The sequence below is a fragment of the Leucobacter sp. UCD-THU genome (assembly GCF_000349545.1).
Classification (GTDB): Bacteria; Actinomycetota; Actinomycetes; order Actinomycetales; family Microbacteriaceae; genus Leucobacter; species Leucobacter muris.
Map to the genome: position 1 here is coordinate 372,844 of NZ_KB714602.1, position 163,166 is coordinate 536,009.

Genomic DNA, 163,166 nt, shown 5'->3' on the forward strand with positions numbered 1-163,166 from the left:
GCGCGGCCGTCGGACGGAGGCGCGCACTCGAGCACCTCGCCGCCGGCGTTGCCCTCGAGCTGGTAGCGCCCGCCGAGGCGCAGATCGCCCGAGATGGGCAGGAACCAGCGCGCGATGCGCTCGGCGCTGGTGGCGGCCTCCCATACGTCATCGATGGCTGCGGGGTATTCCTGCGCGAGAGCCTGCACGCGCGCGGGTTCGCCGTCGATCTGCGCGTCGCGCAGGCTGCGGCTGACCGCATCGATCTGCGAGTGTACGTCGACCATGATCATTCCTCACTCTGGTGGTGGCCGGAATCGGCGGGGCGGGCGCCCGCGCCGGTGGTGCTGGGAGCGTCGGCGGGGGTCGCGCATCCGTCGCTCGTGCGGCGTTCCTCGGCGAGCCGACGCTGCCGCTTGCCGCGGGCGAGTTCGGTGCCGAGCGCGGCGAAGGGGCCGCGCCAGAATCGCTCGAAGGGGGTGAGCCACGCGCTCGCCTGCTGCAGGCCCCGCGGGTCGACGGCGTAGAGGCGCCGGGTGCCCTCGGGGCGAACGGAGGCGAAGCCGTGCTCTCGCAGCACGCGCAGGTGCTGGGAGACGGCCGGCTGGCTGATCCCGAACTCCTCGGAGATCACCGCGGCGATGTCGCCCGCGCTCTCTTCGCCGTCGGCGATGAGTTCGAGGATCCGTCGCCGAACAGGATCTCCGAGAATGTCGAGCGCGTGCATGGCCCCATCATTCACCCGGCGCTTATATAAGTCAAGGGTGAAATTAAGGAGCAGCCCGGCGGTGTGAAGCGGCGTCGCGGTGGCACCGAGGTGTTCGCGACGTATCGGGCCGGAGCCCGCTGGGCAAGACCGCCTCAGGCATGCGAGAGGCAGGCCGCCCCGGCATGCTGCTCGCACGCGACGAAGCGTGCGCGGCAGCTCGGGTCGGTGCAGTTGGCGAGCCTGCTCGACGCGGAACCGCACACCGAGCAGCGCCCGAGCACCGCCGCTCCCGGGGCGAACTCCACCGCCTCGCGCCCGTCGAACACCGCGAGCGATCCCTCCCACAGCCCGTTGTTGCCGAAGGCCTCGCCGTAGCGCACGATGCCGCCGTCGATCTGGTAGACCTCCTCGAAGCCCCGTTCGCGCATGGCGGCCGAGAGGATCTCGCAGCGAACGCCGCCCGTGCAGTAGGTCACGACCGGGCGGCCCTTGATGCCGTCGTACACGCCGCTCTCGATCTGCTCGATAAAGTCGTGCGTGGTCGCGACGTCGGGCACCACGGCGCCCTTGAACCGCCCGATCTCGGCCTCCCACGCGTTGCGGCCGTCGAAGAACACCACGTCGTCGCCGCGCCGCTCGACCAGTTCGTTCACCTCACTCGGCGAGAGGTGCGCACCGCCGCCGACCACGCCGCTCTCGTCGACGCGCAGCTCGTCGGGGATGCCGAACGCGACCAGCTCGTCGCGCACCTTGACGCTCAGCTTCGGAAAGTCGACGATGCGCCGCCACGGCGCCGGTCGTGTCTTGCCGGTCAACGCGGTCGCGTCGGCTCCGCTCCCGTGAGACGGTGCGGGCACCGCCGCGCCGGCCTCGCCGGCGGAGAGCGGTTCGACGAAGCCGGTGCCCGCGCTCCACTTCGGCTCCAGCCCGGCGAACGGGCCGTACTCGCGCGTGCGCCGCAGATAGCGCTTGCAGGCGTCGAGCTCGCCGCCGACGGTGCCGTTGATGCCGTGCTTCGAGATGATGATCCGGCCCCGCAGCCCGAGCGATTCGCACAGCTCGCGCTGCCAGAGGCGCACCGCCTCGGGGTCGGTCACGGGCGCGAAGACGTAGTACAGCAGGATCTTAGGCTCGCTCACCCGTCCATGCTACGCGGGCGCACGCGCGCTGCGCGCGGTCCGCATTTATGATGAGACCATGTCAGCCGGCGACCAGTCTCCGAACCCGCAGCCCGACCACGCTCGTATGCACTCGGTCTCAGACGAGACCCGAGGCATCGTCGATCTGGTGCTCGAGTATTCCCGCCGCCGCATACTGGCGACCGACACCCCGCTCGACCACGCGTCGTCGCCGAAGGAGCTCCGGCGTCTCGCCGGCCCGACGATCAGCGAGGAGGGGCTGGGCAGCCGCCGAGCGCTCTCGGTCTTCGAGCACATTCTCGCTCCGGCATGCATCACCACCGACCATCCGCAGTATCTCTCGTTCATCCCGTCGGCGCCCTCGAAGGCCGCGATCGCCTTCGACCTGGTGGTCTCGGCGAGCGCCCTCTACGGCGGCTCGTGGATGGAGGGCGCGGGAGCCGTCTACGCCGAGAACGAGGTACTGGCTTGGCTCGCCTCCGAGTTCGGGCTGCCCGAGGGCGCCGGCGGCGTCTTCGTGCAGGGCGGCACGATCGGCAACCTCTCGGCGCTCGTCGCGGCCCGCGACCGGGCCCGCGCGCTGCGCGAGCGGGCCGGGCTCGTGTCGCGCCCCGAGGGCGGATGGGCGGTGGTCTGCAGCGCGGAGGCGCACTCGTCGATCAAGTCGGCGGCGCGGGTGATGGACGTCGACGTCGTGCCGGTGCTCGCTGACGATGACGGCGTGCTGCGGGCGGCCGCGGTTCGCGAGGCGCTCGAGCAGCACGGCGATCGGGTCTTCGCAGCGGTGGCGACCGGCGGGTCGACGAACTTCGGCGTGGTCGACGATATCGCCGGCATCGCGGCCCTGAAGCACGACTTCGACTTCTGGCTGCACATCGACGGCGCCTACGGGCTGACCGCCATGCTCTCCCCCCTGGGGCGCCCGCACTTCGGGGGCGTGGAGCGCGCCGACTCGGTGATCGTCGACCCGCACAAGTGGCTGTTCGCGCCCTACGACGTGTGCGCGCTCATCTACCGCGATCCCGAGCTCGGCCGACAGGCGCACACCCAGCACGCCGAGTATCTCGACGTGCTCACCGAGCGGGCCGCGTACGATCCCTCCGACTACTCGATCCAGCTCACGCGGCGGCCGCGGGGCCTGCCGCTCTGGTTCTCGCTCGCGACGTACGGCGCCGCCGCCTACCGCGAGGCCGTCACCCACTCGATCGCGCTCGCGCGGCGGATCGCCGATGAGATCGAACGCCGGCCGGGGCTGCGGCTCGTGCGCCGGCCGCAGCTGTCGGTGGTGGTGTTCGAGCGCGACGGCTGGGAGCGCGCCGACTACGACCGCTGGTCGGATCGCCTGCTCGACGAGCAGCGCGCCTTCGTCGTGCCGAGCTCGCACGCGGGCCGTCCCAATACGCGCTTCGCGATCGTGAACCCGCTCACCGCCTTCGAGCAGCTCACCGAGATCCTCGACACGATGGAGTAGCGTGCGACCCGCGGAGGCGGGCGGGAGTGCGCCGGTCGCAGGGGTGGCAGTTCGCTTGACCTTGACGTAACGTCAACCTCTAGCGTGTGTTTCGAGCCGGGAGGGTCCCGGCCGAACACCCCGGAGGAACGCGTGGAGCACTCGATCCAGCAGATCGCCCGTGCGGCCGGCACGACCTCGCGCACCCTGCGTCACTACGACCGCATCGGGCTCGTGCGACCGAGCCGCGTCGGCGTCAACGGCTATCGGTACTACGACGACCGCGCGCTCGTGCGGCTGCAGCGGGTGCTGCTGCTGCGCGAGCTCGGCCTCGGGCTCGAGGCCATCGGCGAGGTGCTCAGGGCGCAGGACGCGCAGGCGCGCGGCGGGGAGCCTCCCGCCGTCGCCGAGGCCCGCATCCTGGGTGCGCACCTCGAACTGCTGAGGCGAGAGCGGGCGCGGGTCGACGCGCAGATCGGCTCGGTCGAGCGCACGATCGCGGCGCTCGACCGAGCGGGCCGAGCGGCTCCGGGCGAGGATCATGCAGAGGAGAATCTCATGTCGGAGAACATGTTCGACGGTTTCGACCACACCCGCTATCGCGAGGAGGTCGAGCGTCGCTGGGGCGCTGACGCGTACGCGAGGAGCGATCGCTGGTGGCGTGGTCTCGGCGAGCAGGGGCGGGCCGAGTGGCGCGCCCGCATGGAGCGGCTGGGTCGCGACTGGATCGCGGCGGCCGGAAGCGGCGCGGATCCCGAGTCGGCCGAGGGGCAGGATCTCGCACGGCGCCACGTCGAGTGGCTGCGGGGCGTGCCCGGCACCCCGGCCTCCGAGGCCGGCGGCGACCTCGCGGGCTACGTGCTCGGCCTCGCCGAGATGTACGCGGCCGACGACCGTTTCGCCGCGAACTACGGCGGCGCCGAGGGAGCGCGCTTCGTGCGCGACGCCCTGCGCGTCTACGTGGAGCGCGAACTGCGAGGGTAGTCCGCCGCTAGGGCGCGTTGGCCGCGGTCGCCCGCGAATCCTCTTCGACGCGCGCGTCTTCGGCGGCGCGCGCGTCGTCGATGCGCTGCTGCTGCGCGGGCGTGCGCACGAGCGGCGGCACGACCTCGTGCTGGTCGTTGACGATCACCACGTCGTGGTCGACGTGGTCGACCATCGCGTGCACGGCGTCGATGAAGTCGCGGCGGCGGATCGCGTCGAGCACCCGGGCGTGGTCGCGCTCCATCTCGGTGCCGGTGGCAACGTTCGCGAGGCGCCCGCGGTGCTCGGGGGTGCGCAGCTGGTCGTTGATGCCGGCGTAGAGCGAGGCGAGCAGTCGGTTCTTCGCCGAGTCGAAGACGAGGCGGTGGAACTTGCTGTCGAACGCCGAGTTGTCGGATCCGGCGGCGAGTCCGAGCACGGGGCAGCGGGTGCAGCCCACCTCTTCGGCGGCGGCCTGCTCGAGGGCGGCGACGTCTTCGTCGGTGCGGTGCAGCGCGGCCTGCTGCGCGGCCTCGATCTCGAGCGCGCGGCGGTAGCTGAGGATCTCCTCGAGCGTGAAGTCGTTGAGGAACTCGTTGAGCAGCGTGCTGGTGGGCGCCGAGGAGCGCACGAAGGTGCCGCGGCCGGGCAGCGTCTCGAGCATGCCCATGCTGGCGAGCGAGCGCACCGCCTCGCGCACGGTGGAGCGGCCGACGCCGGTCTGCTCGGAGAGCTCGGGCTCGATCGGGATGCGGCTGCCGACCGGCCACTCGCCGGTCGTGATCTTGCGGCGCAGGTAGGCGAGTGTGGCACGGGCTCGTTCAGAACCTGTGGTGCTTGCCATGCTTCGCCTCGCTTCGCTGCTGTGGGTGTTCCGGGTCCCGGCCCAGTATATCCGCGGGGCGCGAGTACGGGCTGCGCGGCGGCCGGATCCGCTCTAGGCTGACTGCAGGGGCCCGGTTCGCCGGTCGCCGCGGAACGCACGCGGTGTCGCGCTGGGCGCACCGGGCAGCACTGAGCACCGAGGAAGGCTGAAGCGATGACGCAGAGGAATCCGAGTCGAGGCGCGATCGATCCATACGCCGGCATGCGGGAGGTGCCGGGTTTCGCGCTCACGAGCACCGACATCCAAGACGGCGAGCCGCTGCCGGCCGAGCAGTACGCCGAGCCGGCGGGCGGTTCGAACCTCTCGCCGCAGCTGAGCTGGTCGGGGTTCCCCGCCGAGACGAAGAGCTTCGCGGTGACCTGCTTCGACCCCGACGCCCCCACCGGGTCGGGTTTCTGGCACTGGTCGGTGGCGAACATCCCCGCGTCGGTGACGGAGCTGGCGGCGGGCGCGGGCTCGCTCGGCAGCGCGCTGCTGCCCGAGGGTGCGCTCACGATGCCGAACGAGAAGCGGGAGCCGGCGTTCACGGGCGCCGCTCCGCCCGAGGGCACGGGGGCGCACCACTACTGGTTCGTGGTGCACGCGCTCGACGTCGAGCGCATCGACGTCGACCCGCAGGCCACGCCGGCGGTGATGGGCTTCACGATGCGCGACGCGGTGATCGCCCGCGCGGTGATCGTCGCCACCGGGGAGTACGGCCAGGCCGCATAGCGCGCGCCGCGGGTCGCACTCTTGGCAATACCGGTGTCGATCTGCGACACTGGCACCGTCGGCTGCGACGCCGACGGCTTCGATTTCACAACGGATCGTCCGGCACGTACCTGCCGGTGAAACGAGAGGACAACTCAATGGCGAGAGTCGTGTACGACGACGTGACCCTGCAGTACCCGGGCACTGAGCGCCCCGCGGTCACGAATCTGAATCTGGACATCCAGGACGGCGAGTTCCTGGTGCTCGTCGGCCCGTCGGGCTGCGGCAAGTCGACCGCGCTGCGCATGCTGGCCGGCCTCGAAGAGGTGACGGAGGGGCGCATCCTCATCGACGAGCAGGATGTGACGCAGGTCTCGCCGAAGGATCGCGACATCGCGATGGTGTTCCAGAACTACGCGCTGTACCCGCACATGTCGGTGGCCGAGAACATGGGCTTCGCGCTGAAGATCGCGGGTGTGCCCAAGGAGGAGCGGCGCAAGCGGGTCGAGGAGGTGGCTCAGCAGCTCGATCTGACGGAGTACCTCGATCGCAAGCCGAAGGCGCTCTCGGGCGGTCAGCGGCAGCGGGTGGCGATGGGCCGCGCGATCGTGCGCGCCCCCAAGGTCTTCCTGATGGACGAGCCGCTCTCGAACCTCGACGCGAAGCTGCGCGTGCAGACGCGATCGCGCATCGCGACGCTGCAGCGCCGGCTCGGCGTGACGACGGTGTACGTGACGCACGATCAGACCGAGGCGCTGACGATGGGGGATCGCATCGCAGTGATGAAGCTCGGCGTGCTGCAGCAGGTGGGCTCGCCGCGCGAGCTGCTCGATCACCCGGTCAACACGTTCGTGGCGGGCTTCATCGGCAGTCCGGCGATGAATCTGTTCACCGCCGATGTCGACGAGCGCGGCCTGGTGCTGGGCGGCGCGGTGCTGCCCCTGGCCGATGCGGTGCGCGCGCAGATCGGCGATCGTCGGGTGACGGTGGGCGTGCGCCCCGAGGATCTGGTGGTCGGCGGGCCCGACGAGCCGGGCATCGCGGTGAAGACCACGCTGATCGAGGAGTTGGGGGCCGACGGCTACCTGTTCGGCGACGCCGAGATCGCGGGGGAGCGGGTGACGCTCGTCGTGCGCGTCGACGGCCGGGATCACGCGCAGCCGGGCGACATGATCACGGTGGCGCCTCACCCGGACCGCGTGCACCTCTTCGACTTCGAGAGCGGCGAGCGCATCGGCACGTTGCAGGCGCGCCACCTGGTGCCGTAGCGCTGGGCCGGGCCTCCGGTCCGGGCGGCTTCTGGTCTGGCCGAGATGACACGTGTGGCCCCTTACCCGTAGGGAGAAGGGGCCACACGTGTCATCTCGGCGGGTCGACCGGGGCGCGGCGCCTACTGCGGGGCGGGCCGGTCGAAGTGCGGCGCGTACTGCTCGGCGAGCCAGCTCGGGACCGGCCGGTCTCGCTGCTGGAAGCCGCCGAGGTGCAGGCAGGTGCGGGTGGCGGATCGGGTCGCCGCGGCGAGGGCGGCGGGGACCCCGGCGCCGTCGAGATGCGCGGCGACGAATGCGGCGATGAAGCTGTCGCCGGCGCCGCAGGTATCGACCGGCACGATGGGGTCGGCCGCGGCGGTGAAGAGGCGGCCGGCTTGCAGAGCGAGGCTGCCGTCGGCGCCGCGCATCACGACGCCGATGCGCGCTCCCGCCTCGACGAGGGCGGCCGCCGTCTCCGCCGCCTCGGCGGTCTCGCCGTCGCACGAGGTGACGGCGATCTCGACTCCGGCGAGGGACCCCTGGTCGCCGTTGGGGCGGCCGAGCAGGTCGACGCTGACGCGCCGACCCGCGGCGACGAGCCGCTGCGGGATGGCGGCCTCGGGCGAGGTGCCGGTGACGTGGCACCAGGCCGCGCCCGCGGTCGTCTCCTCGACGCGGGCGGGGTTCCAGAGCGGTCCGACGCCCAGATCCTCGTGCAGGAAGTCGCGCTCGCGGTCCCGCAGCCGGATCAGCGTGACCCCCGTGGCGCCCGCGAGCGTCTCGATCCCCTCCGGCGGCAGCCCGGCCGCGGCCGCGGCGCGGCGCACGATCCCGGCGGCGGCGTCGGTGCCGACGGCCCCGAGGTACCGCGCGGGGCGGCCCATTGCGCGCCACTGCGCGGCGACGTTGAGCGCGCTTCCGCCCACGGCGAGCCTGCCCTGCTCGACGTAGACGTCGAGGCAGTTGTCGCCGAGGGCGAAGAGTTCGGGTGCGCCGGTCATGGTGCTGCTCAGAAGTCGCCCTTCTTGTAGTAGCGGCGGATGGTGAGGTCGTGGTCTCGCGCGCGTTCGAGGTGGGTGCTCAGGCGCTCGAGCACGGCGGCGAAGAGCACGGGCGAGACGAGCGCGCGAACGCGGGGGGAGATGCCGGCCAGCTCGAAGTCGGCGGCGTCGAGCACGCGCAGCCTGCGGGTGACGGTCTGCGCGAAGCGTTCGACGCGGTCGGTGAGAGGGCGCTGCTCGTCTTCGCCCTTGAACAGGAACACGCTCGTATCCTCCTCCAGCAGCTCGAGCGTGCCGTGGAAGAAGTCGGAGGCGTGCACGGGGCGCGTCCAGATCCACTGCATCTCCTCGAGGATGCACATGCCATAGTAGGCGGCCTCGTACCAGGAGCCGCCCGCCGAGACCATGACGTGGTGCTGCTCGTCTTTGATCTCGTCGGCGAGGGCGGCGGCGCGGGGCTCGAACTGCCGCTTCGCGGCGACGAGCTGTTCGGGCAGCGCCTGCAGCTGCGCGACCACTTCGTGGTAGTCGTCGATCTCGCCGCGCTGGTGCATGACGGCGAGGGCCAGCAGCAGCGACTGCAGGTAGAAGTTCTCGCTCGAGGTGGGGTCGGCGCACTCGTTCGCGAAGTTGACGTCGGCGAGCCGGGCGATGGGGGTGTCGGGCTTCGCGGTGAGGCTCAGGATCGTCGCGCCCTGCTGCTTCGCGAACTCGATGGCGGCGATGGCCTCCTTGGTGGTGCCCGAGACCGAGGGGAAGACGGCGATCGAGCCGGGGCCGAGGTGCACGCTGCCGGTGCCGACGATCTCGGCGCTCATCTCGATGTGCGCGGGGAAGGTGGAGCGGGTCTGCAGCAGGCGGGCGGCGGGCAGCATCAGGAAGTTCACTCCGCCGGCCCCCATGAAGAAGATGTTCGTCGCGCCGTCGTCGAGCAGGTGCGCGACGGCCTCGCGGATCGGCTCTGCCAGTGCGACGGCGCCCTGCTGCACCGAGCGGTAGTGGGTGGGGTCGAAGTTCAGCATCGTTGCTCCTGTCCGTCATTGGATAGTGTTGTCAGACAACAATATCACTTGTCCGGCCAAGTTGATCGGGCGGGGAAGATGCTAGGGTCGCCGGTATGGGTGCTGAGCCGTTACGACTGCAGGGAGACGCGCGATGACGACCGCCTCTGCCGCCTCTGCCGCCTCCCGTGAGCCGGGGCGCGCCGTGGACCGCGTGTACGGCCGCGTGCTGCAGCTGGTGCAGCAGCTCGGGCTGCGCACGGGCGACCGTTTGCACACGGAGGCCGAGTTGTCAGACCTCTTCGGGGTCTCTCGATCCACCGTGCGCGAGGCCTTACGCAAGCTCGAGCAGGAGGGAGTGCTCGTCGCCGTGCAGGGGCAGGGCCGCTTCATCTCGGCGGCGGCCTCGCTCAGCCCGGAGCGCCCCATGACCAAGTACGAGAGCATCACCGAGATGCTGACGGCGCGGGGCTACGCCGTCGCCAGTGCGGTGCTCGACGTCACCGAGGGCAGCGCGACCGAGGCCGAGGCCGAGGCGCTGGAGCTCGACGCGGGCGATCCCGTGATCCGCCTGCTCAGGATCCGCTTCGGCGACGAGCGACCCCTCGTGGTGAGCGAGAACACCATTCCCCGCGAACTGCTGCCCGGCCCCATCGAGTACCGCGACTGGAGCGGCTCGCTCACTGCGGCGCTCGCCGCGCACGGGCAGCACGTGCGCTCGTCGCTCGCCGCGATATCGGCGGTCGAACTGCCCGAGGCGTGGGGCGAGCGGCACGGGCTGCAGGGGCTCGGCCCCTGGCTGCTGGTGACGGAGGTGGGTCTCACGAAGGACGGCAGGCGGGTGCTCTACGCGCGCGACTACCACCGCGGCGACGAGATCTCCTTCAGCGTGCTGCGCCAGCGCTGACCCCCGTCAGCGCGGCGGGGCGACCGAGGCGCGCTGGATGAGCCGCGCGGGGAGTTCGAGCTGCGTCGGCGCCTCCTCGCCGTCGCCGTCCCCGTCGATGCGGCCCAGCAGCAACTCGGCCGCGCGCCGCCCGAGATCGAGCATCGGCTGCTCCACCATCGTGAGCGGCGGCTCCATCACGGCCGCCCACGAGCTGTCGTCGAAGCCGATCACCGAGGCCTGGGACGGGATCGCGACCCCGCTGTCGCGCAGTGCGTGCAGGGTGCCGGTGAGCGCATCGGTCTCGGTGCAGAAGAACGCGGTGGGCGGATCCGCGAGCGCGAGCATGCGCATCACCTCGTCGTAGGTGTGCGCCTCGGTCTTCTCGCCCACGGCGACCAGGTCCGGATCGAGGGGCAGCCCCGAGTCGTCGAGCGCGTCGAGGTATCCCATGAGGCGTTCGCCGTCGCTCCAGAGGTTGCGCGCGGCGGCGTCGACCAGGTCGCGGCGGAAGCTCGGCCGCGCCGGGGTGGGCGGCCCCCACACGAAGCCGATGCGCGCGTGGCCGGCCGCGATCAGCTCGCCGGTGGCGGTGCGCGCCGCGGTGCGGTTGTCGATGACTACGGCGTCGAGCTCGATCCCCGGGATCAGACGGTCGAGCAGCACGAGCGGGATGCCCCGTTCGCGCGCCAGCTGCAGGTGCGCGGTCGAGGCGGGGTCGCAGGCCGCCGACGAGAGGATGATGCCGTCGACCCGCTTGTCGACCAGCACGTTCATCGCGGCGATCTCGTCTTCGAGGTGCTCGTAGGTGCTGATCACGAGGGCGTCGAAGCCGCGGGCGCTCGCGATCTCCGAGACGCCGCGCACCACACCGCCGAAGAACGGGTTCGAGATGTCGGCGACGACCACTCCGATGGTGTGACTGACTCCGGTGGAGACGCTGCGCGCCAGCTGATTGGCCCGGTAGCCGAGCGCCTCGGCCGAGGCGAGCACGCGCTCGCGCATCTCGTCGCTGACGTAGCCGTAGCCCCCGAGCGTTCTCGCTGCGGTGGCGCGGCCGACGCCGGCGGCGGCCGCGACCTCGGAGATCGTGGGGGAGGACGATCGAGTTCTGCCCAATGCTTCCTCCTCGGTGGAGACTCCAGTCTAGGGCGTGTGTTCAGCGGCCGCGGGAGCCGTCGGTGCCCCCGCCGCGGTCGCGGGATCCGGAGCCGACGCGGTGGGGGTGCCCTCGGCCGCGCCCGCGATCTGCGAGGCCGCCCGCGAGGTCGACGAGGCGCGTTCGGCGTCGAGCGGCATCGCGCGGCCGCGCGCGAACGCGGCCTCGACGAGGCACTGGTCGCGCGAGGCCTCTGCGCCCGCTCGCAGTGCCGCGCGCAGATCCTCGGCGCTCGGGCGCCGATCCCGAGACCAGCCGAGGCTCAGCAGGCGCACCACGAAGCCGGCGAGGAAGGCGTCGCCGCAGCCCATGGTGTCGACCATGGCGGAGGGATCGTCGAGCAGCAGCGCGCTTCCCGCGATCCGATGTTCGGTGTCGGCGACCACGGCTCCGTCGGTGCCGCGGGTGGCGAGCGCGAGGCCCGCGCCGTGCGCGAGGAGGGCGTCGAGCAGCGCGTGCGTCGCGCCCTCGTCCTGCTCGGAGCATGAGATGAGCGCGAGGTCGATGTGCGGTGCCACCCGGGCGAGATAGTCGTCCGTGCGGAACTCGGGCTCGGACGAGAAGTCGAAGCTGACGAGCGCGCCGAGCTGCGCCAGCCGGGGCAGCTCGGGCAGGATGCCGGAGTACACGCTGGTGTGCACCAGGTCGAAGCCCGCGGCGTAGTCGAGCCGGCCGCCGTCGAGGTCGATCGGTTCGCGCACGGTCACGCCCCCGCCGTTCCAGCCGAGGAACGTGCGATCGCCGTCGACGACGTGCAGTCGCGAGACCCCCGACTCGCCCGTGCGCACCACGGCCTGCCGCAGGTCGACTCCCTCGGCTTCGACGGCCCGTCTCAGGAAGTCGCCCTCGTCGTCGTCACCGAAGACTCCGAGGTAACCCGCCTCGGCGCCGAGGCGGCGGGCGTAGACGGCCACGTTGACGGCGTTGCCGCCGGGGTAGTCGATGCCGCGGTCCACGAAGCGGTCGATGATGTTGTCACCCAGGCCGAGAATCTTCACGGGGTCTCCTCTCCGTCGCGTGCCGGTGCGTCGCGGTCCCGCGGCCGGTGATGGGGGAGCGGGGGCGGATCGGCCGATCCGCCCCCGCTCCGATCTGCGCTGGCCAGATCAGTAGTCCATCACGCGGTAGTAGCGGCGCAGGTCGAGCGAGTGATCCCGCACGCGTTCGAGATGCTTGCTCACGCGGCCCATCACGGCGTCGAGCACGATGGGGGCGATGAGCCCCCGGTTCTCGGGGCTGAAGCCCTTGAGCTCGTAGTTGCGGGTGTCGAAGACGGTGACGTTCTTCGAGATGCGCTTTGCGAACGTCTCGGCGCGGTCGGTGAGCGGCCGCGTCTCGTCCTCGCCCTGGAAAACGATCACGGAGGTGTCCTCCTCGAGCAGTTCGAGCGAGCCGTGGAAGAACTCCGCGGAGTTGACGCGCGTGGTGCGCAGCCACTGCATCTCCTCGAGGATGCACATCGAGTAGAGGTAGGTGAAGCCCCAGAGCGGCCCGCCGCCGATGAGGAAGTGGTAGTCGGTGTCCTTGTGCGCCTCGGCGAAGGCCGACGCCTGCGGTTCTGCGGCCTTCGCCGCGTCGATGACGGCGTCGGCGAGGCCCGCCAGCTCGTCGGCGAGCGACTCGTAGCCCGGGAACTCGCCGCGCACGTTCATGATGCGGCCGACGAGCAGCAGCAGCTGCGGGTCGAACGGCCAGGTCTTGGGCGCCGAGGTGAGCGTGTGATCGACCTTCTGGGCGATGGGCGATTCCGGCACGCCGGTGAAGGAGACGGTGGTGGCCCCCTTCGACTTCACGTAGTCGATGGCGAGCAGCACGTCCTCGGTGGTGCCCGAGACCGACATGAAGACGGCGAGCGTGCTCTCGCCGAGCCAGGCGTCGCCCGACTCGATGAGCTCGCGCGAGATGACCGCGCGAATGGGGAGCTTCGAGAAGCGCCGGGCGAGGTACTCGTAGGGCCACGCCTGGGCGTAGGTGCCTCCCGAGCCGACGAGCAGCACGTTGTCGATCCCGCGGTCGAGCAGCTGATCCACCAGCTCCTCGATCTGCGGGCGCAGTGCGACCGCGCTGGTGAGTTGTTCGCGAACCTGGGCTTCGTTGAAACCGAGCATCTGTGATCCTTTCGTGCCGAGACCCTGCCCGATCTGGTACCGGTATCAGGTCTGAACATCGTGGCACAGCCGATCGGGCCCGTCAACACCGAAACCCTGCAGGGCGACCGGTCGCTCGCTGACCAGCGCTCGCGACTCAGTGCTTGTTTGGTAACGAGTCGAGGCTCATTCCGAAATTGCCCTTGCGCGAAGGGCCCGCATGGGTCACAATTCAATGCAAGTTGGTGGTACCGGTATCAGAGTCAGCGGTGCACGGGCCGCCTGCTCGACGCCACATTCACGACCCATCGGGCGGTCGCGCGGAAGCGGCGCTCTCAACGAGGAGGGGCATACACATGCAACGGAAGAAGACCACGCTGGCGGCGATGGCGGTCGGCGCCGCGCTCATGCTGAGCGGCTGCGCAGGAGGCGGCGGCAACGACGCCGTGGCCGACGTCACCGCCGAACCCGAGTTCTCGGGCAAGCTCAGCATCCTCACGAAGTTCGCCGGCGAACCGCTCGGCCCGTACTTCGAAGACCTCGCCGCCGCCTACCAGGAGCAGCACCCGGACGTCGAGTTCGAGCTCATCCAGGAGACCGATCAGTCGGTGAAGGACAAGACGAAGACCCTCACCGCCTCGGGCGCGCTGCCCGACATCTACTTCACCTGGACCGGCACCTGGGCCCAGAACTTCGTCGAGGGCGGGCTCGCGGCCGACCTCAGCGAGGTGATCGCGCCCGGCACCGAATGGGGCGACAGCTTCGGCGAGGCCTCACTCGACGCCTTCAAGTACGACGACAAGTACTTCGGCATCCCGCTCTACAACAACGGCAAGTTCATGGGCTACAACACCGACGCCTTCGAGAAGGCCGGCATCGAGGTGCCCACCACCTTCGAGCAGCTCATCGACAGCTGCGGCCCGCTGCGCGACGCCGGCTACGAGCCGATCGCGTTCGGCAACAAGGACGGCTGGCCGGGGCTGCACTACCTGCAGCAGCTCTTCGCCTACAACGTGCCGAGCGACACGCTGAACGCCGACTTCGACCCCGAGACCGCGAAGTGGGACGACCCCGGCTACGCGAAGTCGCTCGAGGAGTTCAAGGAGCTGGTGAACGAGTGCACCGACTCGGGCACCGGCACCAACGGCGTGCTCTACACGACCGCGCAGGAGGCCCTCTCCGGCGGCCGCGCGGCCATGTACTACCAGGAGATCCTCGAGTTCGACCAGCTCACCTCGGGCGACATCCTCACTCCCGAGAACTTCGGCATCTTCAAGCTGCCCGTGCCCGAGGGCGCGAAGGGCGACCCCGACGCGGTCGAGGGCTCGCCCGAGGGCTACCTCATCAACGCCAAGTCGCCCCGCGCGGCTCTCGCGGTCGACTTCATGAAGTTCGTCACCGATCCCGAGAACGCGAAGACGCTCTCGTCGCCGCCCTACGGGCAGCCGAGCACCGTCATCGGCGCCGTCACCGAGGAGACCTCGAGCGCGGCGGTCTTCGACGGCATCGGCCAGGTCAACGACGCCTCCCAGCTGGTCGTCTGGCTCGACACGGTCACGGTGCCCGAGGTCGCCGACGCCTGGCTCGCCGGCGGCGAGGCGCTCATCAGCGGCGACTCGTCGCCCGAGGACATCCTCGCGAGCGTGCAGAAGGCGAACGAAATGGCCCGCTGACCCGTCTGTGCTGCGGGGTCGGGGCACCGGCTCCGCAGCACGACGTCGATGCAGTACCGAGGGAAGCAACATGCACTCACGCCTCTCCAAGGCGGGCGGTCTCCTCTGGCTCGCCCCGGCGATCCTGATCCTCATCGGGTTCGTCTACGTCCCGCTCATCCAGAACTTCGGCTTCGCGGCCTCCGAGTGGGACATCTACTCGGGCACGAACGAGTTCGTCGGCACGAGGAACTTCGAGCTGCTGCTCGACGACCCGATCTTCTGGCGCTCGCTCGGCAACAACCTGCTCTACGCGCTGGTGTCGATCGTGTTCCAGGTGGGCGCGGCGCTCGTCATCGCTGCTCTCGTCGAGAGCGTGCGCAACCGCCGCACCCGCAACGCGCTGCGCACCATCTACTTCATCCCGTCGGCCATCTCGATCACCGTCTCGGGCCTGCTGTTCTACTTCATCTACGAGCCGAACATCGGCATGCTCAACAGCTTCCTCGACTCAGTCGGGTTGCACGCGCTCGCGCAGCCCTGGCTCGGGCAGGAGAGCACGGCGATGCTGGGCATCATCGCGATGAGCCAGTGGCAGGGCTTCGGCTACTCGGCGCTGCTGTTCACCGTGGCGATCCAGCGCATCCCCTCCGAGCTCTACGAGGCCGCGCAGCTCGACGGCATCGGCGGCGTGCGACGGTTCTTCACAATCACCGTCCCGCTCGTGCGCGAGATGTCCGGTCTCATGATGATCGTCACCATCTCGGGTGCGTTCCAGGTCTTCAACGAGGTCATGGTGATGACCACGGGCGGCCCCAACAACTCCACGCAGGTGCTCGGCACCTGGCTGTACCGCAACGGCTTCGTGCGCAACGACTTCGGCTACGCGGCGGCGATCGCCGTGGTCATCTTCGTGCTGTCGCTCGGGATCGGCCTGCTGCAGCTGTGGTACACGAAGAAGCGGAGGGTAGAGGTATGAGCACTGAAACCGCGGTGCTGCTGGCGGTGCGCCCCGAGCGGTCGCGCATCGGCAAGCTGGGATTCCTGGGGATCATCGGGCGCATCTTCGTGTGGTCGCTGCTCATCGGCCTCGTCGTGATCGTGCTCTATCCGCTGCTGTGGATGGTGTTCAACGGCTTCAAGACGAACGCGCAGCTCTTCGGCAACCCGTTCGCGCTGCCGCAGCAGTGGAGCTGGGAGAACTACGTCAAGGCGTGGAACCGGGGCGTGAGCAACTACCTGATGACGAGCGTGCTCGTGACCATCACCTCGACCATCACCACGGTCTTCGTGAGCGCCTGGGCCGCCTACGGACTCACCCGCGTGAAGATCCCCTTCAACGCGCTCTGGACCGGCGTGATCCTCGGCGGCCTCATGCTCGCTCCGACCGTGGCGCTCGTGCCCCTGGTGAAGATGTTCCAGGCGATGGGCCTCTACAACACGTTCTGGGCGCTCATGATCCTCTACACCGCGTTCCGCATCCCGTTCACCACCTTCCTCATCCGCTCCTACATGGTCGACCTGCCGAGCGAGGTCGACGAGGCGGCGCAGATCGACGGCGCGAGCCGGTGGACCACGTTCTGGCGCATCGTGCTGCCCATGTGCCGGCCGATCCTCGTTTCCACCGTGCTGCTGCACGTGCTCTTCGCGTGGAACGAGTACCTGTTCGCCATGGTGTTCACGAGCGGAACGGGCGTGCAGCCGCTGCCGGTCGGTCTCACGAGCCTCATGAGCAAGCACGGCACCGACTACCCGGTGGTCTTCGCGGGCATGGTGATCGCCGCGGTGCCGGTGATCGTGCTGTTCCTCGCCTGCCAGCGGTACTTCGTCAAGGGCCTCGCCGACGGCGTGGGCAAGTAGGGGGCGCGGGTGTCTCTCTCGCTCGCGCAGGTCAGCGGATCCAACTTCTCGTATCAGCACAGGCCCCTCGCCCAGTGCTTCGACGACCTCGCCGCCCTCGGGCGCACCGCGGTCGAGCTGTGGGGGATCGCCCCCCAGCTGCACGTGCCGTGGCTCGGCGACGCCGAGGCGCGCGCCGTGCGCCGCGAGGCCGCCGAGCGCGGGCTCGAGGTGGTCTGCTTCACGCCCGAGCAGGTGATGTACCCCGTGAACATCGCCTCGCCCGACACTCGGCTGCGGGCCGAGAGCGTCGCCTGCTTCAGGCGCGCGGCCGAGCTCGCCGTGGAGCTCGGCGCGCCGAAGCTCTTTCTCACGCCCGGCCGCGGCTTCGAGGGCGAGCCCGTCGGGGCGGCCTGGCGGCGCTCGGTCGACGCGCTGGGGGAGATCGCGGCGTATGCGGCCAGGCTCGGCCTCGAGTGCCTGCTCGAACCGCTGCAGCGCGTGGAGTCGAACCTCGTGAACTCGGCCGCCGATGCCGCGCGCGCCCTCGCCGACGTGGGCGCCGCCAACCTGGGGGTGGCCCTCGACACGGTCGCGATGGCCGTCGCGGGCGACGACGTCGACGCCTACTTCGCGCTGCTGGGCGGGCGCGTGCGGCACGTGCACCTCATCGACGGGGCGCCGGCGGGCCACCTCGCGTGGGGCGAGGGGGAGCTGCCGCTCGCCGAGATCCTCGCGGCGCTCGACCGGCACGGCTACGAGGGCTGGATGACGGTCGAGCTGTTCGGCGACGGCGGGTACGCGCTCGACCCGCGGGCCCCGCTCGAGCGCTCGCTCGCGGCCGTGGAGCGCGCGCTGGCGGGCGGCGTCTAACCCACGGCCGCCTGCACGAGGGGCAGCGTGCGCCCCTCGAAGTGGGTGCCGAGGGCGAGCCGCGATGAGACGCGGGCGACACCCGGCGTGTGGGAGATCAGGTCGAGCACGCGCTGCAGATCCTGCGTGGAGCGCGCGACCACCGAGGTGGTCATGTCGGTGTCGCCCGTCGCCGTGTGCAGATCGAGCAGTTCCGGGATCCTCGCCAGCCCCTCGGCCACCTTCTGGTGGCCCACCGACTGGTGGATGAGCAGCGAGCAGAACGCGCGGATCGGGTAGCCGAGGGCGGCGGGGTCGATGTGCGGCGCCATCGACGAGATCACGCCCGAGCGGCGCAGGCGGTCGAGGCGGCCCTGGGCCGTGGCGCGGGCCACACCGAGCCTGCGGGCGCACTCCACGACCGAGATGCCGGCCTCTTCGCTGATCAGCGTGATGAGTCGCGCGTCGAGCCGGTCGATGCTCATACATCCTCCTTGATGTGGGCAATCTGTATAGCTGGATCGTAGCGCAGCTATACGTGATGAACATATTGCTGCCGAGATAGCGGGCCGATTGACTGCTCCTCGAGTGCTCCCTAGAGTGGCGGCCGAGCAACCGCCCACGAACGAGAGAGCGTCGAAGATGACATTCCAGCCACCCCAGCACCCCGGCGATACGGGCAGCGAAGCCGTGCCCGCCGTCGTGCCCGCCGACCACCGCTTCCGCCCCGGTCTCGAGCGCATCGCCGCCTACCGCCCGGGCAAGCCCGCGCCGCTCGGCCCCGACGGTCGCAGCTTCAAGCTGTCGTCGAACGAGAACCCCTACCCGCCGCTCGCCTCGGTGACGCGAGGCCTTGCCGAGGCGCTGCCCGAGTCGCTCGCCCGCTACCCGAGCATCGCCGCCCCCGAGGTCACCGCCGCACTCGCCGCGCGCTTCGAGGTCGAGCCCGAGAACATCGTGCTCGGCGCCGGCTCCGTCGAGGTCGCGGGGCAGCTGATCCACGCCCTCACCGCCCCGGGCGACGAGGTGGTGTTCGCGTGGCGATCCTTCGAGGCCTACCCGATCCTCACCCGCGTCGCGGGGGCGGTGCCGGTCGAGGTGCCGCTCGACGCCGATGAGCGGCACGACCTGCCCGCGATGGCGGCGGCCGTCACCGAGCGCACGGGCGTGATCTTCGTCTGCAACCCCAACAACCCGACGGGCACCGTGGTGACGCGGGCCGAGCTCGAGTCGTTCATGGCGGCAGTCCCCGAGCGGGTGCTCGTGGTGATCGACGAGGCCTACGTGCACTTCGACCGCGACCCCGATTCGCCGAGCGGGATCGAGTTCTTCCGGCGCTACCCCAACGTGGTCGTGCTGCACACCTTCTCGAAGGCCTACGGCCTCGCGGGCCTGCGCATCGGCTACGCGATCGCGCGACCGGCCGTCGCCGACGCGCTGCGGAAGGTCGCACTGCCGTTCGGCGTCTCGCGACTGGCCCAGGAGGCGGCCGTGCTCTCGCTCGAGGCGGAGGCCGAGCTCGACGAGCGCATCGACGAACTGGTGCGCGAGCGCGCGCGACTGTTCGACGGGCTGCTGGCGGCCGGCCTCGCGCCGGTGCCCTCGCAGGCGAACTTCGTGTGGTTGCCGGCAGGCGAGGAGAGCGTGCGGATCGCCGAGGCGCTCGAGCGGCACGGCATCTCGGCGCGGTGCTTCGCCGGCGAGGGCGTGCGCGTGACCGTGGGGCTACCCGAGGAGAACGACGCTGTGCTCGCGGCCGCGGCCGAGCTGGTCGCCGCCGAAACCTTTGCGATGGCCGACTAGACAATATGTATAGCTAATCGTCGATATCGCTGCTGTAACCGTCCTATCTGACTAGAGAACAGTTGACAGCTTGTAGTCGCGATAGCGACTGGTTAGCATCACAGACAACAGCGACGGTGCTGTATTTTTTGCGCCGTGTTGTCATCTTCCATCCGGCGCACTCCCGCCCGGGTGCACCACCACCAGCTCCACTCGAGTGAGGAAAATCATGGCAATCACCCGAATCCGCCGCACCGCGTTCGCCGTCGCAGGCATCGCGACCGCGGCCCTCGCCCTGAGCGCTTGCTCCGGAACCGCCGGCAACGACGCCGACGGCGGCGAGAAGTTCACCGTGGGCATCAGCCAGTTCGTGCAGGCACCCCCGCTCGACGCCGCCGTCGAGGGATTCAAACAGGCCTTCGCCGACGCCGGCTACGTCGAGGGCGAGACCGTCGAGTTCGAGGAGCAGAACGCGAACGGCGAGGTCCCCACGGCGACCACCATCGCGCAGACCTTCGCGGGCGACAACCTCGACCTCGTGCTCGCCGTCGCCACGCCCTCGGCGCAGGCCGCCATGCAGAACATCGCCGACGTGCCCGTCGTCTTCACCGCCGTCACCGATCCCGTCGCGGCCGACATCGTCGAGTCGGACGAGGCGCCCGGCAGCAACGTCACCGGCACGAGCGACATGAACCCCGTCGCCGACCAGATCGCCCTCATCAAGGAGATCGACCCCGACGCGAAGAAGATCGGCACCGTCTACAGCTCGGGCGAGGTCAACTCCGAGGTGCAGGTGAAGCTCGCGCGCGAGGCCGCAGAGGCCGAGGGCATGGAGCTCATCGAGCAGACCGTCACCAACGCCGGTGAGCTCAAGCAGGCCACCGAGGCGCTCGGCGACGTCGACGCCATCTACACGCCGGGAGACAACCTCGTGATCTCCGGCCTCGGCTCGATCATCTCGGTCGCCGAGGAGCGCGGCATCCTCGTGGTCGGCGCCGACGCCGAGCACGTGTCGGGCGGCGCCGTCGCCACGCTCGGCATCGACTACACGAAGCTCGGCTACCAGACGGGCGAGATGGCGATCCGCATCCTCGCCGACGGCGAGGATCCCGCATCGATGCCCGTCGAGACGCAGTCGGAGTTCGAGCTGACCATCAACCCCGCCGCTGCCGAGCGACTCGGCTACGAGCTGCCCCAGGGGCTCGTCGACCGCGCCGCGAACGTCGTAGAGTGATCCTATGATCGGTGCGATTGAACTCGGACTCCTCTACGGAGTCATGGCGCTGGGCGTGTACCTCACGTTCCGCGTGCTGAACTTCCCCGACCTCACCGTCGACGGCAGCCTCACCACGGGCGCCGCGGTCGCCGCGGCGCTCATCACGGCGGGCCAGAACCCCGTCGTCGCGACGCTCGCGGGCACCGCGGCCGGCGTGATCGCTGGCGTCATCACGGGCCTGCTGCACACCAAGGGCAAGATCGACGGCCTGCTCGCGGGCATCCTCACGATGATCGCGCTGTGGTCGATCAACCTGCGCATCATGGGGAAGGCGAACACACCGCTCTTGCGCGAGGACACGCTGATGACCCCGCTGCGCGAGGTCGGCTGGATCGGCAAGACCTGGATCGCCGTCGCGATCTTCGCGGTGCTGGTGTTCGTGCTGAAGCTCGTGGTCGACTGGTTCCTCTCGACCGACCTGGGTCTCGCGATCCAGGCCACCGGCAACAACGAGCAGATGATCCGCAGCTTCGGCGTCAACACCGACGGCATGAAGATCCTCACCCTCGCCATCTCGAACGGCCTGGTCGCCCTCGCGGGCGCACTCGTAGCGCAGTATCAGGGCTTCGCAGACATCAGCATGGGCATCGGCGTGATCCTCATCGGTCTCGCCTCCGTGATCCTCGGCCAGGCCGTGCTCGGCCAGCGCAACATCTTCATGGCCAGCCTCGCGGTGCTCGTCGGCTCGATCCTCTACCGACTCATCATCTTCTTCGCCCTGTCCGTGGGCCTCAACCCGAACGACATGCGAGCGATCACCGCGATCCTCGTGGTGCTGGCGCTGCTCCTGCCGCGCTGGGGCTTCCTCAAGAAGGTGCCGTCGCTCAGGGATCGCGGTAACCGCAGACCGGGCGCGAAGCAACCGGATCCGGAGCCAGAACCCGTGGCTTCTGCGACGACCGGGGTCACCGTGCCCGAGGCGGGAAGGTAGAACGCCATGCTGAACATCAACCGCATCTCGAAGACCTTCTTCGCCGGCACGATCAACGAGCGAAAGGCGCTCGTCGACCTCAGCCTCACGCTCGACGAGGGCGACTTCGTGACCATCATCGGCTCGAACGGCGCGGGCAAGTCGACGCTGCTGAACACGGTCGCGGGCCGCTACACGGTCGACACCGGGTCGCTCACGGTCGACGGCAAGCCGGTGACGAAGCTCAAGGAGTACCAGCGGGCCCGCTACGTCGGCCGCGTGTTCCAGGATCCGATGGCGGGCACCGCGCCCGATCTGACGATCGAGCAGAACCTGTCGCTCGCGCTGCAGCGGGGCAAGGCCCGAGGTCTCGGCCTGGGAGTCACCAAGGCTCGCAAGGAGCGCTTCGTCGAAGAGCTGAAGTCGCTCGAACTCGGCCTCGAGAACCGGCTCACCGCCAAGGTCGGCCTGCTCTCGGGGGGCCAGCGTCAGGCGCTGTCGCTGCTCATGGCCGGCTTCACACAGCCCCGTATCCTGCTGCTCGACGAGCACACCGCCGCGCTCGATCCGCAGCGCGCGGCGCTCGTCACCGACCTCACCGAGCGCATCGTCGCCCAGGGCGGTCTCACCACCCTCATGGTGACGCACAACATGGAGCAGGCGCTCAAGCTCGGCAACCGCCTCATCATGATGCACGAGGGCCGCATCGTCTTCGAAGCCTCGGCTGACGAGAAGCGGCACCTCACCGTGCCGCTGCTGCTCGCCGAGTTCGCGAAGATCAAGGGCGCGAGCTTCGACGACCGGGCGCTGCTCGCCTAGTCTCCTCCCATCGGCGGCTCGGGGAGGGGCGGATCGGCATCGCGCCGATCCGCCCCTCATCGCTCTCAGCGCTGCCCGCGCACGACCGGCGGTTCTCCGCAGTCGTGCGCGATCCGCAGCTGTGCGCGATCCGCCGGGTTCCCCATGCCGCCGGGTTCTCCGCGCCGCCGTGGGGTCGCCCTGCCGTGCGGCCGCCCGGCGCCGCTTCCCGGCTCCCGCCTCTCGAATCGTGCCCTGAAAGGACCCCATGAACGACAGTCTCTTCGCCCCCCTCGCCGCCGAGGGGCTCACCACCCTCAAGCTGCAGTACGACTGGCGCACCGACGAGCACACTCTCTTCGCCGCCCGCGAGTGGGACGCCGATCGCGACTTCTCGCGGTACCGCAGCCGCTTCGCCGCCGAATCGCTGCTCACGCAGCGCGCGCGCTTCCTCAACAGCGAAGAGGTCTACGCGCTCTACGAGGCGCACGGGCTGCGCGGCTACCTCGACACCGTGCTCGACCTGCTGCGCCAGGGGCGGCACTTCGGCATCGAGGCCTACCTCCACGCCGGCAAGAACATCCGCTTCATGTGCAACCAGCACAGCCGCAAGCAGGGCGCCATGAACAAGCGGCAGGCCACGCTCGCGGGCGGCATCCGCCGTCACCCGCTCGAGGAGTCCGAACTCGACGTGATCGTCGACGGGCTCAATCTCGGGCGCGCGATGAGCTTCAAGAACATCGCCGCCGATCTCGACTTCGGCGGCTGCAAGACCACCGTGCAGATGGACGAGCTCGATCTCGCCGACCTCGAAGCCCTGGGCTTCCTCGCCTTCGCGATCGACCGCAGCCGCACGATGACCGGCCCCGACATGAACTTCCCGACGGCGATGTCCGACGTCATCAACGCGCACTTCTCGCCGCAGTTCACCAACGGGCCCAGCTCGCCGCTCGGCGAGAGCGGCCGCCCCACCGCGTACGGCACCTTCCTCGCCCTCAAGGAGGCGGTGCGGTTCACCGAGCCTGGCTCCGACGGCCGGCTCGACGGCAAGCGGGTCGTGGTCTCAGGCCTCGGCGCCGTCGGCCGGCACCTCGCAGAGCTGCTGCACGGAGACGGCGCCGCAGTGATCGTCGCCGACCTGAACGAGGCCCGCGTCGCCGAGTTCCTCGCAGCCCACCCCGGCAGCACGCGGGTGGGAGTCGACGAGGTGCTCGACCTCGAGGCCGACGTGCTCTGCCCCGCCGCGATCGGCGGCATCATCGACGAGACGGTGATCGGGCGCCTGCGCTACCGCTACGTCTGGGGGCCGGCGAACAACCAGCTCAGGGCGACCAACCAGCGGGAGGAGGAGCGCCTCTCGCGCCTGCTCGCGGAGCGGGGCATCGTGTTCCAGACCGAGTGGTGGCACAACACCGCAGGGGTGATGTGCGGCGCCGAGGAGTACCTCAACGGGGCCCACGCCTCGTACGACTCACTGCAGCAGCGGATCGAGAGCACCATCCCGCGCAAGACGCGGGAGAACCTCGCCGAGGCGGCTCGGCTCGGCCTCACCCCCACCGAGAACGCGTACCGGGTGTGCGCCGACATCATCTACGGATAGGGGGCTCCGGGCCCGGGGCGGATCCCGATCCTCACCGCCCGTAGGTCGGATCTCACCCGTGTTTCGGATGGAATTGCGCGATCCCGTCCGAAACACGGGTGAGATCCGAACTATCGGACGCGGGTGCATTCGGATCGTCAGCGTACGTGGGAGGGCGCCTCCGCGAGGCAACGGGTCGATCACGAAACCGTATGAGGTTTGCATGAATCGGGCCGTCGCGGTCTACGATGCTGGAATCGGTGTTTTCCCGCGCCGATTTCTCAGTTCGCCGGGGCGGCAGTCGCGGCGGGTAGACCTGCGAAGGATCGATAACACATGCGTCAGACCTCGTTCCGCCGTGCGCTCGCCGCCGTGAGCCTCACCGCCGCGGCAGCGCTCGCGCTCAGCGCCTGCTCCGGTTCCTCCGATTCGACGGGCGGCGGTGACGCCGCGGTCGAGAAGGTGACCATCGGCATCAGCCAGCTGCTGCAGCACCCCGCGCTCGATTCGGCGACCGAGGGCTTCAAGCAGGCCTTCATCGACGCCGGCTACGTCGAGGGCGAGACGGTCGAGTTCGACCTGCAGAACGCCAACGGCGAGCAGTCCACCGCCGTCTCGATCGCGCAGAGCTTCGCGTCCTCCGACGCCGATCTCGTGCTCGCGGTCGCCACGCCGGCCGCCCAGGCCGCCGCTCAGGCGATCACCGACAAGCCCGTGCTCTTCACGGCGGTCACCGACGCGGTGACCGCCGATCTCGTCGCCTCGAACGCGAAGCCGGGCGGCAACGTCACGGGTACCAGCGACGCGGTTCCCGACGACGCCCTGCAGGCCCAGTTCGAGCTCATCAAGCAGCTCGTGCCCGACGCCGCCAAGGTGGGCATCGTCTACGCCTCGGGCGAGGTGAACTCCGAGGTGCAGGTCGCCGCGGCGGAGAAGGTCGCCGCCGGCCTCGGCCTCGAGATCGTGACGAAGACCGTCACCACCTCGGGCGACATCCCCCAGGCCACCGAGTCGCTCGGCGACGTCGACGCCATCTACGTGCCCACCGACAACCTGGTGGTGGGCGGCATCTCGTCGCTCGTGCAGGTCGCCGAAGAGAAGCAGATCCCCGTGATCGGCGCCGAGTCCGGCACCGTCGAGGGCGGTGCGATCGCGACGCTCGGCATCGACTACACCGAGCTCGGCCGTCAGACGGGCGAGATGGCGCTCCGCATCCTCGAGAAGGGTGAGGATCCCGCCGACACCCCGGTCGAGTTCGCCACCGAGCTCGCCTACGTCGTGAACCCCGGCGCCGCCGAGCGCATGGGCGTCGAGATCCCGCAGGAGATCCTCGACCAGGCGACCACCGTCGGCTGATCCCCGCACGTTCGGCGACGGAGCCCGCCGCAGCCCGACCGGCTGCGGCGGGCTNGGCGGAGCGACAAAAAGACGTTCGAAAACCCGCGTCGGCGCGGCGCTGCGTAGGGGCGTGGCGTTCGGCAGGGGCGACGCTCAGTCGGGGGAGTGCGGCGGCCTGCCGGGCGGTGCTTCGGTGCTCCCCGCGTGCGCTCCCGCCTTTGTCGGAGGCGCCCTCTACAGTGGGCACATGGCAGCAGAATCTTTCGGTCAGGAAGCGGCGTGGCAAGCAGTCGCCGACCAGGCTGAGGCGCGCGTCGACGGGTGGCTCTCCCTGCTGCGCTCCCGCGACGGCGATGAGCGGCCGGGGTTTCTGAGGGCGATGCGGCGCGACCCCGAGAGCTTCGAGTTCACGCGGCGGCTGCTCGAGCTGCTCGCGAGCACCGAAGACGTGTTCGTGTCGGCGGCCGGGCTGCGCGAGGTGGCCCAGGACGTGCCGCCCTCGCTGCCGGTGCGCGATCGCCTGGCCGTGCGTGCGGGCGGCGCCACCTCGCTGGGGCTGCCCTGGGCGGTGCTGCCGATGGCCCGAAAGCGGCTGCGCGACCGCGTCGCCGATCTCGTGCTCGCCGCCAAGCTGCCCGCTGCGGGGCCGACCGCGGGCCCCGGCAGGATGAGCCGTCTCACCGAGGCGCTGCGCAGGCTCGGAGAGGCCGGGGTGGCGCCCGTCGTCGTGCCGCTGGGCGAGGCGGTGCACGGCCCCGCGGGCGCCGAGGCCGAGGTCGCCCGACTGGCCGCGCTCTGCGCGGTGCCCGCCGTGAACCACCTCGTGATCGACCCCGCCCGCATCGCTCCGGGCGGCAGCGACTGGTCGGCCGAAGACGACGTCGCCCGTGTGGTGCGAGGCATCCGCCCCGTGCTCGACGCGGCGGCCGAGCACGGCACCACCGTGCACCTCGATCCCCGGAGCGTGCGGTGGGCGCGACTGCTGCCCGAGATCGTGGTGCGCGCGTTCGCCGATGCCGCGCTCGACCGCGTTCGGGTCGGGGTGCGGATCATGGCCGAGCTGCCCGAGTCGCGCGAGCACTATGATCGCATCAGTCGGTGGGCGCAGCAGCGCGCCGCCGACGGCGGAGCCGCAGTCGAGGCGGTGATCGGGGTGGCCGGCGTCGCGAGTTCCGAGCGCATCACCTCGATCGAGAGCGGCCTCGCGGTGCCGGTGCTCGAAGAGCGCGAGCAGGTCACGGCGCAGCTGCTGCGCCTCATCGAACTCGCTCTGCATCCCGGGCGCGCGGCCGTGCTGCGCCCGGTCATCGCGACAGAAGACCTCTTCGTGCTGAGCGGCACCGCAGCGCTCGCAGAGCACCTGGGTTCGCAGGGCCTCTTCGCGCTGCAGCTGCGCAGCGGCATTGCGCCGGGCCTCGCGCAGGTGCTCTCCGATGTGGGGGCCGAGGTGCGCGTCTCGCTGCCGGTCGTCGCACCCCGCGAGTTCGCGGGCGCCGTCGACACGCTCGTGGCGTTCGCCGCCGAGGCCGCCGATCCCGAATCCGTCATCGCCCGATTCGATGCTCTCGAGTCCGGCGGCGTCGACCCCGCTGTCGATTCGGGTTCCGACGGCGGGTCCGGTGGTGGTGCCGGTGGCGAGGCGGGTGCCGGTGCTGAGGCCGGTGATGGTGCCGAGGCCGATCCCGGCTCCGGCGGCGCGGACGATGCCGAAGGCGGGTCTCACGCCCCCGCCGCCGTTTCCGCAGACGGGATCGTCGGGGGCGAGGTGCTCGAGGCCGAACAGGCGGCATTCCGCGCCGCCGCCGCGCTCGCCGCCGAACCGGCACCCGCCTCCCACCGCACCCAGATGCGCGCCCGCGAGTGGGATCCGAGCGAGCGCGACAGCGCCCTGTTCTACCGCGCACCCGACGAGCCCGCGCGCTTCGACACCGGCGGCCTCACCGCGGCGGTGCTCGGTCTCACGCGCGGTTCGACGGGCGAGGTAAGGCTCGAGTCGCTCGCACCGCCGTGCCCGATTCCGGTGGTCTCGCAGTCCGGCTTCGCGGGTGAGCCCGCCACCGACGCCAGCCTCGCGGGCAACCGCGACTGGGTGCGCGCGCTGCTCGCGCGTGCGGCCGAAGACGCGGTGGCTCTGGCGGCAGCGCAGCCGGCAGCCGATGAGGCAGCCGATGCGCGTGATCCTGAGCGTTCCGCAGACCCCGCGCAGGCAGGGGCCGCCGAGCAGGCAGAGCAGATCGAGCAGGTCGAGCAGGTCATGAGGGCCGCGCGCGACGCCGGTCAACGGTGGAGCGGCCAGCCCGCCCGAACGAGGGCGTCGCGGCTGCGCCGGGCCGCGCTCGCGGTGGTCGCCGCGCGCGACCGCCTGCTGCAGACGCTCGCGGCCGACACGGGCGCCCCCGCGATGGAGCTCGACACCGAGGTCAACGACATCGTCGACGCGGGCCGCTACTACGGGCAGCTCGCAGAGGGGCTCGCGGCCGTCAGGGGCGCGACGTTCGTGTCTGAGGGGCTGGTGCTGGTCGTCGCCGACGAGAGCACCCCGCTCTCGGCGCAGGCCGAGTCGGTGCTCGCCGCGCTCGCGGCCGGCAGCGGGGTGCTGTGGGCGGTGCCCCGGCGCTTTCGACGCTCGGCCGAGGTGCTGCTCGAGGAGTGGGAGGTCGGCGGGGTGACACCCGGCGCGGTCGGCATCGAGGTGGTGCGCGACCCGAAGGGGCTCTTCGACCAGGTGTCGTGCGCCGACATCGATCGCGCGATAGTGCTCGGCGACCGCGCCGCGGCGCGCGAGATCGCCCGCCGCCGACCCGAGTTGCAGATCGAGGGCCGCTTCCACGCCCGCGGCGCGGTGCTCGTGGCGCCATCGGCAGACCTCGACCGAGCGATCGAAGACGTGGTCGCCTCAGCGTTCCTCGGAGCGGGGGCGCACCCGCGCGCCGCGCATGTCGCGATCCTGCTGGGCAGTGTGGCGCGGTCGCGCCGCTTCCGCGAGGGGCTCGCCGACGCGGTGCGCGCGCTGCGGGTGGGCGACACGGCTCGGCCGGGCCACGCCGACCCGCTCAGCTTCGACGTCGGCCCGCTGCCCGCACCCGCCGCGGGCGCCGCGCTGCGTGCGCTCACCGAGTTGGGGCGCGGCGAGGAGTGGCTCGTGCAGCCGCGCCGACTGGACGACGAGGGGCGGCTGTGGAGCCCCGGCGTGCGGTCGGGTGTGTCGGCTTCGTCATCCTTCTGGCGCGACGCGCTCGGCGTGCCCGTGCTCGGCATCGCGCACGCGCACACCCTCGACGAGGCGCTGCGTCTGCAGAACGCCGACGGCAGCGGAGCCGCGGCCGGCCTGCAGTCGAACGACGCCGACGAGATCCTCGACTGGCTCGCGGGCGTCGAAGCGGCGTCGCTGGCGGTCAACCGCCCGACCACCGCGGCCCGAATCGAACGCCACCCCGGAGGGGTCTGGAGCACAGCCGCCATGGGTCTGCCCGCGCTGAGCGGCGGCCCCAATCGTCTGCTGCCGCTCGGCGCCTGGCAGCTGCGCGAGGGCACGCGCAGCGACACCCTGCATCTGCGCGGGCTCGAACCCGAGGTGCGCCTGCTCATCGAGGCGGCGCAGTCGGTGCTGCACTACGAGGAGTTCGACGAGGTGCGGCGCGCGGCGCTCGCCGACGCGCTCGCGTGGCGCACGTCGTTCGGCGTGGAGCGCGACACGATCGGCCTCGGCATCGAGCGCAACGTGATCCGCTACCTGCCCGTCACCACGCAGCTGCGGCTCGCCGAGGGCGGCAGTATCGCGTGGCTGGTGCGGGTGATCGCCGCGGCCCTGCTGGTGCGCGCGCGGGTGTCAGTGTCGACCGGCGAGGTGCTGCCTCCCGCCGTCACGGCCTTCCTCGAGCGCCAGGGCATCGAGGTGTCGCTCGAGCGCGACGACGACTGGGTGGAGCGGCTCGCGGTCGCGGGCCCCGTGGGAGCCGACGGAGTGGTGGCCGAGCGTGTGCGGTTGATCGGCGGAGACGCGGTGCGGGCGGCCGAGTGGATGGGCGGCCTGGACCGTGCGGCGCTGTGGGCTCAGCCGGTCACGATGGCGGGGCCGGTCGAACTGCTCACGCTGCTGCGGGAGCAGGCGGTATCGGCACGGGCGCACCGGCACGGGCTCGCGATCGCGGTGCCCGGCCTCGACGAGGTGGTCGACGCCTGACCCCGGCCGGTCGTGCGTACCGTTTCCCGAGCCGGGCGGGAGATCGGGTGAGAGTCAGCCGATCCGCATCGGGGTGTGCGGGATCCCGTCCTCGAGGAACTCCTCACCGCACGGTGCGAAGCCGAACCTGCCGTACCAGTCGGCGAGATGCGACTGGGCGTGGATGAGGATCGCGCGCCCGGCGCACGCCTCGATCGCGGCCTGCAGCAGTGCGGCGGCGACGCCGCGACCGCGCCAGGCCGGCGCGGTGACGACGCGACCGATGCTCACGAGGTTCGCCTCGTGGGCGCTCTCGTCGAGGATGCGCACGGTCGCCGCGACCTCGCCGCCGTCGGTCTGCGCCCAGAGCTGCCTTGCGCCGGGCTCGAGGTCGCGGCCGTCGAGGTCGAGATACACGCAGTCCTGCTCCACCACGAAGACCTCCTGGCGCAGGCGGGCGATGCGGTAGAAGGTGCTGCTGGGGATGTCGTCGACCCGGTCGGCGGCGAGCAGGGTGAGTTCTTCGGGGAGCGCGGGCATGCTCCGATCCTGCCACGCCGCCTCGGCTGCCACCGATTTCCGTTCGCGGGAGCGAGGCGCTACAGTGGTTTCTTGGTCGTGTTCGCGCGACCGACGGCGGGTTACCCGAGCGGCCAAAGGGGGCTGACTGTAAATCAGCTGGCACTGCCTACGGGGGTTCGAATCCCTCACCCGCCACCGAATCGAATCCCCCGACTCACCTAGAAAACACTAGGGAGTCGGGGGATTTTTTCGTTTCAGGAATCGTCCCGTGACAACACTTTGACAACACCCTGAGACGCGATCGCCAAATCCAGACGCTCCGAAACCGCCTCAAGATCGTCATCGAACAGGTCCGCGTACACGTCCAAGGTCATCGCGGCCGAGGCGTGCCCGAGCATCCGTCTGGGTTGCGATCGAAGTCATGACGTTTGGTGCCGTCGCAAAAATGAGTTGGTATCTCAACGAACCCGAGTTGAGTAAATCTGCTGCGCAGAGCTTGGGCCTTCAAACCACAGGATTCAGCAGTGGATTACATACTTTCTCTGTTCTCCGGAACAAGTGTGCTCATCATTCGCAACTATGGAACCGCACTTTTGATGTTCTCGTAGCTGCGTTACCCAAGGAGAAGAAACGGGAACCCAAGCACAAATCGCCCGGTCCATACTCCACAATCATCGTGGCCAAGAGGTGGCTGAATGCGCTAATCGGGGATAATGACTGGGCGGACAGAGTGGATGCACTTCTAAGCACGAATACCGTCTACCAACAAGGAATTCTTAACCCTACGATGAAGTAGCAGATGCCGGAGATTCAGATTCCATGCTTGGTAGCCTCACTCCGTCGCATCTTGGGTATTCCCACCACTCTTTCCAAGGAATCATCACAGGGCTGTCGCAGAACGGGCACGGCGGGGCGTTCGGGACGCTGCAGGGGGCTTTTCGTATTTCTGGGGTCTCGCATGATCTATATCTAGGCGTTATCGTCTGGGTTGTCGGCTTCTCGAAGGGCAGTTGTCGTCTCCCGCCGCCAAAGGGTGATCGCGCGAGAGGCCGGCCATTTCCCGGGGGAGAAGGGCAGGCGTCACCGTCATCACTCAGCGGTGGCGCCTGTACCGGGCGTACATCAGTAGGAGTTTCTGTCTACTGCGTCAGATGCGTCAGAACAGGGTCTCCGGCACGTCGATCGGACGGTCCGGCTCCATTGCCCTCGCGAGTTCTTCTGATGCGAGCTGCGCCTCCGCCACGAGCTCAGGATCGCCCGCGCGCTCGGGGTCGAGCCATTCGGAGGCGAAGTCTGCGGGGATGGGGAGCGGCATGCGCGATTCGGTGCCGCCGCTGCTCTTCGACTTCACTGCCGAGGCCTTGCCGATCCCTCGTCGGGTGACCATGGCGTAGGTCAGGCGGGTCTCGCCGGTCTCGTCGTCCGTGACGGTCGAGGTGACGGCAGCTAGCCAAAACGGCGAACCATCGGTGAGGGACCACCTGGGCTTGCCCTCGTCGTACCAGCTCGCCGGCAGCAGGGCGCGGTGCTGGAAGGCGTGGCTCCATCGCTTCACGAGCGAGTCGTCTCTCGCGTTGAAGCTATTGCGGCCGCGGGGACCACTGCCATCGGCCCAAAGCGACCACCATCCAAGCTCGAGGCGGTCTCCAATGAGGACCGGGTTCAGGTTCTTCGCATTGCGCCCGGTGATCTTTGCGTGCCCGTCGTATTGGTCGATCCAGTCGTTGAGCAGCGCGAGCGAGCCGGGCTCGCTGATTGGCTCATCCTCGCCCGGCAGAGGGATCGGGGTGCCGTCGCCGCTGAGGCCGTATGAAGCGCACATGCGCTCAGGCTACGCCGACGTGCTGGGGCTGCGGTAGCCCCTAGTCGCCGTCGTGGTTCTCGACGTAGCGGCGGCGCTTCTTCGGCTGTGTGGTCGCTTTGAGGAAGAGACGCACCAAGCCCCGTTTCTTCTCGAGGTAGGCGTGCCGTTCGATCTCGCCGGCCGCATACTGCTCCTCGAGCTCCGCGATTACGGTTTCCGCGTGCGCGGCGTCGTAACGTGATGCGCTCACGTGGAGACCACCGTCGTCACGAATCGCCATCGCTACTCCACATCTCCTCAAGCTCCGTGATCAGGCTATCGAGCTGACTTGGGTCCGCCCCCATACTGATCTCCATCAGAACGGCTTGGGTTTCATCGGCCGGTAATTGCGTCCGTTCGGAGGCCCAACGTTCTTCCGCGAGATCTCATCCACCGGCCCGGTGTCCCACTTCACCGAGCGGTCGGCCTCTTCGAGAGTGACATGGATCCCGGTCATGCGCCGCTTCGACGGATCAGCAGCCCACGCCATGACGAGGAAGCGCGTTTCGTTCGCCGTGTCGGTGACTCTGTGCACGACGGCCGCGGGATGGTCTTTGTCGTAGCGCATGATCAGCCACGTGTCGGCGTCGAGTCGGATCGGGGCCGGGTTCGGCATCACGCCTCCATTCGAAACTATGTTCGAACAGAGTACGCCCGACCCCCTGACATTTCTATTCTGTCGCCCACGCCGAAATGCTGTACCCATGAACGATCAAGAGCATCCCCGCCAGCACCGCCCGTCCAAGGAAGAGGTTCTCGACCACGTGTCGATCATTCTCGGAGAAGCCGTTCAGCGTCTTCTCGAGAGCGACCCTCACGAGGCGGCGATTCGCGCTTACGTCCCCGGTGGGCTCTCGATCAAGGAAATCGAAGAGAAGATCCGCGGCATCCAAGCGGCTCACGCGCGCGAGCAAGACTGAAGGAAACCATGAGGCGCCGTGACAACGACGTGACAACACTTTTCCGAAACTGACCTAGATTCACTACTCGCCAGCAAATCGAAACGCCTTGTAAAAACAACGATGTTTGGCTGGTCCACGGTGGCGCTTGGCAGTCGGTAGGTTTCGAATCCCTCACCCGCCACCGAATCGGATCCCCCGACTGCCTGGAAGACACCAGGGAGTCGGGGGATCGTTCCGTTTCAGGAGTCGCCGCCCCGCGCGCTTCTCCGACGCTTCGCGGTGCGAGCGCCCAGTCACGGGGCTTCGAACCGCGTCTACTTGCCGGATTTCGAGAATCCGGCGCTCACCGCGATCCCGATCGAGATCCCGAACACCATCCACAACGCGAGCTGGTCGGTCAGCGATCCGATGACCACCCCGGCGAGCATGCCGAACACCATGCCGTAGACCAGCCAGTTGCTCGACCGCTGCTTCTCTTCTTCGGGCTCGTTCTCGTCCATGCCTTCGACCTTACGGAGAGAACGGCGGCCTCGCATCCGTCGGCGGGGGGATCCGCTCGGGTTGGTTCTGCCGTGGGACGGCCGGACCCCGCCGACGCGCGCCGCGGGCACCCCTGGCCGGCGGCCTCGCTTCTGCTGCATAATGGGCGGCATGGGCGCTCACCGCGGAAGACACCTCACGAAGACGCTGCTCGGCGCAGCCCTGATCTTCGTCGGTACCGCGCATCTCACGTTCGCCCGGAAAGAGTTCCAAGCGCAGGTCCCCGAGTTCGTGCCACTTGAACCGGACACCACCGTCGTCGCGTCCGGCGTCGCAGAGATCACGCTGGGTACCGCGCTCACCGTTTCCCAGGGCAGGCGCGCGCGCCTGGTGGGGGCGATAGCGGCCGCGTTCTTCGTGCTGGTGTTCCCCGGCAACGTCTCCCAGTACCTCCACCGGCGCAACGCGTTCGGACTCGACACCGAGAACAAGCGGTTCGCGCGACTGCTCTTCCAGCCCGTCCTGGTCGCCCTCGCATGGTGGTCGACGCGAGACTGATTCGCGCGGACTGCGGCAGGTGCTCGGTCGCGCACGCCTGTGGTTGACTGGTGGCCATGGCAGCAGGCTTCACCTTTCGAGTCGGGGCGCACGAGTAGCACGAGGTCGGTGTGAACGTGACCGGGATCCGAAACCGCGTCACGATCAGCGTCGACGGCACGCCCGTGATCGACAGCGGCGGCAACACGGGGATCCTGATGCCGAACGTGTTCGACCTCGAGGTCGGGGCACACGAGCAGCACATGGTCTCCGTGCGGTTCATCGCTCAGCAGCTCGTCGACGGCGGTGCGAAATACATCGACGTGTTCATCGACGGGCGCTACGCCTTCCGCCAGAACTGGTGACGTCGCCCCCGGCACGACAGAGGCCCGGTTTTCGAATACCTTTTAGTTCGAGCAGANCCGGTCGGGATCGATCCCGACCGGGCCTCTGTCGCGCCGGATCACGGCGCCGCGCGGCTATCAGTCGCGCAGGTCGTCCTTGATGTCGTTGCGGGTCTTGGTCGCGTCGCGCTCGGCCTCGGCCTTCTTGACGTCGGCCTCCGCCTTCTTCACGTCGGCCTCGGCCCTCACCTCGTCGAGCTTGTCCTTGGCCTTGTCGACGCCGTCCTCGACCGCGCGACTCACCTTCTTCGCCGCTGCCTCGGCGGTTTCCTTCGCATCCTCAAGAAATCCCATGACCGGTTCTCCTTTCCGCTGGAGCTCCAGACTCTCGAACGAAGCTGTGCGCGCGGTGTGCAAACGGGTGCGCGGAGCTGAGAGTCGACTCGTGATCCCGCGCCGAGGCGACCGCTGGTGCAGCGGCGAGCCGTTTAGGCGGGCGCGAAGCGGTTGCGCAGCTCTGCGGCGCGGCGGATGTCGCCTTCGATGGCGGTCTGCTGCTCGACGGCCAGTGATCCCGATTTCTTCGCCTCGTCGAGCTTCTCGAGCCCGGCCTGCACTTCGGCATCCAGGCCGTCGACGACGAGCTTCTGGATGCTCTCGGGGAGTCGCTCAAAATACGAGGTGTCCATATCCATTACGTTACAGCCAACTGCCCCCGAGTGCTGCAGCGAGCCCCGGGACGGCGCGATCCGCCTGGCGCGAACTGGCGCCGACACTACACTCGATCGTATGAATGACCTCGTCGTCTCACTGCCCGCCGAAGAGCCGCTGCGCGACATCCTGGGCGAGGTGCCCGGGGTCGAGTTCGTCGCCTGGGATCTCGAAACGCCTGCTCCGCGAGAGTATTTCGATATCGTCGTACCGCCCTACTGGGGCGGCGCGCGCTGCCTGTCGGCGCTCGATGGCGTCGATGTGAAGCTGGTGCAGTGGCAGTCGATCGGCTACAACGGCGTGGCGAGGCATCTGCCGGCCGGGTTGGCGTTCGCGAACGCCGCGACCGTGCACGAGACCTCCACTGCCGAGCTGGCGGTGACGCTCGCGCTCGCGTCGCAGCGCGGCATTCCCGAGTTCGTGCGGGCGGGCGACGAGGGCCGCTGGGATCTGCGCGAGTTCCCGAGCCTCGCCGATCGCCGTGTGCTGCTCGTCGGGTACGGCGGAGTGGCGAAGGCGGTCGAGGCGCGGCTCGCGGGTTTCGAGGTGCAGCTCACCCGCCTGGCCCGCTCGGCGCGCGAAGAGCAGAATCTCGCCGGTGACACGGTCGAGGTGCGCGGCTTCGAGGATCTGCACGAGTGCCTCGCCGACGCCGAGGTGGTGATCCTCGCGGTGCCCCTCACCGACGGCACGCGGGGGCTCGTCGACGCCGCGGCGCTCGCCGCGATGCCTGACGACGCCCTGCTCGTGAACGTCGCCCGCGGGCCCGTGGTCGACACGGACGCGCTCGTGGCCGAGCTGCAGGCGGGCCGTCTGCGTGCGGCGCTCGACGTGACCGATCCCGAGCCCCTGCCCGAGGATCACCCGCTGTGGAAGTGCCCGAACACCCTCATCACGCCGCACGTCGGCGGTGATTCGAGCGCGATGGAGCCGCGCATGGTGGCCCTGATCGAGCGCCAGATCGCGCATCTGCGCGCGGGGGAGTCGCCCGAGAACCTCATCGATCTCTCCTGAGACGCGGCGGGATCGCGGCCGATCCGCCTCGTGAACCCGCCCGACTCGCCGGGCGATCCCGGCCGGCCGCGTGCGATCCCGCCCGCCCCGGCAGCGCCGCCGATCCGCCCCGAGAGCTCCTACCCGCCTCGCAGTCGAATCATAAGGTCCGCATAACTCCGTTCGCTGGAATGGACGCAGTCGGGATCCCCTCGCGGTCGCCGACTCCGTTCGACGATAGGAGCTCGGCGTGTCCGCCCCCAGCCTGACCCTCATCGCTGTCGACCTGGTCGCAGCGCTCATCCTCACCCTCGGCCTCTACTACCCGAGGCACCGCCGCAGAGACCTCGTGGTGGCGTTTCTCGGCGTGAACATCGGCGTGCTGGCGGTGACGTCGGTGCTGGGCGGCACCGAGATCGCGGCGGGGCTGGGCCTCGGCCTGTTCGGCGTGCTGTCGATCATCCGCCTGCGGTCGTCGGAGATCTCGCAGCGCGAGGTGGCGTACTACTTCTCGGCGCTCGCGATGGGGCTCATCGGAGGTCTCGCGACCGACTCGCTGCTGGTACCGGTGGCGCTGATCGTGATGATCCTGGCGGTGATGTGGTTCGCGGATCACCCGGCGCTGCTGGCGCGCAGCCGGCATCAGGTGGTGCGACTCGACCGTGCGATCGCCGATGAGGGCGAACTGCGCGGCGAGCTGGAGCGCAGGCTCGGCGGCCGGGTGACGTCGATGACGGTACAGGATCTCGACTTCGTGAACGACACGGCGCTCGTCGACGTGCGGTACCGTCTGCCGCAGCCGACGCGGGGTCGACTCGTCGCCCCGCTGCGCACGCGCGCGGTGCAGATCGCGTCGGGGGAGGCGCGGTGACCCCCGTGGAGCGGTCGACGGAGCGCTTCTCGGAGGTGACGCTCGGCGAGCTCGTCGCCGACGCCGAACTGCTGACCCGGGTCGACCGCAAGTACCTGCTGCCCGCCGACGACGCCGTGACGGTGATCCGCGGCCTCGACGCGAGCACCCGCGTGCTCGACGTCGACGGGGCGCACGGCTGCGACTACGCCTCGGTCTACTTCGACACACCGGACCGCCTGAGCTACCGGCTGGCGGCGCAGCCCCGCCGGCGCCGCTTCAAGCTGCGCACCCGCGCCTACGCCGGCAGCGGAGCCGCGTTCCTCGAGATGAAGACCCGCGGCGGGCGTGGTGCGACGGTGAAGGAGCGCATCCCGTATGCGGCGCGCGACCTCGACCGGCTGACGGCCGAGGGCCGCGTGTACGCTGCCGAGTCGCTCGCGAGCATCGGCCTCGATCCCGGTCTCGACGCGCAGCTGCGCCCCGCGATCACCACCCGATACCGGCGCACGACGCTGCTGCTCGGCGACGGCAGCCGGGCCACCGTCGACACCGGCCTCCTCTGGCTCGACGCCGACGGGCGGCGCCTGTCGCTGCCGGGGCACGTGATCGTGGAGTCGAAGTCGGTGGGGCACGTGACCCCGCTCGACCGGGCGCTGTGGCGATCCGGCCACCGCCCCCAGAACATCAGCAAGTTCGGCACCGGCACCGCCGCGCTGCACCCCGAGTTGCCGGGCAACAAGTGGGCGCGGCTGCTCCGCGGCCCGTTCGCCTCACCCCGGCAGACCCATCCGCATTCCCCGAAGGAGCGACCATGAAACGCCAGATCCTCGCCGCCGCCGCGATCGCCCTCTCGGGCGCCCTGCTCGTGGGGTGCGCGGCCGCGGCCGACGAAGCCGAGGCGCCGACCGCGGCGGCCTCGGTGTCGGCCGGCGCCGACGTCTTCTCTGGCGACCTCAGCGCCGAGGAGGTGCTCGCCGCCAACGCCGACTACACGACCGTGAACGACGACGAGTGGTCGGCCGCCGACGCGGTCGACATCGAACTCTCGGGATCCTCGGCCTCGTCCTCCGCGGCCGGGGTGGGCGTCGACGAATCGACCGTCACCATCACCGAGGCGGGCGTCTACCGGGTGAGCGGTGCCCTCGACGGGCGGCTCGTGGTCGCCGCCCCCGATGACGCGCTCGTGGTGCTGATCCTCGACGGCGTCGACATCGACAACACGGCCGGACCCGCGATCGAGGTGCAGAGCGCCGACGACGTGGCGATCAACCTCGCCGACGGCAGTGAGAACACGGTCTCCGACGCCGCGTCGTACGCCGACGACGCCACCGCGAACGCCGCGATCGACGCTCGGGCCGATCTCACGATCTCGGGATCCGGATCCCTCTCGGTGCACGGCAACGGCAACGACGGGATCTCGAGCACCGACGACCTGGTGATCCTGTCGGGCGACCTCACGGTCACCGCTGCCGACGACGCGCTGCGCGGGAAGGACGCGCTGGTGGTGGAGGGCGGCGCGCTCGCGCTCGCCGCCGGCAGCGGCGACGGGCTGAAGAGCGACCAGGAAGAGGATGAGACGCGGGGCTACATCCTCGTGACCGGGGGCGACATCGACATCACCGCCGGCGATGACGGGGTGCAGGCCCAGACCGACACGGTGATCACGGGCGGCACGCTGACGGCCGCGGTGGTCGACGACGGCGTGAAGGGCGAGGTGATCGTCTCGGTGGGCGGCGGCGACATCACCGTGACCGAGTCGACCGAGGCGATGGAGGCCGTGAACATCGGCATCTTCGCGGGTGTTCTCGACCTCACGGCCTCGGACGACGGCATCAACGCCTCGGGCCTCAACACGGGCGGCGCGGATCGGGAGACCGACACCGGCGAGCGCCTCGAGATCTCGGGCGGCACGATCACCATCGTCGCCGGCGCCGACGGGCTCGACTCGAACGGCACGATCGGCATCTCGGGCGGGGACATCGTCATCACGAGCGCGGACAACGGCGGCGACATCCCGGTCGACGCCAACGGAGAGATCACGGTGACGGGCGGCACCGTCACCGCGAACGGCGCCGAGTGGGATCCGGCGACCGCGCAGCAGGGCCCCGGAGGCATGGGCGGGGCCGGTGCGCCCGGCGGCATGCCGGGCGGCGATGGCTCGGGAGCCCCGGGCGGCCCCGGGGCGGGCGGCTTCGGCGGCACGCCGCCCGAGGGGGCCGACGGCATGGCGCCGGGTGCGCCGGCGCAGTAGCCCGCCGCACCCGGTCGCCGGCCCCGGCGCTTGGTGCACCCGAGGGCGTAGGATGGTCGGATGCGCCGGGCCCCGCGCCCGGCGCTTCCCAAGATCCCCGCTTGCCCCTTGGAGTGAATCGAACATGGCTGAACAGTCCCGCCTCGACAAGGTCATCGCCCTCGCCCGCCATCGCGGCTTCGTCTTCCAGGCGGGTGAGATCTACGGCGGTTCGCGCTCCGCATGGGACTACGGCCCCCTCGGCACCGCGCTGAAGGAGAACATCAAGCGCCAGTGGTGGAAGACCATGGTGCAGAAGCGCGACGACGTGGTCGGCATCGACTCGAGCGTCATCCTGCCGAGGCAGGTGTGGGAGGCCTCGGGCCACGTCGAGGTCTTCAGCGATCCGCTGGTCGAGTGCCTCAGCTGCCACAAGCGCCAGCGCGAGGATCACCTCATCGAGGCGTTCGAGGAGAAGAAGGGCCGCGCCCCCGAGGGCGGCCTCGCCGAGATCGTCTGCACCAACTGCGGCGCCCGCGGCCAGTGGACCGAACCGCGAGCCTTCTCGGGCCTGCTCAAGACCTTCCTCGGCCCCGTCGACGACGAGTCGGGCCTGCACTACCTGCGCCCCGAGACCGCTCAGGGCATCTTCGTGAACTTCGCGAACGTGCTGCAGGCGGCGCGCATGAAGCCCCCGTTCGGCATCGGCCAGATCGGCAAGAGCTTCCGCAACGAGATCACGCCGGGCAACTTCATCTTCCGTACCCGCGAGTTCGAGCAGATGGAGATGGAGTTCTTCGTCGAGCCGGGCACCGACGAGCAGTGGCAAGAGTACTGGATGAACGAGCGCATGAGCTGGTACACCGACCTCGGCATCGACCCCGAGAATCTGCGCTTCTACGAGCACCCGAAGGAGAAGCTGTCGCACTACTCGAAGCGCACCGCCGACATCGAATACCGCTTCGGCTTCCAGGGCAGCGAGTGGGGCGAGCTCGAGGGCATCGCGAACCGCACCGACTTCGACCTGTCGACGCACTCGAAGCACTCGGGCAAAGATCTCAACTTCTTCGACCAGACCAAGAACGAGCGCTACACGCCGTACGTGATCGAGCCGGCGGCGGGTCTTACCCGGTCGCTGATGGCGTTCCTCGTCGACTCCTACCGCGAGGAAGAGGTGCCGAACGCGAAGGGCGGCACCGACAAGCGCACGCTGCTCGCGCTCGACCCGCGCCTCGCCCCGGTGAAGGTGGCCGTGCTGCCGCTCAGCCGCAACGAGAAGCTGTCGCCCCTCGCCCGTGAGATCGCGCAGGATCTGCGCGACGACTGGAACGTCGACTTCGACGATTCGGGCGCGATCGGCCGCCGCTACCGCCGTCAGGACGAGATCGGCACGCCGTTCTGCGTGACGGTCGACTTCGACTCGCTCGACGACAACGCGGTGACCGTGCGCGAGCGAGACACGATGGAGCAGCAGCGCGTACCGCTGGCCGAGCTGCACGGTTACCTCGCCGCGCGGTTGCGCGGGGCGTGAGCGAAGACGCGGCAGCGTTTTCGCCGCGCCGCGGCGCCGCTACTGCGGCGGCCCACGGAGCGAAACGAGGGGTAGGGGCGTGAGCGAAGACGCGGCAGCGTTTTCGCCCGGCCCGGCTCGACGGGCACGGCGGTTTCTCCCGAGACTGTCAGAGGTATGGGGCAGGATTCTGTAGCAGCAGGATCCCGCCTCGATCTGTGCGCCGAGCGATCGTCGGCGAGAAGAAGGAGACATCCATGAGCGTCCCAGAGCAACCCGCGCCGCAGCAGTCGGCGCCGCAGCAGTGGGCGTGGGCGGCTCCGGCGCCGGTGATGCAGACGGTCGAGACCGAGCCGCTCGAGTACCACCGCCTGCTGCGGGGTGTGGCGAACTATCGCTGGTGGAAGCCGCTGCTGCTCCTGCTGCTCGCGGGTGTCTACTTCGGCGTGTTCACGGTGATCCTGGCGGTCGGTTTCGTGCCGCTGATGATGGCGGGCGATCCCGAGTACCTGAACGACCTCGCGTCGGGCAGCACCGAGATCATCGACACGCAGCGGCCGTTGTCGGTGCTGATGAGCATGCTGTCGATCATCGTGATGCTGCCGGCGGTGATCCTCGCGATGCTTACGCTGGGCATGCGCCCCGTGGGCCGCGTGTGGTCGGTCGCGGCGCGGCTGCGCTGGGGGCTGCTGCTGCGCCTGCTCGGGGCGGCGGTGCTCGCGCTGATCGCGATGACGGCGGTGGGCATGGCCGCCGAGATCGGCCTGCAGGCGATCGTGGATCCGGCGGCGCTCTCCGAGCCGCCCGCCGAAGCGGATCGCGCGTTCGACGTGAACGCGGCGCTGATCTCGCTGGTGCTCGTCATCGTGCTCGTGCCGGTCCAGGCGGCGACCGAGGAGGTGGTCTTCCGCGGGCTGTTCATGCAGGTGCTGGGGGCGTGGCTGCGCAATCCGTGGTTCGCGATCCTCATCCCCTCGGTGGCCTTCGCCATGGCGCACATCTACGATTTCTGGGGTCTCGCGGCTGTGGGGCTGATGGGCGTCGTCGCGGCTTGGCTGACCTGGCGCACGGGCGGCCTCGAAGCGGCGATCGCGATTCACATCGTCAACAACCTGGTCGGCTTCGGCTTCATGGTGACCGGCTTCGGCGGCGAGACCGCGCAGACCGCCGACGGCGGCAGCGCGGGCGGCCTGCTGGGCGAGATCGTCGGGCTCGGGGTGTTCGTCTGGCTGGCGCTCAAGATCTTCCGCAAGGGCGGTCACGGGCGCTCGCGCATCGACCTGGTGCAGGTGCAGGCGCCGACGCTGCAGCCGGTGCAGCCGACCTCGCCGCAGATGCAGTCGCAGTCGCAGCCGCCCATCGCGGGGCAGGGGGGCGCGGCGGCTCCGCAGGCTGATGCGGCCGCGCCGCCATCTGCAGAACCGCGGGAGCAGCCCGCGGAGCCGCAGTCGCCCGCAGTAGAGCCGCAGTCGCCGAACCCGGGGTCAGAGGAGCAGCAGCGTGGTTGACGTCTACGTGATCGGCGGTGGCCTGCCCGAGCTGTCGGCGGCTCTCGAACTGGCCGAGGTGGGCCTCTCGGTGCGCACTGGCGACTGGCCGATCGAGGGCGCGCCTGCCGCGGTCGCTCGGGCCCGCGCCGAGGCGGTCGGCGGAGCCGACGCACTGCCCGATCCCGACGGCGTGCTGCGCGAACTGCTGCAGCACATCGCCGCGCCTCTCTCGCAGGGCGGGCACGTGAACGACGAGGTGCGCGCCGTGTCGGTTGCGCCGAACCCCGTGCTGCTGCGCGGCATCAAGCAGGAGTGGGTGCCGCAGCCCGTTCCGGCGGCCCTGGGCATTCCCGCGGTGCCCATCTCGTCGCAGGCGGTCGCCGTGCTCGGCGGTCGCGCGGCCGCGCGGGCGTACCTGGATCGGGTGAAACCGGTGCTCACGATCGGCAAGGCGCACTCGCTCGGCGAGCTGGTGCGCAGCCGCCTTGGCGAGGCGGTCGTGGAGCGGCTGGTCGACCCGTTCGTGCGCGAACGCTTCGGTCTCGCCGCCGACGAGGTCGAGGTCGCTGCGGCGGTGCCCGGCCTCAACGAGGCGCTCACCCGCGCGGGGTCGCTCTCGGGTGCGGTGCTGGCCAACGCCGATCGTGATGTTGCACGTGAAACCGCGGTGGCGCCGGTGGCGGGCTGGCCCGCAGCGTTCGCAGAGCTGAAACAGCGGCTCGGTCTCTACGGGGCGCAGGTCGCTGCGGCGACCGTCACCGCCGTCGAGCGCACGGGCGATGATGTCTGGCGCGTCGAAGAGGTCGACGGCACGGTGACCGAGGCGCGCGCGCTCGTGGTGGGGGTCGACGCATCGTCGGCTCGCGAGGCCACGGCTGTGCTCGAAACCGCGGGCGTGCTGTCCGAAGCGCTGCACGACGTGCTGCCGACGCGCTGGCGCATGGAGGCCCGGGTCGCCCTCGCGGCGGGCGCCGACAGACTCCCGCTCGGTGACGAGCCCGCGCTGTGCGCGGTCGAGCTCGCCGAAGGGCAGCACTGGGCGGTGCGCGTCGAACCTGGCGGCGCACGCCGGGCGCGCCTCTCGGGGCCCGTGATCGAGGGGGTCGACCTCGAGGGCGTGCCGAGTGAGGGGCAAGTGCAGCGCTCGGTGAGCGAGGCTCTCACGGCCGTCGGACTGGCCGCGGCCGGCGGTGTGGAGGCGGTGCTGCGAATCGCCCCCTACGCGTCGATCGAGCAGCGCGAGGCTGCCGAGCGCCGACTGGGCGCCGCGCGCGAAGCGACGCACGACCTGCTCGCGGTGGGCGAGGCGCTGCACGGCGGCTCGACCGCGAGCGCCGTGGCCGACGCCCGCACGCAGGCGGTGCTGCTGCGACGGCGTCTGGCGGGCATCGCCGACTGACCGACTTCTCGACGGGTGGCCCTGGGGCGTTCTCGGCACATGACCGCTCCCTGGGCGCGTCGCCGTTCCTTGAGCCCGCCGCGGTTGCCTGGCGCGTTCCCACTCCCTGAACCGTTCCCTGAGCGCGGCCGGGACTCCCGGAGGCTGCCTCGCTCCCTGAGCCTGCCGAAGGGAACGAACACCCTCCCCGAGCGGTCAGAAAGTGCTGCGCTTTTGCGGTCCTTGAGCAGTTCTTGACCTCTCGATGGGGTGGTCTGCGACGGTTCCCCGGCGCGGCCGCGATTCCATGAGCGGGTCGCGGTTCAGTGAGCGCGTGCCCGGCCCCCGAGCCTGTCGAGAGGAACAAGCGCCCCGAGTGGGCAGAAAGTGCGGTGTTTCTGCGGCTCGCGAGCTATTCTTGCCCACTCGGCAGGGGCAGGTCGGGGCTCCGTGCGCGCGTGCGTGCTCTCTGGGCGGGAGATGCGGCTCAGGAGGCGCCTGGGGCGGCGGGTGGCGTCCTCGCCTCCGGGGTGAAAAACGCGCCGAACAGGGTGATTGTTCCCTGTGCGCGGCCTATGCCCCGTCCCCGCGTGGCTACGATTGGGCAGAACCGGGTCGACTGGTGCGTTGAGGGGAGCGACGCGACATCGGTAGTGCCGTGTGTCGTTCGACCTTGGGAGTGCTCTTCGATGCGTGCTGTGGGTGTGGGCCGCGAGAGCCGTCGCGCCGTCGTGAGGCGGGTGCTGTCGGGCGTCGCGGCGGCGGCGGTGGTGGCGGGCGGCCTGGTCGCGGTGAGCGCGCCAGGCGCGACGGCTGCACCGGGCCCCAACCCGTACACCGACGTGCGGGTGACGAAGAAGTACGACGGCACTGGGCATGGCACTGATGCGGCGTCGTTCGTGAACACGGCGAACGGGTTCAGCCCCGGCGACGATGGCCCGAGCGACGGGGTGGTGTCGTCGGGCGACGTCGTGGGGTACGAGGTGGAGCTGAAGTTCCAGGCCGGCCCGAAGCGCACGGTCGCGGTGTCCATGGGCAGCGCCGCGTACCTGCGCTGGTCCGAGGGCAAGGCCGAGTTCTGCGCGCCGGTGCCGGGGGTCTCGGTGCAGGTGAGCGGCAACTCCTGCCTGTTCACGATCGAGGAGGGTGCGGCGGCGAGCGTGACGCGCACCCTGCTGATGACCGCCTCGGATGCGCAGGGGTTGGCGCGTACCGAGCAGAAGTTCCCGGTATCGGTCGGCATCAGCGGCCAATCGCCGTACGCTTCGGTGGAGACCGAGGCGGTGACGGTGGTGTCGGCGCCGCAGGCCGATCTCACGATCCGCCCGAGCGCCCAGCTGCACACGTACGAGGGTGCGGCGTCGGGCGGGTTCACGATCACCCCGCGGGCGCTCAAGCGTGAGGGGTTCTCGCCGGTCAAGGGAGTATCGACGGGCATGCAGTGGGAGGCCCGCGTGAACGTGTCGGCGTTCCCCGCGGGCACGACCTGGCGGCTCGGCACTCAGGCGGTGACCCCCGTCGACGGCTGGCTGACGCTGAAGTACTCGGGGGAACCTCAGCTGAACTTCACGGTGCCGGGCGGCTGGCCCGAGCAGGACGAGGGATCCACGGCCGTCTACGACGTGTGGATGGAGGTGCCCGGGAGCGCATTCAGGTCGACCGATTACCTGAACAACGGCGACGGCTGGCAGCCGGGCACGGGCAAGCCCCAGAGCTGGTCGACGTACGATCCGAAGACCGGGTCCATCGGCGGCACCCCCTACCCGAACAACGACTACTCGGCGGCGCGGGTGTACCGGCCGATTCCGGCGTCGGGCGAGCTGTTCAGCAAGCGGGTGGCGTATCCCTACACCGGATCACAGTCGAAGTTCGAACCGGGCAACATGCAGTGGGCGGCGGCCTCGTCGACGGGATACTCGAATGCGGGCAGCCCCTGGCAGCTGGCGGCCGGCGCGCAGTTCCGGCAGGAGCTGTCGGTGCTCACCACCGCAATCGAGGTTGGACCTGGCGACCCGGCCCCGCAGATCGTGGTAGCTGACGAGTGGGATCCGGGCTTGCAGCGGGTGGACGGTTTCGTCAACGTGACCGGCCCCGACGGCACCCCCGTGGACCCGGCGTCGTATCGCATCTTCTGGTCGACGACTGAGACGGGCGACCCGATCGCCGATGCGTCGGTGACGCAGGGCTGGGTGGAGCAGGAGGAGGCGCCGGCGGGCGGGCGCGCGATCAGGGTCGTCTTCGCCGAGGGCGCCCTGCCGGTGCACGACCAGGCGGGCGCGGGCGCGTTCACGGTGACGGTGCCCGCGAAGATTCGCGAGAGCGTCAAGCCGGGCGACGGGCCGGTGGTGCAGGACGTGATGCGGGCCCGGGTGGGCGACGGCGACATCGCCGGCGCGACGGGCGCGGTGCAAGTGGTGTTCCCCGTGATCCCCACCCTGCAGGTCGAGCACACCGTCGCGAACCCGCAGACCCCGCCGGGCAGCACCGCCTCCTATCGGGTGAGGGCGCGTGGGGTGAACCCGCCGATCCCGGCGGCGGGGTTCGCGGCCCGCGTCGAGGTTGAGGCGGATCGGTGCGTCACCGACCCCGTGAGTACCAACCCGGCCTGGCAGCTGACCGTGATCCCCGCCGAGCCCGGCCCGTCGGGGCGTGTCTGCGGCGATCCCGAGTCGACTCCGGCCCGCCTCGTGTTCACGCCCGCTGAGGGCCTGATCGCGGGTTCGTACCAGGACTGGAACAAGACCGCCACGCTGCCCGACATCACGTACGACGCGAAGGCCACGTACACCGCGCGCGACACGATCGTGTCGGCGGCGACGTTCTCGCTCGACGGCGCCGAGCAGGTGCTGCCGGCGAGCGCCGAGGCGCGCAGCACCGTGCCCGAGCAGCTCACCGCCGCCGCGCGGGTGAGCGTGGTGACGCCGCAGCAGGAGATCGAAGAACCCCTCACCTGGCGGGTCGATCTCGCCGCCACCCTCAACGGCACGGGGCACACCGAGACCGTGATCGCGCTGCCCCGCAACGGCGACGGCGCCGCCTACCAGAGCCAGGTGCCCAACTGGACCGCCAGCCCCAAGACGTCGAGCTTTCAGGGCAGCCTCGCGCTCACCGGAGCGGGTTTCGGGGTCGAAGACACCACCGACGGCGCCGAGGCGTTCTTCACGGTGACCGCGAACCCCACCCTCAACCCGGGCGACCCGAACTCGGTGTGGCACCCGGTCTCGCAGGCAGGCCAGGGCGGCGTGCCCCCCCTCGCCGGCGCGACCGCGCTGAAGGTGCGTCAGCCCGCGAACGGCGCCGGCGCGAACGCGGCCCTGAACGTCACCCTGCAGCCGACCGGCAACCGGCAGGGCAACAACTACCTGCTGTGGGCGGGTAGAACGATCACCGACACGGGTGTCGAAGCCGCACCCGTGCCCTGGCCGGCGCGCGCACAGGTGGTCATGGCGAGTGCGAGCGGCACGGTCTGGAATGACGTGAACAACGACGCCGTCATGCACGCGACGGAGCCGAAGGTGCAGGGGGCATCGGTCGGTCTGTATCGGGTGGTGAACGGGGTGATCGAAGACGCACCGGTGCGCACCGCGGTCACCAACGCGACCGGCTACTACAGCTTCACCGGGCTCGTGCACGGCGACTACGTCACCCGCGTCGACCAGCGCGGGCCCAATCTCCCTGCACACCTCACCAGTTACTACGGCCAAGACCTCGCAGTCGACCCCACCTTCTCGTTCATCAACCGCAGATTCGCCAACGCCGCCGAGCAGTCGACGGTGTTCACGCTCGCCATGGGCGGCGCGCAGAACGGTGTGAACTACGGCTTCCACGCCGCCGAGCCCAAGGTCGACATCGACAAGAACGAGGCCAGCCTCGCCTGCAACGACACCACCGGTGTCTGCGACGTGGCCTGGCAGCTCACGCTCACCAATCTCGGCAACACGCCGGTTGCCGGGGGCACCCTCACCGACACGGCGGGTGCTGAGCTCTACGATGTTGAAACCATCTACGGCGAGATCGGCGACCCCGTGCGAGAAGTAGTGAGCCATGGGAGTGGGGCTTTCTTCGCCGTTACCGACGCGGGCCGCGTGTATTCCTGGGGAGCAGGCGGAGACCTTCTCGGAAATGGAACTGCCGATGAATCAAACCCCGTAGCGAAGCCCGTGGTCGGTCTCGAGGGCCTTCGGATCTCAGAGTTGGTCCCCTCTCAGAATGCCGTGTACGCCATCACCGACTCGGGTCAGGTGTACGCGTGGGGCGGGAACCTTGATGGGGAACTCGGCAACGGAGGTAGCGAACCTTCTGCTATTGCCGCTCCCGTGCTCGGACTTGAGCAAGTGGTCGTCGAGAAGATAGCTGTTCGTCCATGGGGCGCCTATGCTCTCACCTCTGCCGGGCAGGTGTACTCCTGGGGGCGCGGGATTAACGGGGAGAACGGAAACGGTGGATTTACCAGTAACCTCTCCGCTCAGCCAGTCCAAGGTCTTACTGGCGTAACGATCGTCGAGCTCGACGCGGGCTCCTGGACCGGGTACGGAGTGACATCGACTGGGCGAGTGCTTGCGTGGGGCAACGGTACCTTCGGCCGCGCCGGGAACGGGACTCAGCAGGACAACCTTTCGGCGAAACCGGTACTAGGGCTTGAAGGGGTGACGGTTCAAAAACTGGTCGGTCACCCTGATGGCGGCTTTGCGATCACTTCGACGGGTGCGCTGTACGTCTGGGGCAGCCAACAATATACGGGTAGCGGCTACAAACTGTCTGCGCAGGTGGTCACCGGCCTCGAGGGTATCGCTATCGAGAGCGTGTGGGCCAGCGGATCCTTCTACGCGCTTACTGCGAATGGCGGCGTCTACGCCTGGGGAAATGGTGCACATGGCGCACTGGGAAACGGGACTACGGAGAATAGCGCGGTTGCCCTTCCCGTGCTGGGGCTAGAAAGCGTTGAAGTCAAAGAGCTGTTCCCCAGTTACGGGGGTGCATTTGCCCTGACCGAGGATGGAAGTCTTTTTGCTTGGGGAATCGGGCTGAATCACCGGAATGGCAATGGAAGCACCGCGAACAATCTGATCGCGGCCCCGGTGCAGAGACTCGAGAATGTCGCAGTCCGATCCGTGATTCAGCGGTTTCGAGTCTTTGCGGCCGTCACCTCCTCCGGAGAGCTCTACGCTTGGGGAAACGCCCCTTCCCTGTCCTTCAGCAGCGCCGTCGCGACCGCCCTGGGAGGATTCAGCGGTGTGAAGCAAGCTGCTGAGCCCGGGAGTGCCTATTACGAAAACGAAGACGATGAGCTAGTAGAAGGCCATGCGATAGCAGGAGTTGCACAGGACGGCTCTGTTCTGGCGTGGGGATCCGAGAGACTCGTTGGAAATGACGGCACTGGCGATAACTTGGTCGCCGAAACCGTACGGGGACTGCCTGAACTCTTCCTGCTGAACGACGGTGTCCTGGCTTCCTCGGCACAACGTATCGACGGCTTCATCGAGCGTCAGTACCCGATATCCACGATTCCCGTCGGGGAGTCGCTCTCGATCGTGGTGCGCGGCAAGGTGAACCAGGGCGCCGCCCACGCGAACCTGCTGAATCAGGCCTGGTTCACCTCGCCCTCGACGCCCTACGCGGGCATTGCGAAGAACGCGGGGGCGGGCCGGGCGAAGCCGATCCTGCCCGCCGACCCGGCCGCGACTCCCAATCCCGCGGGTATTCCGGGCAACCCCTCCTGCGACACCGACGTCGACGGGCAGAACAGCACCACTCCCGACTCGTGCGACCAGGTTCCGGTGCGCATCCCGCTGGCGAAGAACACGCCGGGCGGGGTGCGCGGCACCGTGTGGGCCGACGCGAACCACGATGGGCGGATGGGCGCGCCCGCCGCCGAGCCGCGCGTCGCGGGGGTGGCGGTCGCGCTCTACAACTCCTCCGGGGCGAAGGTGGGCGAGGCGGTCACCGACGCCGACGGCGCCTACGCGTTCACGAACATCGCGCCGGGCACCGGCTACACCGTCGAGTTCGCGGTGCTGGGCACGCACCCCTCGCAGCCGACCCTCGACACGGTGCTCGGCTCGGGGCTCGACCCCGCGGGGTACACGTACGGGGTGACCGCGCGGGCGCCGTCGTGCATGGTCGATGCGTCGTGCGCGAGCCCGACCACCTCCCGCTCGCACTCGGTGCCGGTGCTCGCGGGCGCCGTCACGGAGTACGTCAACGCGGGCCTCACACTCGACACCGCGAAACTCGTGATCGACAAGACCAGCGACCTCGGCGATCCGGCCGTGCTGCCGCCCCGCGCGAACGGCACGAGCGACCCGCTCACCGTGAAGATGCGGTTCACCAACACCGGCGACGAACCGCTGGGCGGGCTGCGGCTCGTCGACACCACCGCCACCGGCCGCACCATGACCTCGCTCGCCTGCGTGAACCCGAACGACGGCACCGCGCTGCGCGCCGCCGACAACCCCGTGCGCACGAGCACGCTCGCCGAGTTCGTGCTCGCGGTCGGGCAGTCGGTCGACTGCACGGGCACCCTGCCGAGCATGAACCCCGCCGACTCCTACGGGCCCGCGCACCGCAACGTGATCGCGGTCACCGGCAAGGGCGTCGAGACCGGCCAGTTCGTCGAGGCCAGCGACCCGTTCGAAGCCGCGATCGGCACGCCCCAGTGGACGATGACGAAGACCGCGACCACGGCGGGCGGCGACCCCCTGCACGACGGCACGGTCGTGCGGCCCGGAGACGACATCAGCTACGTGCTCACCGTGACGAACACGGGCCTCGTGTCACTCGACCACCTCGTCGTCACCGATGACGCCTCCCAGGTGCTGAACAGCGCGCGCCTCTCGGGCGCGCTGCCCGCCGGTCTCAGCCGCGCAGGCGCGATCCTCACCTGGCAGGTGCCCGCCGTGGCGCCCGGCCAGTCGGTATCGGCGGTGTATACGGTCACCGTGAAGAACGACGCCTACGACGTCACGATCCTCAACCTCGCCCACGGCGACGGCATCGTGCCGCCCCAGCAGTGCGCGAAGGCGAGCCCGTGCCGCACCCAGCACGGCACCCCGCCGTGGTTCGCGTTCGGGCTGCCCGTGCTCGGCGGCGACGCGGCGTGGATGTACGGACTGTGGGGCGGCCTCATCGTCGCCGCCGCGGCCGCCGCGACCGTGACCCGGCGGCGCCGACGATCCGCGGTCCCGTGAACCGACCGCGGAGCCGGCAGCCGCGAATCATACAGAAATCCTGCCGCCGTGACCACCGGAATTCCCGAAGCGGTATGAACGGTGTCGCGGGCGGTAGGCTAGCGGCAGGCTATTGAAACGCCAACGGCGGGAGGCAATGATGAAGGGCAAGATCGCATTCGTTCTCGGCGCGGCAGTCGGCTACGTGCTCGGCACTCGGGCCGGCCGTGAGCGCTACGAGCAGATCAAGAACGGCGCTCAGACGCTCTGGCACACCGCCCCCGTGCAGCGCGGCGTCAGCTTCGTGCGCGACGTGGCGCAGACCCGGGTCGACGAGCTCAAGGCGTCCGCCACCCGTGCGGGCAAGAGCGCCATGGCGGCGTTCCTGCGCGACGACGAGAGCGACAAGCGCTCCACCGCGGGCACCACCAACGCATCGACGGCGTCGAAGGCCGCTGTGGGCTCTGCGGCGTCCGAGAAGAGCGATTCGAACAGTTCGTCGAAGAGCGATTCGGGCGGTTCCTCGAAGAGCGCCTCCTCGAATTCGTCGTCGAGCAAGAGCAGCGGGTCGGCCGCGTCCAAGAAGCGCGGTTCGGGGGCGTCCTCGAAGTCGGGCGGTGACGCATGAGTCGCAAGAAGGATCAGGCGGGCACCTTCGAACTGCTGACGCGGCTGCCGCAGCAGATCGTCTCGCTCGCCAAGATCGAGTACGAGAACGCCAAGCGCGAGATCATCTCGAAGGCCAAGAAGGCCGGCATCGGCGCCGGAGCGATCGTCATCGCCCTGTTCTTCGTGTTCTTCATGCTCGAGGCGCTCGTGATCGCCGCGATCGCCGCCCTGGCCCTGGTGTGGCCCTGGTGGCTGGCCGCGCTCGTCGTCGCCGCAGCGCTGCTCGTGCTCGCGGCCCTCGCGATCCTCGCCGGCGTCGCGCTCATCAAGCGCGGCAACCCCGTACCGGAAGAGACGCTCGAGCGCGTGGGCGACGACATCTCTGCCATCAGCGAAGTGCGGATCAACGCCGAGCCCCCGACATCGCGGCCCGCGGGCTCGCAGATGCCGCGAGTCGGCGAGGAAGGGAACTGGCGATGAACGCACACGAGAAGCAGCAGGGTGTAGTCGCGGCGGCGCAGGCGCGCGCCGAACTGTACGACACCCTCGCGCAGCTGAAGGATCGCCTCAACTATGCGCAGCGCGTCGACGACGCGGTCGACGACATGAAGCATCGCGTTGCCGAGCAGAAGCGGCGCAACCCGCTCGCCTTCGCGATCGGAGTCGCGGGCGCCGCCGCCATCGTCGGTCTGGGTGTCTGGACGGTCACCAGCGCCGTCATCAAGCGCTTCGAGTGAGTCGATCCGGCCCGCCGCGGGCAGGTCACAGTTGAGTTGCGTTCCCAGGGCCGCCGGGCCTCGTTTTGCTTCCTGGGGAGACGCGGAGTAAGAATAGGGACAGATGGTTTTCCATCCCAGCCATACCGAGGGTTCGTTCAAGACTGATCGTATGGCTTTTGTATTGGTGTCGAGTGAGTGGGGTGTATGTCGGTAGAGGCGAAACCGCTCAGCGGCCTGCGGGTGCTCGTGCCGAGGGGCGGCACCTGGGGAGACATCGTCTCCAAGGCGCTGCGTGAGCAGGGAGCCCACACGGTGATCGCTCCGCTCGTTGACTTCGCCCATACGCGCGAAGAAGAGAAGCTGGTCGAAGCCCTGAAGACCCTCGAAGAGGGTGGCTTCGACTGGATGACCGCGACCAGTTCCACCGTCGCCGACGTGCTGCAGCACCACAACGCCGTGATCCCGCCCGAGACCAAGGTCGCGATCGTCGGCGAGGCGACCGCGGTCGCCTTCCGCGACGCCGGGTACCACATCACCCGCACCCCCGAGCGCGAGAACAGCACCCACGCCCTGCTCGAAGAGTGGCCCGAGATCGACACCGGCGAGGTGCTGCGCGTGCTCACGCTGCGCTCAGACGTCGCGATCCCGGTGCTCACCCAGGGGCTTATCGAACGCGGCCACGACGTCACGCAGGTGCTCGCGTTCCGCACCGTCGGGGTGCCCGCGTCGGTGCACATCCGCGAAGACATCGAGTCGGGCCGCATCAACGCGGTGCTCGTCGCATCCGCACGGATCGCCGAGGAGGTCGCGTCGCAGTTCCCCGACATCCCCGACACCACGATCGTGCCCTGCGTGGGCGTGAACACGATCGAGGCGGCCGCGGCCCTCGGCCTGCCCTCGGAAGCCGACCAGCCCTCGCACCCGCTCTACGAGACCAAGCGCGCCCTGATCGAGACCGTGGAATCGGTCATCGAGCAGAGCGACATGCTCGACTGACCCGGGCTCCCCTGCGCCGGACGACGCCGAAAGGCGGATTTCGCATGTGATCTTCGAGATCGACGTGCGAAATCCGCCTTTCGCTGCATAACGGCCGGGACAGTGCGCGGGCTGCAGGCCTCAGCAACTAGGGGCTAGGGGCTAGGGCTAGGGGCTAGGAGCCTCGAGAGGCCTGAGGGCGAGACACGCCCTTCCTGTGCGTCAGTCGCGCACGATCACGAGCTCTTCGAGCGACAGCCGCGTGCGGGGAGCGGTCTCGCGCTCGCGCAGCACCTCCGACAGCTGCTCGGGGGTGCCGATCGCGCCGATCGCGGTGATCGAGACGGGCAGCAGACGCTCATCGAGGTCGAACGCGGCGCTGATCGCCTCGCGGTCGAAGCCGCCCATCTGATGCGTGTAGTAGCCGTCGGCGTGCGCCTGCACGGTGAGGTGGGCGACCGCCTGTCCGAGATCGTACTCGGCCCACTTGCGGGGCTTGCCCTCGGGGTCGATGACCTCGGCGATGTTCACGATGAGCGCCGCGGCCGACACCGCCCACTCGCGGTTGAAGCCGAGCAGGGCCTGCTCGATGCGGGCGTAGCTCTCGCTGCCGCGGCGGGCCACGATGAACCGCCAGGGCTGGGTGTTGTTCGCGCTCGGGGCCCAGCGCGCGGCCTCGAACACGCTGCGCAGAGCGCCCTCGGGGAAGGCGTGCTCGGCGTCGAAGGCTCGGGGGCTCCACCGCTGCGCGAGAGTGTCGAGAACGGGTGCGGTGGTCTGGGCGATGCGCGAACTCACTGGGAGGCTCCTTACGGGTGACACGGCGGGCCACGATCCGGCCCGCATTCCGCCTCGTTGCAACGCCGGATCGTGCCCCGCTATTCCCGCCCTCGGTGGCTCGCTCAGCCCAGCAGCCACGCGATGAGGGCGATGACGGGCAGCGACGCGAAGGTGGTGAGGAACACCGTGTCGCGCGTCGCGGTCTCGGCCCGCCGATAGGTGGCCGCGTAGTTGTAGACGTTCTGGGCCGTCGGCAGCGCCGCGATGGTGGTCGCCACGAAGACCTCGTGTGCGCTCAGCCCCACCGCGATCGCGATCAGCCACGTGACGAGCGGCATGAGCAGCACCTTCAGGCCGCTCGCCGTGAACACCGCGGCCCGACCCGTTCCGGGTTGCAGCGCGCGCTGGCCGCGGAGCGAGATGCCGAAGCTCAGCAGCACCATCGGGATCGCGGCGGCGCCGAGCATGTCGAGCGGCGCCATCACGAGCTGCGGCACGGGCAGGCCGGTCAGCGCGACGACGAGGCCTGCGATCGACCCGACGATGATCGGGTTCGAGAGCGCCCGCCCGAGCGCCACCAGGAAGCCGCGCTGGTTGCCGCGCACGCTCTCGAGGATCGCGAGCACCGCCGGAGCGAAGAACAGCAGCTGCACCAGCATCAGCGGGGCCACGTAGGCGGCATCGCCCAGGATGTAGACCGCGACGGGCAGGCCGAGGTTGTTCGCGTTGACGTAGCCCGCGCACGTCGCTCCGAGCGTCGTGCTCGCGAGATCCCGCTTGAACCACAGCCGAGACGCGATCACGAACACGGCCGCGACGATCACGGCACCCGCGCTCGTCACCAGGATGACGGGCGAGAGGATCACGCCGGGATCGCTGCGGCTCAGCACCGTGAACAGCAGAGCGGGGGTGGCGATGTAGAACGCCACGTTGTTGAGCACGCGCCGCTGATCCCCCTGCACCACCTTGAACAGCGCGGTGAGGTAGCCGGCGCCGATCACCCCGAGGATCAGTGCGAAGCCCTGCAGCACACCCAGCATCGGAGGCCTAGTGCCCTCGGAACGCTTCGGCCAGCCACCACGCGCCCCCGTCGGAGGCGATGCGGGCGTCGAGCACGAGTGGCGAGCGAGGGTCGGAGTCGAGCCAGGCGCGCACCGCGTCGAGATCTTCGGGCCCGCGCACGGTGACGCCCTGTGCGCCGAAGCCGCGAGCGAGGCTCGCGATGTCGACGCGGGGGAATGTCACGGTGCCGAGGTCGGGGGCGACGAAGTCGGGGTCTTCGCTCACGCCGAAGTGGTGGATCTCGGCGCCGTAGGCGTCGTCGTTGTAGACCACCACGAGCAGCGGAAGACCGAGCCGCACCGCCGTCTCGAGCTCGGCGACGCCCATCAGGAAGCCGCCGTCGCCGGTGCCCAGCACCGGCAGCCGATCGGGGCGGGCGAGCGCAGCGCCGATCGCGGTCGCGAGCCCGAGGCCGATCGCCTGGAACGCCTGCGTGAAGCAGAAGCCGTGCTCGTCGGGAACGTCGAGGTAGGCCGACGGGTAGCCCATGAAGTTGCCCGAGTCGACCGAGATGATGCGTTCGACGGGCAGCAGGCGGTTCAGCTCGCGGCTGAGCACCCGCGGATCGATGCGGATCTCGGGGCCGTCTTCGAGAGGACCGGGGTCTGAGGCGGCGCCGGTGCCGGGGCCGCCGAGGTCGGGCGGGTCGAGCGGCACGTCGCTCCACCGGCTCTCAGCCGCGATGCGGGCCGCGATGCCCGGGGTGCGGTAGCGGGGTTCGAGACCGGAGGAGAAGCGCGTGAGCTCGGCGAGCACCGCGGTGGCGGTCGAGGCCGCGTCGCCGACCACCCCGAGATCGATCGGGCGCTGCGCCCCGAGCGCCGACACCTCGAGATCGATCTGCGCCACCCGGGTGCGCTCGCCGATCAGACGGCCGTGCCGCATGGTCCACATGTTCAGGGTGCACCCCGCGCCGATGATGAGGTCGGCCTGCGAGATCAGCTCTGCGGTGAGGGGCGACGAGAAACCGCCCGAGATGCCGAGGTCGAACGGATCGCCGGCGAACAGCCCCTTCGCCACAGCCGAGGTCGCGAGCAGCGCCCCCGCGGCGGAGGCGAGCGCCCGCAGCTCGGGCCCCGCGCCGCGCGCACCCCGCCCGGCGACGATCACCGGTCGCTCGGCCGTGGAGATCAGCTGTGCGAGGGCCGACACGGCCTCGGCGTCGGCCCGTGGCGGCGCCGGAGCCGGCGGTGGGGCGAGGCTCTCAAGGGCGCGCAGTGCGTCGGCGGAGGCCGGCTGCGCCTGCACGTCGAGCGGCAGATTGAGCACCACGGTGCGCCGCTCATCGCGCGCCGCGCGGAAGGCCCGCACCACATCGACGAGTGCGCTTTCTGGGGAGTGCACGCGGTGAGACTCCGCGAGCACCGACCGCGCGAAGCCCGGCTGGTCCATCGAGAAGTTCGACCCGACGGCCGCGCCCGACGCCTCGGCCGCCAGCACGATCATCGGGGTGCGGCTCTTCGCCGCTTCGCCGATGCCCGTCGCCGCGTTGGTGAGACCGCAGCCCTGGTGCACCGACACCAGTGCCACCGTGCCCGACATGCGGGAGAAGGCGTCGGCCATGGTGGCGGCCCCGCCCTCGTGCCGCGTTGCGGTGAACGGAACGCCCGCCTCGCGCAGCGCGTTCGTCACCGCGAAGTTGCCCGAACCGACCACCCCGAAGCAGTGGCCGGCGCCGAGGCGCGCGAGCGCGTGCCCCACGAGCTCGGCCACGGTGGCGCCGGCCATCAGGCCTCCACGAGGGCGTACACGCGGGCCGGGCTGCCGGTGCCGTCCACGATGGGCAGCGGCGCCACCACGATCGCAGCGCCCTTCGGGGGCAGCAGCGAGAGATTCTGCAGCGAGGTGATGCCGTACTTGTCGGCGCCGAGCAGGTGGTAGTGCACGGGGAAGGGCGGATCCAGTTCGGCCCCGCGACCCGCATCGATGCCGACGGTCTCGACTCCCACGCCCGAGATCTCGGCGCGGCCGGCCAGCCAGGCGGCGCACTCCGCCGTGAACCCCGGTGTGTGCGAGCCGGTCTCGTCGGCATTGAGGAACGCCTGCTGCGAATCGGAGAAGCGATCCCAGCCGGTGCGCAGCAGCAGCCAGGTGCCGTGCTCGAAGGCGCCGTGCTCGGCCTCCCACGCCTCGACGTGGTGCACGTCGAGCAGGAAGTCGTTGTCGGCCGCGGCCTCGGCCGAGAAGTCGAGCACCGCGGCCGGGCCGAAGAGGCGCGCGGGCGGGATCTCGGAGACGTCGTGGCCCTCGCGACCGCTGATCCAGTGGATCGGCGCGTCGATGTGCGTGCCGATGTGCTCGCCGGTGTGGATGTTCGCGTGCTTCCAGAACGGGCCCGGCTCGTCGTACTCGCTGACCGTCTCGAGCGAGAAGTCGATCAGGTTGGCGAAGGGCTTGGGCAGGCGCAGGGTGGGGGTCGAGGCCTGCAGCTTGTTGGTGAGATCGACCACGCGCAGCGATCCCGAGCCGATGGCGCCGAGCAGTTCTGGAATGAGGGACATGGATCCTCCTCGTCGAGGCACAGAGGTGCGGTGAGTGGGCGCGCCTCCGAAGCTCAGACACCGGCGAGACGCCCTGATGCCGTTCCAGGCTACCGCGCACCGCCGACATCGAGTGCGAGCGCCGCGTCCTCGGCGATGATCGCCGACAGCCGGTCGAGCACGGGGGAGCGCAGATTCCAGCGCTGCCAGTAGAGCGGCAGCTCGAACGCCGACCCCGGCATCAGCTCGACCAGGCGACCCCGCGCGAGCGCTTCGGCGCACTGCAGGCGCGGCAGCATGCCCCAGCCCATGCCCAGTTCGATCGCCGTCGCGAACTCCGCCGACGACGGCACGAAGTGGCGCGGCGGCTCGATTCGCGCGTCGGCGGGGCCGCCCCCGGCCGGCTCGCCCGCCGGTGCCGCGGCGTGATCCGGGGCGGCAGGGCGATCCGGGGCGGCAGGCCGATCCGGAGCAGCGGGGCGATCCGGCGCTGCGGAGCGATCCGGTGCTGCGGAGCGATCCGAGGCGGCGTGATCCCGAGCCTCGGCGTGCCCGGCCGCGATGCGATCGATGAAGCGCCGCTGGAACATGTCGTGGCGGTCGAACTCGATCACCGGCGCCGTCGCGAGCGCGGTGGCCGTGACGCCGTCGCCGAAGTGCGCGGCGGTGAAACCGGGCGCGGCCACCGCGAGGTAGCGGTCGACCCCGATGAGGGTCGACGTGCAGCCCGGCACCGCCTCGGCCGTCGCCGTGAGCGCCGCCATCACTTCGCCGCTGCGCAGCCGCTCCGTCGACAGCGTCTCGTCAGAGCGCACCACCTCGAAGCGCGCGCCCGTCTCCCGCGCCGCCCGAGCCAGTGCGGGCACGAACCAGGTCGCCAGCGAATCGGCGTTGACGACGACCGGTATGAGCGTGCCGCCCGACGGTCCCTGCCCCAGCTCGTCGGCCACGTCGTCGAGCACGCGCTCGACCTGGCGGGCCGCGCGCAGCACCGCCGATCCCGCCGCCGTCGGCTCGACCGGCCGCGTGCGCCGCAGCAGCACCGATCCCACCCGCTGCTCCATCGCGCGCACGCGCTGGCTCACCGCCGATGGTGTGATGTGCAGGCGCCGCGCCGCGCCCTCGAAGCTGCCCTCGTCGACGATGGCGGCGAAGGTCGCGAGGTGCTCGACTGGCAGGTCCATGGGGCTCCTCGGGTTCGGGTGGGGATCCGGGTCTCTCACGGCTGCCCGCCCATCGAGCAGCCGCCGTGCGGGCATCGTGCGGGCGCCGCGTGGCAGCTGAGCAGCCGCCGAGCAGCCGCCGTTGCTTCGGAACTCACCCGTGTCTCGGAGGTATCCCGGCGAGGGATCCGAAACATCGCCGAGCCCCGAGGCATCGGCCGCGCCACCGGCGCGCACCCCACGCTACCTGAAGCGCGGCTTAAGCTGCATCAGAAACCATAGCCCTGCTGAACTAGCGGGGGCGTGCTCCGCGCACGTAACGTCGTCTGCGTGATCCTCCCCCTTCTCATCGGTGCCGGCAGCGGCCTCTCCCTCATCGTCGCCATCGGCGCGCAGAACGCCTTCGTGCTGCGGCAGGGGATCCGCCGCGAGCACGTGCTGCCCGTGGTGCTCATCTGCGGCCTCACCGACGCGCTGCTCGAACTGCTCGGCGTCGCCGGCATCGGCCTCGTCGTCGAACGCGCGCCGATCCTGCTCGAGATCGTGCGCTGGGGCGGCGTCGCCTTCCTGCTCTGGTACGCCTGGTCGGCCGCCCGGCGGGCCATGAACCCCGAGGTGCTCGTCGCGGGAGACGGGCCCGAGGGCTCGCGCAGCAGCCTCAAGCGCACGATCCTCGCCTGCCTCGCCATCACCTACCTCAACCCGCACGTCTACCTCGACACGATGGTGCTCATGGGATCCATCGGCAACGCGCAGGGCGATCCCGCCCGATGGTGGTTCGTGCTGGGCGGCGCGCTCGCGAGCATCGCCTGGTTCTTCCTGCTCGGCTACGGCGCTCGCGCCCTCACCCGCTTCTTCGCGACGCAGCGCTCGTGGCAGGTGCTCGACTGGATCGTCGCGGCGATCATGCTGGTGATCGCGGCCAGGCTGATCTTCGGCGGCATCGGGGTGTAGGCGGGGGCCTGCGCTCGTCGCGCCTTCCCGCGCCCCCGCGCCTCCTGCGGTTCCGCGCCTGCGGTTCCGCGCCCTCTGCGTCTCCGCGCCTCCTGCATCCTTCCCCTTCTGCACCCTACGTCTCTCCTGCGCCTCCTCGCGCACCGATCGACGCAGCAGCACCCCGTTGCGCGCGATCGGGGTGTTCGAGGCTCGATCGGTGCTGCTGGAGGGGAGGGATGCACAGGTGCGGCGTGATCGGGCCGGGGCATCGGCCCGGGATCGCGATCCGGATCGGGGCGCTCAGCCCTCGGCGATCGCGGCCAGCAGCGCGTCGACGTGCTCGGGCTGCGTGTCGAAGGCGCACATGAGGCGGTAGAGCCCCGGGTCCGTGGGCCGCGCGCCGAACGCGAACCGCGAGCGCACCCGGTCGGCCACGTCGGCGGGCAGCGTCGCGAAGACCGAGTTCACCTCGACGGGGTGCGCGATCCGCAGCCCGGGCACCGCGCCCGCCGTGGCGAGCTCCTCGAGCCCCGTCGCGAGCCGAGCCGCCATCGCGTTGGCGTGGCTCGCCGAGCGCACCCACAGATCGCCCTCGTACAGCGCGAGCAGCTGCGCCGACACGAAGCGCATCTTCGAGGCGAGCTGCAGGTTCATCTTGCGCAGGTAGGGCAGACCGGGGGCGGATCCGGGGCGCAGCACCACCACGGCCTCCGCGCCGAGCAGGCCGTTCTTCGTGCCGCCCAGGCTCAGCAGGTCGACGCCCGCGCCGCTCGTGAGCTCGCCCAGCGAGACGCCCAGGCTCGCCGCGGCGTTGCCCAGACGCGAGCCGTCGAGGTGCAGCACCATGCCGTGCTCGTGCGCCTGGTCGGCCAGCGCGCGGATCTCGTCGGGGGTGTAGCAGGTGCCCAGCTCGGTCGACTGCGTGATCGAGACCGCGAGCGGCTCGGCACGGTGCTCGTTGCCCCAGCCCCACGCCTCCCGCGCCACGAGTTCGGGGGTGAGCTTGCCGCCCGGCGCCTCCACCGGCAGCAGCTTGAGCCCGCCCGTCTTCTCGGGGGCGCCCGTCTCGTCGGTGTGGATGTGGGCGGTGCCCGCGCAGATCACCGCGCCCCAGCGGGGCAGGGCCGCCTGCAGGGCGAGCACGTTCGCGCCCGTGCCGCTCAGCACCGGGAACGCCTCGGCATCGTCGCCGAAGAGGGTTCGCGCGAGCCGTTGGAAGCGCGCCGTCCACGGGTCGCCGCCGTACGCCGGCGCGTGGCCCGCGTTCGCAGCCGCGATCGCCTCGAGCACCTCGGGGTGGGCGCCGGCCCAGTTGTCGGAGGCGAAGGAGATGGTGGGAGCGCTGGTGCTGTTGTTCACCCGTTCAGCCTACGCCCGCGCCGTGGTCGTGGTTCTCTGCGTCGAGTCGGCCTATTTGTATTGAGCCGGCCCGCAATTCGCGCGCCTTCTGGGCCGACTCGATACAAATAGGCCGACTCGGCACGGCCCACCCGCGATCCCGCATCCACCGACCGGTGGATGCGGCAGGCCGCGAAGATCCCCCCACCGGTCGCTGCCGACGCGCGCGGGCGCAGTCCAGGCTGGAAGCATGAACGATCAGCAGAACGGCCGCGACGCGGTGGTCAGTGTGCGCGGGCTCACCAAACGATACCGGGAGCAGACCGTGCTCGCCGGCATCGACCTCGACATCGCGGCCGGCGAGACCTACGCGCTGCTCGGCCCGAACGGTGCGGGCAAGAGCACCACCATCGAGATCCTCGAGGGGATCCGCCGACCCGACTCCGGCGAGGTGCGCGTGCTCGGCGAGCAGCCGCTGAGCGCACCCCGCTCGTGGCGGTCGCGGATCGGAGTCGTCGCGCAGGGCACGGGGGATCTCGGCCCGTACACGGCGCGCGAACTCGTCGCCCACTTCGGCGCGCTCTACCCCCGGCCGCGCGGCACCGACGAGGTGCTCGAGCTCGTCGGCCTCACCGAGCACGCCGGCAAGCGCGCGACCAAGCTGTCCGGCGGCCAGCAGCGGCGCCTCGACGTCGCGCTCGGGATCGTGGGGCGGCCCGAGCTGCTGTTCCTCGACGAGCCCACCACCGGTTTCGACCCCGAGGCGCGGCGCCGATTTTGGGACATGCTCTCGGCGCTCACGGGCGAGGGCGCCGCGATCCTGCTCACCACCCACTATCTCGACGAGGCGGCGCACCTCGCCGACCGCGTCGGCGTGCTGTCGGGCGGGCGGATCGTGGCGGAGGCCCCGCCCGGCGAGCTCGGCGGCCCGCAGGCTCGCGTGCCCGTGGTGAGCTGGCGCGACGCGACGGGCGTGCTGCGCGAGCAGCGCACCGAAAGGCCCGCCCGCCTCGTCGCCGAGCTCTGCGGTGCGGCCGATGCCGCCGGGGCGCCCGGCGGGGAGCCCGCCGAGCTCGAAGTGCGGCGCCCGTCGCTCGAGCAGATCTACCTCGGCCTCATCGAACGGACCGCAGACGGGTCCGCGGCCGACGCGGGCGAGGGCGGCGGCCGAAGTGCCGGTGCCGGCCGATCCGCCGCCTCAGCAGACCCCGCCGCCGAGCGCGCGGCGATCCTGACCGACGAGAACGGAACGAGCCGATGAGCACCGCAACCATGACGCGCACCGGCGGCTTCGAGGCCGCCGCACCGGGGATCCTGCGAGCGGGGGTGGCCGCGATCGGCCTCGAGCTGCGCGCCTACTTCCGCACGCCCGACACCGTGTTCTTCACGTTCCTGTTCCCCGTGCTGATCCTCGGCATCTTCGGGGTCGCGTTCGAATCCATGGGCGAGATCGCCCCGGGCGTCACGATGGCGGCCTACTACCTGCCAGGCATGGTCGCGGCGGGTCTGCTGCTCACCGGCGTGCAGAACCTCGCGGTCGACATCGCCCGGGAGAAGAGCGAGGGCTGGCTGCGGCGGCTCGGCGGCACCCCCATCTCGCCGGTGTCGTACTTCATCGGCAAGGCGGGCATGATCCTCGTCACCTCGCTCGCGCAGCTCGCCCTGCTGCTCGCCTTCGCGGCGATCGTGCTGGGGGTCGACCTGCCCTCGGAGCCGGAGCTGTGGGTGCGGTTCGCGTGGCTGTTCCTGCTCGGGATCGCGACGATGACGATGCTCGGGATCGCGCTCTCGGCGGTGCCGCGCTCGTCGCGCAGCGCGACCGCGGTGGTGCTGCCGATCGTGCTGCTGCTGCAGTTCATCTCGGGCGTCTACCTGCAGTTCTCGATGCTGCCGGAGTGGCTGCAGAACATCGCCGCGGTGTTCCCGCTGAAGTGGTTGGCGCAGGGGATGCGCTCGGTGTTCCTGCCCGAGAGCTTCGCCACGCTCGAGCCGTCGGGGGCGTGGGATCTGGGCCTCGTGGTGCTGATGCTCGCCGTCTGGCTCGTGGCGGGCCTCGTGCTGAGCCTCTTCACGTTCAAGTGGCAGCGACGCACATGAGCGGACGCGCCAGCGTTCGCCGTGCGGAGCTGGGGCCACTTCTGCGGCCGCCCACGGAGCGGAGCGCGGGGTGAGCGACGCACATGAGCGGACGCGCCGGCGTTCGCCGTGCGGAGCTGGGGCCGCTTCTGCGGCCGCCCACGGAGCGGAGCGCGGGGTGAGCGACGCACATGAGCGGACGCGCCGGCGTTCGCCGTGCGGAGCTGGGGCCGCTTCTNCTTCTGCGGCCGCCCACGGAGCGGAGCGCGGGGTGAGCGACGCACATGAGCGGACGCGCCGGCGTTCGCCGTGCGGAGCTGGGGCCGCTTCTGCGGCCGCCCACGGAGCGGAGCGCGGGGTGAGCGACGCACATGAGCGGACGCGCCGGCGTTCGCCGTGCGGAGTTGGGGCCGGGGCCGGAGCTGGGGCCGGAGCTGGGGCCGGGGGCCTCGCCGGAGCCGGTCAAGATGACGCGAGTGGCCGTGTTGCGGGGCGGGAGCGGCCACGTGCGTCATCTGGGGGCGGCGAACGGGGCTCGGGATCGCGCCCGACCGGTCAGTGTCAGAGGTGCATGAGAGAGTGAAGCCATGAGCACGCAGCACGACGAGATCGGGGCCATGCCCCGCCGCCGCCCAGTGCTGCTGTGGTGGGATCTGGGTGTGGCGACCACGGTGGTGGTGCTGGGCACGATCGGCGTGGTCGATGTGGTCTTCGACGACGAGCCCGGCACTCCGCTCGATGTGGCGCTCGCGGTCGGGGCGCTCGCACTGCTGGTGATCTGGTATCTCGGGCTGGGGCGCTCGGTGCTGCGCCGGGCGGCGTGCGACGAGACCGGCCGTCGCGTCGATGACGTCTACCTGGGGGTGCTCGTGCTGCTCATCGGCGCGGCGACCGTGGTCGTGCCGAACTACGCGACGCTGCAGGCGGTCGCCTATCCGATGATCTGGACGGTGGTGCCGCGCTACCGCGACGCCGTCGTCTGGAGCGCCGCGCTCGCACTCTCGGTGGGCGGCGGTTTCCTGCTGGCCTTCGGCCGCTTCGACCTCATGGGCGGCCTGGGCGGGGCGGCCGTGATCGTGCTGCTCTCGTTCACGTTCGCCGTGGTGATGGGCACCTGGATCACGCGCATCTTCCAGCAGGGCGAGCGCTATCGCCTGCTCGCCGAGCAACTGCGCGCGTCGCAGGCCGAGGTGTCGGTGCTATCGGAGCAGGCCGGGGCGGGGCGCGAGAGGGAGCGCCTCTCGCGCGAGTTGCACGACACGCTCACGCAGACGCTCGCGGGGCTGGTCATGCTGAGCGAGCAGGCGGATCGCGCGCTCGCCGCGGGCGATGCCGATCTGGCGCGGGATCGCGTCGCGCGCGTCGAATCGGCGGCTCGAGAGGCGGTGGCCGAGGCCCGGGCGCTCGTGGCGACCACCCAGCCGCTCGGCGATGGCGGGCTCGAAGCGGCGATCGAGCGCGTCGTGTCGCGACTGCGCGCTGATACCGGGCTCGACGTGAGCTGCGAGCTGCAGTCGGTGCCGCTCGATCGCGAGCGCCAGGTCGTGCTGCTGCGCGCGGTGCAGGAGGGGCTGGCGAACGCCCGGCGGCACGCGAACGCCTCGCGGGTGCACGTGCAGCTCGAACCCGCTGGGGGCGGCGGGGCGCTGCTGCGGGTCGACGATGACGGGGTGGGGCCCGTCGGGCGCCGTCCGACGAGCGAAGAACACCGCCACGCCGCTAGTGGGCTGAACGCCCGTGGCGCGGATGTCGGCGATCTCGACACCCGCGACTCGGGTGCCGGTGGCCCGGATGGCCGGGGTGATCAGCGCGATGATTCCGCCGAGGCGGGTGGCCGCACCGGCTCGGCGGGCGAGTTCGACTCCAGCGGGGGCTTCGGTCTGAGCGGGCTGGCCGCCCGGGCCCGCGTCGTCGGGGGAGCGGTCGGATTCGGGGCGTCTCCGCTCGGCGGTGCGCGCCTCGAAGTGCGCCTCGAAGCGGTGAGAGGAGAGAGCTCATGATCCGAGTCATGGTGGTCGACGACCACCCCATCGTGCGCGCCGGTATCGTGGGGCTGCTCGACACCGAGCCAGACTTCGAAGTGATCGCCGAGGCGCAGTCGGGCGAGCAGGCGATCGAGCTGGTGCCCACTGTCCGACCCGACGTGGTGCTCATGGACCTGCGCATGCCCGGCATGGGCGGGGTCGAGGCCACACGGCGCATCGCGGAGTGGGCGGCCGGAGCCGCCGCCGACGGGCCCGTGCGCGTGCTCGTCTTCACCACTTACGAAGACGACGACCAGATCCTCGCGGCGATCGAAGCCGGCGCGGGCGGCTACCTCGTGAAGGCCGCACCCGCCGAAGAGCTCGCGGCGGGAGTGCGAGCGGTCGCCGCCGGGCAGACGGTGCTCGCCCCCTCGGTAGCAGCGGCCCTGGCGACGGCGGCGCGTGGGCGCGCGAGCGAAAGCGGAGCCGGGGATGCGAGCGGGCCCAGGGGTGCGAGCGCACCCGGGGATGCAACCCGAGTCGGCGGCGCGAGCGCGCCCACCGGAACAGGCGAGCGCGGAGCCGCGGGCGGCGAGCGAGCGTCGGATCCCTCGCCGCGGCTGACCGCTCGCGAAACCGAGATCCTCGCCCTCGTCGCCGAGGGGCTGAGCAACCCCGAGATCGCTGCGCGCCTGTTCATCGGAGAGTCGACCGTGAAGACCCATCTGCTGCACGTCTTCGAGAAGCTCGCCGTCTCCGACCGCACCCGCGCCGTGATCCGAGCGATGCAGCTCGACCTGATCTGAGGGAGCCTGCTCCAGCCGACGCACTCGAAGTTCGGCGAACGAGGCACCTCCTCGGCGCAGGGCTGTGGATAATTACACCGGTGTAATTCTGAGTAGCGCGGCCGCCGCATCCGCGTGGAATCGCCGCAGAAGCGGCCCGCGCACCGCCCCGAGCACAGCCGTGCCCGATCGTTTCCCACAGGCGCGATCCGCGTCTGTGGATAATTACACCGCTGTAATTCGCCGCCTCGGGCGGCCGAAGCGCGCGATGGTCACGCTCACTCCGCCGAGCCCGCTGCGGCGACCCCGGGCTGCCGGATCCCGCGCGGTCTTCTCCGACTCGCACCAGCCCTGTGGATAATTGCACCGTTGTAGTTCGGGGCGCCCCCGCCCGCGGATCGCCGCGAGAGCGCCGCAGTGCAGGTCGACGGGCGCGTCTGTGGTGATCCGAGCACCTGATTCCCCACAGCCCCGAGCTGCGCCTGTGGATAATGACACTCCTGTAGTTCCGTCTCCGGGAGAGCTCCTCGGGGCCGAGCTGTGCCCGCCCTCCCGCATCGGTGCTTGACAGGGGCGGGACGAGGCGCGTAGGTTCATTAGTGAAGTAATGAACCAGGGAAGCGCGCGGATCGAAGATCCCTCCCTTCCACCACCGAGAGAACGGAGGCGCCGGGTGTTCGACGACACGCGCCCGATCTTCCAGCAGCTCGCCGATCGCATCGCCGACGACGTGCTGCGGGGGGTCTACGCCGAAGAGGAGCAGGTGCCCTCCACCAACGAGCTGGCCGCGCACCTGCGCATCAATCCGGCGACCGCGGGCAAGGGCCTCGGCCTGCTCGTCGAGCGAGGCGTGCTCTACAAGCGTCGCGGCATCGGCATGTTCGTCGCGCCCGGCGCCCGATCCCTCATCGCGAGCGAACGCCAGCGGGCGTTCGTGCAGCGATTCATCGTGCCGCTGCTGACCGAGGCGCGCAGCCTCGGGCTCGATGCGCCTGCCGTCGTACGGCTCGTCGAGCAGCAGGCAGTCGAGCAGCAGGCCGCCGAACGGCAAGCCGTCGCCCCACCCGCGGCGCAGCAAGCGAAGGAAGAACAATGACCGCATCAGTCATCACCACTCGCGGCCTCACCCGCCGCTACAAGGGCGCGGCAGCGCTCGAAGACGTCACACTCGACATCGAGCCCGGTGTGATCACCGGGCTGCTGGGCCGCAACGGGGCGGGCAAGACCACGCTCATGTCACTCATCACGGCGCAGGATCGGCCGAGTGCCGGCACCGTGAGCGTGAACGGCCGCGACCCGTTCGAGCACGCCGAGATCATCGAGCAGATGTGCTTCGTGCGCGACAACCAGCGCTACCCCGACGACTACAAGCTGAAGCACGCCATCCGCGCGGCCTCGATCTTCTACCCCCACTGGTCGCAGCAGCTCGCCGATCGGCTCATCGAGCTGTTCCGCATCCCCTCGAAGCCAGTGATCAAGAAGTTCTCGCGCGGCCAGCTGTCGGCCCTCGGTATCGTGCTGGGTCTCGCCTCGCGCTCGCCGATCACCTTCTTCGACGAGCCCTACCTGGGTCTCGACGCCACCGCGCGCGGCATTTTCTACGACGAGCTGCTGCGCGACTACGCGGCGCACCCGCGCACCATCATCCTCTCGACGCACCTCATCGACGAGATGGACCGTCTGCTCGAGCGGGTGATCGTGCTCGATCAGGGCCGAGTCGTGCGGCACGCCGACGTCGACGAGCTGCGCGGCGGCGCGTACCAGGTGGCGGGTAAGGCCGCCGCGGTCGAACGGTTCGTGCGGGACCGCCGGGCGCTCTCGCGCCGCACCATCGGGGGGCTCGGCACCGCCGTGCTCGAGGGAGTGCTCGGAGACGAGGATCGGGCGGAGGCCGCCTCCGGGGGGCTCGAGATCACGCCGGTCTCGCTGCAGGATCTCGTCGCCGCCTACGGTCTGGGAGACGCCGTCGACGACGGCGATCCGGCCGATCCCGAACTCGCCACCGTCTCGCCGCTCAGTGAAAGGAGCGCATCATGAATCGCGTCATCAAGGTGACGAAGCTGCACCTCAACAAGATCGGCACCTACGCGGTCACCCCGCTCATGATCCTGGCCGTGGTGATGGTGATCTCGATCATCATCCAGCTCGCGATCCAGCGCAGCACCGGCGTCGGTCCGTCGTCGCCCGAGTACGCCGAGAACGCCCGCTGGAACCAGGCGATCCTGTGGTCGCTCCCGGGATTCCTCGTCTACTACGGAGTGCAGGCCATCGCGACGACCTACCCGTTCGGGCTGGCGCTCGGTGTGACCCGCCGCAACTTCATCCTCGGCACCGCGCTCGCGAACGCGGTGCAGGCAGCCTACGTGGCGGTGCTGCTGCTCGTGCTGCTCGGCCTCGAGCTCGCGACGAACCACTGGTTCATGGGCCTGTACGTGCTCGACGTCTACGTGACGGGGTCGGGCGACCCCGTGATCCTGGGGCTCGCCGGCTTCCTCGGAACGCTGTCCTGCCTCACGATCGGCGGCCTCTTCGGCGCGGTGTGGGTGCGATTCGGCCCGAAGGGTCCGGCGATCATGGGCCTCGCACTGGGCCTCGTGCTCGCCATCGGGCTGCTGCTGCTCGCACCGCAGCTCGGAGAGATCGTCGCGGGGATCACCGGGGCGTGGCTCGCGCTCGTCGCCGTGCTGGTGATGGTGGTCTGCCTGATCGGCACCTGGTTCGCGATGCGCCGGGCATCGGTGCGGTAGAGGCCCGGCTCCGACCGGGCGCGACCCGACGCCGCGGCCGGCCGCGACCCGCCACCGCCCCGACCCCCGCTTCGCGGCTCAGAGAGCCGCAGGGAGCCTCGCGCTGGCCCCGTCGGTGAACGCGTTCTTCGGAACGAAGCAGAGCAGCGCCGCGGCGACGAGCGCGGTGACGCCGCAGATCGCCCACACGGTGACGTATCCGGCGAGGGATCCGGCGGTGCCCTCGGCGGCGGCGCCCGTCGCGCCGTGCATGAGGGCGATGCCGAAGGCGGCCGATGCGACCGCGCCGCCGACCGTCTTCACCGAGTTCGTGAGCCCGGTCGCCACCCCCGTCTGCGCGGCGGGCGCCGCCGAGGCCGCGGCGGCCGGGAGCGCGGCGACGAGCGCGCCGGAGCCGACGCCCGCGATCATCATGTTGGCGGTGACCTGCGCGTAGCTCTCGTGGAGCGGCAGGAACAGCAGGTATCCCACCCCCACCAGGCCCGCGGCGCCGATGAGGGTGATCCGCGGGGTGGTCCGGCGGGCGATCTTCGGGAAGAGCAGGGCACCCGCGATCATCGCCACGAGGTACAGCCCGATGATGAGCGAGGTCGTGAAGCCGCTGGTGCCGAGCCCGTAACCGTACACTTCGGGGTCGGTGCGCGCGAAGGTCGACAGCGGGGCCTGCGCACCGAGCACGCTGACGCCGAAGAGCCCCGCGGTGATAAACACCGGTGCCAGTGCCGGCGAGCGGAACATGCGCACGTCGATGAGCGGGTCGGGCTGCCGCAGCTCGACGAGCACGAACGGCACGACGAGGGCGAGGCCGAGCGCGGTCACGATCCAGGCCGCGGGATCGGCGGGGCCGTTCAGCCGCAGCAGGCTGAGGCCGCCGGTGAAGGCGATGAGCGCGAGCGAGACCAGCACGAGCCCCGCGAGGTCGAGCCGCCCGCCCGGTCGCAGGTCGGTCTCGCGCACGCCGAACGCGACGACGAAGAAGCACGCGACGACGAAGGCCGCGGGCACGAGCAGCACGACCTGCAGCGGCAGCAGGTCGATGAGCCGGCCCCCGAGCAGCGCCCCGAGGATCGCGCCGAGCTCGAGGAACGCCACGAGAATGCCGGCGGCCCGCGCGGTCAGCAGCGACGAGCCCTCGCGGCCGCGGCTGCGGGACCAGATGATCGCGATCTCGAGCGGCAGCCAGACCACGTAGAAGCCCTGCAGGGCCCAGGCCACCAGGAACACCGCGAACGAGTCGGTGAACGGCAGCGCGAGCGACGCGGCCGCGGTGAGCGCGGTCGACCACAGCAGCATGCGCTTGTGCCCGAACATGTCGCCCAGCTTCGCGAAGGCGGGCACCACGAGCGCCGAGAGCATGAGCTGCGTGCCCTCGAGCCAGTTCACGTCGGCGTCGTGCACGCCGAGGTGCCGGGCGATGTCGGTGAGCATCGGCGTGTAGTAGCCCTGCAGGATGCCGCTCGTGAGCTCGACGAAGGCCAGGAAACCGACGACTCCCGCGAGGGCGCCCAGTCGCACGCGTGGCTTCGTGGCGGGGGAGGGGCCGACGCCGGCGAGGCCGGAGAAGCGCGGTGCGCCGGTCGAGGCGTCGCGATCGCGAGGAGTCGTGCTCATGCCGGCAGCCCTTCGATGAGACGGCGGTGGAAGAGCTCGCCGCGCGCCAGCTCGGAGACCTCGACGCGCTCGTCGACGCCGTGGATCGAGGCGCGCTGCTCGGCGTTCATCATGAGCGGTGCGAAGCGGTAGTTCGCCGGGGCGTAGCGGTGGAAGTAGCGGGAGTCGGTCGCCGCCATCGTCACGTACGGCACGGCCACCGCGTCGGGGTGCGACGCCGCGATCGCGTCGGCGATCAGCGCGAACTGCGGGCCGTCCGAGGGGGACTCGGGTGACGCGTCGTTGCCCTCGAGCACCTCGACCGACACCGCCTCGTCCCCGATGCGGCGCCGCAGCCGCCGCGCCGCGCCCTCCACCGTCTCGCCGAGTGCGAGCCGCAGGTTGACCGTGGCGCTCGCCTCCGAGGGCAGCACGTTGTTCGCGGTGCCGCCCGAGAGCCTGGTCGGCGCGATCGTCGTGCGCACGAGCGCCGCCGCCTCCCCGCCGAGCGCGGCGAAGACGCGCGCGTTCAGCCAGGGCCACGCGGCGAGCAGCCGGTAGAGCGGCCGCCCGATCCCGCGCGACCGCGGCGCGAAGAGTCCGAGCATGCGCGGGATCGCGCGGGGCGCTCGGGCCCGGAACGTGCCGGGCGACAGCCGGTTCACGGCGCGGGCGACGCGGCCCACGGCGGTGAGGTCGGGCGGCACGGAGGCGTGCCCGCCCTCGCCCCTCGCGCTGATCCGCACGGTGACGATCCCCTTCTCTCCCACCCCCACCATCGCGGCGGTGCCGGTGACGAACGGCAGCGGCGCGTCGGTCACGGCGCCGCCCTCGTCGAGCACGATCCACGGCCTGATGCCTCGCTCGTGCAGCGTGTCCGAGATGACCCTGGCGGCGGCGCCGAAGGTCTCCTCGTTGCCGCCGAACGACAGCAGCACGTCTCGCGCCGGCGTGAACCCGGCGGCGAGCAGGTTCTCGACGGCCTCGAGCACCACCAGCAGGGGGCCCTTGTCGTCGAGCGCGCCCCGGCCGTGCACGAAGCCGCCCTCGACGCGGCCCTCGAACGCGGGAAAGCGCCATCCGTCATCGGGGTGCACCGGCACCACGTCGTAGTGGGCCATGAGCACGGCGGGATCGGCGGCGGCGTTGCGGCCCGGCCAGCGGAAGAGCAGGCCGAACTCGGTGATGCGCTCGCGCTCCAGGTGTTCGTGCACGAGCGGGTAGAGCTCTTCGAGCAGTTCGACGAAGGTCTCGAAGGGCTCCTGGCCGCGCTGCGCGAGCTCGGCCGAGACCGTCGGGATGCGGATCATGCGCGAGAGGCGCGACTCGGCGCCCGGACGGGGAGTGACATCGACGTTGGCTGCCATCGGGCCAGTATATTTCGGTGCCGGTGCCGGTGCCGGTGCCGGTGCCGGTGCCGGTGCCGCCGCCGTCGACGCCCGTCGGATGCGGGAGTCAGCGCGTCTGGAAGGAACTCTGCATTCTCCCGGCGCGAACGCGGAGTCCCGCACCGCTGCTTCCCGGGGGATGCGGCGGTGCGGGACTCCGAGTCGGGGGAGGGGCCCTGCGAGGGCCCAGGCGCGCTACACCTTCGCGGGTGCCGGATCCCGGATCTCGTCCGACGACGGGCCCTCGGGGCGATCGGCCGCGGCCTCCACGTCGGTGTTGTCGAAGGCCTGGCCCTTGCGGGGGGCGTTGTAGAGATCGACATCGAGGATGCCCTCGCGCTTCGCGACGATGGCGGGCACGAGCGCCTGGCCGGCTACGTTGACCGCGGTGCGGCCCATGTCGATGATCGGGTCGACCGCGAGCAGCAGGCCGACTCCCTCGAGGGGCAGGCCGAGCGTCGACAGGGTCAGCGTGAGCATGACGGTGGCGCCGGTGGTGCCGGCGGTCGCGGCCGAGCCCACCACCGAGACGAGCACGATCAGCAGGTACTGCACGATCGTCAGGTCGATGCCGAAGAACTGCGCGATGAAGATCGCGGCCACGGCCGGGTAGATCGCGGCGCAGCCGTCCATCTTGGTGGTCGCGCCCAGGGGCACCGCGAACGAGGCGTAACCGCGGGGTACGCCCAGGTTACGCTCCGTGACCCGCTGGGTGAGCGGCAGGGTGCCGATCGACGAGCGGCTCACGAAGCCGAGCTGCACCGCGGGCCACACGCCCGAGAAGTACTGCCTGACCGAGAGGCCGTGAGCCTTCACCAGCACGGGGTAGACGACGAACAGCACGAGTGCGAGGCCGAGGTAGAGCACCGCCACGAACCAGGTGAGCGAGCCCATCTTGTTCCAGCCGTACTCGGCGACGGCGTTGCCGATGAGGCCGAGGGTGCCGAGGGGTGCGATGCGGATGATCCACCACAGCACCTTCTGGATCACCGCGAGCGCCGACTCGGTGAGGCGGATGAACGGCTCGGCCTTCTCGCCGATCTTGAGCGCGGCGATGCCGACCGCGACCGAGATGACGATCACCTGCAGCACGTTGAAGCTCGCGGATCCGGTGAACGCGCCGGTGTCGGCGTCGACGCCGCCGCTCACGCCGAGGCCCAGGAAGTTCGAGGGCACGAGGCCGGTCAGGAAGTTCCACCAGGTGCCGACGGCGTAGGGGTCGCCGGTCTCGAGCTCGGCCTGCGAGGCGTGGGAGCCGGGCTGCAGCGTCACGCCGAGCACGATGCCGATGGTCACCGCGATGAGCGCGGTGATCGCGAACCACAGCAGGGTCTGACCGGCCAGGCGTGCGGCGTTCGTGACCTGTCGCAGGCCGACGATGCTCGACACGATCGCGGTGAAGATGAGCGGCACGACGGCGGCGCGCAGCAGCGAGACGTAGCTGCTGCCGATGGTGGAGAGGGTGGCGTGCAGGCCGTTCTTGTTGCCCTCGGCATCGGCGCCGAGCGACATCGCGATGCCGCCGAGCACGAGGCCGAGGACCAGGGCGGCGAGGATCTGCCAGCCGAACGACGTCATCCACTTGGGGAGGCGGCGCCGCGTTTCGGGGGCGGTCGGAGTTGTCGACACGACGAGGGGTTCCTTTCGGTGGGGAAGCGCGGGATCGGGCGATAGGGGCGGATCCGCGCGGAGTGCATGCGGGCGCGAAGCCCGGGCCGCAGAAGAGTCTAGCAACCTATTCGCGAAAGTTATTCCAGGTATTGCGAACCGTTGAGTTGGGGTGCTCGCGCGCCCGTCCGCTCGCGTGCCTGTCGGCGGGTCTGCCGCTCCGCTGCGAGGCCGGGTAGTCTGGCCCTATGGCAGATTCTTCGTTTGACGTGGTGAGCAAGATCGACTCGATGGAGGTCGAGAACGCGGTCAACCAGGCCCGCAAGGAGGTCGAGCAGCGCTACGACTTCAAGGGTGTGGGAGCCGACGTGACCCTCTCGGGTGAGAGCATTCAGATCAAGGCCAACACCGAGGAGCGCGCGAACGCCGTGCTCGACGTGCTGCAGTCGAAGTTCATCAAGCGCGGCCTCTCGCTCAAGGCGCTCGACAGCGGCGAGCCCTACGCGAGCGGCAAGGAGTACCGCATCGACTCCAAGCTCAAGGAGGGCATCGACCAGGCCACCGCCAAGAAGCTGAACAAGCTGATCCGCGATGAGGCGCCGAAGGGTGTCAAGTCGCAGATCCAGGGCGACGAGCTGCGCGTCAGCTCGAAGAGCCGCGACGACCTGCAGGGCACCATCTCCCTGCTCAAGGGCGCCGACGTCGACGTGGCCCTGCAGTTCGTGAACTTCCGCTGAGCATGATCGGAGAGAACCTGCTGGGGCCCGAACCCACCCTTCTCGCGCAGGAGCCCGCCGTCACCGCGGCGCTCGCCGCGGGGGCGGATCCCGAAGCCGTCGTGCGCGAACATCCCGAATCGCCGCTCGCGTGGGTGGTGCTCGCCGACCGCGCCGATGCAGAAGGCCGCGACATCGAGGCCTACGCCTTCGCGCGCGTCGGCTACCACCGAGGCCTCGACGCGCTGCGCAAGTCGGGCTGGCGCGGCGCCGGGCCCGTGCCCTGGTCGCACGAGCCCAACCGCGGCGTGCTGCGCGCCCTCTACGCGCTGCGCCGATCCGCGGCCCGCATCGGCGAGCAGAGCGAGGTCGACCGGCTCACCGAGTTCCTCGACGGGGCCGACCCTGGCGCGATCCCAGCCATCGAGGCGCAGTAGCACCACCCGCTCCTGGCGAGAGATCCGGCGTCCGTGAGGCCGGATCCGCGGGCTCGGTCTCACCGACGCCGAATCTCCCACGGAGCCCTCGGGATCCTCCGCCACAGGTGCCGGGTAGACTGGGCCGGTATCTGCCACAGCTGCAAAGGAAGGGGCTGAGATGCCCGCAGTGCTCATCACCGGTGCCCAGTGGGGCGACGAGGGGAAGGGACGAGCGACCGATCTGCTCGGCAGCCGCGTCGAATACGTGGTCAAGTTCAACGGCGGCAACAACGCCGGCCACACCGTCGTCGTCGGCGACGAGAAGTACGCGCTGCACCTGCTTCCGTCCGGCATCCTGACGCCCGGCGTCGTGCCCGTGATCGGCAACGGCGTGGTCATCGACCTCGGCGTGCTCAAGCAGGAGCTCGACGCCCTCAGCAGCCGCGGCGTCGACGTGTCGCGCCTCAAGGTGAGCGCGAACGCGCACGTCATCACCGCCTACCACCGCACGCTCGACAAGGTCACCGAGCGCTTCCTGGGCAAGCGCCAGATCGGCACGACGGGGCGCGGGATCGGCCCCGCCTACGCCGACAAGATCAACCGCGTGGGCATCCGCATCCAAGACCTCTTCGACGAGAGCATCCTGCGCCAGAAGGTGGAGGCCGCGCTCGAGTTCAAGAACCAGGTGCTCGTCAAGATCTACAACCGCCGGGCCATCGAGGCCGACGAGGTGATCGCCGACCTGCTGAGCTTCCGCGAGATGCTCGAGCCGATGGTCTGCGACACCGGTCTGCTGCTGCACGAGGCGATGCAGGACGGCAAGACCGTGCTCTTCGAGGCCGGGCAGGCGACCATGCTCGACATCGACCACGGCACCTACCCCTTCGTGACCTCCTCGAACGCGACCGCGGGCGGGGCGAGCACCGGATCGGGTCTGCCGCCCCACCAGCTCGACCGCGTCATCTCGGTCGTCAAGGCCTACACCACGCGCGTGGGCGCCGGCCCGTTCCCCACCGAGCTCTTCGACGAGTTCGGCGAGCACCTGGCGAGCGTCGGCCACGAGTACGGCACCACGACGGGGCGCGCGCGCCGCTGCGGCTGGTACGACGCCCCCATCGCCCGCTACGCGGCCCGCATCAACGGCGTCACCGACTTCGTGCTCACCAAGCTCGACGTGCTGTCGGGGCTCGAGACGATCCCGGTCTGCGTCGCCTATGACGTGAACGGCGTGCGCCATGACGAGATGCCCGTCAATCAGAGCGACTTCCACCACGCGAAGCCGATCTACGAGGAGTTCCCCGGCTGGTCCGAGGACATCTCGGGAGCGCGCCGCTTCGAGGAGCTGCCGAAGAACGCGCAGGAGTACATCCGCGCCCTCGAGGCGATGAGCGGCGCCCGCATCTCGGCCGTCGGCGTGGGCCCGGAGCGCGAGCAGGTCGTGGTTCTCCACGATCTGCTCGACTGAGGCCGTCGTCCTGAGCGGAGTCGCGGGATCCTCGGGCGCGTGAGATCCTGCGGCTCCTCCCCTCGGGGTCGAGGCCCCGCCTCCCCGGCAGCAAGCAGCCGCACCACGCGGAACGACGATTTGGAGCAACCCATGAGCGATCCGACCCCGCAGGAGCGCCTGGCCGCGCTGCGCTCGAGCATCGACAACATCGATGCGGCGCTCGTGCACATGCTCGCCGAGCGCTTCCGCTGCACCCAGGAGGTGGGCCGCCTGAAGGCCGACCACGACATGCCGCCGTCGGATCCGAGTCGCGAGGCCCGGCAGATCGAGCGCCTGCGCTCCCTCGCCGAAGACGCCCACCTCGATCCCGAGTTCGCCGAGAAGTGGTTCAACTTCGTGGTGGCCGAGGTGATCCGGCACCACCAGCACATCGCCTCCGAGCGCTGACTCCGGCCTGCGGCGCCGGGCGTCGCGGGCTCCGGGGAAGCGCACGGAGCGATGCGCCGAGGGTTTCCCTGCGAGCCGCGCGCGCAATCGAGTCTTGCGATTCATTCGAACATATGTTCGAATGAATCCATGAGATGGAGCGGGCAGCGGGTCGATGCAACGTCGGAGACGGCGCTGCCCGGGCTCGGTCTCGGCGAGGTCGCCGCGGTGCCGGGGCACCTGCGCACAGTGCGCTCCCCCGAGTTCGCCGGGCTCGTCTTCCACGAGGTGATCGCGAAGAGCGCGCTCAACCGGGTGCCCGCCTCGTCTTCGATGCCGTTCTCATGGACCATCAACCCCTACCGCGGCTGCTCCCACGCCTGCGTCTACTGCTTCGCCAGGGGCTCCCACCGATACCTCGACCTCGACACCGGCCGCGACTTCGACTCGCAGATCGTGGTGAAGGTCAACATCGCCGAGGTGCTCGGCCGTGAGCTGGGCAAACCCGGCTGGCAGGGCGAGCACGTCGCGCTCGGCACCAACACCGACCCGTACCAGCGGGCCGAGGGCCGCTACCGGCTCATGCCCGGCATCATCGACGCCCTCGCCCGCAGCGGCACGCCGATGTCGATCCTCACCAAGGGCACGCTGCTGCGCCGCGATCTGCCGCAACTCGTCGAGGCCGCGCAGCGCGCTCCCGTCGCGCTGTCGATGTCGATCGCCGTCGCCGATCCCGATCTGCAGCGCTCGATCGAGCCCGGCGTGCCCAGCGCGCGGGCGCGGCTCGACACCATCGCCGCCGCCCGAGACGCGGGCTTCGAGCCCGACGTCTTCGTGATGCCGGTGCTGCCGCACCTCACCGACTCGACCGCTCAGCTCGGCGCCCTGCTGCGAGACATCCGCGCCGCCGGCGCCCGCTCGGTCATGTACGGCCCCCTCCACCTGCGCTCGCACGTGAAGCCCTGGTTCTTCGCCTGGCTCGAGCGCGAACACCCCGAGCTCGTGCCCGCCTACCGCTCTCTCTACCCGGGCAGCGCCAGCAGCGCCCCGCAGGCGTACCGCATGGAGCTGGCGGCGCGCATCCGCCCCATCATCAGACGCCTCGGCCTCGAGTGGGCCGCGCCCCGCGACCCTGCCCACCCGCGCCGCGGCGCCGCCGCCCGGCCGATGCCCCTCGACGCGCTCGCCACCCCCGGCGCGCCCGCGCCCACCCTCTTCTGAGGCGCGACCCGAGCGGCTCCACGTACGAGGCTCGGGGCGGGCCGGCCGACGGCACCTCGATCAGCGCGGACTGCGGGGCTGCGGACCGCGGTCGGCACGCAGGGCTCAGGCCGCCGACCGCACTCCCGCTTCGCCCGCGGCCGACGCCGCGCGCGCCTCCGCGATCGCCTCCAGCACCCGCAGCCGCAGCACGTTCCCGCGCTCGGCGAAGCCGCGCTGTCGGCGCGCATACTCCCGCTTCCCGTCGGCCGCCTCGATCGGGATCGGCACGAGCGGCGCCCCCGACGCTCCGACGAAACCGGTCACATCGTAGGGCGACGCCTGCATGTCGACCTCGCGGATGTCGCGCGCCAGCTCGAAGGCGTCGAGCAGCACCTCTCCAGGCACGATCGGGCCGAGCTTCGCCGCCCACTTGTAGACGTCCATGCCCGCGTGCAGGCAGCCGGGCTGCTCGAGCTCGGGCTGCGTCTCGCGAGTGGGCTGCACCGCATTGAGCGGCGCGGCCTCGGCGGTGAAGAAGCGGAACGCGTCGAAGTGGGTGCACCCGATCAGGTGGCTCTCGACCACGAGGTCGGTGGCCGCGTGCCCGATCCGCAACGGCAGCGCCGTGTGCCGCAGCTGTTCGGGGGTCATGCGGTAGACCATCGCCCACTCGTGCAGGCCGAAGCAGCCGAAGCGCGGCGCGCGGTCGAGCGTCTGCCGCAGCAGCGTCTCGACGTAGTCGACCGTGCCGCCGCGCTTCGCGAAGAACGCGGCGGCGTCGACGATGGCGTCGTCACCGTGCCCGTCATCGGCGACCGGGGGCGCGCCTGCCGAGCTGCGCGTCCCTCCCGCCGGTCGTGCGCCCGCCGGTCGTGCGCCCGCCGCCGTGCGCGTGCCGTTCGAGCGGCCGACGACTGCGTAGTACTTCCAGGAGGCGCGATCCCGAGCCCCGCCTTCGAGCACCGCCGCGGCGCCCGGATGCCACCGCCGCAGCTCGCCCGGCTTCACCGAGTAGTAGGTCCAGAGGAAATCCTCGACCGGGTGCCGCTCCCCGCGCTGCTTGCGTGCTCGGTGCGCCGCGGTGAGCGCGTCGGCGCGCAGCTGATGGGCGGCCTCGCGCGCCCGCCACTCGTCGTGCCGCAGCATCAGCGCTCCATGCCGCGCAGACGGTCGAGCTCGCGCCGCTCCCGCTTCGTGGGGCGTCCCGCGCCGCGATCCCGCAGCACCGGGGCCGGGCGCTCCACTCGCGGCGGGGCCGGCGGAGTCAGGTCCTCGAAGTAGCGGGCCGCGTCGGCGGCGCTTCCCCGTCGCGAGGCGAGCCCCGTCACGCGGTAGACACGATCGAAGCCGTGCAACCGCACCCGAACCTCGTCGCCCACCCGCACCGGCTGCGCGGCCTTCGCCGGCTGGTCGTTCACGCGCACGTGCCCGGCCCGGCACGCCGCCGTGGCCTGGCTGCGGGTCTTCGCGAGCCGCACGGCCCATACCCAGCTGTCGAGTCGCACCGAATCCATGCAGATCAGGGTACCCGTCCTCGCTTCGCGCTCTCCGCGATCGGGCAGGATGGGATCATGAGCGCCGAGTACGAGACCATCGCCGCGCCGGTCGACGCCGAGCTCGAGATATCGCGATCCCGGTTCCTGACGAGGCTCGAGCGGGTCGAGACCGAAGAGCAGGCGCGCGAGACGATCGCCCGGGTGCGCGGGGAGCACCCGCGGGCGCGGCACCACTGCTCGGCGTTCGTGCTCGGCCCCGACGGCCGTGTGCAGCGCTCCAACGACGACGGCGAGCCGAGCGGCACCGCCGGGGCGCCGATGCTCGACGCGCTCGTCTCGGCGGGCCTCAGCGACGTCGTCGCCGTGGTCACGCGCTACTTCGGGGGAGTGCTGCTCGGCGCGGGCGGCCTCACCCGCGCCTACCGCGCGGCGGTGGCCGAGGCCGTGCTGCGCGCCGAGCGCCTGCGCCGCGGGTTGCGCAGGGAGGTGCTGGTCACGACCGGGTACGAGCCGGCGCCGCAGATCGAGGCCGAGGCGCGGCGCCGGGGCTACGGGATCGGCGCCGCCGACTACAGCGATCGGGTGGCGCAGCGCTACCTCGTCGCGGAGGCGGAGGTCGCGGAGGTCGCGGCGCTCGCCGCCGAGATCAGCGCCGGATCGGCGGTGGTGGTGCCGGGTGATGCGGCCTACGTCGATCTGCCCGGGTAGGGATGAAACGGCGGGGCTGCGAGGTCGCGAGAGCGGGGGTGCGGGAGCGGGACGCCTCGACTGCCCTGCCTGGGCGCCTCGTGCCCCTCAGAAGGGCATCGAGGGGCACGAGGAAGCCCCCGACGGCCTGGGGGACAGGGCCGGGGGCTCAACCCCTCCCGTTGGATTTATGGACACCGGCGGGAGAGGCTAGCGTCTTCCCGGGGGGAACTGGGTTGAGCGCCAGTATTGATACTAAACGCGTAGTTTTCGCACAGGAGCGAGAAGCATCGAACTTCACCCGACCTTTCACCCGTTGCCGGGTGAAGCGGGAGTAAAGGGTGAAAAGCGTGCTCGAGCCCCATCCCGCCCCGCAGTTCCTTGTCGGCGGCGCGCGATACCCTGTGGGGGTGAACTTCTGGGCAGAGATCGTCGGCCAGCCTGAGGCTGTGCGCACCTTGCAGCAGGCCGCCGATCCCGCGGCCCCGGCGCCCCCCGCGCACGCGTGGCTCATCACCGGTCCGCCCGGATCCGGGCGCTCCAACCTCGCCTTCCGCTTCGCCGCCGCCCTCATCGCGCGCACCGAGGCCGACCGGCAGGCGGTCTTCGAGCAGGTGAGTGCGCGCACGCACCCCGACCTCGGGGTGCTCACCACCCAGAAGCTGCTCATCGACATCAAGGCGGCGCGCGAGATCGTCACCACGGCGCACTACGCACCCGCCGAGGGCCGCTTCCGGGTGATCGTCATCGAAGACGCCGATCGTATGCCCGAGCGCACCTCCAACGTGCTGCTGAAGGCGCTCGAGGAGCCTCCCGAGCGCACGATCTGGGTGCTCTGCGCCCCCAGCGAGGCCGACCTGCTCCCCACCATCCGCTCACGCACGCGCTCGCTGCGCCTCGTCACCCCGAGCCCCGACGACATCGCGCGGCTGCTGCACGAGCGCGACGGCATCGACGCCGGCGCCGCCGAGCGCGCCGCCCGCCTCGCCCAGAGCCACATCGGCATGGCCAGGCGGCTCGCGAGCGATCCCGAGTCGCTGGCGCGTCGCGACCGCTCCATCGAGGTGGCGCTCTCGATCGAGACGCTGGGCGACGCGATGCGCGCCGCCGCCTCCCTCGTGAAAGTGGCCGAGGCCGACGCCGCGGCCCTCACCGAACAGCTCGACGCCCGCGAGCGCGACGAGGCGCTGCGCAGCCTCGGCCTCGCGCCCGGCGCCGCGATCCCGCCCCAGATGCGCGCGCAGGTGCGAGCGCTCGAAGAGGATCAGAAGCGCCGCGCGACCCGCAGCCTGCGCGACGGCATCGACCGCATCCTCACCGACCTGCTCTCGCTCTACCGCGACGTGCTGCTCGTGGCGCTCGGCGCCGCGCCCGAGCTCGTCAACCGCGAGCAGGGCGCGCGCATCGAGGGCCTCGCCGAGCGGTGGTCGCCCGCGCGCGCGCTCGCAATGGTGACCGCGGTCGAGACCGCGCGCGAGCGGCTCTCGCGCGGCATCACGCCGGGGCTCGTGCTCGAGGCCCTGTTCGCGGCGATCGTGACGCCCGCGACGGCCGGGGCGCCGGGAGTCCGCCGATGAGCGCCGCGGGGGCGACCCGCCGCCGAGCCGGGCTGCGAGCGCCGGGCGCGGCGATCCTCGCGGCCTCCCTGATGCTGCTCACGGCCTGCACGCCGATCCTCTCGCTGCTCCGCGGCGACGAATCGCGCGGCTACGAACTGCCCGAGCGCCCCACGGGGGGCCTCGAGGGCTTCGCCGCGCAGCAGCCCGTCTGGGCGTCGTGCGGGGACGGCATGGAGTGCGCCGACGTGTACGCGCCGCTCGACTGGGGCGATCCCGCGGGCGAGACCATCACACTGCGCCTCGTGAAGCACCTTGCCACCGGCGGCGAACGCATCGGCACGCTCTTCGTGAACCCGGGCGGCCCCGGCGCTTCCGGCGCCGACTACGTCGCCGAGAACATCGACTCGGTCATCCCGGCCGACGTGCAGCGCGCCTACGACGTGGTCGGATGGGATCCGCGCGGCGTGGGCGAGTCGACGCAGGTGCGCTGCCTCGATCCCGCGGGCATGGACGACTACCTGTTCGGGCTCGGCGAAGAGGCGGGTCTCGAACGCGGCAGCGACGCCTGGATCGACGCGGCCGTCGAGCAGTCGCGCACATTCGGCGAGGCCTGCGAGCAGCGCACCGGCGACCTCATCGGGCACGTGAGCACCGCAGACACCGTGCGCGACCTCGACATGCTGCGCGCGATCGTCGACGACGACCGACTGCACTACCTGGGCTTCTCGTACGGCACCTACATCGGCGCCCGCTACGCAGACGCCTACCCCGACCGCGTGGGTCGTCTCGTGCTCGACGGCGCCATGGACCCGACGAGCACCCTCCCCGATGTGGTGCGCGAGCAGACCCGCGGCTTCGAGCTCGCCCTGAGGGCCTACCTCGCCGACTGCCTGCAGCGCAACGACTGCCCCTTCAGGGGCAGCGTCGACGAGGCCATGAGCGTCATCGGAGGCCTGCTCGACCGCGTCGACGCGAACCCGCTCACCGGATCCGACGGCCGCACGCTCGCGGCCGGCACCATGCTCACCGCGATCATCACCCCCCTGTACTCGCAGAGCAACTGGGGCTACCTCGACCAGCTCTTCACCACCGTCGACCAGGGCGACGCCGACGTGGCGCTCTCGCTGGCCGACTTCTACTACGACCGCGTCGGCGGTGAGTACGTGAGCAACTCGACCGAGGCATTCTCGGCCATCAACTGCCTCGACTACCCGGGCGGCGAGCTCGACCGCGAGCGCATGCGCGCCGAGGCCGCCGAGCTCGACAAGATCGCACCCACCATCGGCCGCTTCCAGGGCTTCGGCGACGTGTCGTGCGCGGAGTGGCCGGTGCAGGGCGCAGCCGATCGCCAGCCGGTGCGTGCGGCCGGCGCCGAGCCGATCCTCGTCGTCGGCACCACGGGCGATCCCGCGACCCCCTACCGCTGGGCGGAGTCGCTCGCCGACCAGCTCGAGACCGGCGTGCTCGTCACGTACCGCGGAGAGGGGCACACCGCCTACGGGGGGAACGCCTGCATCGACGACGTGGTGAACGCCTACCTGCTGCAGGGCGTGGTGCCCGCGCAGGATCCGCTCTGCTCGTAGCCGCTCCGCGAAGCCCGATGCGCCCGGCCCGGAGACCCCGCGGCCCCGCGCCGGGCGCTCCCCGGGGCGGGCCCGACAGCTCGAATCGGGCCTTCCGATTGTGGTAAAGTAGGCGCTTGTGTGCGGGAGCGATCCTGCGCCAGGCCGCCTTAGCTCAGGGGTAGAGCAGTTCCCTCGTAAAGAACAGGTCGTCGGTTCAAATCCGACAGGCGGCTCCGTATCGACAGCCCCCGCCTCGGCGGGGGCTGTCGCCGTTTTCGGCGGCGGCCGCGGCGGCCCGTAGGCTGGTGGCGTGAACGAACGTGCCGTCGCCGCCGCGCCCGCGGCCTCGAAGCCGCGCATCGCCTACTGGGACAATGCGCGCTTCCTGCTGATCGTGCTGGTGGTGGTCGGCCACGTGGTCTCGACGGTGCGCACCGACTCGGCGTTCGGCTTCGCGCTCTACTCGTTCATCTACCTGTTCCACATGCCCGCGATGATCCTGCTCTCCGGCCTCTTCTCGAAGCCCGAGGTCACTCCGAAGGCGATCGCGTCGACGGTGCAGCTGCTCGTCACCTGGCTGCTGTGGGAGGGCATCTGGGCCGGGATCAGGGCCGTGGCCGAGGGCCGCGGCCCGGGCGCCGGGTTCCTCGTCAACCCGGCCTGGACGCTGTGGTTCCTGGTCTCGCTCGTCACGATGCGCATTCTGCTGCCCTACATCGCGAGGCTTCGCCACCCGCTGCTCTTCTCGATCGCACTCGCACTCGGCTCAGGGCTGATCCCGGCGATCGGTACGGCGTTCTCGGCCTCGCGAACACTGGTGTTCCTGCCGTTCTTTGTCGCGGGCTGGTTGATCCGTGAACGGGGCTGGCTCGACGGCCAGTGGTTCGTGCAGCCCGCCAGGTCGGCCCGCATCTCGGCGTGGGGGCTGCTCGGAGCGCTCGCGGTGCTGTTCGCGCTGCTGCCGCAGCTCAGCCGCGTGTGGCGCATCGACCGCTGGCTCACCTGGCGCGACGACTACCTCGGCGTGTTCGAGCGTGCGCCGATCGGCGACTGGCAGCCGGACACCTGGGGGGCGGCGGCGCTCGGCGGTGCCGCCGTGACCGCTGTGCTCCTGGCGCTCGCCGCCGCCATGACGCTGGCGGTGCTGATCATCGCCCCCAGACGCCGCAGCGTCATCACCGCGTGGGGAGCCCGCACGCTCTACATCTACCTGCTGCACGGCCCGGTGGTGTGGGTGCTCCGCTCCTCGGGGGTGATCGACGCGATCGACGCGTGGGGCGCCGCCGGGGTGCTGCTGCTCGTGATGCTCGGGATCGCGCTCACCGTGCTGCTCTCGATGACGTGGATCACGCGCGTCTTCCGGGCGGTCATCGAACCGCGCGTCGACCGGCTGCTGGTCCGCTCGTAACGAGCGGGCAACCTCGGCGCGCCGTGCTCTCGAAATGTCGGAGGCACGCGGTACGTTCAGACCAGACACCTCGCCGGCGGCGGGTGCACCGAGGAGGAGGCCATGGAGCGGAGCGGGCGGGGTCGGCGCGGCGCGCGTCCTCCGCGCGCCGCGCGGCTCGTCGCTGCGCTGACGGCCGCGGCACTGCTCGCGGGCTGCGCTCAGATCGCCCCCGTCGTCGACTGGCAGCCGCCGGCATGGCCCGATGATTCGGGCGCCCGCCTCGTGCTGGCCGAGGGGGCTGCCCAGGGTGAAGGCGGTGGCGATGGCGGCGGTGCGGAGGGCGGTGCTGCGGGCGAAGGCGGTTCCGAGGCCGGCGCCGATGCGGGGGCCGACAGCGGGGCAGGAGGCAGCGCCGAGGGCGTCGGCGTGGGCTCCGTCGCCGAGGGGGCGACCGCCACGAGCGGCCAGGAACTCGGTTTCGTCGAGCGTCGACTGCGCAACGACCGTGCCCGACTGCAGGCGCGGTACGTCGAGATCCCCGGCTGGCACCGCTTCAATGTGCGCATGTCGGAGCTGCTGAGCACCGCGGTCGCCTCGACGGGCACGGTGATCAAACCCGAAGTGTTCCCGGTCTCAGCAGGGCTGTCCCACGGGGGATGCGTGCCGGGCTCGGCGAGCTGGCCGGCCGCCAGCGTGCTGGCCGAACCCGAGACCGGACCGCTCGACGGCACGGGAGCCGGCACCTCGTTCGTCTGCGACATCACGGCGGCGTTCGGCGACTTCGTGGGGGTGACGGCGAGAACGGTCATCGGCGGACCCGAGAGCATCACGAGCGACTCGGCGGTCACCCTCTACGTCGAACTCTCGACGGGGGCGGTGCACGAGTCGGGCGAGCTGTGGAGCACCGAGGCGGCGGAGCAGCTCTGGCTGCGCGCGGTCGAACTGCTGCGACGACAGGCCGGCGGTCTGAGCGCGGCGCCGGTGAGTGCGCCGACCGACGAGCAGGTGGTGTTGGCGCGCGGCGCGCTCGACGCGGCGCGCTTCACCGAGAGCGGCGCTCGCTTCACCCTGCCCGCCGGCATCGCCGGGTCCGAGCTCGAGGGTCTCGGCATCGAGGCCACCACCGCTCCCGTCGTCGTCGAGATCGGCGCCGAGGAGCACTCGGCCTGGATGAGCGAGCTCGGGTCGACGATGCAGGCCCAGCGGGGCTCGCCGTTCGCGGGCCTGCCGGAGTGGAGGGCCGACCAGCCGGTCGACTGCGGGCTGCTCGCCTGCGTCGCGGTGACCTACGACGACGGGCCCTCCATCCACACCGCGAAGCTGCTCGACACGCTGCGCACCGAGCAGTCGACCGCCACCTTCTTCATGGTGGGCAGCTCGGTGAACGCGCTCCCCGACGTGGCGCGGCGAGTCGCCGCCGAGGGCCACGGCATCGGCAGCCACACCATGACCCACGCCGATCTCACCACGCTGACCCCCGAGAAAGCGCGCAAGGAGGTGGTCGACGTCGAGGCGCTGCTGACGAAGCTGACCGGCCGCGCGGTCGGCATCTACCGCCCGCCCTACGGTGCGGTCGACGACAAGGTGCTCGCCGCGGTGGGGCAGCCCGCGATCCTCTGGTCGATCGACACGCTCGACTGGAAGAAGCCGGGCCGCGAAGAGCTCGCGCGTCGCTCCGTGGGCGTCGCGACCCCGGGCGACATCATCCTCTTCCACGACCTGCACGCCGAGACCGTCGAGAACGCCGACGTAGTGCTGCGCGGGCTGCGCGATCGAGGCTTCACGCTCGTGACGGTCGAGCAGCTGTTCGGCGGCAGCGTGCCCGCAGGGCGGGTGACACGACGATGAGCCGCAGGGGCGAGCGGAAGCGCGCGGCGCAGGCACGCGTGGTGGTCGAGCAGGCGGGGCGGCCGGCGGGCGAGGGCTCGCGGCGGTCGGTGCGCACCCGCAGGTGGGTGACCGCCGTGGTGCTCACCGTGCTGCTGCTCGCAGTGGCCGCCGCGGCCTACGCGGTCACCCTTGCGCCCGAGCACTATGCGAAGCTGCGGGCTGCTCCTGCAGACGGTGCGACCGCGGTCGAGGTGGGCACGGGGGCGCAGCTCGTGCCCGAGCGCGACTGGGTCGTGCAGCCGCTCGTGCGCGATCTCGTCGAGTGGCCGCCGCTGCCCTCGCTGAAAGACTGGTCGGTGCTGTTCGATGAGCAGACCGGCGTGCTGCTGCTCTCACCCGATCAGCGGCTGCGGGTCGAGATCGACGTGCTGAGCGGCTCGGCGGAGGGGGCGGCGCTCGCGTGGTTGCGCTCGGAGAGCGGGGCAACGGGGGCGGGCTCAGAACCCTCCCCGGATGCGGGGGAAGCCGAGGGCGCCGAGAGTGCCGGAACGGCGGATCCTGCTGATGATCCCGCCGCGGATCCCGGCCCCGCCGCGGGCGCCGCGGGGACTGGGCTCCCCGGGCGCCCCGACGAAAGCCAGAGCTCCGCCGTTCGCACCGAGACGCTGGCCTCGGGCCTCGACGTGCAGCACATCGACGCCGGGGACCTGATCGTCGCCGTGATCGACACGGGTTCCCAGCGCGTCACGCTGCGAGCCGATGCGGGCGAGCACTCGATCGATCGCTACCGGCCGGCGCTGTCGGCTCTGCTGGAGACGATCTCGGCGCACTGACCGGTCGCGTCGGGAGACGGGGCGTCGGCTCGGCCGAGTCTGTCGGCCGACTCCGACGCCCTACGCTGCGCTCAGCGCTTCACCCCGGCCCCGGCCGGCCCCTCCTCCTCCTCCCGGCCTCCCCGTTCCGGCACCGATTGATGCTCCGGCACCTCGACTCAGGGATTCGGGGTGCCGGAGCATCGATCGGTGCCGCTGCGTGCACGCGAAGCGCCGGAACCGGCACGCCGGCCGAGGTCTTCACCTCGGCTCGTGCATCCACGACCGCGCGGGCGATCGAGGCCCCGGCGATCGAGGCCCCGGCAAACGAGAGGGGAACGAGAGGCGATCGAGGGGCGAACGGCGGCCTAGCCGTCGTCGGACACGAGCAGCTGGTGCTTCGCGAGCTCGCGGTAGAGGGGCGTCGTCTCGAGCAGTTCGGCGTGGGTGCCCTCGCCGACGACGCGGCCCTCGTCGAGCACGATGATCTTGTCGGAGTCGACGACCGTGGAGAGGCGGTGCGCGATCACCAGCAGGGTGCGGCCCGTCGCCACCGAGTCGAGCGCGTCGCGCATCAGCCGCTCGTTCACGCCGTCGAGGCTGGCGGTCGACTCGTCGAGCAACAGGATCGGGGGCGCCGTGAGCAGCGCTCGGGCGATCGCGAGCCGCTGCTTCTCGCCGCCCGACAGCATGATGCCGTTCTCGCCGACCTGCTGATCGAGGGCGCGGGCGAGCTGCGCGTCGGAGAGGGCGGTGCCGGTCACGTCGACAGCGGCGTCGGGGGAGCGGCCGGCCCCCGCGACCGAGCGATCCAGCAGGCCTCCGAGGTTCACCGCCCGCAGCACGCGCTCGCAGGCGGCGTCGGAGGCCTCGGGAGCGGCGAGGCGCAGGTTGTCGCGCAGACTGCCCGCGAGTACGGGAGCGTCCTGCTCGACGTAGCCCATCTGCGCCCGCACCTCGGAGCGTTCGAGCGTGCGCAGGTCGGCGCCGTACAGGGAGACGGCACCCTGGTCGGGGTCGTAGAAGCGCTCGATGAGCCCCAGCACCGTCGACTTGCCGGCGCCCGAGGGGCCCACGAGCGCGACGCGCGATCCGCGGGGCACCTCGAAACTCACCCCGTGCAGCACGGCGGTCTCGATGATCTCGGCCGGAGCCGCCTCCGCGTCGCGGCGCGCACCGCGACCGCCGCCGCTCACGAGCTCGCGGGCGTCGGCCCGGTCGGGGGCGGCGGAACGGTAGGTGAAGTGCACGTCGGAGAAGCGGATCGCGGCAGCGTAGTCGAGCCTGGAGGCCTCGAGAGGCACGGTGCGGCCGAGCGGCGAGAGCTGCGCATCGTGCTCCGACTCCGTGGGCAGTTCGGAGATCTCCTGGATGCGGCCGAGCGCGCCCAGCGCCTGGTTGACCGCCGCGATCGCCCCGAACGCCTGTCCCAGGGGCATCACCATGAGGAACAGGAAGATGATGAACGTCACGAGCTGGGCGATCGTGATGGCGCCCGTCGCCACGCGGTACCCGCCGAGTCCGAGCACCACGAGGAACGAGAGCTGCATCGCGAGGAAGGAGACCGGCACGATGAACGCCGAGATCTTCGCGACCTTGACGCCCAGCACGTAGGCCTCCTCGGCGTCGCGCTCGGTGAGGCGCTGCTCCCGCTCTGCGGCGCCCGCGGCGCGGATGGTGCGGATCGAGGAGATGGTGCGATCCACCTGGGCGGCGAGATCGCCCACCTTCTCCTGCGCCTTCGCGACGGCGGGGCGGATGCGGCTCGACACGAGCACCACCACCACGAGTGCGACGAGCACCACACCGAAGGTGATCCCGAACAGCATCGGATCGATGACGAGCATGCCGATGAGCGCGCCGACGAAGACCAGCATGCCGCTGATCGCCTCGACGAGCCCCTGCGTGAGCACCGCCCGCAGCAGCGTGGTGTCGCTGCCGACGCGCGACACGAGGTCGCCGGTGCGACGGCGGTCGAACTGCGAGATCGGCAGATGCAGGATCTTCGCGATGAGCCGACGGCGGCTCGTGAGCACCACCCCTTCGCCCATGCGCTGCAACACGTAGTGCTGCAGGCCGCTCAGCAGCGCGCCCACGATCACGATCGCGGTGAGGGCCGCGAGCAGCCCGCCGAGCGCCTGGCCGCCCTCGACGCGGGTGATCACCTGGCCGAGCAGCGGCGGCTGCACCAGCGAGGCGACCGCCGCCACGAGGCCGAGCACGATCGCGAGTGCGAGCGGGCCGCGCTGCTCGAAGAGGTACGGGATCAGCTGCCGCAGCGAGGCCCGGGGGCCGCGGGGGGCGGGGCGGGGTGCGCGCCCGCGCTGCCGGGACGTCGCGGCGTCGGTTGCGGTCTCGTCGGATGTGCCAGCCACGGCCACCACTCTAAGCCAGTGCGCCTGGCAACTCGCCCGCGCCCGCTCGCCCGTGACTTCGGGGCAGGCGGAACGCGCGCGGGTCGGCCGGCCGTGGCCCGACCCGGGCCCGCGCTCAGAGCGCGGTGGCGGCGATCGTGCGCGTGGCGATCGCGAGGTGCAGGGCGGCCTCGGCCGCCTCCTGCCCCTTCGACTCCGAGGAGCCGCGGCGGCCCGAGCGGTCGAGGGCCTGCTGCTCGTCGTCGGTCGTGAGCACGCCGAAGCCGACGGGCAGGCCGGCATCGAGCTGCACGCGCGTGAGCCCGTCGGTGACGGCGTTGCACACGTAGTCGAAGTGCGGTGTGCCGCCGCGGATGATCACGCCGAGGCAGACCGCGGCGTCGAAGCCGCCCCCGCCCTGCTCGGCGGGTGTGAGCGCCGCCTGAGCGGCGAGGGGCAGCTCGAACGCGCCCGCCACCCGGAAGAGGGAGTGCTCGGCGCCCGACGCCGCCACGGTGGTCTGGGCGCCCTCGATCAGCGAGGACATGATCTCGTCGTGCCAGCTGCCGGCGATGATGGCGATGCGCAGTCCGCTCGCGTCGACGGTGAGGTTGGGGGCTCCGGCTCCGCTCATGGGGTGCTCCTTGGGTTGGGTGGTTCGGGTTCGGGATCGCCCCCCTTTGACAGGGGCGGGGTCTGGTGAGGGCGCGCCGCTCGAGCGCGGGCGGCGTCGGGCTACTGCTCGTGCACGTCGGCGGGCAGGTCGTGGCCCATGCGGTCGCGCTTCGTCGCCAGGTAGCCGATGTTCTGCTCGGTCACTCCGACGAGCAGCGGCACCCGCTCGGAGACGACGATGCCGTGCGCTTCGAGCTGGCGCGCCTTGTCGGGATTGTTCGTGAGCAGTCGCACCCGCTCGACTCCGAGTTCGGCGAGGATCTCGGCGGCCGCGGTGTAGTCGCGGTCGTCTGCGGGCAGCCCGAGCTGCAGGTTGGCATCGAGGGTGTCGCTGCCCTGCTCCTGCAGCTGGTAGGCGCGCAGCTTGTTGGCGAGGCCGATGCCGCGGCCTTCATGCCCGCGCAGGTATACGACGATGCCGCCCCGCTCATGGATGAGGTCGAGCGCGGCGTCGAGCTGCGGGCCGCACTCGCATTTGAGCGAGCCGAACGCCTCGCCGGTGATGCACTCGGAGTGCACGCGCACGAGCGCCTCGTCGCCGGGCATCGAGCCGTCGGGACCGGGGGCGATGAGCGCGATGTGGTCGATGCCGAGGCGCCGGTCGCGGTAGGCGCGCGTGCGGAAGTCGCCGTGCTCGGTGGGCAGCAGCGTCTCGGCCCGCAGGCTCACGCTGCGGTGCTGCACCTGCTCGGCGGGAACATCCACGGGGTCATGCTCGTCGAGGTATGCGATGAGCTGCTCGATCGTGATGACCGGCACGTTCTCGCGCTGGCCCAGCTGGATCAGCTCGGGCAGGCGCATCATCTCGCCGTCGTCGGCGACGATCTCGCCGATCACCGCGACGGGGCTGAGGCCGGCGAGACGCATGAGTTCGACGCCCGCCTCGGTGTGCCCGTCGCGGGCGCGCACACCGCCGTCGACCGCGCGCAGGGGCAGCACGTGGCCGGGCCGTCGCACGTCGCCCGGCACCGCGTCCGGGTTGGCGAGCGCCCGCAGCGTGGTAGCCCGGTCGCTGGCGCTGATCCCGGTCGTGACGCCGTGGGTCGCATCGACGGTGACGGTGTATGCCGTTCCGCGTACATCCTCGTTGCGGTCGACCATCATGGGCAGGTCGAGTCGATCCGCCACCTCGTTGGTCATGGGTGCGCAGAGCAGCCCCGACGACCGCTGCACGGTCCACGCGATCCACTCGGGGGTGGCGAGCTGGGCCGAGAGGATGACGTCTCCCTCGTTCTCGCGATCCTCGTTGTCGGCGACGATCACCGGGCGGCCGGCCTTGATCGCGGCCACCGCGTCGTCGATGCTGCTGATGCCTGGCGTGGTGGGGCTCATTCTGAGATTCCTTCGGTCGTGGTGAAGAAGTTGCGCATGCGCGCGAGGTGGCGCGCGAGGATGTCGGTCTCGACGTTGACGCGGTCGCCCGGCTCGAGCGCGCCGAGGGTGGTCGCCGAGAGGGTCTCGGGGATCAGCGACACCTCGAACCACTGGACGTCGCCGGGCTCGCCGGGCGCGGGCGGATCCGAGATCGCCGACACGGTGAGCGAGACGCCCGAGAGCGTGACCGAGCCCTTGTCGACGAGCAGGGGCGCGAGCTCGGGGGAGAGCGAGAAGCGGAGCGTGCGCCACGCGGGGTGCGGCACGACCGAGAGCAGTGTCGCCGTGCCGTCGACGTGGCCCTGCACGATGTGGCCCCCGAGGCGGGTGTCGGCGCGCATGGCGCGCTCGAGATTGACGCGGCTGCCGGGCTGCAGCTCGCCGAGGGTCGACATGCGGAGCGACTGCCGCATCACATCGGCGGAGAACGTGCCCCGGGTCGCCCCCTCGTCGTCGGTCGCGACGCCCTGCTCGACGACGGTGAGGCACACGCCCGAGACGCAGATCGACGCGCCGTGGGTGGCGTCGCTCGTCACGACGGGGCCGGCGATGGTGAGCCGGATCGAGTCGACGCCGGCGGAGGCTTCGGGGCCGCCGGCCACCTGTTCGACGGCGACGACCTCGCCGATCTCCTCGATGAGTCCGGTGAACATCGTTACCCCTCTTCCTCTGGGTCAGCGTGGGACTGCGCGGTCTGCGTCGCAGCCGCGGTGGGTCGGGATCGTCTGGCAGCCTCGTCGGGGTGCGGCGAGGCGAGTGCGGCCTTGATGAGCAGGTCTGCGCCGAGCTGAGCCGTGCGCGAGACGCGCAGACGCTCGATGCCGGCCATGTCGGCGATGCCGAGGTCGCCGAGCGCGAGGCGCGGGCCGCCGAGCAGTGCGGGGGCCAGGTAGACGAGCACCTCGTCGGCGAGACCCGCCGCGATGAGCGCGCTCGCGACCGTGGGCCCGCCCTCGACGAAGAGGCGGCGCACGCCGCGGGCGTGCAACGCGGCGAGGTCGGACGCGAGGTCGTCGCCCGTGATGCGCAGGGGCTCCGAGAGACCGTGGGCGGCGAGCGCTGGGTGCTGCCGCACCCGCGCGCCGGACGGCACGGGCCGGTGGCCGAGCACGACCGGGATCGGCTGCTCGGCGGCCGGAACCAGCAGACCGCCGTGCTCGGCCCGCGACGTGAGCTCGGGGTCGTCGGCGATGAGGGTGCCCGTGCCCACGAGGATCGCGTCGGCCTCGGCGCGGCGACGGTGCACGTCGGCGCGGGCGTCGACCCCGGTGATCCACCGGCTCGATCCGTCGGCGGCGGCGGCCCGCCCGTCGAGCGTCTGCGCCCACTTCACCGTGACGTGCGGGCGGGCCGACGCGTCGCGCGCCTCGTCGTCGACGCCGGCGGCCTGCCGGGCCAGCCACGGCCCCAGCACGATTCGCGCCTCGCCGGGCAGCACGCCCCCGCGCACCTCGACACCGGCCGCGCGCAGCCGCTCGGCTCCCCCGGCCGACGCGTCGCCGGGGTCGCTCAGCGCGTAGACGACGGCGCCGATCCCGCTCTCGATCAGCGCGACCGCGCAGGGGCCGGTGCGACCCGTGTGATTGCAGGGTTCGAGCGTGACCACCGCCGTGAGCTCGCCGGCCCGCGCGCGCCACTCGGCGGGCAGCTGGGCCAGCGCGGCGGTCTCGGCGTGGGGGGTGCCCGCGCCGAGGTGCCAGCCCTCGGCGACGATGCGCCCGGCGGGGTCGAGCAGCACGCAGCCCACCTGCGGGTTCGGATCGGCGGAGGGCCCGCGGCCCGCGATGACGAGCGCGCGACGCATCGCGTCCTCGAGGAGCGCCTGCTCGAGCATCCCGATCCCCCGTCTCATCCGTGTGCAGCGGATCCGGGGTGCTGAAAACCTCTCCGCGCAGCGCGGAGCTCAGCGTTCCTCTCATCCGGACTAGGGCTCGCGCCCATCACCGTCGGCACCGGAATTTCACCGATTCGGCCTCGCGGGTGCGAGGTTCGCGGGCTGTCACCGCCGGTTCGGAATCACACCGACCCCGGAACACGCCTCCACTGTACCCGTTTCCGGTGAGCGCCGCCTGCGCGGCGACGTCGTATGACGCCCGGGCTACTCGAGGAGCTGCGAGAGGAACTCGCCCTTCGTGATCACGTTGATCACGAGGGCGATGATGAGCGCGTTGAAGAAGAAGGCGAGGGTGGTGTGCCAGACGATGGTCCAGCGCATCCGCGTCGAGCGCACCTGCACGTCGGAGACGGCGAAGGTGGTCGCGTTGGTGAACGCGAGGTAGACGAAGTCGACGAGCCGGGGCTCCTCGGTGCCGGGGAACGAGAGGGGCGGATCGGCTTCGCGGTGGTATCGCGAGAAGTAGATGCGCGCGTACCCCCAGTTGAACATCGCCCACGAGAGCAGCATCGTCCAGATCGCGCTGAGCTCGGCCACCGGATCGTGCACCCCTAGACCCAGCGCCGAGATCAGATCCGTCGCGACGGCGAGGCCGAGCAGGCTCGCGCCGAAGGCGACGAGCGTCGCGAGCGCGCGGGCGATCGCGTGCCCCACGAGCACGCGCGTGGCGCGCGGATCGGGCACGTCGAGCCGCACGAGCACGTTGAGCGACACGATCGTCGCGCCGAGGTAGAGCGAGGCCAGCACGCACCAGAGCATGCGCAGCAGCGTCTCGTCGTCGGGGTCGTCGGCGCCCCATACGATCTGGGCCGCGATCCAGATGAGCAGCAGCTGCATGACGGCGCCGATGATCTCGCCGGTGATGCTGAGCGCGGCGCTGACGCCGGTGCGGGCGGGGCTCGGGGTCGACATGATCCAACTGTAGGGGAGCGGGGCGGATCAGGCGGGTGACCCGGCCGACGCGGTCGACGCGGCCGATGCCACGAGATCGCGCAGCGAGGCGTCGGGCAGGTAGGCGCGGGTGAGCGCGATGCCGATGCGGGGCAGATCGCCCTCGTCGCGGTAGAGCAGGTGGAGCGACTCGTGGCGCGGATTGAACTTCTGCTTGAAGCGGTGCAGCGACTTGAAACCGTAGAGCGGTTCGATGAGGCCGCCGATCTGCTCGAGCACCTGATCCACCGGACCCGCCTCGGCGTCCTCAGGCCTCACGAGCGGGGCCCCCGACAACGAGACGAACTCATATCCCTGTTCGGAGAGGTGCTGCGCCGACGCCGCGATCAGGAACTCCATGACGGGGCCGAAGCCGCCGTCGCGGCGGCGCATGAGGTCGAGGGTCCACCCCACGATGCGGGTCTCGCCGCTCTCCGGATCGGCAGCCCCGTAGACCGGCAGCCACGAGGTGACGCCGTGCAGGTCGCCCTGCCCGTCGACGGCGATGCCGACGAGCGCCTCGGGATCCAGCGCCTCCTCGACGGTGCCCAGGGTGAAGCGCATCTCGGGCAGGCCCTTGTCGCCGGTCCACTGCTCCGAGATCGCGCGCACCTGGGCGAGCACGTTCCAGGGCTCCTCCGCGAGCCGCACCATGCGGAACTCGACCCCCTCGCGCGACGCTCGGTTCATCGCGGTGCGCACCGGTCCCCACGCCTTGCCCTTGAACTCGAGCCCGGAGAGATCCACGATCGTGTCCTCGGCCACGATCACCGAGCGCCACCCGGCCGGCCGCGCCTCGGCGGCGGCGGAGCTCGCCGAGAAGACGCACGGGACGAGGCCCGCGTGCTGCGCCACCCGCTCGAACTCGGCGAGAGCCCCGCCCTCGCCGCCGGCGGACACGATCGGGTCGCCGAGCATGATCGCCACCCCGGAGTGCGACTGGTAGGCGATCGCGCCCGTCTCGCCCGCCGCGATGCGGCGGTTGCCGTCCCACGTGGTCATCCACGAGATCGTGCCGCCCCCGCTGCGCTTGAGGCGCTCGACGAGCTGCTCCCGGGTGAGCGCCTCGGCGTCGAGCCTGCGGTGGGACTTGCGCAGCCGCACCTGGAACGCGCCGCGCGCCAGCACGAGCAGCACCACGAGCCCGAGCCAGAAGACGGCCGGCGCGAGCACGAGGCCCACGACCTCGGTGGGGGAGTCGAGCACGCCAGCCTCGACGAGCAGCGGCAGCAGCGGCAGCACGACGACCGCGGTCGCGATGTTGAAGAAGCCGAGCACGAGCGCGGTGATCCAGGCCAGGCGGTATCCCTGTCGGATGCCGTTGGCGATGAGCGCGATCACCACGACGTCGATCGCCACGTCGGTGAACGACGAGACCGGGTCGTTGGCGCCGAGCGGGCCGTCGTACGGCACCATCAGGTCGAGCACCTGGATCGCGCCGATCGCGATCAGCAGCGACAGCGCGATGAGTCGCCACTCGCGCTGGCTGGGCCGACCCGCGGGGCGCCTGAAAGCGGGCAGCCAGCCGCTCACGGCGAGGGCCGCCGCCATCGACACCGCGTGCTCCAGGTCGTGCAGCTGGCCGAGGTAGACCACCGAGATGCCGGTCCACACTCCCACCGCGATGCGCGCGCGCAGGCGCCACGGCGACGGCAGCGCGGCGATCGCGAAGACGAGCGCGGTGAGCGCGCCGCACGACGGCCCCACGTCGTAGCTCTGCGAGAGCCGCACCGCCCACGGCCAGCCCGAGGGCGAGACGAGGGCGAGGATCCCTGCCGCGCCGAGCACGCCCACCACGTGCCCGGCGGCGAAGAGGCCGATGGTGCGCAGCGATCCGAACCGCCACTCCGCCCAGCCGATGCCGCCCACCACGAGCGGCAGCAGCGTGAGCAGCACGAGCGGGTGGTCGACGAAGAAGGGCGAGGTGGCGATCGTCCACCAGCGGCCCTCGACGAAGGCGGGCAGGCCGGTGGCGACGCGCTCGAACCACGGCTGCTGAGACGCCGGGGCGGTCAGTGTGCCCGTCGCCGCCGCGATCACGAGGAGCGCGAGGGTCAGGGCGATGGTGAAGGGGGTGCGACGGATCACCGCGACGGTGCGGCTTCCGGTGTCGTCCTCGGTCATGGACCCAGTCTAAGCTTCAGTCCTTCGCTCGCGGGAGACCTCGGGTGCGCGCAGTGCCACGCCGGGTGAACGCTCGGCGCTCTTCAGCGGATCCACTGCATGGCGGCTTCGCGCCGGGATAGCCTGGAATCAGGACGCCGATCCGACGCCCTGAACCGCAATGGTCGCGTGACCGCGGCCAGAATCGAGGAGAAGCGATGCGCGCAGTGACCTATGTGAAGAACGACACGGTCGAGATCTGGGACAAGCCGGTGCCCGAGATCGCGCCGGACGAGGTGCTGCTGAAGGTGGGCGGGGCCGGGCTCTGCCACTCCGACATCGCGATCATCAACTTCGGCGATGACAACCCCCTCATCGGCAGCACCCTCGGCCACGAGGTCGCGGGCACCGTGGAGCGCATCGGCGCCGACGTCTCGGGTTGGGCGGAGGGCGACGCCGCGCTCGTCGCACTCGTGCTCTCCTGCGGGCAGTGCCGGGAGTGCCTCGCGGGCCGAGACAACCAGTGCGAGGTCGTCTCGCCCCGAGGGTCGCTCGCTCCGCTCTCTCCCGGCATCGGCAGCCCCGGAGGCATGGCCGACTACATCGCAGTGAAGGCCCACCACCTCGACCCGATCGGCGACCTCGACCCCGTCGATGCCGCTCCCCTCGCCGACGCGGCGCTCACCCCCATGCACGCCATCAACACGGTGCGCGACCGCCTCGACGCCGACGCGACCGTCGTGACCATCGGTCTCGGCGGCCTCGGCCACATGGCGCTGCAGATCCTCGCCGCGACCACCGGTGCCCGCATCATCGCCCTCGACACCGACGACGAGAAGCTGGCATTCGCCCGCGAGCATGGCGCCGACCTGGCGCTCAAGAGCGACGGCGAGGCGGCCGCCCGCATCCTCGAGGAGACCCGAGGCGTCGGCGCCGACGTGGTCTTCGACTTCGTCGGGGTGCAGCCCACGGTCGACCTCGCGCTCGCCGTCGTGCGAGTGGGGGGCGCGATCCGCTTCGTCGGCCTCGGCGGGGGCTCATTCGAGTACGTGGCGAACAGCGGCGCCCTGCCGTGGGGCGTGAACATCGAGCGCGCCTACGGCGGCACCCGGTCCGACCTGCGCCAGGCCGTCGCGCTCGCGCGGCAGGGCAAGATCGGCGTCGAGGTCGTGCGCTACTCGCTCGACGACGCCGTGCAGGCGTTCGACGACCTGCACCACGGCAAGATCCAGGGCCGCGCCGTGCTCGTGCCGTAGCGGCCGGCCGCTCGTGCGAAGAACGCCCCCGCGCTTCTCGGCGCGGGGGCGTTCGCGGTTGCGGTGTGCGCGGGATCCCGTCCTTCGGAGCCCACCCGCATCTCGGACGGGATCGCCCCGATCGATCCGAAGGTCGGGAGAGCCCCGAAGGAACGGACGCGCTGCGGCGCCACGGACCCCGCCCTCCGACGAGGTCAGCGCATGAGGCCGATCGCGTCGTACACGGCGGTGAGGGTGCGGTTCGCGACCTCGTTCGCGCGATCCGCGGCCTTCGCCAGCAGGCGATCCAGCTCGGCGGGATCGGCCAGCAGCTCCTCGGTGCGGTTGCGCACCGGGGCGAGGCTCTCCTCGACCACCTCGACGAGGCCCTTCTTGAGGTCGCCGTAGCCGCGGCCCGCGTACTCGTCGACGACGGAGTCGATCGTGCGGCCCGACAGCACCGAGTAGATGGTGAGCAGGTTCGAGACGCCGGGCTTGGCCTCGCGATCGAAGCGGATCTCGCCGTCGGTGTCGGTGACCGCGCGCATGATCTTCTTCTTGGTGACGTTCGCGGGATCGAGCACCTTGATGAGACCGGCCTCGGTCTCCGCCGACTTCGACATCTTCGCGGTGGGCTCCTGCAGATCGTAGATCTTGGCGGTGCCCTTCGGGATCTGCGCCTCGGGAACGACGAAGGTGTCGCCGAAGCGGGAGTTGAAGCGCGTCGCCAGGTCGCGGGTGAGCTCGACGTGCTGCCGCTGATCCTCGCCGACGGGAACGCTCTCGGCCCGGTAGAGCAGGATGTCGGCGGCCATGAGGATCGGGTAGGTGAAGAGGCCGACCGAGGCGGCGTCGGCGCCCTGCTTCTGCGACTTGTCCTTGAACTGGGTCATGCGGCTCGCCTCGCCGAAACCGGTGACGGTGTTGAGCACCCAGGCCAGTTCGGCGTGCGCGGGCACCTGCGACTGCACGAACAGCGTCGACTTCTCGGGGTCGATGCCGGCCGCGATGTACTGGGCGGCGGTGCGGCGAGTGCGGGCGACGAGCTCGGCGGGGTCCTGCGGCACGGTGATGGCGTGCAGATTCACCACGCAGAAGAAGGCGTCGTAGTCCTCCTGCATCTTCGTCCACTGGTTGAGCGCGCCGATGTAGTTGCCGAGCTGCAGCGAGTCGCTCGACGGCTGCATGCCCGAGAAGAGGACGGGCTTCGAGGATGTGGTGGTTACGGTCATGGTGTGGCTTTCCTTGCCTTACAAACGAGAACGGAGTCGGCGGCTGCCGGGAGAGTCGGTGGGAAGCGGGGGCGAATGCGTCTCGCGCCGCTCATCCATCCGCAGCGGGGGGCCTGGTATTCCTCCGCGTGGTCGGGTCTGGCGGGAGCGACCGGTGCGAAGCACCGGCCGCGAGTGGATGAGCGGAGGAATACCAGGCCTCCCCGCTGCTCCCGCCAGGCTCGGCCAAGCGGCGCGAGACGCATTCGCCCCCGCTTCAGCGGCTCAGAGCCGGTAGTCGACGACGACGGGCGCGTGATCCGACCATCGGGTGTCGTACGACGGGTAACGATCGACCCGGTAATCGGCGACGCGCTCGCCGAGGGCGGGGGTGACGACGTGGTAGTCGATGCGCCAGCCGGTGTCGTTGTCGAAGGCCTGGCCACGGTTCGACCACCAGCTGTAGGGGCCGTCGACCTCGCCGGCCCAGCGGCGGCCGACGTCGATCCAGCCGAAGCCGGGGCCCTCGGTGCCGTCGACGCCGACGACGGTCTCGCCGCGGGGGCCGAAGAAGCGGTCGAAGTAGGCGCGTTCGCGGGGCAGGAAGCCGGAGCGTTTGACGTTGCCGCGCCAGTTCTTGATGTCGAGTTCGCGGTGGCCGACGTTGAAGTCGCCCACGATGGCGACGTGCTCGCGCTCGTCGGCGAGCTCGTTCATGCGCACGCCCATGGCGTCGAGGAACGCCCACTTGGCGTCCTGGCGAGGGGTGTCGACCTCGCCGGAGTGGGTGTAGTTGCTGATGACGGTGAGGGCGCCGTCGCCGAACGCGAAGTCGGCCTCGAGCCAGCGGCCGGACGACTGCACGGCCTCCTGCGCGTCGAGGGCGCCGAGGCCGACGCGGTGCCCGAGCGAGGGCACACGGCTGAGGATGGCGACGCCGGCGCGGCCCTTGATCTGGCAGGGGTCGTGCAGCACGTGCCAGCCCCCGGCATCGGCCGCGGCGACGAGTTTCGCGATGTCGGCGCCTGCGGCGCGCACCTCCTGCAGTGCGACGATGTCGGCGCCGGAGGCGTCGAGCCAGTCGCCCATGCCCTTGCGGAAGGCGGCACGGATGCCGTTGACGTTGACGGATGCGACGCGCAGGAAGTCAGCCATGCGCTCCACTTTACCGCCGCTTCGGGGATGCCGGCCCCGGTGGGGGATCGGGCTTCGGTGAGAGGCTTTCGGCGGATCCGGTCTCGCCGAGGCAGGAGCCCGCGTGCCGGATCGGCTCCCAGCGGTCGCGGCTAGAACACCATGGGGCGGTCGTACTCGTCTTCGAACGTGCCTCCGAGCAGCCCGGGATCGATCTCGCAGACCACGGGCACGTGGTCGCTGGGGGCGTCGCCCTTGCGCTCGTCGCGCTCGATCGAGGCGCCGGTGACGGCGTCGGCGAAGGCTCGCGAGCCCATGATGAAGTCGATGCGCATGCCCTGGTTCTTGGGGAAGCGCCCGGCCTTGTAGTCCCAGAACGTGAAGCCCTCGGGGACGATCGGGCGTACGACGTCTTCGAGGTGGGGCGCGAACGCGGCGAACGCGGCGCGCTCCTCGGGGGAGACGTGGGTCGACTCGCCGACCGTGAAGGAGGGGTCGCCCATGTCGGCGTCGAGGGGCGCGATGTTCCAGTCGCCCATGAGGGCGAGGGGGAGGTCGGGATCGTCGTCGAGCCACGACTCGGTCGCGCCGCGCAGGGCGTCGAGCCAGTTCAGCTTGTAGTCGAGGTGGGGATCGCCGAGGGCGCGCCCGTTGGGCACGTAGAGGCTCCAGAGGCGCAGGTCGCCGACCGTGACGCCCAGGGCCCGCGCTTCGAGCGGCAGACCGTTGGGCCCGATCCCCTGAATGTCCTCCTGCCCCTTCACGGGGTTGCCGAAGCCGGGCATCCCCTCGAACGAGCGTGCGACGTCGGTCATCTCATGGCGGCTCGCGAAGGCGACGCCGTTCCACTGGTTGAGGCCGTGGATCTCGAGCTGGTAGCCGGCCCGTTCGAAGGCCTCGACAGGGAACTGGTCGGGCCGGCACTTGATCTCCTGCATGGCGAGCACGTCGATATCCTCGCGCACGAGCCAGTCGGCGACGCGGCCGAAACGGGTGCGGATCGAGTTGACGTTCCAGGTGGCGATGCGCATGGATCCAGCCTAGCGGGGGTGGAGTTCGCGCTCGGCCCCGCGGAATTCCAAGGGGCCGCTCAGTCGCCTCCGGTACTTTAGAAGGCTCACGACGACCGAGTGCGCCCAAAAGAAGGGGGCGAGCTCGACGAAGACGGGAAGTTGCATGGCCAAGAATCACGCTGCAGGCATTGGGCGTTCGAGTTTCGTGCGCCACGGGAAGCTGCGGCGTTCGAGCGGCTGGGCCAACGCCCTGCGCATCTTCCTGACCGCCGCGATCGTGGTCGCTCTCAGTGGCGTCGCCACCGTCGCCTACGCGGTGTGGGGGCTGGTGCAGGATGTGCGCACCGTCGACCTGGGTACGGAGGCGTCGGCCGAAGCGGTGGGTGCGGGCAGCCAGGCCTTCGACGGTGCGCTGACGATCCTGCTCGTGGGCTCCGACACGCGTGCCGGCCAGTCGTACCAGGACGGCGAGGAGGGCGAGCTCAACGACGTCAACCTCATGCTGCACGTCTCGGCCGACCACCAGAACGCCACCGTCGTGAGCTTCCCGCGCGATCTGATGGTGCCGTTCCCCAGCTGCCCCGGCCCCGACGGCGAAGAGGACTACTACTCCGCCATGAGCGAGCAGCAGCTCAACAGCGCCATGATGTACGGCGGCCTGCCCTGCGTGGCGCGGGTGATCTCCGAGCTCACGGGCATGGAGATCCCGAACGCGGGCCTCATCACCTTCGACGGCGTGATCGGCGTGTCCAACGCGCTGGGCGGCGTCGAGGTCTGCCTCGCGCAGCCGATCGTCGATCCCGCCACCGAACTCGACCTGCCGGCCGGAGAGGTGTCGCTGCAGGGCAAGGACGCGCTCCAGTTCCTGCGCACCCGGTACGGCGTCGGCGACGGCGGCGACACGAGCCGCATCAGCAACCAGCAGGTGTTCATGTCGGCGCTGGTGCGCAAGCTGCAGAGCTCCGAGACGCTCTCCGACCCCGTGAAGGTCTACAGCCTCGCGAAGGCGGGCGTCGACAACATGACGCTCTCGAGCAATATGGCGAGCGTGCAGTTCATGCAGCAGGTCGCGGGCACGGTGAAGGACATCGACCTCGACCGCATCAACTTCGTGCAGTACCCCACCTACACGCACCCCTATCAGGAGGGTCGCCTCACCCCGGATCGCGCCAGCGCCGACGCCCTGTTCGAGATCATCCAGAGCGGTCAGCCGTTCGAGGTCACGGGCGTGGGCAAGGCCGCGGTCGATCCGAACTCGGCCGGGGGCGAGGCGCCGGTCGAAGAGGCGCCCGCCGAGATCGATCCCGCGACGGGCCTGCCGATCGACCCGGCCACCGGCCTGCCGATCGATCCCGCGACCGGGTGGCCCATCGATCCCGAGACCGGGTGGCCCATCGACCCGTCTACGGGTGCGCCGACGGACCCCGCGACCATCGCCCCCGCAGAGGAGGGGCCGGTGCAGCTGCCGGAGAACATCACCGGGCAGCCTGCGAGCAAGCAGACCTGTTCGGGCGGCCGAACGGTCTTCTGATCCGCCCGGGGTCTCGCGACACGCGAGCGGGACGCGAGACCCCGACCTGATTTTTTATTTGCGTGAGAGTAGTGATATTCTCTAACGGTTGTCATCGCACGGTGGCTTCGCCCCGATAGCTCAGTGGTAGAGCACTTCCATGGTAAGGAAGGGGTCGCCAGTTCAATCCTGGCTCGGGGCTCTGACTCTGCTGGTCTTCGGATCAGAGTTTGGCTGAGTAGCTCAGCTGGTTAGAGCGCACGACTCATAATCGTGAGGTCGCGGGATCGAGCCCCGCCTCAGCTACCAGAGTCACACAAAGCCCCTGGTCTTCCGGGGGTTTTGCTGTATCTGCCGCGCATCCGCCGCTGCCGTGAAGCGGGTTCAGGCCGAGGCCTTCTCTGCTCGGCTGCTCTCGGCCTCGGCGATCCGAGCGCTCCGACGGCCGAGCACGGGGCTCACGACGAGCAGGGCGAGCCAGGTGGCCTTGCCCCAGTCCGCGTCAACCAGGAACGCGACGGGGATCGACAGGACGAAGACGAGGATCTGCGCGCACGCGTCGATGCGCTGCGCGCGCCTCACCGGTCTTGCCACCGGGGGCTCGATCAGGCCCCGGGCGTGGCCGATCTCGCGGGTGACGAGCAGCGACGCCAGCGCGAGCGCCACGTTCGCGGCGTACAGTGCGGTCGGCAGGGGCAGCTCGCTGGTCTCGGCGTCGCTGATCCCCTGCGTGGTGAAGGGCATCAGCACGATCAGCAGGGCGGTGACGAGATTCGCTGCGATGGCCGCGCCATCGAGCGCGCCGAACTCGCTGAGCAGCGAGGTGTTGCGGCTCCAGAAGACCGCGATCACGACGAAACTGATGAGGAAGCCGGTGAGCTGACCGGCGAGACCGCTGGAGAGCAGGGCGTCGAGATCGCGCCACGCGGAGGCCGGGGGCATGTCGAGGTTCGCGATCAGCAGTGTGATCGCGAAGCCGTAGATGGCGTCGAAGAACGACAGCCCTCGATCGAACTCCGATCGCTCCCGGCCGAACACGCTGCGCTTCTGGGTCACAGTCGCATTGTGCTGCACGCGCGGGCCCGCGGCAAGCGGGACGGGCGCCCGTGCAGCGGCGTCGTCCTCATGAGGCGAGCGCCCCGAAGAGCGTGTACCCGGCCAGGGCGAGCACCGCGATTCCGACGAGCAGATCGGTCCAGGTGGCGAGCGACTCTCGGGGCTCCTTGCCCTTCTTCGCGACGTGGAGCAGCCCGGCGAGCAGCAGGAACACGCCGCCGGCGAGCCCCGCCGGAACGGCCCATCCCGGAACGAGCGCGAACAGCCCCGCGAGGCCCATCCCGACATTGGCGGTGCCGAGCTCTCGCGTCAGCTGCGTCTCCTGCGGGCTCGGCGCCGCAGCGCCGAGAATCTCCGATGTCGGCCCTCTGCCGGACAGCTGCGCCGCTCCGGCGACCAGCAGTCGCGTGCCGACGCCCCAGAACACCCACCACTTGCCGATGATCAGCACGGGGTCTCCGCCTGCGGCGGCGAGTTCGACGATCCCAGAGGCGACCGGCAGCACCAGGGTCTGCGCGATGACGAGAACGAAGTAGCCCATGAGCGAGGGCCTCCCGAATGCTCAGAGGGGGCAGGCTCAACCCGGTGAATGGTCCCGTCCCGGCGAAACTCGAGAAACCGCGTGAGATCGCGGCTCTCGTGGCATCATCCTACTGAGCGGCACCGGGCATCACCAGGCCTGGTCTCGGATCCGGCGTGCTCCGCTGAGCGATCCTGACTCCGCTGCGGAGCGAGTGGGCGGTCTCGCGTTACCAGCCGAAGAGCTCGGAGGGGTGGGTGAGCCGCCACCACAGGTCGGGTTCGACGACCTCGGCGGTAGCGATCACCGCGATGCTCTGGGCGGCGCTCGGAGCATCGACCTCCACCGAGCCCACCTCGGCGCCCGCCTCGCCCAGCGAACCGGCATCGAGTGCGGCGCTGCGCCGGGCGCTCTCCCCCGGAAGCAGCGTGACGGCGGCGCCCCGCTCGGCGACGAGCGGGATCCGCGTTCCATCGACGGTCACCGCCTCACCGATCACCGCGCCCTCTTCCAGGATCGGTGCGATCCCGGGCAGTGCGTCGAGGGCGGCGAGCATGTCGCGGCCCGACTGCGCGCGGGCCTCCGTCGAGTCGCGCCCCAGCGTCACCGACATCTGCACGACATCGCGCCCGTCCACGTCGACCTGCTGGGCCACGGCGAAGTTGAAGCCGGCCACTGACGAGCGGCCGGTCTTCACGCCGACGATCCCGGGCATCTCGGTGAGCAGTGGATTCGTGTTCTCGATGAGGCCCACGCCCCACGGCATCTCGGCCGAGGGCAGGCGGGTGAACTCGGCGAGCGCCGGGTTCTGGAGCACGAGGCGGGCGATGCGCAGCACGTCGGGGGCACTCGCCAGGTTCGCCTCGTCCATGCCCGTCGGCTCGACGAACTGCAGCGACTCGAGGCCGTGCAGCTGCTTCCAGTCTTCGACCGCGGCGAGAAAGGCGTCGTCGTCGCCGAACGTCCAGTGGGCGTAGGCGGCGGCGTAGTCGTTGGCCGAGGGCAGGAAGATGAACTGCAGCATCTGGCGCAGCGTGATCTCGGTGCCGACCGGGATCGGGTAGGCGACGCCGTCGAGCGCGAGGTAGCCGTCCTGCCGCTCGCGATCCGCCTCCGTCCACACGTAGACGGGTCCGTCCGATCCGGGCTCGATCGGCTGCACCTCGGCGCACACGAGCACCGTCACCAGCTTGGAGATGCTCGCGAGCGGGTACGCGGTCGCGTCGTTCGCCCACACCTCGTCCTCGTGCAGGTAGCCGATCGCCGTGGGCAGGTGCTGCGCGTCGACCGCGGCCTGCGCCGCCGCCGCGTCGCCCGCCATGAGAGCGCCGTCACCGCCCTCGGCGAAGCCGGGACTCGTCTCGATCGTCGGCGCCGGGAGCGGGGCGAGCGCGCACGCCGCCGTGTAGCCGCCCGCGGCGAGCGCGGCGACGACGAACACGGACAGGGCGGCGATGAGGGCGCGGCGGCCTCGCGGGCGGGAGCGGTTCACGCCTTCCAGCGTACGCGGCGGCGGCGCCGGTCACGCGCCCGCAGGCCGCGGGGTCGCTCGCGGATCGGCTGTCGTGGCGACGCGCGGCCACGAGCGACGCCGCTCTCGAGCGAAGGAAAGGAATGAATGAGATCTGGAACGGCGGCGACCGTGCACAGCGGTCGCTGCGGCGACTGTGCCGAGAGGACGGGTGCCGCCGCGGCGGATCGGGCAGAATGGCCGTGACGGATCGCGCCGCCGCGATCCGGCCCACCGCCCGTCGCACCCGTCGCACCCCAGGAGGTCTCCCGTGACCGCTCCCAACTCCGCTCTGATCGCCGGCTACGCCCGCACGCCGTTCACCCGTTTCACCGGTCAGCTGGCCGCTCAGCCGGCGACGGTGCTCGGCGCTCACGCGGTGCGCGCCGCCCTGTCGCGGGCGGGGATCGCCGCCGATCAGGTGGACGCCGTGGTCGCGGGCCAGGTGCTGCAGGCGGGTGCGGGGCAGAACCCGGCGCGTCAGACGGCGGTGGGGGCGGGGATCCCGATGAGCGTCCCCGCGATCACCCTCAACGCGGTGTGCCTGTCGGGCGCCGAGGCGGTCGCGCAGGCGGCCCGCCTGATCGCGTCGGGCGAGGCCGAGGTGGTGGTGGCGGTGGGGCAGGAGTCGATGTCGCTCGCACCGCACGTCATCCCGCTGCGGGCGGGTACGAAGTACGGTCCGGCGCAGCTGGTCGACACCGCGGATCACGACGGGTTGAGCGACGCGTTCGACCAGGTCGCGATGGGTGCGCTCACCGAAGACGGCAACGCCCCGCTCGGGCTGACGCGCGAGGAGCAGGACGCCTTCGCTGCGGAGTCGCATCGTCGCGCGGCCGAGTCGGCCGAGTTCTTCGCGGGTGAGATCGAGCCGTTCACCGTCGTCTCGCGGCGCGGCGACACCGTCGTCGCCGAGGATGACGGGATCCGAGCCGGCACCACCGTCGAGACCCTCGCGGGTCTGCGGCCGGCGTTTGCGAAAGACGGCACGATCACGGCGGGCAACGCGTCGCAGATCACCGACGGCGCCGCGGCGCTGGTGCTCGTGAGCGAGGCCGCCGCGCAGCGTCTCGGGCTGTCGCCGGTGGCGCGCGTCGAGGCGACGGCGTTCGTCGCGGGCCCGGATACGCACCTGCACTCGCAGCCGGCGCGCGCGATCGGCGCGGCGCTCGCGAAGCTCGAAGGTGCATCGGTCGAGGATCTGCGGGCGGTCGAGATCAACGAGGCGTTCGCGGCCGTGGGGGTGCAGTCGGCGCGCGAACTGGGGCTGGATGCCGCGGTCGTGAACCGGCACGGCGGTGCGATCGCGCTGGGGCACCCGATCGGCGCGTCGGGCGCGCGGATCGTGGGCACGCTCGCGCGGCAGCTCGCCGAGCTCGGCAGCGGCTCGCTGGGCGCGGTCGGCATCTGCGGCGGCGGCGGCCAGGGCAGCGCCGTCGTGCTCCGCGCCGTGTGAGCCGAGGCCGGATGGATCGATGAGGGCGCTCCTCGTCAGCCTCTTCACGCTGCCGCCGGGCCCGGCTCCCCGGTTCTGGATCGCCGTGCGTGCGGCGGTCTCGATCGGCGCGCCGTTCGGGGTGCTCGTGCTGCTCGGGCACGAGGATATCGGCCTGCAGGCCGCGGCCGGCGCGTTCGTGGCGCTGTTCTTCGCGTCGGCGGGGGCCGTGGAGCGCGCGAAGGCGCTGCCCGTCGTGGGCGGTGCGCTCTTCGTCTGCTCCGCGCTCGGGGCCGCGCTCTCGCCGTGGCCGTGGCTGCTGGCCGCCGGGCTCGTTGCCGTGGCGGTGGTCGCGAGCGCCTGCTGCTTCGCCTACCGCGTGGGCCCGCCCGGCCCGGTCTTCCTCGTGCTGAGCTACGGACTCGCGGCGAACATCACCGGCGTCGTCGACGGCGAGCGGATCACCGGCCCGTTGCCGTTCCTCGCCGCGGTGGCGGGGGGATCGCTCTTCTCGTACCTCGTCGCGCTGGCGCCGCTGCTGCTGCGGAGCGAGCGGCGGCGGCCGGCCCGGACGCTGCGGCAGCTGATGCCGGGTCCGTGGCTCGGCCCGGGTGAGCGGCGGCTGATCCTGCGCATCGCGGTCGTCTCGGCGCTCGGCGCGCTCGTGAGCATGGTGCTGCTCGATCCGCATCGGGCGTACTGGACGGTCTCGGCCGGTGTCGCCGTGGTGGGTCTCACCCCCTCGCGCGGCTACTCGCTGGGCAGGGGCCTGCACCGCACGGTCGGCACGCTGCTCGGCGCGGGGCTCGCGGTGGCGCTGGCGCCGGTCGCGGCGAACCCGCTGCTGCTCGTCGCGCTGCTGATGCTGCTGCAGTTCGGGATCGAGCTCGTCGTGGTGCGCAACTACGCGCTCGCGCTGGTGTTCATCACGCCGCTCGTGCTGCTCATCACGGCCGCTGCGACCGGCACCGTCGACGTGGTCGGAGCGGCCTGGGAGCGGCTGCTCGACACGATGGTCGGCTCGGCGCTCGCGATCCTCACCGCCCTGCTCCATCGCCGCGAGCCGGCGGGGTGAGCCGCATCATCCCCGGGGTCTTCGCGGTTCGAACACCATGCGCTCGCGCGAGAGCAGCAGCCCGGCGCCGAGTTGCAGGGTGATGCCCGTCAGCAGCACGAGGAGCGGCGGCACCCAACTGCCGGTCGCGCCGTAGAGGGCCCCGAACAGCACCGGCCCCACCGCTGCGAGCAGGTAGCCGACCGATTGCGACATGCCCGAGGTGGCTGCGGCGGTGGCGGCGTCGGCCGAGCGCTGCGCCATGAAGGTGAGCGTCACGGTCAGCGAGCATCCCGAGGAGAGGCCGCAGATCACGAGCCACAGCGGCAGCGCCGCCGGGGCGAAGATCAGACCGATCGCCCCGATGCCTGCGAGGATCGGCAGCAGCGGGGGCAGGATCCGCCGCATCGCGCCGCGCGAGACGAAGGGGCCCGCGAGCGAGCCGAGCATGCCGCACACGTGGTAGACCATCACGTTGAACCCCGCCGTGACGGGGTCGGCGCCGCGTGAGAGGTCGATGGGTGCGAGCCAGGTCGCCCACACGTAGAACGTCGACGACTGGGTGCCCATGTAGACCGCGATGCTCCAGGCGACCGGGTCGCGCCAGATGCGGCTGCCCAGCCGGGAGGGCGCAGGGGTGGGGGCAACGGAGGGCCGGGGCTCGGGATCGGCGGCGCCGGAGGCGGCCCCGGTCTCGGCTGCGCGCCGCAGCGCCAGGCCGCGCCGGCTGCGCGCCGCCCAGACCCACACGACGAGCGCGGGAAGCGCCATGACGCCGGTCGCGAGCAGCGCGATCCGCCACCCGACCGGCTCGCCCGCCCCGAGCGCGGCGTGGGCGATGGGTGCGACCATACCGGCCCCGATCGCCGCGGCCCCGCTCAGCAGCGTCGAGTAGATGCCCATGACGAGCGGCACGCGCCGGCCGAAGTCGCGCTTGATCGTCGCCGGCAGCAGCACGTTCGCGATCGCGAGCGCCGCGCCCACGAGCGCGGTGCCCAGCCAGAGGTTCGAGAGCGATCCAGGCAGCGAGCGCCAGACGGTGCCGATCGTGAGCACGACGAGCGACCAGCCCACCGCCGGGTTCAGGCCGATGCGCGCCGCGAGCCCCTGTGCGAGAGGCGATACCACCGCCCAGGCGAGCAGCGGGATCGACGCCAGCAGGCCGAGCGAGGCGGGGCTGACGCCCTGATCCGCCGCGATGTCCTCGAGCAGGGGGCCGACCCCGGTGATGGTCATGCGCATGTTGATCGCGACCAGGCAGACCGCGACGAAGAGCAGCACCCACGGGGCGCCGGGGGCGCGGGCGTCGGGTGAAGCGGTCACCACGCGACCCTATCGCAGGCGAGGAGCGCGGGGCAGGGGATCCTCCCCCGCGCGACGCGGACTCGGCGCGGGCGTCTCAGTCGAGGCAGCGCACGCGCACGGAGAGGCAGGTGGGGCAGCCCTCGAGCTTCTCGTACTCCGAGATGGCGACCTCGGTGACGTCGTAGCCCAGGTCGCGCAGCATCGCGGCGGTCTGCGGCGCCGACGCCGAGATGAGCAGTTCGGAGTCGCTCAGGCAGACGACGGCGGTGCCGTGCGGCTCGGGCACGGGCAGGAAGGCGGGGAAGATGCCGGGGTTGTCGACGAAGTCGGGGTAGCCGATCACGGTGCCGTCGGGGAGCGCGGTCACGGCGGTCTTGAGGTGCAGCACCTTCGTGACCGGCACGGCCACGACCCTGCCGCCGAGCGGGGCGAGGATGCGGCGCAGCTGCGCGATGCCCGCGGCGTTGGTGCGGCCGCCGCGGCCCACGTAGACGGTGTCGCCGACCTTCAGCACGTCGCCGCCGTCGAGGGTGCCGGGCTGCTGGATCTCGACGACGGGGCAGCCGAGCGCCTCGAGCGCGCGGCGGGTGCCCGGGGTCTCGGGCTTGCGGCTGTCGGCGCCGGGGCGCGAGATCACGGCCACGTTGCGGAACATCACGACGGTGTCCTCGATGAACACGGAGTCGGGGCAGTCGTCGGCGGGATCCACCTCGATCGTCTGCCAGCCGTGCGCCTGCAGCGCGGCGACGTAGCCCCGCCACTGCTCGCGCGCGTGGTCGAGATCGACGGCGACCTTCTCGATGTGGTCGACGATCCCGTCGTCGAGCAGGCTGCTGGGCTGGCGCACGAGGGCGATCTTCGACATGGGTGGCTGGTTCCTCTGAGTGAATTTGATTGCCTATAGTGACGCTTTCAAGGCTACTGGGTGCAGATTGAATCCGGCGGGTAGCGGATTACGCCTGACGTTCGCCCGACTCTTATGAGCTGAGCGGCCCGGTTCTTTCGATTCCAGTCAGGAACGTTTATCGTTCGTTTGATCGTCGATGTTTTCGGGTTGCTGTCCCAGCATAGGTTCTCGATCTATCGTCCTGTTCATTCCACCATGACAGAGAGCCCGCGAAACTGTGATCTGTGCTTGTTTCGGCACTGGTAGCTCGCCATATTCCTGCCGTTTTCGGGGTCGGCGTAGAGCCTCGCGTAGACACCGGGGCGGTTGCTATCTAGACAATCGAGGCATTCGACCTCGACGCTGGCCCGCTTGAACTTTCCGGGCTCGGTGGCCGAGGGGATGAGGGCGCGTCGCCAGGAGCGGCGGGAAGGAAAAATAGGCCACTGGCGGCGGCGATCGTTGAAATAGCACCACCCTCGGAAAGAAAGGACAGCGAGCACTACTCCGATTGCAAACGCAATCCACGCACTAGGGGGCGGGCTGAGTAAAAACGGGAGCCCCCCGCCGACAGCGGGAGAACTGAAGTCGATGTCTTGCCATGCGGGAACTAGCTGAGCGCCGCTCCCTATGAAGGTGAGGATTGTCGCCAGGCTCGACAGGGAAGCCAGTATCGCGCTGAGCTTTGTCGTGATGAGACTTGTTCGCTCGCGATTGAACCTTACTTCAGTCGTTCGACCTCTTTCGGTTGCACCAAAGTAAATGTGTTGATCTCGGCCCGCCTGTGGACTGTACGCACCCGAGGTCGACCAACTGGCCTGGTTGTTGTGCTGGTCATCATGCAAAGAACTATGCTCCAGGTATCTACGGGTGGCGGACAACGAATGTCTTCAGCGCGGGCAACATTACATGTGTATGCCAAGGTTAGCGAAACTTAATAGTCATTCCATACCTTGTGTACTGGCGGCGGGCTTTGCGCTTTGGAAGCGGCTGACAGGGCTGTCCTCTACGAAGTTTCGCGGGCGGCCACTGCGAGCCCCTCGCGCGCGGCCTGGTGGCGCAGCGCGTCTTCGACTGGATCGAGAACGTGGCGGGTGTCTGAGTCGACCCGGCGGCCTCGCCGTCCCGAATCGGCTCCCCGGAGATTACACTGAGCGCATGGTGCCAGCATCGGAGCCTCGTGCGGAGGTCGGCTACGCCGCGGAGCGATTCAAGGCCTTCGCCGACGCGGTCGTGGCCATCGCGCTGACGCTGCTGATCCTGCCCCTCATGGACAGCGTGAGCGAGGTGGCGAGCGCGGGCGACGGTGCGTTCGCCTGGCTCACGCAGCACGGCGGCCAGCTGCTGAACTTCGTGCTCAGCTTCGTGCTGATCGCGATGTTCTGGATGATCCACCACCGCCTCTTCTCGGCGGTCGATCGTGTCACGCCCACGCTGATGTGGCTGCTCGCCGCCTGGCTGCTCACGATCGTCTGGCTGCCGGTCGCCACCGCCGTCGCGGGTCGCATGGACGATGGCGACCGGGTGGCGAAGGCGCTCTACATCGGCAGCCTGATCCTGACCGCCGCGATGTCGCTCGTCGTGCGGCTGTATCTGCGGGCGCATCCCGTGCTGCACCGGATGGAGCGCGGGGAGCTGCGCTCCGGTCTCGCCGTCGACCTCTCGCTCGTGCTGCTGTTCGGCGCGGCGCTCGCGGCCGCGCTGCTGATACCGGGGGTCGGCTACTATGCGCTGTTCGTGATGGTGCTCACGGGCGTCGTGCAGAGGATCATCGAGAAGATCCTCGCCACGGATCCCTAGCGGAAAGCAGCGCCCTGCAGTAAACTTGAGTCATCATAACTCAAGTTTGTGGCCGCCCGGCTCGGGTCGCCGCAGTCTGCTGAAAGAGAAGGGACCCAGATGCAGGCAAACTGGCAGCCCGCCCAGGGCGAAGAAGGGCAGAGCGCCCTCGAGCAGTTCGGCGTCAACCTCACGGAAGTCGCCCGCTCGGGCAAACTCGATCCGGTCATCGGCCGCGACAGCGAGATCCGTCGCGTGAGCCAGGTGCTCACCCGCCGCACCAAGAACAATCCCGTGCTCATCGGCGAGCCCGGCGTCGGCAAGACCGCCGTCGTCGAGGGCCTCGCCCAGCGCATCGTCGCGGGCGACGTCGCCGAGTCGCTCAAGGACAAAGAACTCATCTCCCTCGACATCTCCGCGCTCATCGCGGGCGCGAAGTACCGCGGCGAGTTCGAGGAGCGTATGAAGGCGGTGCTGCAGGAGATCAAGGACTCCGACGGCAAGATCATCACCTTCATCGACGAGCTGCACACCCTCATGGGCGCCGGCGGCGGCGAGTCGTCGGTCGCGGCGTCGCAGATGCTCAAGCCCATGCTCGCGCGAGGCGAGCTGCGGCTCATCGGCGCGACCACCCTCGACGAGTACCGCGAGTACATCGAGAAGGACGCGGCGCTCGAGCGGCGCTTCCAGCAGGTGTACGTGGGCGAGCCGAGCGTCGAAGACACGGTCGCGATCCTGCGCGGCCTCAAGGAGCGCTACGAGGCGCACCACAAGGTGACCATCGCCGACTCGGCCCTCGTGGCCGCGGCGAGCCTGTCGAACCGCTACATCACCGCGCGCCAGCTGCCCGACAAGGCCATCGACCTGATCGACGAGGCCGCGAGTCGGCTGCGCATGGAGATCGACTCGGCCCCCGTCGAGATCGACGAGCTGCGCCGCTCCGTCGACCGGCTGAAGCTCGAAGAGCTCGCGCTCAAGAAGGAGAAGGACGACGCGTCGAAGGAGCGACTCGCGAAGCTGCGCGAGGACCTCGCCGCGAAGCAGACCGAACTCGGCGGTCTCGAGGCCCGCTGGGAGCGCGAACGCGCTTCGCTGAACCGTGTGGGCGAGCTGCGCGAGAAGCTCGACCAGCTGAACATGCAGGCGCAGGTCGCTCAGCGCGAGGGCAACCTCGAGAGAGCCTCGCGTCTGCTGTACGGCGAGATCCCGGTGATCCAGAAGCAGCTCGCCGAGGCCGAGCAGGCCGAGATGGCCGGCGAGGTGGGCGGCGAGCCCCGCATGGTCAACGACCAGGTCACCGACGAGGACATCGCCGGTGTCGTGGCCGCCTGGACCGGCATCCCGGTCGGCCGGCTGCTGCAGGGCGAGACCGAGAAACTGCTGTCGCTCGAGAGCGAGCTCGGCAAGCGCCTCATCGGCCAGGGCGACGCGGTGCGCGCGGTCGCCGACGCGGTGCGGCGCACGCGCGCGGGAATCGCGGATCCGAACCGCCCCACCGGCTCGTTCCTGTTCCTCGGCCCGACGGGCGTCGGCAAGACCGAGCTCGCCAAGGCGCTCGCCGAGTTCCTCTTCGACGACGAGCACGCCATGGTGCGCATCGACATGTCGGAGTACGGCGAGAAGCACTCGGTGTCGCGCCTCGTCGGCGCCCCTCCCGGGTACGTCGGCTACGAGCAGGGCGGTCAGCTCACCGAGGCCGTGCGCCGCCGCCCCTACTCGGTCGTGCTGCTCGACGAGGTCGAGAAGGCGCACCCCGAGGTGTTCGACGTGCTGCTGCAGGTGCTCGACGACGGGCGCCTGACCGACGGACAGGGCCGCACGGTCGACTTCCGCAACGTGATCCTGATCCTCACCTCCAACCTGGGCAGCCAGTACCTCATCGATCCCGACATGTCGTGGACCGAGAAGGAGGGCGCGGTGCGCGAGACCGTGCGTCGCGCGTTCAAGCCCGAGTTCATCAACCGCCTCGACGAGATGGTGATCTTCCACCCGCTGTCGGAGGCCGATCTGGCGCAGATCGTGGAGCTCTCGATCGACCGGCTGCAGCTGCGGCTGGCGGATCGCCGGCTCACGCTGGGGGTCACGCCCGAGGCGCGGGCCTGGCTCGCGTCGCGCGGCTACGACCCGATCTACGGCGCCCGCCCGCTGCGACGGCTCATGCAGCACGAGATCGACGACCGGCTCGCCCGGGCGATCCTCTCGGGCGGTGTGCGCGACGGCGAGGCCGTGCGCGTGGACGTCGCACCCGACGGCGACTCGCTGGTGCTCGAGAGCATCGGATCGATGCCCTCGGGCGGCGGATCGCGAGGGTCCGGCCCCGACGACGTGATCGAGGCCGAGCTGCTCGACGAATGAGCGGCCACCGCGCCGGGGAGGCGATCCCGAACTGGACGCCCCCCGGCGCGGGGCCGAGCGGCGGGCGGACGATCCCGCGGCCGCTGCGCTGCCGCTCAGCTCAGGGAGGCCTCGATGAGTCGCAGCTCCGGCCACTCGTCGAACGCGAACGACCGGTTGCTGTCGAGTCGGGTGTTGTAGCCCACGCCGGCGTCGAGATAGCCGAAGAAGCCCGCGTCGATGCGCCAGTCGTCGTCGGAGATCGCCTCCCTGAGGGGCACGAGCCGCTGCTGGGTCTCGTCCCAGCGCGTCTGCTGCAGCGCTCGGGCCTCGTCCTGCGGCATCCACGCGACGGCCGACTCGGTGCTGCCCGCTCCGTCCCGCTCGCCGTCGAGGCTCGCGCCGAACAGCGCACCGATCAGGATCGCCACGAAGACCGGCGGTGCGACGAGCGCGGCCCAGGGCCACTGCGAGGTCGCGCGTACGGGCCCGGTGCCGTCGGCGCCGAACGCGACGGCCACCGCCGCGAGCCAGGCGGCGGCCGAGACGAGGCCGCCGCCGAGCGCAAGCATGCCCTCGAGCTGTTCGGGCAGCCGGAACAGGGCGTTGCCGAGAACCGAATCGAGGCCGCCCGAGTCGCCGACGCCGCGCAGACTCAGCCCGAAGATCGCGAACCCCCACCAGTGCACGAGCATCAGGGCCGTGACCGCCGACGGCGCCGCTCCGATGCCTGGTCGCAGCTTGCGCAGTCGGAAGTACGGGATCAGATCGAGCAGCGCCATCGTAGGTACGAGCACGGGGGAGAGCAGGCTGATGACGAGCACGTCCCAGCCGTCGCTGCCCGACGTCCACAGCACGACGAGCAGCAGAATCGGCAGGCCCCACGCGATCGCCTTCCAGCCCGACCAGACCGCCCGGTTGATGAGGCTCGGTCCGGGCGCCGATCCACCCGCGCCCGGACCGAACGGGTCAGTTGCCGGCGCGCTCGCGGCGGAGATCCCGCACCTCGCGAACATCACCGGGGTGGCAGCTGCCCTGGGCGGAGATGCTCACGCCGTCGGCCTCGGCCCCGGGGTGGAACATGATCGTCAACTTGTCGACGACCTCCGGGTAGCGCGCGTAGACGACGGTCGTGTCGACGTCGCCGTCGTAGCTGGTGCCGGTCACGTCCTGCCACCCGGCGGCGTGGAGCTGCTCGGCCACATGCTGCCGGAACTCCTCCTGGCTCTCCGGGAACCGCCAGCCGTCGACGTTGCCGATGCTGCGGTCGAGGGTGTACGCGTAGCCCCCGCCCGAGGTCTCGCACTCGACCAGGTCGAGCCGCTCCTCGAACAGCTGGACGCGGTCGTTGTCGCCCTCGTCGGGCGACTCGTACGGCGCACTCGGATCGATGAGCAGCGCCACCCCATGAATGCTCTCTTTGAGCTCGGCGCGCACCTCATCGGACTGCGTCAGAAGCTCTTCACCACTGGGCACAGACGTGCCTCCTCTCCAAACCGTGATCCCGACACCGGCGATCGCCGCGACGAGTACCGCCCCCGCGATGCCCAATCCGATCCCCATCCGGCGGCGGGATCTCTGATCGCGGGCGCTCACTTCGTCTCCTTCAGCAGGTCGGCCGCCTGATCGACGCCTTCAAGGAACGACCGGGCATCGGTATCGAGATAACCCCGCTGGCCCCTCCAGAACTCGTACCAGGGGGTGTGGTGGTGCGAACCGTGCCCCTCGGTCTGCTCGCCCTGCGGGGCGCGGACCTTCCCGTCGGCGCCGATCCCGAAGTCGACGGTTCCGGTCTCGCTGCTCAGCTCGGTCACGTAGTCGAGATCGATGGGGTTGATCGGGTGCGAGGAGATGCCGGGACTGCGGCCCGCCCACGCGGTCCAGTCGCGGCCCGCGGCGGTGGAGTTCACCTCCACGTTCTGCTGGCCGATGGCGGCAGCGGCGTCCTCGGTCCAGCCGGCCGACCCCACCGTGTAGATCTGGTCGAGCAGTTCGGGGTGGCGGCCCTGGGCCTGCGCCCCCATCGTGGTGCCGTACGAATGGAACCAGCCGGCGGTGATCGAGTCGGGATTGCGCTGCGAGACGCCGCCCATGAACTGGGCGTAGCGGGCGGCGCCGGCCTCGGCATGGATGCTGCCCTGCACCGCGGTCGCCCCCTTCGAGTCGTACTCGAACCACACGACCGAGGCGATCGAGATCCGCCCGTCCGCGGCGGTGTATCCGCGGCGTTCGAGCTCCGTGCTCACCTCTCGCTGCACGTCCCGTCCGGTGCCGCTCCAGTCTCCGAACTGCTCGAGATCGGTGCGGATGCCGTGGGTGAGCGTGAGCACCAGATCGGCCCGGTCGATGTCTCCGTAGGAGACGGCGGCCCGCGGCTCGTTGAGATCCTGGAACAGCGAGAGCAGGAAGACGTCGCCCCTGCGCTTGCCGTTGTCGTCGACGAGGGCGTTGTAGACCTGCTCCAGCCGGTCGCGCGTGCCCCCGTCGAGATCGTCCTGATCGAGCAGCTGCTGCAGATACCGGTAGTTGTCGGTGTCCTTGACCCGCGCCGGGATGCCGTTGAGGTTGCCGATCACGCCGGGGGCGGCCGCCATCAGAACGGCGAGCTCGCCTGTCGGCTCCCAGCCCGACGGGAACTCCGTGCCGGCCACACCCTCGAACCAGCGGCTCACGCGCGCCGGATCGGCGAGCCCGACCGCGGCGATGAAACCCGAGCGCGCCGCGATCCAGTCGCTGATCTCCTTCGAGCTGCGACCCTCGGCGACGAACCAGTCGAGCCGCCGCTCGACCTCGTCGGTGAGCGTCTTGCGCAGTCGCTCGGACATGGGGATGTCGTCCATGTCGCTGCCGTAGGCGCCCCACTGGGTGAGCTCGGAGCTCATGGGCTTTCCATCGACGCGGTAGACGTCGGTGCCGCCGGACACCCGGCCCAGGGCGCTCGCGAGCTCGTCCTCCGCCGAGATCACGTCGGCGTTGAACCGGGTGATGTCCTCTCTCAGCCGGCGCGCCTCCTCCTGCTGCGCGCTGAGGGCGGCCTCGGCCGCGTCCGCCTTCCGCTGCGCCTCGGTCTCGGCGGAACTGCCGGATTCGAAGTCGCCGTAGGTGAGGGCGGAGGACGTCGACGTGACCGACGCCGAGGCTGCGGAGAGCGCCGCATTGACCTCGTCGATGCGGCTGAGCAGCTCTTCGCGCTTCGTCTGGAGCGTGCCGAAGACGGGCGCCGTGAGCACGATCTGCTGACGGGCCTCCATGAGCGCCTCCGAGAGCGCGAGCGCGTCGGCAGCCGGCCGTTCGAGCATCTGATAGACGCCCTCGGCCCCCGTCACCTGGAACCAGTCGGTGAGGTTCTTCCAGTGCGAGTTGGCGGTGGCCACCGCGTTCGAGGCGTCGATGCCGATCGTCTGCAGCTCGTCGCCGAGCGACTCGACGGCGCTCTGCGCCACCACCTGATATACCGAAGCCGGATCAACGGCCATGTTCACTCACCTCGAACCTCAACCCTCGGGGTACGAATCGGCGTTGTACCGGTACTTCGACGCGATGCCCCACTCGGACTGCGCGTAGGATTCGGCGGCCTGCACGTCGTCGCCCATCTGCACATCCCCGGTGAGCACGGCCACCGTCGCCTCGGTCACCTGACCGCAGCGGTGCTGCAGCATCCACATCAGCTTGCGCGGCACGTCGGTGCGCTCGTCGCAGAAGCTGTTCCACGCGCTCGCGAGCGACGTGCGACCGTCGACCGAGAGCGAGCTCGCGCCTTCGGTCTGGAGGCTCGCGAACTTGCGAGAAGCGGTCTCGAGGTCGTTGCCCTCGTCGTCGACCTGCGCCAGCACGCCCATCACGCCCGCGGCGTCGACGCTCCACTGCCCCGACACTGCGGCTCAGCCGATGTTGTCGACGGCGGACTTCGCCTTCTGGATGGCGGCCTGGGCCGCCTGATCCGACTGCTCGAGGCTCTTGCGCAGGGTGGCGATGATCTCGCGCACCCCGGTCGCGGCGTCCTTCCACCGCTGCTCCTTCGACGCGTACTCGTCGGACACGCCGTCGGCCTGATAGTCGCTCATGGCCGAGCGCACGTCGGCGTTGCGCTGCTCGATCAGCGACTCGAGCCGGGAGGCCACGCGGTCGAAGTTGTCCTGCGCGTTCTGGGAGGCCGCGACGTCGTAGTCTCTGCGATCGTTCTGGTTCATCTGTCTGCTCCTGAGATCTCGACGGGTCGGTGATCAGCGCGAGGCGCTGAAGCGGGCGGCGTCGAACGAGACGGAGGACTGCGTCTGGCGGGTCTGATCGGCGATCTCGCCGTCGCCCTCGAGGAAGGAGCGGTCCATGCCCGAGATGCCGGAGAGCACTCCGGCGAGGGCCTGATCGAGCTCGACCGCGATCTGCTCGGAGTTCGCCTTGAACTGGTCGAACGCGGCACGCCCGGCGCCGTTGAAGCGCCCCTCGAGCGGCTCGGCGGCCTGGGCCAGCTCGCGCACGAGCGTTCCCAGGTCGTCGCCCGCGGTCGAGGTCTGCTTCGTGAGCTGCGTCAGCACCTCTGCACCCATTGCGAACTTCATGACGTTGCTCCAATACCGAAGAAAAACGAACGGAGCGGGTGCATGTCGATGCGAACCCAGCTCCGGATTTCAATCTGCTCCTATGCTATAGGGAGCGCAGTCGAGTGGCTAGAGCGGTGGGGGCGATCCACTGCGCGCCCGACCGCGAGCGCAGGAGGGAGCCGTGGTCAGCGCATGAAGCCGAGCCCCGCGACGTCCGACGTCATCGCCGCCCCCGCGTGGCGGGTGGTGCTGGCGTGCGGCGTCGACGTCGCGCTCGTCGCCGCGGTCGTCATCGCGAGCCTGTCGTTCCGGGGCACGCGCTTCGCCGAGCTCGGCCCGGCCATCGCGGTCGCGGGGATCATCGCGGTCGCGCTCGCCGTCAGGGACTTCGCCGTGCGCGGCCTCACGCCCGGCTGGCGGCTCGGCGGCATCCGCCTCGCGGCGATCGGCGGCTTCCCCGCCGTCGGCTGGCACCGGCCGCCGCACTCGCGCCGCATCGCGGCGGATCTCCGCCGCGGTGCGGACCCGGTCGACGTGCGCACCCCCGTGCCGGTGTTCGCCGCCGCGGTCGCCTCGCCGACCGCGGTGCGCGAGCCGGTGCAGCCGGGAGCGCCGCGCCGCGAGCCAGCCCAGGAGCATCTCGAGCGAACGATCTTCGCACCGGCGTTCGAGCGCGGCTGGACGGTGCTGCTCGACGGCGCCGCCGCGGCGTTCCTCGACCGCCCCATCGTGCTCGGTCGCAACCCGGCCGAGCAGCCGGGCGAGACGGCGATCGCGGTCGCCGACCTCGCACGGGAGGTGTCGAAGAACCACCTGCGCGTCACCCTGAGCGAGGCGGGAGAGCCGATCGTGCAGGATCTGGGTTCGACGAACGGAACGGTGCTGCTGCACCGCGACGGCCGCTCGGCCCTCGTCGCGGGCGGGCGCAGCGTGGTCGTCGACGAGTTCATCACCGTGCGCATCGGAGGCCACGCGGTGCAGTTCAAGAGGAACGGGGAGGTCGTCGCGTGAGCACGGATCAGAACCTGCTCGAGTCGGTTCGCGCGCACCGCACGCGGCTCGCCGCGGCGATGCTGTTCGGCGCCGAGGGGCGCGAGCGGCCGCGACGGTCGATGCTCGCGCGGCTGCTGATCGGCGTGGTGATCGCGGCGCTCGCGGCCGCCGCCTGCGTCGGGGTGGGCTACGTGCAGCACGTGCTCGAACAGCAGCGCATCGAACGACAGCAGATCAGCAACAGCGAGCCGGCGCCGACCGCGGTGCCGCCGCTCGAGTCAGGGAGCACGACGTGATCGATTTCACCCGTCTCACGGTGGTGGGCTCGCACCAGCGGGCCACGCTCGTCGTGCCGAGCGACGACCCGATCGGCGCGCATCTCGGCACGCTGTGCGCCCTGGTGCACGAGCCGCTGCCGAACGGCGAGCTGGTCGCCCTCGTGACCGGTCTGGGGGAGGAGCTCGATCCCGCGCTGAACCTCGCGCAGCAGGGGGTGCTCGACGGGGCGGTGCTGCGCATCGTGCCGACGCGGGAGCTGCCGTCGCCGCCCGAGGTGTCGGACGTGGTCGACGCCATGGTCTCGGAGCCGGAGGGCTTCGCGCCGAAGTCGGATGTGCACCGCGGTATCGCGGGGGCCGCCGTGGCCGGCGTCGGCTCGGCGCTCCTGCTGTTCGCGCTGCCGGGTGCCGCGGCGCCGCTCGCGGCCGGCATCTCGGCGCTGGTGTTCGCGCTGCTCGGCGCGGTGCTCGTGCGCCTCGCGATGCGCGGGCCGAGCTGGGTCGCGCTGTCCGTCGCGCTCGCCTCGGCGTCGGCGGCCGTGCTCTCGGCGCTTCCGCTCGTCACCCTCTCGGCGGCGGTCTGGTTGCTCGGCGCAGCGATCTGGGGGGTGCTCGGCATCGTCTTCGGTCTCGGCGGGGCTCGGCCGTCGGTGCTGCTCGGCGCGTTCGTGGGGCTCGCCTCGTCAGCGATCGGGATCGGCGCCGAGCTGCTCGGACTGAGCTCGGGCCGCACGGCGGCGGTCGTCGCCCTGGCCGGGCTCGTCTTCCTCGCGGTGCTGCCCGAGCTCGCGCTCTCGGCGTCCGGTCTCACCCGTCTCGACGACGGCACCGCGTCCGACCGCGCTCCGCAGCGCCACCGGGTGCTGGCGAGCATCGAGGCGGCCTACGACTCGCTCCGCTGGGCCGCGTTCGCGGCGGCGGGCGCGATGCTCTCCGCCATCCCCATGCTGCTCGGCTCCGGCGATCCGTGGCTCCTGGGCCTCGGACTGATCGTCGCCGCGCTCGTCGTGCTGCGCGCGCGGGTGATCCCGCTGGCGGCACCGGGCTGGGCGCTCTGGTCGGCAGCGATCGGCGGCCTCCTCGTGGGGCTCGGATCGCAGCTGGCGGCGCCGTCGCCGATGCTGCTCGCGGGCCTCGGAGCCGCGGTGCTGCTCGCCGCGGGGGTCGCGGCCTCGAGCCCCGCGGCCCACACCTCGGTGCGCCTGCGGCAGTACGGCGACGCGCTCGAGACGCTGCTCGCACTCGCCGTCGTCCCGATCGGTCTCGGCGGGTTCGGCGTCTACGCGCAGATGCTCGGGGTGTTCTCGTGATCCGAGGCCTCCGCGAGCAGCAGCGCACTCGGTTCTCGGAGACGTTGAGGGGGATGCACACGCCCATCGCGACCGCGCGGAAGCTCGTCTTCGCCTCGATCGGACCGACGTCGGCGGGCCCGCAGGCCGCGTGGGCGGTCGCGCGGGCGCTGGCCGCGGTGCAGCCGCGCCGCGTGCTGCTCGAATCCCGCCCGGCCGGCGCGGAGTGGCTCGCCTCCTTCGCGCCGCCCGGGCCCGGGCAGCTGCCGCGCCTGCCGGACGAGGTGGGAAGCGCGCTGCGCGCGCTTCCCGGGGGTGTCTGGGGCGCCGCCGCTGCCGTCGATCACCGGCACTTCGACGTCGTCTGCATCGACCACGGCCACGCGGCGAGCCCCGACGCGGCGCTCGCCGCCGCCGCGCGGGGTCACGCGCTCTGCCTGGTGGCGAGCGCGGCGCGCGAGGTCGCCGATCCGGCGATCGCACTCGCCGAGGGGATCTCCGCGCACCCCGCCGGCGTCCCCACCGTGGTCGCGCTGTGCGAGCCTCCGGCATCCCGCGCCGGCTGGGCCGGGCTCATCGCGGAGCGCGCACCCGTGCCCGTCGTGCGGCTGCCGCTCGTGACGGGCTCTCTGCCGAGGGCCCGCTCCCGCGGGCGCGGGCCGGCCGAGGCGGAGCTCGCGGCGCGCCTGCTCGCGTCGGCCGCCGAGCGGAAGGGGCCCCGTCCGTGACCTCCCGCGTCATCCACCGGCCCGCGCGCACGGTCCGCGGCCCCGAGAGGCCCCGCGAGCGCACCCTCGCGCCGCCTGCGCCGCTCGGCGACGCCCCGAGCGGCATCCCCATGCAGTCGCTGCTGCCGGTCGTCGGCTCGCTCTCGTCGATCGTCATGATGACCGTGCTGCGCTCGAACCCGCTCATGGTGGTCATCGGCGCGCTGATCCTCGTCGTCGCGCTGCTCAGCGGGCTCGGCATGGCCTTCTCGTCGCGCGGGAGGCAGAACCGTGCGCGTCGGCAGGGGCGCTCGCGCTACCTGCACTACCTCGACGGTGTTCGCGAGGAGTACCGCGAACTGCACGACCGTGTGCGCGCCGAGAGCCACCTCGCCTCGCCCTCCGCCGCGCTGCTGCCCCAGTGCGTCGCCCAGCCCGCGCGCCTCTGGGAGCGGCGGCCGGGCGACGCCGACTTCCTGCTGCTGCGCGCCGCGACCGGCCGGCAGGAGTGGTTCGACCTGCGTCTGCCCGAGGATCCGAACCCGGTGCAGCCGTTCGACCCGTTCCTGCTCGCCGAGGCGGCGCGCACTGTGGAGACCGCCTCCCGGGTGGACTCCCTCCCCATCGCGGTGCCGCTCGCCCCGGGTGCGGTCGTGACCATCGTCGCGCCGCCCGAGCAGGGGCGTTCGCTCGCACGCTCGCTCGTGAGCCAGCTCGTGGTGCAGCACGCTCCCGAAGAGGTGCTGCTCGCCGCCGCGATCGACCCCGCCGCGCGCGACGAGTGGCGGGGGATCGACCTGCTGCCGCACCTGCGCACCCCCGGCGTCTGGGACGGTCCGCTGCCCGCACGCAGCATCGCGCACGATCCCGCCGCCCTCGCGGGCATGCTGGGCGCCGAGCTGGAGAACCGCGCGGCGCGGGCGCGGCGCGGACGCGAACGGGTGGTGCGGCCGGAGACCCCGCTCATCGCGCTGTGCGACTTCGTCGAGGGCCCGGCGAAGCCGCTCGTCGCCCCCGCGGGCGTCTCCTCGACGGAGTGCGGGATCTCGTCGATCGTGCTCGTCGCCGACCGACTCCACGAGCCCGAGCAGACCACCACCCGCATCACCGTCGACGTCGAGAGCGGCGAGACGCGCATCGAGCACCTGGGCGCCGAGCCCGGGGCCCATCCGGCCTCGACGGGCGTGCGCCACGATGCCGCCGCTGTCGAGCTCTTCGAGCGGCTCTGCCACGCCCTCGCGCCGCTCAGACTCTCGGCCGAGGCTCGCGCGCAGACCGCGACCGACGCCGAGGTGGGGGCCCTGGACATCCTGGGCGTCGAGCGGATCCAGGATCTCAGCGGGGAGCGCTGGGGCGCGGCCGCCGGGCGCGGATTCCTCACCACCGTGATCGGCTCCGGCCCGCACGGCGACCCCGTCTCCCTCGACCTGAAGGAGGCCGCACAGGGCGGTATGGGGCCGCACGGCATCTGCATCGGTGCGACCGGCTCGGGCAAGAGCGAGTTCCTGCGCACCCTCGTGCTCGGACTGGCGGCCTCGCACGGCCCCGACGACCTGGCCATGATCCTCGTCGACTACAAGGGCGGCGCCGCATTCAGCCCCTTCCAGCCGCTGCCGCAGGTGGCGGGCGTCATCGACAACCTCGAGGGCGAGGCGGGGCTCATCGAGCGCGCACGCGCCTCCATCTCGGGCGAGATCGTGCGCCGTCAGCAGCAGCTGAAGGACGCCGGCATGCTCGCCTCCATCACCGAGTACCGCGCGGCGCGCGAGCTGCGGCCGTCGCTCGAGCCCATGCCGCACCTCCTCATCGTGCTCGACGAGTTCGGCGAGCTGCTGACCGCGGAACCCGAGTTCATCGATCTGCTGCTGCAGATCGGGCGCATCGGGCGCTCCATCGGCGTGCACATGCTGCTGTCGAGTCAGCGGATCGAGGCGGGCAAGCTGCGCGGCCTCGACACGTTCCTCTCGTACCGCATCGGTCTGCGCACCTTCTCGGAGCAGGAGTCGCACACGGTGCTCGGCACGCCCGACGCCTTCCATCTGCCGTCCGCCCCCGGCGGCGGGTACCTGAAGGTCGATTCCTCGGTGTACACCCGCTTCCAGTCGGGCTTCGTGTCCGGGCCGCTGCCCGGGCCGGACCGGCTCGCGGAGGAGGTGCCCTCCGTGCCCTTCCCGCTGCCCGACGACAACTCCATCGAGGTGCAGCTCGCCGCCTATCTCGGGCGACCCGCGCCCGTGCCCGACGAGCGCAGGAATGCTCCGACGGTGGTCGAGGAGAGCGTGCGCCTGCTGCGCGACGGCGCCCCGCCGACGGCGTCGATCTGGCTGCCGCCGCTTCCCGCGCGCTTCCCGCTGCTGTCGGTGATCGACTCCGAACGGAAGCCGCTCGAGGTGCCCGTGGGACTGATCGACGACCCGGCCCGTCAGCATCAGGGCCCCTGGACCCTCGACCTCGATCGCGCCGGCGGGCACTTCGCCGTCATCGGATCCCCGCAGTCGGGGCGCTCGACGTTCCTGCGCACGGTCGCCGCCGGCATCTCGACCACGATGCCGCCCACGCGCGCCACGGTCTACGCGCTCGATCTGACCGGCGCCGGGCTCACGCGCATCGCGGGCTTCCCTCACGTCGGCGGCGTCGGGGTGCGCGGAGACGTCGAGCGTCAGACGCGCATGCTCGAGGAGCTGCACGGCATGCTGAGGCAGCGGGAGCGCCTGTTCCGCGAACTGCAGATCGAGTCGCTCGGGCATTTCCGCGCTCTGCACGGGGCGGGGCGGGTGCCCGGGATCGTCTCCGCCGACGTCGTGCTGATCGTCGACGGTTACGGACTCGCCCGCACGGAGTTCACGATGCTCGAGGAGCCGCTGTCAGAGCTGCTGCAGCGCGGCGGCAGCTTCGGCATCCACCTGGTGTTCTCGCTCACCCGCTGGGCCGAGCTTCCGATGCGCCTGCAGCCGCTCGTCGGCAACCGCATCGAACTGCGGCTCAACGATCCCGGGGAGTCGACGATCGCGCGCAAGCTCGCGGCGACGATCACGCAGCCGGGCCGTGCACTCGCGGGCGAGCGGCTCTTCGCCCAGGTGGCGCTGCCCACCGCCGACACGGTGCCGGACGAGCTGGTGGGCGAATCGCTCGCCGAGCTCGCGGAGCGCACCGCCGCCTCCTGGACGGGGCCCTCCGCGGCGCCGGTCAGGCTACTGCCCGAGGTGCTCGACGTCGCCGAGCTGCCCGGCGCGTCCGAGGAGCCGCTGCGTCTGCCGTTCGGGCTGCGACAGGACACCATGGACGTCTGCGCGCTCGACCTCGAGAACTCGGCGGGGCAGGATCAGCACCTGCTCGTGCTCGGAGACAGCGGCAGCGGCAAGACGAACCTGCTGTCGGTGCTGCTCGACGGTCTGGTGACTCGGCGCACGCCGGAGGAGGCCGTCGTCGCGCTCATGAGCCCGCGCGGTACGCTCGCGGACCAGGTGCCGGAGGACTACCTCGGCGGCAGCGCGACCGATGGGCGGCGCGCGAGGGAGCTCTCGGCCGCGCTCGCCCTGGAGCTGGAGAAGCGTCGGTTGGGCGAGGCCTCGCCCGAGCTGCGGATCTACGCCGTGGTCGACGACTTCGACGTGCTCGCGGCTGGCAACACGGCTCCGCTCGAGCCGCTGCTGCCGTATCTGCCGCAGGCGCGCGATCTCGGGCTCACGGTGTGGGTCACGCGCCCGGTCGCGGGGGCCGCGAGGGCGCTGTACGAGCCGGCGCTGCAGATGCTGCGGGATCTGGGCGCCACGGGTGTGCTCCTGTCGGGCGAGCGAGGCGAGGGTCAGCTGTGGCCGGGCGTCGTGGCGCACCAGGCGATCCCGGGGCGCGCCCGCATCCTGCGGCGAGGGGAGCCGCCGCGGCTCATCCAGATCGCGGTGCGCGGCGCGGATCTCGCCTGAGGCGTCGAGGGCGGCGCCGCTCAGCCGCCGAGGGCCGCGGCGATCCGGTCGGGGGAGAGCGCCGCGTCGATCGCGAGCTGCGCGGCGCCGTAGATCGCCGCGTTGCCCGCCGCGCGTGAGGGGGCGATCGTGAGGTGCTCGGTGGAGAGCGGGATCGACCGTGCGTAGACCACCTCGCGCACGCCGGCCACGAGATGCTCGGCGGCCTGAGCCATGGTGCCCCCGATGACGATGGTCGACGGGTTCATGAGGCTGACGCAGGCGGTGAGCACCTCGCCGATGTCGCGCCCGGCCTGGCGGATGGCCTGGATCGCGGCGACGTCGCCGCTTTTGGCGAGGGCGACGACCTCGCTCGGGCGGTGGTACCGGCTTTCGGCGGTGCTGAGCGCGTGGGCGAGCGCGCGGCCCGAGGCGACGGCTTCGAGGCAGCCGCGGTTGCCGCAGGGGCAGGGGGCGTCGGCGGCGCGGGCGAGGGCGACGTGGCCGATGTCGCCGGCGGCTCCGTTGGCGCCGCGGCGCAGGGTGCCACCGGAGATGACGCCGGCTCCGATGCCGCTCGCCACCTTGACGAAGATGAGGTCGGTGACGCCGGGCCACGAGGTGCTGAGTTCGCCGAGCGCCATGATGTTGACGTCGTTGTCGACGAGTACGGGGGCGTCGATGCGGGCGCGGATGGCGGAGGGGATGTCGAAGCGGTCCCATCCCGGCATGATGGGCGGGTTGATGGGCCGCCCGGTCGAGAACTCGACGGGCCCGGGCACGCCGATGCCGATGCCGGCGACCTGCTCGGGGGCGTAACCGAGGCCGGGGAGCAGGTCTTCGGCCGAGCGCAGGATCCACTCGATCGCGGCTTCGGGGCCGTCGGCGATGTCTCTCGGCGACGACATCTCGGCGAGCAGCTCGCCGTCGAGGTCGGTCACGGCGACGCGGGCGTGGAGGGCGCCGAGGTCGGCCGCGAGCACCACCCGGGCGCGCGGGTTGAACGCGATCTGCGACGAGGGGCGGCCACCGGTCGAGGCAGCGTCCTCGACGGGGGCGATGAGGCCGAGGTCGAGCAGCTGGTCGATGCGCTGGGTGATGGTGGGCCGGGAGAGCCCGGTGATCTGCGCGAGTTTGGCGCGCGTGCGCGGTTTGCCGTCACGCAGCAGTTGCAGCAGGCCGCCCGCCGTCGAGATGACGGGACTGTGCTGGAGTGAAGGAAGCGCCACCCTTTCAGTAAAGCACAGCCAAAAGTTGATAACGGTTTGATTACTTATGAAAGAAGCTTGACAAAAGTGGTGCCGTTCGCAGCAGAATGGGCACATGTCACAGACAGCGTTGTCTTCCAGACCGCCGAGCATCGGCATGCTCGGCGCGGGCTTCATGGCGCGCACCCACACGATCGCCGCCCGCGCGGGCGGCGCCCGGCTCGCGGCGATCGCCTCTTCCTCGCCCGAGCGGGCCGCCCGCGCGGCCGAGCAGCTCGGCTACGAGCAAGCGCTCGCCGCAGACGAGCTGCTCGCCCGGAGCCTCCCGGTCGTGCACGTCTGCACCCCCAACGGCAGCCACGTCGGATACGCCCGCGCGGCGCTGCGCGCCGGCTCTCACGTCGTCTGCGAGAAGCCCCTCGCCACGAACGCCGCCGAAGCCCGCGAACTCGCCGCCGAGGCGAGCGCGGCGGGTCTCATCGGCGCCGTGCCCTTCGTCTACCGGTACCACCCCATGGTGCGCGAGGCCCGCGCCCGAATCGCCGGCGGCGAAACCGGCGCCGTGCTGACCGTATCGGGGCAGTACCTGCAGGACTGGCTGCTCGACGCCGGCGACGACAACTGGCGCGTCGCGGCCGGCACCGGCGGCCCATCGCGGGCCTTCGCCGACATCGGATCCCACCTCGTCGACCTCGTCGAGTTCGTGAGCGGCGACCGCATCGCGCGGCTCGTGGCGACGACCCGCACGGTGCACGCCGAGCGCGGCGGTCAGGCGGTCGACACCGAGGACTCGGTCGCGCTCACGGTCGAACTGGCGGGCGGCGGCATCGGCTCGCTGCTCGTCTCGCAGGTCGCGCCCGGCCGCAAGAACGGGCTCGTGCTCGAGATCGCAGGCACGTGCGAGAGCGTGCGCTTCGAGCAGGAGGACCCCGAGCGCCTCTGGGTGGGGCGGCGAGGTCACTCGCTGCTGCTGCGCCGCGATCCCGACACGCTCTCCGCCGCCGCGGCCCGCCTCTCCACACTCCCCTCCGGGCATCCCCAGGGCTACCAGGACGCGTTCAACGCGTTCGTCGCCGACGCCTACGCGCTCGTCGCCGGCGAGCGGCCCGACGGCGTGCCCACCTTCGACGACGGGGCGCGCGCCGCCGTCATCACCGACGCCGTGCTCGAGTCGGCGCGCAGCGGCGGCTGGGTGGAGGTGAGCGAGGCGTGAACGACACCGGCTCGGCCGCACCCGTGCTCTCGGCCGTCGACGTGCGCAAGCAGTTCTTCGGCGTCGAAGTGCTGCACGGCGTCTCCCTCGACCTCGTGCCCGGCACGGTGCACGGACTCGTCGGCGAGAACGGCGCAGGCAAGTCGACGCTCATGAAGGTCATCGCCGGCGTGCACCGCCGCGACGGCGGAGACGTGCGCCTCGACGGCGAGAGCGTCGACTTCGGCCACCCCGTCGAAGCCGCCAGGGCCGGCGTCGCGACCGTGTTCCAGGAGTTCAACCTGCTGGCCGACCGCACCGTCGCGCAGAACGTCTTCCTCGGGCGCGAGCCCCGCCGTCTCGGCATCGTCGACACGGCCGCGATGCGTCGGGCGACGCGCGAGCTGCTCGCCGACCTCGGCATCGCGGGCATCTCGCCCGACGCGACCGTCGGCGGGCTCACCGTGGCCGAGCAGCAGATCGTCGAGATCGTGAAGGCGCTCTCGATCGACGCCCGGGTCATCTCGATGGACGAGCCCACGGCTGCCCTCGCCGATCACGAGGTCGCGATCCTGTACCGGGTGATCCGCCGCCTGCGCGACCGGGGCGTCGCGATCCTCTACGTCTCGCACCGACTGAAGGAGATCTTCGACCTCTGCGACACCATCACCGTGATGAAGGACGGAGCGCTCGTGTCGAGCGGCCCCGCCGCCGAACTCGACCAGCCGACACTCGTGCGGCGTATGGTCGGCCGGCCCATCAGCGCCTACTTCCCCGACCCCGAACCCGGCACCGAGGTCGGCGACCCGCTCGTGTCGGTTCGCGGCGGCGGCAACGCCCAGCTCGAGGGCGTCGACCTCGAGCTGCGGGCCGGCGAGGTCGTGGGCATCTCCGGGCTGCAGGGATCGGGCCGCACCGAGCTCGTCGAGGCGATCTTCGGGGCGGCGCCGTTCACGCGCGGCGAGCTGCGCATCGCGGGCGCCGCGGCGACCATCCGTCGGCCCCGCCAGGCTGTGCGGCGCGGGATCGCACTCGTCACCGAGGATCGCAAGCGCACGGGCCTCGCCCTGCACCAGTCGATCCTCGACAACGCGCTCCTCGCGATCCGCAGCGTCTTCCCCGGCCGCACCCGCGCCAAGCGCGCAGAGATCCCGGGCATCTTCACCGCGCTCGAGCTCGTGAGCCGCGGCCCCGGCCAGGAGGTGCAGGCTCTCTCGGGCGGCAACCAGCAGAAGGTGGTGCTCGCGAAATGGCTCGCGACCGCCCCCCGCGTGGTGCTGCTCGACGAGCCCACCCGCGGCATCGACGTGGGTGCCAAGATCGCCGTCTACCGCCTCATCCGGCAGCTCGCGCAGCGGGGCGTCGCCATCCTCTTCGTGTCGAGCGAGCTGCCCGAGGTGATCGGCATGGCCGACCGGATCCTCGTGATGCGCGACGGTCGCATCGCGGGCGAACTGCCCGCGTCGTCGTCGGAGGAGACCGTGCTGGCGCTCGCCACGGGCGCCGCCGAAGACGTCGCCGGGGCCGCGGCCACCGGCGGGCGCGGCGCGACCGAAGGCAGCGCCGGGAGCGGGGGAGAGCAGTGATGGACGCGCTGAGAGCACGCCTGCGAGGGCTCGACACGACCGTGATCGTCTTCATCGCGCTGATCGCGGTGCTCGCCCTGAGCGCCGTGCTGGTCGCGACCGCCGGCCGCAACCTGTTCAGCCCCGGCAGCATCCGCGACATCCTCACCGGCATGAGCGTGCTCGGCTTCGTCGCGATCGGCCAGACGCTCGTGATCCTCGGCGGATCCCTCGACCTCTCCGTGCCCTACGTCGTCAGCCTCACGAGCCTCATCGCCGCCCAGACCATGGACGGGCGGCCCGGCATGATCGTGCCCGCCGTGCTGCTCGCACTCGGAGCGGCCGCCCTGATCGGGCTCGCGAACGGCCTCATCGTGACCTTCCTGCGGGTGCACGGCTTCGTGACGACCCTCGGCATCGGCCTCATCCTCAAGGGGTACCTCGACACCAACTACAAGGGCACCGCCGGATCGGTGCCGTGGGCCTTCCAGCTCTTCGGCGCGACCGGCGTCGGGCCCGTGCCGATCTCCACGATCGTGATGCTTCTGCTCGCCGGCGCCGTCGCCTTCCTGCTCGCCCGCAGCGGCTTCGGACACCACCTCTTCGCCGTCGGCGGCAACGCCGAGGTCGCGCGGCTCTCGGGGGTGCGCACCCGTCGCCCCGTCATCTGGGCGCACGTGCTGTGCTCGGTGTTCGCGGGAATCGCCGGCCTGCTGCTCGCCAGCCGCCTCGGCGTCGGCAGTCCCACCGTCGGCGTGCAGGGCGGGTACGACCTCCTCTCCATCGCCGCGGTTGTGCTGGGCGGCACGCTGCTCGCCGGCGGCCGCGGCTCGATCTGGGGCACGATCGGCGGCGTCGCGATCTTCGCGGTGATCGACAACCTCATGAGCGTGCTGCAGGTCACCCCGTTCCTCAAGGACGTCGTGCGGGGCGCCGTCATCGTGATCGCCGTGGCCGTGTACTCGCGCCGCCGGCTCGTGGCCCGCCGCGAGCGCTTCACCCGTACGGGAGCCGATGCGGCCCCGCTCGAGGCCATGAACGAGGGAGGTGCGCGATGAACGCCGCGCAGTCCGCAGGGGGTGGGATCGCCCGCTTCGCGCGCACGCTCGTGAGCCCGCGCGGCGCCGTCTACCTGCTGCTCGTCGTGCTGCTCGTGGTCGTCGCCGTGCTCAACCCGACGTTCGCCGAGCCGGGCCAGTTCGTGCGCTACATCCAGCGCGTCGCCCCGATCGCCATCGTCGCGATCGGCCAGTACTTCGTGATCGTGAGCGGCGAGTTCGACCTCTCGCAGGGGTCGCTCGTCACCACCCAGGTCGTGCTCGCCGGCACCCTCATCGGGCAGGACGACGAGAAGGCGCTGCCGGTGCTGCTGCTGCTCGTGGTGCTCGGCACCGCAGTCGGCGTCGTGAACGGCCTCGTCACCACCCTGCTCAGGGTGCCGTCGTTCATCGTGACCCTCGGCATGATGCTCGCCCTCTACGGCGGAGTGATGTGGTGGACCGGCGGCGCCGCGACCGGCAACCCGGCCGACTCGTTCCGCCAGATCGGCCGCGGCGGCATCGACGGGCTGCCCGTGATCGGCATGCTGCCGTGGGCCGTGGTGATCCTCGCCGCCGCGCTGGCCCTCGCGGCCTGGCTGTCGAAGCGGCCCTTCGGGCGCACGCTCATCGCGATCGGCGACAACCCCTCGGCGGGCGTCTTCGCCGGCGCCTCGGTCTGGCGCACGAAGACCGCCGCCTTCGTCATCTCCTCGCTCTCGGCCACCGTGGCCGGGGTGCTGCTCGTCGGCTACGCCGGCGTGCACCCCTCGGTCGGGCGCGGATACGAGTTCACCGCCATCACCGCGGTCGTGCTCGGCGGAGTGGTGCTCGGCGGCGGCCGGGGATCCGTGTGGGGCGCCCTCGCCGGCGCCTTCGCGCTCGAGACCCTCTTCACCCTGCTCAACTTCACCTCGGTGCCGTCGACCATGCGCGACGCCATTCAGGGGGCCATCATCATCGCCGCCGTCGCCTACTCGGGCATCGCGTTCGGCGGTCGCAGGCGCCGCAGCGGTGGCGCGCACGAACCACCCCGGGTCACCACCGGGCCGGAACCGACGGGGAGCACCCCGTCACCCGATCCCGCGGGCACCGTCGCCGCGCGGGGCGCACACACGAAGGAGAATCGATCATGAAACGATCGCTGAGCATTACGGCGAGCCTCGTCGGCGCGGCGTCGCTCATCCTGCTGGCGGGGTGCACCACCGATCCATCGGTGGAGACCCCGGCTGAGGAGACGAGCGAGGAGACCTCGTCGGCCGAGTGGTTCGACCAGGAGCTCTTCGACAAGCAGGACGCCGAGCGCTCGGTCGTGCCCGAGGGGCCCGCCGAGCAGCCGTACCTGCAGACCATCAACGCCGAGATGCGCGACACGGCCGAGTACGCGTCGGAGGGCGCGAAGAAACTCTGCTTCGCGAACGCCTCCATCTCGAACCCGTGGCGGCAGACCGGCTGGATCACGATGAACGAGCAGCTCAAGGAGCTGCAATCGTCGGGCGTGGTCTCCGAGATGGAGACCCGCGACGCGAAGGACAGCGACGATACCCAGATCGCCGACATCGACTACTTCATCGCGGAGGGCAACTGCGACGGCTTCATCATCTCGCCGAACTCCACGGCGGCGATGACGCCGGCCGTCGAGCGCGCCTGCGAGACCGGCAAGCCCGTCGTCGTCTTCGACCGCGGCGTGCAGACCGACTGCGCCGTCACCTTCATCCACCCGATCGGCGGCTTCGCCTGGGGCATCGACACCGCCGAGTTCCTCATCGACAACCTCGACGAGGGCGACAAGGTCGTGGCGCTGCGCATCCTGCCCGGCGTCGACGTGCTCGAGCAGCGCTGGGCCGCGGCCGAGAAGCTGTTCGACGAGGCCGGCATCGAGGCCGTCGACTACTTCACCGGAGCCGACCCCGCCGAGATCAAGAAGATCATCTCCGACGAGCTCGCGAAGGGCGACGTGCAGGGCATCTGGATGGACGCCGGCGACGGCGCCGTCGCGGCGATCGAGGCGTTCGAGGACGCCGGCAAGCCCTACCCCGTCATGACGGGCGAGGACGAGCTGAGCTTCCTGCGCAAGTGGAAGGACACCGGCCTCACCGGCCTGGCGCCCGTTTACTCGAACTTCCAGTGGCGCACCCCGCTGCTCGCGATGGAGAAGATCTTCGCCGGCGAGCAGGTGCCGACCGAGTGGGTGCTGCCGCAGAGCCCGATCACCGCGGAAGAGCTCGACGACTACCTCGAGCGCAACGAGGGCATGCCCGACGGCCACTACGCGAAGTTCGGCGGAGAGGACCTGCCGGGGTACCCGCAGGTCTGGCAGGATCGGGTCATCCCCTGATCGATCCCGCATCTCGCGGCGCCCGCGAGTCGCAGGATCCACCCCGTTCGCGGGGTGGATCCTGCGACTCCGCGCAGCACGACCGAGTTCGGAAGGAGCAGTGATGCAGCGACAGCTCGGAGTCAACACCTGGGTGTGGACCTCGCCCCTCGACGACGCCTCCCTCGAGCGCATCGCGCGGGAGGCGCGCGGCATCGGCTACGAGCTGCTCGAGCTGCCCGTCGAGTCGCCGGGAGACTGGTCGCCGGCGCTCGCCGCCGAGAGGCTCGACGCGCTCGGCATGGGCGCGCGCGTGGTCGGGGCGATGGGGCAGGGCCGCGACCTGCTCGACGACGCGCTGCGGTCGGGTACGCAGCACTACCTGCGCCACTGCGTCGACGTCGCGGCCGTGGTCGGATCGCCCACCGTCGCGGGCCCCTTCACCGCCCGCACGGGCCGCGTCTGGCGCATGAGCCCCGCAGAGCGCGCGACCGCGATCGCGGCGCTGCGCGAGGCGCTGCGACCCGTCGCGGGCTACGCGGCCGAGCGCGGGGTGACGCTCGCGATCGAGCCCCTGAACCGCTACGAGACGAGTCTCGTCAACACGGTCGAGCAGGCGCTCGACGTACTCGAGCCGCTGCTCGGTGCGGGCGTCGGCCTGGCCCTCGACGCCTACCACCTCAACATCGAGGAGCGCTCGCCCGGGGCGGCGATCCGGGCCGCCGGATCCCACACCGCCGTGGTGCAGGTCTGCGGCAACGACCGCGGCCCGGCCGGCCCCGATCACACCGACTGGCCCGCGTTCCTCGACGCGCTCGACGACATCGGGTACGCGGGCCCGCTCACCCTCGAGAGCTTCACGGGCGACAACGACACGATCGCCACCGCGGCGTCCATCTGGCGGCCGCTCGCCGAGAGCCAGCACGAACTCGCCCGCATCACCTTCGATTTCCTCACCGATCTGCAGCAGCGAAGGAGCAGTCGACCATGACCCACGAGGCATCGCACCCCGTCACCCTGTTCACTGGCCAGTGGGCCGACCTGCCCTTCGAGGAGGTGGCCCGCCTGGCTTCGGAGTGGGGCTACGACGGCCTCGAGATCGCGGCGTCGGGCGACCACCTCGATCTGGCCCGCGCCGACGAGGACGACGCCTATCTGCGGTCGCGGCTCGACATCCTCGACCGCCACGGCCTGCGCGTCTGGGCGATCTCGAACCACCTCGCCGGGCAGGCCGTCTGCGACGACCCCATCGACTTCCGCCACCGGGCCATCGTGCGCCCCTACATCTGGGGCGACGGCGAGCCCGAGGGGGTGCGGCAGCGGGCCGCCGAGGACATGCAGCGGGCCGCGCGCGTCGCGCGCAAGCTCGGCGCCGACGTCGTCACCGGCTTCACCGGATCGAAGATCTGGCCCTACGTGGCCATGTTCCCGCCCGTGCCCGCCGAGGTCATCGACGCGGGCTACGATGACTTCGCCCGGCGCTGGAACCCGATCCTCGACGTCTTCGACTCCGAGGGCGTGCGGTACGCGCACGAGGTGCACCCCTCCGAGATCGCCTACGACTACTGGACCACGGTGCGCGCGCTCGAGGCGATCGACCACCGGCACGCGTTCGGGATCAACTGGGATCCGAGCCACCTCGTCTGGCAGGGCATCGACCCCATCGGCTTCATCGTCGACTTCGCCGACCGCATCTGCCACGTCGACTGCAAGGACACGCGGCTGCGACCGCCGACGGGGCGCTCGGGCATCCTCGGATCCCACCTGCCGTGGGGCGACCCGCGGCGCGGCTGGGACTTCGTCTCCACCGGGCACGGCGACACGCACTGGGAGGACGGCTTCCGCGCGCTCGCATCGATCGGCTACACCGGACCGATCTCGATCGAGTGGGAGGACGCCGGCATGGACCGCTTGCACGGCGCCGCCGAGGCGGTCGGACGCATCCGGTCGCTGCTCTGGAAGCGGCCCGAGGCCTCGTTCGACTCCGCGTTCTCGAACCAGTAGACCCGATCCGGGTCACGCCGCCCAAAAGATCACAAAAAGGTAACGGAGTTCGCTAGGCTGTTGAGCCACCACCCGACGACGAGTGGGAGGAGGATCGACATGACCCTGGTGACGGCCTCGGCGGCTACGGCGGCTTCGGCTCCGGCGGCCCCCGCGCCCGCCGTCGCGCAGCGCCGACGACTGGCGCGGTACGGCCTGCTCGCCTGGATCCTCGTCTCCCTCATCCTGCTGCTGTGCAGCCTCAACCCGCAGTCGGCCGCCGCCGAGAGCACCCTCCGGTTGCACGGCGCGCTGCACCGCGAGGGCCCCGTCGGCATCATCTCGCACCGCGGCGCAGCCGCGCTCGCCCCCGAGAACACGCTCTCGGCGATGCGCGTCGCGATCGACCAGGGCGTCGACTTCATCGAGACCGACGTGCAGCTCACGGCCGACGGCGTGCCGATCCTCATGCACGACTTCACCCTCGACCGCACCACGAGCGGCGGCGGCCGGGTGGCCGACCACACGCTCGAGCAGATCAAGCGGCTCGACGCCGGCGGCTGGTTCGCACCCGCCTACACGTGGGAGCCGGTGCCGACGCTCGTGGAGTTCGTCGACCTGCTGGGCGGCGCCCCCACGCGCGCCCTCGTCGAGCTCAAGGGCGTGTGGGCGCCCGAGCAGATCGCGTCGGTGGTCGACCTGCTGCGCGAACGGCAGCTCGTGCACCGGGTCGCGCTGCAGTCGTTCGACGTGCACACGCTGCGCATGCTGCAGGAAGTCGGCCCCGAGTTCGCCCGAGTGCTGCTGACCCGCGAGTGGGACGAACCGACCGTGCGGCTGGCAGGTGAGCTGCAGGTGTCGGCGGTCGGGGCCCGCGCGAAGCTCTACGACGAGCGCCCCGAACTGCTCGACCGCCTGCGAGCGGTGGGCATCGGCTCGCTCGTCTACACGCTCAACAGCGAGAAGCGCTGGCGGGCGGCGGTGGAGCGCGGGGTCGACCTCGTGGTCACCGACGACCCGGTGAGCCTCGCAGAGTGGCGCGGCCCCGCGCCCGTCTGAGCGCGTACCGCTGATTCGCTTCCAGGGTGCGCCCGTCCTACGATGAGGGGCGCGCACCTGAATTCACAGGTGTCGTATGAACTGGTTTACTTGCGGCCTCGAAGGAGAGACGTGACAGGGCAGATGTATGGCGCGGCGCAAGAGGTGCCGCAGTCGGACGGACCGGAGAGCGGGTCGGTGAAGCGCAGCCGGTGGGTGTCTGTCGGAGTGCCAGTCGCCGCCGGGTTGCTCGCGCTGGGGCTGGGATCGGGTGCTGGAGCGGCCGGAGCCCAGGGCGAACTCGAGGAGTTGCGGGCCTCAGAGGCTGCGCTGACGGCCGAGGTCGAGCAGGCCGACTCCGAAGCGAAGAAGCTGGAGAGCCAGCTGCGCAAGGCTTCGGCGGCCCTCACAAGCGTCGAGAAGCGCGAGGCTGCGCTGAAGGCCACGGCCCTGCAACATGCCGAGAAGATGAAAGTGCTCGGTGACGAGAAGACCGCGCTCGTCGACCAGAACGCGCAGCTCGCCGCGCGGGTGGCCGAACTCGAGAGTGCGGTGAGCGCTGCTCAGGCTCCTCCGCCCCCGGCGCCCCTCGCCGAAGTGCCACCCGCGCCCGCCGCGACCGCCTACTATGCGAATTGCACTGAGGTGCGAGCGGCGGGCGCCGCGCCGCTCTACAGCGGATCCCCGGGATACAGCCGCAAGCTCGACCGAGACGGTGACGGGGTGGCCTGCGAGTAACCGGTCGGGCGCGGGAGGCGTTCCGCGTCTAACGCCGCGGCCTTCTGACGCATTCGGTCACATCCCGGCCGCGGCCGAGGTCGCGCTGATAGCGTCGGCAGCGTACCGATCGAAGGAGGATCCGCACATGACCGCACCCGCTCGCACCCGCATCGGCTCATCCGACATCGAGATCGCCGCCCTCGCCCTCGGCGGCAACGTCTTCGGATGGACGGCCGACCGCGACACCTCGTTCGACGTGCTCGACGCGTTCCTCGCGGGGGGCGGCGACTTCGTCGACACCGCCGACGGGTACTCGCACTGGGCGCCCGGCAACGGAGGAGGCGAGTCCGAGACCATCCTGGGCGAGTGGTTCGCCGCCCGCGGCAACCGCGACGACGTAGTGCTCGCCACCAAGGTGTCCACCCACCCGCAGTTCTCCGGCCTCGCGCCGGACACCGTGCGCGCCGCGGCCGACGCCTCCCTGCAGCGCCTGCAGACCGATCGCATCGACCTCTACTACGCTCACTTCGACGACCCCGAGACCCCTCTCGAGCAGACCGTCGAGGCGTTCTCCGCGCTCGTCGACGCCGGCAAGGCGCGGACGATCGGCGTCTCGAACTACACGGCCGAGCGCGTCGCCGAGTGGTTCCGCATCGCGCGGGAGGGCGGCTACCACCTGCCGGTCGCGCTGCAGCCCCACTACAACCTGGTGGAGCGCGACTTCGAGAGCAACGGCCTGCGCGAGGCAGCCGAGCGCGAGCAACTCGGGGTGTTCCCCTACTTCTCGCTCGCGAAGGGGTTCCTCGCGGGCAAGTACCGGGATGCGGCAGACGCGGCCGCCGCCGGCGCGAGCCCGCGCGCCGGCGACGCCGTCGGCTACCTCGACGACCGCGGCCGAGCCGTGCTCGCCGCGCTCGACGAGGTCGCAGCGGCGCATCGGGTGCCGGTGGCCGCCGTCTCGCTCGCGTGGCTGCGCTCCCAGCCCACGGTCGCCGCGCCCATCGCGAGCGCCCGCAACACCGAGCAGCTGCCCGCCCTGCTCGCGTCGCTCACGATCGAGCTCGGCGAGGCCGAGATCGAGCGGCTCGCGACGGCCTCGGCCTGACCCGGATGAGGATCTGGTCGCTCCACCCTCGGCACCTCGACCGCATGGGGCTGCTCGCCTGCTGGCGCGAGACGCTGCTCGCGCAGGCGGTGCTCGCCGGGCGCACCCGCGGCTACCGCAATCATCCGCAGCTCGAGCGCTTCCGGGCGCAGCCCGACCCGCTCGCGGCCGTGGGAGCGTATCTCGGGGTCGTCGCGCAGGAGGCGCACTCGCGCGGCTACCGCTTCGATGCCGCGCGCATCCTGAGCCCGACCCCGGTCGGTGAACTCGGCGCCGCGATCCCGGTCGCGCGCGGGCAGCTCGACTACGAGTGGCAGCACCTCGGGCGCAAGCTGCGCGAGCGCAGCCCCGACGACGCGGCGCGCTGGGAGGCGGCCGGCGGACCGAGCACGCACCCGCTCTTCCGCGAGGTGCCCGGTGGCGTCGAGCCGTGGGAGCGGCCAGCCGCGACCTGAGCGACCGCGCCGGCTCTGCCGCTGCCGCGCGGCTGTCGCGCGGATGGGAGAATGGGGCGGTGAGCCAGCACCCGGATCCCGAACACCTCAGCACCCCCGAGACCGCGGCCGATCCGCATCCGGAGCGCACCACGGCGGGCGTCGGCCCCTGGCCGGGAGGCCGCGACGCGTGGCCCTCCGGCGAGCACTACGACCCCGAGCTGCTCGAGCACGGCGACACCCGCAACGTGATCGATCGCTACCGCTACTGGCGCATGGAGGCGATCGTGGCGGATCTCGACGAGCACCGGCACCCGTTCCACGTGGCGATCGAGAACTGGCAGCACGACATGAACATCGGTTCGATCGTGCGCAGCGCCAACGCGTTCGCCGCGGACACGGTGCACATCGTCGGCCGCCGCCGGTGGAACAAGCGGGGCGCGATGGTCACCGACCGCTACCAGCACGTGGTGCACCGGCCCGACGTCGCGGCGCTCGTGGAGTGGGCGCGATCCGAGGGGGTGCCGATCATCGCGATCGACAATGTGCCCGGCTGCGTGCCCATGGAGACCTTCGAGTGGCCCGAGCGCTGCGTGATGCTGTTCGGTCAGGAGGGGCCGGGGCTCACGGCCGAGGCGATCGCGGCGGCGCAGGCCGTGGTCGAGATCACCCAGTACGGGTCGACCCGCTCGATCAACGCGAGCGCGGCAGCCGCCGTCGCCATGTTCTCATGGGTGGGGCAGCACTCACCGCTCCGACCCGGGGCCCGCTGAGGCGAGGGCGGGGCGCAGGGCGCGCCACGGGGTGCCGCCGCGCGCGACGAGCTCCTCGATGTCGTGCTCGTCGAGCAGGCGGGAGCCGCCGTCCGCGAGGGTGAGCGCGACCCGCGCGGCCTCCTCGATCTCGATCGCCGAGGTCACCGCGGCGTCGAGGGTCTGGGCGGCTGCCACCTGGCCGTGGTTCGCGAGCAGCGCCGCGCGGAACGCGAGCGGGTTCGCGTCGATGGCGTCGGCCTGGCGGGGGTCGCCGGGGGCGAAGTAGGGGATGAGCGGCACCTGCCCCACTTTCAGGAAGATGTAGGGGGTGAGCGGCGGGATCGCGTGGTGCTCGGACCACGGCTCCCGGCAGGCGGCGGCGACGGCGAGCGGGGAGTGCAGGTGCACGACCGCGGTGTGGGCGGCGTCGCGCCGGTAGAGGGCGAGGTGCAGCGGCACCTCTTTCGAGGGCCTCGGGCCGTCGAGGTGCTCGCCCGAGAGCGACAGCACCGAGAGTCGGTCGGGGTCGAGGGCGGCGAGGCTCGAGTCGGTGGGCGACATGAGCAGGCGGTCGCCGTCGCGCACGCTGATGTTGCCGGAGCGACCGGGGCTCATGCCGCAGGACGCGAGTTCGGCCGCCGCCGCGACGAGGAGGTTCGCGGCTTCGGTGCGTGAGGTCATCGGAGCTGCTCCCAGGCGTCGGTGAAGAGGCGTTCGTCGCCGAAGTTGCCCGACTTGAGGGCGATCGCGATGCGCCGGGTCTGGGCGGGCGCCGATCGTGTCGGGGGCGCGGGGTCGGCGGAGCCGTCGCCGGCCGCGGCGCCGGCGGGCGCGACGGCGGCTTCGGCCCAGACGACTCCGGGGGCGAGCTGCGGGCCGATGCGGATCGCGTCGATGCCGAGCGTCTGCACCACGCGGCCGCTCGTCTCGCCGCCGGCGACGAGCACCGCGCCGAGGCCGTGGTCGAGGGTCGCGGCCGCGAGGTCGGCGAGGGTGCGTTCGATGCGATCGGCGACTCCGGCTCGCTCGTCGGTGGGGAGGGCTGCGAGGTCGTCGAGGCTGTCGGTCGCGTAGACGAGCACGGGGCGGTGCGCTTCCGTCGCCCACTGCTCGACGACCCAGTCGGCGAGTTCGGGGGCGAGCGATTCGCCGGCGGCGAGGCGCCGCAGGTCGAGTTTGCGCGAGGGCAGCTCGGAGCGGGCGTGCGCGATCTGGCTGCGCGTCTTCGACGACGCGGATCCGGAGACCACGAGGCGCCCGCCCTGCGGGGCGCCGTGGGGGAGCGGCCGATCCGCGGCCTCGCCCTCGGCGCCGAGACCGAGGGCGAGGCCGGCGCCGCCGGTGAGCAGGACGTGGGGGGCCGACGCGCGCGCGAGGGCGCGCAGGTCGTCGTCGTCGATGGCGTCGGCGATGACGGTGCGGGGCGATGCGGGGGCGAGGGCCTCGCGGATCGTCTCGGCGCCGGCCCGCACCTCGTCGAGGAACAGGTTGGCGACGGGCAGCGCGGTCTGCGGTTCGAGCAGACGGCGCAGCTGCGAGTCGCGCATGGGGGTGAGAGGATGGTCGCGCATGGGGCTCTCGTCGAGGCGCTCGTGACCGACGAAGAGATGGCCCTGGTAGACGGTGCGGCCGTTGGCGGGGTATGACGGGGCGGCGAGCGCGGTGGGGAGACCGAGCTCTGCGAGCAGGGCGTCGATGCTCGGTCCGATGTTGCCGTCGCTCGTCGAGTCGAAGGTGGAGCAGTACTTGAGGTAGAACTGAGTGGCGCCCCACGCGCGCAGGGCCCGGGCAGCGTCGAGCACGTCGCTCACGCACTCCCCGACGGGGGCGGTGCGCGACTTCAGGGCGATGACGACGGCGTCGGCGTCGGCGAACTCGGAGCCCGTGAGCCGCTGCGGGCCGAAGGCCACCACGACGTCGCGTCCGACGCTCGCGAGCGCCGAGGCGACATCGGTGGCGCCCGTGAAGTCATCGGCGATGCAGCCGAGTCTGCGCATGGGGTCTCCGTTCGTGCGGGATGGAGTACCAGAGTACATGTTCTAAAGTGTGAATCTAATTGACTCTAATGTGAATTTATGATTACCTTGCGAAATCGGGACTCCGCCGGAGCCCGCACCGGGTGAAAGGCACGGCATGATTCAGCACCGCGACGGGGCGAGCGCCCCCGACGACTCCAGCGTCCCCCTGAGCGGCGCGCCCGTGCGCGTCGCCGTCACCGGGGCGCGCGGCGGCTACGGGCGCACGCTGCTCGCGCAGCTGCGGCACGTGAGCGACCAGACCGCCGCCGTGCTCATCGACCCCGACACCGCCGGCGTGCGGCAGATGCTGCTCGAACTCGGCTGCACCGAGGACGGCATGACCGTCACCGACGACCGAGCCGCGGCCGAAGCCGCGGTGCACGCGGGCCGCATCGCCCTCGTCCCGAGCGCCGAGGCGCTGCCCTGGAACTCCGTCGACGTGCTCGTGGAGGCCACCGGCCGCGTCGACGTGGGCACCGCCTACGCGACGCGGGCCATCGAGCACGGTGTGCACGTGGTGATGGTGAGCAAGGAGACCGAGACCGTCGCCGGCATCGCCCTCCACCGACGGGCAGCCGCGGCGGGCGTGAGCTACCTGCCCGGCGACGGCGACCAGCCCGCCAACCTGCTGCGCCTGCTCGACTGGATCGAGCGGGTGGGGCTCGAGGTCGTGGCCTGCGGCAAGTCGAGCGAGTACGACCTCGTCCTCGATCCCGCCACCGGCCGGGTGCGGCAGCTCGACGTCGAGATCGACGCGCCGAGCCTCGCCGAGCTGCTCGAACTGGGCGACGACGCGGCGGCCACGCTCGCCGCGCGCGCCGAAGCCGTGACCGGCCTCAAACGCTCCGCCGCCGCCGACTCCTGCGAGATGACCGTGGTCTCGCAGTACTCCGGATACCTCGCCGACACCGAGTCGATGCACTACCCCGTCGCGCGCCCCGACGAGCTCGCCGACATCTACGCCGAGCGCGAGCGCGGCGGCCTGATCGCCGAGCCCGGCGCCGTCGACGTCTTCTCCATGCTGCGCCTGCCCGGCGAGGCGAGCTTCGCCGGCGGCGTCTTCGCCGTCGTGCGCACGGGCGATCCCGTGACCTGGGAGCTGCTGCGCAGCAAGGGCCACGTGGTCAGCCGCGACGGATCCCACGCCTGCATCTACTGGCCCTACCACGCGATGGGCGTCGAGACGCCGCTCACCATCGCCGCAGCAACCGGCCGCGGCGCCGTCGCGCCGCAGATCCCGCGCACCCCCGCGCCCCACACCCTCCTCGCGGCCCGCGCCAGCCGTCACCTCGCCTCGGGCACCCGCCTCGCGGTCGAGGGCCACCACCACGAGGTGGCCGGGGTCGCACCGGTCATGCTGCCGGGATCCGAGGCGCGACGCGGCGCCGCCGCCTACTACCTGCTCGGAGGCGCAACCCTGCGCCGCGACATCGCCGCGGGCGAGCTCATCGGACTCGACGACCTCGACGGCGTCGCACCCGTCGCGCTCGACGCCTTCGCCGACGGCTTCCTCCGGCCCTGACCGCCGAACCGGTCGCCCCCCACTTTCATCACGTCATCGTTCCGCCCCCTCTGAACCCAAGGAGTACCCACCCATGAATCGCGCAGACAGCGCTGTCGCAAGCGAGGCGGCCCCCCGCCGCACCCGGCCGACCAACATCCGCTGGTCGGTCATCGTCATCCTGTTCCTCTTCTACACGGTGAACTGCATCGACCGCGCCTCCCTCTCGGTCGCCCTGCCCACGATCAGCGCCGAGTTCCTGCTCGAGCCGGCCGTTCAGGGCCTGATCCTCTCGGCCTTCTTCTGGACCTACTGCCTCTTCCAGATCCCCGGCGGCCTGGCCGCCGACAAGTTCGGGCCCCGCGGGGTCATCGGCGTCGCGGCCGCGATCTGGGGCGCCTTCACCGCCTTCGCCGGCCTCGCCTGGAACGCGGTCACCCTCATCATCGCCCGCCTCGGCCTCGGCGCGTTCGAGGCGCCCTACATGCCCTCGGCCAGCAAGCTCGTGTCCAAGTGGATGCCCCCGAAGCGCCGCGCCTCGGGCGTCACGCTCATCGACTCCGGCGCGCCCCTCGGCTCCGCGCTGGGCGGTCTCATCGTCGCCGGCCTGATCACCACCACCGGCTCGTGGCGCTGGTCGTTCGTGATCATCGGCCTCGCCACGATCCTCATCGGCGTGGGCGTGTACCTCTACGTGCGCAACACCCCGGGCGAGCACAAGCTCGTCAACCGCGCCGAGGAAGAGCTGATCCGCACCAACGAGGGCGAGCTCGTCGTCGAGGAGGAGCGCCCCGGCGTGAGCCGCGCCACCCTCGTGTGGATGGTCGTCGGCCGCATGGGCTGGGCGATGGTCTTCTGGGGTCTCGTCACCTGGGGCCCGAACTACCTCACCAACGCCCGAGGCCTCGACCTCGCCGCGATGGGCTTCGCGACCTTCCTCATCTTCCTCTGCGGCGCCGCGGGCGAGATCCTCAGCGGCCTGCTCGCCGACTACCTGCAGAAGCGCATGAACCGCAACCGCGCGTTCAAGATCCTCTTCGGCGGCTCCGGCGCCCTCAGCCTCATCGCCCTCGCCATGCTGCCCTTCGTCTCCGACCCCGGCACCGCGGTCACGCTGCTCTGCATCGGCGTGTTCTTCAACCTCTTCGGCGGCCTCTACTGGACCATCCCGGGCATGCTCGCGAAGCCCGACAAGGTCGGCCTCGTCGGCGGCGTCATGAACTTCGCCGGCACCTCCTCGGGCATCATCGTGCCGATCGTCGCGGGCCTGCTCGTGCAGTTCACCGGCGGCTACACCGCGGTGCTCGTCTACCTCGCGATCTGCGCGGCCGTCTACCTCGTCGGCTCGCTCTCGATCGACTTCGAGGGCAAGAAGCAGCCGAAGGCCGCCGTCCATGTCTGATCTCTACGACGGACCCGTCATCGACGCCCACCATCACCTGTGGGACCTCGAGACCAACCTCTACCCCTGGCTCGAGCCCGGCACTCTCGTGCCGCACCGCTACGGCGACTACTCGGCGATCAAGCGCAGCTACCGCGCCGCCGACTACCTCGCGGACATCGCGGGGCAGGGCGTCGTGGCATCGGTGTACATGGAGGCCGAGTGGGATCCGAGCGACCCCCTGGGCGAGACCCGCTACATCCACGACGTGCACGCGGAGACCGGCGTGCCGGGAGCCATGGTCGCCCAGGCCTGGCTCGACGCGCCCGATGCCGCCGAGGTGCTCGCCGCGCAGGCCGCCTTCCCCCTCGTGCGCAGCGTGCGCCACAAGCCGGGAGGCCCGACTTCGCCGCAGGAGGTGCAGCAGGGCGTGCGCACGCTCATGAGCGACGACGCCTGGCGCGCCGGCTACGCGAGGCTCGCCGAGCACGGGCTGCACTTCGACCTGCAGACCCCGTGGTGGAATCTGCCCGAGGCGGCCGACCTGGCGCGCGACTTCCCGGAGACCACCCTCGTGGTCAACCACTCCGGCGTGATCGCGTCGCGCGACGAGCCGACGCTCGCCGACTGGCGCGAGGCGCTGCGCACGGTCGCGGCCGTGCCGAACACGGTGATCAAGGCATCGGGGCTGTGCGTCGAGGGTCGGGAGTGGGCGACGGAGGATCAGCGCGGACCGATCCTCGACATGGTCGAGACCTTCGGCGCCGATCGGGTGATGTTCGGCAGCAACTTCCCGGTCGACGGCATGTTCGTCGACTACGCCGGGCTCGTGTCGACGTACCGCGACGTGCTCGCCGCGCTCGCCCCCGAGCAGCAGCGGGCGGTGTTCCACGGCACCGCCGAGCGCGTCTACCGGCCGCGGTCCATCACCGCCGGCTGAATCGTGCGAGGCCGGGTGCGCGGGTCGCGCGCCGGCCCCGCACGCGTCCGGCCCGGTCGGCGGACGCACCCGGCGCCCCGAGCCCCCGAAGCCTGTGCGGCAGGTCTGCACGGGCGGAGCCGCGCGCCGGTGTTCGTGAGCGCACGTCCGTGTCGATATCGTATGAGACATGTCTGCGCAGGAGGAGAGCGAGGTTCGGGTGATCCCCGATCAGCGACGAGAGACCCTGCTGCGCGCGCTGCACCGCGAGAAGGTGCTCAGCGTGCACCAGCTGACCGACCTGCTCGGGGTCTCGCACATGACCGTGCGTCGCGACATCGCGGCGCTCGAGCGCGAGGGGCAGGCCCTCTCGGTGCCCGGCGGGGTGAAACTCGCCACGAACATCTCGACCGAGCCATCGCGGCAGCACAAGTCCCTGCTGCAGACGGCCGAGAAGCAGGCCATCGCCCGAGACGCGGCCGCTCTCGTGCAAGACGACATGGTGCTCTACCTCGACGCGGGCACCACCACGCTCGCGATGCTGCCCGAGCTGGCCGCCCGCAAGAACCTCACCGTCGTCACCAACGACTTCGTGATCGTCGAGGCTCTGGGCGCCGTCGGAGCGAGCACCATCCACATCGGTGGCTTCGTCGACCACACCAACCGCTCGACCGTCGGCACGCTCGCCACGCGCATCCTCGAGCAGCTCAACCTCGACATCGCCTTCATCAGCGCGTCCTCGTGGAGCCTGAAGCACGGCGTCACCACCCCCGTGCCGACGAAGGTCGACGTGAAGCGCGCCGTGATGGCCGCCGCGACGGATCGCGTGCTGCTCGTCGACTCGACGAAGTACGGCCAGTACAGCGCCTACCGGGTGGCGGCCCTCGCCGACTTCGACACCATCGTCACCGACGCCGGGCTCAGCGAGGCGGCGGTCGCCGCGATCCGGGATCGCGACGTGGACCTGCGCCTCGCCGAGACCCGCGGCGACTGACCGCCGGCGACCGGCCGTCGCGGGGCGCCGCGGGGTGCCGCGGGGTCGCCGTTCGAGGGTGTGCGGAGGCGTCCTAGATCACGTCGCGCCGCCAGCGCAGCGCCCAGCCCGCCGCGATCGACACCGCCGCGTACGCGACGAGCACGGCGAGGCCGGCCCAGATGCCGAGTGCGCTCGATCCCTGCGGAGCCGAGGGGTCGAGCGACGAGAGGCTGCTCATCACACTCGCCCCCACGAACGAGTCGGTCGCCGCCCCGGGCAGGAACTTCGCGACCTGCGCGCTCCACTCCCAGAACTGCGCCCCCGTGCGCAGCAGCGGTTCGACGAACTGGGTGAAGACGAGCGCGATCACGATCGCGATGGCCTGACTGCGAACGAGCACGCCGATGCCGAACCCGATGATCGCCCAGATCCCGAGCGCCGCCAGCACGCGGCCGATCACCGCCCACGACTCGGGCGAGCCGAGCATCGGATCGCCGCCGGTCGCGGCGGTCACACCGGCCCCCGCCCCGACGGCGCCGATGAGCCCGGCCGCGCCCAGCACGACGCCGAAGACCACCAGCACCAGCGTCTTGCTCAGCAGCACGAGCCCCCGGCGCGGTTCGAGCGTGAAGGTGAGCCCGAGCGTGCGGTGGCGCAGCTCGCCGGTCGCCGCGAGCGCGCCGAGCAGCAGCGGCACCACGTAGCCGAAGGTCGACACCGACGAGTAGACCATGTTGGCGGCGTCCTGCGCGGGCAGCTCCGGCGCTCCCGGGCCCGCCCCCGCGAGCGCGTCGCCCATCGCGCCGAACATGAACGCGAACATCGAGGCGATCATCGCGGAGTAGGCCGCGATCACGATCGCGAGGATCCACCACATCTTCGTCGAGAGCACCTTGCGCCACTCGGACGACAGGCTGCGAGCCATGCGCGATCCGCTCATCGTGCACCCCCTTCCATCGAAGCGGCGGCCGCCGGGGCGGTCGTGCCCGCGAGCGCCCCGGCGGGCGCCCGGTCGGTTCCGCCGCCCTCGATCAGTTCGAGGAAGCTCTGCTCGAGCTCGCTCTCCTCGACGCTCAGGTGGGAGAGGGCGATCCCCGCCGCGAGTGCGACCTCGCCGACGGCATCGGGTTCGAGGCCGCTCACGCGCATCGTCTCGCCTCGCACGCCGTGCACCTGGGCGCCCGCCCGCTGCAACGCCTGCGCGAGCCCCGGCCGATCCGCGGCCGAGACCAGCACGGTGCGTTCGCCGTCGCCGTGCTGCAGCTCGGCCAGCGTGCCCGCGAAGGCGAGCTCGCCGCGGCGGATCACGACCACGTCGTCGACGGTCTGCTGCACCTCGCTCAGCAGGTGCGATGACAGCAGCACCGTCTTGCCCTCGCTCGCGAGGTGCTGCAGGAAGAGACGGATCCAGCGGATGCCCTCGGGATCGAGGCCGTTGATCGGCTCGTCGAGCAGCAGCACCTGCGGGTCGCCGAGCAGTGCCGCCGCGAGCGCCAGCCGCTGTCGCATGCCGAGGGAGTAGCCGCCGGTCTTGCGGTCGGCGGCTCCGTCGAGGCCCACGAGCGCGAGCGTCTCGTCGACGCGCGAGACCGGCACGCCGATCGCGCGTCGCACGATGTCGAGGTGCGCGCGGCCGGTGTGCGCCGGGTGGAAGCTGGCCGAGAGCGCCGAGCCCACGGTGAGGGCGGGGCGTTCGAGAGCGGCGTACGACGAGCCGCCGATGGTGGCGGCGCCGGAGTCGGGGCGCAGCAGCCCGAGCACCATGCCGAGTGTGGTGGTCTTGCCCGAGCCGTTCGGGCCGAGGAAGCCGGTCACGCGGCCCGGCTGCGCGGTGAAGCTGAGGTCGTTCACGGCCTGCACGCGGCCGAAGCGCTTCGAGAGGCGCGCGACCTCGACGGGTATCGCCTGCTGGGTCATGGATCCCCTCTCGGTTTCGATGACAATAACTCTATATAGAATAGAACTATTGGCGCCACCGAGGGATCTCGGAACTCACCGAGACGCGACGGTCCGCGGAGGAGCGCCTCGATCTCGAACGATCGAGGCGCTCCTCCGCGGACCCAGGTCGACCGGCGGGCTGCTGCTCAGTGCCCGCCGCCCGTGTACGGGCCGAGCTCGCCGAGGCGCCGCATGTGCTCGGCGAGCGCGAAGCGCGGATCCACCGTGTGCTCCTCGCCCTGCACCAGCTGCGCGGCCCACTCGCCGAGCTGCGGCGAGAACTTGAAGCCGTGACCCGAGAGCCCCGTGATGGTGACGACACGATCCGTGCGGTCGACCACCGGCAGGCGATCGGGAGTGTAGGCGCAGTGGTGCACGCTCTCGCGCACCGGCTCGGGGTTCACGCCCGCGAACAGCTCGGCGCCGCGCTGGCCGATCCGGATCAGCTCCTCGCGGGTGTGATGCGTCGGCACCTCGGAGACGTCGCGGAAGACCGGCCACTCGGGATTCGTGCAGGCCTTGAAGGCGTAGCCGTCGAAGCTCGGCGCGCCGAAGAAGTGCACCGCACCCGCGTCGCGCAGGAAGGCGGGGAACTTCGCGGGCACGAACGCCTCGGGATCCTTCGGCATGAACCAGGTGAGCCCGAGCACCTGCAGGCGCAGCAGCTCGTTCAGCTGCGGGCGCAGGCGGGTCGACCACGAACCCGAAGCGATCACGACGGTGCCGGCGAGCCAGGCGCCCTGCGTGGTGCGCACGACCACGCCGTCGGCGCGCTCCTCGATATCGATCACGGGGGTGTTGAAGAAGAGGCGGGCGCCGTTCTGCTCGGCGAGGTCGAGCGCGCTCATCACGGCCACCTCGGGGCGCAACCCGCCGCCGTGCTCGTCGAGCAGCGCGATGTCGTCGTCGTTCACGATGTGCTGCGGGTACTCGGCGCGCAGCTCCTCGTTCGAGAGCACGCGGTGGGGGATGTCGAACTCGCGCACGTTGGCCATCGCGACCTCGAGGTCGGGGAAGCCCTCCGGCGCGATCGAGAGGCAGCCGACCTCGGAATAGATGTCGCGGCCCGACTCGGTCTCGAGTTTGCGCCACAGCTCGCGCGAGCGCTGGATCATCTTCACATAGGTGCCGCCCTCGTGCACCGCGGTGCGGAACACCCGCGTCTCGCCCGCGTAGGAGCCGTGCGAGTGCACGCGGCCGTACTGCTCGATGCCCACGACGTCGAGACCCTCGCGCTTGCTCAGCTGCCACAGGGCCATCGAGCCGACGGCTCCGGCGCCGATGACCACCACGTCGGTCTTCTGCAGATCCATTCGATCCTCTTCCGTTCTGTCGCCCCGCCCGCATCGGCGGGGCGTGCTTCTGTGCTGGGGTGGGCCCTGCCGCTCCGCGCCCGGCGCGGTCGGCGGGGCGATCGGGCGTCAGGCCAGGGCGGGCTTGTCCCAGAGCTTCAGCTTCGTGCCGATGCCGCGCTCCACGGCGTTGCGGTAGACCCGCGTCGCCCAGGCGACGTCCTCGACGGGCATGCCGCCCACCGAGTAGACGAAGACCTCGTCGTCGCTCGTGCGACCGGGGGTGTCGCCCTCGATGATCTCGCCCAGGTCTTCGAACTGCTCGGGGCTCATGCGGCCGTCGCGCACGCGGTCGACGAGGGCCATGCCCCAGATGCCGACGGTGTCGTGGGCGTTGCCGGGCAGCTCGGCGCCCCAGGCCTCGTAGATGCTGCGGGCGTCGGCGACGTGGCGGGCGCGCTGCACGAGGCTCTCCTCGAGCGCGAGGTGCGCAGAGCAGAGCACGAGCGCGCCGGGCTTCACCCACTCGTCGGCGACGTAGGGGTAGTGATCCACGCCCGAGGGGCTCGGGATCGCGATGCTCACGATGTCGCAGCCCTCGACCGCGCCCTGCAGCGAGTCGACCTGCTCGACGGTCGTGATGCCGGGGAAGTTCTCGCGCACCCAGCCGATGTAGGCGTCGATGCTGCCCTGGCTGCGGCCGAACACCTTGACGGTGTCGATGCCGGGGCGCACCGCGACGAGCGCCTCGAGCGAGGTGCGGTTCATGGGGCCGGGGCCCGCGATGCCGACGATCCTCGCGTCCTCGCGCGCGAGGTAGCGGGCGCCGACGCCCGGGATCGCGCCGGTGCGGTAGGCGCTCAGCAGGTTCGCCGACATGTGGGCGAGGGGCGCGCCCGTGTCCTTGTCGTTCAGCGTGAACATGAGGATGGAGCGGGGCAGGCCGATCTTGCGGTTCTCGACGTTCGAGCCGTACCACTTGCAGCCGGCCGTCTGGAAGCTGCCCCCGAGGTAGGCGGGCATCGCCATGAAGCGGCGATCCGGGCCGTCGAGCGGCATGCCCTCGAAGGGCGACTCCTGCGGGAAGTAGATCTGCGCGCCGTGCAGGTCGTTCTCGACGCCGGCCATGCGGTAGTCGCCGCGCTTGAAGTCGACGAGCATCTCGCTCATCGTGTCGACGCAGGCGGCCATGTCGGTGACGCCGGCGGCGATCATGTCGGGCTCGCTCAGGTAGAGGAACTCGATGGTGGTGTCGGGTGCGTTCTGGGTGTCAGGCACGACGGTGTGTCCCTTCGGTCGGTAGCGCAAGCGTAGAACTATCCAAATGGATAGTCAAGCGCCGGTTTCGGGCTCCGGGCCTCCGGGCTCGCTGTGCCTCCCGGGCGTCACGGGAGACACCGGGAGACGCGCGGCGACGCTGGCTGGCGCGTTCGCGCACCGATCGACATTCGGGCACCCGCCTGCGCGAGAACGAGGTGCTCGAACGTCGATCGGTGCGGCAGGACGGGCCGATCGGCGCCGCGGCTGCAGCGGGATCGGGCGGATGCGGCTTGCGGTGGGCGAAGGGGCGCGGATCAGCCTGCCGCGGCCCTCTCGATGAGGGCGCGGATCCGCCGCACCGCGGGCGCCGGGTCCTCGGGGGCGACGAGCTGCTTGAAGACGATGCCGTCGAGTGCGAACCAGATCAGCTCGGTGAGCTCCGCGTCGTCGACGCCGAGTCGGTGCAGCTGCCGCGAGATCGCCTCCCGATACGCCTGGTAGTGGCGCTCGGCGAGCGGCCGCAGCTCGGGCCGGCGCCGCGACTCGAGCAGCAGCTCGTACTGGAACGACTGGATGCCGGCCTCGCGATCCGCGAGCGACTCGATGCCGTCGGCGAACTCGTGCACGGTGAGCCCGCTGCTCAGCATGTTCGAGCCCCGCAGGCTCTCGTCGATCGCGTACTCCATCGCCTCGGCGATGAGCTGATCCCGCGTGCCGAAGTGGTGCCGCACGAGCCCGTGCGAGACCCCGGCCTCGGCGGCGACGGCCCGGTAGGTCAGCGCGCGCAGCCCGCCCTCGGCGACGACCACGACAGTGGCGCGCAGCAGCGCGGAGCGTCCGGAAGCGTCTTTCACACTCACGAGCGTAGCGAACGCGGCGGGCGCCACGCGCCGCGGTGAGGAGTCCCGCGGCCGAGCGGAACGTCGCGCCTCACTGCGATGTCCGATTTCCGCGTGCGTCGTCGCCCCGCGCGCGGAACAATGGACGGGTGCCCACCGAAACCCCAGCATCCCGACTCGACTTCGACGCGTGCTACCGCGCCGCGTCGGGACGCGACGCCCGCTGGGACGGCCGCATCTACCTCTGCGTGACGAGCACCGGCATCTACTGCCGCCCGTCGTGCCCGGCCCGCAAGCCGCGCCCCGAGAACTGCCGCTTCCTGCCGAGCGCGGCCGCGTGCGTCGCCGCCGGGTTCCGGGCCTGCAGGCGCTGCCGGCCCGAGGCGCTGCCCGGCACCCGCGACTGGGACGCGAGGGGAGACCTCGTCGCGCGCGCGGTGCGCCGCATCCGCGACGGGGCGGTCGACGCCGTGGGCGTCACGGGGCTGGCCGCCGAGCTCGCGGTGAGCGAGCGCCACCTGCGGCGCATGCTCCTGCAGGAGATCGGCGCGACGCCCCTGCAACTCGCCCGCACGCGTCGGGCCCACGCGGCGCGCTCCCTCATCGAGCAGACCGATCTGCCCCTCGCCGACATCGCGTTCGCGGCGGGATTCGGCAGTGTGCGGCAGTTCGGCGACACGATGCGCGAGGAGTTCGGGATCGCGCCGTCGCGGCTGTCCCGGCCGGGTTCCGCGGGCGGGCGCGACGCCGGCGGCCCCGTCTCCGACGAGCGCCCCGCGCTCTCACTGCGACTGCGCGCCCGGGCCCCGTTCGCGGCCGAAACGATGCGCTCCTTCCTCGCGGCGCACGCGGTGCCGGGCCGAGACCGCATCGACCCCGACGGCACGACCGCGCACGCGATCGACGTGCCGGGCGGCACCGCGGTCGCGAGCATCGACTGGGCCGACGTGCCCGGCGACATCGCCCGGCGTGCGGCGGGCGCCTCGACGGTCGGGATCCCGATCAGGCTCTCCCTGCCGAGCCTGAGCGACACGATGCCCGCGATCCAGGCCGTGCGGCGGCTGCTCGACCTCGACGCCGACCCCGCGCAGATCGCCGCAGCGCTGGGCGGCGAACCGCTGCTGCGCGCCTCGCTCGCGGCCCGTCCGGGTCTTCGATTGCCCGGGGCGCGCGACGCGGTGGAGTTCGCGCTCGGCACGGTGCTCGGTCAGCAGATCTCGCTCGCCGCGGCGCGCACGCTGCAGGGGCGGCTCGCCGATGCCTTCGCCGAGGAGGCCATCGCGGCGGGAGCCGCGGCCGGGTTCCGCGCCAGACCGAGCGCCGAGCGCGTCGCCGCCCTCGGGGCCGACGATCTGCGCGAGCGACTCGGCCTCACGCGCGCTCGCGCGCAGACGCTGCGATCGCTCGCGGTCGCGATCGCAGAGGGACTGGATCTCGGCCCCGGCGCAGATCGCGAGCGCGCCCGGCGCGAACTCCTCGCGATCCGCGGCATCGGCCCGTGGACCATCGAGCTGATCGCCATGCGCGCACTCGGAGATCCCGACGCGTATCCGGCCGGAGACCTGATCCTGCGCCGCGCCCTCGGAGTGCGCGGCGACCGGGAGGCCTCGCGCCTCGCCGAGACCTGGCGTCCGTTCCGCGGCTACGCCACCCAGCACCTCTGGGCCGACTTCCTCGAGACGGCCGCACGAAAGGACCCGAGATGACCACCGCACCCCTCACCAGTCCCGCCGCCCCGGTCGGCGTCGCACCCCTCGCCCGCACCGTCGTCGAGGTCGCGGGCCACCCCTTCCACGCGATCTGGGCGCCCGAGGACGGCGCTCTGCGCGCCGCAGGCTTCGCGACCGATGACGATCCGGACGCCGACAGCCTCATGCAGCGGCTCGGCCGGCTCGATCCCGAACTCGCGGCGCGCGGCGTCGAGAACGCCGCCGACGACCGCTTCGGGATCGCCGCCGCGCTGCGCGCCTACGCCGACGGCGACCTCGCCGCGATCGATGCGCTGCCCGTCTTCCAGCCCGAGACCCCGTTCCGCGGCGAGGTGTGGCGGGCCCTGCGCGAGGTGCCCGCCGGCCGTGCCGTGACCTACACGGAGCTGGCCGCGCTCGCGGGCCGGCCCTCGGCGGTGCGCGCCGCGGCCTCCGGGTGCGCGAACAACCTCGTCGCGCTCGTGGTGCCCTGCCACCGCATCGTGCGCACCGACGGCGGATTGGGCGGCTACCTCTTCGGCACCCCCGTCAAGGAGGCGCTGCTGCGCCACGAGGGCGCGATTCTCTAGAGCGAAAACGCGCCGAGGGCTGGATCGAAACGCGCCAGCGTTTCGCGCCCGAGGCGCTGCGGCCACTGCCGCCGGCGTTTTCGCGAGAATCGCGCTGGCCTCACCAGGTCAGATTCTCTAGGGCGAAAACGCGCCGAGGGCTGGATCGAAACGCGCCAGCGTTTCGCGCCCGAGGCGCTGCGGCCACCGCCGCAGGCGTTTTCGCGGCCGATCCCGTACCCGTGACTCGGAGCTCACCGGTATCTCGGATGCGTACACGGCGTGTCCGTCCGTGATGCGGGTGAGCTCCGCAGCTCGGGATGCGTAGGCTGGGCGCATGCGCTTGTACCTCGCCTCGACGTCCCCGGCCCGGCTCTCGGTTCTGAGAGGCGCGGGCATCGAGCCGATCTGCTTCTCGCCCGAGGTCGACGAGGACGCGGCGGTCGCGGCGCGCGAGGCCGAGCTGGGCCGCGCGCTCACGGCCCCCGAGTTCACCGAGTACCTGGGCCGGCTCAAGGCCGAGGACGTCGTGCGCCGGCACGGCGACGAGATCGATGGCCTCGTGCTGGGCGGCGACTCGATGTTCCTGCTCGACGGCGAGATCCTGGGCAAGCCCCACGAGCCCGATGTCGCCCTGGCGCGCGCGAAGCACCACCGCGGGCGCACCGGAGTGCTGCACTCGGGGCACTGGCTGATCGATCGCACGGGAGGCGAGACGCGCGGCGCGGCCGGATCCGTCGACACCGCCGAGGTCGAGCTCTCGGCCGATCTCGACGATGCCGAGCTCGAGGCGTACGTCGCGACCGGCGAGCCGCTCGAACTCGCGGGAGGCTTCGCGATCGACGGCCTCGCCGGGGCGTTCATCGAGCGCATCGAGGGCGCGCCGAGCTGCGTGATCGGGCTCTCGCTGCCGGCGCTGCGCCGCCTCGTGATCGAGCTCGGGCACTCGTACCCCGCGCTCTGGTCGTCGCCCGAGGGGCGGTAGGGCCGCTCTCAGGCCGAGGGTGTGCCGCCCGGCGGGCGCTCTGCCGCGCACCCGGGCGCTGCGAGGCGGGCGCTCTGCCGGGCACCCGCCTCGTGCCCGCCTCACCCACCCGCGTCGCGTACCTGCCTCGTGCCCTTGCGTCGTCCCTCGCGCACCGATCGACGCTGCAGCACCTCGTTTCGCCCGATCGAGGTGCTGCAGCGTCGATCGGTGCCGGTGGTGCGGGGTGGGGAAGGGGAAAGCGTGGTGCTGCGGTCAGGCGGTGCTGTCGGGTGGCGGTGGCGGTCTGGTGCCGGTGGTGCGGGCGAAGGGGGACGGTGTCGGTCTGGTGCCGTTGGTGCGGGCGAAGGGGACGGCGGCGCCCTACCGCCTTGCGAGCAGCGCCACGGTCAGCGTCGCGATCACGGTGCCGTCGGTGAGGTCGACCCCCAGCAGCTCCTCGATCAGCGCGAGCCGCTGGTAGAACACGGACCGCGAGAGCCGCGCCCGCTGCGCCGCGAGCGACCGGTTGGTGGGGTGCTCGAGGTATGCGCGCAGCACCCGCAGCAGGTCGCCGCTGTGACCCGCTCCGCTCGCCGAGTCGTGCTCGATGATCGGCCCGAGCGCCTCCTCGGCGAACTCCTGCATCTCGGGCAGCGCGGCGAGCCCTCGCACCAGGTAGGCGAGCGGCTGCCGTTCGGCCTGCTGCACGGTGACGCGGCCCGCGCTCGCCGCCGGGTCGAGCTCGCCCGCCGCCCGCACCTGTTCGAGCGACGAGATGAGTCCGCGCACGCGCCCGCCCGAGGCGCCGAGCCCGAGGTGGGCGCGCCAGTGCTGGGGTGCGTCGGCGGGCAGCAGCGCGTCGATCTCGCGCGCGAGGCGCGAGGCGAGGGCGGGAACCCGGCTCTCGAGCCCGTCGGCTCTCGGGTCGCCGGGCGGGAACGAGAGCAGTGCGATGAGCGCGGGCCCGGAGGCGGGCCGCGCGGATCCGCCGTGGTCGCCCGCGACCGAGGCGGTGCGGGCGGCGCCGGATCCCGACTCGCCGCCCGCGGCCTCGTCGTCGGGGGCGAGGATCACCCGGCCCTCCGGCGACACGGCCCGCCGCAGGGCGGTCTCCAGCAGTTCGCGCTCCGCGGGCGGCTCCCCGCCGAGGCCTCCCGAGCCGCGCAGGGTCGCGCCGAGCAGGCGGCGACCGGCGACGGGGAGACCCGCGGCCGCGAGTTGCACGGCGACCTCCTCGTCGCGGCGGTAGCGGCCGCCGAGCAGCACGTCGAACAGGTGCTTCGACGAGAGCTGCAACCACTGGTCTCCCTCGGGGTCTGCGAGGCGTCCGAGCGCCAGTGCGAACGCGCCGAGTTCGAGCACGGTGCGCCGGCCCGCCGGGTGGGCCGGGCCGGGCAGCGCCGAGAGGTGGCCCCAGCGTCGGCCCTGCGCCTCGACGGGCACGCGGACCCAGCCGTCGGGCAGCGGGAACTCGCGGCCGTCGGCGGCCGCCCAGGCCGCGACCGGGTGGTCGTCGTGGGCCTGGCCGGCCCAGGCGACGACCCGTCGCGCCGAGTCCTCGAGCACGACCGCGGTGTCGAGGGTGTCGGCGAGGCGCTCGATCACGTAGTCGACGGGGCTGCGGTTGAGGCCCAGCTCGGTGAGCATCGCGTGCACCTCGGCCCGTGCCGCGAGCGCCTCGGTCTGCGCCGCGAGGATGCGCTGGTGCACGCGCTGCGTGATCTGCACGAAGCGCACCTCCCGGTGGAGCGCGATGAGGGGGATGCCGCGCCCCTCGCACGCGGCGACCAGCGGGGCGGGCGGCTCGGCGAAGAAGCGCCCGAGCTCCAGCACGACCGCCGCGGGGCCGGTGTCGAGCAGCGCGGCCGAGAGCCGTTCGAGCTCGTCGCCCCCGCGCGGCCACCCCGCCCCGGTCGTGAGCACGAGCTCGCCGCCGTCGAGCAGGCTCACCGCGGCAGAGCCCGCGACCACGTGCGCCCATCGGATGCCGCGGTCGATGCCTCGAGCCCCCGCGAGCAGCTCGGGATCGCCGGCCCGCAGCTCTGCGAGCCCCAGCGCGTCGGCGACGCTGATCTCTCCCGACACCGGTGCCTCCGTCCCGTGGCTCCCCGCCGGGCGCGAGGTTCTCGAACAAAGTGTACGGGAATCGAGCGAATTGCGGATGGAGTGGCGGTGGCTGCCGCGAAAGGCCGCTGAAATACTGGGAATCAACGGCGTTCGGTGATCCCGAACATATTGATCGATTCGAGAGGAACACGGATGGCACTCATCCCTCACATCATCGGCGGCGAGCATGTCGAGACCGCGGAGCGCACCCAGCCGGTGTTCAACCCCGCGACGGGCCAGCCGCAGCACGAGCTGGCGATCGCGTCGGCCGCCACCGTCGAGCAGGCCGTCGCCGCGGCGAAGGCCGCGCTGCCGGCCTGGCGCAAGACCAGCCTCACGAAGCGCGCCGACGTGTTCTTCAACCTGCGCCAGCTGCTCAAGCAGCGCACGCCCGAGCTCGCCGCCATCGTCACGAGCGAGCACGGCAAGGTGCTCAGCGACGCGGCCGGGGAGATCGCGCGCGGCCTCGAGAACGTCGAGTTCGCCTCGGGCCTGCTGCACCTGCTGAAGGGTGAGCGCGACGAGCAGGTCTCGACCGGCGTCGACGTGCACTCGATCAAGCAGCCGGTGGGCGTGGTCGCGGCCATCACCCCGTTCAACTTCCCGGTCATGGTGCCCCTCTGGATGATCGCCTCCGCGATCGCCTGCGGCAACACCGTCGTGCTGAAGCCCTCCGAGCGCGATCCCTCCGCCTCCGTCTTCATCGCCGAGCTGTTCCGCGAGGCCGGTCTGCCCGACGGCGTGCTCAACGTCGTGCACGGCGACAAGGTCGCCGTCGACACGCTGCTCGACAGCCGCGACGTGAAGGCGATCTCGTTCGTGGGCTCGACCCCGATCGCCAAGTACATCTACGAGCGCGCGGCCGCCAACGGCAAGCGGGTGCAGGCGCTCGGCGGCGCCAAGAACCACATGATCGTGATGCCCGACGCCGACCTGAACGGCGCGGCCGACGCCGCGGTTTCGGCCGCCTACGGCTCGGCCGGCGAGCGCTGCATGGCCGTCTCGGTCGTCGTGGCCGTCGGCGGTGTGGGCGACGAGCTCGTCGCGAAGATCGCCGAGCGCATGGAGAAGCTCAAGATCGGCGACGGCACCGATCCCGCGTCCGAGATGGGCCCGCTCATCACCGCCGAGGCGAAGGCCCGCGTCGAGTCGTACGTCGCCGGCGCCGAGGCCGAGGGCGCCACCGTGGTCGTCGACGGTCGCGAGGCGCAGTTCGAGGGCGACGGGTTCTTCACCGGCGTCTCGCTGCTCGACCACGTCAAGACCGACAGCAAGGTCTACCTCGAGGAGATCTTCGGGCCGGTGCTCGCGGTCGTGCGCGTCGACACCTACGAGGAGGGCGTGCAGCTCATCAACGAGCACCAGTTCGGCAACGGCACCGCCATCTTCACCCGCGACGGCGGCGTCGCCCGCCAGTTCGAGTTCGAGGTCGAGGCCGGCATGGTGGGCATCAACGTGCCGATCCCCGTGCCCGTCGGCTCGTTCTCGTTCGGCGGCTGGAAGGACTCGCTCTTCGGCGACGCCCACATCTACGGCCCCGAGTCGATCCACTTCTACACTCGCTCGAAGGTCGTCACGACGCGCTGGCCGAAGCCCGACCAGTCGAGGGTCGACCTCGGGTTCCCGAGCAACAGCTAGGGCGCGTCTCGCAGATCCTCGCCTCCTGCGCGCGGCTACGATCTGCGACACGCACCCTGGCTCCGCGGCGGGGGCGGATCTCCGCCCCCGCTTCCCCTCCTTCGTGTGGGATCCTGGATCCCGACGACCGAAACCATCACGTGAAATAAGGAATCAGATGACCGACTTCATCGACCTGAACGGTGCGGAGCAGAGCTTCGGCGACACCGACGCGCAGCGCGAGGTGCGCCAGAACGACCGCGACTACGTCTTCCACTCGTGGTCGGCGCAGGCGCAGATCAACCCGCTGCCCGTCGCCAAGGGCGAGGGCGTGCGCTTCTGGGACTACGACGGCAAGGAGTACCTCGACTTCTCCTCGCAGCTCGTGAACCTCAACCTCGGTCATCAGCATCCCGGCCTCGTGAAGGCGATCCAGGATCAGGCCGGCCGCATGGCCACGATCCAGCCCGCGATGGCGAACGACGTGCGCGGAGAACTCGCGAAGCGCGTCGTCGAGCACTCGTTCGAGGGCGCCCGCTCGGTGTTCTTCACGAACGGCGGAGCCGACGCCAACGAGTACGCGGTGCGCATGGCCCGTCACCACACCGGCCGTCAGAAGGTGCTCGCCCGCTACCGCTCGTACCACGGCTCCACCGCGACCGCGATCACCCTCACGGGCGAGCCCCGGCGCTGGGCGAACGGCACCCCCGACGCGGGCGTCGTGCACTTCTTCGGCCCCTACCCCTACCGCTCCGAGTTCTACGCCGAGACGCCCGAGCAGGAGACCGAGCGCGCTCTGCAGCACCTCGAGCACACCATCCAGCTCGAGGGCCCGAACACCATCGCCGCCATCATCCTCGAGAGCGTCACCGGCACCAACGGCATCCTCGTGCCCACCCCCGGCTACCTCGAGGGCGTGCGCGAGCTCTGCGACAGGCACGGCATCGTGATGATCTGCGACGAGGTCATGGCGGGCTTCGGACGCACGGGCGAGTGGTTCGCGTTCCAGGCCTTCGACGTCACCCCCGACCTCGTCACCTTCGCCAAGGGCGTCAACTCGGGTTACGTGCCGCTCGGCGGCGTCGTCATCTCCGAGGCGATCCACAACACCTTCGCCGACCGCTCGTTCCCGGGCGGCCTCACGTACAGCGGCCACCCCCTCGGCGCCGCAGCGGGTGTCGCCACCTTCGACATCTTCGAGGAGGAGCAGATCCTCGAGCGCGTGCGCGATCTGGGCGAGCGAGTCGTCGAGCCGCGCCTGCGCGAGCTCGCCGAGAAGCACCCGTCGATCGGCGAGGTGCGCGGCAAGGGCCTGTTCTGGGCGCTCGAGCTCGTGCTCGACCGCGAGACCCGCGAGCCGCTGGTGCCGTTCAACGCGGCCGGCGAGGCCGCGGCGCCGTTCAACGCCGTGGTCGCCGCCTGCAAGAACGCCGGTCTGTGGCCGTTCGCGGCCGGCAACCGCCTGCAGATCGCCCCGCCGCTGATCATCAGCGAGGAGGATCTGGTGACGGGCCTCGACATCATCGACGAGGCGCTGCGCGTCGCCGATGGTTACTACACCGGCGAGTAACCCGACTCGCACGAGCGCCCGAGCGGTGCAGCGGCCACGGCGGCCGCTGCACCGCTGAGGCGTATATACGACCAACGTAAGGAGCATCATGGCCAAGTACCGAGTGCAGAACCCCGCGACGGGCGAGATCGTCGAGACCTTCGACAGCGCGACCGACGCCGACATCGAGGCCGCCGTCGCGAGCGCCGACGCGGTCTACCGCGAGTGGCGCGAGAAGAGCGTGCAGGAGCGCGCCGCCGTCGTGAAGCGCGCCGCCGAGATCTTCGAGGAGCGCAAGGACGAGCTCGCCCGGATCATCGCGACCGAGATGGGCAAGTCGATCGCCGAGTCGATCGACGAGGTCGAGTTCGCGCGCGACATCATCGAGTACTACGCGGTGCACGGCCCGAGCCTCATCACCGACTACGAGATCCCGAGCACGATCCCGGGCAAGGCCTACGTCGAGCATCGCCCCATCGGGGTGCTGCTCGGTGTGATGCCCTGGAACTTCCCCTACTACCAGGTCGCCCGCTTCGCGGCGCCGAACCTGCTGCTCGGCAACACGATCCTGCTGAAGCACGCCGACATCTGCGCGCGGTCGTCGCTCACCGTGCAGGAGATCTTCGAGCAGGCCGGCGTGCCCGTCGGCGGGTACCAGAACGTGTTCGCCTCGCACGGTCAGATCGCGTCGATGATCGCCGATCCCCGCGTGCAGGGCGTCTCGCTGACGGGGTCAGAGCGTGCGGGCGCGATCATCGGCGCGCAGGCCGGCCAGCACCTGAAGAAGTGCGTGCTCGAGCTCGGCGGCATCGATCCGATGGTGGTGCTCGACAGCGACAACGTCGCGGCGACCGCGGCCGAGGCCTGGAACTTCCGCGTCTACAACGGCGGCCAGGTCTGCAACTCGAACAAGCGCCTGATCGTGATGGACGACATCTACGACGAGTTCGTGGCCGAGCTCGCGAAGCTCGCCGAGGGTCTCGTGCCAGGCGACCAGCTGAACCTCGCCGAGGGCGAGTTCGCGCCGCTGTCGACGCGCGCCGCCGCTGAGACGGTCGACGCGCAGGTGCAGAAGGCCGTCGCCGACGGCGCGACCCTCGTCGCCGGCGGCGTGCTGTCGGAGGGCCCTGCAGCCTACTACTCGCCGGCCGTGCTCACGGGGGTGCCCCGCGACTCCGAGTCGTACCGCGAGGAGATCTTCGGCCCTGTCGCCACCGTCTACCGCGTGTCGAGCGACGAAGAGGCGCTCGAACTCGCGAACGATTGCGATCTGGGGCTCGGCGGCTCCGTCTTCTCGACCGATGAGGCGCGCGCCGCTCGGGTGGCCTCGCAGCTCGAGGTGGGTATGTCGCACGTGAACACCATCGCGGCCGAGGCGGCGGAGATCCCGTTCGGCGGGGTGAAGCGATCGGGCTTCGGCCGCGAGATGGGCCCGCTCGGCATCGGCGAGTTCGCGAACAAGCGCCTCTTCTTCGTGGCGGCGTAGGCGGTCGCGGAGACGCGCCCGCGGGCGCGGTGAAGGGGGCAGGATCGGTGATCCCGCCCCCTTCGGCGTTTCCGGGAGGCGGATCGCGATCCGCCGTGACGAATCGTCGGCCCGGTCGTGGGCCAGTGGCTCTGCTCAGCGGCCGGGAGCGGTATCCGTGTCGGGACCGTGCTCATCGGTGTAGCTGCCGGGGCCGTGATGGTCGCTGTTGGTTCCCGGAACGGGGTCCGGGCCGGCGCCGTGCTGGTCGGTGTAGGCTCCGGGGCCCTCTTCCGCGGCCTGGGCCTCCATGTAGGAGAATTCGAGGTTGTTGCCGTCGGGATCCTGCATGCTGCGCTGGTACATGAAGCCGTAGTCCTGCGGGGCGCCGTTCTCGACGCCGCCGGCGGCGAGGCCGGCCTCGACCGTCGAGTCGACGTGCGCGCGGGAGTCCCGGCTGAGCGCCATGATCACCTGCGCGCTCTCGCGCGGGTCGGCGAGGGGCTTGTCGGTGAACTGTGCGAAGTGCTCGCGGGTGAGCATCATGAAGAAGGTTTGGTCGTCCCAGACGACGCAGGCGGCGTTCTCGTCGGTGAACATCGGGTTGATGCTGCATCCGAGTGCCGTGTAGAAGGCTTTGCTGCGGTCGAGGTCGGTGGTGGTCAGATTGACGAAGATCATGGGAGGCTCCTCTGGCTCGTTCGTCGTCGGTGCTGCCAGCCTGCAGGGAACACCTGCGCGCGTCAAGGGTGCGCGGCGGATCGCGGGCGGGCGCAGTTCAGGCAGGGGATCGCAGCTCAGACGGAGGTTCTGCGCCGAATCGACCTCCTGAGCTGAGATCTCCGGTCTGAACTGCGGAGATCCTTCGCGGGGTGGGGGCTCGGCAGGTCCGCGCTCCGCCGATCATCATTTGCATAGCTTTACTATGCAAATGGGCGTATAGTGGTCGCTGTGATCGAGAAGAACGGTAAGAACGCATCGGGTCTCGATGCGCTTGCGCTTGAACTCACGCGCACCAGCGGCCGCTTCGCGCGCATCGCGGGGCGCACCGCCGGGGTGGGCTACTCCCTGGTCGCCTGGCGGGTGCTGGCCGACCTCGAACAGACCGGCTCGGCGCGGGTCAGCGAACTCGCGCAGCAGCAGCGCGTGGCACAGCCCTCCATGACCGGGCTCGTGCAGCGGCTCGAGCACGAGGGCTGGGTCGACCGCAGCCCCGACCCCGATGACGGCCGCGCCTCCCGCGTGGCCATCACCGAGGCCGGCCGAGCCGCGCTCGACGAGTACCGGCGCATCGCCGCCGACCGGGTGCGACCCCACCTCGGCGAACTCTCCGACTTCGACCGCGCCACGCTCGCCCGAGCGGTCGAGCTGATGCAGCAGCTGAGCGAGCGGATCGGCGATCCGCGGGCCTGATCCGCACCTCGCCGCCACCACACCCCATCCACCCCGAGGAGCCACCACGTCCACCGTCACCGAATCCACGCCCGCCACCGGATCCATCCCGGTTCCCGACCCGACCGCGCCGGGGCCCGCCCCCGCGCGCAAGGCGTCGATCCTGCGTCAGCCCACCGCCGTCTGGGCGATCGCCTTCGCCTGCGCGATCTCCTTCATGGGCATCGGCCTCGTCGACCCGATCCTGCCGGCCATCAGCCATGAACTGGGTGCGAGCGCCAGCCAGACCATGCTGCTCTTCACGAGCTACCTCTTCATCACGGGCATCGCGATGTTCTTCACGAGCTGGGTCTCCGGGCTCATCGGCGTGCGCTGGACGCTCGTGACGGGCCTCGTGCTGATCGTGGTCTTCGCCGCCCTTGCGGGAGCCTCCGGTACGGTCGGCGAGATCATCGGGTTCCGCGCCGGCTGGGGCCTCGGCAACGCGCTCTTCATCTCGACCGCGCTCGCCGCGATCGTCGGCGCCGCCTCGGGCGGATCGCGCCAGGCGATCGTGCTCTACGAAGCCGCACTCGGCGTCGGCATGGCCATCGGCCCGCTCGTGGGCGGCGCCCTCGGATCCATCTCGTGGCGAGGCCCGTTCTTCGGCACCGCCGTGCTCATGGCGGTCGCGCTGCTGGCGATCCTGGTGCTGCTGCGCACCCCGAAGCAGACCGCCGAGCAGCGCGCCGCGGCCCGGGCCGAGCGGCCCTCGCTCGTCGCCGGATTCAAGGCCCTCGGCAACCCCGCGCTGCTCGCACTGGCCGCGGTCGCGTTCTTCTACAACTTCGGCTTCTTCGTGCTGCTCGCCTACAGCCCCTACCCCATGGAGGCCGCGGCGAAGGCCGCGGGCGTGGCGGCGTTCGGCGCGCACGAGCTGGGCCTCGTCTTCTTCGGCTGGGGCCTCGCCCTCGCGATCACCTCGGTGCTCGTCGCCCCCGTGCTGACGCGCCGATTCGGTCTGCGGCCCGTGCTCTTCACGATGCTCGGGGGCCTCACGATCTGCCTCGTGCTGCTCGGCGTCTTCGTGCATTCGCTGCCGGGGCTCGTCACGGTCGTGGTGGTGAGCGGCCTGCTGCTGGGCGTGATGAACACCGCGCTCACCGAGGCGGTGATGGAGGCGACCGACTTTTCGAAGTTCTTTTACGTGTACCTGC

Annotated in this window: 145 protein-coding genes, 4 tRNA genes and 1 riboswitch (1 of these 150 running past the window's edge); of the genes, 90 read left to right on the plus strand and 59 right to left on the minus strand. The window is 71.0% G+C overall.

Features of this window, described 5'->3' with window-relative positions; translation table 11 throughout:
* From H490_RS24950 to H490_RS24960, 3 genes are all read right to left on the minus strand, one after another.
* A protein-coding gene (locus H490_RS24950) for an SRPBCC domain-containing protein (RefSeq protein WP_031290061.1) crosses the window boundary here: on the minus strand, positions 1-266 show its 5' end (the start). The gene continues 400 nt to the left of window position 1, outside the view; the window shows 266 of its 666 coding nt (coding positions 1-266); its start codon is at positions 264-266; the stop codon falls past the left edge of the window.
* Positions 267-268: 2 nt separating this feature from the next.
* Complete coding sequence (locus H490_RS24955) at positions 269-706, minus strand: ArsR/SmtB family transcription factor (RefSeq protein WP_017884208.1); 438 nt, start codon at positions 704-706, stop codon at positions 269-271.
* Positions 707-840: 134 nt separating this feature from the next.
* On the minus strand, positions 841-1,827 hold the full coding sequence (locus H490_RS24960) for a tRNA uridine(34) hydroxylase (protein ID WP_017884209.1): 987 nt from the start codon (positions 1,825-1,827) through the stop codon (positions 841-843).
* A 58-nt stretch (positions 1,828-1,885) separates the two neighbouring features.
* On the opposite strand from H490_RS24960, the gene H490_RS24965 reads away from it, so the two are divergent.
* Both H490_RS24965 and H490_RS24970 read left to right on the plus strand, forming a co-directional pair.
* Positions 1,886-3,298, plus strand: coding sequence for a pyridoxal phosphate-dependent decarboxylase family protein (locus H490_RS24965; protein WP_017884210.1), 1,413 nt, complete (start codon positions 1,886-1,888; stop codon positions 3,296-3,298).
* A 132-nt stretch (positions 3,299-3,430) separates the two neighbouring features.
* Positions 3,431-4,261, plus strand: coding sequence for a MerR family transcriptional regulator (locus H490_RS24970; RefSeq protein WP_017884211.1), 831 nt, complete (start codon positions 3,431-3,433; stop codon positions 4,259-4,261).
* A gap of 7 nt (positions 4,262-4,268) precedes the next feature.
* Here H490_RS24970 and H490_RS24975 read toward each other — a convergent pair whose 3' ends face one another.
* A complete protein-coding gene (locus tag H490_RS24975) occupies positions 4,269-5,084 on the minus strand; it encodes a FadR/GntR family transcriptional regulator (protein WP_017884212.1) in 816 nt (271 codons plus the stop codon).
* Positions 5,085-5,279: 195 nt separating this feature from the next.
* Here H490_RS24975 and H490_RS24980 point away from each other — a divergent pair, with 195 nt between their 5' ends.
* Both H490_RS24980 and H490_RS24985 read left to right on the plus strand, forming a co-directional pair.
* Complete coding sequence (locus tag H490_RS24980) at positions 5,280-5,837, plus strand: YbhB/YbcL family Raf kinase inhibitor-like protein (RefSeq protein ID WP_017884213.1); 558 nt, start codon at positions 5,280-5,282, stop codon at positions 5,835-5,837.
* A gap of 137 nt (positions 5,838-5,974) precedes the next feature.
* On the plus strand, positions 5,975-7,084 hold the full coding sequence (locus tag H490_RS24985) for an ABC transporter ATP-binding protein (RefSeq protein WP_017884214.1): 1,110 nt from the start codon (positions 5,975-5,977) through the stop codon (positions 7,082-7,084).
* 122 nt (positions 7,085-7,206) lie between these two features.
* On the opposite strand, the gene H490_RS24990 is transcribed toward H490_RS24985, so the two are convergent.
* Both H490_RS24990 and H490_RS24995 read right to left on the minus strand, forming a co-directional pair.
* Entirely contained in the window at positions 7,207-8,067 is an 861-nt protein-coding gene (locus tag H490_RS24990) for a PfkB family carbohydrate kinase (RefSeq protein WP_017884215.1), read from the minus strand.
* Between the two features lie 8 nt (positions 8,068-8,075).
* Positions 8,076-9,089 carry an SIS domain-containing protein gene (locus H490_RS24995; protein ID WP_017884216.1) on the minus strand — a complete coding sequence of 338 codons (1,014 nt, stop codon included), beginning with the start codon at positions 9,087-9,089 and terminating at the stop codon, positions 8,076-8,078.
* A 133-nt stretch (positions 9,090-9,222) separates the two neighbouring features.
* Here H490_RS24995 and H490_RS25000 point away from each other — a divergent pair, with 133 nt between their 5' ends.
* Complete coding sequence (locus H490_RS25000; RefSeq protein ID WP_017884217.1) at positions 9,223-9,975, plus strand: GntR family transcriptional regulator; 753 nt, start codon at positions 9,223-9,225, stop codon at positions 9,973-9,975.
* 6 nt (positions 9,976-9,981) lie between these two features.
* Here H490_RS25000 and H490_RS25005 read toward each other — a convergent pair whose 3' ends face one another.
* The 3 genes from H490_RS25005 to H490_RS25015 all read right to left on the minus strand — a co-directional run bounded on the left by H490_RS25005 (position 9,982) and on the right by H490_RS25015 (position 13,221).
* Positions 9,982-11,073: a LacI family DNA-binding transcriptional regulator gene (locus tag H490_RS25005; RefSeq protein WP_017884218.1), complete on the minus strand. Its 1,092-nt coding sequence runs from the start codon at positions 11,071-11,073 to the stop codon at positions 9,982-9,984.
* A gap of 27 nt (positions 11,074-11,100) precedes the next feature.
* Positions 11,101-12,111 carry a PfkB family carbohydrate kinase gene (locus tag H490_RS25010; RefSeq protein WP_017884219.1) on the minus strand — a complete coding sequence of 337 codons (1,011 nt, stop codon included), beginning with the start codon at positions 12,109-12,111 and terminating at the stop codon, positions 11,101-11,103.
* Positions 12,112-12,219: 108 nt separating this feature from the next.
* Entirely contained in the window at positions 12,220-13,221 is a 1,002-nt protein-coding gene (locus H490_RS25015) for an SIS domain-containing protein (RefSeq protein WP_017884220.1), read from the minus strand.
* A 335-nt stretch (positions 13,222-13,556) separates the two neighbouring features.
* On the opposite strand from H490_RS25015, the gene H490_RS25020 reads away from it, so the two are divergent.
* The 4 genes from H490_RS25020 (at position 13,557) to H490_RS25035 (ending at position 17,564) form a co-directional block, all read left to right on the plus strand.
* Positions 13,557-14,873 carry an ABC transporter substrate-binding protein gene (locus H490_RS25020; RefSeq protein WP_017884221.1) on the plus strand — a complete coding sequence of 439 codons (1,317 nt, stop codon included), beginning with the start codon at positions 13,557-13,559 and terminating at the stop codon, positions 14,871-14,873.
* Between the two features lie 70 nt (positions 14,874-14,943).
* Entirely contained in the window at positions 14,944-15,831 is an 888-nt protein-coding gene (locus H490_RS25025) for a carbohydrate ABC transporter permease (protein WP_017884222.1), read from the plus strand.
* Positions 15,828-16,712, plus strand: coding sequence for a carbohydrate ABC transporter permease (locus H490_RS25030; protein WP_017884223.1), 885 nt, complete (start codon positions 15,828-15,830; stop codon positions 16,710-16,712). Before H490_RS25025 ends, H490_RS25030 begins: the two co-directional genes overlap by 4 nt.
* A 9-nt stretch (positions 16,713-16,721) precedes the next feature.
* The gene (locus H490_RS25035) at positions 16,722-17,564 is read left to right on the plus strand and encodes a sugar phosphate isomerase/epimerase family protein (protein WP_017884224.1); all 843 of its coding nucleotides are present in this window, start codon (positions 16,722-16,724) and stop codon (positions 17,562-17,564) included.
* On the opposite strand, the gene H490_RS25040 is transcribed toward H490_RS25035, so the two are convergent.
* On the minus strand, positions 17,561-18,028 hold the full coding sequence (locus H490_RS25040) for an Lrp/AsnC family transcriptional regulator (RefSeq protein WP_017884225.1): 468 nt from the start codon (positions 18,026-18,028) through the stop codon (positions 17,561-17,563). The genes H490_RS25035 and H490_RS25040 overlap by 4 nt on opposite strands.
* Positions 18,029-18,185: 157 nt before the next feature.
* On the opposite strand from H490_RS25040, the gene hisC reads away from it, so the two are divergent.
* The 7 genes from hisC (at position 18,186) to H490_RS25075 (ending at position 29,409) form a co-directional block, all read left to right on the plus strand.
* On the plus strand, positions 18,186-19,346 hold the full coding sequence (gene hisC, locus H490_RS25045) for a histidinol-phosphate transaminase (protein WP_152424249.1): 1,161 nt from the start codon (positions 18,186-18,188) through the stop codon (positions 19,344-19,346).
* A 208-nt stretch (positions 19,347-19,554) separates the two neighbouring features.
* On the plus strand, positions 19,555-20,559 hold the full coding sequence (locus H490_RS25050; protein WP_017884227.1) for an ABC transporter substrate-binding protein: 1,005 nt from the start codon (positions 19,555-19,557) through the stop codon (positions 20,557-20,559).
* A gap of 4 nt (positions 20,560-20,563) precedes the next feature.
* Positions 20,564-21,532: an ABC transporter permease gene (locus H490_RS25055; RefSeq protein WP_017884228.1), complete on the plus strand. Its 969-nt coding sequence runs from the start codon at positions 20,564-20,566 to the stop codon at positions 21,530-21,532.
* Positions 21,533-21,538: 6 nt separating this feature from the next.
* Entirely contained in the window at positions 21,539-22,330 is a 792-nt protein-coding gene (locus H490_RS25060) for an ABC transporter ATP-binding protein (protein ID WP_017884229.1), read from the plus strand.
* A 247-nt stretch (positions 22,331-22,577) separates the two neighbouring features.
* Positions 22,578-23,909, plus strand: coding sequence for a Glu/Leu/Phe/Val dehydrogenase family protein (locus H490_RS25065; protein WP_017884230.1), 1,332 nt, complete (start codon positions 22,578-22,580; stop codon positions 23,907-23,909).
* A 315-nt stretch (positions 23,910-24,224) separates the two neighbouring features.
* Positions 24,225-25,244, plus strand: coding sequence for an ABC transporter substrate-binding protein (locus tag H490_RS25070; RefSeq protein WP_017884231.1), 1,020 nt, complete (start codon positions 24,225-24,227; stop codon positions 25,242-25,244).
* A gap of 229 nt (positions 25,245-25,473) precedes the next feature.
* A complete protein-coding gene (locus tag H490_RS25075; RefSeq protein WP_152424250.1) occupies positions 25,474-29,409 on the plus strand; it encodes a proline dehydrogenase family protein in 3,936 nt (1,311 codons plus the stop codon).
* Positions 29,410-29,463: 54 nt separating this feature from the next.
* On the opposite strand, the gene H490_RS25080 is transcribed toward H490_RS25075, so the two are convergent.
* Entirely contained in the window at positions 29,464-29,928 is a 465-nt protein-coding gene (locus H490_RS25080; protein WP_031290065.1) for a GNAT family N-acetyltransferase, read from the minus strand.
* Positions 29,929-30,023: 95 nt separating this feature from the next.
* On the opposite strand from H490_RS25080, the gene H490_RS25085 reads away from it, so the two are divergent.
* Positions 30,024-30,105: transfer RNA gene (locus H490_RS25085), tRNA-Tyr, on the plus strand.
* 250 nt (positions 30,106-30,355) lie between these two features.
* Positions 30,356-30,706, plus strand: coding sequence for an Abi family protein (locus H490_RS33075; RefSeq protein ID WP_416371710.1), 351 nt, complete (start codon positions 30,356-30,358; stop codon positions 30,704-30,706).
* Positions 30,707-31,066: 360 nt separating this feature from the next.
* On the opposite strand, the gene H490_RS25090 is transcribed toward H490_RS33075, so the two are convergent.
* From H490_RS25090 to H490_RS25100, 3 genes are all read right to left on the minus strand, one after another.
* Complete coding sequence (locus H490_RS25090; protein WP_017884235.1) at positions 31,067-31,732, minus strand: SOS response-associated peptidase family protein; 666 nt, start codon at positions 31,730-31,732, stop codon at positions 31,067-31,069.
* A gap of 40 nt (positions 31,733-31,772) precedes the next feature.
* Positions 31,773-31,994: a hypothetical protein gene (locus H490_RS25095; RefSeq protein ID WP_017884236.1), complete on the minus strand. Its 222-nt coding sequence runs from the start codon at positions 31,992-31,994 to the stop codon at positions 31,773-31,775.
* Positions 31,995-32,069: 75 nt separating this feature from the next.
* A complete protein-coding gene (locus tag H490_RS25100) occupies positions 32,070-32,369 on the minus strand; it encodes a hypothetical protein (RefSeq protein ID WP_017884238.1) in 300 nt (99 codons plus the stop codon).
* Between the two features lie 88 nt (positions 32,370-32,457).
* On the opposite strand from H490_RS25100, the gene H490_RS32075 reads away from it, so the two are divergent.
* A complete protein-coding gene (locus H490_RS32075; RefSeq protein ID WP_152424252.1) occupies positions 32,458-32,673 on the plus strand; it encodes a hypothetical protein in 216 nt (71 codons plus the stop codon).
* A gap of 296 nt (positions 32,674-32,969) precedes the next feature.
* Here H490_RS32075 and H490_RS25105 read toward each other — a convergent pair whose 3' ends face one another.
* Positions 32,970-33,155: a hypothetical protein gene (locus H490_RS25105; protein WP_017884241.1), complete on the minus strand. Its 186-nt coding sequence runs from the start codon at positions 33,153-33,155 to the stop codon at positions 32,970-32,972.
* A 142-nt stretch (positions 33,156-33,297) separates the two neighbouring features.
* Here H490_RS25105 and H490_RS25110 point away from each other — a divergent pair, with 142 nt between their 5' ends.
* Together H490_RS25110 and H490_RS25115 are read left to right on the plus strand one after the other, a co-directional pair.
* Positions 33,298-33,693, plus strand: coding sequence for a hypothetical protein (locus tag H490_RS25110; RefSeq protein ID WP_017884242.1), 396 nt, complete (start codon positions 33,298-33,300; stop codon positions 33,691-33,693).
* Positions 33,694-33,809: 116 nt separating this feature from the next.
* Positions 33,810-34,037, plus strand: a complete 228-nt coding sequence (locus H490_RS25115; RefSeq protein ID WP_128386018.1) for a hypothetical protein — start codon at positions 33,810-33,812, stop codon at positions 34,035-34,037.
* Positions 34,038-34,154: 117 nt separating this feature from the next.
* Here H490_RS25115 and H490_RS25120 read toward each other — a convergent pair whose 3' ends face one another.
* Positions 34,155-34,370 carry a hypothetical protein gene (locus H490_RS25120; protein WP_017884244.1) on the minus strand — a complete coding sequence of 72 codons (216 nt, stop codon included), beginning with the start codon at positions 34,368-34,370 and terminating at the stop codon, positions 34,155-34,157.
* 134 nt (positions 34,371-34,504) lie between these two features.
* The gene (locus H490_RS25125; RefSeq protein WP_017884245.1) at positions 34,505-34,705 is read right to left on the minus strand and encodes a hypothetical protein; all 201 of its coding nucleotides are present in this window, start codon (positions 34,703-34,705) and stop codon (positions 34,505-34,507) included.
* A gap of 100 nt (positions 34,706-34,805) precedes the next feature.
* Here H490_RS25125 and H490_RS25130 point away from each other — a divergent pair, with 100 nt between their 5' ends.
* From H490_RS25130 to H490_RS25185, 12 genes are all read left to right on the plus strand, one after another.
* Positions 34,806-35,741 (plus strand): 2-hydroxyacid dehydrogenase, encoded by a 936-nt coding sequence (locus tag H490_RS25130; RefSeq protein ID WP_017884246.1) that lies wholly within the window; start codon positions 34,806-34,808, stop codon positions 35,739-35,741.
* A gap of 229 nt (positions 35,742-35,970) precedes the next feature.
* Positions 35,971-36,591, plus strand: a complete 621-nt coding sequence (locus tag H490_RS25135; protein WP_017884247.1) for a DUF4956 domain-containing protein — start codon at positions 35,971-35,973, stop codon at positions 36,589-36,591.
* Positions 36,588-37,388, plus strand: a complete 801-nt coding sequence (locus H490_RS25140; RefSeq protein ID WP_017884248.1) for a polyphosphate polymerase domain-containing protein — start codon at positions 36,588-36,590, stop codon at positions 37,386-37,388. Before H490_RS25135 ends, H490_RS25140 begins: the two co-directional genes overlap by 4 nt.
* On the plus strand, positions 37,385-38,824 hold the full coding sequence (locus tag H490_RS25145; protein WP_017884249.1) for a carbohydrate-binding domain-containing protein: 1,440 nt from the start codon (positions 37,385-37,387) through the stop codon (positions 38,822-38,824). Before H490_RS25140 ends, H490_RS25145 begins: the two co-directional genes overlap by 4 nt.
* A gap of 124 nt (positions 38,825-38,948) precedes the next feature.
* Complete coding sequence (locus H490_RS25150; RefSeq protein WP_017884250.1) at positions 38,949-40,334, plus strand: glycine--tRNA ligase; 1,386 nt, start codon at positions 38,949-38,951, stop codon at positions 40,332-40,334.
* A 236-nt stretch (positions 40,335-40,570) separates the two neighbouring features.
* Entirely contained in the window at positions 40,571-41,821 is a 1,251-nt protein-coding gene (locus H490_RS25155) for a CPBP family intramembrane glutamic endopeptidase (RefSeq protein ID WP_152424253.1), read from the plus strand.
* Entirely contained in the window at positions 41,814-43,202 is a 1,389-nt protein-coding gene (locus tag H490_RS31130; protein WP_017884252.1) for a hypothetical protein, read from the plus strand. The genes H490_RS25155 and H490_RS31130 overlap by 8 nt, the downstream gene beginning before the upstream one ends.
* 668 nt (positions 43,203-43,870) lie before the next feature.
* Entirely contained in the window at positions 43,871-50,368 is a 6,498-nt protein-coding gene (locus H490_RS25165; protein ID WP_152424254.1) for an SdrD B-like domain-containing protein, read from the plus strand.
* Positions 50,369-50,507: 139 nt separating this feature from the next.
* The gene (locus H490_RS25170; RefSeq protein ID WP_041205516.1) at positions 50,508-50,975 is read left to right on the plus strand and encodes a hypothetical protein; all 468 of its coding nucleotides are present in this window, start codon (positions 50,508-50,510) and stop codon (positions 50,973-50,975) included.
* Complete coding sequence (locus H490_RS25175; RefSeq protein WP_017884255.1) at positions 50,972-51,436, plus strand: phage holin family protein; 465 nt, start codon at positions 50,972-50,974, stop codon at positions 51,434-51,436. Before H490_RS25170 ends, H490_RS25175 begins: the two co-directional genes overlap by 4 nt.
* Entirely contained in the window at positions 51,433-51,693 is a 261-nt protein-coding gene (locus tag H490_RS25180) for a DUF3618 domain-containing protein (RefSeq protein WP_017884256.1), read from the plus strand. Before H490_RS25175 ends, H490_RS25180 begins: the two co-directional genes overlap by 4 nt.
* 186 nt (positions 51,694-51,879) lie before the next feature.
* Positions 51,880-52,671 carry a uroporphyrinogen-III synthase gene (locus H490_RS25185; protein WP_017884257.1) on the plus strand — a complete coding sequence of 264 codons (792 nt, stop codon included), beginning with the start codon at positions 51,880-51,882 and terminating at the stop codon, positions 52,669-52,671.
* A gap of 201 nt (positions 52,672-52,872) precedes the next feature.
* Here H490_RS25185 and H490_RS25190 read toward each other — a convergent pair whose 3' ends face one another.
* The 5 genes from H490_RS25190 to H490_RS32710 form a co-directional block, all read right to left on the minus strand.
* Positions 52,873-53,448 carry a nitroreductase family protein gene (locus tag H490_RS25190; protein WP_017884258.1) on the minus strand — a complete coding sequence of 192 codons (576 nt, stop codon included), beginning with the start codon at positions 53,446-53,448 and terminating at the stop codon, positions 52,873-52,875.
* Positions 53,449-53,552: 104 nt separating this feature from the next.
* Positions 53,553-54,470 carry an AEC family transporter gene (locus H490_RS25195; RefSeq protein WP_017884259.1) on the minus strand — a complete coding sequence of 306 codons (918 nt, stop codon included), beginning with the start codon at positions 54,468-54,470 and terminating at the stop codon, positions 53,553-53,555.
* A 7-nt stretch (positions 54,471-54,477) separates the two neighbouring features.
* Positions 54,478-56,220 (minus strand): thiamine pyrophosphate-binding protein, encoded by a 1,743-nt coding sequence (locus H490_RS25200; protein ID WP_017884260.1) that lies wholly within the window; start codon positions 56,218-56,220, stop codon positions 54,478-54,480.
* A complete protein-coding gene (locus H490_RS25205; protein WP_017884261.1) occupies positions 56,220-56,993 on the minus strand; it encodes a cyclase family protein in 774 nt (257 codons plus the stop codon). The genes H490_RS25200 and H490_RS25205 overlap by 1 nt, the downstream gene beginning before the upstream one ends.
* 89 nt (positions 56,994-57,082) lie before the next feature.
* Entirely contained in the window at positions 57,083-58,156 is a 1,074-nt protein-coding gene (locus tag H490_RS32710) for a LysR family transcriptional regulator ArgP (RefSeq protein WP_017884262.1), read from the minus strand.
* Positions 58,157-58,465: 309 nt separating this feature from the next.
* On the opposite strand from H490_RS32710, the gene H490_RS25215 reads away from it, so the two are divergent.
* The gene (locus H490_RS25215) at positions 58,466-59,089 is read left to right on the plus strand and encodes a LysE/ArgO family amino acid transporter (RefSeq protein WP_031290071.1); all 624 of its coding nucleotides are present in this window, start codon (positions 58,466-58,468) and stop codon (positions 59,087-59,089) included.
* A 282-nt stretch (positions 59,090-59,371) separates the two neighbouring features.
* Here the strand turns inward: H490_RS25215 and H490_RS25220 are convergent, their stop codons facing one another.
* A complete protein-coding gene (locus H490_RS25220) occupies positions 59,372-60,430 on the minus strand; it encodes a threonine aldolase family protein (RefSeq protein ID WP_017884264.1) in 1,059 nt (352 codons plus the stop codon).
* A 229-nt stretch (positions 60,431-60,659) separates the two neighbouring features.
* On the opposite strand from H490_RS25220, the gene H490_RS25225 reads away from it, so the two are divergent.
* From H490_RS25225 to H490_RS25255, 7 genes are all read left to right on the plus strand, one after another.
* Positions 60,660-61,670 (plus strand): ABC transporter ATP-binding protein, encoded by a 1,011-nt coding sequence (locus H490_RS25225; protein WP_017884265.1) that lies wholly within the window; start codon positions 60,660-60,662, stop codon positions 61,668-61,670.
* Complete coding sequence (locus H490_RS25230) at positions 61,667-62,506, plus strand: ABC transporter permease (RefSeq protein WP_017884266.1); 840 nt, start codon at positions 61,667-61,669, stop codon at positions 62,504-62,506. The genes H490_RS25225 and H490_RS25230 overlap by 4 nt, the downstream gene beginning before the upstream one ends.
* A 566-nt stretch (positions 62,507-63,072) precedes the next feature.
* On the plus strand, positions 63,073-64,485 hold the full coding sequence (locus tag H490_RS25235; RefSeq protein WP_017884267.1) for a sensor histidine kinase: 1,413 nt from the start codon (positions 63,073-63,075) through the stop codon (positions 64,483-64,485).
* Positions 64,482-65,255, plus strand: a complete 774-nt coding sequence (locus tag H490_RS25240) for a response regulator transcription factor (RefSeq protein ID WP_017884268.1) — start codon at positions 64,482-64,484, stop codon at positions 65,253-65,255. Before H490_RS25235 ends, H490_RS25240 begins: the two co-directional genes overlap by 4 nt.
* Positions 65,256-65,907: 652 nt before the next feature.
* Positions 65,908-66,330, plus strand: a complete 423-nt coding sequence (locus H490_RS25245) for a GntR family transcriptional regulator (RefSeq protein WP_017884269.1) — start codon at positions 65,908-65,910, stop codon at positions 66,328-66,330.
* A complete protein-coding gene (locus H490_RS25250; RefSeq protein WP_017884270.1) occupies positions 66,327-67,271 on the plus strand; it encodes an ABC transporter ATP-binding protein in 945 nt (314 codons plus the stop codon). Before H490_RS25245 ends, H490_RS25250 begins: the two co-directional genes overlap by 4 nt.
* Complete coding sequence (locus tag H490_RS25255) at positions 67,268-67,981, plus strand: hypothetical protein (RefSeq protein WP_017884271.1); 714 nt, start codon at positions 67,268-67,270, stop codon at positions 67,979-67,981. Before H490_RS25250 ends, H490_RS25255 begins: the two co-directional genes overlap by 4 nt.
* A 78-nt stretch (positions 67,982-68,059) precedes the next feature.
* Here the strand turns inward: H490_RS25255 and H490_RS25260 are convergent, their stop codons facing one another.
* The 3 genes from H490_RS25260 to H490_RS25270 all read right to left on the minus strand — a co-directional run bounded on the left by H490_RS25260 (position 68,060) and on the right by H490_RS25270 (position 72,537).
* The gene (locus tag H490_RS25260) at positions 68,060-69,592 is read right to left on the minus strand and encodes an MFS transporter (protein ID WP_017884272.1); all 1,533 of its coding nucleotides are present in this window, start codon (positions 69,590-69,592) and stop codon (positions 68,060-68,062) included.
* Positions 69,589-70,938: a M20/M25/M40 family metallo-hydrolase gene (locus H490_RS25265; protein ID WP_017884273.1), complete on the minus strand. Its 1,350-nt coding sequence runs from the start codon at positions 70,936-70,938 to the stop codon at positions 69,589-69,591. The genes H490_RS25260 and H490_RS25265 overlap by 4 nt, the downstream gene beginning before the upstream one ends.
* A 216-nt stretch (positions 70,939-71,154) precedes the next feature.
* A complete protein-coding gene (locus H490_RS25270) occupies positions 71,155-72,537 on the minus strand; it encodes a dicarboxylate/amino acid:cation symporter (protein WP_017884274.1) in 1,383 nt (460 codons plus the stop codon).
* A 278-nt stretch (positions 72,538-72,815) separates the two neighbouring features.
* Here H490_RS25270 and H490_RS25275 point away from each other — a divergent pair, with 278 nt between their 5' ends.
* From H490_RS25275 to H490_RS25295, 5 genes are all read left to right on the plus strand, one after another.
* Positions 72,816-73,304 carry a YajQ family cyclic di-GMP-binding protein gene (locus H490_RS25275; protein WP_031290073.1) on the plus strand — a complete coding sequence of 163 codons (489 nt, stop codon included), beginning with the start codon at positions 72,816-72,818 and terminating at the stop codon, positions 73,302-73,304.
* Between the two features lie 2 nt (positions 73,305-73,306).
* Complete coding sequence (locus H490_RS25280; protein WP_017884276.1) at positions 73,307-73,720, plus strand: DUF3151 domain-containing protein; 414 nt, start codon at positions 73,307-73,309, stop codon at positions 73,718-73,720.
* Positions 73,721-73,880: 160 nt separating this feature from the next.
* Positions 73,881-75,167, plus strand: coding sequence for an adenylosuccinate synthase (locus H490_RS25285; protein WP_017884277.1), 1,287 nt, complete (start codon positions 73,881-73,883; stop codon positions 75,165-75,167).
* 132 nt (positions 75,168-75,299) lie between these two features.
* A complete protein-coding gene (locus tag H490_RS25290; RefSeq protein WP_017884278.1) occupies positions 75,300-75,596 on the plus strand; it encodes a chorismate mutase in 297 nt (98 codons plus the stop codon).
* Positions 75,597-75,725: 129 nt separating this feature from the next.
* Positions 75,726-76,796 carry an Rv2578c family radical SAM protein gene (locus H490_RS25295; protein ID WP_017884279.1) on the plus strand — a complete coding sequence of 357 codons (1,071 nt, stop codon included), beginning with the start codon at positions 75,726-75,728 and terminating at the stop codon, positions 76,794-76,796.
* 105 nt (positions 76,797-76,901) lie between these two features.
* Here the strand turns inward: H490_RS25295 and H490_RS25300 are convergent, their stop codons facing one another.
* Together H490_RS25300 and H490_RS25305 are read right to left on the minus strand one after the other, a co-directional pair.
* Positions 76,902-77,924 carry a hypothetical protein gene (locus H490_RS25300; RefSeq protein ID WP_017884280.1) on the minus strand — a complete coding sequence of 341 codons (1,023 nt, stop codon included), beginning with the start codon at positions 77,922-77,924 and terminating at the stop codon, positions 76,902-76,904.
* Positions 77,924-78,292, minus strand: coding sequence for an RNA-binding S4 domain-containing protein (locus H490_RS25305; RefSeq protein WP_017884281.1), 369 nt, complete (start codon positions 78,290-78,292; stop codon positions 77,924-77,926). The genes H490_RS25300 and H490_RS25305 overlap by 1 nt, the downstream gene beginning before the upstream one ends.
* 57 nt (positions 78,293-78,349) lie before the next feature.
* Here H490_RS25305 and H490_RS25310 point away from each other — a divergent pair, with 57 nt between their 5' ends.
* From H490_RS25310 to H490_RS25335, 7 genes are all read left to right on the plus strand, one after another.
* Positions 78,350-78,982 carry a YigZ family protein gene (locus tag H490_RS25310; protein WP_017884282.1) on the plus strand — a complete coding sequence of 211 codons (633 nt, stop codon included), beginning with the start codon at positions 78,350-78,352 and terminating at the stop codon, positions 78,980-78,982.
* Positions 78,983-79,371: 389 nt separating this feature from the next.
* Positions 79,372-80,538, plus strand: a complete 1,167-nt coding sequence (locus H490_RS25315) for a DNA polymerase III subunit delta' (RefSeq protein ID WP_031290074.1) — start codon at positions 79,372-79,374, stop codon at positions 80,536-80,538.
* Positions 80,535-82,103: an alpha/beta hydrolase gene (locus H490_RS25320; protein ID WP_017884284.1), complete on the plus strand. Its 1,569-nt coding sequence runs from the start codon at positions 80,535-80,537 to the stop codon at positions 82,101-82,103. Before H490_RS25315 ends, H490_RS25320 begins: the two co-directional genes overlap by 4 nt.
* A gap of 143 nt (positions 82,104-82,246) precedes the next feature.
* Positions 82,247-82,318, plus strand: a tRNA-Thr gene (locus tag H490_RS25325).
* 77 nt (positions 82,319-82,395) lie between these two features.
* Positions 82,396-83,493: an acyltransferase family protein gene (locus H490_RS25330; protein WP_017884285.1), complete on the plus strand. Its 1,098-nt coding sequence runs from the start codon at positions 82,396-82,398 to the stop codon at positions 83,491-83,493.
* A 102-nt stretch (positions 83,494-83,595) separates the two neighbouring features.
* Positions 83,596-85,323 (plus strand): polysaccharide deacetylase family protein, encoded by a 1,728-nt coding sequence (locus tag H490_RS31730; protein ID WP_017884286.1) that lies wholly within the window; start codon positions 83,596-83,598, stop codon positions 85,321-85,323.
* Positions 85,320-86,138, plus strand: a complete 819-nt coding sequence (locus tag H490_RS25335) for a hypothetical protein (RefSeq protein WP_031290077.1) — start codon at positions 85,320-85,322, stop codon at positions 86,136-86,138. Before H490_RS31730 ends, H490_RS25335 begins: the two co-directional genes overlap by 4 nt.
* A 347-nt stretch (positions 86,139-86,485) precedes the next feature.
* Here the strand turns inward: H490_RS25335 and H490_RS25340 are convergent, their stop codons facing one another.
* From H490_RS25340 to H490_RS25370, 7 genes are all read right to left on the minus strand, one after another.
* Entirely contained in the window at positions 86,486-88,498 is a 2,013-nt protein-coding gene (locus H490_RS25340) for an ABC transporter ATP-binding protein (protein WP_017884288.1), read from the minus strand.
* A gap of 109 nt (positions 88,499-88,607) precedes the next feature.
* On the minus strand, positions 88,608-89,105 hold the full coding sequence (ribH, locus tag H490_RS25345; RefSeq protein WP_017884289.1) for a 6,7-dimethyl-8-ribityllumazine synthase: 498 nt from the start codon (positions 89,103-89,105) through the stop codon (positions 88,608-88,610).
* Positions 89,106-89,206: 101 nt separating this feature from the next.
* Positions 89,207-90,478, minus strand: a complete 1,272-nt coding sequence (locus tag H490_RS25350; protein ID WP_017884290.1) for a bifunctional 3,4-dihydroxy-2-butanone-4-phosphate synthase/GTP cyclohydrolase II — start codon at positions 90,476-90,478, stop codon at positions 89,207-89,209.
* Entirely contained in the window at positions 90,475-91,173 is a 699-nt protein-coding gene (locus H490_RS25355) for a riboflavin synthase (protein ID WP_017884291.1), read from the minus strand. Before H490_RS25355 ends, H490_RS25350 begins: the two co-directional genes overlap by 4 nt.
* Positions 91,174-91,175: 2 nt before the next feature.
* The gene (gene ribD, locus H490_RS25360) at positions 91,176-92,354 is read right to left on the minus strand and encodes a bifunctional diaminohydroxyphosphoribosylaminopyrimidine deaminase/5-amino-6-(5-phosphoribosylamino)uracil reductase RibD (protein WP_017884292.1); all 1,179 of its coding nucleotides are present in this window, start codon (positions 92,352-92,354) and stop codon (positions 91,176-91,178) included.
* Between the two features lie 69 nt (positions 92,355-92,423).
* A riboswitch (FMN riboswitch) is annotated at positions 92,424-92,559 on the minus strand.
* 59 nt (positions 92,560-92,618) lie between these two features.
* Positions 92,619-93,326, minus strand: a complete 708-nt coding sequence (locus tag H490_RS25365; RefSeq protein ID WP_017884293.1) for a DUF1345 domain-containing protein — start codon at positions 93,324-93,326, stop codon at positions 92,619-92,621.
* Positions 93,327-93,353: 27 nt separating this feature from the next.
* Positions 93,354-95,468, minus strand: coding sequence for a bifunctional lysylphosphatidylglycerol flippase/synthetase MprF (locus H490_RS25370; protein WP_017884294.1), 2,115 nt, complete (start codon positions 95,466-95,468; stop codon positions 93,354-93,356).
* A 197-nt stretch (positions 95,469-95,665) separates the two neighbouring features.
* Here H490_RS25370 and H490_RS25375 point away from each other — a divergent pair, with 197 nt between their 5' ends.
* Positions 95,666-96,703, plus strand: a complete 1,038-nt coding sequence (locus H490_RS25375; protein WP_017884295.1) for a zinc-binding dehydrogenase — start codon at positions 95,666-95,668, stop codon at positions 96,701-96,703.
* Between the two features lie 194 nt (positions 96,704-96,897).
* Here H490_RS25375 and trpS read toward each other — a convergent pair whose 3' ends face one another.
* The 3 genes from trpS to H490_RS25390 all read right to left on the minus strand — a co-directional run bounded on the left by trpS (position 96,898) and on the right by H490_RS25390 (position 100,058).
* Complete coding sequence (trpS, locus tag H490_RS25380; RefSeq protein WP_017884296.1) at positions 96,898-97,914, minus strand: tryptophan--tRNA ligase; 1,017 nt, start codon at positions 97,912-97,914, stop codon at positions 96,898-96,900.
* Between the two features lie 264 nt (positions 97,915-98,178).
* Entirely contained in the window at positions 98,179-99,048 is an 870-nt protein-coding gene (locus H490_RS25385; protein WP_017884297.1) for an exodeoxyribonuclease III, read from the minus strand.
* A 131-nt stretch (positions 99,049-99,179) separates the two neighbouring features.
* A complete protein-coding gene (locus tag H490_RS25390; RefSeq protein ID WP_017884298.1) occupies positions 99,180-100,058 on the minus strand; it encodes an exodeoxyribonuclease III in 879 nt (292 codons plus the stop codon).
* 145 nt (positions 100,059-100,203) lie between these two features.
* On the opposite strand from H490_RS25390, the gene H490_RS25395 reads away from it, so the two are divergent.
* The 3 genes from H490_RS25395 to H490_RS25405 all read left to right on the plus strand — a co-directional run bounded on the left by H490_RS25395 (position 100,204) and on the right by H490_RS25405 (position 101,859).
* On the plus strand, positions 100,204-101,571 hold the full coding sequence (locus H490_RS25395) for an LCP family protein (protein WP_031290079.1): 1,368 nt from the start codon (positions 100,204-100,206) through the stop codon (positions 101,569-101,571).
* Positions 101,572-101,680: 109 nt separating this feature from the next.
* Positions 101,681-101,752 (plus strand) — tRNA-Thr (locus tag H490_RS25400).
* Between the two features lie 30 nt (positions 101,753-101,782).
* Positions 101,783-101,859 (plus strand) — tRNA-Met (locus tag H490_RS25405).
* Positions 101,860-101,934: 75 nt separating this feature from the next.
* On the opposite strand, the gene H490_RS25410 is transcribed toward H490_RS25405, so the two are convergent.
* The 3 genes from H490_RS25410 to H490_RS25420 form a co-directional block, all read right to left on the minus strand.
* Positions 101,935-102,606: a TMEM175 family protein gene (locus H490_RS25410; RefSeq protein WP_017884301.1), complete on the minus strand. Its 672-nt coding sequence runs from the start codon at positions 102,604-102,606 to the stop codon at positions 101,935-101,937.
* Between the two features lie 67 nt (positions 102,607-102,673).
* Positions 102,674-103,147, minus strand: coding sequence for a hypothetical protein (locus H490_RS32530; RefSeq protein ID WP_017884302.1), 474 nt, complete (start codon positions 103,145-103,147; stop codon positions 102,674-102,676).
* A gap of 208 nt (positions 103,148-103,355) precedes the next feature.
* Positions 103,356-104,618 (minus strand): D-alanyl-D-alanine carboxypeptidase family protein, encoded by a 1,263-nt coding sequence (locus tag H490_RS25420; protein WP_031290080.1) that lies wholly within the window; start codon positions 104,616-104,618, stop codon positions 103,356-103,358.
* A gap of 289 nt (positions 104,619-104,907) precedes the next feature.
* Here H490_RS25420 and H490_RS25425 point away from each other — a divergent pair, with 289 nt between their 5' ends.
* Together H490_RS25425 and H490_RS25430 are read left to right on the plus strand one after the other, a co-directional pair.
* Positions 104,908-106,092: an acetyl-CoA C-acyltransferase gene (locus H490_RS25425; RefSeq protein WP_017884303.1), complete on the plus strand. Its 1,185-nt coding sequence runs from the start codon at positions 104,908-104,910 to the stop codon at positions 106,090-106,092.
* A gap of 19 nt (positions 106,093-106,111) precedes the next feature.
* Positions 106,112-107,146, plus strand: a complete 1,035-nt coding sequence (locus H490_RS25430; protein WP_017884304.1) for an FUSC family protein — start codon at positions 106,112-106,114, stop codon at positions 107,144-107,146.
* A gap of 6 nt (positions 107,147-107,152) precedes the next feature.
* Here H490_RS25430 and H490_RS25435 read toward each other — a convergent pair whose 3' ends face one another.
* Positions 107,153-108,448 (minus strand): MFS transporter, encoded by a 1,296-nt coding sequence (locus H490_RS25435; protein ID WP_238560334.1) that lies wholly within the window; start codon positions 108,446-108,448, stop codon positions 107,153-107,155.
* A gap of 76 nt (positions 108,449-108,524) precedes the next feature.
* Positions 108,525-109,295 carry a dimethylargininase gene (gene ddaH, locus H490_RS25440; protein ID WP_017884306.1) on the minus strand — a complete coding sequence of 257 codons (771 nt, stop codon included), beginning with the start codon at positions 109,293-109,295 and terminating at the stop codon, positions 108,525-108,527.
* A gap of 1,179 nt (positions 109,296-110,474) precedes the next feature.
* Here ddaH and H490_RS25445 point away from each other — a divergent pair.
* Together H490_RS25445 and H490_RS25450 are read left to right on the plus strand one after the other, a co-directional pair.
* Complete coding sequence (locus H490_RS25445) at positions 110,475-111,116, plus strand: TMEM175 family protein (RefSeq protein ID WP_017884307.1); 642 nt, start codon at positions 110,475-110,477, stop codon at positions 111,114-111,116.
* A gap of 99 nt (positions 111,117-111,215) precedes the next feature.
* On the plus strand, positions 111,216-113,450 hold the full coding sequence (locus H490_RS25450) for an ATP-dependent Clp protease ATP-binding subunit (RefSeq protein WP_017884308.1): 2,235 nt from the start codon (positions 111,216-111,218) through the stop codon (positions 113,448-113,450).
* A gap of 95 nt (positions 113,451-113,545) precedes the next feature.
* On the opposite strand, the gene H490_RS25455 is transcribed toward H490_RS25450, so the two are convergent.
* The 6 genes from H490_RS25455 to H490_RS25480 all read right to left on the minus strand — a co-directional run bounded on the left by H490_RS25455 (position 113,546) and on the right by H490_RS25480 (position 117,988).
* Entirely contained in the window at positions 113,546-114,445 is a 900-nt protein-coding gene (locus tag H490_RS25455) for a hypothetical protein (protein WP_017884309.1), read from the minus strand.
* Positions 114,399-114,905, minus strand: a complete 507-nt coding sequence (locus tag H490_RS25460; RefSeq protein WP_152424258.1) for a hypothetical protein — start codon at positions 114,903-114,905, stop codon at positions 114,399-114,401. Before H490_RS25460 ends, H490_RS25455 begins: the two co-directional genes overlap by 47 nt.
* Positions 114,906-115,021: 116 nt before the next feature.
* The gene (locus H490_RS25465; protein WP_081611653.1) at positions 115,022-116,905 is read right to left on the minus strand and encodes an alpha/beta hydrolase; all 1,884 of its coding nucleotides are present in this window, start codon (positions 116,903-116,905) and stop codon (positions 115,022-115,024) included.
* Between the two features lie 18 nt (positions 116,906-116,923).
* Positions 116,924-117,304 carry a DUF6507 family protein gene (locus tag H490_RS25470; RefSeq protein ID WP_017884311.1) on the minus strand — a complete coding sequence of 127 codons (381 nt, stop codon included), beginning with the start codon at positions 117,302-117,304 and terminating at the stop codon, positions 116,924-116,926.
* Between the two features lie 6 nt (positions 117,305-117,310).
* Positions 117,311-117,619, minus strand: a complete 309-nt coding sequence (locus H490_RS25475; protein WP_017884312.1) for a pore-forming ESAT-6 family protein — start codon at positions 117,617-117,619, stop codon at positions 117,311-117,313.
* 33 nt (positions 117,620-117,652) lie between these two features.
* The gene (locus H490_RS25480) at positions 117,653-117,988 is read right to left on the minus strand and encodes a hypothetical protein (RefSeq protein WP_017884313.1); all 336 of its coding nucleotides are present in this window, start codon (positions 117,986-117,988) and stop codon (positions 117,653-117,655) included.
* 174 nt (positions 117,989-118,162) lie between these two features.
* Here H490_RS25480 and H490_RS25485 point away from each other — a divergent pair, with 174 nt between their 5' ends.
* The 5 genes from H490_RS25485 to H490_RS25505 are packed head-to-tail and all read left to right on the plus strand — an operon-like array spanning position 118,163 to position 125,160.
* A complete protein-coding gene (locus H490_RS25485) occupies positions 118,163-118,981 on the plus strand; it encodes an FHA domain-containing protein (RefSeq protein ID WP_031290084.1) in 819 nt (272 codons plus the stop codon).
* Positions 118,978-119,259 (plus strand): hypothetical protein, encoded by a 282-nt coding sequence (locus H490_RS25490; RefSeq protein ID WP_017884314.1) that lies wholly within the window; start codon positions 118,978-118,980, stop codon positions 119,257-119,259. The genes H490_RS25485 and H490_RS25490 overlap by 4 nt, the downstream gene beginning before the upstream one ends.
* Complete coding sequence (locus H490_RS25495) at positions 119,256-120,551, plus strand: EsaB/YukD family protein (RefSeq protein WP_017884315.1); 1,296 nt, start codon at positions 119,256-119,258, stop codon at positions 120,549-120,551. Before H490_RS25490 ends, H490_RS25495 begins: the two co-directional genes overlap by 4 nt.
* A 53-nt stretch (positions 120,552-120,604) precedes the next feature.
* Positions 120,605-121,258 carry a hypothetical protein gene (locus H490_RS25500; protein ID WP_017884316.1) on the plus strand — a complete coding sequence of 218 codons (654 nt, stop codon included), beginning with the start codon at positions 120,605-120,607 and terminating at the stop codon, positions 121,256-121,258.
* Positions 121,255-125,160 carry a type VII secretion protein EccC gene (locus tag H490_RS25505; RefSeq protein ID WP_017884317.1) on the plus strand — a complete coding sequence of 1,302 codons (3,906 nt, stop codon included), beginning with the start codon at positions 121,255-121,257 and terminating at the stop codon, positions 125,158-125,160. The genes H490_RS25500 and H490_RS25505 overlap by 4 nt, the downstream gene beginning before the upstream one ends.
* A 20-nt stretch (positions 125,161-125,180) precedes the next feature.
* Here H490_RS25505 and H490_RS25510 read toward each other — a convergent pair whose 3' ends face one another.
* Positions 125,181-126,368, minus strand: a complete 1,188-nt coding sequence (locus H490_RS25510; RefSeq protein ID WP_017884318.1) for an ROK family transcriptional regulator — start codon at positions 126,366-126,368, stop codon at positions 125,181-125,183.
* A gap of 94 nt (positions 126,369-126,462) precedes the next feature.
* Here H490_RS25510 and H490_RS25515 point away from each other — a divergent pair, with 94 nt between their 5' ends.
* From H490_RS25515 to H490_RS25570, 12 genes are all read left to right on the plus strand, one after another.
* Positions 126,463-127,560 carry a Gfo/Idh/MocA family protein gene (locus H490_RS25515; RefSeq protein ID WP_031290086.1) on the plus strand — a complete coding sequence of 366 codons (1,098 nt, stop codon included), beginning with the start codon at positions 126,463-126,465 and terminating at the stop codon, positions 127,558-127,560.
* Complete coding sequence (locus H490_RS25520) at positions 127,557-129,125, plus strand: sugar ABC transporter ATP-binding protein (protein ID WP_017884320.1); 1,569 nt, start codon at positions 127,557-127,559, stop codon at positions 129,123-129,125. The genes H490_RS25515 and H490_RS25520 overlap by 4 nt, the downstream gene beginning before the upstream one ends.
* Complete coding sequence (locus H490_RS25525) at positions 129,125-130,162, plus strand: ABC transporter permease (RefSeq protein WP_017884321.1); 1,038 nt, start codon at positions 129,125-129,127, stop codon at positions 130,160-130,162. Before H490_RS25520 ends, H490_RS25525 begins: the two co-directional genes overlap by 1 nt.
* A complete protein-coding gene (locus tag H490_RS25530) occupies positions 130,159-131,277 on the plus strand; it encodes an ABC transporter permease (protein WP_017884322.1) in 1,119 nt (372 codons plus the stop codon). Before H490_RS25525 ends, H490_RS25530 begins: the two co-directional genes overlap by 4 nt.
* Entirely contained in the window at positions 131,274-132,479 is a 1,206-nt protein-coding gene (locus H490_RS25535) for a substrate-binding domain-containing protein (RefSeq protein ID WP_017884323.1), read from the plus strand. The genes H490_RS25530 and H490_RS25535 overlap by 4 nt, the downstream gene beginning before the upstream one ends.
* 103 nt (positions 132,480-132,582) lie before the next feature.
* A complete protein-coding gene (locus tag H490_RS25540; protein WP_017884324.1) occupies positions 132,583-133,449 on the plus strand; it encodes a sugar phosphate isomerase/epimerase family protein in 867 nt (288 codons plus the stop codon).
* On the plus strand, positions 133,446-134,462 hold the full coding sequence (locus H490_RS25545) for a sugar phosphate isomerase/epimerase family protein (protein ID WP_017884325.1): 1,017 nt from the start codon (positions 133,446-133,448) through the stop codon (positions 134,460-134,462). The genes H490_RS25540 and H490_RS25545 overlap by 4 nt, the downstream gene beginning before the upstream one ends.
* Positions 134,463-134,561: 99 nt before the next feature.
* Entirely contained in the window at positions 134,562-135,500 is a 939-nt protein-coding gene (locus H490_RS25550) for a glycerophosphodiester phosphodiesterase (RefSeq protein WP_017884326.1), read from the plus strand.
* A gap of 111 nt (positions 135,501-135,611) precedes the next feature.
* Positions 135,612-136,217 carry an excalibur calcium-binding domain-containing protein gene (locus H490_RS32535; RefSeq protein WP_238560335.1) on the plus strand — a complete coding sequence of 202 codons (606 nt, stop codon included), beginning with the start codon at positions 135,612-135,614 and terminating at the stop codon, positions 136,215-136,217.
* Between the two features lie 127 nt (positions 136,218-136,344).
* Positions 136,345-137,304 (plus strand): aldo/keto reductase, encoded by a 960-nt coding sequence (locus H490_RS25560; protein ID WP_017884328.1) that lies wholly within the window; start codon positions 136,345-136,347, stop codon positions 137,302-137,304.
* A 5-nt stretch (positions 137,305-137,309) separates the two neighbouring features.
* Positions 137,310-137,759 carry a pyrimidine dimer DNA glycosylase/endonuclease V gene (locus tag H490_RS25565; RefSeq protein WP_017884329.1) on the plus strand — a complete coding sequence of 150 codons (450 nt, stop codon included), beginning with the start codon at positions 137,310-137,312 and terminating at the stop codon, positions 137,757-137,759.
* Between the two features lie 59 nt (positions 137,760-137,818).
* Positions 137,819-138,511: a TrmH family RNA methyltransferase gene (locus H490_RS25570; protein WP_051066195.1), complete on the plus strand. Its 693-nt coding sequence runs from the start codon at positions 137,819-137,821 to the stop codon at positions 138,509-138,511.
* On the opposite strand, the gene H490_RS25575 is transcribed toward H490_RS25570, so the two are convergent.
* Both H490_RS25575 and otnK read right to left on the minus strand, forming a co-directional pair.
* Entirely contained in the window at positions 138,485-139,174 is a 690-nt protein-coding gene (locus tag H490_RS25575) for a class II aldolase/adducin family protein (protein WP_017884331.1), read from the minus strand. The genes H490_RS25570 and H490_RS25575 overlap by 27 nt on opposite strands.
* Positions 139,171-140,529, minus strand: a complete 1,359-nt coding sequence (otnK, locus tag H490_RS25580) for a 3-oxo-tetronate kinase (RefSeq protein WP_238560336.1) — start codon at positions 140,527-140,529, stop codon at positions 139,171-139,173. Before otnK ends, H490_RS25575 begins: the two co-directional genes overlap by 4 nt.
* A 97-nt stretch (positions 140,530-140,626) precedes the next feature.
* Between otnK and H490_RS25585 the strand changes: the two genes are divergently transcribed.
* The 4 genes from H490_RS25585 to H490_RS25600 all read left to right on the plus strand — a co-directional run bounded on the left by H490_RS25585 (position 140,627) and on the right by H490_RS25600 (position 145,306).
* On the plus strand, positions 140,627-142,033 hold the full coding sequence (locus H490_RS25585) for a hypothetical protein (RefSeq protein WP_017884333.1): 1,407 nt from the start codon (positions 140,627-140,629) through the stop codon (positions 142,031-142,033).
* A 73-nt stretch (positions 142,034-142,106) separates the two neighbouring features.
* Positions 142,107-143,414: an MFS transporter gene (locus H490_RS25590; RefSeq protein ID WP_017884334.1), complete on the plus strand. Its 1,308-nt coding sequence runs from the start codon at positions 142,107-142,109 to the stop codon at positions 143,412-143,414.
* Positions 143,407-144,333: an amidohydrolase family protein gene (locus H490_RS25595; protein WP_017884335.1), complete on the plus strand. Its 927-nt coding sequence runs from the start codon at positions 143,407-143,409 to the stop codon at positions 144,331-144,333. Before H490_RS25590 ends, H490_RS25595 begins: the two co-directional genes overlap by 8 nt.
* Positions 144,334-144,502: 169 nt before the next feature.
* Positions 144,503-145,306 (plus strand): DeoR/GlpR family DNA-binding transcription regulator, encoded by an 804-nt coding sequence (locus H490_RS25600; protein ID WP_017884336.1) that lies wholly within the window; start codon positions 144,503-144,505, stop codon positions 145,304-145,306.
* Between the two features lie 73 nt (positions 145,307-145,379).
* Here the strand turns inward: H490_RS25600 and H490_RS25605 are convergent, their stop codons facing one another.
* The 5 genes from H490_RS25605 to H490_RS25625 all read right to left on the minus strand — a co-directional run bounded on the left by H490_RS25605 (position 145,380) and on the right by H490_RS25625 (position 150,632).
* A complete protein-coding gene (locus H490_RS25605) occupies positions 145,380-146,228 on the minus strand; it encodes an ABC transporter permease (RefSeq protein WP_017884337.1) in 849 nt (282 codons plus the stop codon).
* Entirely contained in the window at positions 146,225-147,205 is a 981-nt protein-coding gene (locus H490_RS25610) for an ATP-binding cassette domain-containing protein (RefSeq protein WP_017884338.1), read from the minus strand. The genes H490_RS25605 and H490_RS25610 overlap by 4 nt, the downstream gene beginning before the upstream one ends.
* Before the next feature lie 167 nt (positions 147,206-147,372).
* Complete coding sequence (solA, locus tag H490_RS25615) at positions 147,373-148,539, minus strand: N-methyl-L-tryptophan oxidase (protein ID WP_017884339.1); 1,167 nt, start codon at positions 148,537-148,539, stop codon at positions 147,373-147,375.
* A gap of 108 nt (positions 148,540-148,647) precedes the next feature.
* Positions 148,648-149,796 carry a tyramine oxidase subunit B gene (locus H490_RS25620; protein ID WP_031290090.1) on the minus strand — a complete coding sequence of 383 codons (1,149 nt, stop codon included), beginning with the start codon at positions 149,794-149,796 and terminating at the stop codon, positions 148,648-148,650.
* A 296-nt stretch (positions 149,797-150,092) separates the two neighbouring features.
* Positions 150,093-150,632, minus strand: a complete 540-nt coding sequence (locus H490_RS25625; RefSeq protein WP_041205563.1) for a TetR/AcrR family transcriptional regulator — start codon at positions 150,630-150,632, stop codon at positions 150,093-150,095.
* A gap of 134 nt (positions 150,633-150,766) precedes the next feature.
* On the opposite strand from H490_RS25625, the gene H490_RS25630 reads away from it, so the two are divergent.
* From H490_RS25630 to H490_RS25640, 3 genes are all read left to right on the plus strand, one after another.
* On the plus strand, positions 150,767-152,323 hold the full coding sequence (locus tag H490_RS25630) for a DNA-3-methyladenine glycosylase 2 family protein (RefSeq protein WP_017884342.1): 1,557 nt from the start codon (positions 150,767-150,769) through the stop codon (positions 152,321-152,323).
* Positions 152,320-152,895 (plus strand): methylated-DNA--[protein]-cysteine S-methyltransferase, encoded by a 576-nt coding sequence (locus H490_RS25635; protein WP_017884343.1) that lies wholly within the window; start codon positions 152,320-152,322, stop codon positions 152,893-152,895. The genes H490_RS25630 and H490_RS25635 overlap by 4 nt, the downstream gene beginning before the upstream one ends.
* Before the next feature lie 316 nt (positions 152,896-153,211).
* Positions 153,212-153,859 carry a Maf family protein gene (locus tag H490_RS25640; RefSeq protein WP_017884344.1) on the plus strand — a complete coding sequence of 216 codons (648 nt, stop codon included), beginning with the start codon at positions 153,212-153,214 and terminating at the stop codon, positions 153,857-153,859.
* 363 nt (positions 153,860-154,222) lie between these two features.
* On the opposite strand, the gene H490_RS25645 is transcribed toward H490_RS25640, so the two are convergent.
* On the minus strand, positions 154,223-155,926 hold the full coding sequence (locus tag H490_RS25645; protein ID WP_017884345.1) for a PucR family transcriptional regulator: 1,704 nt from the start codon (positions 155,924-155,926) through the stop codon (positions 154,223-154,225).
* 174 nt (positions 155,927-156,100) lie between these two features.
* Between H490_RS25645 and H490_RS25650 the strand changes: the two genes are divergently transcribed.
* From H490_RS25650 to H490_RS25660, 3 genes are all read left to right on the plus strand, one after another.
* Positions 156,101-157,585, plus strand: a complete 1,485-nt coding sequence (locus H490_RS25650; protein WP_017884346.1) for a CoA-acylating methylmalonate-semialdehyde dehydrogenase — start codon at positions 156,101-156,103, stop codon at positions 157,583-157,585.
* Between the two features lie 157 nt (positions 157,586-157,742).
* A complete protein-coding gene (locus tag H490_RS25655) occupies positions 157,743-159,134 on the plus strand; it encodes an aspartate aminotransferase family protein (protein WP_017884347.1) in 1,392 nt (463 codons plus the stop codon).
* Positions 159,135-159,222: 88 nt separating this feature from the next.
* Positions 159,223-160,599 (plus strand): NAD-dependent succinate-semialdehyde dehydrogenase, encoded by a 1,377-nt coding sequence (locus tag H490_RS25660; RefSeq protein WP_017884348.1) that lies wholly within the window; start codon positions 159,223-159,225, stop codon positions 160,597-160,599.
* 135 nt (positions 160,600-160,734) lie between these two features.
* Here H490_RS25660 and H490_RS25665 read toward each other — a convergent pair whose 3' ends face one another.
* Entirely contained in the window at positions 160,735-161,259 is a 525-nt protein-coding gene (locus H490_RS25665; protein WP_017884349.1) for a VOC family protein, read from the minus strand.
* A 270-nt stretch (positions 161,260-161,529) separates the two neighbouring features.
* On the opposite strand from H490_RS25665, the gene H490_RS25670 reads away from it, so the two are divergent.
* Together H490_RS25670 and H490_RS25675 are read left to right on the plus strand one after the other, a co-directional pair.
* The gene (locus H490_RS25670) at positions 161,530-161,991 is read left to right on the plus strand and encodes a MarR family winged helix-turn-helix transcriptional regulator (protein ID WP_228407180.1); all 462 of its coding nucleotides are present in this window, start codon (positions 161,530-161,532) and stop codon (positions 161,989-161,991) included.
* Between the two features lie 196 nt (positions 161,992-162,187).
* A partial coding sequence (locus tag H490_RS25675; RefSeq protein ID WP_081611655.1) for an MFS transporter occupies positions 162,188-163,166 on the plus strand: 979 nt, incomplete at its 3' end.

Excerpts from the sequence above, each read along its gene's own strand:
- H490_RS25465 (WP_081611653.1), bottom strand. The coding sequence starts at position 116,905 with ATGGCCGTTGATCCGGCTTCGGTATATCAGGTGGTGGCGCAGAGCGCC.
- H490_RS25175 (WP_017884255.1), top strand. The coding sequence starts at position 50,972 with ATGAGTCGCAAGAAGGATCAGGCGGGCACCTTCGAACTGCTGACGCGG.
- H490_RS25450 (WP_017884308.1), top strand. The coding sequence starts at position 111,216 with ATGCAGGCAAACTGGCAGCCCGCCCAGGGCGAAGAAGGGCAGAGCGCC.
- H490_RS25000 (WP_017884217.1), top strand. The coding sequence starts at position 9,223 with ATGACGACCGCCTCTGCCGCCTCTGCCGCCTCCCGTGAGCCGGGGCGC.
- H490_RS25225 (WP_017884265.1), top strand. The coding sequence starts at position 60,660 with ATGAACGATCAGCAGAACGGCCGCGACGCGGTGGTCAGTGTGCGCGGG.
- H490_RS25595 (WP_017884335.1), top strand. The coding sequence starts at position 143,407 with ATGTCTGATCTCTACGACGGACCCGTCATCGACGCCCACCATCACCTG.
- H490_RS25065 (WP_017884230.1), top strand. The coding sequence starts at position 22,578 with ATGAACGACAGTCTCTTCGCCCCCCTCGCCGCCGAGGGGCTCACCACC.
- H490_RS25455 (WP_017884309.1), bottom strand. The coding sequence starts at position 114,445 with ATGTTCGCGAGGTGCGGGATCTCCGCCGCGAGCGCGCCGGCAACTGAC.
- H490_RS25305 (WP_017884281.1), bottom strand. The coding sequence starts at position 78,292 with ATGGATTCGGTGCGACTCGACAGCTGGGTATGGGCCGTGCGGCTCGCG.
- trpS (WP_017884296.1), bottom strand. The coding sequence starts at position 97,914 with ATGACCGTAACCACCACATCCTCGAAGCCCGTCCTCTTCTCGGGCATG.
- H490_RS25635 (WP_017884343.1), top strand. The coding sequence starts at position 152,320 with ATGACCACCGCACCCCTCACCAGTCCCGCCGCCCCGGTCGGCGTCGCA.
- H490_RS25395 (WP_031290079.1), top strand. The coding sequence starts at position 100,204 with ATGGCCAAGAATCACGCTGCAGGCATTGGGCGTTCGAGTTTCGTGCGC.
- H490_RS24975 (WP_017884212.1), bottom strand. The coding sequence starts at position 5,084 with ATGGCAAGCACCACAGGTTCTGAACGAGCCCGTGCCACACTCGCCTAC.
- H490_RS32710 (WP_017884262.1), bottom strand. The coding sequence starts at position 58,156 with ATGGACCTGCCAGTCGAGCACCTCGCGACCTTCGCCGCCATCGTCGAC.
- H490_RS25070 (WP_017884231.1), top strand. The coding sequence starts at position 24,225 with ATGCGTCAGACCTCGTTCCGCCGTGCGCTCGCCGCCGTGAGCCTCACC.
- H490_RS25185 (WP_017884257.1), top strand. The coding sequence starts at position 51,880 with ATGTCGGTAGAGGCGAAACCGCTCAGCGGCCTGCGGGTGCTCGTGCCG.
- hisC (WP_152424249.1), top strand. The coding sequence starts at position 18,186 with ATGACATTCCAGCCACCCCAGCACCCCGGCGATACGGGCAGCGAAGCC.
- H490_RS25550 (WP_017884326.1), top strand. The coding sequence starts at position 134,562 with ATGACCCTGGTGACGGCCTCGGCGGCTACGGCGGCTTCGGCTCCGGCG.
- H490_RS25515 (WP_031290086.1), top strand. The coding sequence starts at position 126,463 with ATGTCACAGACAGCGTTGTCTTCCAGACCGCCGAGCATCGGCATGCTC.
- H490_RS25665 (WP_017884349.1), bottom strand. The coding sequence starts at position 161,259 with ATGATCTTCGTCAATCTGACCACCACCGACCTCGACCGCAGCAAAGCC.
- H490_RS25235 (WP_017884267.1), top strand. The coding sequence starts at position 63,073 with ATGAGCACGCAGCACGACGAGATCGGGGCCATGCCCCGCCGCCGCCCA.
- H490_RS25660 (WP_017884348.1), top strand. The coding sequence starts at position 159,223 with ATGGCCAAGTACCGAGTGCAGAACCCCGCGACGGGCGAGATCGTCGAG.
- H490_RS25310 (WP_017884282.1), top strand. The coding sequence starts at position 78,350 with ATGAGCGCCGAGTACGAGACCATCGCCGCGCCGGTCGACGCCGAGCTC.
- H490_RS24980 (WP_017884213.1), top strand. The coding sequence starts at position 5,280 with ATGACGCAGAGGAATCCGAGTCGAGGCGCGATCGATCCATACGCCGGC.
- H490_RS25170 (WP_041205516.1), top strand. The coding sequence starts at position 50,508 with ATGAAGGGCAAGATCGCATTCGTTCTCGGCGCGGCAGTCGGCTACGTG.
- H490_RS25205 (WP_017884261.1), bottom strand. The coding sequence starts at position 56,993 with ATGTCCCTCATTCCAGAACTGCTCGGCGCCATCGGCTCGGGATCGCTG.
- H490_RS25655 (WP_017884347.1), top strand. The coding sequence starts at position 157,743 with ATGACCGACTTCATCGACCTGAACGGTGCGGAGCAGAGCTTCGGCGAC.
- H490_RS25240 (WP_017884268.1), top strand. The coding sequence starts at position 64,482 with ATGATCCGAGTCATGGTGGTCGACGACCACCCCATCGTGCGCGCCGGT.
- H490_RS25500 (WP_017884316.1), top strand. The coding sequence starts at position 120,605 with ATGCACACGCCCATCGCGACCGCGCGGAAGCTCGTCTTCGCCTCGATC.
- H490_RS25560 (WP_017884328.1), top strand. The coding sequence starts at position 136,345 with ATGACCGCACCCGCTCGCACCCGCATCGGCTCATCCGACATCGAGATC.
- H490_RS25080 (WP_031290065.1), bottom strand. The coding sequence starts at position 29,928 with ATGCCCGCGCTCCCCGAAGAACTCACCCTGCTCGCCGCCGACCGGGTC.
- H490_RS25350 (WP_017884290.1), bottom strand. The coding sequence starts at position 90,478 with ATGAGCCCCACCACGCCAGGCATCAGCAGCATCGACGACGCGGTGGCC.
- H490_RS25120 (WP_017884244.1), bottom strand. The coding sequence starts at position 34,370 with ATGGGATTTCTTGAGGATGCGAAGGAAACCGCCGAGGCAGCGGCGAAG.
- ddaH (WP_017884306.1), bottom strand. The coding sequence starts at position 109,295 with ATGTCGAAGATCGCCCTCGTGCGCCAGCCCAGCAGCCTGCTCGACGAC.
- H490_RS25105 (WP_017884241.1), bottom strand. The coding sequence starts at position 33,155 with ATGGACGAGAACGAGCCCGAAGAAGAGAAGCAGCGGTCGAGCAACTGG.
- H490_RS25610 (WP_017884338.1), bottom strand. The coding sequence starts at position 147,205 with ATGACCCAGCAGGCGATACCCGTCGAGGTCGCGCGCCTCTCGAAGCGC.
- H490_RS25075 (WP_152424250.1), top strand. The coding sequence starts at position 25,474 with ATGGCAGCAGAATCTTTCGGTCAGGAAGCGGCGTGGCAAGCAGTCGCC.
- H490_RS25130 (WP_017884246.1), top strand. The coding sequence starts at position 34,806 with ATGAATGACCTCGTCGTCTCACTGCCCGCCGAAGAGCCGCTGCGCGAC.
- H490_RS32075 (WP_152424252.1), top strand. The coding sequence starts at position 32,458 with ATGAACGATCAAGAGCATCCCCGCCAGCACCGCCCGTCCAAGGAAGAG.
- H490_RS24955 (WP_017884208.1), bottom strand. The coding sequence starts at position 706 with ATGCACGCGCTCGACATTCTCGGAGATCCTGTTCGGCGACGGATCCTC.
- H490_RS25300 (WP_017884280.1), bottom strand. The coding sequence starts at position 77,924 with ATGCTGCGGCACGACGAGTGGCGGGCGCGCGAGGCCGCCCATCAGCTG.
- H490_RS25430 (WP_017884304.1), top strand. The coding sequence starts at position 106,112 with ATGAGGGCGCTCCTCGTCAGCCTCTTCACGCTGCCGCCGGGCCCGGCT.
- H490_RS25020 (WP_017884221.1), top strand. The coding sequence starts at position 13,557 with ATGCAACGGAAGAAGACCACGCTGGCGGCGATGGCGGTCGGCGCCGCG.
- H490_RS24965 (WP_017884210.1), top strand. The coding sequence starts at position 1,886 with ATGTCAGCCGGCGACCAGTCTCCGAACCCGCAGCCCGACCACGCTCGT.
- H490_RS25275 (WP_031290073.1), top strand. The coding sequence starts at position 72,816 with ATGGCAGATTCTTCGTTTGACGTGGTGAGCAAGATCGACTCGATGGAG.
- H490_RS25320 (WP_017884284.1), top strand. The coding sequence starts at position 80,535 with ATGAGCGCCGCGGGGGCGACCCGCCGCCGAGCCGGGCTGCGAGCGCCG.
- solA (WP_017884339.1), bottom strand. The coding sequence starts at position 148,539 with ATGGATCTGCAGAAGACCGACGTGGTGGTCATCGGCGCCGGAGCCGTC.
- H490_RS25375 (WP_017884295.1), top strand. The coding sequence starts at position 95,666 with ATGCGCGCAGTGACCTATGTGAAGAACGACACGGTCGAGATCTGGGAC.
- H490_RS25125 (WP_017884245.1), bottom strand. The coding sequence starts at position 34,705 with ATGGACACCTCGTATTTTGAGCGACTCCCCGAGAGCATCCAGAAGCTC.
- H490_RS25030 (WP_017884223.1), top strand. The coding sequence starts at position 15,828 with ATGAGCACTGAAACCGCGGTGCTGCTGGCGGTGCGCCCCGAGCGGTCG.
- H490_RS25040 (WP_017884225.1), bottom strand. The coding sequence starts at position 18,028 with ATGAGCATCGACCGGCTCGACGCGCGACTCATCACGCTGATCAGCGAA.
- H490_RS25650 (WP_017884346.1), top strand. The coding sequence starts at position 156,101 with ATGGCACTCATCCCTCACATCATCGGCGGCGAGCATGTCGAGACCGCG.
- H490_RS25290 (WP_017884278.1), top strand. The coding sequence starts at position 75,300 with ATGAGCGATCCGACCCCGCAGGAGCGCCTGGCCGCGCTGCGCTCGAGC.
- H490_RS25605 (WP_017884337.1), bottom strand. The coding sequence starts at position 146,228 with ATGAGCGGATCGCGCATGGCTCGCAGCCTGTCGTCCGAGTGGCGCAAG.
- H490_RS25585 (WP_017884333.1), top strand. The coding sequence starts at position 140,627 with ATGATTCAGCACCGCGACGGGGCGAGCGCCCCCGACGACTCCAGCGTC.
- H490_RS25195 (WP_017884259.1), bottom strand. The coding sequence starts at position 54,470 with ATGCTGGGTGTGCTGCAGGGCTTCGCACTGATCCTCGGGGTGATCGGC.
- H490_RS25255 (WP_017884271.1), top strand. The coding sequence starts at position 67,268 with ATGAATCGCGTCATCAAGGTGACGAAGCTGCACCTCAACAAGATCGGC.
- H490_RS25600 (WP_017884336.1), top strand. The coding sequence starts at position 144,503 with ATGTCTGCGCAGGAGGAGAGCGAGGTTCGGGTGATCCCCGATCAGCGA.
- H490_RS25525 (WP_017884321.1), top strand. The coding sequence starts at position 129,125 with ATGGACGCGCTGAGAGCACGCCTGCGAGGGCTCGACACGACCGTGATC.
- H490_RS25250 (WP_017884270.1), top strand. The coding sequence starts at position 66,327 with ATGACCGCATCAGTCATCACCACTCGCGGCCTCACCCGCCGCTACAAG.
- H490_RS25270 (WP_017884274.1), bottom strand. The coding sequence starts at position 72,537 with ATGACGTCGTTCGGCTGGCAGATCCTCGCCGCCCTGGTCCTCGGCCTC.
- H490_RS25295 (WP_017884279.1), top strand. The coding sequence starts at position 75,726 with ATGAGATGGAGCGGGCAGCGGGTCGATGCAACGTCGGAGACGGCGCTG.
- H490_RS25165 (WP_152424254.1), top strand. The coding sequence starts at position 43,871 with ATGCGTGCTGTGGGTGTGGGCCGCGAGAGCCGTCGCGCCGTCGTGAGG.
- H490_RS25230 (WP_017884266.1), top strand. The coding sequence starts at position 61,667 with ATGAGCACCGCAACCATGACGCGCACCGGCGGCTTCGAGGCCGCCGCA.
- H490_RS25025 (WP_017884222.1), top strand. The coding sequence starts at position 14,944 with ATGCACTCACGCCTCTCCAAGGCGGGCGGTCTCCTCTGGCTCGCCCCG.
- H490_RS25050 (WP_017884227.1), top strand. The coding sequence starts at position 19,555 with ATGGCAATCACCCGAATCCGCCGCACCGCGTTCGCCGTCGCAGGCATC.
- H490_RS31730 (WP_017884286.1), top strand. The coding sequence starts at position 83,596 with ATGGAGCGGAGCGGGCGGGGTCGGCGCGGCGCGCGTCCTCCGCGCGCC.
- H490_RS24985 (WP_017884214.1), top strand. The coding sequence starts at position 5,975 with ATGGCGAGAGTCGTGTACGACGACGTGACCCTGCAGTACCCGGGCACT.
- H490_RS25640 (WP_017884344.1), top strand. The coding sequence starts at position 153,212 with ATGCGCTTGTACCTCGCCTCGACGTCCCCGGCCCGGCTCTCGGTTCTG.
- H490_RS25015 (WP_017884220.1), bottom strand. The coding sequence starts at position 13,221 with ATGCTCGGTTTCAACGAAGCCCAGGTTCGCGAACAACTCACCAGCGCG.
- otnK (WP_238560336.1), bottom strand. The coding sequence starts at position 140,529 with ATGTACTCTGGTACTCCATCCCGCACGAACGGAGACCCCATGCGCAGA.
- H490_RS25095 (WP_017884236.1), bottom strand. The coding sequence starts at position 31,994 with ATGGCGATTCGTGACGACGGTGGTCTCCACGTGAGCGCATCACGTTAC.
- H490_RS25110 (WP_017884242.1), top strand. The coding sequence starts at position 33,298 with ATGGGCGGCATGGGCGCTCACCGCGGAAGACACCTCACGAAGACGCTG.
- H490_RS25200 (WP_017884260.1), bottom strand. The coding sequence starts at position 56,220 with ATGGCCGGCGCCACCGTGGCCGAGCTCGTGGGGCACGCGCTCGCGCGC.
- H490_RS25475 (WP_017884312.1), bottom strand. The coding sequence starts at position 117,619 with ATGAACCAGAACGATCGCAGAGACTACGACGTCGCGGCCTCCCAGAAC.
- H490_RS25355 (WP_017884291.1), bottom strand. The coding sequence starts at position 91,173 with ATGTTCACCGGACTCATCGAGGAGATCGGCGAGGTCGTCGCCGTCGAA.
- H490_RS24995 (WP_017884216.1), bottom strand. The coding sequence starts at position 9,089 with ATGCTGAACTTCGACCCCACCCACTACCGCTCGGTGCAGCAGGGCGCC.
- H490_RS25150 (WP_017884250.1), top strand. The coding sequence starts at position 38,949 with ATGGCTGAACAGTCCCGCCTCGACAAGGTCATCGCCCTCGCCCGCCAT.
- H490_RS25390 (WP_017884298.1), bottom strand. The coding sequence starts at position 100,058 with ATGCGCATCGCCACCTGGAACGTCAACTCGATCCGCACCCGTTTCGGC.
- H490_RS25385 (WP_017884297.1), bottom strand. The coding sequence starts at position 99,048 with ATGGCTGACTTCCTGCGCGTCGCATCCGTCAACGTCAACGGCATCCGT.
- H490_RS25335 (WP_031290077.1), top strand. The coding sequence starts at position 85,320 with ATGAGCCGCAGGGGCGAGCGGAAGCGCGCGGCGCAGGCACGCGTGGTG.
- H490_RS25530 (WP_017884322.1), top strand. The coding sequence starts at position 130,159 with ATGAACGCCGCGCAGTCCGCAGGGGGTGGGATCGCCCGCTTCGCGCGC.
- H490_RS25260 (WP_017884272.1), bottom strand. The coding sequence starts at position 69,592 with ATGAGCACGACTCCTCGCGATCGCGACGCCTCGACCGGCGCACCGCGC.
- H490_RS25590 (WP_017884334.1), top strand. The coding sequence starts at position 142,107 with ATGAATCGCGCAGACAGCGCTGTCGCAAGCGAGGCGGCCCCCCGCCGC.
- H490_RS25285 (WP_017884277.1), top strand. The coding sequence starts at position 73,881 with ATGCCCGCAGTGCTCATCACCGGTGCCCAGTGGGGCGACGAGGGGAAG.
- H490_RS32530 (WP_017884302.1), bottom strand. The coding sequence starts at position 103,147 with ATGGGCTACTTCGTTCTCGTCATCGCGCAGACCCTGGTGCTGCCGGTC.
- H490_RS25060 (WP_017884229.1), top strand. The coding sequence starts at position 21,539 with ATGCTGAACATCAACCGCATCTCGAAGACCTTCTTCGCCGGCACGATC.
- H490_RS25280 (WP_017884276.1), top strand. The coding sequence starts at position 73,307 with ATGATCGGAGAGAACCTGCTGGGGCCCGAACCCACCCTTCTCGCGCAG.
- H490_RS24990 (WP_017884215.1), bottom strand. The coding sequence starts at position 8,067 with ATGACCGGCGCACCCGAACTCTTCGCCCTCGGCGACAACTGCCTCGAC.
- H490_RS25090 (WP_017884235.1), bottom strand. The coding sequence starts at position 31,732 with ATGTGCGCTTCATACGGCCTCAGCGGCGACGGCACCCCGATCCCTCTG.
- ribH (WP_017884289.1), bottom strand. The coding sequence starts at position 89,105 with ATGAGCGGAGCCGGAGCCCCCAACCTCACCGTCGACGCGAGCGGACTG.
- H490_RS25100 (WP_017884238.1), bottom strand. The coding sequence starts at position 32,369 with ATGCCGAACCCGGCCCCGATCCGACTCGACGCCGACACGTGGCTGATC.
- H490_RS25565 (WP_017884329.1), top strand. The coding sequence starts at position 137,310 with ATGAGGATCTGGTCGCTCCACCCTCGGCACCTCGACCGCATGGGGCTG.
- H490_RS25535 (WP_017884323.1), top strand. The coding sequence starts at position 131,274 with ATGAAACGATCGCTGAGCATTACGGCGAGCCTCGTCGGCGCGGCGTCG.
- H490_RS25540 (WP_017884324.1), top strand. The coding sequence starts at position 132,583 with ATGCAGCGACAGCTCGGAGTCAACACCTGGGTGTGGACCTCGCCCCTC.
- H490_RS25445 (WP_017884307.1), top strand. The coding sequence starts at position 110,475 with ATGGTGCCAGCATCGGAGCCTCGTGCGGAGGTCGGCTACGCCGCGGAG.
- H490_RS25365 (WP_017884293.1), bottom strand. The coding sequence starts at position 93,326 with ATGTCGACCCCGAGCCCCGCCCGCACCGGCGTCAGCGCCGCGCTCAGC.
- H490_RS25180 (WP_017884256.1), top strand. The coding sequence starts at position 51,433 with ATGAACGCACACGAGAAGCAGCAGGGTGTAGTCGCGGCGGCGCAGGCG.
- H490_RS25485 (WP_031290084.1), top strand. The coding sequence starts at position 118,163 with ATGAAGCCGAGCCCCGCGACGTCCGACGTCATCGCCGCCCCCGCGTGG.
- H490_RS25480 (WP_017884313.1), bottom strand. The coding sequence starts at position 117,988 with ATGAAGTTCGCAATGGGTGCAGAGGTGCTGACGCAGCTCACGAAGCAG.
- H490_RS25145 (WP_017884249.1), top strand. The coding sequence starts at position 37,385 with ATGAAACGCCAGATCCTCGCCGCCGCCGCGATCGCCCTCTCGGGCGCC.
- H490_RS25575 (WP_017884331.1), bottom strand. The coding sequence starts at position 139,174 with ATGACCTCACGCACCGAAGCCGCGAACCTCCTCGTCGCGGCGGCGGCC.
- H490_RS33075 (WP_416371710.1), top strand. The coding sequence starts at position 30,356 with ATGAGTTGGTATCTCAACGAACCCGAGTTGAGTAAATCTGCTGCGCAG.
- H490_RS25545 (WP_017884325.1), top strand. The coding sequence starts at position 133,446 with ATGACCCACGAGGCATCGCACCCCGTCACCCTGTTCACTGGCCAGTGG.
- H490_RS25155 (WP_152424253.1), top strand. The coding sequence starts at position 40,571 with ATGAGCGTCCCAGAGCAACCCGCGCCGCAGCAGTCGGCGCCGCAGCAG.
- H490_RS25265 (WP_017884273.1), bottom strand. The coding sequence starts at position 70,938 with ATGGCAGCCAACGTCGATGTCACTCCCCGTCCGGGCGCCGAGTCGCGC.
- ribD (WP_017884292.1), bottom strand. The coding sequence starts at position 92,354 with ATGCTCGAGCAGGCGCTCCTCGAGGACGCGATGCGTCGCGCGCTCGTC.
- H490_RS25055 (WP_017884228.1), top strand. The coding sequence starts at position 20,564 with ATGATCGGTGCGATTGAACTCGGACTCCTCTACGGAGTCATGGCGCTG.
- H490_RS25370 (WP_017884294.1), bottom strand. The coding sequence starts at position 95,468 with ATGACCGAGGACGACACCGGAAGCCGCACCGTCGCGGTGATCCGTCGC.